Source organism: Halorientalis pallida, from assembly GCF_049605515.1.
In the GTDB taxonomy this organism is placed as follows: Archaea; Halobacteriota; Halobacteria; order Halobacteriales; family Haloarculaceae; genus Halorientalis; species Halorientalis pallida_A.
This window is the reverse complement of the sequence record NZ_CP187158.1, coordinates 3,288,102-3,508,254: the sequence shown is the minus strand read 5'-3', so window position 1 is coordinate 3,508,254 and position 220,153 is coordinate 3,288,102. Positions and strand designations below refer to the sequence as shown.

223 protein-coding genes and 2 tRNA genes (2 of these 225 only partly in view) are annotated in these 220,153 nt (G+C 67.3%); 94 read left to right on the top strand and 131 right to left on the bottom strand.

What is annotated here, in order from left to right:
• Positions 1-310: the final stretch of an HAD family hydrolase gene (locus ACOZ4N_RS19710; RefSeq protein ID WP_424018073.1), read on the top strand. The gene continues 389 nt to the left of window position 1, outside the view; the window shows 310 of its 699 coding nt (coding positions 390-699); its start codon lies off the left edge, out of view; its stop codon occupies positions 308-310.
• 43 nt (positions 311-353) lie between these two features.
• On the opposite strand, the gene ACOZ4N_RS19705 is transcribed toward ACOZ4N_RS19710, so the two are convergent.
• From ACOZ4N_RS19705 to glp, 4 genes are all read right to left on the bottom strand, one after another.
• Complete coding sequence (locus tag ACOZ4N_RS19705; protein WP_424018072.1) at positions 354-1,589, bottom strand: PAS domain S-box protein; 1,236 nt, start codon at positions 1,587-1,589, stop codon at positions 354-356.
• Between the two features lie 117 nt (positions 1,590-1,706).
• Complete coding sequence (locus ACOZ4N_RS19700; RefSeq protein ID WP_424018071.1) at positions 1,707-2,120, bottom strand: hypothetical protein; 414 nt, start codon at positions 2,118-2,120, stop codon at positions 1,707-1,709.
• A 61-nt stretch (positions 2,121-2,181) separates the two neighbouring features.
• Entirely contained in the window at positions 2,182-4,086 is a 1,905-nt protein-coding gene (locus ACOZ4N_RS19695) for a molybdopterin biosynthesis protein (protein ID WP_424018070.1), read from the bottom strand.
• Positions 4,087-4,174: 88 nt separating this feature from the next.
• Entirely contained in the window at positions 4,175-5,425 is a 1,251-nt protein-coding gene (gene glp / locus ACOZ4N_RS19690; protein ID WP_424018069.1) for a gephyrin-like molybdotransferase Glp, read from the bottom strand.
• 109 nt (positions 5,426-5,534) lie between these two features.
• Here glp and ACOZ4N_RS19685 point away from each other — a divergent pair, with 109 nt between their 5' ends.
• The 6 genes from ACOZ4N_RS19685 (at position 5,535) to ACOZ4N_RS19660 (ending at position 10,392) form a co-directional block, all read left to right on the top strand.
• A complete protein-coding gene (locus tag ACOZ4N_RS19685) occupies positions 5,535-5,897 on the top strand; it encodes an Hsp20/alpha crystallin family protein (protein ID WP_424018068.1) in 363 nt (120 codons plus the stop codon).
• Positions 5,898-5,915: 18 nt separating this feature from the next.
• The gene (locus ACOZ4N_RS19680; RefSeq protein WP_424018067.1) at positions 5,916-7,781 is read left to right on the top strand and encodes an ABC1 kinase family protein; all 1,866 of its coding nucleotides are present in this window, start codon (positions 5,916-5,918) and stop codon (positions 7,779-7,781) included.
• Positions 7,782-7,822: 41 nt separating this feature from the next.
• Positions 7,823-8,200, top strand: coding sequence for a MaoC/PaaZ C-terminal domain-containing protein (locus tag ACOZ4N_RS19675; protein WP_424018066.1), 378 nt, complete (start codon positions 7,823-7,825; stop codon positions 8,198-8,200).
• Between the two features lie 62 nt (positions 8,201-8,262).
• Positions 8,263-8,646, top strand: a complete 384-nt coding sequence (locus tag ACOZ4N_RS19670) for a translation initiation factor IF-5A (protein ID WP_424018065.1) — start codon at positions 8,263-8,265, stop codon at positions 8,644-8,646.
• The gene (locus tag ACOZ4N_RS19665) at positions 8,646-9,455 is read left to right on the top strand and encodes an arginase family protein (protein ID WP_424018064.1); all 810 of its coding nucleotides are present in this window, start codon (positions 8,646-8,648) and stop codon (positions 9,453-9,455) included. The genes ACOZ4N_RS19670 and ACOZ4N_RS19665 overlap by 1 nt, the downstream gene beginning before the upstream one ends.
• Positions 9,456-9,507: 52 nt before the next feature.
• Positions 9,508-10,392, top strand: a complete 885-nt coding sequence (locus ACOZ4N_RS19660) for a hypothetical protein (RefSeq protein WP_424018063.1) — start codon at positions 9,508-9,510, stop codon at positions 10,390-10,392.
• A 49-nt stretch (positions 10,393-10,441) separates the two neighbouring features.
• On the opposite strand, the gene ACOZ4N_RS19655 is transcribed toward ACOZ4N_RS19660, so the two are convergent.
• The gene (locus ACOZ4N_RS19655; protein ID WP_424018062.1) at positions 10,442-10,759 is read right to left on the bottom strand and encodes an RPA12/RPB9/RPC11 RNA polymerase family protein; all 318 of its coding nucleotides are present in this window, start codon (positions 10,757-10,759) and stop codon (positions 10,442-10,444) included.
• Positions 10,760-10,991: 232 nt separating this feature from the next.
• On the opposite strand from ACOZ4N_RS19655, the gene ACOZ4N_RS19650 reads away from it, so the two are divergent.
• From ACOZ4N_RS19650 to ACOZ4N_RS19640, 3 genes are all read left to right on the top strand, one after another.
• Positions 10,992-11,759 carry a Nif3-like dinuclear metal center hexameric protein gene (locus tag ACOZ4N_RS19650; protein ID WP_424018061.1) on the top strand — a complete coding sequence of 256 codons (768 nt, stop codon included), beginning with the start codon at positions 10,992-10,994 and terminating at the stop codon, positions 11,757-11,759.
• 175 nt (positions 11,760-11,934) lie between these two features.
• Positions 11,935-12,432, top strand: coding sequence for a hypothetical protein (locus tag ACOZ4N_RS19645; RefSeq protein ID WP_424018060.1), 498 nt, complete (start codon positions 11,935-11,937; stop codon positions 12,430-12,432).
• 147 nt (positions 12,433-12,579) lie between these two features.
• On the top strand, positions 12,580-13,767 hold the full coding sequence (locus tag ACOZ4N_RS19640; RefSeq protein WP_424018059.1) for a redox-regulated ATPase YchF: 1,188 nt from the start codon (positions 12,580-12,582) through the stop codon (positions 13,765-13,767).
• Between the two features lie 4 nt (positions 13,768-13,771).
• Here ACOZ4N_RS19640 and ACOZ4N_RS19635 read toward each other — a convergent pair whose 3' ends face one another.
• Positions 13,772-14,281 (bottom strand): hypothetical protein, encoded by a 510-nt coding sequence (locus ACOZ4N_RS19635; protein WP_424018058.1) that lies wholly within the window; start codon positions 14,279-14,281, stop codon positions 13,772-13,774.
• A 67-nt stretch (positions 14,282-14,348) separates the two neighbouring features.
• Positions 14,349-15,317 (bottom strand): patatin-like phospholipase family protein, encoded by a 969-nt coding sequence (locus ACOZ4N_RS19630; protein WP_424018057.1) that lies wholly within the window; start codon positions 15,315-15,317, stop codon positions 14,349-14,351.
• 117 nt (positions 15,318-15,434) lie between these two features.
• Between ACOZ4N_RS19630 and ACOZ4N_RS19625 the strand changes: the two genes are divergently transcribed.
• The 4 genes from ACOZ4N_RS19625 to ACOZ4N_RS19610 all read left to right on the top strand — a co-directional run bounded on the left by ACOZ4N_RS19625 (position 15,435) and on the right by ACOZ4N_RS19610 (position 19,177).
• Positions 15,435-16,469, top strand: coding sequence for a deoxyhypusine synthase (locus ACOZ4N_RS19625; protein ID WP_424018055.1), 1,035 nt, complete (start codon positions 15,435-15,437; stop codon positions 16,467-16,469).
• 207 nt (positions 16,470-16,676) lie between these two features.
• The gene (locus ACOZ4N_RS19620) at positions 16,677-17,696 is read left to right on the top strand and encodes a hypothetical protein (RefSeq protein ID WP_424018054.1); all 1,020 of its coding nucleotides are present in this window, start codon (positions 16,677-16,679) and stop codon (positions 17,694-17,696) included.
• Positions 17,684-18,373 carry an NTP transferase domain-containing protein gene (locus tag ACOZ4N_RS19615; protein ID WP_424018053.1) on the top strand — a complete coding sequence of 230 codons (690 nt, stop codon included), beginning with the start codon at positions 17,684-17,686 and terminating at the stop codon, positions 18,371-18,373. Before ACOZ4N_RS19620 ends, ACOZ4N_RS19615 begins: the two co-directional genes overlap by 13 nt.
• Positions 18,374-18,514: 141 nt before the next feature.
• Positions 18,515-19,177, top strand: coding sequence for a glycerophosphodiester phosphodiesterase (locus ACOZ4N_RS19610; RefSeq protein ID WP_424018052.1), 663 nt, complete (start codon positions 18,515-18,517; stop codon positions 19,175-19,177).
• Positions 19,178-19,307: 130 nt separating this feature from the next.
• Here ACOZ4N_RS19610 and ACOZ4N_RS19605 read toward each other — a convergent pair whose 3' ends face one another.
• From ACOZ4N_RS19605 to ACOZ4N_RS19560, 10 genes are all read right to left on the bottom strand, one after another.
• On the bottom strand, positions 19,308-19,757 hold the full coding sequence (locus tag ACOZ4N_RS19605) for a type II toxin-antitoxin system VapC family toxin (protein ID WP_424018051.1): 450 nt from the start codon (positions 19,755-19,757) through the stop codon (positions 19,308-19,310).
• A gap of 12 nt (positions 19,758-19,769) precedes the next feature.
• Entirely contained in the window at positions 19,770-19,970 is a 201-nt protein-coding gene (locus tag ACOZ4N_RS19600; protein ID WP_424018050.1) for a hypothetical protein, read from the bottom strand.
• A gap of 61 nt (positions 19,971-20,031) precedes the next feature.
• Positions 20,032-21,033 carry a hypothetical protein gene (locus tag ACOZ4N_RS19595; RefSeq protein WP_424018049.1) on the bottom strand — a complete coding sequence of 334 codons (1,002 nt, stop codon included), beginning with the start codon at positions 21,031-21,033 and terminating at the stop codon, positions 20,032-20,034.
• 148 nt (positions 21,034-21,181) lie between these two features.
• A complete protein-coding gene (locus tag ACOZ4N_RS19590; RefSeq protein ID WP_424018048.1) occupies positions 21,182-23,260 on the bottom strand; it encodes a hypothetical protein in 2,079 nt (692 codons plus the stop codon).
• Positions 23,261-23,399: 139 nt separating this feature from the next.
• Positions 23,400-23,726 carry a hypothetical protein gene (locus tag ACOZ4N_RS19585; protein WP_424018047.1) on the bottom strand — a complete coding sequence of 109 codons (327 nt, stop codon included), beginning with the start codon at positions 23,724-23,726 and terminating at the stop codon, positions 23,400-23,402.
• A gap of 85 nt (positions 23,727-23,811) precedes the next feature.
• Entirely contained in the window at positions 23,812-24,432 is a 621-nt protein-coding gene (locus ACOZ4N_RS19580) for a class I SAM-dependent methyltransferase (protein WP_424018046.1), read from the bottom strand.
• Between the two features lie 117 nt (positions 24,433-24,549).
• A complete protein-coding gene (locus ACOZ4N_RS19575) occupies positions 24,550-24,834 on the bottom strand; it encodes a translation initiation factor eIF-1A (RefSeq protein ID WP_092656660.1) in 285 nt (94 codons plus the stop codon).
• A 94-nt stretch (positions 24,835-24,928) separates the two neighbouring features.
• Positions 24,929-25,579, bottom strand: coding sequence for a hypothetical protein (locus ACOZ4N_RS19570; protein ID WP_424018044.1), 651 nt, complete (start codon positions 25,577-25,579; stop codon positions 24,929-24,931).
• A gap of 62 nt (positions 25,580-25,641) precedes the next feature.
• Positions 25,642-26,001, bottom strand: coding sequence for a metal-sulfur cluster assembly factor (locus tag ACOZ4N_RS19565; protein WP_424018043.1), 360 nt, complete (start codon positions 25,999-26,001; stop codon positions 25,642-25,644).
• Positions 25,998-27,062: an amidohydrolase family protein gene (locus ACOZ4N_RS19560; protein ID WP_424018042.1), complete on the bottom strand. Its 1,065-nt coding sequence runs from the start codon at positions 27,060-27,062 to the stop codon at positions 25,998-26,000. The genes ACOZ4N_RS19565 and ACOZ4N_RS19560 overlap by 4 nt, the downstream gene beginning before the upstream one ends.
• A 259-nt stretch (positions 27,063-27,321) precedes the next feature.
• Between ACOZ4N_RS19560 and ACOZ4N_RS19555 the strand changes: the two genes are divergently transcribed.
• Positions 27,322-27,516, top strand: coding sequence for a cold-shock protein (locus tag ACOZ4N_RS19555; RefSeq protein WP_077207119.1), 195 nt, complete (start codon positions 27,322-27,324; stop codon positions 27,514-27,516).
• Between the two features lie 154 nt (positions 27,517-27,670).
• A complete protein-coding gene (locus ACOZ4N_RS19550) occupies positions 27,671-28,654 on the top strand; it encodes a hypothetical protein (RefSeq protein ID WP_424018041.1) in 984 nt (327 codons plus the stop codon).
• On the opposite strand, the gene ACOZ4N_RS19545 is transcribed toward ACOZ4N_RS19550, so the two are convergent.
• The 3 genes from ACOZ4N_RS19545 to ACOZ4N_RS19535 form a co-directional block, all read right to left on the bottom strand.
• Positions 28,651-29,823: an ATP-binding protein gene (locus tag ACOZ4N_RS19545; RefSeq protein ID WP_424018040.1), complete on the bottom strand. Its 1,173-nt coding sequence runs from the start codon at positions 29,821-29,823 to the stop codon at positions 28,651-28,653. The two genes, ACOZ4N_RS19550 and ACOZ4N_RS19545, sit on opposite strands and share 4 nt — an antisense overlap.
• 96 nt (positions 29,824-29,919) lie before the next feature.
• A complete protein-coding gene (gene msrB, locus ACOZ4N_RS19540; RefSeq protein ID WP_424018039.1) occupies positions 29,920-30,327 on the bottom strand; it encodes a peptide-methionine (R)-S-oxide reductase MsrB in 408 nt (135 codons plus the stop codon).
• A gap of 101 nt (positions 30,328-30,428) precedes the next feature.
• Positions 30,429-30,680 (bottom strand): MTH865 family protein, encoded by a 252-nt coding sequence (locus tag ACOZ4N_RS19535; protein WP_424018038.1) that lies wholly within the window; start codon positions 30,678-30,680, stop codon positions 30,429-30,431.
• Positions 30,681-30,853: 173 nt separating this feature from the next.
• Between ACOZ4N_RS19535 and ACOZ4N_RS19530 the strand changes: the two genes are divergently transcribed.
• On the top strand, positions 30,854-31,297 hold the full coding sequence (locus ACOZ4N_RS19530; protein WP_424018037.1) for a universal stress protein: 444 nt from the start codon (positions 30,854-30,856) through the stop codon (positions 31,295-31,297).
• 5 nt (positions 31,298-31,302) lie between these two features.
• On the opposite strand, the gene ACOZ4N_RS19525 is transcribed toward ACOZ4N_RS19530, so the two are convergent.
• The 4 genes from ACOZ4N_RS19525 to ACOZ4N_RS19510 form a co-directional block, all read right to left on the bottom strand.
• Entirely contained in the window at positions 31,303-33,024 is a 1,722-nt protein-coding gene (locus tag ACOZ4N_RS19525; protein WP_424018036.1) for an Ig-like domain-containing protein, read from the bottom strand.
• A complete protein-coding gene (locus ACOZ4N_RS19520; protein WP_424018034.1) occupies positions 33,021-35,165 on the bottom strand; it encodes a type II secretion system F family protein in 2,145 nt (714 codons plus the stop codon). Before ACOZ4N_RS19520 ends, ACOZ4N_RS19525 begins: the two co-directional genes overlap by 4 nt.
• A gap of 2 nt (positions 35,166-35,167) precedes the next feature.
• Positions 35,168-37,147, bottom strand: a complete 1,980-nt coding sequence (locus ACOZ4N_RS19515) for a type II/IV secretion system ATPase subunit (RefSeq protein WP_424018033.1) — start codon at positions 37,145-37,147, stop codon at positions 35,168-35,170.
• 96 nt (positions 37,148-37,243) lie between these two features.
• Positions 37,244-37,954 carry a fumarylacetoacetate hydrolase family protein gene (locus tag ACOZ4N_RS19510; protein WP_424018032.1) on the bottom strand — a complete coding sequence of 237 codons (711 nt, stop codon included), beginning with the start codon at positions 37,952-37,954 and terminating at the stop codon, positions 37,244-37,246.
• 94 nt (positions 37,955-38,048) lie between these two features.
• On the opposite strand from ACOZ4N_RS19510, the gene ACOZ4N_RS19505 reads away from it, so the two are divergent.
• The 8 genes from ACOZ4N_RS19505 to ACOZ4N_RS19470 all read left to right on the top strand — a co-directional run bounded on the left by ACOZ4N_RS19505 (position 38,049) and on the right by ACOZ4N_RS19470 (position 45,821).
• Positions 38,049-38,564, top strand: a complete 516-nt coding sequence (locus ACOZ4N_RS19505) for a gamma carbonic anhydrase family protein (protein WP_424018031.1) — start codon at positions 38,049-38,051, stop codon at positions 38,562-38,564.
• Positions 38,565-38,660: 96 nt separating this feature from the next.
• Positions 38,661-41,174: a PAS domain S-box protein gene (locus tag ACOZ4N_RS19500; RefSeq protein ID WP_424018030.1), complete on the top strand. Its 2,514-nt coding sequence runs from the start codon at positions 38,661-38,663 to the stop codon at positions 41,172-41,174.
• A 69-nt stretch (positions 41,175-41,243) separates the two neighbouring features.
• The gene (locus tag ACOZ4N_RS19495; protein ID WP_424018029.1) at positions 41,244-41,933 is read left to right on the top strand and encodes a DsbA family protein; all 690 of its coding nucleotides are present in this window, start codon (positions 41,244-41,246) and stop codon (positions 41,931-41,933) included.
• The gene (locus ACOZ4N_RS19490) at positions 41,930-42,529 is read left to right on the top strand and encodes a hypothetical protein (RefSeq protein WP_424018028.1); all 600 of its coding nucleotides are present in this window, start codon (positions 41,930-41,932) and stop codon (positions 42,527-42,529) included. Before ACOZ4N_RS19495 ends, ACOZ4N_RS19490 begins: the two co-directional genes overlap by 4 nt.
• Positions 42,530-42,603: 74 nt before the next feature.
• Positions 42,604-42,996: a hypothetical protein gene (locus tag ACOZ4N_RS19485; protein ID WP_424018027.1), complete on the top strand. Its 393-nt coding sequence runs from the start codon at positions 42,604-42,606 to the stop codon at positions 42,994-42,996.
• A 56-nt stretch (positions 42,997-43,052) separates the two neighbouring features.
• The gene (locus ACOZ4N_RS19480) at positions 43,053-44,336 is read left to right on the top strand and encodes a TIGR00300 family protein (protein WP_424018026.1); all 1,284 of its coding nucleotides are present in this window, start codon (positions 43,053-43,055) and stop codon (positions 44,334-44,336) included.
• A gap of 177 nt (positions 44,337-44,513) precedes the next feature.
• Positions 44,514-45,254, top strand: coding sequence for an SDR family NAD(P)-dependent oxidoreductase (locus ACOZ4N_RS19475; protein ID WP_424018025.1), 741 nt, complete (start codon positions 44,514-44,516; stop codon positions 45,252-45,254).
• A 57-nt stretch (positions 45,255-45,311) separates the two neighbouring features.
• Entirely contained in the window at positions 45,312-45,821 is a 510-nt protein-coding gene (locus ACOZ4N_RS19470) for a hypothetical protein (protein ID WP_424018024.1), read from the top strand.
• Positions 45,822-45,839: 18 nt separating this feature from the next.
• Here the strand turns inward: ACOZ4N_RS19470 and ACOZ4N_RS19465 are convergent, their stop codons facing one another.
• The 4 genes from ACOZ4N_RS19465 to ACOZ4N_RS19450 all read right to left on the bottom strand — a co-directional run bounded on the left by ACOZ4N_RS19465 (position 45,840) and on the right by ACOZ4N_RS19450 (position 47,692).
• Positions 45,840-46,421 (bottom strand): hypothetical protein, encoded by a 582-nt coding sequence (locus ACOZ4N_RS19465; RefSeq protein WP_424018023.1) that lies wholly within the window; start codon positions 46,419-46,421, stop codon positions 45,840-45,842.
• Between the two features lie 64 nt (positions 46,422-46,485).
• Positions 46,486-47,028: a hypothetical protein gene (locus tag ACOZ4N_RS19460; protein WP_424018022.1), complete on the bottom strand. Its 543-nt coding sequence runs from the start codon at positions 47,026-47,028 to the stop codon at positions 46,486-46,488.
• A gap of 74 nt (positions 47,029-47,102) precedes the next feature.
• Positions 47,103-47,369 (bottom strand): DUF7553 family protein, encoded by a 267-nt coding sequence (locus ACOZ4N_RS19455; RefSeq protein WP_424018021.1) that lies wholly within the window; start codon positions 47,367-47,369, stop codon positions 47,103-47,105.
• Between the two features lie 50 nt (positions 47,370-47,419).
• Complete coding sequence (locus ACOZ4N_RS19450) at positions 47,420-47,692, bottom strand: DUF7553 family protein (RefSeq protein ID WP_424018020.1); 273 nt, start codon at positions 47,690-47,692, stop codon at positions 47,420-47,422.
• Between the two features lie 188 nt (positions 47,693-47,880).
• On the opposite strand from ACOZ4N_RS19450, the gene ACOZ4N_RS19445 reads away from it, so the two are divergent.
• On the top strand, positions 47,881-48,837 hold the full coding sequence (locus ACOZ4N_RS19445; RefSeq protein ID WP_424018019.1) for a phytoene/squalene synthase family protein: 957 nt from the start codon (positions 47,881-47,883) through the stop codon (positions 48,835-48,837).
• Position 48,838: 1 nt separating this feature from the next.
• On the opposite strand, the gene ACOZ4N_RS19440 is transcribed toward ACOZ4N_RS19445, so the two are convergent.
• Genes ACOZ4N_RS19440 through ACOZ4N_RS19425 form a run of 4 tightly spaced genes read right to left on the bottom strand, consistent with a single transcriptional unit; the run spans position 48,839 to position 52,376 of the window.
• Positions 48,839-49,066 (bottom strand): hypothetical protein, encoded by a 228-nt coding sequence (locus ACOZ4N_RS19440; RefSeq protein ID WP_424018018.1) that lies wholly within the window; start codon positions 49,064-49,066, stop codon positions 48,839-48,841.
• A gap of 52 nt (positions 49,067-49,118) precedes the next feature.
• Positions 49,119-49,973 carry a bisanhydrobacterioruberin hydratase gene (gene cruF, locus ACOZ4N_RS19435; protein WP_424018017.1) on the bottom strand — a complete coding sequence of 285 codons (855 nt, stop codon included), beginning with the start codon at positions 49,971-49,973 and terminating at the stop codon, positions 49,119-49,121.
• Positions 49,963-50,865 carry a prenyltransferase gene (locus ACOZ4N_RS19430; protein ID WP_424018016.1) on the bottom strand — a complete coding sequence of 301 codons (903 nt, stop codon included), beginning with the start codon at positions 50,863-50,865 and terminating at the stop codon, positions 49,963-49,965. Before ACOZ4N_RS19430 ends, cruF begins: the two co-directional genes overlap by 11 nt.
• On the bottom strand, positions 50,862-52,376 hold the full coding sequence (locus ACOZ4N_RS19425) for a phytoene desaturase family protein (protein ID WP_424018015.1): 1,515 nt from the start codon (positions 52,374-52,376) through the stop codon (positions 50,862-50,864). The genes ACOZ4N_RS19430 and ACOZ4N_RS19425 overlap by 4 nt, the downstream gene beginning before the upstream one ends.
• A 107-nt stretch (positions 52,377-52,483) precedes the next feature.
• On the opposite strand from ACOZ4N_RS19425, the gene ACOZ4N_RS19420 reads away from it, so the two are divergent.
• From ACOZ4N_RS19420 to ACOZ4N_RS19405, 4 genes are all read left to right on the top strand, one after another.
• A complete protein-coding gene (locus tag ACOZ4N_RS19420; protein ID WP_424018014.1) occupies positions 52,484-53,176 on the top strand; it encodes an SDR family NAD(P)-dependent oxidoreductase in 693 nt (230 codons plus the stop codon).
• A 67-nt stretch (positions 53,177-53,243) separates the two neighbouring features.
• Positions 53,244-54,107, top strand: a complete 864-nt coding sequence (locus tag ACOZ4N_RS19415) for a ZIP family metal transporter (RefSeq protein WP_424018013.1) — start codon at positions 53,244-53,246, stop codon at positions 54,105-54,107.
• Between the two features lie 176 nt (positions 54,108-54,283).
• Positions 54,284-54,619: a hypothetical protein gene (locus ACOZ4N_RS19410; protein WP_424018012.1), complete on the top strand. Its 336-nt coding sequence runs from the start codon at positions 54,284-54,286 to the stop codon at positions 54,617-54,619.
• Positions 54,620-54,705: 86 nt separating this feature from the next.
• Positions 54,706-55,164: a pyridoxamine 5'-phosphate oxidase family protein gene (locus tag ACOZ4N_RS19405; protein ID WP_424018011.1), complete on the top strand. Its 459-nt coding sequence runs from the start codon at positions 54,706-54,708 to the stop codon at positions 55,162-55,164.
• Here ACOZ4N_RS19405 and ACOZ4N_RS19400 read toward each other — a convergent pair.
• Positions 55,161-55,484 (bottom strand): transcription factor S, encoded by a 324-nt coding sequence (locus ACOZ4N_RS19400; protein WP_424018010.1) that lies wholly within the window; start codon positions 55,482-55,484, stop codon positions 55,161-55,163. The genes ACOZ4N_RS19405 and ACOZ4N_RS19400 overlap by 4 nt on opposite strands.
• Before the next feature lie 197 nt (positions 55,485-55,681).
• Between ACOZ4N_RS19400 and ACOZ4N_RS19395 the strand changes: the two genes are divergently transcribed.
• Positions 55,682-57,286, top strand: a complete 1,605-nt coding sequence (locus ACOZ4N_RS19395; RefSeq protein ID WP_424018009.1) for a BGTF surface domain-containing protein — start codon at positions 55,682-55,684, stop codon at positions 57,284-57,286.
• Here ACOZ4N_RS19395 and ACOZ4N_RS19390 read toward each other — a convergent pair.
• On the bottom strand, positions 57,283-58,296 hold the full coding sequence (locus ACOZ4N_RS19390) for a sensor histidine kinase (RefSeq protein WP_424018008.1): 1,014 nt from the start codon (positions 58,294-58,296) through the stop codon (positions 57,283-57,285). The two genes, ACOZ4N_RS19395 and ACOZ4N_RS19390, sit on opposite strands and share 4 nt — an antisense overlap.
• A 129-nt stretch (positions 58,297-58,425) precedes the next feature.
• On the opposite strand from ACOZ4N_RS19390, the gene ACOZ4N_RS19385 reads away from it, so the two are divergent.
• Entirely contained in the window at positions 58,426-59,013 is a 588-nt protein-coding gene (locus ACOZ4N_RS19385; RefSeq protein WP_424018007.1) for a response regulator transcription factor, read from the top strand.
• Here the strand turns inward: ACOZ4N_RS19385 and ACOZ4N_RS19380 are convergent.
• The 5 genes from ACOZ4N_RS19380 to ACOZ4N_RS19360 all read right to left on the bottom strand — a co-directional run bounded on the left by ACOZ4N_RS19380 (position 59,005) and on the right by ACOZ4N_RS19360 (position 62,953).
• Positions 59,005-59,634: a hypothetical protein gene (locus tag ACOZ4N_RS19380; protein ID WP_424018006.1), complete on the bottom strand. Its 630-nt coding sequence runs from the start codon at positions 59,632-59,634 to the stop codon at positions 59,005-59,007. The genes ACOZ4N_RS19385 and ACOZ4N_RS19380 overlap by 9 nt on opposite strands.
• Positions 59,627-60,571, bottom strand: coding sequence for a CopG family transcriptional regulator (locus ACOZ4N_RS19375; RefSeq protein WP_424018005.1), 945 nt, complete (start codon positions 60,569-60,571; stop codon positions 59,627-59,629). The genes ACOZ4N_RS19380 and ACOZ4N_RS19375 overlap by 8 nt, the downstream gene beginning before the upstream one ends.
• Positions 60,572-60,703: 132 nt before the next feature.
• Entirely contained in the window at positions 60,704-61,540 is an 837-nt protein-coding gene (locus ACOZ4N_RS19370; protein WP_424018004.1) for an RAD55 family ATPase, read from the bottom strand.
• Positions 61,541-61,603: 63 nt separating this feature from the next.
• Positions 61,604-62,566 (bottom strand): beta-ribofuranosylaminobenzene 5'-phosphate synthase family protein, encoded by a 963-nt coding sequence (locus ACOZ4N_RS19365; protein WP_424018003.1) that lies wholly within the window; start codon positions 62,564-62,566, stop codon positions 61,604-61,606.
• 39 nt (positions 62,567-62,605) lie between these two features.
• Complete coding sequence (locus ACOZ4N_RS19360; protein ID WP_424018002.1) at positions 62,606-62,953, bottom strand: DUF6114 domain-containing protein; 348 nt, start codon at positions 62,951-62,953, stop codon at positions 62,606-62,608.
• 143 nt (positions 62,954-63,096) lie between these two features.
• On the opposite strand from ACOZ4N_RS19360, the gene ilvD reads away from it, so the two are divergent.
• Both ilvD and ACOZ4N_RS19350 read left to right on the top strand, forming a co-directional pair.
• Positions 63,097-64,842, top strand: a complete 1,746-nt coding sequence (gene ilvD / locus ACOZ4N_RS19355; protein ID WP_424018001.1) for a dihydroxy-acid dehydratase — start codon at positions 63,097-63,099, stop codon at positions 64,840-64,842.
• Between the two features lie 171 nt (positions 64,843-65,013).
• Positions 65,014-65,175 (top strand): hypothetical protein, encoded by a 162-nt coding sequence (locus tag ACOZ4N_RS19350; protein ID WP_424018000.1) that lies wholly within the window; start codon positions 65,014-65,016, stop codon positions 65,173-65,175.
• 18 nt (positions 65,176-65,193) lie between these two features.
• Here ACOZ4N_RS19350 and ACOZ4N_RS19345 read toward each other — a convergent pair whose 3' ends face one another.
• Together ACOZ4N_RS19345 and ACOZ4N_RS19340 are read right to left on the bottom strand one after the other, a co-directional pair.
• Positions 65,194-66,228: a right-handed parallel beta-helix repeat-containing protein gene (locus ACOZ4N_RS19345; protein WP_424017999.1), complete on the bottom strand. Its 1,035-nt coding sequence runs from the start codon at positions 66,226-66,228 to the stop codon at positions 65,194-65,196.
• 747 nt (positions 66,229-66,975) lie between these two features.
• A complete protein-coding gene (locus tag ACOZ4N_RS19340; protein WP_424017998.1) occupies positions 66,976-68,064 on the bottom strand; it encodes a tyrosine-type recombinase/integrase in 1,089 nt (362 codons plus the stop codon).
• 301 nt (positions 68,065-68,365) lie between these two features.
• Here ACOZ4N_RS19340 and ACOZ4N_RS19335 point away from each other — a divergent pair, with 301 nt between their 5' ends.
• Positions 68,366-68,791 carry a helix-turn-helix domain-containing protein gene (locus ACOZ4N_RS19335; protein ID WP_424017997.1) on the top strand — a complete coding sequence of 142 codons (426 nt, stop codon included), beginning with the start codon at positions 68,366-68,368 and terminating at the stop codon, positions 68,789-68,791.
• Between the two features lie 79 nt (positions 68,792-68,870).
• Here the strand turns inward: ACOZ4N_RS19335 and ACOZ4N_RS19330 are convergent, their stop codons facing one another.
• The 7 genes from ACOZ4N_RS19330 to cmk all read right to left on the bottom strand — a co-directional run bounded on the left by ACOZ4N_RS19330 (position 68,871) and on the right by cmk (position 74,853).
• Entirely contained in the window at positions 68,871-69,713 is an 843-nt protein-coding gene (locus ACOZ4N_RS19330; RefSeq protein WP_424017996.1) for a hypothetical protein, read from the bottom strand.
• Positions 69,714-69,737: 24 nt separating this feature from the next.
• Positions 69,738-70,349: a hypothetical protein gene (locus ACOZ4N_RS19325; protein WP_424017995.1), complete on the bottom strand. Its 612-nt coding sequence runs from the start codon at positions 70,347-70,349 to the stop codon at positions 69,738-69,740.
• A gap of 62 nt (positions 70,350-70,411) precedes the next feature.
• Entirely contained in the window at positions 70,412-72,250 is a 1,839-nt protein-coding gene (locus ACOZ4N_RS19320; protein ID WP_424017994.1) for a hypothetical protein, read from the bottom strand.
• Between the two features lie 232 nt (positions 72,251-72,482).
• Positions 72,483-72,848 carry a hypothetical protein gene (locus tag ACOZ4N_RS19315; RefSeq protein WP_424017993.1) on the bottom strand — a complete coding sequence of 122 codons (366 nt, stop codon included), beginning with the start codon at positions 72,846-72,848 and terminating at the stop codon, positions 72,483-72,485.
• A gap of 406 nt (positions 72,849-73,254) precedes the next feature.
• A tRNA-Pro gene (locus ACOZ4N_RS19310) sits at positions 73,255-73,325 on the bottom strand.
• 47 nt (positions 73,326-73,372) lie between these two features.
• Entirely contained in the window at positions 73,373-74,275 is a 903-nt protein-coding gene (locus tag ACOZ4N_RS19305) for an RNA-guided pseudouridylation complex pseudouridine synthase subunit Cbf5 (RefSeq protein ID WP_424017992.1), read from the bottom strand.
• Entirely contained in the window at positions 74,275-74,853 is a 579-nt protein-coding gene (gene cmk / locus ACOZ4N_RS19300) for a (d)CMP kinase (protein WP_424017991.1), read from the bottom strand. Before cmk ends, ACOZ4N_RS19305 begins: the two co-directional genes overlap by 1 nt.
• A 158-nt stretch (positions 74,854-75,011) precedes the next feature.
• Between cmk and ACOZ4N_RS19295 the strand changes: the two genes are divergently transcribed.
• A complete protein-coding gene (locus ACOZ4N_RS19295) occupies positions 75,012-76,064 on the top strand; it encodes an AI-2E family transporter (RefSeq protein ID WP_424017990.1) in 1,053 nt (350 codons plus the stop codon).
• Between the two features lie 14 nt (positions 76,065-76,078).
• Here the strand turns inward: ACOZ4N_RS19295 and ACOZ4N_RS19290 are convergent, their stop codons facing one another.
• Positions 76,079-76,963: a DUF106 domain-containing protein gene (locus ACOZ4N_RS19290; protein WP_424017989.1), complete on the bottom strand. Its 885-nt coding sequence runs from the start codon at positions 76,961-76,963 to the stop codon at positions 76,079-76,081.
• A gap of 77 nt (positions 76,964-77,040) precedes the next feature.
• The gene (locus ACOZ4N_RS19285) at positions 77,041-77,688 is read right to left on the bottom strand and encodes an adenylate kinase (RefSeq protein WP_424017988.1); all 648 of its coding nucleotides are present in this window, start codon (positions 77,686-77,688) and stop codon (positions 77,041-77,043) included.
• A 97-nt stretch (positions 77,689-77,785) separates the two neighbouring features.
• Between ACOZ4N_RS19285 and ACOZ4N_RS19280 the strand changes: the two genes are divergently transcribed.
• Complete coding sequence (locus tag ACOZ4N_RS19280; protein WP_424017987.1) at positions 77,786-78,154, top strand: hypothetical protein; 369 nt, start codon at positions 77,786-77,788, stop codon at positions 78,152-78,154.
• Here ACOZ4N_RS19280 and ACOZ4N_RS19275 read toward each other — a convergent pair whose 3' ends face one another.
• The 4 genes from ACOZ4N_RS19275 to trkA form a co-directional block, all read right to left on the bottom strand.
• Entirely contained in the window at positions 78,155-80,509 is a 2,355-nt protein-coding gene (locus ACOZ4N_RS19275) for an amino acid permease (protein WP_424017986.1), read from the bottom strand.
• A 90-nt stretch (positions 80,510-80,599) separates the two neighbouring features.
• On the bottom strand, positions 80,600-82,162 hold the full coding sequence (locus ACOZ4N_RS19270) for a TrkH family potassium uptake protein (protein WP_424017985.1): 1,563 nt from the start codon (positions 82,160-82,162) through the stop codon (positions 80,600-80,602).
• A gap of 48 nt (positions 82,163-82,210) precedes the next feature.
• Complete coding sequence (locus ACOZ4N_RS19265; RefSeq protein WP_424017984.1) at positions 82,211-83,704, bottom strand: TrkH family potassium uptake protein; 1,494 nt, start codon at positions 83,702-83,704, stop codon at positions 82,211-82,213.
• Positions 83,701-85,032, bottom strand: coding sequence for a Trk system potassium transporter TrkA (gene trkA / locus ACOZ4N_RS19260; RefSeq protein ID WP_424017983.1), 1,332 nt, complete (start codon positions 85,030-85,032; stop codon positions 83,701-83,703). Before trkA ends, ACOZ4N_RS19265 begins: the two co-directional genes overlap by 4 nt.
• Before the next feature lie 198 nt (positions 85,033-85,230).
• On the opposite strand from trkA, the gene ACOZ4N_RS19255 reads away from it, so the two are divergent.
• Together ACOZ4N_RS19255 and ACOZ4N_RS19250 are read left to right on the top strand one after the other, a co-directional pair.
• Entirely contained in the window at positions 85,231-85,689 is a 459-nt protein-coding gene (locus ACOZ4N_RS19255) for a universal stress protein (RefSeq protein WP_424017982.1), read from the top strand.
• Between the two features lies 1 nt (position 85,690).
• Entirely contained in the window at positions 85,691-87,940 is a 2,250-nt protein-coding gene (locus ACOZ4N_RS19250; protein WP_424017981.1) for an amino acid permease, read from the top strand.
• Here ACOZ4N_RS19250 and ACOZ4N_RS19245 read toward each other — a convergent pair.
• From ACOZ4N_RS19245 to ACOZ4N_RS19115, 27 genes are all read right to left on the bottom strand, one after another.
• Positions 87,937-88,998, bottom strand: a complete 1,062-nt coding sequence (locus tag ACOZ4N_RS19245) for a glycosyltransferase family 2 protein (protein ID WP_424017980.1) — start codon at positions 88,996-88,998, stop codon at positions 87,937-87,939. The genes ACOZ4N_RS19250 and ACOZ4N_RS19245 overlap by 4 nt on opposite strands.
• A gap of 97 nt (positions 88,999-89,095) precedes the next feature.
• Positions 89,096-90,244 (bottom strand): sulfatase-like hydrolase/transferase, encoded by a 1,149-nt coding sequence (locus tag ACOZ4N_RS19240; RefSeq protein WP_424017979.1) that lies wholly within the window; start codon positions 90,242-90,244, stop codon positions 89,096-89,098.
• 117 nt (positions 90,245-90,361) lie between these two features.
• The gene (gene secY, locus ACOZ4N_RS19235) at positions 90,362-91,840 is read right to left on the bottom strand and encodes a preprotein translocase subunit SecY (protein WP_424017978.1); all 1,479 of its coding nucleotides are present in this window, start codon (positions 91,838-91,840) and stop codon (positions 90,362-90,364) included.
• A 1-nt stretch (position 91,841) separates the two neighbouring features.
• A complete protein-coding gene (locus tag ACOZ4N_RS19230) occupies positions 91,842-92,351 on the bottom strand; it encodes an uL15m family ribosomal protein (RefSeq protein WP_424017977.1) in 510 nt (169 codons plus the stop codon).
• Between the two features lie 2 nt (positions 92,352-92,353).
• Positions 92,354-92,818: a 50S ribosomal protein L30 gene (rpmD, locus tag ACOZ4N_RS19225; protein ID WP_424017976.1), complete on the bottom strand. Its 465-nt coding sequence runs from the start codon at positions 92,816-92,818 to the stop codon at positions 92,354-92,356.
• On the bottom strand, positions 92,818-93,450 hold the full coding sequence (locus ACOZ4N_RS19220; protein WP_092656819.1) for a 30S ribosomal protein S5: 633 nt from the start codon (positions 93,448-93,450) through the stop codon (positions 92,818-92,820). Before ACOZ4N_RS19220 ends, rpmD begins: the two co-directional genes overlap by 1 nt.
• Entirely contained in the window at positions 93,447-94,004 is a 558-nt protein-coding gene (locus ACOZ4N_RS19215; RefSeq protein ID WP_424017975.1) for a 50S ribosomal protein L18, read from the bottom strand. The genes ACOZ4N_RS19220 and ACOZ4N_RS19215 overlap by 4 nt, the downstream gene beginning before the upstream one ends.
• Before the next feature lie 2 nt (positions 94,005-94,006).
• Positions 94,007-94,456 carry a 50S ribosomal protein L19e gene (locus ACOZ4N_RS19210; protein WP_424017974.1) on the bottom strand — a complete coding sequence of 150 codons (450 nt, stop codon included), beginning with the start codon at positions 94,454-94,456 and terminating at the stop codon, positions 94,007-94,009.
• The gene (locus ACOZ4N_RS19205; protein WP_424017973.1) at positions 94,453-95,532 is read right to left on the bottom strand and encodes a 50S ribosomal protein L32e; all 1,080 of its coding nucleotides are present in this window, start codon (positions 95,530-95,532) and stop codon (positions 94,453-94,455) included. The genes ACOZ4N_RS19210 and ACOZ4N_RS19205 overlap by 4 nt, the downstream gene beginning before the upstream one ends.
• The gene (locus ACOZ4N_RS19200) at positions 95,532-96,068 is read right to left on the bottom strand and encodes a 50S ribosomal protein L6 (RefSeq protein WP_424017972.1); all 537 of its coding nucleotides are present in this window, start codon (positions 96,066-96,068) and stop codon (positions 95,532-95,534) included. Before ACOZ4N_RS19200 ends, ACOZ4N_RS19205 begins: the two co-directional genes overlap by 1 nt.
• A 2-nt stretch (positions 96,069-96,070) precedes the next feature.
• Complete coding sequence (locus ACOZ4N_RS19195) at positions 96,071-96,463, bottom strand: 30S ribosomal protein S8 (RefSeq protein WP_424017971.1); 393 nt, start codon at positions 96,461-96,463, stop codon at positions 96,071-96,073.
• A complete protein-coding gene (locus tag ACOZ4N_RS19190; RefSeq protein WP_092656832.1) occupies positions 96,460-96,675 on the bottom strand; it encodes a 30S ribosomal protein S14 in 216 nt (71 codons plus the stop codon). The genes ACOZ4N_RS19195 and ACOZ4N_RS19190 overlap by 4 nt, the downstream gene beginning before the upstream one ends.
• Positions 96,672-97,205, bottom strand: a complete 534-nt coding sequence (locus ACOZ4N_RS19185) for a 50S ribosomal protein L5 (RefSeq protein ID WP_424017970.1) — start codon at positions 97,203-97,205, stop codon at positions 96,672-96,674. Before ACOZ4N_RS19185 ends, ACOZ4N_RS19190 begins: the two co-directional genes overlap by 4 nt.
• On the bottom strand, positions 97,202-97,906 hold the full coding sequence (locus ACOZ4N_RS19180; protein ID WP_424017969.1) for a 30S ribosomal protein S4e: 705 nt from the start codon (positions 97,904-97,906) through the stop codon (positions 97,202-97,204). Before ACOZ4N_RS19180 ends, ACOZ4N_RS19185 begins: the two co-directional genes overlap by 4 nt.
• The gene (gene rplX, locus ACOZ4N_RS19175) at positions 97,903-98,265 is read right to left on the bottom strand and encodes a 50S ribosomal protein L24 (RefSeq protein WP_424017968.1); all 363 of its coding nucleotides are present in this window, start codon (positions 98,263-98,265) and stop codon (positions 97,903-97,905) included. The genes ACOZ4N_RS19180 and rplX overlap by 4 nt, the downstream gene beginning before the upstream one ends.
• Position 98,266: 1 nt before the next feature.
• Positions 98,267-98,665, bottom strand: coding sequence for a 50S ribosomal protein L14 (locus ACOZ4N_RS19170; protein ID WP_077207054.1), 399 nt, complete (start codon positions 98,663-98,665; stop codon positions 98,267-98,269).
• Positions 98,665-99,006 (bottom strand): 30S ribosomal protein S17, encoded by a 342-nt coding sequence (locus tag ACOZ4N_RS19165; protein WP_424017967.1) that lies wholly within the window; start codon positions 99,004-99,006, stop codon positions 98,665-98,667. Before ACOZ4N_RS19165 ends, ACOZ4N_RS19170 begins: the two co-directional genes overlap by 1 nt.
• Complete coding sequence (locus tag ACOZ4N_RS19160; RefSeq protein WP_424017966.1) at positions 98,997-99,347, bottom strand: ribonuclease P protein component 1; 351 nt, start codon at positions 99,345-99,347, stop codon at positions 98,997-98,999. The genes ACOZ4N_RS19165 and ACOZ4N_RS19160 overlap by 10 nt, the downstream gene beginning before the upstream one ends.
• A 66-nt stretch (positions 99,348-99,413) precedes the next feature.
• A complete protein-coding gene (gene rpmC / locus ACOZ4N_RS19155) occupies positions 99,414-99,620 on the bottom strand; it encodes a 50S ribosomal protein L29 (RefSeq protein ID WP_424017965.1) in 207 nt (68 codons plus the stop codon).
• On the bottom strand, positions 99,617-100,564 hold the full coding sequence (locus ACOZ4N_RS19150) for a 30S ribosomal protein S3 (protein WP_424017964.1): 948 nt from the start codon (positions 100,562-100,564) through the stop codon (positions 99,617-99,619). The genes rpmC and ACOZ4N_RS19150 overlap by 4 nt, the downstream gene beginning before the upstream one ends.
• Positions 100,564-101,025 carry a 50S ribosomal protein L22 gene (locus tag ACOZ4N_RS19145; protein WP_424017963.1) on the bottom strand — a complete coding sequence of 154 codons (462 nt, stop codon included), beginning with the start codon at positions 101,023-101,025 and terminating at the stop codon, positions 100,564-100,566. The genes ACOZ4N_RS19150 and ACOZ4N_RS19145 overlap by 1 nt, the downstream gene beginning before the upstream one ends.
• A gap of 3 nt (positions 101,026-101,028) precedes the next feature.
• On the bottom strand, positions 101,029-101,451 hold the full coding sequence (locus ACOZ4N_RS19140; protein WP_424017962.1) for a 30S ribosomal protein S19: 423 nt from the start codon (positions 101,449-101,451) through the stop codon (positions 101,029-101,031).
• Complete coding sequence (locus ACOZ4N_RS19135) at positions 101,448-102,179, bottom strand: 50S ribosomal protein L2 (RefSeq protein WP_424017961.1); 732 nt, start codon at positions 102,177-102,179, stop codon at positions 101,448-101,450. Before ACOZ4N_RS19135 ends, ACOZ4N_RS19140 begins: the two co-directional genes overlap by 4 nt.
• A 2-nt stretch (positions 102,180-102,181) precedes the next feature.
• Complete coding sequence (locus tag ACOZ4N_RS19130; RefSeq protein WP_092656856.1) at positions 102,182-102,436, bottom strand: 50S ribosomal protein L23; 255 nt, start codon at positions 102,434-102,436, stop codon at positions 102,182-102,184.
• Entirely contained in the window at positions 102,433-103,176 is a 744-nt protein-coding gene (gene rpl4p, locus ACOZ4N_RS19125; RefSeq protein ID WP_424017960.1) for a 50S ribosomal protein L4, read from the bottom strand. Before rpl4p ends, ACOZ4N_RS19130 begins: the two co-directional genes overlap by 4 nt.
• Positions 103,173-104,189 carry a 50S ribosomal protein L3 gene (locus ACOZ4N_RS19120; RefSeq protein WP_424017959.1) on the bottom strand — a complete coding sequence of 339 codons (1,017 nt, stop codon included), beginning with the start codon at positions 104,187-104,189 and terminating at the stop codon, positions 103,173-103,175. Before ACOZ4N_RS19120 ends, rpl4p begins: the two co-directional genes overlap by 4 nt.
• 7 nt (positions 104,190-104,196) lie before the next feature.
• Positions 104,197-105,072 (bottom strand): putative RNA uridine N3 methyltransferase, encoded by an 876-nt coding sequence (locus ACOZ4N_RS19115; RefSeq protein WP_424017958.1) that lies wholly within the window; start codon positions 105,070-105,072, stop codon positions 104,197-104,199.
• Between the two features lie 335 nt (positions 105,073-105,407).
• Between ACOZ4N_RS19115 and ACOZ4N_RS19110 the strand changes: the two genes are divergently transcribed.
• From ACOZ4N_RS19110 to ACOZ4N_RS19095, 4 genes are all read left to right on the top strand, one after another.
• Entirely contained in the window at positions 105,408-106,376 is a 969-nt protein-coding gene (locus ACOZ4N_RS19110) for an alpha/beta fold hydrolase (protein WP_424017957.1), read from the top strand.
• A 127-nt stretch (positions 106,377-106,503) separates the two neighbouring features.
• Positions 106,504-106,869 carry a sensory rhodopsin transducer gene (locus ACOZ4N_RS19105; RefSeq protein WP_424017956.1) on the top strand — a complete coding sequence of 122 codons (366 nt, stop codon included), beginning with the start codon at positions 106,504-106,506 and terminating at the stop codon, positions 106,867-106,869.
• A 155-nt stretch (positions 106,870-107,024) separates the two neighbouring features.
• Positions 107,025-107,414 carry a dehydratase gene (locus ACOZ4N_RS19100; RefSeq protein ID WP_424017955.1) on the top strand — a complete coding sequence of 130 codons (390 nt, stop codon included), beginning with the start codon at positions 107,025-107,027 and terminating at the stop codon, positions 107,412-107,414.
• Positions 107,415-107,511: 97 nt separating this feature from the next.
• A tRNA-Gly gene (locus ACOZ4N_RS19095) sits at positions 107,512-107,582 on the top strand.
• 258 nt (positions 107,583-107,840) lie between these two features.
• Here the strand turns inward: ACOZ4N_RS19095 and ACOZ4N_RS19090 are convergent.
• The 3 genes from ACOZ4N_RS19090 to ACOZ4N_RS19080 all read right to left on the bottom strand — a co-directional run bounded on the left by ACOZ4N_RS19090 (position 107,841) and on the right by ACOZ4N_RS19080 (position 114,592).
• A complete protein-coding gene (locus ACOZ4N_RS19090) occupies positions 107,841-113,312 on the bottom strand; it encodes a right-handed parallel beta-helix repeat-containing protein (RefSeq protein ID WP_424017954.1) in 5,472 nt (1,823 codons plus the stop codon).
• Positions 113,313-113,609: 297 nt separating this feature from the next.
• Positions 113,610-114,020 (bottom strand): hypothetical protein, encoded by a 411-nt coding sequence (locus ACOZ4N_RS19085; protein ID WP_424017953.1) that lies wholly within the window; start codon positions 114,018-114,020, stop codon positions 113,610-113,612.
• A gap of 50 nt (positions 114,021-114,070) precedes the next feature.
• Positions 114,071-114,592, bottom strand: coding sequence for a hypothetical protein (locus ACOZ4N_RS19080; RefSeq protein ID WP_424017952.1), 522 nt, complete (start codon positions 114,590-114,592; stop codon positions 114,071-114,073).
• A 150-nt stretch (positions 114,593-114,742) separates the two neighbouring features.
• Here ACOZ4N_RS19080 and ACOZ4N_RS19075 point away from each other — a divergent pair, with 150 nt between their 5' ends.
• Genes ACOZ4N_RS19075 through ACOZ4N_RS19065 form a run of 3 tightly spaced genes read left to right on the top strand, consistent with a single transcriptional unit; the run spans position 114,743 to position 117,189 of the window.
• Complete coding sequence (locus ACOZ4N_RS19075) at positions 114,743-115,114, top strand: SHOCT domain-containing protein (protein WP_424017951.1); 372 nt, start codon at positions 114,743-114,745, stop codon at positions 115,112-115,114.
• A 45-nt stretch (positions 115,115-115,159) separates the two neighbouring features.
• On the top strand, positions 115,160-116,467 hold the full coding sequence (locus tag ACOZ4N_RS19070; protein WP_424017950.1) for an NAD(P)/FAD-dependent oxidoreductase: 1,308 nt from the start codon (positions 115,160-115,162) through the stop codon (positions 116,465-116,467).
• A 59-nt stretch (positions 116,468-116,526) separates the two neighbouring features.
• The gene (locus ACOZ4N_RS19065; protein ID WP_424017949.1) at positions 116,527-117,189 is read left to right on the top strand and encodes a hypothetical protein; all 663 of its coding nucleotides are present in this window, start codon (positions 116,527-116,529) and stop codon (positions 117,187-117,189) included.
• Here ACOZ4N_RS19065 and ACOZ4N_RS19060 read toward each other — a convergent pair.
• Positions 117,186-118,853, bottom strand: a complete 1,668-nt coding sequence (locus ACOZ4N_RS19060; RefSeq protein WP_424017948.1) for a methyl-accepting chemotaxis protein — start codon at positions 118,851-118,853, stop codon at positions 117,186-117,188. The two genes, ACOZ4N_RS19065 and ACOZ4N_RS19060, sit on opposite strands and share 4 nt — an antisense overlap.
• A gap of 93 nt (positions 118,854-118,946) precedes the next feature.
• Positions 118,947-119,543, bottom strand: a complete 597-nt coding sequence (locus ACOZ4N_RS19055) for a DUF6149 family protein (RefSeq protein WP_424017947.1) — start codon at positions 119,541-119,543, stop codon at positions 118,947-118,949.
• 144 nt (positions 119,544-119,687) lie between these two features.
• Here ACOZ4N_RS19055 and ACOZ4N_RS19050 point away from each other — a divergent pair, with 144 nt between their 5' ends.
• The 13 genes from ACOZ4N_RS19050 (at position 119,688) to ACOZ4N_RS18990 (ending at position 135,171) form a co-directional block, all read left to right on the top strand.
• Positions 119,688-120,938, top strand: a complete 1,251-nt coding sequence (locus ACOZ4N_RS19050; RefSeq protein WP_424017946.1) for an NAD(P)/FAD-dependent oxidoreductase — start codon at positions 119,688-119,690, stop codon at positions 120,936-120,938.
• A 60-nt stretch (positions 120,939-120,998) separates the two neighbouring features.
• On the top strand, positions 120,999-121,190 hold the full coding sequence (locus ACOZ4N_RS19045) for a hypothetical protein (RefSeq protein WP_424017945.1): 192 nt from the start codon (positions 120,999-121,001) through the stop codon (positions 121,188-121,190).
• A gap of 56 nt (positions 121,191-121,246) precedes the next feature.
• Positions 121,247-121,660 (top strand): DUF7124 domain-containing protein, encoded by a 414-nt coding sequence (locus ACOZ4N_RS19040; protein WP_424017944.1) that lies wholly within the window; start codon positions 121,247-121,249, stop codon positions 121,658-121,660.
• Between the two features lie 68 nt (positions 121,661-121,728).
• Entirely contained in the window at positions 121,729-122,568 is an 840-nt protein-coding gene (locus ACOZ4N_RS19035; RefSeq protein WP_424017943.1) for a hypothetical protein, read from the top strand.
• 51 nt (positions 122,569-122,619) lie between these two features.
• Positions 122,620-123,153, top strand: a complete 534-nt coding sequence (locus ACOZ4N_RS19030; protein ID WP_424017942.1) for a DUF5815 family protein — start codon at positions 122,620-122,622, stop codon at positions 123,151-123,153.
• A gap of 227 nt (positions 123,154-123,380) precedes the next feature.
• The gene (locus tag ACOZ4N_RS19025; RefSeq protein ID WP_424017941.1) at positions 123,381-123,608 is read left to right on the top strand and encodes a hypothetical protein; all 228 of its coding nucleotides are present in this window, start codon (positions 123,381-123,383) and stop codon (positions 123,606-123,608) included.
• A gap of 98 nt (positions 123,609-123,706) precedes the next feature.
• Complete coding sequence (locus tag ACOZ4N_RS19020) at positions 123,707-124,975, top strand: hypothetical protein (RefSeq protein ID WP_424017940.1); 1,269 nt, start codon at positions 123,707-123,709, stop codon at positions 124,973-124,975.
• Positions 124,976-125,086: 111 nt separating this feature from the next.
• On the top strand, positions 125,087-126,874 hold the full coding sequence (locus ACOZ4N_RS19015; RefSeq protein ID WP_424017939.1) for an ABC transporter substrate-binding protein: 1,788 nt from the start codon (positions 125,087-125,089) through the stop codon (positions 126,872-126,874).
• 4 nt (positions 126,875-126,878) lie between these two features.
• On the top strand, positions 126,879-127,727 hold the full coding sequence (locus ACOZ4N_RS19010; protein WP_424017938.1) for a phosphatase PAP2 family protein: 849 nt from the start codon (positions 126,879-126,881) through the stop codon (positions 127,725-127,727).
• 121 nt (positions 127,728-127,848) lie between these two features.
• Positions 127,849-131,049 carry a carbamoyl-phosphate synthase large subunit gene (gene carB / locus ACOZ4N_RS19005; RefSeq protein WP_424017937.1) on the top strand — a complete coding sequence of 1,067 codons (3,201 nt, stop codon included), beginning with the start codon at positions 127,849-127,851 and terminating at the stop codon, positions 131,047-131,049.
• A gap of 236 nt (positions 131,050-131,285) precedes the next feature.
• Positions 131,286-132,233, top strand: coding sequence for a hypothetical protein (locus ACOZ4N_RS19000; protein ID WP_424017936.1), 948 nt, complete (start codon positions 131,286-131,288; stop codon positions 132,231-132,233).
• A gap of 204 nt (positions 132,234-132,437) precedes the next feature.
• Positions 132,438-134,084, top strand: a complete 1,647-nt coding sequence (locus ACOZ4N_RS18995) for a PQQ-binding-like beta-propeller repeat protein (protein ID WP_424017935.1) — start codon at positions 132,438-132,440, stop codon at positions 134,082-134,084.
• 424 nt (positions 134,085-134,508) lie between these two features.
• Positions 134,509-135,171, top strand: coding sequence for a hypothetical protein (locus ACOZ4N_RS18990; protein ID WP_424017934.1), 663 nt, complete (start codon positions 134,509-134,511; stop codon positions 135,169-135,171).
• Here ACOZ4N_RS18990 and carA read toward each other — a convergent pair.
• Complete coding sequence (gene carA, locus ACOZ4N_RS18985) at positions 135,168-136,214, bottom strand: glutamine-hydrolyzing carbamoyl-phosphate synthase small subunit (RefSeq protein ID WP_424017933.1); 1,047 nt, start codon at positions 136,212-136,214, stop codon at positions 135,168-135,170. The genes ACOZ4N_RS18990 and carA overlap by 4 nt on opposite strands.
• A gap of 102 nt (positions 136,215-136,316) precedes the next feature.
• Here carA and ACOZ4N_RS18980 point away from each other — a divergent pair, with 102 nt between their 5' ends.
• Together ACOZ4N_RS18980 and idi are read left to right on the top strand one after the other, a co-directional pair.
• On the top strand, positions 136,317-136,730 hold the full coding sequence (locus ACOZ4N_RS18980) for an Lrp/AsnC family transcriptional regulator (protein WP_424017932.1): 414 nt from the start codon (positions 136,317-136,319) through the stop codon (positions 136,728-136,730).
• A 79-nt stretch (positions 136,731-136,809) separates the two neighbouring features.
• Positions 136,810-137,397, top strand: coding sequence for an isopentenyl-diphosphate Delta-isomerase (idi, locus tag ACOZ4N_RS18975; protein WP_424017931.1), 588 nt, complete (start codon positions 136,810-136,812; stop codon positions 137,395-137,397).
• Between the two features lie 94 nt (positions 137,398-137,491).
• Here idi and ACOZ4N_RS18970 read toward each other — a convergent pair whose 3' ends face one another.
• Positions 137,492-140,377 carry a CARDB domain-containing protein gene (locus ACOZ4N_RS18970; RefSeq protein WP_424017930.1) on the bottom strand — a complete coding sequence of 962 codons (2,886 nt, stop codon included), beginning with the start codon at positions 140,375-140,377 and terminating at the stop codon, positions 137,492-137,494.
• Between the two features lie 271 nt (positions 140,378-140,648).
• Between ACOZ4N_RS18970 and ACOZ4N_RS18965 the strand changes: the two genes are divergently transcribed.
• Positions 140,649-141,347, top strand: coding sequence for an SDR family NAD(P)-dependent oxidoreductase (locus ACOZ4N_RS18965; protein WP_424017929.1), 699 nt, complete (start codon positions 140,649-140,651; stop codon positions 141,345-141,347).
• 36 nt (positions 141,348-141,383) lie between these two features.
• Here the strand turns inward: ACOZ4N_RS18965 and ACOZ4N_RS18960 are convergent, their stop codons facing one another.
• The 5 genes from ACOZ4N_RS18960 to ACOZ4N_RS18940 form a co-directional block, all read right to left on the bottom strand.
• Positions 141,384-145,526: a beta strand repeat-containing protein gene (locus ACOZ4N_RS18960; protein ID WP_424017928.1), complete on the bottom strand. Its 4,143-nt coding sequence runs from the start codon at positions 145,524-145,526 to the stop codon at positions 141,384-141,386.
• Between the two features lie 286 nt (positions 145,527-145,812).
• Entirely contained in the window at positions 145,813-147,585 is a 1,773-nt protein-coding gene (locus ACOZ4N_RS18955; RefSeq protein ID WP_424017927.1) for a histidine kinase N-terminal 7TM domain-containing protein, read from the bottom strand.
• 73 nt (positions 147,586-147,658) lie between these two features.
• On the bottom strand, positions 147,659-147,994 hold the full coding sequence (locus ACOZ4N_RS18950) for a hypothetical protein (RefSeq protein WP_424017926.1): 336 nt from the start codon (positions 147,992-147,994) through the stop codon (positions 147,659-147,661).
• Positions 147,991-149,031 carry a zinc-binding dehydrogenase gene (locus ACOZ4N_RS18945; RefSeq protein WP_424017925.1) on the bottom strand — a complete coding sequence of 347 codons (1,041 nt, stop codon included), beginning with the start codon at positions 149,029-149,031 and terminating at the stop codon, positions 147,991-147,993. Before ACOZ4N_RS18945 ends, ACOZ4N_RS18950 begins: the two co-directional genes overlap by 4 nt.
• Before the next feature lie 54 nt (positions 149,032-149,085).
• A complete protein-coding gene (locus ACOZ4N_RS18940) occupies positions 149,086-149,235 on the bottom strand; it encodes a hypothetical protein (protein WP_424017924.1) in 150 nt (49 codons plus the stop codon).
• A 166-nt stretch (positions 149,236-149,401) separates the two neighbouring features.
• Here ACOZ4N_RS18940 and ACOZ4N_RS18935 point away from each other — a divergent pair, with 166 nt between their 5' ends.
• Positions 149,402-150,046 carry a MogA/MoaB family molybdenum cofactor biosynthesis protein gene (locus tag ACOZ4N_RS18935; protein ID WP_424017923.1) on the top strand — a complete coding sequence of 215 codons (645 nt, stop codon included), beginning with the start codon at positions 149,402-149,404 and terminating at the stop codon, positions 150,044-150,046.
• 1 nt (position 150,047) lies between these two features.
• Here the strand turns inward: ACOZ4N_RS18935 and ACOZ4N_RS18930 are convergent, their stop codons facing one another.
• On the bottom strand, positions 150,048-152,510 hold the full coding sequence (locus ACOZ4N_RS18930) for a PKD domain-containing protein (RefSeq protein WP_424017922.1): 2,463 nt from the start codon (positions 152,508-152,510) through the stop codon (positions 150,048-150,050).
• 299 nt (positions 152,511-152,809) lie between these two features.
• Positions 152,810-153,127, bottom strand: a complete 318-nt coding sequence (locus ACOZ4N_RS18925) for a cupin domain-containing protein (protein ID WP_424017921.1) — start codon at positions 153,125-153,127, stop codon at positions 152,810-152,812.
• Positions 153,128-153,346: 219 nt separating this feature from the next.
• On the opposite strand from ACOZ4N_RS18925, the gene ACOZ4N_RS18920 reads away from it, so the two are divergent.
• Complete coding sequence (locus ACOZ4N_RS18920; RefSeq protein ID WP_424017920.1) at positions 153,347-154,300, top strand: WD40/YVTN/BNR-like repeat-containing protein; 954 nt, start codon at positions 153,347-153,349, stop codon at positions 154,298-154,300.
• Between the two features lie 130 nt (positions 154,301-154,430).
• Positions 154,431-155,102, top strand: a complete 672-nt coding sequence (locus ACOZ4N_RS18915) for an MBL fold metallo-hydrolase (RefSeq protein WP_424017918.1) — start codon at positions 154,431-154,433, stop codon at positions 155,100-155,102.
• Here ACOZ4N_RS18915 and ACOZ4N_RS18910 read toward each other — a convergent pair whose 3' ends face one another.
• The 9 genes from ACOZ4N_RS18910 to ACOZ4N_RS18870 all read right to left on the bottom strand — a co-directional run bounded on the left by ACOZ4N_RS18910 (position 155,103) and on the right by ACOZ4N_RS18870 (position 165,570).
• A complete protein-coding gene (locus ACOZ4N_RS18910; protein WP_424017917.1) occupies positions 155,103-155,864 on the bottom strand; it encodes a hypothetical protein in 762 nt (253 codons plus the stop codon).
• Positions 155,865-155,913: 49 nt separating this feature from the next.
• A complete protein-coding gene (locus ACOZ4N_RS18905; protein ID WP_424017916.1) occupies positions 155,914-156,243 on the bottom strand; it encodes a DUF7126 family protein in 330 nt (109 codons plus the stop codon).
• A 43-nt stretch (positions 156,244-156,286) separates the two neighbouring features.
• The gene (locus ACOZ4N_RS18900; protein WP_424017915.1) at positions 156,287-156,826 is read right to left on the bottom strand and encodes a hypothetical protein; all 540 of its coding nucleotides are present in this window, start codon (positions 156,824-156,826) and stop codon (positions 156,287-156,289) included.
• A gap of 40 nt (positions 156,827-156,866) precedes the next feature.
• Positions 156,867-157,784, bottom strand: coding sequence for a glutamine-hydrolyzing GMP synthase (guaA, locus tag ACOZ4N_RS18895; protein WP_424017914.1), 918 nt, complete (start codon positions 157,782-157,784; stop codon positions 156,867-156,869).
• Positions 157,784-159,436 carry a glutamine hydrolyzing CTP synthase gene (gene pyrG, locus ACOZ4N_RS18890; protein WP_424017913.1) on the bottom strand — a complete coding sequence of 551 codons (1,653 nt, stop codon included), beginning with the start codon at positions 159,434-159,436 and terminating at the stop codon, positions 157,784-157,786. Before pyrG ends, guaA begins: the two co-directional genes overlap by 1 nt.
• Before the next feature lie 69 nt (positions 159,437-159,505).
• A complete protein-coding gene (locus ACOZ4N_RS18885) occupies positions 159,506-161,227 on the bottom strand; it encodes a DUF7289 family protein (protein WP_424017912.1) in 1,722 nt (573 codons plus the stop codon).
• Complete coding sequence (locus tag ACOZ4N_RS18880) at positions 161,228-163,144, bottom strand: type II secretion system F family protein (protein WP_424017911.1); 1,917 nt, start codon at positions 163,142-163,144, stop codon at positions 161,228-161,230.
• Entirely contained in the window at positions 163,137-164,906 is a 1,770-nt protein-coding gene (locus ACOZ4N_RS18875) for a type II/IV secretion system ATPase subunit (protein ID WP_424017910.1), read from the bottom strand. The genes ACOZ4N_RS18880 and ACOZ4N_RS18875 overlap by 8 nt, the downstream gene beginning before the upstream one ends.
• Positions 164,907-164,991: 85 nt before the next feature.
• On the bottom strand, positions 164,992-165,570 hold the full coding sequence (locus tag ACOZ4N_RS18870; RefSeq protein WP_424017909.1) for an alpha/beta hydrolase: 579 nt from the start codon (positions 165,568-165,570) through the stop codon (positions 164,992-164,994).
• Between the two features lie 55 nt (positions 165,571-165,625).
• Between ACOZ4N_RS18870 and ACOZ4N_RS18865 the strand changes: the two genes are divergently transcribed.
• On the top strand, positions 165,626-166,486 hold the full coding sequence (locus ACOZ4N_RS18865; RefSeq protein WP_424017908.1) for a PspA/IM30 family protein: 861 nt from the start codon (positions 165,626-165,628) through the stop codon (positions 166,484-166,486).
• Positions 166,487-166,526: 40 nt separating this feature from the next.
• The gene (locus tag ACOZ4N_RS18860) at positions 166,527-167,615 is read left to right on the top strand and encodes a hypothetical protein (protein ID WP_424017907.1); all 1,089 of its coding nucleotides are present in this window, start codon (positions 166,527-166,529) and stop codon (positions 167,613-167,615) included.
• Here ACOZ4N_RS18860 and thrS read toward each other — a convergent pair.
• A complete protein-coding gene (gene thrS, locus ACOZ4N_RS18855; protein WP_424017906.1) occupies positions 167,612-169,534 on the bottom strand; it encodes a threonine--tRNA ligase in 1,923 nt (640 codons plus the stop codon). The two genes, ACOZ4N_RS18860 and thrS, sit on opposite strands and share 4 nt — an antisense overlap.
• Before the next feature lie 87 nt (positions 169,535-169,621).
• Positions 169,622-170,344 (bottom strand): MinD/ParA family ATP-binding protein, encoded by a 723-nt coding sequence (locus ACOZ4N_RS18850; protein ID WP_424017905.1) that lies wholly within the window; start codon positions 170,342-170,344, stop codon positions 169,622-169,624.
• 168 nt (positions 170,345-170,512) lie between these two features.
• Between ACOZ4N_RS18850 and ACOZ4N_RS18845 the strand changes: the two genes are divergently transcribed.
• Positions 170,513-172,030: a hypothetical protein gene (locus ACOZ4N_RS18845; protein WP_424017904.1), complete on the top strand. Its 1,518-nt coding sequence runs from the start codon at positions 170,513-170,515 to the stop codon at positions 172,028-172,030.
• Positions 172,031-172,121: 91 nt separating this feature from the next.
• Entirely contained in the window at positions 172,122-172,919 is a 798-nt protein-coding gene (locus ACOZ4N_RS18840) for a hypothetical protein (RefSeq protein WP_424017903.1), read from the top strand.
• A 94-nt stretch (positions 172,920-173,013) separates the two neighbouring features.
• On the opposite strand, the gene ACOZ4N_RS18835 is transcribed toward ACOZ4N_RS18840, so the two are convergent.
• Together ACOZ4N_RS18835 and ACOZ4N_RS18830 are read right to left on the bottom strand one after the other, a co-directional pair.
• The gene (locus ACOZ4N_RS18835) at positions 173,014-174,063 is read right to left on the bottom strand and encodes a dipeptide epimerase (RefSeq protein ID WP_424017902.1); all 1,050 of its coding nucleotides are present in this window, start codon (positions 174,061-174,063) and stop codon (positions 173,014-173,016) included.
• Entirely contained in the window at positions 174,060-175,073 is a 1,014-nt protein-coding gene (locus ACOZ4N_RS18830) for a DUF1611 domain-containing protein (RefSeq protein WP_424017901.1), read from the bottom strand. Before ACOZ4N_RS18830 ends, ACOZ4N_RS18835 begins: the two co-directional genes overlap by 4 nt.
• A 74-nt stretch (positions 175,074-175,147) precedes the next feature.
• Between ACOZ4N_RS18830 and ACOZ4N_RS18825 the strand changes: the two genes are divergently transcribed.
• Both ACOZ4N_RS18825 and ACOZ4N_RS18820 read left to right on the top strand, forming a co-directional pair.
• Positions 175,148-176,446: a hypothetical protein gene (locus ACOZ4N_RS18825; RefSeq protein ID WP_424017900.1), complete on the top strand. Its 1,299-nt coding sequence runs from the start codon at positions 175,148-175,150 to the stop codon at positions 176,444-176,446.
• 50 nt (positions 176,447-176,496) lie between these two features.
• A complete protein-coding gene (locus tag ACOZ4N_RS18820; RefSeq protein ID WP_424017899.1) occupies positions 176,497-177,513 on the top strand; it encodes a hypothetical protein in 1,017 nt (338 codons plus the stop codon).
• Here the strand turns inward: ACOZ4N_RS18820 and ACOZ4N_RS18815 are convergent.
• Together ACOZ4N_RS18815 and ACOZ4N_RS18810 are read right to left on the bottom strand one after the other, a co-directional pair.
• Complete coding sequence (locus ACOZ4N_RS18815) at positions 177,506-178,393, bottom strand: Vms1/Ankzf1 family peptidyl-tRNA hydrolase (RefSeq protein WP_424017898.1); 888 nt, start codon at positions 178,391-178,393, stop codon at positions 177,506-177,508. The genes ACOZ4N_RS18820 and ACOZ4N_RS18815 overlap by 8 nt on opposite strands.
• 25 nt (positions 178,394-178,418) lie before the next feature.
• Positions 178,419-178,805, bottom strand: a complete 387-nt coding sequence (locus ACOZ4N_RS18810; protein WP_424017897.1) for a DUF5802 family protein — start codon at positions 178,803-178,805, stop codon at positions 178,419-178,421.
• 283 nt (positions 178,806-179,088) lie between these two features.
• Here ACOZ4N_RS18810 and ACOZ4N_RS18805 point away from each other — a divergent pair, with 283 nt between their 5' ends.
• The gene (locus tag ACOZ4N_RS18805; RefSeq protein WP_424017896.1) at positions 179,089-180,129 is read left to right on the top strand and encodes a hypothetical protein; all 1,041 of its coding nucleotides are present in this window, start codon (positions 179,089-179,091) and stop codon (positions 180,127-180,129) included.
• 46 nt (positions 180,130-180,175) lie between these two features.
• Positions 180,176-180,829 carry a metalloregulator ArsR/SmtB family transcription factor gene (locus tag ACOZ4N_RS18800; RefSeq protein ID WP_424017895.1) on the top strand — a complete coding sequence of 218 codons (654 nt, stop codon included), beginning with the start codon at positions 180,176-180,178 and terminating at the stop codon, positions 180,827-180,829.
• On the opposite strand, the gene ACOZ4N_RS18795 is transcribed toward ACOZ4N_RS18800, so the two are convergent.
• On the bottom strand, positions 180,826-181,389 hold the full coding sequence (locus ACOZ4N_RS18795) for a hypothetical protein (RefSeq protein ID WP_424017894.1): 564 nt from the start codon (positions 181,387-181,389) through the stop codon (positions 180,826-180,828). The genes ACOZ4N_RS18800 and ACOZ4N_RS18795 overlap by 4 nt on opposite strands.
• A 90-nt stretch (positions 181,390-181,479) precedes the next feature.
• Between ACOZ4N_RS18795 and gatD the strand changes: the two genes are divergently transcribed.
• From gatD to ACOZ4N_RS18775, 4 genes are read left to right on the top strand one after another with little or no spacing between them, the layout of a single operon-like run.
• The gene (gene gatD, locus ACOZ4N_RS18790) at positions 181,480-182,727 is read left to right on the top strand and encodes a Glu-tRNA(Gln) amidotransferase subunit GatD (protein ID WP_424017893.1); all 1,248 of its coding nucleotides are present in this window, start codon (positions 181,480-181,482) and stop codon (positions 182,725-182,727) included.
• A gap of 1 nt (position 182,728) precedes the next feature.
• Positions 182,729-183,670: an N-acetyltransferase family protein gene (locus ACOZ4N_RS18785; protein ID WP_424017892.1), complete on the top strand. Its 942-nt coding sequence runs from the start codon at positions 182,729-182,731 to the stop codon at positions 183,668-183,670.
• Between the two features lie 49 nt (positions 183,671-183,719).
• On the top strand, positions 183,720-183,953 hold the full coding sequence (locus ACOZ4N_RS18780; protein WP_424017891.1) for an antitoxin VapB family protein: 234 nt from the start codon (positions 183,720-183,722) through the stop codon (positions 183,951-183,953).
• A complete protein-coding gene (locus ACOZ4N_RS18775) occupies positions 183,950-184,345 on the top strand; it encodes a PIN domain-containing protein (RefSeq protein ID WP_424017890.1) in 396 nt (131 codons plus the stop codon). Before ACOZ4N_RS18780 ends, ACOZ4N_RS18775 begins: the two co-directional genes overlap by 4 nt.
• An 18-nt stretch (positions 184,346-184,363) precedes the next feature.
• Here ACOZ4N_RS18775 and ACOZ4N_RS18770 read toward each other — a convergent pair whose 3' ends face one another.
• From ACOZ4N_RS18770 to ACOZ4N_RS18760, 3 genes are all read right to left on the bottom strand, one after another.
• Positions 184,364-184,642 carry a ubiquitin-like small modifier protein 1 gene (locus ACOZ4N_RS18770; protein WP_424017889.1) on the bottom strand — a complete coding sequence of 93 codons (279 nt, stop codon included), beginning with the start codon at positions 184,640-184,642 and terminating at the stop codon, positions 184,364-184,366.
• A 73-nt stretch (positions 184,643-184,715) separates the two neighbouring features.
• Entirely contained in the window at positions 184,716-185,906 is a 1,191-nt protein-coding gene (locus ACOZ4N_RS18765; RefSeq protein WP_424017888.1) for a hypothetical protein, read from the bottom strand.
• Positions 185,906-187,138: a potassium channel family protein gene (locus tag ACOZ4N_RS18760; RefSeq protein ID WP_424017887.1), complete on the bottom strand. Its 1,233-nt coding sequence runs from the start codon at positions 187,136-187,138 to the stop codon at positions 185,906-185,908. The genes ACOZ4N_RS18765 and ACOZ4N_RS18760 overlap by 1 nt, the downstream gene beginning before the upstream one ends.
• 90 nt (positions 187,139-187,228) lie before the next feature.
• Here ACOZ4N_RS18760 and ACOZ4N_RS18755 point away from each other — a divergent pair, with 90 nt between their 5' ends.
• A complete protein-coding gene (locus tag ACOZ4N_RS18755; RefSeq protein WP_424017886.1) occupies positions 187,229-188,398 on the top strand; it encodes an NAD-binding protein in 1,170 nt (389 codons plus the stop codon).
• Here the strand turns inward: ACOZ4N_RS18755 and ACOZ4N_RS18750 are convergent, their stop codons facing one another.
• The 4 genes from ACOZ4N_RS18750 to ACOZ4N_RS18735 all read right to left on the bottom strand — a co-directional run bounded on the left by ACOZ4N_RS18750 (position 188,399) and on the right by ACOZ4N_RS18735 (position 192,779).
• A complete protein-coding gene (locus tag ACOZ4N_RS18750; RefSeq protein WP_424017885.1) occupies positions 188,399-190,078 on the bottom strand; it encodes an HPP family protein in 1,680 nt (559 codons plus the stop codon). It lies immediately after the preceding gene.
• Between the two features lie 64 nt (positions 190,079-190,142).
• The gene (locus ACOZ4N_RS18745) at positions 190,143-190,868 is read right to left on the bottom strand and encodes a nucleoside phosphorylase (RefSeq protein ID WP_424017884.1); all 726 of its coding nucleotides are present in this window, start codon (positions 190,866-190,868) and stop codon (positions 190,143-190,145) included.
• Between the two features lie 45 nt (positions 190,869-190,913).
• Positions 190,914-191,585 carry a hypothetical protein gene (locus ACOZ4N_RS18740; protein ID WP_424017883.1) on the bottom strand — a complete coding sequence of 224 codons (672 nt, stop codon included), beginning with the start codon at positions 191,583-191,585 and terminating at the stop codon, positions 190,914-190,916.
• A 288-nt stretch (positions 191,586-191,873) separates the two neighbouring features.
• Positions 191,874-192,779, bottom strand: coding sequence for a DUF63 family protein (locus ACOZ4N_RS18735; protein ID WP_424017882.1), 906 nt, complete (start codon positions 192,777-192,779; stop codon positions 191,874-191,876).
• Here ACOZ4N_RS18735 and deoC point away from each other — a divergent pair.
• Positions 192,778-193,413, top strand: a complete 636-nt coding sequence (gene deoC, locus ACOZ4N_RS18730) for a deoxyribose-phosphate aldolase (RefSeq protein ID WP_424017881.1) — start codon at positions 192,778-192,780, stop codon at positions 193,411-193,413. The genes ACOZ4N_RS18735 and deoC overlap by 2 nt on opposite strands.
• A gap of 46 nt (positions 193,414-193,459) precedes the next feature.
• On the top strand, positions 193,460-194,719 hold the full coding sequence (locus tag ACOZ4N_RS18725) for a tRNA (N(6)-L-threonylcarbamoyladenosine(37)-C(2))-methylthiotransferase (protein WP_424017880.1): 1,260 nt from the start codon (positions 193,460-193,462) through the stop codon (positions 194,717-194,719).
• 21 nt (positions 194,720-194,740) lie between these two features.
• Here ACOZ4N_RS18725 and ACOZ4N_RS18720 read toward each other — a convergent pair whose 3' ends face one another.
• Genes ACOZ4N_RS18720 through ACOZ4N_RS18705 form a run of 4 tightly spaced genes read right to left on the bottom strand, consistent with a single transcriptional unit; the run spans position 194,741 to position 197,671 of the window.
• The gene (locus ACOZ4N_RS18720) at positions 194,741-195,481 is read right to left on the bottom strand and encodes a sporulation protein (RefSeq protein ID WP_424017879.1); all 741 of its coding nucleotides are present in this window, start codon (positions 195,479-195,481) and stop codon (positions 194,741-194,743) included.
• 41 nt (positions 195,482-195,522) lie between these two features.
• Positions 195,523-196,113, bottom strand: a complete 591-nt coding sequence (locus ACOZ4N_RS18715) for a methyltransferase family protein (protein ID WP_424017878.1) — start codon at positions 196,111-196,113, stop codon at positions 195,523-195,525.
• A gap of 42 nt (positions 196,114-196,155) precedes the next feature.
• Complete coding sequence (locus tag ACOZ4N_RS18710; RefSeq protein ID WP_424017877.1) at positions 196,156-197,091, bottom strand: cation diffusion facilitator family transporter; 936 nt, start codon at positions 197,089-197,091, stop codon at positions 196,156-196,158.
• A 43-nt stretch (positions 197,092-197,134) separates the two neighbouring features.
• Positions 197,135-197,671, bottom strand: a complete 537-nt coding sequence (locus tag ACOZ4N_RS18705; protein WP_424017876.1) for an HIT family protein — start codon at positions 197,669-197,671, stop codon at positions 197,135-197,137.
• Between the two features lie 273 nt (positions 197,672-197,944).
• On the opposite strand from ACOZ4N_RS18705, the gene ACOZ4N_RS18700 reads away from it, so the two are divergent.
• On the top strand, positions 197,945-198,145 hold the full coding sequence (locus ACOZ4N_RS18700) for a hypothetical protein (RefSeq protein ID WP_092656997.1): 201 nt from the start codon (positions 197,945-197,947) through the stop codon (positions 198,143-198,145).
• Between the two features lie 44 nt (positions 198,146-198,189).
• On the opposite strand, the gene map is transcribed toward ACOZ4N_RS18700, so the two are convergent.
• Positions 198,190-199,083: a type II methionyl aminopeptidase gene (gene map, locus ACOZ4N_RS18695; protein WP_424017875.1), complete on the bottom strand. Its 894-nt coding sequence runs from the start codon at positions 199,081-199,083 to the stop codon at positions 198,190-198,192.
• 273 nt (positions 199,084-199,356) lie between these two features.
• Here map and ACOZ4N_RS18690 point away from each other — a divergent pair, with 273 nt between their 5' ends.
• Positions 199,357-200,820 carry a hypothetical protein gene (locus ACOZ4N_RS18690; protein ID WP_424017874.1) on the top strand — a complete coding sequence of 488 codons (1,464 nt, stop codon included), beginning with the start codon at positions 199,357-199,359 and terminating at the stop codon, positions 200,818-200,820.
• A gap of 180 nt (positions 200,821-201,000) precedes the next feature.
• Positions 201,001-202,263, top strand: coding sequence for an isocitrate dehydrogenase (NADP(+)) (gene icd / locus ACOZ4N_RS18685; RefSeq protein WP_424017873.1), 1,263 nt, complete (start codon positions 201,001-201,003; stop codon positions 202,261-202,263).
• 17 nt (positions 202,264-202,280) lie between these two features.
• On the opposite strand, the gene ACOZ4N_RS18680 is transcribed toward icd, so the two are convergent.
• Both ACOZ4N_RS18680 and ACOZ4N_RS18675 read right to left on the bottom strand, forming a co-directional pair.
• Positions 202,281-203,150 (bottom strand): hypothetical protein, encoded by an 870-nt coding sequence (locus ACOZ4N_RS18680; protein WP_424017872.1) that lies wholly within the window; start codon positions 203,148-203,150, stop codon positions 202,281-202,283.
• Positions 203,151-203,226: 76 nt separating this feature from the next.
• The gene (locus ACOZ4N_RS18675) at positions 203,227-204,018 is read right to left on the bottom strand and encodes a hypothetical protein (protein WP_424017871.1); all 792 of its coding nucleotides are present in this window, start codon (positions 204,016-204,018) and stop codon (positions 203,227-203,229) included.
• A 90-nt stretch (positions 204,019-204,108) separates the two neighbouring features.
• Between ACOZ4N_RS18675 and ACOZ4N_RS18670 the strand changes: the two genes are divergently transcribed.
• A complete protein-coding gene (locus ACOZ4N_RS18670) occupies positions 204,109-205,206 on the top strand; it encodes a hypothetical protein (protein ID WP_424017870.1) in 1,098 nt (365 codons plus the stop codon).
• A 48-nt stretch (positions 205,207-205,254) separates the two neighbouring features.
• Here the strand turns inward: ACOZ4N_RS18670 and ACOZ4N_RS18665 are convergent, their stop codons facing one another.
• Positions 205,255-206,034 carry a hypothetical protein gene (locus tag ACOZ4N_RS18665; RefSeq protein ID WP_424017869.1) on the bottom strand — a complete coding sequence of 260 codons (780 nt, stop codon included), beginning with the start codon at positions 206,032-206,034 and terminating at the stop codon, positions 205,255-205,257.
• Between the two features lie 89 nt (positions 206,035-206,123).
• Between ACOZ4N_RS18665 and ACOZ4N_RS18660 the strand changes: the two genes are divergently transcribed.
• From ACOZ4N_RS18660 to ACOZ4N_RS18640, 5 genes are all read left to right on the top strand, one after another.
• Positions 206,124-206,648 carry a DUF5817 domain-containing protein gene (locus tag ACOZ4N_RS18660; RefSeq protein WP_424017868.1) on the top strand — a complete coding sequence of 175 codons (525 nt, stop codon included), beginning with the start codon at positions 206,124-206,126 and terminating at the stop codon, positions 206,646-206,648.
• The gene (locus ACOZ4N_RS18655) at positions 206,645-207,013 is read left to right on the top strand and encodes a hypothetical protein (RefSeq protein ID WP_424017867.1); all 369 of its coding nucleotides are present in this window, start codon (positions 206,645-206,647) and stop codon (positions 207,011-207,013) included. The genes ACOZ4N_RS18660 and ACOZ4N_RS18655 overlap by 4 nt, the downstream gene beginning before the upstream one ends.
• A 64-nt stretch (positions 207,014-207,077) precedes the next feature.
• Entirely contained in the window at positions 207,078-207,491 is a 414-nt protein-coding gene (locus ACOZ4N_RS18650; RefSeq protein ID WP_424017866.1) for a hypothetical protein, read from the top strand.
• Between the two features lie 81 nt (positions 207,492-207,572).
• Complete coding sequence (locus ACOZ4N_RS18645; RefSeq protein ID WP_424017865.1) at positions 207,573-207,776, top strand: hypothetical protein; 204 nt, start codon at positions 207,573-207,575, stop codon at positions 207,774-207,776.
• Positions 207,777-208,403 carry a hypothetical protein gene (locus ACOZ4N_RS18640; RefSeq protein WP_424017864.1) on the top strand — a complete coding sequence of 209 codons (627 nt, stop codon included), beginning with the start codon at positions 207,777-207,779 and terminating at the stop codon, positions 208,401-208,403.
• Positions 208,404-208,409: 6 nt separating this feature from the next.
• Here ACOZ4N_RS18640 and hmgA read toward each other — a convergent pair whose 3' ends face one another.
• Both hmgA and ACOZ4N_RS18630 read right to left on the bottom strand, forming a co-directional pair.
• A complete protein-coding gene (gene hmgA / locus ACOZ4N_RS18635) occupies positions 208,410-209,621 on the bottom strand; it encodes a hydroxymethylglutaryl-CoA reductase (NADPH) (RefSeq protein WP_424017863.1) in 1,212 nt (403 codons plus the stop codon).
• A 35-nt stretch (positions 209,622-209,656) separates the two neighbouring features.
• On the bottom strand, positions 209,657-211,384 hold the full coding sequence (locus ACOZ4N_RS18630; RefSeq protein WP_424017862.1) for an alkaline phosphatase D family protein: 1,728 nt from the start codon (positions 211,382-211,384) through the stop codon (positions 209,657-209,659).
• 199 nt (positions 211,385-211,583) lie between these two features.
• Between ACOZ4N_RS18630 and ACOZ4N_RS18625 the strand changes: the two genes are divergently transcribed.
• Genes ACOZ4N_RS18625 through ACOZ4N_RS18615 form a run of 3 tightly spaced genes read left to right on the top strand, consistent with a single transcriptional unit; the run spans position 211,584 to position 215,072 of the window.
• Positions 211,584-213,704 carry a pentapeptide repeat-containing protein gene (locus ACOZ4N_RS18625; protein WP_424017860.1) on the top strand — a complete coding sequence of 707 codons (2,121 nt, stop codon included), beginning with the start codon at positions 211,584-211,586 and terminating at the stop codon, positions 213,702-213,704.
• A 40-nt stretch (positions 213,705-213,744) separates the two neighbouring features.
• Positions 213,745-214,404 carry an HAD family hydrolase gene (locus ACOZ4N_RS18620; protein WP_424017859.1) on the top strand — a complete coding sequence of 220 codons (660 nt, stop codon included), beginning with the start codon at positions 213,745-213,747 and terminating at the stop codon, positions 214,402-214,404.
• A 59-nt stretch (positions 214,405-214,463) separates the two neighbouring features.
• A complete protein-coding gene (locus ACOZ4N_RS18615) occupies positions 214,464-215,072 on the top strand; it encodes a hypothetical protein (protein ID WP_424017858.1) in 609 nt (202 codons plus the stop codon).
• On the opposite strand, the gene ACOZ4N_RS18610 is transcribed toward ACOZ4N_RS18615, so the two are convergent.
• The 3 genes from ACOZ4N_RS18610 to ACOZ4N_RS18600 are packed head-to-tail and all read right to left on the bottom strand — an operon-like array spanning position 215,063 to position 218,084.
• Positions 215,063-215,584 (bottom strand): DUF2617 family protein, encoded by a 522-nt coding sequence (locus ACOZ4N_RS18610; RefSeq protein ID WP_424017857.1) that lies wholly within the window; start codon positions 215,582-215,584, stop codon positions 215,063-215,065. The genes ACOZ4N_RS18615 and ACOZ4N_RS18610 overlap by 10 nt on opposite strands.
• Entirely contained in the window at positions 215,556-217,367 is a 1,812-nt protein-coding gene (locus ACOZ4N_RS18605; protein WP_424017856.1) for a spermidine synthase, read from the bottom strand. Before ACOZ4N_RS18605 ends, ACOZ4N_RS18610 begins: the two co-directional genes overlap by 29 nt.
• 6 nt (positions 217,368-217,373) lie before the next feature.
• A complete protein-coding gene (locus tag ACOZ4N_RS18600; protein WP_424017855.1) occupies positions 217,374-218,084 on the bottom strand; it encodes a hypothetical protein in 711 nt (236 codons plus the stop codon).
• A gap of 349 nt (positions 218,085-218,433) precedes the next feature.
• Here ACOZ4N_RS18600 and nadA point away from each other — a divergent pair, with 349 nt between their 5' ends.
• On the top strand, positions 218,434-219,555 hold the full coding sequence (nadA, locus tag ACOZ4N_RS18595; protein ID WP_424017854.1) for a quinolinate synthase NadA: 1,122 nt from the start codon (positions 218,434-218,436) through the stop codon (positions 219,553-219,555).
• 3 nt (positions 219,556-219,558) lie between these two features.
• Positions 219,559-220,153, top strand: partial view of an L-aspartate oxidase gene (locus ACOZ4N_RS18590; protein ID WP_424017853.1) — the beginning only. The gene runs 929 nt beyond the window's last position; 595 of the gene's 1,524 nt are visible here — the first part of the coding sequence; the start codon lies at positions 219,559-219,561; its stop codon lies off the right edge, out of view.

Below are 220,153 nucleotides of genomic sequence, written 5' to 3'. Positions count from 1 at the left end.
CTGTACCGAGGAGATCGGCTGGAAACCCGACCCAGAGCCGGTCGAGCTGGCCATGGACGATCTGGGCGTGGGGTACAACGGCCACGCGGGTGTCCCCGCGAGCCGAGCGAGCGGGGGCTCGGAAGCGCATCGCGTTTCCGGTGTCCTCGCGGGCGACGGCCCCCACGACATCGGCGCGGCCTGGAACGCCGGCCTCGACGGTATTCACGTCGAACGCCACGATCCACACCGGCGGGGCCAGTGCGTGCTGGGCGACCGCCGGATCGAGAGCTTCTCCGAACTCGGCGGCGAGTCGACGGCGGGCGACTGAACCGGACGACACGACGGCACGTCCCGTACCGGGAGGCTCGCGGTCAGTCCGGCGGCGCCTGGAGCCGAGCGGCCACGCTGGTTCCGCCGAGCGAACTCGTATCGACGGTGAGTTTGCCCCCGGAACTCCGGAGTATCCACCGGGTCAGCCAGAGTCCGATACCGTCGCTGTGGGTCAGTGCTGTCTCCGTTCCCTTCGTGAGGACCGCGCGTTCGGTTTCGGGCAGGCCCGGCCCATCGTCTTCGACTTCGACCGTCCGATAGCGGGGCTCGCCGTCGGTTTCGCCGGACACCGCGACCGAGACGCGCGGCGTCGCCGACGGGTTGTGTTCGGCGGCGTTTTCGAGGATATTGTCCAGGGCGTACGGGAGGAGGTCGTGTGCGACGACGGGTGCGGACTCCGGGACCTGACAGTCGATCCGGGCGTCCGGATACGCCTGGCGCAGTCGGTCGACCTGTTCTCGTACCATCGGCCCCAGATCGTGGATCGTCCGCCCATCGTCCGGGTCGCGTAACTGTTCGATGTGACGAGCCGCGTCGCTCAACTCGACGACGTTAGTGAGGTGGTCCTCGATGACTGCGATGTGGTCGGTGTCACCATCGGACCCGTCGGCGAGCATGTCGAGGTGACCCCTGGCGACGGTCAGATCGTTGCGGATGTTGTGCCGCAACACCCGATTGAGGACGGTGAGGCGCTGTTCGCGCTGTTTCTGTTCGGTGATGTCGCTGACGACGACGGTCGCACCGTCGAACTCACCGTTCCGTCGGTGGAGTGGGGCCGCCCACAGCCGTACGTCGAGGATCGACCCGTCGGCGTGGCGGTGGCGGGTCTCGGCCCCCGTCAGTTGCTCGCCGTTCCGTAACTGATCCGGGATGTCGCTACTGTCGTCGAGGCCGGGGGCGAGAAGCGTCCGGTACGGCTCGCCGCGGATCTCGGATTCCGACCACCCGAAGGTCCGAGCGGCCCCGTCGTTCCACAGTTGAACGTCACCCTCCGGACCGACCACGATCACCGCCACGGGGACGGCCTCGACGACGGCCAGAAACCGCTCGACCAGATACTCGACCGACGTGGTGAGGACATCGACCTGCGCCCGCGCACCGAGTTCGCGGTGGAGCACTGCGACGATGTCGGAGATCAAATCCTCGGTGAGTTCGTCACGGTCAGTCGGTGCGTTCGTGTGATAGGCGTCCAGTAACCGATTCTGGACGTCCTCGTGTCCCTCCTCGGCGAGCACTCGAAACAGCGTCCCGACGAGTTGCTCAGCGTGTTGCGACATTTAGGCGGGCCTAAAACAAGCCCGAATAAAGATGCACGGATCCTGACGGCAGGACTCATTGGCGCGTTGGTACGACCGCGTTACGACCGGCCACGCCGGCCCGGGCGGCGGGGCGACTCACCCGCGGGACAGCCGACCGCCGGCAGTGTGCGTGGACAGCCCATATCGGATCAAGTACTCGACGATTCCGAGCGCCAGCACCGCGGCGAACGCCCACGGCCAGCGACTCAGCAGTGCCTCCAGCGGAGCCGTCCCGCCAGTGACGACAAAGCCGCCGTAAACCGTCAGGAGGTAGCCACCGCCCACCAGCGCCGGCGACAACAGTGATCGGTCGGCGAACAGGAACAGCGAGACCGTGGCGACGACGCCGGTGCCGATGGCGACGTACGCGAGCGCGGCCGAGAGCAGTGCTGGATCGGTGAGCGAGACGGTGATCGACGATGCGACGAGGGCGACGGTCGTCGCGAGGGCACAGGCAACCCCCGCGAGGACGGCGGCGTCACGGGCGGAAGGGTCGTGGAGAGGGACCATACCGAGGCCTTGCGCCGTTTCGGTCTAAAAAGTACGGGCGACGGCTTCCAGAACCGGCGACTCAATTCGTCTCGTACCCTGCCAGGTCCGCCAGCACCGACTCGACGTTCGCCACGGCGTCGGCCAGCGACGCGACGCCTTCCTTCCCGGTTCGGTCGGGATTGGCCAGCACGCGCACGTCCTGCTCGCCGAGGGGAACGAACCCGAGACCGAGTTTCGCGGCGGTCGCTCGCAACCCGAGTCCCGCGTCCGCGTCGCCGGCCAGCACCTTCCGGGCGGGGCTCTCGTGGGCTTTCACGGTGAGTTCGTAGCCGTCGATGGCGTCGGTCAGGTCGCGGCGGGACACGTCGCGTTCCTCGGCCAGCGCCGCGACGGCGTCGTCGAGTGCCGCCCGGAGCCCGGAGTTCGTCCCGCGGTTGATGAGGCGCAGGTCGTCGTCCACGAGATCCGCCACGCCGCCCACGTCGTCGGGGTTGCCCTCGGGGACGAGCAGGCCCCACTCGCGGGTCCACCCACCCAGGGCCTCGTGGTCGGCGGCGACCTCGGGGTCACCGGCGGCGACGGCCGCGTCCGGCACACCGTTGCGGAGCCGTCGCAGGCCCTCCCGGGTGCCCAGCGAGAGGTAGCGCGGCCGGTCGAGGCGGTCGAGCAGTCGGGAGAGCGCGGGGTCGTCCTCGCCGACGGCGTAGAGCGAGGGGGCGCGCACGTCCGGCGAGAACAGCTGGACGCTGACGGACTCGCCGGCCGCGAGGTACTCCGTCTCGGCGGGGACCTCGACGATCCCGTCGGCCTCGACGAGACTCGTCGTCGCGCCGCTGCCCTTGTCGACGGGGTAGACGAGCGTGTCGCCAGCACCGTCTTCGACCAGGCCCACGGGCATCAACCGCCGGCGACCCTCGGCGTAGCGCTCCTCGACGGCCATCGCGCCGTCGACGGTCGCGGTCCGTGGCTCGGGCAGGCCGGCGGCCTCGCGGATCGCGGGCGCGACGAACGTCCGGAAGATCGTGAGGGCCGAAACTGGATAGCCCGGCAGACCGACGTACGCCGACGGCGAGTCGCCGGCGTCCAGCCGGCCGATCAGCATCGGCTTGCCGGGTTTGACCGCGACGCCGTGGAGGAGGAGTTCGCCCCGCTCCTCGATCACGCGATAGATCACGTCGACGGCGGAGGCGCTGGTCGATCCCGACGAGAGGACGAGATCACACTCGCTCGCGGCCTCCGTGAGAATGTCCTCCATCTCCTCGTAGTCGTCGCCCGCGTGTGGGTAGAGGACCGCCTCGCCGCCGGCCTCCTCGACGGCCGTCGCGGTCGTGTAGCTGTTCACGTCGTAGATCTGGCCGGCGTCGGAGTTCAGGCTCCCGCCGGGGCGGACGAGTTCGTCGCCCGTCGAGATGATCCCGACGCGGGGCCTGGCGCGGACGGGTACCTCGTCGACGCCCAGCGCCGACAGCAGACCGATCTCGCGGGGCGTGAGTTCCGTGCCGGGGCCGAGCGTGCGCTCGCCGGCGGCCACGTCCGCGCCCGCGAGCATCACGCTGTCGCCGGGCGCGAGGGCGGTCCGGACCAGCACCTCAGTCCCGTCCTCGGACTCGTCTGTTTTCTCCACCATCACCACCGAGTCCGCGCCGGGGGGCATGACCGCGCCCGTCGAGATCTCGGCCGCGGTGCCCGCTTCGACGGTCACGTCGGGTTCCGCGCCGGCGTGGACTTCTCCCACGAGGTCGAGGCGGGCGGGGTCGGCTTCGTCCGCGCCGAAGGTGTCGCGGGCCCGGACCGCGTAGCCGTCCATCGACGCGCGGTCGAACCCGGGCACGTCGAGGCTCGCGTCGATCCGTTCGGCGAGGACACGGCCCCGCGCCTCCCGGAGCGGGACGGTCTCGGTCCCGCCACCGAGATCCAGCGAGGCGATGGCGTCGTGGGCGTCCGCGGGCGGCGCGAGGTCGCGGAACTCCTTTCTGTCTGTCATTTTCTCACCCCCGGTGAGAAAACGACGCTCGGAAGTCCCAGCCCCGCACAGCGAGCGGAGCGAGCGAGCCGGAACGTCTTCCGGTGAGTCATGGATACACCTCCCAGTCCTGCACGGCGACGCGTTCGCCTTCTGGAATCCCCTCGCGTTCCTCGGGGACGACGACCCAGCCGTCGGCCAGCGCGACCGAGGAGAGGACGCCCGCGCCGCTGGCTCTGGTGGGGACGGCTCTGGGTGGCTCGTCCGACTCCTCGATTGCGGGGCCGTCCCGGTCGAGTTGCACGCGGGCGAACGTCCGGACGCCGGGTTCGCTCGCGATCTTCCGGTCGAGGACGGCCTCGGTCTCGGGCAGCGCCGAGACGGGCATGTTTCCGGCCCACTTCGTCGCTGGGCGGAGCAGCTGGACGGCGTTGACGATGCAGGCGACCGGATACCCGGGGAGCATGATGACGGGGGTGTCCTCGACGACGCCGAAGCCGGCGGGGTGGCCGGGTTTGACCGCGACGCCGTGGACCAGCACGTCGCCGAGGTCGTCGACGACGGAGGGGAGGAGGTCGCGTTCGCCGACGGAGGAGCCGCCGGTGGTGACGATCACGTCTTTGGTGAGGTCGCGCTGGATGGCCGCCCGGAGCGCGTGTTCGTCGTCGGTGACGACGTTGCGGTACTCGGGGACGCCACCCCAGCGCTCGACGTACTGGGCGACGGTCAGCCCGTTCGTCTCGATGATCTCGCCCGGGGCGGGGTCGGCCTGGACGAGTTCCTCCCCGGTCGGAACGACGCCGACGGTCGGCGGCTGGTAGCACTCGATTTCGGTGACGCCAGTGGACTTGAGTAGGCCGATGTCGGAGGGACGCAACTGGTGGCCCGGTTCGTAGAGGGCCCGTCCTGCTTCCACGTCCTCGCCGGCGGGGGCGACGTTCTCCCCCTCGCCGACGGCGTCGAAGATCTCCACGTCTCCGGCGACCGTATCGGTTTGCTCGACCATCACGACGGCGTCCGCGCCGGGTGGGAGTTCGCTCCCGGTGTGGACGCGCACGGCCTCGCCGGGGACGACTTCGTCGCCGTCCTCGGCGTGGCCGCCCACTCGCAGGACGGCGGGCGAGCGGTCGCCCGCACCGAAGGTATCCTCGGCCCGGACGGCGAACCCGTCCATGGCCGCCCGGTCGTAGTGGGGGACGGCGCGGCGGGCCGTCACCGACTCGGCGACGGTCCGGCCCGCGGCCGTCGACAGCGGGACGGTCTCGGTCCGGTCGTGGGGGGCGACGGCCTCCCGGAGCCGCTCGCGAGCCTCGGCGAGCGGCGTCACGTCTTTGAATCCCGACTCGCGTGGGTCAGTCATACCGCTCCGTTGGGACGGGGCGGGCAAAAAGCGTCGGGCGAACGAGCGCGGGACGTGAACACGGGGCGCGACCGCGGGCTTTTTCGCCTATCAGTCCCTAGCTGTCTCCATGTCAGCGCTGCGCGATGCGTTGCGGGACCTCCCCGAGACGGTGTTTGCAGACCTGCTGGAGAGCGACGACACCTACCTCCTGGTGATCGACCTGCCGGGGGCGACGGCCGAGACCGTCGACGTGCGGGTGTCCGCGGGCCGGTTGGAGATCGAGGCGCGGCGTGAGAAAGACCTCCCGACGGAGTTCCGCTACGTCGAGGAGGAACGCGCGCTCTTTCTGGACGCCGAACTCCCCCTGCCGCCGGACGCGACGGGTGCCGACGCCGAGGGCACCGTCGACCGGGGCGTCCTCGAACTCCGCCTGCCGAAGGCGGGTGCCAAGCCGGACACGTCAATTCCCATCGAAGACGCCGAGGCCTGATCCCGGGGTGGCCGCTCGGTGAACCTCCGCGCGTACCGACGGTTCGTCACCGTCGCACGCCAGTTCCTGCCGTTACTGCTCGCCTACGCCCGTGATCGGAACCGGTTCCTGCTGTTCGGCAAGTCCCGGCAGGTCTCGGCCGAACAGCGCCGCAAGCGGGCCGCGACCCTGCTCGACTCGCTGTTGACGCTCGGGCCGACCTTCATCAAACTCGGCCAACTGCTGTCGACCCGGCCGGACATCCTGCCGCCCGAGTACATCGACGAGTTCACCAAACTCCAGGACGAGGTGCCCCCGGCGCCGTGGGCCGAGGCCGAACAGGTCCTCGAAGCGGAGCTGGGCCCGGTCGAGGAGCACTTCGAGAACTTCGACACCGACTCCATCAGCGGCGCGAGTCTGGGCCAGGTGTACTACGCCGAGACCGAGAACGGCCCCGTCGCGGTGAAAGTCCGGCGGCCCGGCATCGAGGACCTCGTGGAGGCCGACCTCCGGGTGATCCGGTGGTCGCTGCCGCTGATCATGCGGTTCGTCGACGAGACACGGTCGTTCTCGCTGGAGACGCTGGCCGACGAGTTCGCCAAGACGATCCGCCAGGAGATGGACTACGACCGCGAGCGGCGGATGCTCGAAGAGATCAGCGAGAACTTCGCCGCGGATCAGCGGGTCCGAATTCCGGACGTGGACGAGTCCCGCTCCACGGGACGGGTCCTCACGATGGAGTACGTCCCGGGGACGAAGATCTCGAACATCCGCGAACTCGACGATTTGGGCGTGGATCGGACCGAGATCGCCGAGACACTCCAGCGGGTCTACCTCCAGATGATCGTCGAGGACGGCGTGTTCCACGCCGATCCCCACCCCGGAAATCTGGCCGTCCAGGAGGACGGGACCCTCGTGTTCTACGACTTCGGAATGAGCGGGTACGTGGACGCGTTCATCCAGGAGAAGATCATCGACTTCTACATGGCCGTGGCCGAGCAGGACACCGACGCGATCCTCGACACGCTCATCGAGATGGGGACGCTGAGTCCGGAGGCCGACCGCGAGGTGATGGGCGAGGTGATGGAACTGGCCATCGCCGACGCCCGCGGCGAGGACATCGAGCAGTACCGCGTCCAGCAGATCGTCCAGCAGGTCGAGGACACGATCTACGAGTTCCCCCTGCGCCTGCCCGCGAACCTCGCGCTGGTCCTCCGCGTGGCGACGGTCGTCGAGGGCGTCTGTGTCACGCTCGATCCCGACTTCGACTTCATCTCGGTCGCCACCGACTACCTGGGCGATCAGGGCTACGTCGAAGCTGGCATCCGGCAGTTCGTCGAGGATCGGGCCGACGAGGTCCAGCAGGCGGCCCAGTCGGCGTTGCGAACGCCGCCGAAACTGGAGCAGACGCTCGACCGGATCGAGCGCGACGACCTCCGGGTCAACGCCGACATCGAGGACTCCGATGGGTTGCTGGCGACGCTGGCGAAACGGCTGGTCTACGGGATGGTCCTCTCGGCCGGCATCGTCTCGACCGCGGTCCTGTACGCCTTCAGCACCGTCGAAGCCGCCGGTGTGGCCGGCGGGGCCACGGTCCTGGTCGCGGGCCTGCTGTACTGGTCGTTCCGGAGCAAGAAGGGGATTCGCGCCCAGCCGCAGTTCACCCGCCAGAGCATGCGGGAACGGCAGGAGGGGCTCGGTGACGACGGGTCGGCCGTCGGCGAGATCGACCTCGGGGCCGGGTTCGGCCCGGAGGTGGAGGAAGACGAAGGCGGTGCGGGCGACGCGGCGGACCCCGACCGGTCGAACGCGACCACCGTCGCGGTCGAGGACGGCGGCGGTGAAAGCGAGACGGGGACCGACGTCGACGTGACCACCGACGACGAGGACGAGTCCGGATCCTGATCGGCGAAAGTGCTACGGGCCGCGGCCCAGTTCTCGGTCCTATGGCAGCCATCGCCGAGGGCGACGTCGTCACCTACGAGCGCACCTTCTCCGAGTCGGAAGTGCGGACCTTCGCCGACCTCTCGAACGACCGCCAGCCGCGCCACCTCGACCCCGACGACGACGGGCGACTCATGGTCCACGGCCTCCTGACCGCGACCCTGCCGACGAAGATCGGCGGCGACCACGAAGTGCTGGCGAGCCACATGGAATTCGACTTCCGGCGGCCGGTCTACGCCGGCCAGCGGGTCCGGTGTGCGGTGACGTTCACCGACGTGACCGAGGGGACCGACCGCGACGAGGTGCGGGCCGACATCGAGTGTACGGTCGCGGGGGAGACGGTACTCTCCGGCGCGTTCGAGGGCGTCGTGTCGCGGTGAGAATTCGGCGGGAACGGATCGCTTCCAAACCGTTTATACTGATACACTGAATACCGCGGGACATGGCGAGACAGCAGACCGAGGTTCGCGAACTCGACGAGGGAAGTTACGTGATGATGGACGACACACCGTGCAAGATCGACTCCTACAGCACTGCCAAGCCGGGCAAACACGGCAGTGCGAAGGCCCGTATCGAGGGCAAGGGTGTGTTCGACGGGAAGAAGCGCAACCTCTCCCAGCCCGTGGACGCGAAGATCTGGGTCCCGATCATCGAGCGCAAGCAGGGCCAGGTCGTCAACGTCGAGAGCGCCGACGTGGCGCAGGTCATGGACCTGGACACCTACGACACGATCACGATGAAGGTGCCCGAGGACGTCGACCTGTCGCCCGACGACGACATCGAGTACCTCGAATACGAGGAGCAGCGCAAGATCGTCCGTAGCTAATGTTTCCCGGCGCGCGGGCCCACCGGGACTCGTCCGCATACGTCGTCGTCGGCGCACCACTCGACGCCTCGACGACGTTCCAGCCCGGCACCCGGTTCGGCCCGCGCCGCGTTCGCCACTTCGCCGAATCCTTCGACGACTACGACCACCACACGGGCCAGCACTTCACGGATCTCGACGTGGCCGACCACGGCGACATCGGGCCGACCGACGACACCGAGGAGTATCTGGACTTTCTGCGCGGGACACTCGAGGACGTGCGCGAGGAGGGTGCGATTCCCGTAACCATCGGCGGCGAACACACCGTCACCGTCGCGGGCGTCCGCGCCGTCGATCCGGACGTGTTCGTCTGCCTCGACGCCCATCTCGACCTCCGAGAATCCTACGCGAACAACCCGCTGAGTCACGCGACCGTCACTCACCACGCCCTGTCGGTGGCCGACGAGGCCATCGTGCTGGGGGCACGTACCGGCAGTGAGAACGAGTGGGACCGCGCCAGCGAGACCGACGTGACGGTCGTGCCGCCCGCCGAGGTGGCCGACTGGGAGCCGCCGGCGGCCGTGCGGGAGAGGCGGACCTACCTGAGCGTGGACATCGACGCGGCCGATCCCGGGTTCGCGCCCGGGACGGGCACGCTCGAACCGTTCGGGCTGGACCCGGCCGAGATGCACGACGCGGTGCGGGCGGTCGCGCCCCACGCCGCGGGGTTCGACGTGGTCGAGGTCAACGACGGCGACGACGGGCAGGCGGCGACGCTGGCGGCGAAGCTCCTGCGCGCGTTCGTCTTCGCCCACGCCGCCGGGGAGTGACCGGCGGTCCCGGCACGTAGCTTTTAGACGGTGGCGCGAGTGGGTCCCGAGCATGTCCGAATTCGCGTCGTGTTACTTCTGCGGCACAGCGCTTGACGCACAGATCGATCCCTATCCGGTGGTCCCCGAGGACGCCGGGACCGACGACCGGCCGACCGTCGACCTCTGCCCGGTCTGTCGCCGGAAACTCTCGAAGGTGCTGGACGTGGCGCTCTCGGCCGCCGAGAACGCGGAGACCGCCGCCACGCCGCTGGCCGCCGGGCCCGACCCGTCGCCACTGGAAGCCGACCACGAGGACCCGACGGCCGACCTCGGGAGCGAGGACGACGGTGAGGAACCCGCCTACGCCGTCGAACCCAGCGGCGAGGCGACGGCGGTGGCGGAAAGCGAGGGCGAACGCAGTGAGTCCTCGGAGGAATCCTCGGACGACGCCGAACCGGAAGAGGACGGAAAGTCGACGGAGTCCACGGCCGCCGAGGCAGACGAGAGCGACGAGCCGGCGGACGCGATGGCCGGCGACGAACCCGCAAGTGCCGAGTCGGCGGCTGAAACGACCGAATCTGACGACGCGGTGGCAAACGGCGAGGCCCCCGGAACGGCGGCCGACGACGGGGCCGAAGGCGAAGGAACCGACGAGGACGACACCACCGGGGCCGAAGGCGAAGGAACCGACGAGGACGACACCACCGGGGCCGACGACGCGGAGACGGCCGAGAGCGAGTCCGACAAGCCGTCGATCCTCTCGACGCCCGCGGCCCAGAAGATCATCAAGCTGCTCCAGAACCGCGAGTTCCCGGTCGAGCGCGAGGAGATCGAAGTGGTCGCCTCGAACGCGTACGAGATTCCCCAGCAGGACTGTGACGACGTGATCGAGGCGCTGGTCAGCGAGGGGTACGTCGGCGAGCGCAAGGGGAAACTGGTCAGACCCGAGGAGTGAGGCGAGGCGACCCGGAGCCCGACACCGGTGGCGACTCCGAGATGTGGCGTCAGGACTCGCGCCACTTGTGGCCGCACTCGACACAGGTGAACAGCCGAACCTCGTAGGAACCGCCCGGCTTCGGCAGCATCTCGTAGTGGGCTCGGTCACTGTCACAGTCCTCGGCCGGACAGGGCTCCTGCATCGTCTCGGTGGAGTCCTGGGTCGCGTCGGCCACGTCGGGGGCCCCGTCGTCCCGCTGTCCATCCTGGATCGACATCGCCGCTTCCGCGTCCGAATCCCGCGGCTCCTCGTGTTCACAGGAGCGACACACCCACGTGTCGCCCTCGGTGTGCATCATCGACCCACACTCGTCACAGAATTGCATCTAAAGAGGCATACACGAGCGTCGGAATATATGTGTTAACTTCCGATCCGTCGTGGATTTCGAGTGACTGCTCGTGCTGACTGTCTCCGACCGATTCACGTTGCCCGCTGTTCGAGCGGATCGTCGTGCGAGACTCGTACCCCTATACAGCAGAAACCCCGACACCGATCACTGCTCGATCAGTGGCACGGGTCAACGTAACCACTACCACCCGGGGGCGAGAAGGGCGGCTATGGACTGTGCCGAGTTCTGCGCGCGACTGGACGAGGAGTTGCGGACCGACGCGTACGCCGACCTCGACGCCAGCCCGAACGGGCTGCAGGTGGGACCCGACGAAGGGGAAATCGAACACGTGGCCGTCGCCGTGGACGCCGCCGCGGCGACCGCCGAGGCGGCCGTCGAGGCGGGCGCGGACATCCTCGTGACCCACCACGGCTACGTCTTCGGGAGCGTCGAGCGCGTGACCGGCCGGCTGTACGACCGCCTCGAACCTCACTACGAACACGACCTGCCGCTGTACGTCTCCCATCTCCCACTGGACGGCCACCAGGAACTGGGCAACGCCGCCGGCGTGGCCGACCTGCTCGGGCTGGAGAACCGCGAACCGTTCGGCGAGATGGGGCCGGAGTACGTCGGCCAGCGCGGGACCGCCGCCGACCCGTTCACCGCCGACGAACTGCAGGAGCGACTGGGCGCGGACCTCGATCACGGCGGTCAGGGCGTGCAGGTGCTGGACTTCGGCCCCGACGTGATCGAGGAGATCGCCATCGTCACCGGGAGCGGCGTCGACTGGCTGGACGAAGCCGAAGCGGTGGGTGCCGACGCGCTCGTGACGGGCGAGGGCAAACAGCAGGTCTACCACGAGGCCCGCGAGGCCGGCGTGACCGTCGTGCTGGGCGGGCACTACGGCACGGAGACCTTCGGCGTCCGGAACCTCGCCGACCTGGCCGAATCGTGGGGCCTGGAGACCACGTTCGTCGACCACCCGACCGGGCTGTGAACTGACTGCGAGTGTGGATATACCGGGACAAACCGTGGCGCGAAGGGGCCCCACGGACCGGTGGTGCTGTGCGTCTTCCACAGACAGCGCCACTCCCGTTCCGTTCTCACGGACGGCGTGAAGGGGGACTGACTGATCAGAAGCTTATTCATCTGCATTCGGGTACCATCGTCAAATGACCTGGAGTTCCCGCCGCCGATTGCTCCGGGCGGTCGGAGTGGCCGGATCGCTGGGACTGGCGGGCTGTCGTACCGACGACGGGAGCGGGACCACGAGCGTCGGCGGGACCGTCCACGAGACTGACGGGACCGACGCGGGTCCGAAAGCAGTGGTGCGAAAGTGGCTCCTGGCGGATTCTATCTCGGAAGTGAACGAAGTGGCACATCCCCGGGGCGACGCGTATATCCAGAGCCCCGAGGAAACGAATCCCTACTTCCAGCAGGAACGCTCGGTCCACGAGGTGGACCGTCGGAGTCCGGCAGCGGTCGCGGCGGACACCGGACAGTCACCCAGCGACGTGCGGGCACGACTCGACGCCATCCGCGAGGAATTCGACACCGAGGAGACTGCACTCGTCTACGTCTCCGCAACGAGAGGGGCGGAATCCCAACCGTACGAGACGTACATCGTCGTCGTGAGAGCCGACGGCGAGTGGCTCGTTCTCGGTGAGTAGACCGGTCCGGCGTTCCAGACGGACTGCCCGGGACCGACTTCGAGCGGCGAGGCGTTCGACGGGACCGCCCGTGGGACTGCGAGTGATTCTCACGCAGAACATATCGGATTCAAAACCATTTAGCGGTCCTCGGTGGTAGGGAGTCCAATGAGTTACCGGATCGGTCTCGTCGGCAAGCCCTCCGTGGGGAAGTCGACGTTCTTCAACGCGGCGACGATGAACGACGTGCCGGAGGGGGCCTACCCCTTCACGACTATCGACCCGAGCGTGGGCGAGGCCTACGTCCGGGTGGAGTGTGCGGCCCCGGAGTTCGGGCACGAGTGTACGCCCAACCACGGCTACTGCCGCGAGGGGACCCGCTACGTTCCCGTCAAGCTGGTCGACGTGGCCGGGCTGGTGCCGGGCGCACACGAGGGGCGCGGGCTGGGCAACCAGTTTCTGACCGACTTGAACGAGGCCGACGTGCTGGTCCACGTGGTCGACTTCTCCGGCGAGACCGACATCGAGGGCGAACCGACCGAGGACCACGATCCCCGGGAGGACATCGACTTCCTGGAGAACGAACTCGACATGTGGTATCTCGACGTGCTGGAGAAGGGCATCGAGCGCTACCGCTCGGGCTACCACGGCGAGGACGGCGACATCGAGGTCGAACTGGCCGAGCAGATGAGCGCCTTCCGCACCAACGAGGACGAGATCAAACAGATCGTCCTCGCGCTGGACCTCGAACTCGACCCCGACGCGTGGGACGACGAGGACCGCGAGGAGCTGGCCCGTGAGATCCGCAAGCGGACCAAACCGATGGTGATCGCGGCGAACAAGATGGACACGCCGGCCGCACAGGACAACTACGAGGCGATCACGAGCGATCCCGACTACGACCACCTGACGGTGGTGCCGGTGTCGGCCCACGCCGAGAAGGCGCTGAAGACCGCCGACGAGGGCGGGGCCGTCGAGTATCGGCCGGGCGCGACCGACTTCGAGATCGTCGGCGACGTGAGCGACGAGCAGGCCGCCGGCCTCGAACAGATCCGAACCTTCGTGAGCGAGTTCGAGGGAACCGGCGTCCAGACGGCGCTGGAGACGGCGCTGTTCGAGGAGTTCGGCGCGAAGGCCATCTTCCCGGGCAACGGGAGCCCTCGCGACAACGGCGAGTTCCTGCAGGACTGTTTCGTCCTCCCCGAGGACGCCACCGCCGAGGAGTTCGCCTACTTCCTGCACAGCGACATCGGCGAGGGGTTCCTCCACGGCGTCGACGCCCGTTCGGGCCGGCAGGTCGGGGCCGACACGACACTCGACCACCGGGACGTGCTGGAAGTCGTCACGACGAACTGAGATTTCAGAGGACGAGCCACGCCAGCAGGACGACGATCAGCAGTTTCTTGAGGAGGATCACGCCGATGATCAGCTGTCGGGTCGTAGCGGTCCGCAACGCCCTGACCGACCGGCGCGGGAGGTTCGGCGCGCGGGCGAGTTCGCGAGCCAGCAGTTGCATCTCGGTCCGGAAGGTCTCGGCGGCCGACCCCTGCCCCTCGACCTGAGCGCGGTGGGCGCTGGGCACCCACTCGCCCCCGGTGTACGTGAGTTCGAGGGTCTCGCCTTCGAGGAAGGCGACCTGCTCGAACTCGAAGCCGACCGTCTCGGTCAGCCGTTCGAGTTTCAGCACGTCCCGGTCGTCGTCGAGGTCGTAGGACAGGCGGACGGGGTCGGGGGACCACTCGAACGTGGCCGTCAGGACCACGCGCTCGCGGCCGACGGCCACGTCGGTCACCGTCGCCAGTTCCGCGTTCCCCTGGCGTTCCCGCTTCTTGGCGGCGAGATGTTCGTACTCGGTGACGGTCTCGGCCATACGCTCACTCGGAGGCGACCGAACATAAGTTTGTTTTTTGTCACTTTCTTTGATAGAAAAAGCCGGTTCACCCCTGCCAGAGGGTCGGTGCGCGCTCGCGGCCGTGGGTCATGAGGCGGTCGATGAACCCCGGATCGCGGTCGAGTTTGGAGTGGCTGTCGAGGTCGTCGGCGAGTGCGGGCGCGATGTCGACCTCCCGGAGCGCGATCCGCTTGTAGCGGTCGTCGGTGATGACGCCGTCTTCGATCATCCGGTTGATCGACTCGATGGTGTGTTTCTCCTGGTCGAGCGAGAGGTTGCCCGCCAACTCGTTGCGGCGGTCGGTGATCTCGCTCATGCTGGTCGGGACTTCCGCCCGAGTGCGGGGATTGATGCGGACGATCCAGATCTCGTCGGGTTTCTCGTCGGCGGGCGCGTCGCTGACGAACTGGCGGATGGGCGGGTTCTGCGAGAACAGCCCGTCCCAGTAGTACTCGCCGGCGACTTCGGCGGCCTCGAAGACGTTGGGGATCGCCCCCGACGCGACCGCGGCCTCGACGCCGCCCTCGCCGTTCTCGAACAGTTCGAAGGTGCCGTTGCGTACGTCGACGGCGCTGACGTACAGCGACGGCTCGCCGTCGGCGGCCACCGCCGCGTCGAGATCGGCGTGGTCGGCGATGGCGTCGCGCAGCGTGTCCCGCCCGACCTCCGAGATCGGGTTGAAGTACGGACTGATCGAGAACTGGCCGAGTTCGTCGGTCAGCCGCGCACCCATCAGCAGGCCGTCGTTGGCGGCCCGGCCCCACGGAGTCCGGGCGGCGATGTCGGACCAGAACCCGTCGAGGTTCGCGACCGCGCGGTCGGGGTCGCCCTGCCGCAGGCCGGCCCAGGCGATCATCGCACACGCCGCACCGCCGGAGGCACCGCTCAGCGCCGTGATCTCGTACTCGTCCGGAGCGTCCTCGATCACTCGCTGGAGCACACCGCCGGTGAACGCCGTGTGACTGCCGCCGCCCTGGCACGCGATGGCCACCCGCGTCGTCCCACTCGATGACATGCATTCGGGTACACCTTCACTTTGCTTAACTATTAGGACGTGAAAGGAATCCGGAGAGGACAGGAGACCCGACGACAACCGCGGAGTTGAAGCGCCTCGGGCGGCCAGAGAGGGGCAATGAGCGACGACGGGACCGCGGACGACGAGACGGGGCACGAACAGCCGCCACGCGAGGCCTTCGAACACGACCCAATCGGCCACGCCGAGGTGCGGGCGGGCATGACGGTGGGCGAACTCGCCGCCGAGTACGGCGAGGCGGGCGTCGGCGCGGCCGACATGCACGAGGCCGTCGACATCTACGCCGAGATGCTCGCCGACGACGTGACGGTCGTGATGGGGCTGGCGGGCGCGATGGTCCCCAGCGGGATGCGCCGGATCGTCTCGGACCTCATCCGCGACGGCCACGTCGACGCGCTGGTGACAACGGGGGCGAATCTGACCCACGACACCATCGAAGGCATCGGCGGCAAACACCACCACGGACCGGTGCCCGACGAGGAGCGAGAGCGCGACCACGACGAGCGGTTGCGCGAGGAGGGCGTCGACCGCATCTACAACGTCTATCTCCCCCAGGAACACTTCGCGCTGTTCGAGTCCCACCTCCGGGAGGAAGTGTTCCCGCCGCTGGCCGATGAGGGGACCGTGAGCATCCAGCGGCTGACCGAGAAACTCGGCGAGGCCAACGCCGCGGTCAACGAACGTGAGGGTATCGACGAGGACCCCGGCATCGCCGCGGCCGCCTACGAGAACGACGTGCCGATCTACTGTCCGGCCGTGCAGGACTCGGTACTGGGCCTGCAGGCCTGGATGTACAACCAGACCTCCGACTTCTCGCTGGACGCGCTGGCGGACATGGACACGCTGACCGACCAGGCCTTCGACGCCGACCGGACGGCCGCGCTGGTCGTCGGCGGCGGCGTCCCGAAGAACTACGTCCTGCAGACGATGCTCGTCGCGCCCGAGGCCTACGACCTGGCGGTCCAGCTGACGATGGACCCGCCCCAGACCGGCGGCCTCTCGGGCGCGACCCTCGACGAGGCCCGCTCGTGGGGGAAACTCGAGAAGGCCGCGCGCAACGTCTCCGTCTACGCCGACGCGACGATCACGCTCCCGCTCCTGGTGGCCGCGGCCCGCGAACGGATCGCCGACTGATCAGCGGCGGACTGGTTGCTCGTTCCGGCCGCTCGAATGCTCACTGTGGGACCGAAACAGTCCAGCGCGTCCCGGTCGGTCGGTTTTGTTTTTCTACTAATCACGCGAAAAAATTAATGACTATGGTAGCATATGTAGCCCGCATTGCGATACGTCCGGCTATAGTGGGCGCATCGACGGACAGCTATCCGCGGTATCACCGTCACCATGGTCACCGTCCTGTACACCTTCGACCGGCAGTTCATGTGGAAAACGTTCGCCGCCATCGACACACACCTCGTCGACGAGACCGCAGTGCTGTGGCTCGGTGCCGACGACGCGGCCGATGCCGACGACGTGATCACTGCCGACCAGCCGGCGTCGGCCCACCAGCCCGTCGAATCGGCGGCCGCCCTCGACGCCGCCGTCGCGGAGATCGGACCCGACGTGGTCGTGAAGAACCACCGCTTCGAGTCGACGCGTCTCGACGACGACCCGACCTATCACGAACGCTATCCCGTCGTCCACGTCCGTCACGGGGCGTCGCTGGGCCGGGGCGAGACCGTGAACACGACCCGCGACCTCGCGGACGCCGTGGCCGTCGCGCTGGCTCCGGGGGACCGGTGGGCCGACCGCTACCGGGCGGCGTTCCCGGAGTCGGTCCGGGTCGTCACGGTCGGGATTCCAGAGGCGGACGCACTCGTCGGCACTGACTCACCCCGCGAGCGACGCGTGCTGTACGCCCCGACCAACCACAACTACGGCGGCGGGTGCTACGTGGAGACCGCCGAGACCGTGCTGGAGACGTTCGCCGACACCGACTTCCGGTTGCGCTTTCGCCCTCACCCGATGGATCGGGTCGAGGAACCCGGCCAGTCGGTGACCGAACGCTGTCGCGACCGGATCGCCGGGATTCCGAACGTGACCTTCGACGACGCGGCCACACCCCGCGAGAGCCTGCTGTGGGCGGACCTCTTGCTCTCGGACTGCTCGGGTGTCGTCACCGAGTGGCTCCACACGGGCCGGCCGCTGGTCCAGTTGACCGCCACCGCCGCCGACCACGAGCTGCCGACGGTCGGCCTCCAGACCGACGACCTCTCGCTGTCCGCCGTCGAACGAGTGTACGAGGAGGGGTATCCACCGGCGGTCGCCCGGGCCGTCGACGAGACGGTCGCCGACCTCGGGATTCCCATGGACGGCCGTGCCGGCGCGCGGGCCGCCCGGGAGGTGATGGCATGCACGCAGTGATCCTCGCAGCGGGCGAGGGGAGCCGGATGGGTGGCGCGACGGCGGACGTACCCAAGGCGTTCATGGACCTGGCGGGGCGGACGCTGTACGAGCGCCAGCGGGCCGCCATCGACCCGCACACGGAGTCCGTCACCGTCGTGTTAGGCCACGCTTACGAGAACGTCCAGGACCGGGTCGGGGACGCACGCACGGTCGTCCTGGAGGACTGGGACGACTACGAGAACGCCGAGTCCCTCCGCCGCGGCCTCCAGGGTGTCGACGACGACGTGCTGGTGGTCAACGGCGACGTGGTGGTCACCGACGGCGTGATCGCCCGCCTGCGTGCGCGCCACGCGGTCAGGGACGGGCGCAACGTCGTGGCCTGTCTCCCCGGGCGACAGGCCGAAGCCACGGCCATCCGGTGTGACGACCGCGGCCGCGTCACCGACTACGGCCTCATCACCGGCCGCCGCCACGCCGGCGTGGGCGTCCTCGACCGGTCGAACCTCGACGCCGCCCGGGACTGGCTCGCCGCCCACCGACGGGAGTGGTACCCCGGCCTCTACACCGCCGTCGAGACCGAGGCCACCGTCATCCAGTCGGCCCACCACATCGAGATCAACTACCCGCGGGACCGGATCGCGGCGCGGGGCAAACTCCCCCTGAACCCCCGCGACGAACTCGACGTAGGCACGTGACCGTAGCACCCGGATACTCGGGTTCAGCGCCCCTTATCCCACCGTAGCGCGCCTGCATGGCGCGAATCAATGGCCATCCGGTACCACCTGATGGCGTCGCTTGCGATACTGTTAACCCCGTCCTACACCTGGGCTCGGGTGATGGAGATCATCGGTCACCGGGGATGCGCCGATCAGTGTCCGGAGAACACCGTCGCCGCGGTCGAACGCGCCGCCCGGTACGTCGACGCGGTCGAAGTCGACGTGCGCCGCTGTGGCTCCGGTGAACTCGTCGTCTTCCACGACGAACGCGTCGACGAGTTGACCGACGGCACCGGTCGCGTGAGCGACCTCACGCTCGCCGAACTCCGCGCGCTCGACGTTGCGGGCTCGGGCGAACCGATCCCCCGCCTCGGCGAGGTCCTCGACGCCGTCCCGCCGGGCGTCGGCACGCAACTGGAACTCAAGGAGACCGGCCTCGCCCCCGACGTTCGCGACCTGCTCGGGGAGTACACCGGCGACGTGGCCATCTCCTCGTTTCGCCCTGCCGCCCTCCGCGCGGCCCTCGACCTCGACTGGAACGTCCCGGCAGGCTACCTGTTCGCGGAGAACCCCTCGTCGAACCTGCAGACCGCGGTCGAGCTGGGTTGTGACGCCGTCCACCCACACTACGACCTCTGTATCGAGACGGACGTGGTCGAGCGCGCTCACCGCGAGGGACTGGACGTGATCGCCTGGAAGGCCGCCAAGACCCGCGAGGAAATCGCCAACCTGCGGGCCGCCGGCGTCGACGGCGTCACCGCCGACCGCTGGGACATCGCGTGAGTCTTGGGGCTGGCCGCTGTATCCCCGGCCGGCCGATGACGAAGCCGCGGTTCCGAGCCGGCCTGACGACCCGGCCGTGACGAACCCTATGAGTGCCGAGGCCCCTTTACTGGTGCCGGCCGTCGAACCACTACTCCGTAGCGTCTGCTCTCGGGTTTGTCGTCTCCAGGCCCCTGTCCTCGGCTACTGCCGTGAGTTCCGAATCGGCACAGACGAAGACTGGACTCTCGTCGTCGGTATCCACGGAGAGAGCGGCAGCCAACTGGAGACTGTCGAGCGTCCGCAGGTCGTCCTCAACGACGAGATCGAACGAGAACTGTAGCATCGATTCCTCGATCGGAACGATGACGAAATCGTCAAGCGCTTCACTGAAGAACGCGCTCAACAGTGATTCCATTTCGTCTTTCGCAATCTCGTTCCGGTTGTATTTTCGGCGGAACGCAGAGACTGTCTCGATGATCGAGAGCGAACTGATCACCGTCGAGTCGTCGGATTCGATGAGGCCGTCGACGACCTCCGTTCCCGGCTCCTCGTAGTAGCGTTTGACCAGCGCAGACGTATCGAAGAAGTGCAGACCCATTCGCGACTCGCCTCACAACCGTTCGTCCCGATCCTCGGTCACGATATCCGAAACCTGCTTCCCATCGGAGACCGCTTCGCGAAGCTCTCCGAGGGGTACGTCGGAGTCGTGTTCCGAAACGAACTCTCGCATCTGTTCCCGTAAGGAATGTGTCTTCCCCTTGTTCAGCAACTGCTTCGCATCGAAGCCGAACTCGTCCGCAGTGTCGCTCATGGCCAGAGATAGTGCGCCAATTCTTAAATCAGTTTGTCCACGCGATCAGAAGCTGCTGATGTCATCCATTCTCGGATCGTTCCTCGGGCGGAACGAACGGCCCGACGGAGACGGTCTGGCGGGCGATGGTGGCGGCGCGGAACACGTACGCGATGAACACGGCGAGGGGGGTGACGACGACGCCGATGCCCAGGCTGAACACGAGCGGGAGAGACTGCGCCGGGACGGTGACGGAGTCGGGGCGGTAGACGAGGGCCATCGCGATGCTGGCGACGAGGGCCACGAGGCCGCTGTAGGCGACCACGCGGGAGAGCCGGGCGAAGTCCTGCTGTAGCGAGAGCGTCTTGAAGAACTGTCGCGTGATGGCGATGGCCCCCAGCAGGTCGTCGATGGCATCCAGTTCCGCGCTGGCGTCGTCGGAGAGACGGTCGCCGTACTCGTTGCGGAGGTGTTCGGTCGCGGTCATGTTCTGGGCGTATTCGGTTCCCAGAACGACCTCCAGAACGTTCACGATGGCCGTCTGGCTCTCGATCCGTTCGGCGATGCTCTCCCCGTAGGCGGCGATCCCCTCGACGTAGTCCGTGACTGCGTGCGAGCGGTCGCCATCGGCGTCGTCGACAGCCGAACCGAGGCGGTTCGCCCGCTCGATGAGGGTCTCGGCGACCAGGTCGAGAAACTCCGCCGGGTCGTTCGGGACGGCCGGTTCACCGGCGTGATCCCGGACGGTTCGACGGAGGTCGCGCGTGCCGCTCAGCTGGTCTGACAGTTCGTTCGGGGACCCGAACACGCGGGACAGGACGAGTTGGTTGATGGACAGCGCGATGGTCACGAGCGTCACCGTGCCGGCGATGAGACCACTGGCGAAGGCCGACGCTGCAGCACTACCCGGTCCGATGGCCAGAACACCGAACCGGGTCAGCAGGAAAAAGACGGCCACGATGGTCGCGACGAAAATTCCCGCGACCGCGATGCGGTTCCCGCCGAGAACGAGCCAGTGCATGACTCGTTCCGTGACGCCGTCGATGTTCCGGACCGAACTCGCTGTCGTCACGCTCTCACTCATGGGTTGCCAGGGCGATCACCGAGAGAGTGTTCGTGGGTGGAGACACGCGTTCCTCATTCGAGACGCGGCTCCATAGACGTATCCCACCGAGCGACCGCGAGCGATCCCGACCTATCGACGCGGAACCTGACCGGTGACCGGACGGACATCAGAGCTTCTTCGCCTGTTTGGCCTGCTCGCTCCGGCGACGCGCCTGATCGAGGCGGTTGCTCGTGGCGCGTGACAGGGGCCCCGGAATCGAGTCGCTCGCGGCGTCCAGTCGGGTCGAGACGCGCTCCAGCCGTTCGATCACCGTCTCGATGCGCTGGTCGGCCTGCCCACGGTCCCCGGCCTCTGCGGCCGCCGCTGCACGCTGTGCGGCCTCGGCGACCGCGTCCAGGGCGTTCGCCAGGCCCGTGACGGCGTTTTGCTGGCCGCCACCGCCGCGTCCGCGCTCCGCGTCGTCACTGTCGTCCTCGATAGCCCGCACTTCGTCGCGGGTCTCGGCCGCCACGTCCGCGAGATAGGTCGCGAGCGATGCCTTTCCGGTTCGGGGGGCGTCCAGACGAACTCGTGGCTCACCGCCGGGGTCGACGCGGAACGCACCGATCTCGTCGTCGCTATCCCGGACTTCGGTCGTGTACGCCCCGCCCTCGTGGACGTAGACGGCGTCCGGGCCGGCGAGCGGTGCGTCGTAGAGGCGGCCCGCGAAGTCGTCCTCGACCGCGAGGGCCCGCAGGTCGCTGTCGGCCTCGGTCGGATCGACTTCCAGTTTCACGGCGTTCTCGCGGGCGACGACGGGGATCTCACCCTCGACGCCTGCCGGCGTCACCTCGGCGTCGGATTCGACGGTCACGGTCTCGGAGTGTGGGGCGACGCCCGCGCCGTTGATCGTCAACTCGTGGTCGCCCGCGGGGACGTTCTGGACGACGGCGACGCCGTCGAACGTCGGGACGGCCCGGGGCTCGCTCCGGAACAGGGCGAACAGTTCGAGCGACGAGGAGACCGTCGTCAGCCCCTCGCCCTCGGGCGCGTCGTCGTCGGCGACGGCGCTGGTCACGCCGGCGACGACCTGGCTGACGGGAGCGGGGTCGCCGATGGCGTCGTAGCGGTCGGCCAGCGCCTGTCGGTGGTCGGGTTCGCTGATGTCGGAGGCAGGGGCCTCGTAGCGCGGATCGTCCCACGGGACGCCAGCGGTGGTGATGTGGCTGGCGATGGCGTCCTCGGCGAACTCCGGGACGGAGAACTCGAAACTCAGCTGTGGCCCGGTGAAGTCCGCGATGTGTTCGAGGTCGGCGGTGGGCTGTAGTTCGTAGGTCACGTCGGCGTCGCCGCTGTCGCTGCCCGCGTAGTCGAAGCGCCGGCCGGACCGTCGTTCGGGGAGATCGGGCGGCGACTGGAGTGCGCCGAACGAGCGCACGGTCAACTCGTCCGGGACGAGGTCGCCGGCGTCGACGGCGGGCAGGCGGTCGTCCTCGTACACCGGCCGCCCGTCGAGTTCGGGGACGGCGTAGGGGAGCGCGAGGCCTTCGTCCCGCGGGAGGCCGTAGGCCAGCGGGATGGCCGCGACGGCGTCGACGCCGTCGATCACGCTGTTGGTGATATCGGCCGCGCTGCCGTCCAGCGGGAGGCGCTGGAACCCGTCGGGGTCGTCGTTGACCGAGAGGCCACTGGAGTGTGACCCGAGTTCCGAGAGGATGCGCGGTCTGGTGCGCTCGGGGTCGAGAAACTCGTTGTTCGGGACCGACCGGGAGTGGGAGCTCGCGACGTGGAGCTGTGGCTCGTCGGTGTCGGTGTCGACGAACACCTGCAGGAGTTCCCAGTCGTGCCAGTGGAAGTTCGTCGTGAACTGGTCGAACACCGAGTAGAACCAGAACTGGACGACCGCCAGCGGCGAGGCGTCGTACTCGATTACGTTGTAGAAACAGGTCGGGGCCGGCGGGTCCGCGGCCCCGCCGCGCTCGACGTAGCCGTCGAGGGCGTCGAATCCGTCGACGACGGTGGCCCCGTCGCGTTCGTGCTCGAACAGTCGCGGATCGGTCGGGAACCACCGCTCGTGTTCGTCGAAGTACAGCGTCGGTGCGAACCGTTCGGCCAGTGCCTGCGCCCGGTCGTCGTCGACGGACGAGGTCTCGCCGTCCTCGCCGTCCTCGAACAGCGAACAGCCGGCCATCGAGGCCACTGCGCCGCTGGCCACGCCCGCGAGGACTCGCCGTCGGTCGACCGGCCACGACGAATCGTCGGCCATCGCTCACGCACTCCGGGCCACGGTGGCTGGGTCCGGGGTCTCGACCCCGCCGCCCGGTTCGATGTGGTCTCGCATTACGATGTGCCTACCAGCGGACGACGGGGCATATCGCTTGTGGCCAGCGAGGTCGGCTGGTCGATCAGACCGCGTCGTCGGGGTCGTGCCGGTCGGCCATCCGCGCGGCTTCCGACGCGTAGCGGTCCCGCTCCTCGGGGTCGTCGACGGGTTCCAGGCGGTCGGCGGGGACGGTGATCGCCGCGGTCACCTCCGGGCCCGGCGTGGACCCGAAACGGTTGAACGCCCGCTCTTTCTGGAGATACCGCGAGCCGTCCGGCGTCGCGTAGATCACGACGAGGATGTGTGGCGAGTCCGCCGAGAACGTCCGTTCGACCATCCAGACCCGTTCGGTCGGTGTGTCCGCGTCGGTCGCGTCGTCGCCCTCGGCGCGAGTGTCGTCGATGCTCATACCGGTCCGTCGGCGACGGGCGACCTTGTACACCGACGAGGGTTCCCAGCAGGTGAAAACGGACCGAGGGGAGTCGGGCCGGGGCTCAGGCGTCGGTCGGCGCGTCGGGCGCGCGGAAGACGCGGACGGTGTCGCGCTCGCCCCGATCCGCGTCGATCTGTTCGAAGCCCAGGTCGGTGAATACGCGATGCCAGTCGCGGTAGTACAGGGGGAAGTCGTCGTGGACGTAGTTCACGTCGGCGTCGTCGTCCCCTCCCTCGTTCTCGACGGTGACGAGGAGCGAACCGGTAATCCGGGCGAGTTCGGCGAACACCCAGTCGGCGTCCGGGTGGATGTGCTGGAGCGTCTCGACGGAGAAGACGGCGTCGAAGCGGTCGTCCGGAAACTCCGTGAGCACGTCCTCGATGGCGTCACAGTAGAAGGTGCCCTCGGCCGCGAGGTCGGGGTAGGTGTCGTCCATCGTCTCGAAGGCCTCGGCGTTGATCTCGATGCCCGAGAGGGTCTCGAACCCGTGGTCCTGAAGGTGTGCGAGGTGTCGGCCGGAGCTACAGCCCAGTTCCAGCACGCGGGCGTCGCGGTCGAGGTGGTCCTCGAAGATGGCGCGAATCGTCTCGCTGGTCTCGTCCGGGCCGTAGTAGGCGTAGTACTCCGGGGAGTACTCGCCCGAGCGGTCTGCCCACTGTCGGCGAACCTCGTGAGAATCCACACGTAGCAACGACGGCGCACACGTATAGCCTCGTCGGAGTCGGGAGCGGCCGGGGCCGCGGGCGACCGCGATAGATGAGTCTCGGCGGTGCGCGTCCAGATACGGGATGGTAGAAATCTACTGGATGTGGCCTTCAGCACGGAGCTGATCGGCGTCCTGACTGTCGTAGCGCCACTCGATGTTGGCCTTCTCGTCCTGCCAGTCCCAGGGTTCGACGAGGACCACGTCGCCCTCGTTGATCCAGGTCCGGTATTTCATGCGGCCGGGGATCCGGCCCATCCGGTTTTCGCCGTCTTCACACTGCACGCGGACGTGGTTCCCACCGTTGTGTTCTGTCACGACCGCGAACAGCTCGTCGTCGTTGGGCATGCGGAGATTCCGTCGCCCTGTTTCTTCGCTCACAACTTAAGTACGAACCGAGTACATTAAAGTGGTCCGGAAGATGCGATAGCGTGTACCACGGCCGGTTCGAGCGACGGAACACGCCGCTCAGGGCCTACGCGGGCCGGAACGAACGACTCACCCGCTCGGTGACGCCCGTGTACGCCTCGGGGCACGGGTCGCCACCCGAGACGGTGGCTTTCGCTTCGAGTTCGTAGGCCCCGTCCGGGCCGGCGACGCCGAACAGCCTGATCTCGCCGCCGTCGTACCGGAGGACCGCCACCGTGCGTTCGCTCCCGTCGTAACCGACGGTTCCGCCGTCCACGTAGCGATCTTCCTGCAGATAGCGCGCGCCCCGATCCGCGTCGCCGCCGTAGGGACCCCGCTGGGCCACCGTCAGCAGGGAGTGGTACCCGTCGGTATCCGGCCCCGGATAGCCCACACTGAGGACCGTCCCCGCTTCGCTCTCGTCCGCGTAGTCGACGGTCCCGCCCATCGGGTAGGCGAAAGTCGCGACCGCGACCGGCCCGGTGTAGCGCTCGTCGGTGTCGCCGAAGACACTCCCGCAACTTCCGGCGAGGCTCGTGCCGGCGTCGGCCCCGTCGGTCCCGCCCGGGAGGTCACCCCCGGACCCGTCGCTCGTCGGGGTTCCGCCGGCCGCGCCCCCGTCGGCAGTGTCGGCGCTCGTACACCCGGCCAGCGCCCCGACGGCGAGCCCGGCCAGCACGTGGCGACGCGTGAGCCGGGGGCCGCTCGATTGGTCCATGCCTCCCAGAGAGCGCGAGCCGAGATAAGACTATCTCGCAGGGAGCCCAGGTGCCGTCCGCGTCACTCCGCCGAGGCCTCCTCGCCGTAGTGGGCGTCGTACCTGTCCAGCGTCGACCGCCGCTGTTCCCGCGCGGCCTCGGTCATCATGTCCGGCGTCCACTGCATCCCGTCGTCCGTGTCGACGGTGACCGACTCGACACCCGCCATCGGCTCGACCCGGGATTCGATCTCCTCGATGAAGTAGGGGACCATGTGGCAGGCCGGTGTCGTCAGCCGGAAGGCGACCAGAACCTCGCCGTCGGCTACCTCGACGGCCTCGACCAGGCCCATCTCGACCACGTCGAGGTTCGAGCCGGTCGCGGCGGTACAGGGGTCGACGATCTCACGAAGCGCCTCGCGGACGCGGGCCTCGGTCGTCACGCCACCACCTCGAACGGCGTCGTCGAGTAGGGCTCTTCGAGCGGGCCAGTGTACTCGTCGCCGCCAATCGACGCCTGCAGTTCGTCCACGTCGAACCCGTGGGCCTCCGCGAGGTTCGCGCCGACCATCTTGCGTTTGTCCGCCTCGGTGATGGTGAACTTGCCGTCGCGGGAGTCCATCTCCGGGAAGTCGAGGTTCCAGAACGATTCCAGCAGGAGTCGCGGGTGGTACTGGGGCGTCCCACAGCCCCACATGATCTTGTCGGTGGCCTCCTTCCCGCCGGCCCACAGCAGGTTCTCCATGGTCTCGACGAAGGCGTCGGGGCGGGTGGCGGCGTCGGCCGCCGTGATCTCGAGGTTGACGTAGACGTTGTCGTGTTCGGCGATCCGGTAACCGGTCTCCTCGGCGAGGATGAACCCGCCGTGGACGATCTCGAAGTTGAGGTCCGGGAAGCTCTCGGCGGCCTCCGTCACGTCCTCGACGCGGTAGGGATCGAGCGGGACGTTCCCGAACGGGACGGCCTTGTGGACCGCGATCACGTCCAGTCCGAGGTCGGCGGCCCGCTCCCACAGCGGGAACGCCTGCTCGGGGTCGTCCATCTGGAACCCGTGGTGGCCGTCGTCGCTCCAGTAGGAGGGGTAGACCTTCACGCCGTGGGCCCCGAACCGCTCGACCTGCCGTTCGAGTTCGTCACCGGGATCGTCCATGCCGATGATGTCGACGCTGGCGAGCGGGGCGCTCCGGTCGGGATGCTCGTCGACGAACCGCTCGCCTTTCTCCAGCGCGGTCAGGCCGTCCTCGAAGATGGTGATCGACTGGGGGTGAAAGACGGTGAAGTCCACCTGACTCTCCCGAAAGAGCATGTTCGCGGTGACCTGCGGGTCCCAGTCGGTCAGGAACGACTCCTCGGTCCGCTGGTAGCCCTCCGGCATCGCCTTCTCCTGGCCGGTCATCAGGTCGACCACGGGCTGAGCGTACCGCTCGATGGCGTAGTTCGACGGGTGCAGGTTGTACGCGTGTGAGACCGCGTCGGCGACGAACACGTCGTCCAGGGATGTCATGCCCGAAGCTAACACAGCTATTCCCGTTAAGCCCTCCCCGCGAAGCCTGAGGGCTACTATAACGGGCGGATGGGAACTGTCGATCCGCACGAATTTCCCGGTCGATCTGACGGATCGGACACCTCTCACCGCAGAACCAACCATATGTGTCTATTCGTTCACCGTGATAGTTGTTGTCGCGCTATTCGTATAGAAAATAGTCGATTTAGAAAACAGATGCGGAACCCTTAACCGTGTACCCGGTGTTCGTTTAGTTGCAATGGCAAACGGTAAGGTTGATTTCTTCAACGACACAGGCGGTTACGGCTTTATTGACACAGAGGACGCGGACGAGGACGTTTTCTTCCACATGGAGGACGTTGGCGGCGAGGACCTCACCGAGGGGACCGAGATCGAGTTCGACATCGAGCAGGCCGAGAAGGGCCCGCGCGCGTCGAACGTCGTTCGGACGTAACTCGTTTCGTACTGTCGCCACACGGCGACACATCGCTTTTCCACTTTCTTTCGACGCTTCGGTTCGAGCCGCGGCTACGGTTCTCGCCCACCGAATCAGAATTCCGCCAGCTTCGAACCAAAGTATATACCCGTGAAAACTATCGTGTCGATGTATGCAGACGAGACGGAAACTACTCGGGGGTATCGCGGGGGCGTCGGCGCTACTGGCGGGGTGTCAGGGGGCACCGCGCTCGTCGACCGGAACACGGACTGACGGCGCGTCGACGGCGGGACCCGACGGCACCGCCACGCCGGAGTCGGCCGGGACCGCGAGCGAACCGGCGCTCGAACCCGGCGTCGGCGGCGTGGGAACCGATCTCGCGCGGTGGATTCCGGCCCAGTCGATCCCGGCGTACATCTCGCGCATTCCCGAACCCCGGACGGGTCCGTACTACGTCACGGCCATCGACGTGCCAGCCATCCTCGCCTACGAGGACACGCTCGGGACGCCAGCAGGGGACCAGAGTATCTTCGATCCGGCGACCAGCGAGGGACAGACGGGCGTGGATCTGACCGAGAGCCTGTATGTCAAAGCGGGGCCGATGGACGCGCCGTATCTGTTCGTCTTCGACGGGGGGGTCGAACCGTCGGCCCGCGTCGACGCGGTGACGGCGAACCCGAACCTCGCCGAGAGCGGTACCGTCGACGGGTACACCGTCGTCGCCGCCGAGAACGCCGGAGCCTACGCGGTCGGCGACGCGACCCAGGTGGCCGCCGCCAACGTCACCAACGGCGCGACGGTGGTGCGGTCGGCGGTCCAGCCCGACACGCCGAAGTACGCCGACGAGAGCGACACGTTCGCCGCGTTGCTCGACGCGCTCGGGAGCGGCCAGGCCGTCGGCGGCATCCTCCAACCGGACGAGGACGTGGCGGGCCTGCGAGCCTACGGGCGGGCCTACACCTACGGCGCGGCGACGACGACGCTCCGGTACGCGTCGGTGTTCGACCCCGAGACGGCGTCGGTGGGCGCGGTCGAGTCGTTCACCGAGTCCCAGTTCGACGGGTCGCCTCAGGTCCGGCGCGGCGAGGGCGTCGTGGTCGCCGAGCGGGCGATTCCGACGGGCGAGGCGGGGTATCCGACCCACACGGAACTCTAGACGCCGGCGCCGGCGAACGGACTCGCCCGGTCCTGTTCGGCCCGCGGGAGCGAGACCACGAACACGGAGCCCCGTGGCTGGTTGTCCTCGATGTGGATCGACCCGCCGTAGTGGTCGATCATCGTCCGGACGAAAAACAGGCCGAACCCGCCGCCGGTGGAGCTGTGTCCCTGCTCGAACACCGCCTCTTTCTCCTCGTCGGGGACACCGGGCCCGTTGTCGCGGACACGGACCACGACCGATTCGGCACCGGCGCGGACGGCGATGTGGATGCGTCGGTCGTCGGCGTCGTTGTGCTGGACGGCGTTCGAGAGGAGGTTGCCGAAGACCGCGGGGAGCATGTCGTCGGCCTGGACCACCACGTCGTCGGGCACGTCGGCGGTCACGGTGAGCGCGTCGTAGGTCGACTGGACGGTCGCGATCTCCTCGCGAAGCACCGCCGAGAGATCGACCGGTTCGGGCGTCACGTCGGCGTTCGCCGCCAGCGCGTTGACGGTCGCACGCGCCCGCTGTGAGAGGTTGATGACGCTCTCGGTCTGGTTGAGGATGGCGTCCAGCGACTCCTGGTGTCGCCCGTCGAGTTGCTGATCGAGGTGTTCGGCGCGCGCCCGGACGACGGTCATGCTGTTGAGTACGTCGTGCCGGAGGATCGAGTGCATGAACTCCAGTTGCTGGCCGACCTGCCGGGCCTGCTGGGCGTCGCGTCGGGCCTTGACGTAGAGGAGGCCGATCAGGTAGCCGGCGACCGCGCCGGCGTGGGCGCTGGCGAGCAACTGGAGCGTCGGCCCGCCGAGGCGCAACCCGACCGAGGGACGCACGAAGACGGTGAAGTACATCACGAGGTAGACGAACCCGATGCCGGCCAGCGAGGCGGCCGCGACCTGCCAGCGCTGGCGGGGCGTGTACGGCGTCCCCTGGAGGTAGATCGCACCGTAGACGATGACGGCCGACAACCACGCACCCAGCAGGACCGCCGCGACCTGTGGCCACCCGAACCCGAACTGCCGGAGTTCCCGGAAGAAGTTGAGCAGGGTGATCAGAAACAGGGCGATGCCGATGCCACCGACGACCGCGGGGCCGCCCCGCGGCGTCGACGTTACGACCCGCTCGACACGCTCCCGAACGGCGCCGGTCACGCGGCTGACGGCGCCGGAATCGGAGTCGGACATCCCCCCGCTGTCCCCAGACCGATCCGCGACGACCACACGGCAAGGTCAGTGTATCATCACGTATAAGATATGCTACTCGGACAGGTATCGCGGCGACTACTCCGCCGGGTCGAAGTCCAGCGCGGCGGAATTGATGCAGTAGCGTTTGCCCGTCGGCTCCGGTCCGTCTTCGAACACGTGGCCGAGGTGGCCCTCGCAGGTGGCACAGATCACTTCCGTCCGGCGCATCCCGTGGCTCGTGTCCAGTCGCGTCTCGACGTTGTCTTTCGCCGCGTCGTAGAAGCTCGGCCAGCCCGAGCCCGACTCGAACTTCGTGTCAGAATCGAACAGTTCCGTGCCACACCCCGCACAGACGTAGGTGCCGTCGGCCTTCTGGTCGACGTACTCGCCGCTGAACTTGGGTTCCGTCCCGGCCTCCCGGAGGATGCGGTACTCGTCGTCGTCGAGGACCTCGCGCCACTCCGCGTCGCTGTCGGGCAGGTCACGCTCGGTGTCCTGTGACATACCCGTCCGTACGGGCCGGACGTTCATACCGGTTCCCCCACGCCGGACCGACGCGTCGCTGGTCGGGCTGGGCGCGAAAAAACGAGGTCGGTTTACGGGCGTTAGATGTGGCCTTCGTCTTCGAGGCCTTCCATGATGTCGTCGACGAGAGTCTCGACGTCGTCGTAGGGGAAGTCCCCGCCGCCGCCCTTCTGGTTGAGCTCCATTGCCGTGAAGCTCACGTCACCGGACTCGAACGTGGTGGACGGACCGTTCGGCAGTGCCGGAACGAGGTCCATCGGGCTGTTGACCGGGTAATCTGCACCTTCGAAGCCGTCGATCAGCTGCTGTCGCAGGTCATCTTTGTCGACCATACACAGGGCGTCGTTATCCTCCTTACTAAAATTGGTGGTTCTTTCGTGAAGAAATGGCTCCTCACGGGCTAACAGTGTAAACTCTTACTTCGTTGTGTGAAGTTGTGCCACACGCGATTCGGTGGTCGGATCGGGGGCGTGATTCAAGTGCGAGCCCGGAGAACCGCGTCGATATGTACGACCGGATACTGGTCCCGACCGACGGCAGCAGCGGAACCGACGAGACGCTCGATCACGCGCTCCACATCGCGGCCGACAACGACGCGACGGTCCACGCGCTGTACGTCGTCGACCGCCGGCTGTTCCTCGCGGCCGACGAGGACACCCAGGACGACGTGATCGCCACGCTGGAACAGGAGGGGGAGGCCGCGCTGGACGCCGCCGAGACCGCCGGCGCGAACGCCGGCGTCGAGGTCGTCGGCGAACGCCGGGAGGGGATTCCCCACACCGAGATCATGAGCTACGCCGAGGAGATGGCAGCCGACCTGCTCGTGATGGGGACCCACGGCCGCACCGGTCGGGACCGGCTGGCCTCGCTGGGCAGCGTCACCGAGCGCGTCGTCGAGAACGTCGGCCGGCCGACGCTCGTGGTCGACATCGGCGACGGCGAGGACTGAGCCCGTCAGCTCAGCGGCACGAAGTAGGTCACGACGGCCGGCGACCCGTCGTCGGCTTCGAAGATCACTTCGAGGACGAACATATCGCCGGTCCGAACGCCGTCCTGGGTCGTCGAGTACCCGGCGAAATCGAAGTAGTACGTTTGCTCGTCACCGCTGGTTCCGTCGCGGGCGAAGTCGTCGAGCGCGGCCTGCTGGAAGTCCGAGCCGACGGTCAGCGTCGTCCCGCTCGCGCCGCGGGTGTCGGAGACGACGTAACTGGTGGGGCCGCCGTCGCCCTGTGCGGCGTAGACGCTGACGCGCAGTTTCTCGACGGTCCAGCCGGTCCCCGCGTTCCGGTTGGTGATCGTCACCGCCGCGTCACAGCCGTTGCTCCGGGCGTTACACCCGCCGTTCCCGGCGGCCTCGGCACCCGTGAGCTGGAGGTTGATCCCCGGATTGACCGGGTTCCCGCCGGGTGATCCGGTCTGGCCCGTCCCGTCCACGTCGAAGACGGTGACCGAGAACTTCGCGACGCGGGCCGGATCGGTCGGCGTCGCCGCGCCGTCACCGATCCACACGTCGACCACCACGTCTTCCAGCGGCGAGTCGATACCGCCAGCGGTGTATTCGAGCGCGACGCGGCCCTCGTCGTCGGTCCGGCCGTCGTCGACGGCCAGGACCGTCCCGCCGCCCTGCACGACCTCCGCGCTCACCGTCTCGTTGCTGACGGGGTTGTTGTAGGCGTCGCGTACCTCGGCGACGATCTGGGAACTGCCGTCCTCGGGCACCGTCGACCCGTCGCCCGCCACGGTCGTGATGTACTGCACGTCGGTCGACCGGTCGAAGCCGGTCCCGACCCCGACCGCGGCGATCCGCAGGTCGTAGACCACGCCCTCGGCGAGCGTGATCTGCACGGTCGACGGCGACGCCCGCTCGATGCGCGTGACGTGTCCCCCGTTTGCCGCCAGTTCTTCCTCGAGGATTACCCGCCAGGCGTCCGGTCCGAGTCGGGTCGGCACCGTGATCGTGACCGGTGATCCGGGTGCCGCGTTCGCGACGCTGACCGTCCGGGTCGGGGCGCTGATCGGCGTGACGCCGACCGAGACCGAGTTCGAACTCGACGTGGCGAGCGTCCCCTGGAGGGCCACCAGCGACACGTCCCGACCGCTGACGAGGGCTCCCCGTTCCTGGATCACCGAGCGGTTCCCTGTGAAGTTGCCGTAGAGGACGCCGTTCTCGTAGATCGTCGTCGGCGCGCCGCCGTACTCGTTGTAGTCGGGCCGGTAGGCCAGGCCGCCGGACTCGAACGAGAGGGCGCTCCCGTCCACGTAGTCACCGGTTTCGCCGGTCGCCAGCGCGTTCCGTACCTCGACGGTCCCGGTCGCCGTGCGTTCGATGGTGCCGGACGCTCGCGGGGGATTGAACAGGAACAGTCGCGTCGGGTAGCCGGTCCCGGTCTCGACGCTGACGACGCCCTCGCGGCCGGTCGACGCGGCGAGCAGGATCGCCTCCTGCAGTTCCTGGAGGTCGCCCTGCACGCGCTGGTTGTGCTCGAACTCGACCTGCTGGTTGGCCGCTGGCACGGCGTTGACCTGCACGAGGACGAGCAGCAAGACGAGCAGGGCGAACATGAGCAACGCGCCGACGACTTCCGAGACCCCGCGGCGGTCGGTCCGGAGGCGGGGGCGGGTCGCGCCGCTCGTACTCGATTGCTGTCCGTCGGTGGTGGTTCTCTGGGTGGTCATAGGAGTGCGAAGGTGATGAGGGTGAGTGCGATCAGGACGATGGCGTACTTGAGGCCGCTCAGGACGCTGTCGCGGGAGAGTTTCCCGGCGATCAGGCCGACGCCGACGGCCTGGATGAGCGCCGAGTGGAAGAACAGCGCCCGGTAGGCCTCGACGGGCAGGTTCTCCATGCTCACCGGGGTACCCGTCACCCCCTCGGTGGCGGGCACCGGCGGCGCGTCGGCGATGGGTTGCAGGTAGCTGGTGTCCAGCAGGACGATCACGAGCATGTACACCAGGAAGCCGACGACGACGACCGTGGTGTACGCAGAGAGATCCTGTCGGCGACGACGCTCGATCTTGAACCGCTCGCGTGCGTCGTCGGCGGCGACCGCGAGGACGCGGGCCACGTCGCTGGACGAGCGGGTCCCCTCGGCGACGAGTTTCAGCGTCCGCGAGAGCGCCGGCGCGCGGACCCGGTTGGCCAGCCCGAGCAGCGCAGACCGGGTGTCGAAGTGCCAGCGGATGTCGTTGCGGACCATCCGGAGTTCGGTCGCCAGCGGTCCCCGCGACCACTGCCCGACCATCGCCAGCGCGTCCGTGAACTCGATCCCCATCCGGTTCGCACTGGAGAGGACGTTCAACGTGTCCGGGAACCGCCGCGCGAAGTCGGTCTCCCGCCGCGTCTTCGACTCGTGGAAGATCGACAGGGGGATCGCCACGATCAACAGCGGCACGACGACCAGCAGCGTCGTCGTCGTGACCGGCTCGGTGAGGAGCGCATCGCGGCTCGGATCGACGACGCCGGCCGCGAGCGACACACCGACGACCACCAGCGCCAGCGGGACCGTGAACAGGAGCGACCACAGCGGGCTCCGGCGGACGAACCCGAACGGGTCCGCCAGTCGCTGGCCGAACTCCTGTCGCCGGCGCGTGCGGCGGTACTGCTCGGTCAGGACCGCCTGGCGGTCGGCCGACGACAGCGTCGACTGGTCGGGCGTCGACCGGCTCAGGACGCCGAGCCAGTCGAGCAGGTCCGCGAACGCGTCGCGAACGACGGTGACCGTGAGCCGCCCGAAGCGGTCGCCGACGAGTCCCGTTTCGGCCTCGAACTCGGTCCGGGGGACCCGGTACGGCGTCGAGAGGGTGTCGATCAACACCAGGAACCCGATCATCCCCAGCGGGAGGATGGCGTAGATCAACAGCGTGAGCTGGCCGAGCGTCGCCCCGCCCAGCAGGCTGATGACGAGCAGGATGACGACGAGGAACAGCGGCGCGGCGACGAAGCCGACGACGAAGACCTCCGAGAGCAACTCCAGCGTCGAGACGAAGTTCCCCTGCTGTTCGCGGGCGTCTTCGAGGTACGTGTCCGTCTCGTCCTGGAAGAACGCGGTCACGTCGCCACCGGCGTCGAGTACCGCGAGCAGGTCGTCGAAGAAGCCTTCGAGGTTGTCACTGGGCGTGAGGTTCCGGGCGTTCCGGATCGCCGTGTAGAGGTCGTTCCCGAACAGGTCCACGTCGCGGACGGTCATGTCGAACTCGTTTGCCACCTCGCCGTAGCTGTCCTCGGCGTCGGCGAGTGCGCGCATCGTCTCCAGCAGGCTCATCCCACCGTGAGAGAGCGCGTAGAGGAACGTGATCGCGTGTGGAAGCGTGACGTCGATGTTCCGGCGCCGGTTGGCGGCGACGTAGCGGGGGTACGTTGCCCGCGCGTACCAGACCGCACCGGCCGAGACCACGGCGAGGACGAGCGTCGCAGTGACACCGAACGCGAGGGATCGGTTGCGGCCGACGAACTGCACGAGTCCGCCGTCGAACGCGAGCGGATTCCGGATGCCGGCGATCACGCCCAGGTTCGACAGCAACAGCGTCAGGAAGACGCCGAACAGTCCACCGGCCACAGCCGTCAGGATCGCGTAGTAGGCGGTCCGTTCCAGATACACGTCGTAGCCGACGCCGAACCGGGCCTGGTTGAGCGCGCGCTGGAGGTCGCGGTACTGTGCCGGGCGTTGCTTGAAGTACGCCCGGACGAGCCCGAACTCCGCGCGGATGCGCTCGCTGTCGGCGGTGTTGCGCCGCCCGACGGGCGGGAACTGCCGGCTGTCTGCCTCGGTCGTCTCTGTCTGTACGGGGGTCGCTGGATCGCGCGTTTGCTCGACCATGATCAGTCGAGGAACCCGTCACTCACGCCGAGTTCGACCGGCGAGATCTCGTCGATGTCGGGGCCGGTCTCCAGCAGACTCCGGCGGTCGAGTTCGGCCGACTCGATCTCCGCGAGGATGCGGTCGGGGTTGCGCGAGTAGAGGTGAATCGCCCGGGCGACCTCGTCGTAGCTCGTGATGCCGTGTTCGACGAGGTACCCGAGGACGGTCTCCCGGTCGGCGAGTTCGCGCTGGAGCCGCTCGTCGGACCAGCCCCGATCCGCGGCGATCTCCGCGAGGACGCGGGACTCGCCGATCCGTTCGTGCGTGTCGCTGGCGGCGTCACGCCGGAAGATGGGCGACACGTCGACGGTCGCGTCGTCGGCACCCGGCTGGATCTCGGCGACGGTCCGGTTGCGACGCACCCGCTGGTCGTCGACGAACGCCTGTGACTGGATGGAGACGATGTCCAGGTCCTGAAGCATCTGGACGGGGACGTTCAGCGGCGGGTTCCGGAGGCGGCTCATCGCCGTCTCCACCGTGTCGGCGTGCAACGTCGTGTAGGCCGTGTGCCCGGTCGACATCGCCTGAAAGAAGGTCAGTGCGACGCGTTCTTCGGTCCGGATCTCCCCGACCAGCAGGTACTCCGGGCGCTGGCGCAACGCGGCCTGGAGCAACTCGAACATGGACACGTCGCCGCGTCCGTCTGCCGACGCGCCGCCGCGGGAGACGCTCTGAATCCAGTTCTCGTGGGGCAGGTCGATCTCGCGCGTGTCCTCGATGGAGACGACCTTGCTCCGGGGCGGAATGAAGAAGGACACGGCGTTCATACTGGAGGTCTTCCCCGACCCCGTGCCGCCGGCGAAGATCAGGCTCTTGTTGTTCTCGATGGCGAGCCAGAAGTAGGCCATCTGCTCGACCGAGAAGGTGTTCGAGGTGATCAGATCGACCGGGGTGTAGGGTACGTCGGCGAACTTCCGGATAGTGAAGTTCGAGCCGCGCGTGCTCACTTCGCCGCCCAGCGTCAACTGGACGCGCGAGCCGTTGGGCAGGCTGGCGTCGACCAGCGGGCTGGAGACGGTCATCTGCTTGCCCGAGCGCTGGGCCAGCCGGAAGGTGAAGGAATCCAGCCGTTCCCGGGAGAAACTGACGTTGGTCTTGAGGTCGCGGTAGTCGCGGTGGTAGACGAAGACGGGTACGTTCGTCCCGTCACAGGAGATGTCCTCGATGGCTGGATCGCGCATCATCGGGTCGATCGGCCCGTAGTGGAGGAAGTCCCTGAGGAGGTAGTAGCGGAGTTTGTGCAGGGAGCCGTCGTCGACGGTGGCCGCGTGGTCGAGGATCAGCGCGCGCGCCTCCTGCTGGAACAGGGCCTCGCGGTCCTGTTCGCCGTCGAAGTCACGGTACAGCAGGGTATCCCGGAGCAGGTCGACCAGATCCTGCTGGACGAACCGCTCGAACTCGTCGAGCGTGGGCTCGCTGACGTGATAGAGGTACTCGTTCTCCTCGGGGTCGTAGAGGATCGAGGCGTAGGCGAACGGTTTCTGGAGCCAGGTCCGCTCGACTTCCTCGTAGTGGTCGAGGTACTCGAAGTCGAAAAACCGGTCGACGACGAACGCCTCGTCGGCCGGGCCGGCGAAGTCGTCGTCGAGATCGGCGGTCCGGAAGTGTTCGACGACCTCCGCGACGATCTCGGTGACGGTCGTGTCCTCCCAGACCACGAGGTCGGTGCCCACGTCGTCGGCCGTGAGATCGACCCCATCGTGGCGGTCGACCGCCTCGGCGAGCGTCACGGTCTCCCGGTCGGCCACCCCCGCGCCGACGCCCCATCCGTTCTCGGACGGTGATGCCGCGTCGTCGGCGACCGATCCCCGGTCGCTCGACGCGTCGTTCTCGTATGTCGAATTTGTGTTATTACCGGCGCGCTCGTCGGTTAGATTATCGTCGGCCGTAACGTCGAATCGTTCGTTTCCACCCCCTGAATCGCCTGACTCTCGATCCATAGATTCTCCCGTGGTAAGAGTACGCAAGAGTACATAACAGTTCCCTAAAATGTAGCGAAGCTGTCCCGACCCGGGAGTGTCCGGTGTGCGTGACCGTCACTCGATGGTGTTCCGGAGGGTGCCGATGCCCTCGTAGCGGATCTCGATCTCGTCGCCGGGTTCGACGAGGCCGGGGTTGGCGGGTGAGCCGAAGGAAATCACGTCGCCCGGGCGGAAGGTGTACCGCTCGCTGAGGAAGGCGACGGTCTCGCGGGGCTTGTTGAACATGTTCTCGGTGTTGTCGTGCTGGCGGCGCTCGCCGTTGATCGTGGTCTCCATCTCCTTGCCCACGGGTTCGTAGTCGGTCTCGATCCACGGGCCCAGCGGGCCGGAGCCGTCGAAGGCCTTCCGGGCGGTCCGGCGTTCCTGATCGAGCGCGTCCATGTCGTTGAGAATCGTGTACCCACGGAGCACGTCGTCGACCTCGTCCTCGTCGATGTCGTGACACGGTTCGTCGATCACGGCCGCGAGTTCGCCCGCGTAGGTCAGTTCCTCGGTCCACTCGGGGTAGGGGATGGGCTGTTCGGGCGGGTGGAGGCTGTGGGGTGGCTTGATGAACCAGTCCGGCACGTCGGGGATGTCGTAGTCCATCTGATCGACCTTCTCGCCGAAGTTCCGTCCCACGCAGAACAGCGCGTCGGGATCACAGGGGGCGAGCAGGGTCGCCTCGTCGCCGATCTCGTATGTCGCGTCGTCGGTCTCGATCTCGCCGTCGACGTATTCGCCTTCGACCACACCGTCGGGGGTGTCAGCGCGTGCGAGTTTCATCGGCCGAGGATTTTCCGCCCGCGCATTTACCGCTCCCGGTCTCGGCCGATGGGTCGCCGCCGCGAATTTATACGATGCGACCGAGTGTCACACCATGGCAGACAGTCGCCAGTACGCGTTCGAGGGGGAGGAACCGGCAATCGACGAGACAGCTCGTGTCAGCCGCGAGGCGACGGTCGTCGGGGACGTGACGGTCGCGGCCGACGCCAGCGTCTGGCCCGGCGTGATCCTGCGTGGCGACGTGGGACCGGTTCGGGTCGGCGCGCAGTCCCACGTCGGCGACAACGCCGTGCTCCACGCCTCGACGGTCGGCGACCACGTGATGGTCGGTCACGGGGCAGTGCTGAACGACACGGCCGTCGAGGACGGCGCACTGGTTGGGTTCAACTCCACGGTGACGGAGTCGGTCATCGGCGAGGGGAGCATCGTCGCCTCGGGGACCGTGGTTCCCGAGGGGTACGAGGTCCCGGCCCAGTCGTTCGTCCGCGGGATGCCCGCGTCGGTCACACCGCTCTCGGAGACGACCATCGACCCCGACGCCGTCTTCGAGGCGTACAGCTCCGGCGACTACACGAACCTGGCCAAGCGCCACGAGGACCTGTTCGGGTAGACCAGCCTGCCGTCCCGTGATCGACCGGTAGCGGCCCTCGGGAGACGAACTCGGCCACAGGTTTTTGTGCGCAACTCCGATATGTGGTGACATCGCATGAAGGCCGGTCGGGTCGTGCTGTACGTCGGCACCGACAGTGCCCGGGCGTCGTCGTTGCGGGGGGAGAGTGGCGACGCCACGACCGTCGAGCGCGTCGAGACGCTGACGGACGCGACCGACCGCCTCGGCGACGTGGTCTGTGTCGTCAGCGAGGCGGAGCTGGCCGACGGGACGGGCGTCGATCTCTGCCGGACCGTCGGGCGGCAGTTCGACGACATCGCGTTCGTCCTCGTGCCCGAATCGGGCAGCGACGATCTGGCCCGGGAAGCGGTCTCGGCCGGCGTGGACGAGTACGTGCCGGCCGGGACGATCACCGACGCCGCCGATCTCTGGGAGCGTGTCCTCGCGGCAATCGAGACGATCAGCACCGAACGGCGGCGCTACCGGAAGCTGGTCGAACAGGCGACCGACGCCACCGCGATCATCGATCCCGACGCGACGATCCGGTACATCAGCCCCAGCATCGAGCGGATTCTGGGATACGCGCCCTCGGAACTGGTCGGCCGGCGCGGCACCGAACTCGTCCACCCCGAGGACTGCGACGACGTGCTCGACACACTCGCGAGGAGTCTGGCGAACCCCGACGAGACCGTCGACGCGACCTATCGGGCCGAACACGCCGACGGCGGGTGGCGCTGGGTCGAGAGCAGGGGCCAGAGCTTCATCGACGACCCCGCGGTCGGCGGGACGGTCATCAGCATCCGGGACGTAACCGAGCGCGAGGAGCGCGAGCGGGACCTCCGGATGTACGAGACCATCGTCGAGGCCGTCGACGACCTGGTGTTCGCGCTCGACGAGGACGGCCGGTTCGCGTTCGCCAACGAGGCACACGAGTCTCGGACCGGATTCGCGTCCGAGGAGTTGATCGGCGAGAATCCGGCCGACATGTTGCCCGAGGCGGCCATACGCCGGGCCCGAGAGACCGTCGCGGATCTGCGTTCCGACCCCGATCGGGACAGTACGATCTTCGAGATGGACCTCCCGGGTCGGGACGGTGAGACGATCCCGTGTGAGGTCCACATCGCCGTGCTGACCGACGACGACGGGGCGTTCCGCGGGACCGCGGGGATCGTCCGGGACATCTCCGACCGGAAAGAACAGGAACAGCTCTACTCGACGCTGTTGACCGAGGCCAACGACGGCATCGCGATCACACGGAAGGGCCGCCTCCAGTTCGTGAACGAACAGATGGCGACGCTGGTCGGCGGCACCCGCGCCGAGATCGAGGGGACCGACGTGTTCGACCTGATCGCCCCGGAAGACCACGCCATCGTTCGGCGCAACTACCAGCGCCGCCTCGACCAGGAGAGCGAGACCAGCCGCTACGAGATCGAACTGGAGACACTCGACGGCGAGCGGGTGCCCGTGGAGGTCAGCACGACGTTCGTCCAGTATCAGGGCGAGCGGGGTGAGATGGCCATCATTCGGGCCATCGGCGACCGCAAGGAGCGCGAGCGAGAACTGGAACTGTACGAGGAGATGCTCAACGCGGTCCCCGACAGCGTCTACGCCGTCGACGAGGACGGGCGGTTCGTCGCGCTCAACGACACGGCCTGCGAGGTGGTCGGCCTGCCGGAAGACGAACTCGTCGGCACACACGTCTCGATCTGCATGGACGAGCGCGACATCGAGCGCGGCCAGGACCTCATCCGTGACCTGCTCACCGGCGAACGGGAGAAGGGGATCTACGAGATGGACCTCGAACCGGTCGACGGCGAGGCGATTCCCGGGGAGAACCACGTCGCCCTGTTGACCGACGACGACGGCGAGTTCCGGGGCTCGGTCGGCGTCCTCCGTGACGTGTCCGACCGCCAGGAACGGGAGCGCCGGCTGACCGTCCTCAACCGGGCGCTCCGGCACGACCTGCGCAACAGCATGCACGTCATCATGGCCAACGCCGAACTCGTCGCGCGGGGCGTCTCGGACCCAGAGATACAGGGGAAACTCGACACCATCGTCGACCGGGCCGAACAGATCAACAGCCTGAGCGAGAAGGCCCGCGAGATCGAGCAGACGCTCGCCAACCACGAGCAGACGCGCAAGCCCATCGACCTCGGTGAGTTGCTGGCGACGCAGGTCGAGCGGTTCCGCGAGCAGTACCCCGACGCGACCATCGAGACTGACCTGCCCGCCCACGCCTGGGTCGAGGCGACGCCGTTGATCGACACGGCCGTCGAGAACCTCATCGAGAACAGCATCGAACACACCGACGAGGCCCGAATCCAGGTGTCGCTGTCGACCACCGGAGACTCGGTCACCGTGACCGTCGCCGACGACGGCCCGGGCATCCCCGAGAAGGAGCGACGCATCGTCGGGAAAGGGAGCGAGACGCCGCTGGATCACGCCAGCGGCCTCGGTCTGTGGCTGGTCACCTGGATCACCCGCGACTCCGGCGGCGAGGTCGTCTTCGAGGCCCCCGAGGACGGCGGCAGCATCGTGCGTCTCGTCCTCGACAGCGCGCGCCCGCCCGTCGACGGCGAACGCGGCCGGGCCGGTGCCGGTGAATTCTAGACGGAGTCGGCACGGCTCCCGAAGGGAGTTCGGAGAACACCTTTCCGGAGTGCCCGCCTGCACACACCTATGCACGGAACACGTCGACGGTTTCTGGCGGGGAGTACAGCAGTCGCCGGAACGCTCGTCGCCGGCTGTCTCGGCGGCGGGTCGGGGGACGAAAACGGCGAGAACGGCGGCCAGACACTCGACTCGCACCCGGCCGCACAGGGGCTGGACAGTCAGCCTCACCTCGGTCCGGCACCGGGCGAGGCCACGGGCACCATCGTCGCCTTCGAGGACCCGTCCTGCCCACGGTGTCAGACCTTCGAGGAGCAGACGGTCCCGAAGATTCGCTCGGAACTGGTCGACCCCGGCGACGCGACGTTCGTCTTCCGGGGCTACCCCATCATCTACGAGTGGGGCAAGCCGGCCACGCGGGCGCTGGAGGCGACCTACGCCCGGAGCGCGGACGCCCACTGGGCGCTCGTCGACCACTACTTCGCCGAGCAGGACGGCTTCCGGAGCGCGGGTCGGGACGCCGTGCTGGATCGAACCCGTGAGTTCCTGTCGGCACAGACGAGCGTAGACGCCGACGCGGTCGTGACGGCCGTCGAGAACGGCGACGCCGAGAGTGCGGTCCAGACCGACCTCGACGCCGGCGAGGCGGTGGGAGCCAGCGCCACGCCCGCCGTCTACCTCTTTCGGGACGGCCAGTACCGAACGTCGTACTCGGGGAGCGTCGGGTTCGACGCCGTGCGGTCGACCCTGGGGCTATGAGCGTCACCAGCCGACTCCCCCGCCTCCCAACCCGGGCGCGGGACTGGCGGTTGATGGGACGGACCGCGCGGCTCGTCCTGTCCGGGCCGCTGTACGCCGCCGTGGCCATTCTCGCGGCGTTGGCGGGGTTGACGCTGTTCGTCCTCACGCAGAACCTCGAACCGGCGCTGTTCGCGCTGACGGGCGACCTGCCACTGTCCGCCCGAGTGACCATCCTGCAGGGGCTGTACCCGTTTCTCGGGTCGATATACTCGCTCCCGACAGCGGTCGTCCTCGTGGTACTGGCGGCGCTGATCGGCGTCGACGTGGCGATGGTGACCTACCACCTGCGCGAACACGGCCTGTCTGTGCAGGAGAGCGGGAGCGGTGCCCTCGGGCTGATCCTCGGGACGCTCGGGGCCGGCTGTGCGGCCTGCGGGACCGCCCTGCTGGCGGGCCTGCTCTCCCTGTTCGGCGCGACCGGGCTGGTGACGCTGTTGCCGCTGGAGGGGCTGGAGGTCTCGCTCCTGGCGCTGGTCGTCGTGATCCTCTCGATCTACTGGCTGGCCGACGGGATGCGTGGTGGGGAGATCAATGGGTGTCCTGTTGATCTCTGAGAGACGGGGCTCGAAAGACGCGCAGCGGCCACGTACTTAAAAAGGAAGCCGCCGTAGGGAGAGGCGAGCGCGGTATGACAGTCGACGACGACGCCTTCGCCATCCCGAGTCGGCCGGAGCGGCGCTACCCGCGGGGTGGCGGCGTCGAGTACGAGGGCGGCACGACGTTTTCGCTCGCGCCGGTGCCCGAGCGCGAGGACGCGTGGCTCCGGGGGGTCGTCGAGACCGTCCTCGACGGCGAGGGGTACACCTACGGCGACTGGTTCGACCTGCCGATGCCGCTGTATCTGGTCCACGACGAGGCGACCGGCGACGTGTTCCGGGTGAGCGTCCGGAACTCGCGGGTCCGGTTACACGTCCTGCCCGCCACGGAGTCGGGCGGGCTCCGGCAGTTCTTCGACCGGCTCCGGGACAGCGCCGACGGCGTCGAGTGGGACGTGAGCCGACGGGTCGAGGGCGAGAAGTAAGTCCGACCAACTGCGGACACGTAACCGACTTATCACCGGGTATCCATTGCCCGACCATGACTGTCTCCCGTGAAGTCGAGTTGCAGGGACACATCATCGACTCGGGGATGATGCAGACCTGTTTCGGCATCATCATGGACATGGGCGGGTCCTTCGAGGTCGAGGAGTTCGACATCGGCCGCCACAAGGACGAACGCTCCTACGCGAAACTGCTCGTCAGCGCCGAGGACGAGGCGCAACTCCAGTCCATCGTCCACGAACTCCACCAGAACGGGGCCAATCCGGCCGACCCCGACGACGCCCACCTCGAACCCGCTCCGGCCGATCAGGTCGTCCCCAAGGGCTTCTACTCGACGACCAACCACCCCACAGAGATCCGGTACGACGGCGAGTGGATCGAAGTCGAGGACATCGAGATGGACTGTGCCGTCGTGGTGGAAGATGGGGAGGCGCGGAGCGCCTCCGAACAGTCGAGCGGCGAGGGAAGCGAGCCGCGAGACGGCGACGACCCTTACGCCTACACCAAGGTCCTCAACGCCGTCGAGGAGGGAGACCTGATCGTCACCGGCGAGGCCGGCATCCGCGTCAGCCCGCCCGAGCGCCCCCGCGGCTCGGAGGGTGCCTTCGGGTTCATGCAGGGCGGCGTCTCCTCCGAACGGCCGTCGGAGACGACCATCGCCAACATCGCCGAGGCCATCGAGGAGACCAAAAGCGAGGGCGGGAAGGTGCTGGCGGTCTGTGGCCCCGCGCTGATCCACTCCGGCGCACGGGAGGACCTCGCCCGCCTGGTCCGGGAAGGGTACATCGACATGATCTCGGCGGGCAACGGGTTCGCCGTCCACGACATCGAGCGGGACCTCTACGGCACCTCGCTGGGGATGGACACCGAGAGTCTCGACCACCCGCGGAAGGGCCACAAACACCACATCTACACGATCTCCGAGGTGATCCGCGAGGGCGGCATCGAGGCGGCCGTCGAGAGCGGCACCATCGAGTCCGGCGTGATGTACGAGTGCGTCGACAACGACCGCCCCTTCGTGCTGGCGGGGTCGATCCGCGACGACGGCCCCCTGCCGGACACGATTACCGACGCCGTGGAAGCCCAGAACGCCATCCGCGAGCAGGCCCACGAGGCCGACATGGTGCTGATGCTCTCGACCCTGCTCCACTCCGTCGCCGTCGGGAACTGCCTGCCCTCGACGACCCGGGTCGTCTGTGTCGACATCAACCCCGCCACCGTGACGCAGTTGCTCGACCGCGGGAGCGCACAGGCCGTCGGGATGGTCACCGACATCGGCACGTTCGTGCCGATTCTCGCGGAGAAGATCATGGACGACTAAATTTTTACGTCGTCGGGTGCCGCGCAGGGCTCGGCACCTCTCCTCGCAAAAATTTAGTATAAAACTCTCTCGGCGCTCGGCTTCGCCTCGCGCCGAGTGAACCGCGCTCCCTCCGGTCGCGCGGATGCTGGAGAAGCGACGCCCGCCTTTTTAGGCCATCCACGTAGTACGCGGACTATGACGACACTCGAAGACGAAGTGGTGATCGTGACCGGTGCGAGCCGCGGCCTCGGCGCGTCGATGGCGAAACGGTTCGCTCGCGAGGGCGCGGCCGTCACGGTGACCGCACGGAGCGAGTCGGAGCTGGAGGCAGTCGCCGACGAGGCCGCCGATGCCGAGGGCGAACTACTCGTTGCCCCGGCCGACGTGACCGACGAGAGCGCGGTCCGCGCCGTCGTGGAGGCGACGGTCGCGGAACACGGGTCGGTCACCGGGCTGGTAAACAACGCCGGCATCGGCCTGCTGAACATGTACGGCGAGGGCAGCGTCCTCCACGAGGTCGACACCGCGGACTTCCGGCAGATCGTGGACGTGAACGTCACCGGCGTCTTCCTGTTCTCGAAGTACGCCGTCCCGGAACTGATCGAGGCCGGTCGCGGGAACGTCCTCAACGTCTCGTCGGGCCTCGGTCGCCGTGGATCGGCACGGTGGGGCCCGTACGTCGCCTCGAAGTGGGCGCTGGAGGGGATGACCCGGACGCAGGCCCAGGAACTCGACGACCACGGGATCAACGTCAACGCGCTTGATCCGGGCGGGCGCGTCGAGACCGGCTTCTGGGACCACCTGCCCGAGAGCGAACGGGACGAGATTCTCGACCCGGACGTGATGAACGACGCCGCGACGACCCTGCTCGCACAGGGACCGGACGGCATCACCGGCGAGTCGATGCCGGTCCAGGAGTGGGAAGACCGGCTCTGATACCGGTTCGGGGTGCCGGCACCCACACTTATTCCGGGCCCCCGCGTCGTCTGGACTATGGGAAACGCGGACACACAGTCCCCGGACGCGGGGACGGCGGAGCAGGCCGGGGCGGTCGACGGGTGGTCGTCGGGGAACTGGCTCCTGATCGGTGCGCTCACGCTGTTGACGCTCGTCGGGATCGCGCTCTCGGCGGGCCTGGTCCCGGTCGAGGGGTGGCTCACGGCCACCGGGCCGGTGATCGTCCCGCCGTACGTCTACCTCTACGCGTCGCTAGGGGCGCTCGGGTACGTGTTCACCAAGCTGATGACGAACGTCGAGGCCTACGACGAGTACGACGAGATCGAAGAACTCGCCGAGATGGCCCTGCGCATCCCGGCGGCGTGGGTGCTGGCGGCGGGCGTCTACCTGCTGTTCGTTGCCGGGACCGCCTTCACCAGTGGCGGGTCGGGCCAGCAGTACGCGGCCGGACTCTCCTTTCTGGTCGGCCTGTACGTCAACGTCGCGGTGAAGTCACTGGGCAGTCTCGCGGACCGACTGCTGGGTCGGCGCTCGACCGACTCCTGATCGGCCCGGCCGACGCCCTCAGTCGGCCGAGACCTGTTGGTCGGCGGGGAACTCGCGCTCGACGGCCTCGGCGATCGGGTCGATCCCGTCGTGGGCTTCGAGGTTGTCGAGGCCGGCGTCGAGGGTGCCGTCCACGAGGTCGTCGGCGTACCCCTCGGCGATGGCGCGCTGGACGACGTAGACGACGGTCTCCGCCACGAGGTCGTCGGCGTGGCCGCCCTCGATCAGTTTCTCGACGATGACCTCGCCGACACCCTCGACGACCCGGTCCGAGCGGCCCATCAGCCCCTTCACGATCCGTCTGACGGCGCGTTTGATCAACATGCCGCCGAAGGGGAGTTCGTCCATGACGATGTCGGCGACTTCCTGGACGATGGCTTCGGAGTGACCGCCCTCCACGAGGTGGTGGACGATGCGGTCCCCAACCGCCGAGACGACGGCCGCGTCGTCGTCGGCACCGTGGATGCGCGCGGCAATCAACGCGCCGACCGCTTCGACCATCTCCTCGTCGTCCAGTTGGTCACCGATCCCCGTCTTGATCCGCTCTGCGACTTCCTGTCGATCCGTGCCGTCGAACTCGATCTGGTACGCGTCCCCCATGTGTTCGGGCGGGAGAGAGTCGAGCAAAAATCTTCCCACGCACATGTGGGGGACTTATCGGCCGTCAGGCCGCGTCAGTCCCGTCTTCTTCGATGATCTGTGTGACGCCGTCGTCGAAGATCTCCCGGATCAACTCCTCGGCGTAGCCGCCCTCGATGGCGGCCTCGATGGCGATCTCCAGCGACGCGTCGACCAGCGCTTCGGCGTGGCCGTGTTCGATCAGCGTCGCGACGATCTCGTCGCCGACCTGCTGGACGATGGCCTCCGAGCGGCCGCTGGTGAGTCGCCTGACGATCCGCCGGACCGACTGGCGTATCACGACGGAGTGTCTGAGGCCGGGCAGGTTGTCCATCACGATGTCGGCGACGGCCTCCACCAGGTCGTCGGCCGTCTCGCCGTCGAGTTTGTCGACGATCTCGTCGCCGACGGCGGCGACCAGTTGCTCGGCGTCGCCCTCGCGCTCGACGTACTCGCCGATGACGCGGGCGACGCTCCGTGCGATCTCCTCGGCCTCGTCTTCACCCAGTTCGGCGGCGATGACGGCCCGCACCCGCTCGGCGATCTCCTCGCGGTCACGGCCCGTGATCCCCTCGTCACCCTCGGACATGAGCGCGGGTAGTTCGTCACGAGTATATAAGTCCCCTGAACAGCCAGATCGACACCGGGCACCGACGCGGCGAGTCAGTCGGCGGGCTCGCTGTAGGGTGTCAACAGTGCCCGGGCACGGCCGATGGCGGCGCGCACGTCGGGGTGAGAGTCACGGCCGACATCGCGAAGTTGTGCTTCGATGGTCCGGATTGCCTCGCGGTTCGGACCGTCGGCCGACAGGTCGCCGACCTGGTGGGCCAGATCGGCCAGCCGTTCGGCCAGGGCGCGGTCGACGGTCAGTTCCGACGCGAGCAACAGCTGGCGGTGGGCTTTCGCGATCCCCGTCAGTTCGTGTCGCATACTCCCCTCTATCGGTACTCCGGTTGCCGGCGAGAAAGAGGTTCCGGGATCTAGACGCCGCCCTCGATGGTCTCGCGGTAGGCGTTGATCGCGTCGTCGGCGTCGTCGATGGCCGCGGCGGCGTCGGCATCCACCTCGTCGTCCAGGTCGGCCAGGGCGGACTGGATGCGGGCCAGGCGGCCGTGGTCGGGGCCGGAGTCGCGGGTCGCGAGGTCGTCGAGCTGGTCGGCCAGGTCGTCGAGGCGGTCGCTGGCCTCGCCGGCCGTCGCGTCGCTTGCTGTCCGGAGGTTCTGTGCCGCGGTTTCGAGCTGTTGTCGAGCCATACGTACTGCTTCGTCCAACGTCGGCAAAAACACTTTCCGAACGTGTGCGACATCGGATGCGTCGGATACCAACCAGTAAGGTACCGTCGTTAAACCAGTTCGGTTCGTACACATGGATACGTGTACGATTCCCACCTCCGTCCCCCCAGCGAGCGCGCCGTTTTTCGAACTATACGAACGATCAGAGAATGGTAACGAACGACTCACTCGAGGAGAGCCGGCAGATCCACCGGCAGACCGGCAAGACGTTCTACTACGCGACGCGGCTGTTGCCCGAGCGGATCCGCCACAAGACCTACGTCCTGTACGCGTTCTTCCGGATCGCGGACGAGGTCGTCGACGACGAGGACAACGACCTCACGCCCGCAGAGCAGCGCGAGCGTCTGGAGCGGTTCCGCGAGGCGGCACTCGGCCGCCGCGAGACCGACAACCCGGTTCTGCAGGCGTTCGACGACGTGCGCCGCGAGTCCGACATCACCGAGGAGGACGTGGAGCTGTTCGTGGACGCGATGGCGACCGACATCGACAAGAGCCGTTACGAGACCTACGACGAACTCGAAGACTACATGCGCGGCTCGGCGTCGGCGGTCGGGTACATGATGACCGGGATCATGGACGTCGACGACCCGGAAGTGGCGCGGCCACACGCCAGAGCGCTCGGGGAGGCGTTCCAGCTCTCGAACTTCCTGCGTGACGTGCGCGAGGACATCGTCGACCGCGACCGGATCTACCTGCCGCGGGAGACGCTCCAGCAGTACGGCGTCACCGAGGCCGACATCGAGAACCTGGAGATGAGCGACGGGTTCCGGTCGGCGATGATTCACGAGATGGCACGCGCCGAGAAACTGTACCGCGAGGGGGTCGCCGGGATCAAGTACCTGCCCGAGGACTGCCAGTTCGCCGTCCTGCTGGCGGCGGTGCTGTACGCGGACCACCACCGGCTGATCCGTGAGCGGGACTACGACGTGCTCTCGGAGACGCCGAGTCTCTCGACCACGCGAAAGCTCTGGCTGATCGCCAAGACGCGCTGGCACTGGCACTGGAACAAGGACCCCGAGGCGGTGTTCGAGCGGGTCTCGACCATCGGTGACGCACCGACGCCCTCGCCCGGGCCGGAACCGCCCGAGTGGACCCCCACCCAGTAGGTCACTCGATCAGCGGGAGGACGATACCGAACACGATGGGCGAGAGAAAGCCGACGAGCAGGCCGGCGAACTCGGCACCGACGAACAGGGTGTTCTCCCAGGCGGGGAGCGGTTCGAAGAAGGTGTGGCCGACGACGGACCCGACGACACCGATCACGAGGAGCGAGAGACCGACGAAAAAGCCCCGTTTCGCGTAGGTCTGGTAGTCTATCGACGCGGTCTGTGACATATTCGAGCAACCTCCGTTCAGGGTTGAATCTTTTTCGGTCGCGTTCCGGCCCTCACCACCGACCGGAGAGCCCGGGGACCGTCCGCAGGACCCGGAAGTCGAACCGGTCGATCTCGACGAGGCCGGCGAAAAACAGACCGGAGAGGGCCACGGGCACCCAGTTGCCGAAGTAGGCGTTGATCAGCCCCCAGAGGATCACGAAGCTCACCAGGTCGTCGAGCATGAACGCACACGACTGGACGCGGGCGACCAGTTCCGACCAGTCGAACGCGATGTCGAACAGACCCACGGCGACGGTGGCCGAGAGGACCCAGCCGAGGTAGTTCGACCACGGGACGCCGTAGTAGGCACCGCCGCCGTCGTAGGCCCAGAAGCCGAGCGCCACCGCGCCGGGGTCCAGCACGAGGTCGACCAGGAGGACGGTCGCGATCACCGCCGGCAGTCGGATCGCCCAGCGACTCGCCCGGTCACCGAGCAGGAGGAGACAGAGCAGGTAGCTGTTCAGCACCAGCGGGAAGAAGAAGATCGGGAGGCCGAGCGGCACGGTGTCCAGCAACATCGGGCCGAGTTCGACGCCGTACTCGAAGAAGCCGTAGGGCCACCCGGTCGTGACCCCGACGTACTCGATGCCGTAGGAGTACGCCGTCAGCGCGAGCAGGGCGGCGGTGGCCCGGCGGTCGACCAGCGGCGCGACGCCGGCGATCAGCGGCAGGCGCATCACGAAGGTGCCAAAGAGGACCAGATAGGGGTTGAAGTTGAGCGGGGCGGGAAACAGGGTCTCGGCGCTGGCGAGCAACATGACCGCGCCGACGGCGGGGAAGACGACGGCGATGGTGAAGCGGTTCTCCCGAACCAGGCGGTCCAGCCGGGCCTCGACGGCCGCCCGCGTGGGCGTCTCAACCGCCATACCCGAACAGGAGGACCCAGAGGCCGCCCATGGTCATCGTCATGCCGATCAGCGTGTTGATCGCGGGGTACCACCAGTAGGCGTCGTCCACGTCGATACCGGAGAAGGCGATGCCGAACACCAGCACGGGGTAGCACAGGAGGAGCGCCCCGAACAGGACGTGGACCTGCGAGAAGGCGGCCGCGGCCGCCAGCCAGCAGGCCGCACAGTAGTAGTAGGTCCGGCGCTTGCCCAGCACGGTCGCGGTGGTCCGGATGCCGGCCTCGCGGTCGGGTTCGATGTCCGGGATGGCCGAGAAGGTGTGCATCCCCATGGTCCAGAGCCACCCGGCGACGATGGCCAGAATCGGTGGTAACTCGCCGGCGACGGCGGTGAAGGCGATCACCCCGGGGAGGATGTAGAGCCCGTTCGACACCGAGTCGAGCAACGGCGTGGTCTTGAACCGCAGGGGCGGGGCGCTGTACTCGACGGCCAGCAGGAACCACAGCGCCAGCACCTGCGTCCCCGCGGAGGGCAACAGGAAGATGAACATCCCCCCGAGCGCCCCACACATGGCGACGACGACGGCGACCCAGATGTCGTCGCGGTAGCGCACTTCCTGTTCGTCTTTCTTGGGATTTTCCTCGTCGATGTCGGCGTCGAAGGCGTCGTTGACGCCGTAGAGGAAGACGTTCGCCGGGATCGTGAAGTACGCCAGGAGCAAGACTGCGACGGGTGAGAACAGTTGTGCCACGCTGTCGGCGGCGAAGGTCGCGCCGACGATGACGGGGCCACCCAGATAGAGCCAGAACCGCGGTCGGGAGAGCCAGAACAGGTAGCCCAGCCGGGTCTCCTCGGAGGGGAGGTAGCCGGCGACCGATTCGAGGCGGGTGCGGACGGCGTTGTCGCTCATCTGTCGTCGATCACGGCGTCTGCGGTGTGTTCACCGCTGATGAGACACATTGGAACGCCGATGCCGGGGGTCGTGAACGAACCGGTGAAGTAGAGCCCGTCGACGGCCGATGACCGGTGGGGCGGCCGCAGGAGCGCGGTCTGTTTCAGCGTGTGGGCCAGCCCCAGCGCCGTCCCCTGGATGGAGTTGTACCGCTCGCCGAAGTCCGAGACCGAGAACTGCTCCTCGAAGGCGATCCGGTCCCGGAGGTCGACGCCGGTGTTCTCGGCGATGTCGGCGAGCACCTTCTCGCGGTAGCGCTCCCGGGTGGCCTCGTCGTCGTCCAGACCGGGCGCGATGGGCACGAGGACGAACAGGTTGCTGTAGGCGTCGGTGTCGCCCTCGGGCACCGTGGTCGCGTCGGTCTCGGAGGGGACACAGATGTAGTAGGCCGGATCGTCGGGCCAGGCCGGCTCGTCGAAGATCTGCTCGAAGTGGGGGTCCCAGTCCTCCGGGAGGACCAGCGTGTGGTGGGCGAGTTCGTCCACGTCGCCCTCGACGCCCATGTAGATCAGGAAGGCCGAGGGCGCGTAGGTCTTGGACTCCCAGTAGTCCGCGTCGTACTGGCGCTCGTGTTCCGGGAGGAGCTCCTGTTCGGTGTGGGCGTAGTCTGCGTCGCTGACCACGAGGTCGGGGTGGTACTCGGTGCCGTCCTCGGTGGCGACGAGGAAGCCGGATTTGCGGCGCGTGATCTCGGCGACCGGCGCGTCGGTGACGTACTCGACGCCCAGTTCGTCACCCAGGTCCACCACGGCGTCGACGACCGCGCCCAGCCCGTTGTCCCGGTCGTCCTTGCCGACGGGGTAGTGGACGCCGAGGTTGAAGTCGACGTGGCTCATCATGTTGTACAGCGCGGGCGTGTTGTGGGGCGCACCGCCGAGGAACACGAGCGTGTACTGCATGATCTGCTGGAGCTTGGGGTTCTCGAAGTAGTCCTCGACGTGGCCCTGCATGTTTCCGAGGAGCTTCAGCCCGACGGGAGCGGCTTTCATCACGTCCAGGTCCACCCAGTCACGCAGGCGCGGGCGGTCCTCGTAGACGAAGTTCTCCATGGCGAGTTCGTAATTGGACTCGCTCTCCTCGAGGTAGGCGTCGAAGGCCTCGCCGCCGCCGGCCTCGTACTCGGCGAACAGCTCCCGGACCTCGGCGCGGTCGGCGGAGACGTCGACCCGATCACCGTCCTTGAAGAAGATGCGGTAGTGTGGGTCGAGCCGTTCGAGGTCGTAGTAGTCGTCGGTGGACTTCCCGAAGTGGCCGAAGAAGCGCTCGAACACGTCGGGCATGAGGTACCACGAGGGCCCCATGTCGAAGCGGAAGCCGTCGACTTCGAGTCGGCTGGCGCGCCCCCCAAGTTGCTCGTTCTTTTCGAGTACGCGCACGTCAGCACCGGCGTCGGCGAGATAACACGCGGTCGACAGTCCCCCGAACCCACCGCCGACGACGTCGATGGTCGTTCCAGCGAGCGAACTCATTGGGAAAAGTACGGGCCGGAACCGGGATAAATGGGATGGCTGACCAGTGTGGTTCGGGAGACGGTCACACGAAACCGGGATGTGGGTCACGCTCCAAGGACGAAGGGATGGACGGGGACACCACGGTCGTCACCGGCGCGAGCAGGGGTATCGGTGCCGCAGTCGTCCGCGAGTTCGCCGCGGCAGGCGCACACGTCGTCGCCTGCGCGCGCGACGCCGACGGACTCGACGACCTCGCGGCGACGGTCGAGTCGACCGACGGCACCGTGACGACACAGCGAGCCGACGTGCGCGACGAGTTCGACGTGGAGCGACTGATGGAGACCGCGGCCCGCGAGGGCGGCGGGATCGACACCGTCGTCGCGAACGCCGGCGTCTATCACGGGCAGGCTGGCGAGACGCCGCTCACGTCGGAGTCGTACGCGGCCTTCGACGACCACCTCCGGACGAACGGCCGCGGCACCTTCACCACGATCCGGGAATCGCTCCCGCACCTGGCCGCCGACGCGCGAATCCTCGTCACCTCGGGGAGCGTCGCCCGCGAAGCGAAACCGGGCTACGGCTCCTACGCCGTCTCGAAGGCGACCGCCGAGGCCGTCGCCCGCGGGTTCGCCGCGGACCTCGACCACCCCGTGGGCGTCGTCGACCCCGGCGTGGTCGCGACCGATCTCACTGGCGGCCGTGGCCGTGACCCTGCCGATGTCGCACCGATGTTCCGCTGGGCGGCGACCGACGCCCCCGCCGCGGACCTCGACGGCGGTATTCTCGACCTGCAAGCCTGGAAACGCGCGACACGCTGAGGACCCCGCTCGCGACCGTGCGACGGATCGGAGCTTTTATTATTATCATCGCTAGTTCTATAGCCAGATGTCTAATAACATGGAGACTGGAATTATTAACACCGGCGAGCGGCAGTCGCTGGTCGGGCTGGCCGGCGTGGGACTCCTGCTGGCGTTCTCGGGGCTGGCGGTGGTCTCGGAGCTGTGGAAGGTGCTGGTGATCGCGTGGGTCGCGTTCGCCGCGATGGCGGGATCGATCCCGCTGGGTGTCCGGGCGGCCGAGACCGGCAGTGCCCGGCGGCTGGTCTGGGGCTACGGGCTGGCCAGCGGGGCGATGATCACGAGCGCGGCCGTCTTCCTGGTGCCTCAGGCGATGGGGTTCGATCCGCGGGTCGGCGGGTTCGGCATCGCCGCCGGCATCCTCGTCGGGTTCGGCTCGCACGTGCTGGGCCACCGGCTCTCGCACGTCAACTCGGCGTTCGACGACACGGCGGTCCAGCTCTCGGCCCACGCGCTCTCGGCGGGCGCGATCATCGGTCTCGTCTACGGGGCGATGCCGGAACTCGGCCTCCTGCTCGGACTGGCCATCGTCTCGCACAAGGGCCCGGCCGGCTACGCCGCGGCGCGCCGACTGGCCGCCGGTGGTCGGTCGGCCTCGGTCGTCCTGCTCCCCGCGGCGGGCGTCGGGATCACGGCCATTCCGTCCGCACTCCTCGATCTGCCGGCCGTCCCGGCCGTCAACGCGGCCGTCTTCGGCTTCGCCGCCGGCGTGTTCCTCCACGTCGCCATGGACTTTCTCCCGCGCTGTGAGGTCGGCGGGGAAGTCGGCGAGGTCGCACAGGTCACCGACCACGCCCACGAACTGCTCGACCGGCTCCGCATCCACGCCGTCGCGAGTACCCTGCTGGGCGGTCTCGCGGTCTTTCTCGCCTGGCTCGCGGTCGGCCCCTGACCCGGCTCGGTATCGTCTGCCGGACGCGGCTTTCGGTTTTTCGAATTATCTACGTGAAAATATCACGTCCGTAGCCGTGCCTCGGAGAATATAAGGACAATATATCTATTCTGAGGACTATTGCTGTACATTCAGGGTAAGATTTTTACTATACCAGGACAGTCGTTGTAGTAAGCATGGTAGAATGCGACGCCTGTGAAGACGAGGTTCTTCACGTATGGAGACACCGCGCGATCACCGAGACCGTCACGCACCGGGAACAGCGCTGGGTCTGTGCGGACTGCCACCCGAAGCTGGCGAGTACGCTCCGGGCCGAGCCCACGACGGAGGCCGAGACCGAGGCGACGGCCGAACCCGAGACCGGGGCCGAGGCTGAAGCTGGCGGGACCCCGGAGGAGAAGGTGGTCGTCACCGACGGCGGGCAGTTCGCCTGTCCGACCTGCGGCGGCGAGACAGTCAACGGGCAGGGCGTGTTCGGCTGCCTGTCCTGTAGCTGGACGGGCGTCAACTGAGCGGGTGGGTCACCGGCGGCGTGTGTCGGGTCGAGCTAGGCGCTGTGGGGTGTACTTACAAGACCGTGCCGTGCCAAGGTTCGGGTATGACCATGGACACGACCGGTCAGTGGATGGGGACGCCGATGGACCAGCGCGACATCGACGACCTGCTCGAAGCGAGCGGCTACGGCATCCTCTCGCTGGCCAGCGACGACGAGCCGTACAGCCTGCCGATCTCGTTCGGCTACGACGGGTCGGACGTGTACTTCGTGTTCCTCGAAGACAGTCCGGACGGCCGGAAGTTCGACTTCCTGACGGAGGGCGGGACGGCGCGTCTGCTCGTGACCGACATCGGCAGTCGGTTCGACTGGCAGAGTATCGCGGTGACCGGTCCGGTCCGCCGGGTCCCGACCGACAGCAAGGACTGGGACCATCTGGTCGAGGCGCTCGAAGACAACGCCTGGTTCTCCAGTGACTTCCAGCGCGCGGGCGACATCGAGGATCTGCACGGGTTCCGTCTCGAACCCGACGAGGTGCGAGGCCTCGAAGTCAAAGAGAGTTAGTTGTACTCCCGCCAGCGGTTGCCACAGTCCTGGCACTTGAAGAATCGCGTCGGTGGTTCGTCGGCCGAGCCGGTCTGTTTGATCGTGTACCAGGCCTTGCCGTGGCCGCAGTCGTCACAGGTCACGTCGTCGGCCGTCGGTTTCCCCTCGAAGTCGGCCCCTTCCTCCGTTTCGATCAGTTCGTCGCCGCTCTGCTCCTCCGTGGAGACGAACTTCTCGGCGGCGTCCTCGTCTTTCGCCTGTTCGGCACCACACGAGGAACAGACCATCACGTCGCCGTCGGCGTGCATCATCGAACCGCACTCGTCACAGAATTGCATGGAGACACCTGGGTTACCAGTCCGTAGGCGACTGTGCCCTCAAGTTTCTTTGCACACGTCGCCGTGGAAGCGAGACAGTCACCTGTACCGAACATAATATCTTATTAACCAGTTGTGAGAACATAACGGCGAGCGATCGGTCGGCCCTCCAGGCGCAGTCGGTTCGACGACGAGTCACCGGATCGCTCGGAGTACATATGACCGGACAGCGATACCGCAGCTGGACGCTCACAGCATTCTGCTGTGGACTGGTGGTACTGGCACTGACGGTGGGTACCGGCGCGGCCGCGACGGCCGACGGGACCGACGCCGTCCAGGCAGACGAGACCGACGACGTGGATGCCGAGATCGGGAACGGTGGCGTCGTCACGACCGGACAGGGCGGAATCGTCACGGTCCCGATCAACCTCACCGGCACGGAGACCGCGACGGTCAACGTGGGGTTCAACGACGTGAACTTCAACCTCACCTTCGAGGTCGTCAACGGCGACAGTGACGGACGGGTCCGAGCCCGGATCAACACCTTCCAGATGGGCCAGACGAACTTCTCGGCGAGCGTCAACGAGACGACCGCCGCAGCCGTCACCGCCGTGGCCGAGGGAGACTCGATCCGGAACGCCTCGATGCTGCCGTTGGGCGGCGAGCCGGGCATCGTCGGCCCGGCCGAACCGACCGTATACGACGTGAACGTCACGTACGACGGCGAGGAACTCGACGTGGGAACCCTCCAGATCCTCGGGCAGGGGAACGTCTCGGCCGAGAGCTGGACCCTCCCCGACAGCCGGGTCGGAACCCTGGAGACGGCCAGTGACGTGCGCGCGGCCGTCGCCGACGGCGATCTGACACGCGACGAGAGCATCGCTCGCGGCGACGGCGTCGTGTTCTCGGTCGAGGACGACAGCTGGGAAGGGGTCCTGACTGCTGCGACAGCGGGATACGACAACGACACCGCGCCGACGCTGGCGTTCCGTGATCTCGCGACCGGCCAGCCGTGGACGGACGGGATCACCGAGACCTACCGGTTCTCGTTCTCGGTCGTCTCAGCGGGGCTCGACACCCAACAGCGCGTCGACGTGGCCGGAAGCATCGCCAACGACTCGCTCCGTGTCGTTCCGGACGTGGCGAACTCGACGCTGTACGTGATCGCAGATACCGACAGCCTCGTGTTCGAGAGCGGACCGAGTACGATCCGGGAGACGACCTACGAGGCCAACCTCACGGCGGACGTATCGCCCGGCGACGAGGGACCGAACGCCGCAGTCGACGAGTTCAGCGTCGTCGGTCGACAGGTCGCCTTCGACGCCGCGACCCTCGACCTCGACGCCGAAGACGACGCCACGGTCACCGGGACGACGACCGTCGCACCGGGGACGACGCTGCCGGCCCGACTGAATGGCACCGACACGCTCCAGCGATCTTCGACCGCGGTCGTCGGGGCCAACGGGACCTTCGAGGCCGCGTTCGACCTCTCGGACGTGACCGACGACACGTCGGTACGGCTCAGCGTCCCCGACGTGCCCAGGGCGACCCTCGACGGAACGGTCGAAGCGGTCGACGAATCCGGTGGGATGGACGGTGGCGGGTCCGGCGAGACGACCGGCACCGAAGCCACCGACAGCACGGACGACGACGGCATGGACGACGAAGCCACCGGCGTGACGACGACCGAACCGGTCGGAACGACCGAGGCCCCGGGCGGCGAGGCGACCACCACGCAGGCGACCGGCCCAGGCTTCTCCGCGACGGTCGCGGTGCTGGCGGTGCTGGGAACCATCGTCCTCGCGCGGCGACGCGCCGACTAGAGCGGTTGGAGTGACTCGACGCCCCGGACCTCGAACCGCGCCCCGCCCGCGTCGCTCTCGGTCACGTCGACCGTCCAGTCGTGGGCCTCGACGACGCGCTGGACGATGGCGAGTCCGAGGCCGGTCCCGTCCTGATCGGTCGTGACGCCGGGCTCGAACACGTCCTCGCGGTCGGCTTCGGGGATGCCGGGGCCGTCGTCTTCGAGGAAAAAGCCAGTGCCGTCGGCGTTGCCGAGGGTGCCCACCCGGATGGTGGCGTCGGCCCCGCCGTGTTCGAGCGAGTTTCGAAAGAGGTTCGCCAGCGCCTGCTGGAGGCGGTCGGGGTCGGTCCGGAGCGTCGCCGCGCCGTTCTCGACGGTCAGGGTCGCCTCACCGCCGTCGACGGTCTCCCAGGCGGCGGTGGCGACCGATTCGAGCGTCGTTCGCTCCCGGTCGTCGATGACCCGGCCCTCGCGAGCGAGTTCGAGCACGTCCTCGATGAGTGTGCGCATCCGGTCCAGCGCCTGGGCGACGCGGTCGAACTGTTCGTCCTCGCCGGTCTCGCGGGCCGATTCGAGGTACGTCTCGGCGACTTCGAGGGGGTTCCGGAGGTCGTGGGAGACGACGCTCGCGAACGTCTCCAGACGCTCGTTGCGCTCGGTGAGCCGGTCGACCTCCGCCTGCAGGTCCTCGTGGCGTCCGCGGCCGTCGCCGAGCGCGGTGTAGAGCAGGTAGCCGCCGTCGGCGGTCGGGACGTTACGCAGTCGGAAGCGACGGTCGCCGTCTGTCGTGTCACAGACGGTCTCCCGGTCGAGAGCGTCGCCGGACTGGATCGCACCCGCGACCGCCGACAGGGCGTCCTCGGCGGCGAGTGTCGCCCGGAGGGACACGTCGGCCCCGTCGACGGCGAAGGTCTCCCGGAAGGCGGGGTTGATCGCCTCGACGACGATTCCCTCGGCCCCTTTGCCGTACTTGACCACGGGGTCGGGGTGGGCGTTGAGCAGGTCGTCGGCTCCGTCCCCCTCGGCCATGCGTTGGCTCACGAATTCGGACAGCCCCTTGGAGTAGCTGTCGGCCGTTACGAGCGGTGAGCCGACGACTCGATCCCCGAAACCGCGCAAAGGTATTTCAGCGCGCCTCCGATACGACTCACTGCGACTGTGCCCCACGAGTCCAGTACCGCGCCGAACGTTCTCGTCGTCGACGACGAAGAAGACGTGGCGGAGGCCTACGCCCTGAAACTCCGCGGCGACTACAATACCGAACTGGCGTTCGGCGGCGAGGCGGCCCTGGAGAAGGCCGACGCGACCACCGACGCCATGCTGTTGGACCGCCGGATGCCGGACATCCACGGCGACGAGGTCCTCGAGAAGCTACGGGATCGGGGCTACGATTTCCCGATCATCATGGTGACGGCGGTCGACCCCGATCTCAACATTCTGGAGATGGACTTCGACGACTACCTCTGTAAACCGGTCGACAAGGGGACGCTCCGGAAGACCCTCGACCAGCACGTCGACCGGAGCGGAACCGACCCGAAACTGGACGAGTTCTTCAGTCTCCTGTCGAAACTCTCCGTGCTGGAGTCGGAACTCCAGCCGAGCGAGCTCGAAGACGACGAGGAGTTCCAGCGACTCAAGCGCCGGGCGGTGAAACTCAGCGAGGAACTCCGAGAGTCGATGGACAACTTCGAGGAGATCGTCGAGACACACCGGTCGGTCGACCGTGGCTCCCGCTCCTCACTCTGAGTCGTCACCGAGTTCGACGCCGCTCCCTTCGAGCGCCCGCTGTTCGGCGACAACGGGACAGTTCAGTAACCTGACCGTCTCCGTGTCCAGAAACTCGACGATAGCCGCACCCTCGTAGGTACACTCGATCCCGGGCGGGGCACTGAAATGTTCACACCCCTCACAGAAGCGGTGTTTCGACACCTCTGAGTACGTCCGGTCTTCGGGCTCGGGGCCGCCGCTCTCGAGATCCTCCCAGACCGCGTCGGGGTCGATCTCGTCGACGCCGGCCGACTCGAAGGCGTCGAACGGGTCGTCGCCCTCGTCCCGGCGGGCCGTCGAGAACGACGCGAAGGGGTCGTCCGTGGGTTCGGTCGAGGCGTCACCGCTCACGTCGTCGGGCGTCGGCGACGCGACCTCACTGCTCGCGTCGGCCTCGGTCTCGGCCGATTCCGCGGTCTCGAAGGGGTCGTCGCGGAGTCGGCCCGGCGGTGTCGGTTCGTCGGCAGGCGTGTCGTCCGGCGGTCGATCCCCGGCATCCTCACCGTCCTCGGTGTCGGGCGACGACAGGTCCTCGAAGGGGTCCTCGGCGTCGTCGGGCGTCTCGAAGGCGTCGAACGGGTCGTCCTCGTCCTCAGCCATCGTCGCCCTCCGGGGCCTCGATGCTCTGGGCCTTGACGAGTTTCGGACTGCCGAAGAAGCCGTCCTTGGGTTCCACGTCGGTGACGACGGCCTCGCAGTGGGGGCACTCGGGTTCGGTCATGAGTCCGATCTGGACGCCCTCGCCACAGACGCCACACTTCGCGCGATCCACGTCGAGTTCCGCGGCGGCACGTTTGATGCCCTCGACGGACGTGGCCCGTTTCGAGCCCGTCCGGGCGTCGTCCCGCAGGTCCCGGACGACGTGGGCCACCGTCCGAACCTTCTCCTCGAGGTCGCCGACGGTCTCGTCCAGATCGTCGAGTCGGTCGGCTGTGTCGCCAGCTCGCTCGTCGAGTTGGGCCCGGAGCGTCTCGATTTCCCCCTCGACGGTCTCGACGTCGCCGGCGAGGCCGTCGATGCGGTCGGCCAGGTCGGGGTGGCCGTGGTCGGCCGGTGCCTTGCTGTCGGCCTCCTGTTTGACCTGGATGACGCGCTGGCGAACGTCCTGGATCTTGTCCATGTAGTCGTCTTCGACCGCGCCGAGGCGGTCGTCGAGCCGGTCGCCGACCTGCTCGGTGGCCCGGTCGGCGGCGGACTGTGACACCTCCGCCAGCTGGTCTTCGAGGGCGTCCTGCAGGTGTCGCTCGACGGCGTCTTGCACCTGGGACTCGACCTCCAGCTGGTCCGTGACAGCGTCCACGATCTCGGGGAGCCTGTCGGCGAGCACGTCGTTCACGGCGGCCTCCACGTCGACGACCTCTGCCAGCGCCTCGGGGTCGTCGGCGTCGAGGTCGTCGGTGGCGCGGTGGGCGGCGAGCAACTGGGCGAGGACGGTCTCGCGGTCGGTGCCGCGGTCGCGGGCCTGTTCGTCGACCCACGCCGCCAACTCCGGCGGCAGCGACACCGTCACCGGCTCGTCCGTCGGCTCACTGGCCATCTACTCGCAGTTGGCCCCTTCCGCAGTTAAGGGTTTGCCACAGTTTATCAACTCGTAAAACAACGGACGGTCGGGAAAGCGGCGCGCTCGCGCCGGAAATCGAGAGCGTGCAGAACGTCGACAGCGAAGGTGTCAGCGAATCTTTCGAACGTCGCTGATGTCGAAGCCGGCGTCGCCGATCTCGGTCTCGAAACGGATGATGTTCTCGTCCTCGATTCGCGAGAGGACGCCGCGGAACTTCTTGAACACCAGGGTCCGGGCGCGTTCGGAGCCGCCCTGTTCCCACTCGAAGGTCATCGTCCCGTTGGCGGCGTCGACGAGCTGGCCGTGCTGTTCGGGCGTGACCGTCTCGTGGTTGACGTGGACGAGGATCAGCCCGTTCCAGGAGTGGGCGGCCTTCTGGAGCCCTTTGACGATGTAGACGATGTCGGACCAGTCGCGGTCCTCACTGAGCGAGCTGATGAGGTCGGACAGCGAGTCGATGACGACGAGGTTCCCCGGTGCGTTCTCGCTGAGGTACGCACCGAGCGCCGTGAAGATGTCCTCGCGGTCGTGGCGGCCGGCCATGTCCCGGATGTGTCTGGTCTCCTCGGCGTACCAGTCCCGCGGGACGCTACTGGGGTGGAAGTACGACTCGGCCATGTCGACGAACTCGACGGCCTCGAACCCGGACTCGACGATTTCGGTGTCCATCGTCCGGTCCATCTCGCGGTAGAGCTGATCGCTGTCGGCCGTGAAGGAGACGTAGTGGATCTCGTCGGTGACGCTCGCGCCGGCCGCGACGTCGCCGTAGTAGAGGTCGTGGAGTTCGCGGTCGGTGTTTGCGAGCCCGTTGAGGATCGCGCTCGTGTACATGAACTCCCGCGAGCCGGCCCCCGCTTCGCCCGACAGCAGGACGACGCTGCCCGGCGGTGCCCCCCCGTCGATGATCGTATCCAACTGTCGGATACCGAAGGGGATGCGGTCCATGCTCTCACCAAACGGACGGGACGCTTTACTACTTGCGGCGGGTTCGGCCGTCGAAACGCGGCGTCAGTCGATCCGGAGTCCGCGGTTTGCGGGTGCGCTCACGACGATCCGGCCGTCGACGCCCACCGCGTCGAGGGCGTCCCGTGCGGCGGTCCGGGCCTCCGCTGCCAGTTCGGCGTCGGTCAGCGCGTAGACGGCGGGCCCCCACGAGGACTGGCCGGTACCGGTGACGGCGGGGTGGCCCGAGAGTTCGTCGACGATCCGGCCCGCGGGCGGCCGGTAGACACCCCCCTGCTCGTCGGCGTACCAGGCCCCGTTGAGCCGGCCGAGTTTCGCCACGCCCGCCCCGAAGGTGGCCCGGTCGCCCTCGGCGGCCGCCGGGAGGACCCGCCGGAGGAGGACGCCAGCGATCTCGTCGGCGATGCCCGGGTCGGCGCGTTCGACCACCGTGCGCATGCTCTCGTCCTCGGCCTCGCCGCTCCGGCCCGGGTCGGTGTCGGGGACGGCGACGACGAACCGCCAGTCGGTCGGGAGTTCGTGGCGGGCGGTCACCGGCGGGACCGTCCACGCGCCGTCGGCGGGCGGCGCGGCCGTGAACAGTTCGGTGGGGTGGCCGCCGTCGACGACGAATCCGCCCACCTCGGCGGCCGCGACGCCGACGCCGCTCCGTCCGCCACGGCCCAGTGCCGGCGCGCGTTCGCGGAGTCCGGGGTCCCGGTCGTGGGCCGCCGCGACCGCCGCCAGCGTCGCCATCGCGAGTTGGGTCCCACTGCCGAGCCCGACGTGGCGCGGGAGTCGCTCGACGACGGTCAGGTCGATTCCGGGCACGTCGAGCAGGTCCACCGCCGTCCGGGCGTGCTCGGCCACGGTCGCGTCGGCACAGTGGACGCCCTCGGCGGGGTCGGCCTCGATGACCACTCGCGGCTCGTCGAGGGCGACGCCGACGCCGCCGTAGAGGCGTTCCCGGGCCAGCGAGAGGTTCTGGAAGCCGAAGTGCAGGCGCGCACCGGCGGCGACGCGAGTCATAGTGCGAGCTAATCACTCGGCCGGCATGCCAGTTGCGGGTCAGGCCGGGTCCGGATCGGACCCGGAGCGCTGGAGGGCGCCACCGACCGTCACCGCGAGACCGCCGAGCATTCCCAGAAACATCCCTACGAAGAGGCCCCCGAGCGCGCCGATCATCGACAGGAACGAGAACAGCACACCCATCGGTCCGACGTAGAGCGCGTATTCGGGACGGGTGAGCGCCGCCAGCCCGCAGGAGCCGACGAGCGCCGCGAACACGAGGCCGACGAGCGTGAAACTCCCGCCGATGACCGCCAGTTCTGATCGGAACAGTATCGGAACCGCCCCGATGATCACGCTCGCGACACACAACAGGCCCCCACCGACCCGCGTCACCGTCTCTTTCATACCGGACCTACCACTCGGACTGGAATAATAATTGTTACTTCGTCGCGTCTCTCCGGCGGTCGGGCGAACGGATTCGGGCGGCGGCGGAACGGTCGGTCCCCGAATCCGGGAAGTTAAAGCGCCAGGGTGGCAATCCTACGGTCATGAGCCAGCAACCGCAGGACCCCGACGCCGAGCGGCCGGAGTCGGGCAAGCCCGACGACCTCCCGAGCAACGAGGTCACCGAAGGGACCGAGAAAGCGCCCCACCGCGCGATGTTCCGCGCGATGGGCTACGACGACGAGGACCTGTCCTCGCCGATGGTCGGCGTCGCCAACCCCGCCGCGGACATCACGCCCTGTAACGTCCATCTCGACGACGTGGCGAATTCTGCCTACGAGGGTATCGACGAGGGCGAGGGGATGCCCATCGAGTTCGGCACCATCACCATCTCCGACGCCATCTCGATGGGGACCGAGGGGATGAAAGCCTCGCTGATCTCCCGGGAGGTCATCGCCGACTCCGTGGAACTCGTGGCCTTCGGCGAGCGCATGGACGGCCTCGTCACCATCGGCGGCTGTGACAAGAACATGCCAGGGATGATGATGGCCTCGATCCGCACCGATCTGCCCTCCGTCTTCCTGTACGGCGGGTCGATCATGCCCGGCGAACACGACGGCCGCGAGGTCACCATCCAGAACGTCTTCGAGGGCGTCGGCGCGGTCGCCGACGGCGACATGACCGAGGACGAACTCGACGACCTCGAACGGAACGCCTGCCCCGGCGCTGGTTCCTGTGGCGGGATGTTCACCGCCAACACGATGGCGTCCATCTCGGAGGCGCTTGGCTTCGCGCCGCTGGGCTCGGCCTCGCCGCCCGCCGAGGACGAGAGCCGCTACGAGGTCGCCCGAGAGGCCGGCGAACTCGCCGTCGAGGTCGTCCGCGAGCGCCGCAAGCCATCCGATTTCCTCACGCGGGAGTCCTTCGAGAACGCCATCGCCCTGCAGGTCGCGGTCGGTGGCTCCACCAACGCCGTCCTCCACCTGCTGGCGATGGCCGCCGAGGCCGGCGTCGAACTCGACATCGAGGATTTCAACCGGATCAGCGCCCGCACGCCGAAGATCGCCGACCTCCAGCCCGGCGGCGAGAAAGTGATGAACGACCTCCACGAGGTCGGCGGCGTGCCGGTCGTCCTCCGCGAGTTGCTGGACGCCGACCTGCTCCACGGCGACGCCCTGACCGTCACGGGCGAGACCATGGCCGAAGCCATCGAGGCCTACGACCCGCCCGCCATCAGCGACCTCGACGCCGACTTCCTGGAGACGGTCGACGACCCGATCCACGAGCGCGGTGCCATCCGCATCCTGACGGGTAACCTCGCCCCCGGCGGCGCAGTCATCAAGATCACCGGCGAGGACCACCTCCACCACGAGGGGCCCGTCCGGATCTTCGAGGACGAGGAGAACGCCATGCAGTACGTCCAGGAGGGCAACGTCGAGAGCGGCGACGTGATCGGCATCCGCAACGAGGGCCCACGCGGCGGCCCCGGGATGCGGGAGATGCTGGGCGTCACCTCCGCGGTCGCCGGCCAGGGCCACGCCGAGGACGTGGCGCTCTTTACCGACGGCCGGTTCTCCGGCGCGACGCGGGGTTTCTCCATCGGCCACGTCGCCCCGGAAGCCTACGTCGGCGGTCCCATCGCGGCGCTGGAGGACGGCGACACCATCACCATCGACATCGACGACCTCGAACTGTCGGTGGACCTCACGGACGAGGAGATCGAGCGCCGCCTCGACGAGCGGGACATGCCCGAACCGAACTACACGAACGGCGTGCTGGCCAAGTACGGCCAGATGTTCGACTCGGCGGCTAACGGTGCGGTGACGAATCCGGGCGCGAAGCAGGACTGAGGGCCGCAGTAGCACCCGGGCGACCAGGGCGGGAACACTCGCCCAAATTGACAGACCATGATACAGTCCCTCAACCAGACATAAGTAGTTGGGTGATCGAACGCCCAGATAGCCATGGACGAAATACTCGAAGTAGCGGAAGTGGCAGCCGACTTCGGTTTAGAGGGTGTAATGGCCTGGATCGTCCGACTCATCGGGCTGCTCGCGCTACTCGCGGGGGCGGGCATGTGGCTCGTCGCCGACATGTCCTTGCTCGTCCTGCCGGCGGCCCTGATGGTCGTCGGTCTCGTCTTGCTCGTCGCGCCGAGCATCTTCCTGCTGTTCCTGGAGTAGCCGCCGCAGATCGGGCCGTCAGACCGACTCGATAGTGACGTTGCCGCTGTCGGTGGCGGTGTAGAACCCGGCGGCGTTCTCGCCGGCCGTCACGTTCACCAGCAGCGCGTCCGTCACGCCGTCGAACCGCAGTCCCCACTCGCCGTTGGCCGCCAGGGTGAGCGTGGACGCGTCGAGGCCGCTGGTGTCGCGAGCGACGAGCCCGCTCCCCTCGTTGCCCAGCGCCGTCAGATTCCGCAGCGTCGCGTTCGATGCGGGGCCGAGGACGACGCCGTCCGCACCGTTCGCCACTGCGGTAGTGTCGACCAGCTGGCTGTCGTCGAACCCGTTGCCGGCCTGCAGGCCGTCGCGAGCGTTGTCCCGGACCGTCGTGTTCCGGAGCGTCGTCGCGGTCGCGTCCCCGGCCACCACGCCCCAGGAGTTGTTCGCGGCCACGGTGTCGGCAAGCGTCACGTTCCGGAGGTCGGCCATCACGAGCCCGATGCCGTTCCGACGGAGGCGAGTGCGAACCACCCGGTCGCCGTCCGCGCCGGGCCGGAGCGTGATCCCCCAGCGCCTGTTGTCGAGCGCCCGGTTGTCCACGAGTTCGACGGTCCCACTCGCGGCCTGGAAGCGGAATCGCGGGTCGATTACGATGCCGTCCCGGTTGTCCCGCGCCGTGACGTTACGGACGGCCCCGGTCGCCACCCCACCGCGGTAGACCAGCCCCGACTCCCACCCGGCCGTCGTGAGGTTCGAGACGGTCACGTTCGTGAGCGTGGTCCCCGACGGGGCCTCGACCAGCACGCCGACGGCGTCGGTGTCGTTGCCGAGGACGGCGTTGCCCTGCCCCTCGAGCGTCACGTCGCCCGTGGTGATGCGGATGCAGGGGCCGGTGCCGTTGCCCGAGAGCGTTCCGGCGAGCGTGTACCGACCGGCGTCGTCGATAGTCCGGCAGCTATCCACCGATGTCGACTGTGCCGCCCCAGTCGTCGCTGTGAGCGATACGGTCAGGGCCGTCGCCACCACGATCAGGAGACCCGTCCACGCGACCCGTCGGTAACGGCGCGCCATGCACTCCGAGACGGCCGCCCGACTGTTAGTTACGGACGGCGTGTCGGTGAGTAAGCTCGGCTTGGCCGTCAGAGCCGGATCAGCGTGAGGTCGATCTCGACGTCCCGGTTCGCCTTCGCGATGGCGACCAGCACCATCCCCACGAGCAGGACGACCGTTCCCGCGGCGAGATAGACCAGCCACATCATCGGCACACCCTCCTCATCCGGTACTCGTCGCGCTGTGTGGTTCGTGACCCATCGGGGCCGATTCGATTTCGAGACATGGTTCTCTCGGTGTCCAGCGGCAGGTCCGGGGACCGCGCGAGACGCCGCTGGGGCGTCCCCCGCATCGATACGACGGCGGGTAGCTAAATGGGTGTGGTGGGGTCGTTTCCGGAAGTTCCGGGAAGGATTTCGTAGAGGAGCACGGTGGTACAGATCAGTGTCGAGCGAACACCACCGAACGGCCTCGCGCACGTCCGACTCCTGCGTGTGGACGTTCGGGTCGATCCGCAACGTGATCGACTCCGAGCAGAACCTGAACCACTGGGCTGTAGCACCAGCATCCGCGCGAACGAAGTGAGCGCGGTTCGCAGAACTCGCGCCGCGGCGCGAGTTCTGTTTTTCGCCCACGTTTTTCGGTGAGGGGTTCTCGATGCGAGCCGAAGGCTCGCGAGAGTACCCGAACCGAAAAAGGTGGAGTGGGACCGCCGAGCTACGCGGGTCGGTTTTGGCGCTGTTCGTCCGTTCGCGGGTGGTAGTGTCGTCACTCATTGGTGGTCTCCATGTAGCTACGGCGCGATTCCATCCGTTTCAGGAGGTCGGGCTTGTCGTAGTGTGTCCTGATAACCTCGGGAGTCGCGTTCACGCGCTCCGCGAGGACCTCCGGTGGCCAGTCCTCGTCACGGTGGTTCGTGATCGAGCCAGTCCGAATCCGGTGCGGGGACCGCGAGGACGGACAGCGGGACTCGTAGCCGTGTTCGAGAGCTTCGCAGTCGTCCGGGTCGCGGTCGTGCGGGCAGGTTCCGTATCGGCACGGCTGGGTGACGATGTTGAACCGCGAGCGAATCGCACCCTTCGACATTCGGCCGGTTCCCTTCCGGCTGGAGAACAGCGGCTTCCGTCCGTGGTCGTCCTCGACCTCGGCGCGGGACACCTCGATGTACTCCTGGAGGAGCTGGCCGATCTCCTCCGACAGCGCGACGGGACGCTCACCGTCCTGCTGGTTCTTCAGCGGCGTGTCCGATTCCGGCCGGTGCCGGAAGTAGACGAACGGCACACTGAACCTCTCCAGGTCCTCGGCGTCGAGGTCGTCCTCGTGCGCGATCCGTTCGAGATCGTCCTCGGTCAGGTAGCAGTCTCGGAGATCGAGCGAGCGGAGCGCACCGAGGCGAGCGCCAGTGTGCCACGCCAGCGCGAACAGCGCGTGGTCGCGGCTGGCGTAGTCGTACCGTTCAAGATTCGTGAGGATCGTCTCGGCACGGCTGGCGGACAGTTTCTCGTCGTCGGCCTGCTCGGCCTTCGAGATCGTCGGCACGTCGACCTTCGCCGGTAGCTCAGGCGGGACGGCCTCGATGTCCGCGCAGAACCGCAGGAAAATCTTGATCGTGCCGAGTTGGTTGTTCAATGCGCTCTTGCTCAGTCCCTCAGCACGGCGATCAGAGTCGTACCGGAACACGTCGCGGCCGGTGAGGTCGTTCAGGTTGTGGATGCCCTCGTCTTCGAGCCAGTCGGTGAACTGGCGAACGCGGTAAAAATAGCTCTGCACTGTCTCGTCGGACTTCTCGGCCTGCTGGCGGTCGACCCACATCGACAGCGCCTGTGCCGGGTCCATCGGAGTGAGGTTGTCAGTCATCGTCGACCTCCAGAATACGGCAACCACAGGAGGTACAGACGGACTCCCACGACGGGTATCGCGGGTCAGCCGCGCACATCAGGCGCGATGACGGCTTTGGGTCGTCACACGTACACAGCAGGTCGTATCTCCTTGTTCGACGCTGGTCGGAGCCAGCGGGCCGAATCTGGTTCGGGGTCATATCCATCTACGAAATAGCAACTATTAGAAGCCACTTAACAGTTGCCACTAATTAGTTACATTCAATCAGTCACTCCTATTCGGCAACGCTCTTTTAGTCGGGGCTGTCGAACGGGGTAACATGACCGACGAGGAGGAAACAGGACCAAACGATGAGCTACCAATCGAGATGCAAGCCGATATTGACTATGGCGAATACGACAGTGATGAAATGGAACCTCCAGACTGGATTACAGACTTGGACCGGGAGATCTTGGCGCTTCTGGGGAACCTTCAGATTATTTTGACACCGGCAGTCATAGCAAAGAACATAGATCGGTCTCGTAGTTCTGTCTCTCGGCGTCTAAGCACACTTGAAGCGGGTGGTTTGGTGGAGAAACCTGAGCGAGGACACTATCAAATTTCATCGGAAGGATATGCAAGAATGACACGAGAGGTTCCAGTCGAGCCACCAGATGGGTACGAAGATAAGAATTGGATAGCGTGGAAAATCCTAACTCCTGAAGAACTGGACGAGCTCGAAGAGAACGGGAGAATCAGCAATTGAAGAGCTGTTTACACTACTACAAATAGAATTATTTATTCGTATTTATAACCCCGTAAGCTGAGGAGATCCAATCCTATATCTAATCCCCCGAAGATTCTCTTATTGCCTCTTCATATTCTGGATTCCAGAAGCTATTAGATAATGTGTCTGATAGTGAATCAACTGCCTCTGGATCAAACAAATTGCCGAGCAGTTTCTCATTATACTCATTTCCGAATACATCTTCATATTTTAAAACGAAAGTGAAACCCATACGATTAATGTTATTTTCTCCATTATTTATTAGCGTTTCAAAAGTAAAGATAGCAGGTTCTTCAGAAGGATCATATTCCTCACTAAAGACCGACGCTTCTGTGTTTCTAAAATCCGGGCGGAAATTAAATTCTTTGGATGATTCACTATTTAGTGTGCCTCCTTTTTCAGAAAAGCTCAGAGGGTTTTTATTAACCTCTACTAAAGCAGAGGTTCTCGTTTCTAGTTTTGGCAAGCTATCGTCGATCTCACTGTAATCAGATAATGAATACATCTGATCACCATCAAAACAGTACAACTTAGGTGTAATATGCAGATTGATTGCCTTGCCGTTACCTGTGTTATCTATCTCAAGAATTAGAAAATCATGAATACCATCCGATACTGAATAATCACCAATTCTTCTGATTCTAGGCTTGACGCGGTTCTCTTCGTTCTCTATTCTATTCTTTTCTTTCTCAATCAGATTCTCATTTTGTTCCAATGTTTTGAGTGTAACCCAAGCAAGAAAAAGTGTTCCCAAAGCACCCAATCCAGTAACAACTGACCTTATCGAGGGAATACTATATGGTAGTATAATCTCCGCTGAAATTACAAAGGCGATTAAAGTGGCCATGGAAGCAATTGCAACTGCAACAGAGATTCGTTCAACCTTTTTCCAATCAACCATTGTGTAGGTAATAGAGTTGGATAATTATGTACTCTTGTCTGTCATAAACTCATCGGGGTTCCTAGTTTCTATTAGAGGGTGATTGGTTTCGTCACAATAACCCTCATATTCAAGAAATCCAACCGATGAAGCGAAAGAATCAGGTTGTGCTGTTAGTTCATGAGTTCCTTCGCACATATCACAATCAGTTATAATCGTATCAGGCACTTCTATATCAAGATTTTCTGGATTAGGAGTGTTTCCTGTCACTTTCCCAATATCGTCAGCTAGCCATTCCGAATGTTGCTTCTTCACTTCCGAAAAGTCCTCTCCGCTTGTTACAACCGCCCATTCAGCAGTATCATGGTCACAATGTAGACCATACGCATGGCCATCGATCTGAACTACGAATGATATAGCTTCATGGTTTCCTGGGAGAGGTGTATCAATCATTTTCTCTATTTTCTCAACCTGAGAATGGTTTCTGATATCATCGAATTCCTCTGTCTCTAAGACTCTACTGGGAAATTTGTCGGGTTTCGGTTCCGGAGTCAAAGCATTATCTACAATGTTATTTTCTTCTGGGCATTCATGAAGTCGAAGCTTGGACAGGGTTTTGAAATCTTCACCACAGTGTTCACAGGACCTATTGGCCATAGAAACAGTATATACTCCTACAAGAAAAATACAGATGTTACTACTTGTGAATAGCGATTGATCTATTTCCACACGGAAACGAGAGGAGGATCATTTTCACGGTCAAGAACCGGAGCTTCGACATCCATGCCAGTCAGGTTCTCAATATCTTTGAGATCCCGTGTACTGTCTCTTATTTCGTGGCTGGGTAGATCCCAATAGGCATACGCACCGATGTAGTCCACGATGCACCGATACGACGCCTCTTCGGGGAGCGTCGACCGGACGGCCGGGCGCTCAACCTCGGACAGCGCGCGATCTATCGCGGCGTCGAGGTCGTCGAGATCCTCCCACTGACGCCGCGCGAGGGCATTAGTGATCGAAGACTCGGACACAGCTCGAACTGAGTCGAGCGAACACCAGCGAACGGCTTCTCGTACGTCAGGCTCCTGTGTGTGGTCGTTCGGGTCGATCCCCTTCGTGATCGACTCCGAACAGGACCAGAAGCGCCGGTTCGTCGCCCAGTACAGCGCGAGCTTCCACGTCGCGGCTTTATCGGCGTACGACTCCCGCTGTTCGTCCTCGCTCTCGAACGACTCCGTGGCGTCGAGCAACGAGCCGAACGTCGCGCTCAGGTACTTACCGAGGTACGCGCCGGCCGTCGACTCCATCGCCTGCGCGTCGTCGTCGAACTCGATCAACTCGTGCGCTCGTGTCCGGTCGCGCACCCACTCGTCGCCGTGATCGTGGTCACCGAAGCGGTACCAGTCGACGAAGCCTTCGTCGCTCTGGAACTCCGGTTCGAGATCGTCGAGGTCGTCGCGGTAGACGAGCGGGTACACGTCGACGATCTCTCCCTGTCCGTAGTCGGACCACTTCGACGCGATCTCCGGTTTGTCGCACAGCCACGGCATTCCGTCACCGTCGCGGGTCGGCACATCGAAAAACAGCACGTGCAGGTGCGGATACCCTTTTTCGGAGAACTCCAGCGCCTTGATGTAGTCCGGTCGTTCGCGGGGTCGACCCGTCACGTCGTCGTCGAGTTCGGGTCGCCAGGTGCGAACGTCGGACTCGTGGGTGTCGGCCTTCGTCGACGGGTCACTGTCGAAGTACGACAGCAGGCGGTTGAAGTTCTCATTTATCGAGTCTATCGCGTCGAGCAGGGAGTCGTGTTGCTTCGGGTCCGTCGTCAGGGTGGCGAGGACGGCGTTCTCGGCGTGGTCGTAACCGTACTCAAGCGCATCATTGAAACGGGCGAACTGCTTCGAGACGCGGCCGTCGTCGTTGAAACGGGTCTTGTACCGCTTGGTCATCCGGCGCTGTGTCTCGCCGCCAGTGCGGCCGACCATGTGAACGTCGAACAGCAGGCGGTAGTCCTCGATCCGGTTCAGGTAGGATGTAAAACCGTCCTCCAACAACTCGCGCAGGTCATCATCCACTGAGTCGACGCGAGCGAGGTAGTTCCGCAGATACTCGCGGTCATACGTCAGGCCTTCTGAGCTACCTGTTTGAGTAATGCCTTCTGTAATCAAGTCAAGAAGGCGTAGGGTCGGTGTGACCACGAGAACGCCTGATGACTCCGATTTGCGGACATACGGGTCGTCAGGCCCGGCGAGGTCGTCGACAAACCGATACGCGAACTGGTAGTCGGCATCGGAGCCGTCGACGCGCTCGCAGGTTTCGGGGGACACACCTTTGACGGCGTACGAGACAACGTGTGTGAGGGGCGTACCTTCCGGCTTCGAGGCGATGAACTTCGCAATACGGACGCGCTCGGCGTCGCGTTCGGTGAGGGTTCCGTCGAGCAGGGTACCGTGGCCGAGGAGATCGCGCTCTTCCAGGAGGTCCGCGAGGACGGGAGTGTTACATCTATCCGTGAGGTCGAGACCCGACAGGTAGCCCGGTGGGTCTGCGACACTCATCGGTCAGTGATCGAACAGCAGAGGATTGGGGCCGCCGGGGGCGGCCCCTGCGGCCCGGCTTCCGTGTGTGCCCCCCATGGCAGGGGGGCACAGACGGGTCCGGCCCTTGTGGCAGTCGTCGAGCCGGTCGAAGCGCGTCGAAACGCTACGCGAAACGCGGGGCTACCGGCGAGCCATCCCGGCGGACGGGCGGGTGGGCGGGTGGCAGTTATCCGATAGGCGAGTACCGGACTCATCTGTCTGGAGAACAGAAGCCCGGGGCCTCATCCGGCGAGTCGAACGAATAGACTTCACCGGAACCAACTGGGTAGTCATCGCTCAGGGTCTTTTCCCGATGCTCCCAGATCGGAACGGATTCAACGTTCTCAGGGGTGTTCAACCACGGCACAGGGCAGATGTGATGAACTTCGTATGCGTGGCTGAACACGTCGTGCGGATCAGCGCCGCCAGCAATAGCACACAACTGATGGACATAGACCGTATCGTCATTCTCAGCACGCTGACAGCGGACGTATTCATACCCCAGTCCGGTCATCGAAACATCCGGGGCAAGAGTTCGTCGAGAGTCGGAACTGCCCTGATTGAGCGGAACCGACATAATCAGACACCCTCCGGGAGATCGACACCTTTCCAGCAGAACGGGCAGTTGCCGGGATGGCGGGCCGTTTGACGGTTCTCGACGATGAACTTACCGCAGGATCGACAGTGATAGGAAACGCGGACGGTCATCGTCGATCACCGTCCTCGACGCGCTCGATGGCACGACGAACCTCTTCGTCCGTCGCACCGTTCTCGACGAGGCGGGACGCAGGAACGAACTCACAGGGACCGAACGGCCACCGTTGGCGGCGTTTCTTCTCGATCAGATGATGTAACTGCCGAAGGGTGAGCGCAGGATCAGCATTGCAACTTAAAGACCGACTTAGTTTCAGTCGAACTCTCGGAGAAAACTCGTCGCTCGCACAGCTAAGACTCCAACTGTGGGCATCTGTCAGAAAGTTGAGTGGGACCGCCGAGATTCGAACTCAGGTCCGACGCACCCCATGCGCCGAGGATACCGCTACCCCACGGTCCCGCATGTGGGTCCACGAGGGTCCCCGGATTAAGGGTGTCGTTTTGCGCCTAGACCAGTACGCGTTCTAACTCGACGACGGTGCCCGATTCGCCGGCGGGATCGCCCACCAGTCGGCCGAGACAGATCGCCGCTCCGTCGGGCGTGTAGCAGGCCACGAGCGGGCGATCTGACGCGTCGTCGACAGTCAACTCGGACTCGATCACGCCGGGCGCGTACACCGGCGCGCCCTCGGCGACCTGCGTGGCGGCGCTGGGGGCGATGGTTACACCGGGCAGGGGGTCCAGCGCGTGTTCGGCGGGCTGGACGATCTGCCGGAGCGGTTCGGGGTCGTCGTCCTCGGTCCACCACGCCAGTGCGTCGGCGAGGTCTTCCAGCGTCACCAGATCGCGGTCGTCGAACTCGCCGGTCGCGGTGCGCCGGAGGTGGCCCATGTGCGCGCCGGTGCCGAGTGCCAGCCCGAGGTCGTGACAGAGTTTCCGGATGTAGGTGCCGCTCTCACAGCGGACCCGGAGGAGGGCGCGGCGGTCTTCGACCTCTAGCACGTCCAGGTCGTGGATCTCCCGGACCCGGAGCTGGCGTTTGACGGCGCTCTTGCGGGGCGGTTTCTGGTAGATAGGGCCCTCGAACTCGGCGGCGACGGCGTCGAGGTCGGCGGGGGCGCGGCCGTGAAGTTCGAGGACGGCGACGTACTCCTTGACGGCGTCGTCGAACACCTGGGCCATGCGGGTGGCGTCCCCCAGGAGGAGGGGCAGACAGCCGGTGACTTTCGGGTCGAGCGTGCCGGCGTGGGCGACGCCGTCGATGCCGCTGGGGTGGGTGTCGTCGACCATGTCCCGGACCCAGGCGGCGACCTGGTGGGCGGAGGGGCCGGGCGGTTTGTCGAGGTTGACGACGCCGAATTCGAGGAGGTCGGGGAGCGACCGGTCGTCGGGAGCGCCGCGGTCGACCATCAGAACTCGTAGCGGACGCCTTCGACCGGGTATTTCCCTTCGTCGCTGTCGTCGTCGTAGGATTCGGCGGCCGAGAGGACGAGCGAGAGGCAGGCGTCGGCGTCCCAGCGGGCGGTGTTCACGGTCAGATCGTAGATCGAGCGGTCCTCGATGTCGATGCCGTAGTACTCCCGGTAGCGCTGGGCCTCGCTGGCGGCGCGGGCGCGGGTCTCTTCGAGCACCTCGTCGAGGGGTTTGTCCTCGCGGTCGGCGATGCGGTCTGCCCGCACGTCGAGGGGTGCGTCGAGCCACACCCGGAGGTCGGCGTACTCGGCGGCCATCCAGCCGGCGAGTCGCGATTCCAGCACGAGGTCGGTCGATTCGCGGGCGGTCTCGCGGAGCCGGCGGTCCAGATCGCGGTCGATCTGGTCGTCCTCCTCGGCGAGTTCGTTGAATTCGACCAGCGAGTAGCCGCGTTCGTCGGCCAGCGCGCGGAAGATGTCACCCCCACTGACGTGCTCGTGGCCGAGCGCGTCGGCCAGTCCCGCCGCGAGCGTACTCTTGCCGCTGCCCGCGGGGCCGGAGACGGTAATCAGCATATCAGACCTGCGGTGGTCGCGCTAAAAGAGGTTGTGTCTTCGACCGGGGCGACCGGCACGCTACCCCAGCTGCCTTCGAGTCCCCCTCGACACCGACGACGAATCTGACAGCCGCCCGAGACCCGTGTTTTTCCGGGTGGCTCCCGTCGACTACAGCCATGGAGACCACCTGGACCGTGAGCCGTGCGCAGGCGGCCTGGGCGGCCGTCGGTCTCGTCGTCGGGGGGCTCGTCGGCTTCGTGCTGGTCTCGTTCGTCGGGGCGCTGGCCGTCGGCGTCTTCCTCTACTACGCCGTGCGGCCGGCCTACCGACGGATCGAGGAACGCCTCGGCCGGAGCGACCTCAGCGCGACGCTGGCGCTGGGGCTGGTCGGCGTGCCCATCCTGGCCGTGCTGGGCTACGCCGGGCTGGTGGCGGTGCGGGCGGTCGACCGCTTCGTCGCCCGCACCGACCTCTCCCAGTATCGCTCACTGCTTTCGCCGTACCTCGACGTGGCGTCGCTGACCGAGCCGGGGACGCTGCTGGACCTCCTCGGCGGGAACGTCGGCCGGATCGCGGGGTATTTCGGACTCGCCGTGACGTGGTCGGTCCGCCTGTTCGTCGCCATCACGGTGGCGTACTACCTCCTCCGTGACGGCGACCGGATCGCCGACTGGTTCCGGGCGACCTTCGGCGGGTCGCCGGGTGCCGTCGCGTTCGCCGAGCGGGTCGACAGCGACCTGACGAGCGTCTACACTGGCAACCTGCTGGTCATCGGTGCCACCGCCGCCATCGCCGTCGGCGTCTACTCCCTGCTCGGACTCGTCGCGCCGCCCGCACTCGCGATCAGCTTTCCGGTCCTGCTGGGGCTGCTGACCGGTATCTTCACGCTGGTGCCGGCAGTGGGCATGAAGATCGTCTGGGTCCCCTACGCGTTGTCGCTGTTCGTCCGGAGCGTACAGGGCGAGGCCGGGCTCTGGTTCCCCATCCTGTTCGTCGTCGTCACGTTCGTCGTCGTCGACTTCCTGCCCGACGTGTTCGTCCGGTCGTATCTCTCCAGCGGGAGCCTCCACATGGGACTGCTCGTGGTGACGTACGTGCTGGCGTCCATCGCCTTCGGCTGGTACGGGATCTTTCTCGGTCCCGTCTTGCTCGTGGTGGCCGTCCACTTCGCCCGGGAGGTTCTGCCGGCGCTGGTCGGTGGCGAGTCGGTGGCGGTCGCGGAGAACTGAGAGCGCCGCGCCGATCAGGTCGGCGTCGTCTGGATGTTCAGCGACTTCCGGATGATCTGGGTGAAGCCCATCGAGCAGAGGAAGTACCAGACGATCCAGGCCTGCAGCGGGCCGAGGATACCGGCCTGCCAGCTGATATCGCCGACCAGCGGGAGGACGACGGTCTGGCCCTGGACCTGTCCGGTCCCCAGCAGCCAGTACATCCACAGGAACACGGGGATGGTCAACAGCATGATCCAGACCATCGGGCGGATCTGCTCTTTGAACATACCCATCTGGTCACCCATGGCGTCCATCTGTTCTTTCTGGATGCGGTCCAGTGCCTCCTCGTCGCCGCGTTCCTTGGCCTCCTTGCGGCGCTCCTGGATCTCTTTCATCTGTTCCTGGTACTCGCTCATCTTGTCCATGTCCATCAGGTTGGCCTGCAACAGCGTCGAGTACAGGCCCGTGAGCATGGCCAGGACCATGACGACGACGTAGAAGGGGAGCATCGCCTCCAGCGGGCCAAAGAGTACGTCGAGGGTGCCGCCGATGGCGTTGCGGATCGACGGCAGCGAGTAGCCCGCCATCATCCCCAGCGCGCCGACGCCGGCCAGTTTGTCGTAGGACGACCACGAGGACTCCTCGTCGCCGTCGGCGGCCGCGTCGCTCACCTCGTCGTCCGTGAGCGCGTCCCGGACGCCTTCGGGGTCGTCGACGACGAACCCGGACCCGTCGGCGTCGACGAGCAGTCCCTTCTCGATGAGACGACCCCACTGGCCGCTGGTCATCTCGTCGCTGACGTCGCTCCACTCGACGGTCCCCTCGTCCTCGACGACGTCGAGGACCGCTTCGAGCGCGTCCAGCAACTCGCCGTCCTCCCGGGCGAGCGACTCTACTTTCTCGGCGGTGCGTGGCATTGTCGAAGCTCTAGGCACCACCGCTAATCAAGCTTTTACTCTCGATGCGGGGAAAACGGGCGGTCGCGCCGATCCGATCAGACGCGCTCGTCGATGGCCGCTTCGATGTCCGCCCAGACCTCGTCGGGGGTCTGTTCGCCGTCGATCTCGACGAAGCCCGCGTGGTCGCGGTAGTGGTCGATGACGGGTGCGGTGTTGTCCTCGAACACGTCCAGCCGGTTGTTCACCGACTCCTCGTTGTCGTCGTCACGCTGGATCAACTCGCCGCCACACTCGTCACAGACGCCTTCCTCCTCGGGCTGGTCGAACTCGACGTGGAAGTTGGTGCCACAGTCGTCACAGACCCGGCGGCCGGTGAGCCGGTCGACGAGTTCCCCACGGCTGACGGAAAGCGAGAGGATCACGTCGAGGTCGGTCATGTCTTCGAGCTCCTCGGCCTGCTCCATGTTGCGCGGGTAGCCGTCCAGCACGTACCCGTCGGCGCTCCCGAGGGCTTCCTCGACGATGGCGTTGACCACGGCGTCGGGCACCAGGTCGCCCGCCTCCATGTACTCCCGGGGCGTGTCGTACTCGGTGTCCATGTCCGAGATGTCCATGTCCTTGTTGCCCCGCAGGGCGTCGCCGGTGGTGACGTGTTCAACGTCGAACCGGTCGGCGATGCGGCTGCTCTGTGTCCCCTTGCCTGCGCCCGGCGGGCCGAGAATCAGCACGTGTGCGTCTGCCATGTGACGCGCTTCTCCAGCCCGGGATTTGTACCTGACGTTCTGCGTCGACCGGCGACGAGCACGGCCGTTTTTACCGCTGGCTCCCCTCGGTCCGGGCATGACAGGCGACGGCGAGCGCGCCATCGAGCGCCGGACCCGGATCGCCGAGGCGATCACGGCCCACCGCCGGGCCGGGAGCCAGTCGCCAGTCCTGCTCGCCGTCGCCGCCGACGACCCGCCGTACGTCGAGTACTGCGACCGCGAGATCGTCGTCCACGTCGACGATGCCGAACGCGACCGTCTGGCCACCCTCCTCGACGACTTCCCGGTGTTCAAGATCGCACAGCCGGCGACGAGAAAAGCGCCCGACGGCGAGGTCCACGTCTCGGCCATCGCGGACCCGAAACACGCCGCCGATTTCCTGGACCGGCTCTTTCTCGACGTGTTCGACCAGCCGGCGGAGTACGACCTCCGGATCGAGGACTGACTACTGTTCGGCTTCGGCGGACGATCCGGCGTTGCTCCGGCCGCGTCGACTGCCCGTGAAATACCGGTAGATGGGGTAGACGTAGTCTTCGAACGGGCCCTGCACGCCGCGGGGACCGGCGTAGACGATCACCGGGACGCCCGCCCCGTCGGCGAGGCTGATGACCCGATCCGGCGTGCTGCCGAACACCCACCGGCGGAGCCGCCGGGTCCGGGTCGCTCCGATGACGAGGATGCCGCCGTTGTCCTTGGCGGTGGCGACGAGTCCCTCGGCGACGGTCGCCGCCGAGACGTTCTGGACCCGGACCTCCGGCGCGCCCGAGAGCGCGGCCAGCGTCGTCTCGGGTGCCTCGGCCCGGCCGGCACCCTCGGGATCGACGTTGATGACGTTGATGTCGGCGCCGTTCTCGCCCAGTCGCTCGATCAGCGGGAGGACGGCCTTGTGGTGTGGGCCGCCGCCGGCCCCGATGTTGACGATCTCCACGTCCGTCGGATCGGTGAAGCCGCTGACGAACAGGACGCCACAGGGTGCCTTGTACTCGACGTGTTCGGCGATCTGGGTGTGTTCCTCCGGATACCCCATCAGGATCTGGTCGGCCCCCTCGTCCCGTGCGGTCTGGACGATGTCGAAGCCCACGTCCTGACAGATGTGGCCCTCGACGGTGTACTCGGCGTCGATCTCGGCGTCGTCCAGCAACTCCTCGATGCGGCGGGCACGCCCCTCCGCGGCGTCAGAAACCGCCTCGTACGGCGTCTGCTCGGGGATCTCGGTGACGTTGAGGACGTGGACGATGGGGTCCTCGCCCCGCGTGTTCCCGACCAGCGCCGCCAGTTTCGCGTAGGTCGGCGCGCGTTCCGGCCGGGCGACCGACACCAGCACCCGGTAGCGGTCCCCGTTCTCGACCGCCGCGGTCGCCGAGGGCGGTTCCGGCTCGACGACCTCCTGGAACAGCTCCTCCACGTCGGGCGCACCACCCCAGAGGAGGTACGCGACCAGCGTCGCGACGATCAGCAGGACGCCCCAGACGACACCCTTCGGGGGGAGGTTCGTGATCAGGGCGAGGTTGGCGAGGATGCCGAGGATCGGCACCACGGGGACCCCGGGCACGCGAAAGCCCCGCTCCACGTCCGGGAACCGCCGCCGCGAGTAGATCAGCGCGACGTTGACGATGGAGAGCGGGACCAGCAGGTTCAGCGTCGCGAACCCGGTCAGCGGCTCCAGGCCGAGTTCGAACAGGTCCGTCCCACCCAGTAGCGGCACGGCCGCCGGCAGGTTCAGCGAGAGCGGGATCGGTCCCCCGTCGTGGGGAAAGAGGCCGATGAAGACGACAATCAGCGCGACGATGGTCCCCGTCGCGGCCATCACGCTCCAGAACGGCGTGCTGAATTTCGGGTGGATGCGCGAGAACGGCCGGGGAGCCTGCCCCTGCCGACCCATCAGCGACCCGATCCCGCTGGCCGCGAGGATCGACGCGTTCGAGGCGCTGACCATGCTGAAGATCGCCCCAGCGACGATCAGGCTCTGGCCGATGGGGCCGAGGAAGGCCGCCGCGACGCTCCCCATCGCCGTCTCGCCCTGTTCGGCGATCACCTCGGCCGGGATCGGCGAGTTCACCATCGCGACGATCACCAGCGCGTACAGGACGGTGACCGTGATCATGCTCGCCGCGATGGCGCGAGGCACCGTCTTCCGGGGTTCGATGATCTCCCCGGCGCTGGCCGCGATGGCCGAGAACCCGAAGAAGGTGATGAACGCGAGCGCGGCGATGGTGACGATGTCGACGGGACCGCCGCCGAACGCGCCGGTGAACTCCCCGACGGCCGCGGTCGGCCCGGCGTAGCTGAACGCACCGCCGATGAAGGCCAGCAGGACGGCCACCTTCGCGCCGGTCACCAGCAACTGGAAGGTCCCGCTCTCCTCGGTCCCGCGAGCGTTGAGCGTCCCCAGAAGGATCGCCGCCAGCACGCCCGTCGTCCCGTGGGGGAGAAAGTGCCACGCCTCGGGGAGGATGAATTCGAAGACCCACTCGTCCATCGTGGCGAGGTAGAAGGCGGTGGTGCCGGTGTACCCCAGAAACAGCATGGCACCGATGGCGTACACCAGCTTGTCGTGTTCGAACGTGCGCGAGGAGAAGAGGTAGCCGCCGCCGTTCTCGGAGTAGATCGAGGCGAACTCCGAGTAGGAGGCGGCGGTGATACCGGCGACGATAGCGGCGATGACGAACGCGATGACCGCGCTACTGCCGATCGCGGCGACGGCAGTGCCCGACAGCGAGAAGATACCCGCCGCGATCATCGTCCCGAGTCCGATCGCGAAGGCGATCTTGAACCCGAGCGTCCGGGTGTGCTCTACCATTGCACACCGCTCTGCCCGACGGGACCGTAAAAATGTCGTTCGATGGACGAGGACGAAACCACTCGTGTTACCCGGACCGGGAGCGCGAAATCAGTCTTCGACGGTGATGACGAACAGCGCGAGGACGGGGACGATCTCCAGCCGACCGAACCACATCAACAGCGTCATCCAGAGCTTCGAGACCGGCGAGAACTGCAGGTAGCTCCCGAACGGCCCGACCGCACCGAAGCCCGGGCCGATGTTCCCGATGGTCGCCAGCGCCGCGCTGAACGCCTCCAGCGTCGAGATGTCGAAGCCGATCCGGGCCGAGTCCAGGCTGAGGAACACGGCCGAGACACCCAGCAACACGAAGTACAGCACGGTAAAGACGAGGATGCCCCGGACGGCGTCCTCGTCGACGATGGACCCGCCGAGCTTGACCGGCTGGACCACGTCGGGCCGGGCCGTCGTGTACAGTTCCCGCTTGACGGCCTTGATCGTCACCAGCCAGCGGACGACCTTGATCCCGCCACCGGTCGACCCCGCGGAGCCGCCGATGAACATCGCGAACAGCAGGATCATCTTCCCGGACGCGCCCCACTGGGCGAAGTTCGACGACGCGTACCCCGTGGAGTTCAGGAGTGAGGCGATCTGGAACGCCGCCTGTCGGAGGGCGTTCTCGGCCACACCCTCGGTCGTCCCGCCGAGATCACCCAGTGCCGGGGCCGCCCCGCGATAAAGCACGAACGCCAGGATAGCGGTAACCACCGCGATGGCACCCGCGTACGTCCGGAACTCGGGATTCTCGTAGAGGACCGAGAACTCGCCCTTCAGCACGTGCCAGAACAGCGCGAAGTTGACTCCCGCCACCACCATGAACGGGATGATCACCCACTGGACCGCGGCGCTGAAGTAGGCGATGCTGTCGGCCTGTGGCGAGAACCCGCCGGTCGGGAGCGTCGAGAACCCGTGAGCGATAGCGTTGTACAGGTCCATCTCCGGCGCGTATCCCAGGAGAGACAGGCCATAGAGCAGGGCCATCAACAGGAGCGTAAAGCCGACGTAGATGAGCCACAGCGCCCGAGCAGTCTCCGCGATCCGGGGCGTGAGCTTTTGCAGTTCGGGACCGGGCGCTTCGTTCTGCATAAGTTGCGCGCCGTTGACCGCGACCTCCGGGAGGATCGCGATCATCAACACGATGATCCCCATCCCGCCGAGCCACTGGATGAGCTGTCGCCACAGCATGACGGCGTGTGAGTGTCGCTCCAGCCCGATCTGCCCCAGCACGGTGGCCCCGGTCGTCGTCACCCCGCTGGTGGCCTCGAACAGCGCGTTGACCGGATTCGCGAGCGTCGACGCGGTCCCCTGGCCGGCGAGGAAGAAGGGGATGGCCGCGACGACGGCCGCCGCCAGCCACGACAGCGAGACGAGCAGGAGTGCTTCCCGCGGCCCGAGGTCCGGGTCGGTCTCCAGGCGTTCCAGCGCCAGCCCCGCGACGAGGCCGATCACGAGCGAGCCCGCGAACACCAGCACGTCCTCGCCGTAGACGACGGCGACGAGCAGAGGCAACAGCATCGTCAGCGAGAAGTACTTGACGACGGTTCCCAGGAGGCTACAGCTCGCGCGCCACTCGAACGGCGGATCGACCGGCACGCGCGACGTGAGACCGGACACACCTGCCGTCACTCGGCAAGGCGACATGAATCCATCGTTACCCCCCAGTCAGGACCGCCAGTACGCCGGCGTCAGGATGACGAGGACGGGGATGATCTCGATGCGACCGACCCACATCAGGGCGATCATCGCCGCTTTCGTCGTGTCCGGGAAGTGGAGGTAACTCCCGTAGGGGCCGGCGGCCCCGAACGCTGGCCCGATATTGAGGAACGTCGAGGCCGCCGCACCCATCGCCTCGAACTCGCCGACACCCCCTGCCACGCGGGTCGCGTCGATGACGACCAGGACCGTCAGTAGGGCGAAGATTACCAGACTCAGCAGGACGTAACCGTAGATGTCTTTGATCGTCTCCTCGTCGACGGCCTGCCCGCTGAGCCTGACGGGCCGGATCGCCTCGGGATGGATCTCGGTGAACAGGTCCCGCCGGAGGGACTTGACGACGACGAGCCACCGGAGCGTCTTGATCGAACAGGTCGTGCTCCCGGCCATCCCCCCGGTGAACATCGCCAGAAACAGGACGTGTTTCGCGCCCGCCGACCACAGGTTGAAATCCACCGTCGCGTACCCCGTCGTCGTGACGATTGAGACCACCTGAAAGAGGGCGTTTCGGACCAGCGGTTCGACCCGGTCGAACTGCCCGTCGACGGTCAGAAACGCGGCCGTCAGCCCGGTCGCCCCGAGGACGATCCCAACGTAGAACCTGAACTCGTCGCTCCCTCTGAGCCGGCTCGGCTTCCCTTGGAGCAGGAAGTAGAGGAGAACGAAGTTCGTCGCACCAGTGAACATGAACAGAATCGTCACCCACTGGACTGCCGGCGAAAAGTATCCGAGACTCGCGGGTTGCGGGGAGAAGCCGGCCGTCGAGACCGCGGTGAACGCGTGAGCAACCGCCTGGTATAGCGTCACGTTCGGCGCCAGCCCAACCACGGCCAGCGCGAGCCACGAGCACACCATCAGCGCCGTCAGCCCGACGTATAGCATCCCGAGGAGCCGCGCCGTCTCCTCGATCCGGGGTGTGAGTTTCGTGAGGTCCTGCGTCTGTGTCTCGGTCTCCATGAGCTGTGCGCCACCGACCGAGATCTGCGAGAGGACGGCCACCGCCAGCACGAGGATCCCGAGCCCACCCATCCACTGGAGTACGGACCGCCAGAGGTGAATCGACTTCCCGTGTGCGTCGAAGGAGTCGATGACCGTCGCGCCCGTGGTCGTGACGCCGCTCATCGACTCGAACATGGCGTTGACCGGATCGGCCAGCACCCCCTGACCGGCGAGGACGAACGGGATGGCCCCGACGAGTGCGATGGCCAGCCACGTCAACGCCACCATCAGGTACGATTCCCTGAGTCCCAGATCCCGCCGGTCGAAGCGTTCGAGCGCGAGACCGGCAACGAGCGTCCCCCCGAGCGGGACGAGGAAGGGCACTACTGGTTCGCCGAACCAGGCGGCGACGGCCGCGGTCCCGGCCAGCGGGACCGCCAGCGCCTTCAACACCGTCCCCACGAGGGTCGCGCTCGTCCGCCAGTCGACGGCGACGCGGCTCACAGTTTCTCGGTCACTTCCGAGAGGGCGTCGACATCGGTGAACACGACGACGTGGTCGCCCCGCTCGATCACGGTGTCACCGCGGGGCTTGATGAGCGAGTTGCCCCGCGTGATCGCCCCGATGACGACCCCGCCGGGGAGGTCGGCCATCGACTCCCGGATCGGGCGGTCCACGAGCGCACTGTCGGTGTCGACCTCCAGTTCGATGACCTCGGCGCAATCGCCCTCGATGATCGCGACGTTCTCGGCGCGACGCGCGCGGGTGAAGCGAGTGATCTCCTCGGCGGTCGCCTCACGGGGACTGACCGCAACGTCGACGCCGACGGCCTCGAACAGTTCCGTGAAGTCGCCGGTGTTGACGATAGCGACCGTCCGCCCCGTCCCCATCCGTTTCGCGATGAGCGTCGAGAGGAGGTTCTTCTGGTCGTTGTCCAGCGCCGAGACCAGCACGTCGGCCTCGCCGACGCTCTCGCGTTCGAGCAGTTCCTGATCGGTCGCGTCCCCTTTGAGAACCGTCGTCTTCGGGAGATTTTCGGCCAGCCAGCGAGCCCGGTCCTCGTCGCGCTCGAACAGGCGCGGCTTGTACCCGCCTTCTTCGAGCAGGCGCGCGACCTGATACCCGATCTCCCCGCCGCCGACGATCACCACGTCGCTGGCCTCGTCTGCCTGTGGTGCGACCGCGGTGCTGAACGCTCGCATACTCTCGGGACTCCCGATAGCGATTACGTCGTCCTCGGCCTCGATGACGGTCTCGCCGGTCGGAACGAGGACGTCTTCCCCGCGGATGATCGCGGCGAACGTCAGCGAGTCGAAGCGGTCGGCCTCCGCGACGGTCTGACCGGCCACCGGGCTGTCGGCCGGCACTTCGAACTCGGTCATCTGGACCAGCCCGTCGGCGAACATATCCACGTCCTGTGCGGTCGGGAGCCCGATCACGCCGACGATGGATTTCGCCGCCAGCAGGTCCGTACAGACCATGAAATCCACGTCGAAGGCCCCGCGGCGCTGTTCCCAGGCACGGAGATACTGTGGCTGTTTCACGCGGGCGATGGTGAAGGGGTTGCCCACGATGGCCGAGACGCCACAGACGACGATGTTCGTCTCGTCGCTGTCGGTGCTGGCGATGAGCATGTCCGCGTCGGCGATCCCCGCCTCTTCGAGCGTCTCCAGGTCGGTCCCGTCGCCCTGGATCGGGAGCACGTCGTGGGAGTAGGTGAGTTCGTCGACGCGTGCGGGATCGGTGTCGATGACCACCACGTCGTGATCGGCCGCGAGACTGGCCGCGATGCTCGATCCGACCTGTCCCGCGCCGACGATGATCACGCGCACGGCCGATCACCAGCACCAATCATTGTACGTCCCTACCGACGGACTCCCCAAGAGAATTTCCCTTCCACCGACCCCGCCAGCGACCGGAGGTACGAGAACTTAAGGCCGGTCCACCCCCAACCTCGTCCATGGAACGACAAGTCGGGTCTGGGATCGTGGTATCGGACCGACCAGCCGAACGCGGGGACATCGAAGACGATGGCTGACCTCTTCGAGCGCGTCCTCCTCCCGGTCGCGAGCCCGGACGACGCGACGGCCAGCGCACGTGCGCTCCGGCCCCGTGTCGGCGACAGCGTCGTCGCCGTCCACGTGGTCGAGAAGGCAGGCGGTGCGGTCGACAAGGCCTCCGTCGAACAGCGTGAGGAGGAGGCTGCAGACATCTTCGAGGCGGTCCACGAGGAACTCGACGCCCACACGACCGTCGAGACCGAGATCGCCTACGGCACCGACGTGGCCGAGACGATCTTCGACGTGGCCGCCGAGGTAGACGCCACGAGCATCGTCTTCACGCCCCGGGGCGGGAGCCGCTGGGTCCAGTTGCTGACCGGCGACGTTGCGCTGGACCTGATCACGGGCACCGACCGCCCGGTCGTGGTCCTCCCCGATCATCACGACGGCACAGCCGACGATCCGACAGACGGAGGCGAGACGAGCTGAGATGTCGGATCAGGAACTCGCCAAGGACCTCGGGCCGCTGGCCGCCCTGACCATCGGGGTCGGGACGATGATCGGTGCCGGTATCTTCGTCCTGCCGGGCGACGCGATCCAGACATCCGGCTCGCTGGCCGTCGTCGCCTTCCTCATCGGCGGCGGGATTGCACTGCTGACAGCCTTGTCGGCCAGCGAACTCGGGACCGCGATGCCGAAATCCGGCGGCGCGTACTACTACGTTAACCACGCCCTCGGTCCACTGTTCGGCTCGATCGCCGGCTGGGCCAACTGGCTCGGGCTGGCCTTCGCATCCGCGTTCTACATGGTCGGCTTCGGCGAGTACATCGCGGCCATCGCCGGCCTCAGTTCGGAGATCGCGCTCGGTCCCGTGGCGCTCGACCCCGTGACCCTGCTCGCCGTCATCGGCGGCGTGTTCTTCGTCACGGTCAACTACGTCGGCGCGAAAGAGACCGGCCGGCTCCAGAACGTCATCGTCGTGATCCTCGTCGCGATCCTCACCGTCTTCACCATCGCCGGCGCACTCCGGGCCGACCCGGCGAACCTCCCGGAAGCGAAAGGCTACGGCCCGATGATGGTCACGACGGGCATCATCTTCGTCTCCTATCTCGGCTTCGTCCAGATCACGAGCGTCGCCGAGGAGATCAAAGACCCCGGGCGGAACCTCCCGCGAGCGGTGATCGGGAGCGTCGTCCTCGTGACGGCGATCTACGCCCTCGTGTTGATCGCGATGAGTGCCGCCGTCGAACAGGGCTTCATCGCCGCCGAACAGGCCGCGGGCAACATCGTCGTCGTCTCGGCGGCCCGGGAGTTGCTCGGGCCGCTGGGTGCCGTCGCCATGCTGTTCGGCGGCCTGCTCGCGACGGCCTCCTCCGCGAACGCGAGCATCCTCGCGTCCTCGCGCATCAACTTCGCGATGGGCCGTGATCGGCTCATCACGCCCGCGCTGAACGACATCCACGACCGCTTCGCGACGCCGTACCGCTCCATCGCGGTCACGGGCGCGCTGATCGTCGTCTTCATCGTCGGGTCGAGCGTCGTCGGCGACGACGCCATCGTCTCGCTGTCGAGTACGGCCAGTTTCCTCCACCTGGTGATCTACGGCCTGCTCAACCTCGCGCTGATCGTGATGCGGACCGCCGATCCGGCCGACTACCAGCCCGATTACACCGTGCCGCTGTACCCGTTCACGCCGATCCTCGGTGCGATCACCTCGTTCGCGCTGATCTACTTCATCGAGCCCACCATCCGGACGCTCGGCTTCGGCCTCGTCGCCGCCGCCGTGGCGTGGTACTTCGTCTACGCGCGGTCGCGCACGGAGAAACAGGGTATCCTCGGCGAGTACGTCCAGCGGCGCTCGGACTCGATGCCCGACTCGGCGGTCGCCGCCGCCGACAGCGTCCAGCCCGACGGCGGCCAGTACAAGGTGATGGTGCCACTGGCCAACCCCGAACACGAGACGGAACTCATCACGCTGGCCAGCGCCATCGCCAAACAGCGGGGCGGGAGCGTGCTGGCTACCCACATCGTCACCGTCCCCGACCAGACCTCGCTGGCCTACGGGGCCGAACACGTCGACGAACTCGACAGCCAGTCGGCCGACCTGCTGGCCGCCGCCGAGGCCGACGCCGAGACCTTCGACGTACCCGTCGAGACGCAAACCATCATCTCCCACCGGTCGTTCGAGGAGATCTTCTCGGCCGCCAAGTCACACGCCGCCGATCTCGTGGTGATGGGCTGGGGGCCCGACGCCCACGGCTCGCCGGGCCGGGCCGAGTCCGCCATCGACGAACTGGCCCACGACCTGCCCTGTGACTTCCTCGTCCTCAAAGACCGGGGGCTGGACCCCTCGCGACTCCTCGTCCCCACCGCTGGCGGCCCCGACTCCGAGTTGAGTGCCGCCGTCGCCAAGATGCTCCAGGCCGAGTACGACGCCGACGTGACCCTGCTCCACGTCGCCGACGACGAGAGCGACGGCCGCGCGTTCCTCTCCGAGTGGGCGAGCGAACACGGTCTCGGCGACGCCGCCCTGCGGATCGAGACCGGTGACGTGGAGGCAGCCATCGAGACCGCCGCCGCGGACGCCTCGCTCGTCATCATCGGCGCGACCGAAGAAGGCCTGCTCGAACGACTCGTCAGGGGCTCGCTCGTCCTCGACGTTGTCGACGACGTGGACTGTTCGGTACTGCTGGCCGAGAAGTCCCGCGACCGCTCGCTGCTGGAACGCCTGTTCGGCTAGCGGATCCAGGTCACCAGGATCGTCCGCATCAGCCCGAGGGCGTACTTGACTTTGGGCTTCTTGCTCTCGCCGTGTTCCCGCTCGGCGATGGTGACCGGAATCTCCTGGATCCGGAGCCCGTTCTTGCGCGCCTCGATCAGGAGTTCGGGCGCACTGAACTGCTCCTCTGTCAGCGTCAGCTCCGCCAGCCGCGACCCCCGGATCGCACGGAACCCGTTCGTACAGTCGCTGATCCCCATGTCCGTCAGCAGGTTGATGAGCCACGTGAACGACCGGATGCCGGCCTGCCGGACGGGGCCGTTGCCCGACCGGTCGGTGCCGATGTACCGCGACCCGACCACGTAGTCGGCCTCGTCGTCGACGATGGGTCCGACGAGGTTGTCGAGCTGGTCGATCGGGTGTTGCCCGTCGGCGTCGATGGTCACCACCACGTCCGCGCCGTTCTCCTCGGCAATCTCGAACCCCGTCTTCAGCGCGCCGCCCTGCCCCTGGTTGATCGGGTGTTCGACGACCGCGGCGTCGGTCTCGGCGGCCCGCCGAGCCGTCGCGTCCGAGGACCCGTCCGAGACCACCAGCGGCACGACCTCGTACCCCCGGACCGTCTCGGGCAAGGACGCGACGACCGACTGGACGCTGTCGGCCTCGTTGTACGCCGGGATGACGATGTAGACCGTCCGCTCGTCGTCCTCGCCGAGGTCGGCCTGGTCGACGGTGAGACTCCTGGTGAGTTCCGCGATCGTGAGTTGCTGTTCGCGCAGCCGGCCGATGACGTACAGCACGAGCGCCGTCAGCAGCACGGTGGCCACCAGCGCGATGACCAGCGGCCGGCGCTCGATCTGGAGAACGTTCCCCAGCGCGTTGAACAGATCCGGGACGAGCGCGATGGCCAGCGTCCCGACCGCGATGGCCGTCGCCACGCCGAACTCCGTCTTCGAGAAACTCGTCCGATAGCGTCTGAACCCCCAGTAGAAGATCAGGAGGGCAACGACCACCAGCACCGCCGTCAGCGTCGGGCTGTCGAGGCCGGTGGCCTGGAAGGGCGGCCGGGTCGCCAACATGCGTGTTGAACTCGGCTTTCGCGAGAATCGTTAAATGCGTTGTGTCTCGGCCCGCACACAGGTTCACGGGGCCGTGTTCGGTCGGCCGCCGCTCGGCCTACCCGGCGTCGGCGTACCCCAGATCCTGCAGTTGGCGTTCGACCTCGTCGGACACCTCCGTCCGGTCGACCGCCACCTCCTCGCCGCCCTCCGTCATCGACACGTCCGCGTCGCGAGCGACCAGTTTCCGCTCGAAGTCCTGCCACGCGACCGTCGCCGTCTCGTGCCAGGGCGCGACCGTCACCGCCTCCTCGGTCGTCGTCTCGGTCAGATCCGTTCCCTGCCAGGCGTCGGGTGCGTCGATGCCCGCGCCCGCCGCCAGCGTCGGCCCCACGTCCAGGAGGCTCAGGCGGTCACCCTGCGTCTCGATCCCGTCGAGGACGACCGGCACCCGAATCACCGTCTCGGGCACCCGGCGGCGGTACCCCTGGTGGTAGTAGTACTCCTCCTCGCCGAACTCGTCGCCGTGGTCGGCCGCGAACGCGAAGATGGGGTCCTCGCTGTCGATTTCGGTGAGGAGCCGCTCGATCCGGTCGTCGACCCGGCCGAGGGCGTCGCGGTAGGCCGAGGTGATGACCTCGCGTTCCGCGTCGGTCACCTCCGAGGAGCCGAACCAGTGGCGACCGCCCGACGCCTCGGCCTTCCGGTCGATCTTCGGGGGAATCGCGTCGTCGCCGGTGCCGTACGGCCGGTGACTCTCCATCTGATGAACCCAGAGGAACCGGGGGCCGTCGGCGTCCTCGAACCGCTCGATGGCCTCCTCGATCACGGCCTCGTCCTCGGGCAGATCGTCCATGTTGGCCTCCATCGGATAGACCCGCCGGTACACCTGCCGGACGATGTCGAACGACCCGAGATACTCCCGGAGACTGCTCCGCCGGTTCGAGGCGGCGTTGCCCGACCCCGACATGTAGTTGTCGTAGTGGTCGAAGCCGCTGTCGAAGCCGAAGGCCGGGTCCGCCTGTGCCGTCGGCACCAGCCCGATGGTCGTGTAACCCGCCTCGCTGAACGCCTCGGCGATGGTCGGCCCGACGACGCGGGACTGGACCGACGCCCGCAACCGCGAGGACTGCAACGCCGCCAGACTCGGCCGCGTGTAGTGACCCGCAGTCACACCTGTCAACACCTCGTGGTCCGCGACGAACGGCATGGCGTCCACGAAGTCCCGCCGAACCGAATCCGCGGTCAGCAGTACGACGTCACGCATTCGTTGCCGGAGAACGCGGGACGCCGATAATAGGTCTTCCGTCTCGCGGCCCCGACGTGGCCGTCGCTGTCCGAACGGAGCCGGAAAGAACGTCGACCGCGAGTCGCCAGCCCGGCGTTAGCCGAACATCTGGCGCATCATCGGGTGCATCTCCATGAGCTGCTCCTCGGCGATCTCCTCGTACAGCTTGTACGTGATGGAGACCGTCAGCAGCAGCCCGGTGCCGCCGACACCCCCGATGGTGCCGAGCATGTTGGCCATCACGGCCAGCAGGCCGACCAGGGCCCCACCGATGACGGTAACCTGGGGGATGTACCGCTCCAGAACCTTCTCGATGACGCCGGGGTTCTGTCGGAAGCCGGGGATCTGCATCCCGGAGCCGTGGATCTGCTGGGCCGTCGCTTCGGGGCCCATGTCGGTCGTCTCGACCCAGAACACCGCGAAGATCGCGCCACCGACGACCATGAACGTCAGGTCGACGGAGACCCGGAGCGCGATCTGCCAGAGTTCGGCCGAAGCCGCACTCCCGGCGAGCTGGGGAATCCAGTCCGCGGGCGACTGGATCGGCGAGATGTAGTAGAAGAACCCGCCGATCGCCTGTCCGTTGGAGTCGTAGACGCCGAGCCAGGCGGGCATCCCGTTCCCGAGCTGGGCCTGCAGGATCCGCCCCAGGAACTGGAGGTTCGCCTGCAGTGCCCGCACGAGAATCATCGGCAGGACGCTCGCGTAGATCAGCTTCACCGGGAAGCGACCACGCGCGCCCTTGACTCGCGCGTTCGACAGGGGAATCTCGACCCGCACCGACTCGGCGTAGACGACTACCACGAAGATGAAGATGGTCGTCACCAGTCTGATCAGCCCGAACTGCGGACTCATCAGCACCTGCTGGAGGCCCGCGCCGAACAGCGACCCGATGGGCTGTTCGCCGATGGCGATCAGAATCCAGGACGGGAAGAACCCGACCTGTTCCGACCCGATTCCGGGGAGCGCGAAGAAACCGCCGATGAGACGCTGGCTGACCCCGGCGACGATGAACAGCCCGACACCGGAGCCGACGCCCCACTTCGAGATGACCTCGTCCATGTAGAGGATGAGGATCCCGCCGAGGAAGATCTGGGCGAACAGGAGCATCTTGACACCCATCAGGCCGATACCGAGGCTCTGAGCGACCGCCGGACTCGGCGGCAGGAACCCACCGGCAAAGACCATCGGCAGCCCCGTCAGGATGCACATCACGACCACCAGCAACTTCTGGAGGCCCTGGTACAGCACCTGATCACGGGGGTTGTTCTGGGTGTCGAGCCCCAGCAGGTCGGCACCGCCGAGCAACTGCAGGACGATGGACGCGGTGACGATGGGTCCGATCCCCAGCTGGAGGATCGTCCCCTGCCCGCCGGCGAGGATCGAGCGGAAGCGCCCGAAGATGTCGCCGCCTGCCGTGCCCAGTCCGTACAGGTAGACGTTCGTCAGGAAGAAATACAACACCAGCACGCCGGCTGTCCAGGCCAGCTTCCGCTTGAACGGAACGTGGCCCTCCGGTCGCGCGACCGAGGGCATGCGGGTGAGTACCGGTTCGGCGGTTTCTTTCCAGCCCATACTACGCGGACCCTTCTTCCTCGCTTGTATCAGTATCGGATTCGTCTTCGCGCTCGGCCTGTCGCTTCTCGCCGCGTTCGGTGAGTTCGGCGCTGCCACCGGCCGATTCGAGCAGTTCGCGGGCCGAGTCCGAGAAGTCGTCCGCGACGATGGTCAACTCGTTGCGGACCTGGCCGCCACCGAGGACCTTCACCGCGTCGACCTCGTGGCCGTCCTCGACGACGTCCCGGACGTCGATCCGGTAGCCGTCGCCGTCTTCCTCGGCGACGCCGTCGGCCGCCAGCAGGGCGGCGTCCTCGTCGAGTTCGCGGACGTCGATCTCCGCGATCTCCTCTTTGAGCTTCTGGGGTCGCTTGAAGCCGGACTTGCCGAGCGGTTCGTAGTTGTGGAACTCGTGTTTGTCGCGACCGGCACGGCCACGGCCACCGCGGTGGCCCGCGCCACGACGGTTCTTGTGACTGCCGCCACCGTGCGTGCGTGTGCCGCGCTGTCGTTTCTTTTTGCTCGTCATTGTTATCGCATCGCTGTGAGGAGATCGTCGATCTCCTCGGTACTGTGTTTGCCGAGTTGTCCGCCCGTCGCGGCCGGTCCCTTCAGCCCGTCGTGGCCGCCCCGCGGCGGGTGCAGACGGAGCACTGGTGCCAGCCCCTGCTCGCGCAGGGTCGTCTCCTCGGCGACCAGTGCGAAGGCCAGGCCCTCGACGGAGTCGTAGTCGGTGTTGTCGTCGACCCACTCGTCGTCGATGTCGGCGTCGCCCTCCAGGGGCTCGCCGCGGGTCTGCAGGAGCGTCTCGACGGTCTGCTGGCTGGGTTCGCCGTAGGCGACGTAGTCGTTGACCTTGTGGATCATCCCGCGGTAGGCGTCGGTCTCGGGGATCAGCGTGCAGTGGTTCACGTCGTGGACGTTCAGCATCTCCAGCGTGTCGCTCACGTCCTCGGCCATGTTCACGTCACCGCGGAGCTGGACGAGTGCCTGCATCACTCGATCACCTCTCGTTTCTCCATGGTCCGCTGGGGGACCCGGGCCTCGGCCGTGTTGCGAAGCGCGTTGAACGTCGCCTTCGCGAAGTTGACCGTGGTCCGCGTGTTCCCCGACGAGCGGGTCCAGATGTCTTCGATCCCGGCGAGTTCGAGGACGTGCCGGACGGTCTCCCCGCCCGCCAGTCCCAGCCCGCGCGGCGCGGGCTGGAGTTCGACCTCGACGCTGCCCGCCTTGCCGGTCGTCCGGAGCGCGACGGTGTGGGGTCGCCCACAGCCACACTCCCAGGACCCGCAACCGCGGGACACGTCGATCAGGTTCAGCTTGCCGATGTCGATGGCCTTCTGGATCGCACCGCCGACCTGGTCGTCACGCCCCTCGGCGTAGCCGACGAGGCCGTCGCGGTTGCCCACGACGACGACACACCGGAACTTCACCCGGCGGCCGGAGTCGGTCATCCGCTGGACCATGTTGATGTCCAGCACTTCGTCTTCGAGGTCGGGGACCAGCTGGTCGACGACCTCCGGTTCCTTCAGCGGCAGGCCGGAGTTGAGGGCCTCCTGCATCGAGTCGATCTCGCCCTCCTGTACCTTCCGACCGAGCCGCGTGCGCGGTTCCCATCCGTTGCTCATAGTTCAGCCTCCATCAGTGTCTCTCGCACGTCGCTGAAGTGCGACGGCAGGTCCGTGGCGTCGAACTCGCCCGAATACAGCGGCTCGTCGAGCTGTTCGGCGTACTCGGCGATGTGTTCGCCGCTGGTGCGCTCCCAGTCGGCGAGCACGCTGTCGTTGTGGGGGATCTCGAGCCCGGCGTCGATTGCACCTTCCTGTACTGCAAACACCTTACTGCCCGGCGTGGCGGTGTTGAGGCCGATGTCGAGCACGGCCTCCTCGAATCCGTTCGCCAGCGCGCGCTTGCCAGCCAAAAGCCCCGTGAGATAGGCGGCGGGCAGGTTCCCCGTGGGAGCCTCCCAGCCGAACTCGTCGAGGTCGCTGGAGTGTGCGCTCGCGACCGTCTCGTCGCCCTGCGGGCCAGTGACGATCAGCTGCGCCGTAGTGTGCTGGTTGCTCTTCCGAGCGACCAGCCGGGGTTTCCCGGATTTCAGCAGGCGCAACCTCTGATGGTAATCCGTTCGTGCCTCGCGGCGACGCCGCATCGGCACTTTGTATCGTGGTCCTGTTGCCATTGTCATTCGCCTCCGTACTGATTGTCGATGAATCGCTCCATGTCGGCGACACTGTCGAACTCGCCACCGCCGGCCTTGTCGTAGAGGTCGCGGTACTCCGAACTCGACAGGTCACCGTCGTCTCGCATCTCGCGGAGCCGATTCCGCTGTGCGCGGATGCGGCTCTCCCAGTCCTCCTTGGGGTCCTGACGGCCGCCGGCCTTCCCCTTCCGGGAGCCGGCGTTCTTCTGGTGCCCGTAGGCGCGCTTCTTCGCGCGTTCGCGGGCCCGGCCGCGTGAGTTGCCCTTCGCGTCCTCGGACTGGATCACGCCCTGCTCGATCAGTTCTCGAACGTCCTCGCGGGTGATCGCGTCGGCGATCTCGCCCTGCTCGTCGGGGTCGAACCAGACTTTGTTCTTCCCGACGTCCAGGATGTCCGACGCGAGCCGTTTCTGTGCGCTCAGATCCGTCATTCTTCGACCTCCACTTCGACGTAGGTGGGATTGAGGACGCGCACGCCGCGGTCCTCGGCTTCCTCCTCGATCCGTTCGCGCTTGCGCGCACCGACCTTCGAGGCGATCCGGACCGCCTCGCGGTCGCCGTCGACGCCTTCGAGGTCGTCCACGTTGTGGACGCGAACCTCCTCGAAGCCGCTCGGGTGCTTGCCCCGAACCGCTTTCGGGGTGCGGAACCCGGCCTCGACGGTGTCGCCTTTGCCCTTGATGCCGCGGCGCTGCTTCGAGAGCTGGCCGCGCGGACGACGCCACGAGGTGGGCACCCGCTTTTTCTTGTGGTAGTCCTGCCGGTTGAACTGCGGTTTGCCCTCGCGGCCCCGCTGGTTCAGCAGCCGTTCCTCGTTCTCGCTGAGGTCCGGCGTCTTCTCGGTCAGGCCACGGGCCCGCAGTTCCGTCTCGACGTCCTCGGCCTCCTCGGGTTCGGGAGACTCGTCTTCGACTTCGGCCTCGGTCTCCTCGCTGACTTCGAGCCCGCCCACGTCGGCCTTGATGCGGGCCGCCAGGGCGTTCCCGATGCCGTCGACCTCCGCGAGGTCGTCCTGGGTCGCACCGCGCACGTCCTCGACCGTCCGGTAGCCCGCGCCTTCGAGCGCGGCCGCCTTCGAGTCGCCGACGCCGCTGATGTCGGTCAGGTCGTCGTAGCTCTCCGCGGCCTCGTCGTCGGCCTCGTCGGCCGTCTCCTCGACCTCGGCCTCGCTGTCGTCGACTTCCACGTCGCCGACTTCGGCCTTGATCCGGGCCGCCAGAGCGTTGCCGATCCCCTCGATGTCCGAGAGGTCGTCCTGTGCGGCCTCGGCGAGATCGTCGGTCGTCTCGTAGCCCGCGCCGCGAAGGGTCGCGGCGGTCTGGGGGTCGACGCCCGCGATGTCGGTCAGTTCGTCGTCGCCAGCCTGCTCGCGCTCGGCGGCGTCGCCGGCGAGGTCCTGCTCGTCGACCTGCTCGGCGTCGTCTTCGGCGGCGACTTCCTCGTCGAGTTCGTCGTTGTGTGCGTCCTCACCGCGTCCTTCGCGGCTCTTGTCTTCGTCTTCTGTCATCAGGCCTCACCTCGGTTCGGCTTCGCGGTGATGTAGACGCCGTCCTGGAACACCCGGATGTCCTTGTCCTTGACACGGGTGAGCTGTTCGATGTCGGCGGCGGTCTGGCCCACGGCCTCGATGTCCGAGCCCGACAGGGTCAGTTCCTCGCCGTCGACGCTGACCTCGGTGTCCCCGTGGATCGTCGTCCGCCGGGGCGCTTTCTCGCCGAGGAAGTTCTCGATGACGACCTCACCGTCCTCGACGCGCACCTTCATCGGGAAGTGGGAGTAGAAGACTTCCATCTCGTACTCCCAGCCTTCCGTCACGCCGTGGAACATGTTCCTGACGTGACTCTCGAAGGTGCCGACCGTCGAGTTCGTCTTGGCGTCGTCCTCGTCGCTCTGGATCACGACGGTCCCGTCGTCGACTGAGACGTCGACGTCCGGGTACCAGAGCCGGCGCGTCACACTGCCGTTGGGACCCTCGACCGTCAGGTCGAGATGGTCCATCTCGGCGCTTACCTCGTCCGGAATTTCGAGTTCTGTGCGTGGCATTGTTAGTAGACGTACGCGATCACCTGGCCACCGATGCCCTCCTCGCGGGCCTCGTAGTGGCTCATGATCCCGTGGCTGGTGGTCACGACGAGTGTCCCGTAGTCCCGAGCGGGGAGGAACCGCTTCTCCCACTTCTCGAACTCGTCAGCGCCCGCCGAGTAGCGGGGCTTGACGGGGCCACACTCGTTGATCGCACCCTTCAGTTCGACCTCGAACTCGCCGGCTTTGCCGTCGTCGACGAAGCTGAACCCGTCGATGTACCCGCGGTCGTAGAAGACCTCGAGCACGCTGCCGATCTCGTTCGAGGCGGGCGATACCGTCTGCTCCAGATGTCCGACGCTCTCGGCGTTGTTCAGCCCCGAGAGGGCGCTGGACAGCGGATCGTTGCCTGTCATGAGTATTTCTTGAAGCCCATGCCGCGTGCGATCTCGCGGAAGCACTGGCGACAGAGGTAGATGTCGTACTTGCCGACCAGTCCCTGCTCGCGACCACACCGCTGGCAAGAGCGGAGTTGCTCCGTTCGTTTCGCCGTCTGTTCGCCGGTGGGGTCACGGACCTCCTCGGTCTCCTCGCCCTCGGCGTCGGCTTCCGTTTCACTTTCGCTCATTCGTTGACCTCCACGTCGTAGGCCGCCTCGACGTACGCGACTGCGTCGTCGGGGTTGAGTCGATGGTTCGACGGGATCGACCGCGAGGCCTTGTCACGCTTGGCGACCCGGTACCCGGGGCGCACCATGTTGACCGTGACGTCCAGCCCGTAGATCCCGATGTTCGGGTCGTACTCCTGGCTCGGGAAGTCCGTGTGTTCCTCGACGCCGAAGCTGAAGTTGCCCGTGTCGTCGAACTGGGACTTCGAGAGGTCGACCAGGGGGATCGCCGTCTGGAGGAACTCGTCGGCCTCCTCGTCGCGAAGGGTGACCTTCGCGCCGATGGGGTCGCCCTGGCGGATGTTGAACTCGCCGACGGTCTCCGTGGCCGTGGTCCGGACCGGCTGCTGGTCCGTGATCTCGGCCAGGATGTCCTCGGCGTTGGCGAGTTCGCGACCGCCCTGCCCGACGCCCATGTGGACGACGACCTTCTCGATGCGCGGTTCGCGCATCTCGTGGAAGTCGCCGCCGGACTCGCTTTCGGAGCTCATTCGTCATCACCCGTGAAGTTCTCGTCGATCACGACGACGTACTCCTCGACGGTCTCGAAACCGTCGCCGTCGTCCTGTTCGACGATGACGTTGTTCTCGGAACTGCCCGGCGTGATCTGGATCTCCTCGATCCGACCGATGTCACCGGCGTGTGCGCCGGCGACCGCCGTGACGAGTTCGCCTTCCTGGTAGGGGAAGTGGGCGACGATCTCGTCGTCGTCGTTGGCGACGACGATGGAGTCGTTGCCGCCGTACTCGCTGTCCTCGTCGACGGTCAGCGTCTGGCCGTCGTGCAGGGTCAGCTGTACGTCCCCACCGGGGATGTGCTGTTTGTTGACGATCTTGCCCAGCTTCGAGCCCGCCGACTCCTCGTCGATGGGCGTCAGGGCGAGCCGTCCGCCCTCGCCGGGGAAGACCCGATAGTACTCCTCGCGCTCGGTGAACGCCAGGATGTCGAACATCCCGACGGGCCGCTCCTCGTCGGAGACCGCCTTGCCGTTGATCAGGACGTTGTCCTGGTTGAGGGCGTAGCGGGCCTCCTTCCGGGAGTCCGCGTACTCGAGCACGTCCCGCAGGACGATCAGCAGGGGGACCCCTGCCTCGCCGTGGGGACCGGCGTCGGCCTTCACGGTGAACGTCTCGGTCTTGCGCTCGACCGGCCAACTCTTGGGAACGGAGAGTCGTTTCTGGTGTTTCGTCATGCGCTATCCGCCTCCGATTCGAGTCGCGCCTGCCGCCGGTCGTCGTCGAGGTTCAGCGCCGTCACGCGGAGGTTCGACGCGTCCAGCGGACGGGGCACTTCCTCCCCGTCTGCCTTCTCCTGCGTCACGTCCTCGACGTGGACGACCTGCTCGGTCAGGTCCACGGCGACGACTTCGGCTTCCTCGCCGGCGTAGTCGCCACGCAGGACCTCGACCGTGTCGCCCTCGTTGACGCGGACGTTGCGCTGGCCGTACTCCTCGCGGAGGTCGTCGGCCAGCGTCGACCGCACCTGCGAGTGGCGCTCGTGCAGCGGCGCGCGCTCGGTCTGGGTTCGCTGTTTGTGTGGTTGTCGTGTCATACTAGACGATCATTGTCGCTGTGCTCGCGATGGAGCCGAACCGTTCGGCGACCTCGCGAGCGATGGGACCCTTGATCTCGGTCCCGCGGGGTTCCTCGTTCTCGTCGATGATGACCGCCGCGTTGTCCTCGAACTTCACGCGCGTGCCGTCCGGCCGCCGGATCGGCTTGCGCTGTCGGACGACCACCGCTTCGAGCACCTGGCGACGCATCTCCGGCGTCCCCTTGGTGACCGAGACGGTGATCTTGTCCCCGAGGCCCGCCTTCGGATGGCGGTTCAGCGTCCCGGAGTAGCCCGAGATGCTGACCACCTTCAGCTGGCGTGCGCCCGTGTTGTCGGCACACGTGATCAGCGAGCCCTTCTCGAGGCCCTGGGTGACGTCGGCACCGAGTGCCTCCATCAGTCGTCACCTCCAGCGGCGGCGGTCGCCACGCGTTCCACGACGACGTGGCTTTTCGTCTTCGAGAGCGGTCGTGTCTCTGCGATACGGACCGTGTCGCCCACTTCCAGGTCCACGCACGGGGGTGCGTGAGCCGGGACGCGCGACCGACGCTTCATGAATCGGTCGTACTTGGGCACCTTCACGTCGTACTCGCGTTCGACGATCACGGTCTTGTCCATGTCCGTGGAGGCGACCTCCCCTTCGAGCGTCTGCCCACGCACACTGAGTGTGCCGTGGAACGGGCAGTTCTCGTCGGAGCAGGCCTCCTCCGGCCGTTCTACGTTAAGTCCTAGCGCCATTTCGAATCACCTGTTCGTTCCGTGCGCCGCGCAGGCCGCGCGACCAGCCGTTCGCCCTCGACGGTGACGACCTGCTGGCCGTCCCCCTCGATTGTGAACTCGAAGGTCGCGTCGCCCTTGGGCACCTGCCACACCCGCCGCTCACCATGTTCGCCGGCCTCCGGCCGGCTCTCACGTTCCGAGGTGCTTCGCACCTCGTGCCCCTCGACGGAGAGGGTCCGCGTCGTCTCCATCACGACCTCGCCGGCGATGCCGACCAGGTCGGGGTTGGACGCGGCGACCACCCGAACCGGGCGGCCGATGAGTTCGTGTCGCGTGAGCGTCGCGGGTGTCAGTGGCATCAGTCTATTCCTCGTCCAGATCGCCTTCTGCCTCGCGGCTGACGCCGCTCGGGCTGTGAGGTGATCTCATTCGAGATCACCCTCCTCCCGGCGAATCGTCTTCAGCCGGGCGATGGCTTTCCGGATCTCTTTGATCTCGCCCGGGTTCTCCGGGCGACCACCCGCGGCCTGGACGGCCTGGGTGTTCAGCAGCTCCGTCTCCAGATCCTCGAGTTCGGCCTCCCGTTCGGCAGGCGTCATGTCGCGGATCTCGTCCGGGTGGAGAATCGTCATTGTTCACCCTCCTCGGAGTCGGTGTCTTCCATCTCGTCCATGAGTTCCTCGGCTTCCGCCTCGGTCTCCTCGTCGACCTCGGACTCGATGGCCTCGTCGAGTTCGTCGATATCGACGTCCTCGGGCTCCTCGTCGGGAACCTCGACCTCGTCGTCGGGTTCGTCGACGACTTCCTCGTCGATCGTCTCCTCGACGACTTCCTCGTCTGCCGGTTCGGCCTCGTCACCCTCCGGCGGCGCGCCCATCGCGGGCTCCTCGTCGCCGGCTTCGGGTTCGCCTTCCGGCTCGCCTTCCAGCAGTTCCTCGACGCTCTCGCCCTCGACGTCTTCGACGTACTCCTCGACGTCCGCGTCCTCGTAGATGCGGAAGTCGTCGGGGAGCTGGGCGTTCGGCGGGATGATCTTCACGTCCACGCCGATGGTGCCGAGCTTCATGACCGCCGTGCCCTGCCCGTGGTCGACGATCTCCTCTGCGGGCTCGCCGTTGTGCTTGATGTAGCCACGGTTGAACTTCTCCACGCGTGAGCGTGCGCCCGTGACTTTGCCCGAGAGGACGATCTCGGCCCCGAGTGCGCCGGCTTCCATGATCCGGTCGATGGTCGTGTGACCGGCCTTCCGGAAGTACCAGCCGCGTTCGAGGGCGTTGGCCAGGCGGTCGGCGACGATCCGGGCGTTCAGGTCCGGCTCCTCGACCTCCTGCACGTCGATTTGCGGGTCTTCGAGGTTGAACCGCTCTTCGAGTTCGGTCGTGACCTTCCGGATGTTCTTCCCGCCCTTGCCGATGACCATGCCGGGCTTTTCGGCCTTGAGGACGATCTGGGTCCCCATCGGCGTCTTGGCGACGTCCATGCCGCCGTAGCCCGCACGGCCGAGTTCGTCGGCGAAGAACTCGTCGATCTGAGTCCGCTGGAGGCCGTCCTCGATGAACTGGTGTTCGTCAGCCATCAGGCATCATCCTCCTGGAGGATCAGTTCGACGTCGACTTCCGGGGAGTTCCACTCCGTGGCCCGCCCCATCGCGCGGGGCTTGCGGCCGCGGGTCTCGCCGACCTTGTGGGCGGCGACGTGGATGATCTCCATGGCCTCACCGTCGAATCCCTGGTGGTCGGCGTTGCCGACCGCGTTCTCGATCAGGTCGAGGAAGGCCTCGCTGGCCTTCTCCGGGAATCGACCGGCGTCCCAGCCGTCGATGTCGTTGCGGTGACCGACGCCCGAGTTGTGGGACCTGAAGGGCACCGACTGCTCTTCGTCGACGACCGCTTCGAGGTACTCCGTCGCCTCGCCGGCGGTCATCCCCTTGATCTCTCGGGCGATGGCCTTGCTGTGCTTGTGGCTCATCTGCCGTTCCCGAAGCATCGCTTTCGCCGTCGTGTCCGGGTCCGGGTCGATTGAGTAGCTGATTCCCATGTGTTACTTGAGTGGCACGAACTTGGAAGACCGGGTCGCCCCGATCCCGGCCTGTCCGTGCTCGACGGATTTCCGTGTGAGCTGGAACTCGCCGAGGTAGTGGCCCAGCATCTCGGGCTCTACCTTGACGCGCTCGAAGCTCTGGCCGTTGTGGACGGCGAAGGTCAGGTCGACCATCTCCGGCAGGATCGGCATGTCGCGCAGATGCGTCCGGATCGGGTCGTTGGCCGTCTCCTCCTCGCCGGCCTCGCGGGCCTCCTCGAGCAGCTGTTCTTTCTCGTAGGACAGGCCGCGCTCGATACTTCGCCGCTGGCGTGCGGGGAGCAGTTCCGCGACCTCGTCGATGTCCATGTCCTGCAACTCCTCGAGACTGTGACCACGGTAGGAGAACTCTCCCTCGTGGCCGATCTGGTACTCGGAACTCATTCGTTACCACCCTTGCCGCCACGGCCGGTCTTCCGGGAACTGATGTCCCCGACCTTCCGGCCCGGCGGTGCGTTCCGCGAGATGGACTTGGGCTTGCCGGGGTGCTGGCGACCGCCACCACCGAACGGGTGGTCGACGGCGTTCATCGCCACACCACGGACGTTCGGCCACTTCGTCCCTCGCGCTTTCATCTTGTGGTACTTGTTACCGGCCTTGACGTGGGGCTTCTCGGTCCGACCGCCACCGGCGACGACCCCGATGGTCGCCCGGCAGTCCGGATCGAGCCGCTTGATCTCGCCGCTGGGCAGTTTCACGACCGCCACGTTGCGGTCGTGAGTCAGCAGCTGCGCGGAGACGCCCGACGCACGGGCGAACTTCCCACCGTCGCCGGGGTTGGCCTCGACGTTGCAGACCGGGACCCCTTCCGGGATCTCGGCCAGGGGCATCGTGTTGCCCGGTTCGATGGCCGCGGAGATGCCGACCTGGATCTGATCGCCCAGGCCGATCCCCTCGGGTGCGAGCACGAGGCGCTGGTCGCCGTCCTCGAACTCGACGGCCGCGACGGGTGCGCTGCGGGCCGGGTCGTGTTCGATATCGACGACCGTGCCCGAGACGGTGTCTTTGTCTTCGAGCTTCCGGTGCGACAGGTCCGCCTTGTAGCGGTGCGACGGGGCCCGGAACGTCGGACCACCGCGACCGCGTCGTTGTCCCTGAATTCGTCGTCCCATGATCAGAACACCCCGATCCGGGAGGCGATCTCTTCGGCGTCGTCCTCCTCGGAGAGCGTCACCGTCGCCTTCTTCTCGCCTTTCATCGTGACCATCGTGTTCACGTCGACGATCGACACGTCGAACTGCCCTTCGATGGCCTCGGCGATCTCGTCTTTCCCCGCACCGGAGTCGACGATGAACTGGAGCTTGTTCTCGAAGTCCATCTTGTTCATCGCCTTCTCGGTGACGTGGGGGTACCGGAGGACCGAACTCATCGCTCGGCCACCTCCTCCAGCGCGCTCTCGGTCCAGACGGTGAGCCGGCCGGGCTGGCCGCCGGGCGCGAGGTCTTCCGCGTTGACCTCACGACCGGTCGTCACGTCCGCGCCCGCGAGGTTGCGGGCGGCACGCGAGGGCTCCTCGCTCGTGACAAAGAGGATCGAGGACGGCCGACGGTACTTCCGGCCACGGGTCTTCCCCTGACCGGCCTTGATCTTCGTCTCGTCGGCGCGCTCGATGTCGGCGTCGAGACCGAGTGCCTCCAGCACGTCGACGACCTCCTGGGTCTTCTGGAGGTCCTCGAAGTCGTCGGAGACGACCACGGGCAGGTCGACGCCGTCGTCGAACTCGTGCCCGCGCTCGCGGACGGTCTCCTCGTCGGTCGTGGCCGCGACGGCCGACCGGACGGCGAGCTTGCGCTCCTTGTCGTTGATGTTCAGCGAACGATCCTTCTCGGACTTCGGCGGGTGCGCCCGGCGGCCACCGACGGCCTGGGGCACGCGACGTGCCTTGCCACCCTCGCGGGGGACGTGGGCCATGCCGCGGCCGGAGCCGAAGGACTCGGCCGGCGTTCGCAGGCCGGCGTACTCGTCGCTGCCGTAGTCCTGTTTCCGGTTTGCCTGGGCGGCGAGCACCGCCGACCGGATCAGGTCCGGTCGGAGCTGCGTGTCGAAGACATCGGGAAGTTCCGCCTCCCCGTCTTCGTCGCCGTCCAAACTGTGTACTGTCGCGTTCATCCTTGGTTACTCTCCTGAGACACGTAGCGCACCTCGGGGTCGAGGCGCGGCTGGTCGTTCGGTCGAACCGCCGGGCGGAAGCGCAGGAGGCGCTTGTCCGGCCCCGGCAGCGAGCCCTTCACCAGCGCGTACGGCCCGTCGACCTCGCCGTAGTTGACGAAGCCGCCGTCGACGGAGGGCTCGTCGCCCTCGCCCACGTCGATGAGGCGCTTGTTCAGTTCGGTCCGCTGGTGGTAGCCCATCTGCCCCTGCTGGGGGACGGTCGAGCGCACACGCGAGGGGTTCCACGGGCCGAGGTTACCGATCCGGCGCCGCCAGCCCTGGCGTTTGTGCTTGCCCTTCCGCTTTTGAACACCCCAGCGCTTGACGGGACCCTGCGTCCCCTTGCCTTTCGTGACGCCGGAGACGTCCATGTACTCGCCGGCGCGGAACACGTCGTTCATGGCGTGTTCGCCGCCGTCGTCGACGAGATCGAGCGCGAACTCGAGCCGGTCGGAAAGGGAGCCACCGCCGACGCGTGTCTCCATCACGTCGGGCTTTTTCTTGGGGACGCTGGGAACGGCGTCGGGGACCGAGTGCGTGATGACACGCACGTCCGCGAGGTCACCGTTCTCCAGCGCGGTCTGTACTTCTTCGCGCGCGCCCTCGGCGTCGTGCTCGTCGGGCAGGTCCAGCGTCCGGTCGAGTTCCGGGTGGAACTCGTCGGTCCAGACCTCCGTGAGCGGTCGCTTGCCGTAGGGCGTGTCTTCGTAGGCTCGCACGGCGACGGCGCGCATCGGCGGCGTCTCGACGACGGTAACGGGCACCGTCTCCTCCATCCCCTCGCGCGGGGAATCGGGCTCGTCGTTGATCAGCACGACGTGTGTCATGCCGGCCTTGTATCCGGCGAAGCCCTGGAGGCCCGGCTGTCCCTCGTCGTCGGGCCAGGTGTTGAAGCGCGGCACTTCGCTGCCCGACCGCTTACGCGGGCCAAAGCCCAGCGAGCCTTTGCGTGGTCTGCTTGGTTGTGGCATTCGTTGGTCACTCCGTGAGTGAGAGGCAGGCGAGCACGGCGAACATCGCTTCTTCCGTTCGCACGACCTCGCTGCCCTGATTCGGAACCGCGTTCAGCCAGAGGTCGAACCGGGACCCATCCGGTTCGTCCGCGGGTAGATCCGTCCGTTCTCGCTCGGTCTCCTCGCCGCCCTCGTCGCCGCCCGGTGGGGCGACACCGAGTATCTCCGGCAGGCCACGCTCGGGCGCTCCGAACGCGACCGTCATCCCTCGCGGCTCCGTGTCGGCGACGATGTCGCCAAGACGGTCGACACTCAGCTGTTCGCCGTGCCGTGATGTGGCAACGCGAACGCCGGCGTCGTCACGCGAGAGCTCCGTCGAGAGGTCCGACGCCTCGACGACGAATCCCGGCGGGGATTCCTCGACGAACTTGGCGCGGACCGGCCGTCGCGAAGAGACCCTGATGGAAACGCGCTCCCCCTCCGCGAGCCCACCGTCGGGCTCGGGGAGGGAGATCGGGTGTTGCAGTCCGCAATTGACCCGAACGCGTCCGTCAGATCCGACCTCGGTCACGATTCCCTGTCTTAACGACCCCGAATCGTCCGATCCGGAGCCGGTCCGTGAGGCGACGCGGAGCGGCGGCAGGACGCCCGCGTACTCCAGCTCGTCCCGCTTACCCCACGCCTCCTTTCGGAGGTATGGCGGCGTCGCGGCGTACCGCAGCACGGTTTCGACGAACCCGTCACCCCACCGGCCTTCCGCCCCGGAATCGGGGAAGACGACCAGGCGATCGACCCGGAACACCGCCGCCGCGCGGGCGACGTAACCGAGTTTGCGAGTCGCCTCGCGTTTGTCCTCGGCTTCCCGGGTCAGCGATGACGGCACGAGTACGCTGACTGTCATGCCGTGACGCTTCCACGCCACGCCACTAGACTGTGCCGAATCTACTCTACTGCCAGGGTATAAAGGACCCGCTTCGTTTGCGCGTTGCGACGCGTTCACACAGGTCAGAGAACAGCTCAAACGCCGTTCCCAGTTCGACTGCACCTTCGAACCGATCCTTGCCCAGTGTGAGCGACTGCCTACACGGGTAAATCGTGCGCCGAGGAGGGGAGACTACTTAACCTAAGTACATGTTATTTGAAGTCTATTATATTCTCCCGCACGTTTTGACTTAAACAGCCGTCAATAGCCGGGAGAATATATACACAACTTTTGTCTCATTACCGTGCTGGATGATGAACCACCACACGGACGGCGGCTCTGCGGAACCGGCGAGCGAAGCTGTGGATTCGGACAGCGGGATCTCCCGGCGGGACGTCCTCAGAACGTCGTCGACGGCAGCCGTTGGCGCGGCGGGATTCGGCGCGGTATCGGGCACGGCCTCAGCAGAGGACACCTCGGACGAAGACGAGGAACTCGACCTCGGCGTGTTCGAGTGTGTGGAAGACGGGCTGCGGATCGACTGCAACAAAACGGTCCAGCTCGACCCGTGGTGGTGGAAGGGCGACTACGACGCGGACTTCGATGTCGGCGGCCTCGGCGAGGAGGTCCTCGTCTACATCCACGGCCTCTTTGCCGAGCCCTTCGCCGAGGAGCAGGCGACGCTGCTCCAGCGGTCGACCGGGTTCGACGCCGACAACGTCGTGGCGATGAAGTGGCCGTCGTCGGGTGTGACTTACACCAAGCCCTGGGACCGGGCCGCGGAGTTCGGTCGGAAGACGGCCGACTGGATCATGGGCGAACTGTGGGCGCAGAACCCGGATACGTCGGTCACCGTCGTCGGTCACTCACTCGGCGGCCGTGCGGCCTTCAACATGCTGAACCGACTCGAAGAAGCGAACGAACAGGTCGAGAACGTCGTCGCCGTGGGGCCGGCCGACATGGCGCGGTTCGTCTGTGACCACGACGAGAGCGGCGACCGCATCTACAACTACTACGACGGCATCGAGCAGGGCGCCGAGAGCGTCTACGTGCTCTACTCCGACGACGACTTCGCGGTCGGGAGCATGCACGAACTCTGGGGCGATGCCTTCTGGTACACGCCCGACGGCGAAGGGCTCGGTGCCGAGGGCCCGACCTGTCGCAACTACCCGGACAACCTGGAGCCGGTCGACGTGAGCGACGAGGTCCAGAACCACTGTGAGTACTACAAACCCGACGGCGACACCGAGGCGCTCAGCGACGCCGTCTACGGTCGACTTTAACCCCTATATAAACTGCACCTATTGTCCGGCGACGTATGATCGGAGGGTGGTTCGCCAGCGGTATCGAGTGCGACCCGTCCGGAAACCACGAACACTCTTTATCGGCGTCGACGGGGAACGGTCCCACATGATCGGGCGTACCCAGTGGGCCATCCCCGAGGGATTCATCCCCGAGACCAGCCACGGCCCGCCCGAGATGGAGAGCCACGAGACCGTCTGCCTGCTGAACGCGACCGACGCCGCCGCCCACGTCGCGATGACGGTCTACTTCGAGGACCGCGAACCCGTGGGCCCCTACGAGGTGACCGTACCCGCCGAGCGAACCAGCCACCTCCAGTTCAACGAGTTCGACGACCCCGAGATTCCGCGGGGCGTGGCCTTCGCCAGCGTGATCGAGTCGGACCGACCGGTCGTCTGCCAGCACACCCGACTGGACTCCCGACAGGCCGAGAACGCGCTGTTGTCGACGATGGCGTATCCGGGCGAACGCTGAGCGTCCGATCACCACCGCTCTGGGGACGGCCCACCAGAACCAGTCGTGAGAACGCACGACGGTTCCGGGCGGAGAGACCGCAGTAAAACAATAAACTAAGACTTTGTTTATAGTTGTTATAAAATGCTTAGGCGGTGCTGGGCATCGGTCGGGCCATGTCACAGGACGGTCCCGTCTCCGAGGGCGACACGCTGACGTACGCACGGACGTTCACGAACGAGGAGGTCCAGCAGTTCGCGGCCCTCTCGAAAGACGATGGGTACCATCACATGGTGGAGGACGAGGACGGCCAGGTCGTGTTGCACGGACTGCTGACGGCGACGATGCCGACGAAGCTGGGCGGCGACATCGATTTTCTCGCGCGCACGATGGAGTTCGAGTTCCCGCGGCCGGCATACACCGGTATCGAGATTACCTGCACGTCGACCATCGAGTCGGTGACCGAGCGAGAGGACCGGACCGAACTGTCGGTCTCGTTCGTCTGTGAGACCGAACACGGGAACGTCGTCCTCAGAGGGGAGAGCGAGGGTGTAGTGATGGGCTGATCCGGCGGGCCGGGTGGGACGCCCTGCCGTGATTTTCCGTCCGATTCGGAAGCCTTATACCTTCCACCATGGATACTGTGTGATGTAGTGAAGTAGCGCGCTGGTGGTGTAGTGGTATCACAGGACCCTGCCACGGTCCTAACCCGAGTTCAAATCTCGGCCAGCGCATTCCCACCTTTTTCGGCGTCGGGTTGCGCGCCAGCGGCGCGCGACCGCTCCTTGAAAACGTGGGCGAAAAAGCCGAACGCTCGCTATCGCTCGCGTTCGGTACGACGTGCTTGCCCGCACGGTTCAAATCTCGACCAGCGCATTCCTGCGACGAACAACACCGACGAGCGACCGCTCTGCGGTCGCTCACATCCGTGTGAGACGAAGGCTTCACAGACAGCCACGGACCGTTTTCGGCCGAGAGTGGGGTCACGTCCCCTATTCGTGCAGGGTGAGTCTCCGTGCGGCGACGGCCACGAACAGGACGAGTGCGACGAGTACGGCGGTGAGGCCGAACCCGGGACCGGATTGGCCGGTGGTGGTAGCCGGTTCGGTGGTCCCCGGATCTGGGGCGGGGTCGGCGGCGGGATCGGCCGCCGTGACCGGTGCCGGTGTCCGCTCCGTGGTCGGTGACGCGGCGTCCGTCGGGGTCGGTTCCGTCTCGGCCGGCCCGACGACCGCGAGCGTCGAGGCCGCGCCGTCGACGGCGAAGGTGACCCGGGTCTCGCTCTGCTGGACGACGCGCACCGACAGCGACTCCCACTCGCCCGATCCGGGGCCGTAGCGGAGAACCCGCACGTCGCCGGGTGCGACGCCGGCGTCGGTCAGTTCGGCGCGCGCCACACCGACGCGCACCGATGCCGTGGCGTCGGCGTCGGGGAGACCGATCTCGACGGCCGCGAACAGCGTTCCGTCGAGGGACGGGGCGACCGCGGGAAGCCCGGACAGTCGTGCGACACTGACGACACCGGACTGCCCGGAGATGCTGACACGCTCGACTGGGCCGTCGTCGAAAGCGGCGGTGTCGCCGTCGAGTCGTGCCGTCGAGACCGACTCGGCCGCCCCGTCGAGGACGGTCACGGACCCGAGGCCGGTCTCACCGATCCGGAGGTCGTAGACGCCGGGTTCGGTGAGGTTGTACTGGAACTGGACCGTCGTCTCGTCACCGGGCGCGAGTTCACCGGTCCGGTTCACGCCGGTCGCCACGCCGTCCAGCGAGAGCGCGAGATCGAACTCGCCGGTCGCACTGCCCCCGTTCCGGACGGTGGCGGTGACCGTCAGCGGCTCACCGACCGCGACGAGTCGCGACCCCACCGCGGCGTCGACAGTGATATCCGGACTGACCAGGTTCCCGGAGCCGACGCCGGAACCGCCCCCGGCCGATCCACCGGAACTGCCGCCGGACGAACCGTTTGACCCACCGTTCCCGGCTTCGTCGTTCTCGTCTTCACTCTCCTCGTCTTCCTCGTCTTCTTCTCCTTCCTCGCTCTCCTCGTCTTCTTCTCCTTCCTCGCTCTCCTCGTCTTCTTCTCCTTCCTCGCTCTCCTCGTCTTCCTCACTCTCCTCGCTTTCCTCGCTCTGGCCGGCCACGACGGCGGACAGAGAATCGGTCGCCTCGTTGCCGTTCGCGTCGGTGGCGGTCAGGACGAGATCGTACTCGCCGGCATCCACTGGCGCGCCGGTCGCGTTCGTCCCGTTCCACGCGACGGAGACGGGGTCGGCGAAGGCGGCCGACACGTCGCGCTCGAACACGGTCTCGTCGCTGGCGTTGGCGCGCACTGCGAGTGTGGCGTTAGCCGGGTTCTCGTCGGAGAGGCCGACGGTGATCGTGGTCGGATTCGCCTCGCTGATCGGCTCCGTGGCACGCGAGTGCTCGAACCGTTCGATAACCGGGGGTTCCTCGTCCAGTCTCTCGGTCACGTTCACCTCGACGGTCAGGTTCCGGGCCGATTCGACGGTCAGGTTCCGCGTGTAGAGCCGTTGGACGAGGCGCGTCTCGTTCGGAACGCTGACCGTAACGGAGACCGAGCCGGTCACTTCCACGCCGGGTGCATCCGAGCGGTCGGGGACGAGCAATCCGTCCCCGTCGGTCGCCCGCGGGAAGATGACCGCGGCCGTCGAGTCGTTCACGCCCGTGTGCTCCACCTTCACGGTCGCGTTATCGACTGGCACACCGTCTTCGGTGACGACCGTGACGTTCAGCGGGTGGGCCGGGGGAAGCGTGACGGTCCCGAGGTCCCTGTCGCCGTCGGCACCGAACCGATCGAGTCCGTACAGGTCCGGTGACCCGTCCCGCGGGAACGTGACCTCGCCGTCGGCCATCGACCCGTTGCCCTGTGGGAACGCGGACAGCGGTGCCTGGTAGTACGAGAGCGATTCCGTCCCGCCTACGTCCGTCACGTAGTCGAAGCGACCGGTCCGGTCCGTCGACACGGCGCTGTCGAACTGCAGCAACCGACAGGTCGTCCCGTTCCAGTCGTTGACGACCACCGGAGCGGTGGACGGATCGCCGTCGCCGATGGCCACGGTGTCGTCCGTTGCCGGATCGCCGTCCGCTTCGTACACCCGTCCCGACACGTCGACGGCTGTCACCGAGGTCCGTGCTTCCGGTTGCGGTGACTGGGACTCGGTGTTGCCGGCAGTGTCCTCGGCCACGCACATGAACCGATACGTCTCACCGACCTCGCCGTCGTAGCTGACCGTCTCGTTCTCGACACCGACCTCGGCGATCTCCCAGGTCTCACCGTCGGTCGAGACGTAGATCGTCACCTCTTCGATCTCGCCGACGGGATCCGAGCCGGACCAGGACACCCGTATGTCCCTGCCACTCCGTTCCGGCAACGGATCGACGGTACAGCTCGGTGCCACAGTGTCGATGACGTTCACGGTGTTGTTGGTGGTGAGACTGCTGACCTCGTCGAACTCGATGGTGGCGTTGTTCTCGATGCGGGTTCCGTCCGCGAGCCCTTGCTTCGGCGTCGCCTCCATGAGCAGTGTCCCGGTTCCGTTCGGTGGCAGGTCGGTATTCTCGAGGTCCCACCGAAGCGTCCGGCCGTCGAGTTCGGCCGTGTGCCGCTCCTGGACGGTCTCGGTACGCGTCACCGTCCGATTACCGATCGTTACGTTCCTGGTTCGAGTGACGTTCCGACGCAGGAGGGTCACCGGCGTCGTCTCGTCGACCCCGACACGCGTGCGGTTCGCGGTGAACACCGTCACGGTAGACAGGTCGAGTTCGTCCGGAATCCTGTCGGTGACCGTGACGTTGGTCGCCGTGGCGTCGCCGACGTTCTCGTAGTGGACGACGTAGGGGAGCGTCCGGTTCGGTCGGATGTACCGTTCGGCACCGACGACCTTCTCGTTGGGGTCCGTCGGGGTCGTCGCGTTCTGTTCGTCCTCGTCACACGGCGGTTCTCTGGGCTTGAGTTCGTTGTAGGCGCGACAGGCCTCGAAGTCCCGTTCACAGATCGCTTTGTCGCCCAACTCGTTGCAGAGTTCCTCCGGGTCCGGGCCCCAGAGGCCGTAGGCACAGCCGGCGGTGTCGAGCGTGATACAGTCGAACAGCGTCGACCCACGGCCGAGGTTCCCCGGGAACTTGCAGCCGGCCACGACCTCCTCCTTACAGCGCTTGTAGTTCTCACAGCAGCCACCGGTGCAGGAACAGGCTTCGCCCCTGACGGTGAAGCCGTCCGGAATGCGACTGTCGAGTCTGACCTGATAGGTCAACAGACGGCTCTCGCCGGGGCGGAGTTCGTCGACCGTCCAGCTGAGCGTCGTCTGCGTGATATCCTGCGTGAAGTTCAGGTCCGAGCCGTTCGTCTCGACCAGGCTCTCGACGTATTCGCTGGTCCCGTTCCGGATGACGGTGCTCGTGACGTTCTCGGGCGTCGGGGTCGCGGCCCTGTACGCCCACCAGGGTTCGAGGTACTCGTTGACCGGGACGTCACGGGCGACCGTGTCACCGATGTTCTCCACCCGTATCAGGTAGAGCGTCGTTCGACCGGGGGTCGCACCGGTGCCGACCTTCTCGATGTCGATGGACGCCCTCGGCACGGTCGCTCGCACGTCCTTCGTGAAGGTCGCCGTGGCCGTCTCGTTCGCGCTGTCTGTCACCGCCACCGTGAAGGTGTAGTTCCCGGCCGAGGTCGTGGTCCCGACGAGCGTCCCGTTGTCGTGCAGTGTCGTCCCCGGCGGCAACGAGCCGTTCACGACCTCGTAGTCGGTGATCGGCGGCGTCCCGCCGCTGGCGGCGATGTGGTCGCGGATCCGCCGGTCGACCGCCCCCGTCGGCAGGTCGGCAGTCACGATCCCGAGGTCCCCGATACCGAGCGTCGGTTCGGTCTCCAACCACGGGTCGAACCGGACGTTCGAGACCCCGGCGTCCGATTCGTTCTCCGAGACGTTGTTCCCGGCACCGTCCGCGAGCGTGCCGGTCGTCGGATCGGCCAGCGGGTCGGAATCGGGACTGCCAGGACCGCCCGCACTCCCCCACCAGTTGCCCGTCGCGTCGAGGTCTGCGCTGTCCGCGTCGCTCTCGATTCCGAACTGACCGTTGCTCGCGATGACGTTTCCGTCGATCTCCTGGAACTCGGCGTCCACGTTGTACGTCAACTCGATGCCTGCATGCCGGTTGTCGACGATCCGGTTCCGGACCACCGTCGTCGTCCCCTGGCCGCCCCGGAGTCGCACCCCGTCCGTGTTGTTCCGGAGGACGTTCGCGGCGACCCGCACGCGCTTCGAGCCGCGCCGGATCTTCAGCCCGTTGCCGTCGCGATAGGTCCCCGGATGGTCGGTCACGCGGTTGCGTTCGACCGTGATATTCGTGGACGCGATGACGGTGATCCCGTTGCTGTTGGCGCTGACCGTGTTCTCGCTGGCGACGATCTCCCGTGCGGTTCGCAGATAGATCCCGTTCATGTCGCCGCCGGTGACGGTGTTGTCGACGACGCTGGTGTTGCTCGCGTCCCGCACCTGAATCCCGTTCCTGTTGCTGTCGCGGACGGTGTTCCCGATGATCGTGTTGTTCACCGACCGCCCGCCGGTCACGGCGATCCCGTGTTTCTTGTCGACGACCGTGTTGTTTCGCACCAGCCCGTGATGGGCCTTGAATCCGATGCCAGTGCCCCCGCCGCCGCGGACCGTGTTGTCGACCACAGTGACGTTCCCCGCGTGGCCACGGATTCTGAGTGTCGACGACCAGTAGTTGCCCGCGTTCAGGATGCGGTTGTCCCGAACGATCGCGTCGGGTGTATTCGCGAGACTGAGACCGGCACTCCCGGTGTTTCGGACGGTCGTATTGAGTACCCTCGCGTCGGTGACCTGGCTGATCGAGACGCCGGGGCCCGCAGTCTCGTTGAAGCTGGAGTCACGGACCGTCACGTTCGACCCTCTGTAGATCGCGAGGCCGTCCTCGCCCGCTGTGCCCCCGAGGTACGACGTGTTTCGGAACGTCATGTTCGCGACCGTGACGTTCGCGACGTTCCGCATCCTGACCCCCTGCCACCAGTTCTGGAGCCGGACGTTCTCGATAGTCACGTTCGTGGGAGTCTCGATCGTGGAATACCCGTTCGGACTGTCGCCCCCGTGGACGGCGATCGGATGTGCGTGGGGACGCTCGACGTACTCACCGCGAATAGTGTGTCCGTTTCCGTCGAAGGAAACGTTGTCGACGTTGATGAAGATGCAGTTCTGATCCGCGGGGAGCGTGATATTTCGGGTCAACTCGTACGCTCCCGACTCGTTGATCTCCCGGCAGTCGGTCAGCGCCTCGACCGACGTGCCGTCCGCCGGTGCGTTGCCCGCCGACGCGTCGATGCCGGTCGCCGCCGCCGGTCCCGCGGCGACCGCCGTGAACGCGACCGTCGCGACGACCGCGAGGACGAGGATCGCCCGTCCGCACTCGTCCCCAGTCATTTCCCCACGGTTCCGGCCCACTGTCGGAAGTCGAATGTGACGGACGGGAAGCCGTAACCCGCACTCAGTCCCGTTCTGATTCGTGTTCTCGTCATCATCGTTGCCCGTACCCCACCATTATGTCTGCTAGCAAATGTATAATTGAAATACAAATATGCTTTGAATTAGACAGTACCTGCATGGTCTACAAAGGGTGGTGGGACGTGGTTCCCGCTGAACAGGACCGCCATCCGTCGGTTCACGGGATGAACTGGCACGGAAAAAGGCGGGTCGGGCGTCTGTCTGCGCGTCGCGACCTCAGGATTCGGTTTCGGACTCCTCGTGTTCGGGTTCGTCGCGTTCGGTCTCGATCTGGACGGTCGTACTCTCCGAAGGTGGTTCCTCGCCGTGGGCGTCCCCGTGGCCGCGCCGGCCGCCGTCGCCGATGTCGACGGGGAGACGGTCCCGGAGGTCGCTGGCGATGGATTCGACGCGGTGGCGGACCGTGTCGATCTGGTCTTCAAACTCCTCGGCGCTCCGGGCGACGTGGTGGACGCGGTCGCGCGGGATCTGGTACATCGTGTCGTTGCCGTCCTCGTCGGTGCCCGTCTTGACCATCCAGTGGTCGCGCGCGTAGACGACTTCTTCGTTGTCGACGGTCTCGGTGACCGTCCCCGCCTCGGGGTCGTCGTAGGTGATCGTGGCCTGGCCGAGTTCCAGTTCGTCCATGCGCCACGGTACCACGCGTGGACGTATAGCCGCTGTGTCAGGGGATCGTACTAACCGCTTCGACAGGTCACCGAGGCCGAATCGGAACCGGTCGTACCGACGACGATTCGGGCGTCGAGTTCGGTGTCGAACGGCCCACAGCCGAACGCACCGTAGTCGGTGACGCGCTCGCCACCCCGTGGCCAGTAGGCGTAGACGACGGTAGCGGGGCCATCGACCGTGTACCCTGCGCCTCTGCCGCTTCCGGGAGCGAGTCGATAGGCGGTGTGCTGGACGTCCGTGCCAGAGACGCGGAAGTCGACGACGCCGACGAGCGCGGCCGGGGGGATCGCCGCGACGTTCGAGACCGCCAGCCGTCGCGTCGAGCCGTTACGGTAGGTGAGTTCGACGGCGTCGAAGTCGCCGGCGACGACGGCGATGCGGACCTCCTGACTGGTCGCGTTCTCGTTCGTGACCGACACAGAGACGTCGGTGCCGTCGACGGGTCGCTCCACGGGCGCGCTACACCCGGCCACGAGTACGGCGAGAGCGAGAGCGAGACGACAGACGAACAGCGACCGGGAGCGCGACATGTCGTCCGAAGGGCGCTCGGTGGAGAAAAGGTCGCCGGCGTGAGCGGGCGCCGCCAGTGCGGTCGGGCTTTCGTTCCGAAGGTTCCGGTGCCGGTCGGCTTTCGGAATCCAACCACAATCGCGGTAAAGACCGGTCGCGTACGTTCAGACATGAGCCGAACGACGACGCGACTCGCGAGCGTCGCACTGGCGGTCGGTGTCGCGCTGGCGCTCCTTGCGGCGACCGGTGGGGTCGCGGCGGGCCACACCGGCGACGACGGGATGCACCATCACGACGGGTGGATGGGGAGCCACGGGGGCGGGATGTGGGCCGGCCTGGGCTGGCTCTGGATGCTCGGCGGCCTGCTCGCCGTGCTGGCCGTGCCCGCCGTCGTGTTGTACGCGCTGACGACGCGGGACAGCGGTGGCGGCGGGAGCGGGGGCGACGAGGCGCTCGCGACCCTGCGCCAGCGCTACGCCGCGGGCGAGATCGACGAGGAGGAGTTCGAAAGCCGCCGGGAACGACTCACTGGCGGCGAGTGACCGGCGAAGGCAACGCACATGTGCCCGCCGGGCGGAGCGGGTGACATGATCGGCGTCGTCGGCGGCGGGGTCGCGGGACTGGCCGCGGCCCACCGACTCCAGCAGGCCGGCCACGAGGTACAGGTATTCGAGGCGAGCGACGACGTGGGTGGGCTCGCGGCCGTCTACGAGACCGCCGGCGACTCCATCGAGAAGTTCTACCACCACCTCTCGAAATCCGAGGAGACCATCGTCGAGCTGGCCGAGGAGTTGGGCCTGGGCGACCGGATCGAGTGGCGGATCGGCAAGAACGCCTACTACGTCGACGGCGTCGTCCACCCGCTGGACAAGGCCTGGGAGATCCTGGCGTACCCCCACCTCTCGCTGTACGACAAGTTCCGGCTGGCGATGCTCACGATGGAGGTGGACGTGCGCGGCGGCGTCCCCTCCTTCGACACCTACGACGACCTAGAAGCCTTCGAGGACGTGCCCATCAAGCAGTTCCTGCTGGATCACACCACCCGGAGCGTCTACGAGAACTTCTGGGACCCCCTGCTCTCGGCCAAGTTCGGTTCGCGCAAGGAAGACGTGAGCGCCGCCTGGCTCCTGGGCCGGGTGAAGTTCCGCGGCGAGCGGGACCTCCTGCGCGGCGAGATCCTGGGTTATCCGGACGGTGGGTTCGCCCCCTTCCTCGACGCGCTGGTCGACGCGGTCGGCCGCGAGAACGTGACCACTGGCGCGCGCGTGACCGACCTCGCGACCGGCGACGGCAGTGTCGAGTCACTGACCGTGGAGACCGAGGACGGAGCCGAGACCCACGCGGTCGACGGCGTGGTGGTCGCCGCGATGCCGGACGTGCTGGAGGGGTTGACGGGGTATCCCTGCGAGATCGACTTCCAGGGCACGGTCTGTTCGGTCTGGAGCATGGACGAGTCGCTGACCGACACCTACTGGCTGAACATCGCCGACGAGGCCCCCTTCGGCGTGTTCATCGAACACACCAACTTCGTGCCGCCCGAGCGCTACGGCGGCGAACACCTCTACTACACCGCCAGCTACGTCCAGGACCTCGACGAGGAACTGTGGCGGATGAACGACGAGGAAGTGGAGCGGACGTGGCGGGAGGGCATCGCCGACCTGTTCCCGGACTTCGACCCGGAGCGCGTGAACTGGGTCGAGACCGCCCGCAATCCCCGCACTGCGCCGGTCTACGAACGGGGCTATCTGGACATGGTGGTCCCCACCGACCTCTCGGGACCGGTCGCCGAGGGCGTCACCTACGCCGGGATGGCCAGCCGCGCCCAGTACCCCGAGCGCAGCCTCAACGGCGCTATCGAGGCCGGCTTCGCCGCCGCCGACGTGCTGACGGAGTGAGTGAAACCGGTGTTTGACCCTCCAGAAGACAGGTTATCCGTGGCGTTCTCTGCGGACGTATGAAACGCCGCACGGTACTGGCAACGCTCGGCACGGCGACGGTGGCGACCGCGGGCTGTCTCGACCGCTCCGGGAACGGATCGACACCGACCGACACCGACGGACCGGGCGATTCGCGTGGAACGGCGACGCCGACGGGAGCGACCGACACCCCGACCGACGGGACTGGCTGGCCGGACGGCCGCTTCGCCGACGAGCCCTGTCCCGCCTTCGCCGAGACCGACCGGACCGTCTGTTACCACACGCTCGATTACGGGAGTCTCTACGTCGAACCCTCACAGGCGGTGTTCGCACCGGGGGCAGACGAGCGCGACGGATCGGGCGACGGCGGGGGCATCGAGACCATCGAGTTCGTCCTGCACAACGAGACGGGCGACCGGTTCGGCCTGAACCCACACGCCTGGGCGATCCACCGGCAGACGGCGGACGGGTGGACCCGCGTCGCGCCCGAGGAGTACGTCGAGCCGTGGCTGACCCTCGAAGCCGGAGAGACCTATACGTGGGTCCTGAGCGAACACGATACGGCGGTGATGGCCGAGAACGAACAGGCGATCACGACCGAACTGGCCGCTGGCGTCCACGCGTTCGCGATCACCGGCCAACGGGAGAGCGAGTCGGGCGGGAGCGTCGAGTGTATCGCGCTGTTTTCGGTCGAGCGCTAGTCCTCCAGGGTCGCGTCGATGGTGGCACCCGAACCGCCCGCCGAGACCTGCATCCCGTCGAGCAGGGTCGAGAGCTGGTCGGCCTCCGTCGAGAGTTGCTGGATCGTCTCTGTCACCTCGCGAGTTGCAGCGGTCTGTTCCTCGGCGGAGGCGGAGACGGACTGGGCCTCGTCGGCGGTCTCGTCGCTGATCGCGGCCACGGAGTCGATCATGGCGACGACCTCCTGGGTCGTCGAGGCCTGGCGGTCGGTCGCGTCGTCGATCTCCTGGACGCCGGCGTTGACGTCCTCGATGGTCGCGACGACCGATTCCAGTTTCCCCATGGCGTCTTCGATGGTGTCGGCCCCGCTCTCGACGCTGTCTTCCATGTCGTCCATCTCGTCGGTCGCGGCGGCGGCCTGCTCGCGCATCTCCGCGATCACCGACTCGACCTCGTCGGTCGCCTCCTGTGTCTCCTCGGCGAGGTCTTTCACCTCGTTGGCGACGACGGCGAAGCCTTCACCGGCCTCGCCGGCGCGGGCGGCCTCGATTGAGGCGTTCAGCGCCAGCGTGTTGGTCTGCTCGGCGATCCCGTCGATCAGGTCGACGATCTCGTCGATCTGCTCGATACGCTGATCGAGCGTCTCCACCTCCGTGGCGGCCGAGGCGGCGTTCTCCCGGATGGACGCGATCTCCTCGCCCGCCCGCTCGGAGGCGTCGCGGGCCTCCTCGCCGGTGTCGGCCGCGTCCGCGGCGGTGTCGGCCACCTCGGTGGCGGAGGAGGCGATCTCCTCGATGGTCGCCGAGAGGTCGTTCATCCGTTCGGAGGCGTCGGTGACCTGCTCGCGCTGGTCCTCGGCGCCGCTGGCGATCCCCTCCATCGACCCGCTCACCTCGTCGCTGGCGCGGCGGATCTCCTGGCCGCTGGCGGCGGCGTCCTCGCTGACGCTCGCGACGGTGTCGGCGAACTCGCTGGCCTCCGCGACGGTCCCGGCCAGGGAGTCGAGCATCTCGTTGAACGCCGCGGCGATGTCGGCCATCGCCTCGTTGTCGGTGTCTGTGTCGAGCCGGCGGGTCAGGTCGCCGTCGGCCACCTCGTCCATCACTCGGCTGTACTCCTGTGCGCGGGTGCGGAGCTGGTCGGCGACGGCTTCGGCCTCCTGTTTGGCGGCCTCGGCCTCGGCGCGGGCCTCCTCGGCGCGTTCCTGCTCGCGCTGGGCCTGTTCTCTGGCGTCCTCTGCTTCCTGGATCCGTTCGTCGAGGGTGGCCGCCGTCTGTTCGAAGCCGCGGTACACGTCACCGAGTTCGTCGGCCCGCTGTTCGGGAATCCGGAAGCGGTACTGTCCGCGACCGACCGTCTCGGCGGCCTCCTGCAGAGTCTTGATGATGACGTAGGACTCGCCGTAGATCATCCCGCCGAAAAAGAATGTCCCGACCATGATGGCGCCGACGGTGAGCCACGACCCCGTGTAGATCGCCGTCGCAGCCGGCACGAGGATGGCGATGGACGAGTGGAGCCACAGCTGCCTGTTCAGCGTCCGCTGGATCACGTCCGGGAACAGCTGTTTGAATCGCTTCGAGGAGGTGCCCGCGAAGTACCACCACCACTCCGCCGGTGTGAACGACGGGGCGATGTCGACCGCATCGCCAGCCTGTGCGTCTCGGTCGACGGATTCGGCACTCATGGCACCACGTCGGCAAAGGACCATCAAGAATGTACCCTGTCAGTTCTCACGGCTGAGAACGGACGAGCGGTGCACTCGTCGGGTGCTGTCGCGTCAGTCCGCGCCGGCCTCGTCGGAGTCGAGGCCGGGGGCCTCGGCCGGGTCGACCTCGTCGGGTTCGTCCTGGCCGCCGACGACGACCTCGCCGTCGCCGGTCTCGACGTACACGTCGTCCGCGAAGCCACCTTCGGCGTGGGGGTGTTCGGGATCGTCGAGTTTCTCGGGAGTCGACGGGGCGTCGGCGATGCCGTCCGCGGGGCGGAACTCCCCGAGCGGGTCGTCGATGGTGATGCCCCAGCGCTCGAAAAAGTCCGCGTAGCGGTCGTAGTGGTCCTCGAGTTCGTCGGCGGGGAACTCCATCATCTCCGTCCAACCGTGGTTGTAGAAGTCGAAGTTGGCCTGCACGTGGGTGATCTCCCGGGCCTCGGCCTCCGAAAAGCCCGAATCCAGTGCGGCGACGTAGGTGTCCATCGTCGCGTCGAAGAAGTCGTCGAGGTGTGCGCGCCGGGCCTCGGCGTGGCCCTCGTCGGCCTTGTCGAGGAACACGCCGGTGTGGAGATCGACCAACTTGTCGTTGACGCGCTGGCCGATGACGGGAGCTGTCAGTGCCTTCTTCGCGGCCCAGTGGCGGACGTTCTGACGGATCTTCATCTCGACCCATTCGTAAGGACGGGATCTCCTAAAACGTCCCGGGTTTCCGGCGGCGCGTGGCGTCGACCCGGTGACGTGACCGACTCACCGCGATACTCTCCCGGATAGCAATGCACATTAGGCCCGGTATGCAAACCACGAGTTATGAGCGCGTCGCACGTGATCATCGGAGACGGTATCGCGGGGAGTTCCGCGGCGGAGACAATCCGGGAACAGGACCCCGATGCCGACATCACGGTCGTCACCGAGGAGGGTGAGGCGCTGTACAACCGGATTCTCATCAAGGAGTTCGCCAAAGGGAAACTCCCCGAGGCCCCTATCTCGATCCACGAGGAAGACTGGTACGCCGAGCGGGACATCGACCTCGAACTCAACACGGTGGTCACCGGTGTCGACACGGACGAGAAAGTCGTCACCACCCACGAGAGCGGCGAGATCGAGTACGACAAACTCCTGCTGGCGACCGGGGGGACGCCGACCCAGCTCCCAGTCGACAACTCCGACGCCGAGGGGATTCACCACTTCTGGACCTTCCAGGACGCCCGGGCCATCCGCGAACACGCCGACGAGTCCGACACGGGCATCGTCGTCGGCGCGGGCCTGCTCGGGATCGACCTGGCGGCCATCTGTGGCGCACAGGACATCGAGGCCCACTATCTGATGCGGGGCAACCGGTGGTGGCGCTACGCGCTCTCGCTGGAGGGAGCCGAAATCATCCACGACGCGCTCGAAGCGAACGGCGTCACCCCCGTCTTCGACTCCGGTGTGGATCACTTCACGACCGACGACGACGGCGTCGTCACCGGCGCGGTCGACCCCAACGGCGAGGAGTACGAGGGCGAGTTCGTCGGCGTCGCCATCGGCCTGAACTTCAACACGGAGTTCCTCCGGGACACCGACATCGAACTCGACGACGGCATCGTGGTCGACGAGTACATGCAGACCAACGTCGAGGACGTGTACGCGGCCGGTGACATCACCCGCTTCTACGACACCATCCTCGACGACTACACCCAGAACGGGGCCTGGGGCTCGGCCAAGGAACAGGGCGCGGTCGCCGGCGAGAACATGGTGGCCGACGACGAGGCCGAGGAGTTCCGCTGGGTCTCCTCGTACTCGATCACGCACTTCGATTTCCCCTTCCTCTCCTTTGGCCACCCGACGCTGGGCGACGACCACGCCGAACGGAAATACTCCGACACGGAGTGGCGGCGCCTCGCGTTCAAGGACGGCAAACTCGTGGGCGGCGTCCTCATCGGCGATCTCGCCCCGCAGTCGAAGTACAAACAGCTGATCCGCGAGGAGCGCGAGGTCGCGGACCAGAAGGAGGTCCTGCTCGAACAGGACGTGGACCTGGAGAACCTCGACGCGCCCGCGGCCGCCGAGAGCGAGTAGGGTCGCCGGTCCAGCGACACCCTGACCAGTTTTTTCAGTCGACAGCGGAAACCGCCGTGTATGCCAGGACGCCCCGCCGAATCGGCGCCGCTCCAGCTCGTCGGCGCGCTCGCCGCGCTCGTCGCCGTCGTCGGTTACGTCGTCTACGACTGGCAGTGGGGTAGCGGTGACCCGCTCCCGACTGCACTCGGGCTCGCCGTCGCCGCGCTGGCCGTCGGCGTGACGCTGTATCGACGGCTCGGTCTGGGCTGACCCGCCCGAACCCGCGTATCGAAGGCGTTTTTTCCGGGCACGGCCGAGCAGGGGGTATGAACGGTGGCGGGAGCAGCGACATGACCCTTGCCTTCGACCTGAGCGCGCTCAAGGAACTGGCCCACCCGGACGCGGTGTTCAACGACGCGCGCCAGTGGAGCGAGTACGTCGGCGTCGTCTCCGAGAAGCCGACCTACGTCGTGACCAACTTCACGCGCAAACACCGGATCCGTCAGGACTTCTTCTCGGGGCCGCGGGGCCGTGAGGAGAGCCTCGGCAACGTGAAAGGGCAGTTCGAGACCGAACGCCACGTCTTCGTCGGCACCGACGACGAGGACGAGGCCCTCGCCGAGGCCGTCGGCTGGGAGTTCCTGCCGGTCGAGGACGCCGCCGCGGCCGCCGACTGGGAACTCGGCGAACCCGACACGCCCGATCAGGACGTCGAGGACAGCCGCGACGACTGGCCCTGACCGTCACACGCGCCCGCCGACCGATCCAGAGCGACACTGTTATCACGTCCTGTTGTGAGCCTGTCACTATGTCCCTGGACATAGAGAAAGCCCTCAGCGACGGATTCGACCGGATGCTCACGCAACCGGGCGCGTATCTCGTCGGTGCGTTTCTCGCGCTCGGCCTCGCGAACACGGTCGTCGTACAGTCGTTGATGGATGTGGCAGTCGAGTTCGTCGTCGAGGAGTTCGGCCCACAGATGGCCGAGACGGGGAGCCTGGACGAGTTCCGCAACGAGGTCGGCGTGTTGCCCTTCGCCGTGTCGCTCCCGCCCGCACTGCTCGCCGTGGCGTTCGTCGCGCTGGCGTTCGTGGGCGAGGCGCTGGGCATCGTCGGGGTGCGCGTGTTCGCCGCGTCCGACCCGGATCGACTCCCCGACGGGCTCGCCGACGGCCTGCCGCTGGCGACCGTGAACGGCTTTCTCGCCGGGATCTTCGTGTTCCTGATCGTCACCGTCGGGTTCGTGGTCGGGCTGATCGGCCTCATCATCGGCGGGTTCGTCCTCGCCACGTTCCTCGCCGTGTCGCTGGTCTTCGTCCGACAGGCGGTGGCGCTCGAAGGCGAAAACGCCATCAGCGCGCTGAGCGAGAGCTGGAGCGTCGCCAAGGGGAACCGCTGGTACCTCTTTGGACTGCTCATCATTCTCGGCGTCATCGGTGCCGTCGTCGGCGGCGTCGTCGGCCTGATCGGCGGCCTCCTCGGTCCGGCGGTGAACGCACTCGCCAACGTGATAATCGGTGCGGCGATCGGCGTGTTCGGCATCGCGGTGACCACGCGGGCCTACCAGCAGCTCCGGACCGAGCAGGGCGAAGCCACGGGCGTCGACGACGACTGGGAAGACCCCGGCGGCCGAGACGACGTGTACTGAGCCGACTTCGACCCGCGGCGTTTAACCGAGCGCGAATCCTACCCGTGGCCGATGCCAGAACCGCGCGTGCCGGGCGACGGGGGCGACGACCTGGAGTTGGCCTGTGGCGAACCCGTCAGCCCCCGCGAACTCGATCTGGGCGTCCGGGAGTTCGACTGTGACTGTGGCGACGCCCACGGGGTCGTGATGGACGTCCACCCGCTGGGCCGGTTCGTCCCGGAGTCGCTGGCGGACGTGTTGCGCGCGACGGTCGAACCCGCAGACGAGTTCGACGAGTTCACCACCGCCCACCTGATGGGGATGGTGATCGAGGAGTTCCCCGGCCAGGTGGCGAGCGCCGATCTCTCCGACGACGGCGACGTGGGCTACAGCGCCATCTGGATCACGGACTTCGACTCGCGGGAACTCCACGAGGTGGTCGTCGAGTTGCTCGTCGAACTGATGGAACACGCGATGAGTCACGCCGGCGACGACGACGCCATGGCCGAATTCGAGGAGCAGATGCTCCAGTTCGACGTGAGCGAGTTCGTGGAGACCTACCGGCGCGAGCGCGAATTCGAGTCCGAACACGACACCGCGGTCTGAGTCGGCGACGACCGACCCGGCCCGAAACCACGGCGGCCCGTTCCCGGCCGCGCCCCGGACAGTTTCGCCCCCGGGCAGACGGAATTTACATCGTGTTCATCGAATTGAACAGTTCGTATGACAGTGGCTGACACAGACAGGTGGGTGCCGTCGGGGGATTATCGTCGAACGGCCGTCCGACGGGTGTCTGACGCCGTTTAATGTGATAGTAGGGACTGTGTATGCGTATGCGCTTACGTCAGGGCAAGTTCGAACGCATCCGCACCGTGCTCGACGACGCGGACGCCGACGAGCCACTGACAGCGCGGGAGATTCTGGACCTGCTGGACGAGCACGGCGTGGAGTTCGACAGCGCCCACCAGATCGCGACAGTGCTGGGCCGACGCGCCGAAACGGGTGAAGTCGAGGTCATCCGCGACCAGCCCTACCGGTATCGCTTCCAGGACGGCTCCTGAGGCCGCGCGCCGCCGCTCGACCAGCCGTGTCTCGGGGTCCGTGACCGGATGGGTCACGACCGGGACAGTTTTGGTCGTTCTGTCGGAGGTACGGTCGTATGCGACTGGGCTGGGCCGTCGCACTCGTGGCCGCCGTAGCCTGTCTCGCCGTCGCCAGCGGTGCGTTCGGGGCCGCCGACGCCGACGCGCCGACGCGTGCGTTCATCGAACCGGTCGACGGCGAGAGTCGGCTCTGGCCCTACACGAGCAAACGCCGGTCGACCGACGGGAAGACGCTGGCGATCAACGTCCTGATTCGCGGAGACACCAGCCGTGCGCGCCAGGTGCTGACCCGCGAGGCCGCCGTCGACTGGGAGCGAGCCAACGGGGCCCAGCCGTCCGGCGACGCGTCGGTCCCGCTCCCCGGGATGGACGATGCCGAGGTCGAAACCGGGCCACAGGGCGACCTGCGCGTCGACGCCCCCGCGGTCCATCTGACGTGGGCGGGGTCCCACGGCGCAGTGCGGTACACGTACGTCGATCCCGCACGCGGGCGAGCGCGCTGGGTCGCGCAGGACTTCCAGCTCCACGCGGGCACGTACCTCGGGACGCGCCAGCACGTCCGGGCGTTCGGCGCACCGTCCGGGGCGTGGACGGCGATCCAGGTCCACGCCGAGTGGTGGGACTGGTTCCGACTGCGCCACACCGTCACCTCGACGCGTGGCTCCCAGGAACTCGTCGAGGACGACCTCGCGGACGAGCCCGGCGTCCTGGTGCGCGGCCGCAACTTCTCGGGGTACGGCAGTCGCGGCGCGGGCGGGATCACGGTCGTCGACCTGCTGGCGCTGGCACTGCCCGCAGTCGCGCTCGGCGTCGGGCGCGGAACCGACTCGATCAGCCAACGAGCGCGCGAGCTGGTGCGGACCGGCGACGACAGGTTCGGCGACGAACTGCGCTTGGCCGTGGGTGTCGGCGGCCTCTATCTCGGTGTCAGGCTGGCGGGCATGGCGCTCGAAACGGTCCTCCCGTGGATACACCCGAAACTGTTCGCGGCGGTGCTGTACCCCGTCGTGGCGCTGGGTGTGCCCGCGATGGCGTACCGACAGGGGCAAGCGGTCGGACCGCTCCGGGCGTTCGGCGTGACGGTGGCGGCACTGCTCGTCGCGTTCGCCGCCGATTTCGCCGTCGTCGGCGTGGGGCTTCCGAGACCCGACCTCGTCCAGCACCGGATCGGCGTCGCGCTCGCGGCGGGATTGCTGGCGACGGGCGCGAGCGCGCGGGCCGCGGGTGACCCCGAGAGTCGCCGCCGGCGGATCGGGGCCGCGCTGGTCGCGGTCGCCGCCCTCGCCTGGCTCGTCGCGCTGGTCGTCCCGCTGTTCGGACTGTGAGCCGCTCCGGGTGTCGAACGACGGCGGGACGCGTGCAGCGGGGGCCAGCGACCTGCGGTTCCCGAATACATAAGGGATATAGCGGGCACGGCTAAACGTAATCGCAACACAATGTCGTCGGGTCGAGCGGGCGTGACCAGGCGGAAGCTCCTCACCGGTGCCGCAGCGGGCGCGGCCGGTGCGAGCGCCGGCTGTCTCGACCGACTCCAGGCCCTCCTGGGCTGGCGTGGCGGCGGCCAGACGACGCTGCGGATCAAGACGCTGCCGGCGGACTCGGACCCCTACGCGCTCCGGCTGGCGCGGGCAGTCGGGGAGTGGTTGAGTGCGGCGGGCGTCGACGCCCGGATCGTCCCGACGGCCGAGGACGAACTCCGCCGACAGATCCTCGTCAACCACCAGTTCGACCTGTTCGTCGGCCGGACGCCGGACGTGCCCCGCGAGCCGGACACCCTGTACTCGCTCCTGCACTCGACGGGGGTCCTGGCACCGGGCTGGCGCAACCCCTTCGGGTACTCGAACGCGCAGGTCGACGATCTGCTCCAGCGCCAGCGGCGCGCGACCGGACAGGAACGGCGGGACGTGGTCGCGACCCTCCAGCAGACCGTCGCGCGGACCCAGCCGTTCAGTATCCTCGGATTCCCCGAGACGATCCGGGCGGTCCGGACCGACCGATTCACCGGCTGGGCGCAGGCGGATCTGGACTCGCCGCTGGGGTATCTGGCACTGGAAGCGACCGCCGAGGCGGCGCCGAGTCCGCGCACGCTCCGGATCGGGACGACCTACCAGCAGGAGATCCAGAACCTCAACCCGCTGTCGGTGCGCTACCGCGACAACACGATCCTGACGAACCTGCTGTACGATCCGCTGGGACGGACCGTCGGCAGCGACCGGATCGAGCCGTGGCTGGCCGACAGCTGGGAGTTCGAGCGCCGGGGCGAGGACCTCCGGGCGACGGTTCGGCTGCGGCCCAACCAGCGCTGGCACGACGGCGAACCGCTGACCGCCGACGACGTGGCCTTCACCTACGAGTTCATCGCGGACACGTCGGCACGGAACGCGGACGGATTCGTCCCCGTCCCGCGGTACCACGGGCAGGCCAGCCTGATCGAGAGCGTGCGGGCCAACGACCTTCGAACTGTGGAGTTCGCGTTCACGGACTGCTCGGAGACCGTCGCCCGGCGCGCGTTCACCGTCCCGATCCTGCCCGAACACGTCTGGCAGCAGCGGCGACGGCCGGCCACCCTCGGCGGCGTGGACGTGGGCGGCCAGGTGACGGAGGCGCTGGTGACGAAAAACGTCCCCGCGGTCGGGAGCGGGCCGGTGGCCTTCGCCGAACAGCCCTCGGGCGTGGAACTCGTCTTGCGGCGGTTCGACGAACACTTCCTCCACCGGACCGACAGCGGGACGTTCCCGTCGTGGATGGACGGCGGGCTGCCCTTCCAGCGGCTGGTCGTACAGGCGGACGTGTCCGACGGGATCCTCGTCGAGGCGGCCGCCGACGGGACGCTCGACGCCGCGATCAACGGGATCGGGGTCGATACCGTCGCCCGGATCGAGGACGCCCCGGCGCTGGACCTGTTGACCCGGCCCTCGAACTCCTACTACGTGCTGGGGTACAACACGCGGCGACCGCCGCTGCACAACTACCAGTTCCGGCGGGTCCTGGGCCGACTGCTCGACCGCGAGCATCTCGCCGACGCGGTGTTCGACGGGTACGCGGAGCCGGCGGCGAGCCCGCTGGCGGGGACGGACTGGCTCCCGTCGACCCTCGAGTGGAACGGCGACCACCCGGTCGTCCCGTTCCTCGGGTCCGACGGCGACGTCGACGAAGCGCAGCTCCAGCAGGCCTGGCAGGAGGCAGGCTTCCGCTACGAGGGCGGCCGGCTCCTGGGACGGTGATACCGTGACACTGCTCGAACTCTCCGCACGCGTGCTCGGCGTGGTCGGCGTGATGCTCGTCGTCGCGTCGCTCGTGTTCGTCGGCCCGCGTCGGCTCCGGGAGACACGCACCGATATCCGGAGTCGGCTCCGGGAGGCCGGGCCGGCCGTGGCCGTGCTGGGCGGCGTGCTGGCGATCAACAGCTTCATCCGTGACGTGAGTACCGACCTCTCACAGCTGATCGGCGTCCGGATCACCAGTTCGATCCACGCCATCGAGGGCGCGTTCGTCGGACAGGTCCAGACGGTGGCCTCCCCGATCCTGACGACGTACTTCTCGAACGTGTACGTCTACGGCTACGCTTTCCTGATGATCTTCCCGCTGGTGGCGTACCTGGCCATCGACGACCAGCGGCCGATGCGGGAGCTGACCGTCGCGTACATCCTCAACTACGGGATCGGCCTGATCTGCTATCTCGCCTTCATCGCGTACGGCCCGCGAAACTTCATGCCGGACGTGGTCGAGCCACTCCTCTACACGCACTGGCCCCAGTCGCAACTGCTCACCAGCGAGATCAACCGCAACACCAACGTCTTCCCCTCGCTGCACACGTCGCTGTCGGTGACCGTCGCACTGATGGCCTACCGGACCCGCGACGCCTACCCCTACTGGCTCCCGGTGGCCGTCTTCGCGGCCGCGAGCGTCGCCGTCTCGACGATGTACCTGGGCATCCACTGGGGCACCGACGTGGTCGCGGGCCTGCTTCTGGCCGTGTTCTCGGTCGCCGCGGCGATCCGGATCCGGCAGTTCGGGGACCGACACGACGGTCTCGTCAGTGACCGCGTCGCCAAACTCGCCGACCGTCTCCGCTGACCGACCTGTCGCGCGGACGACCGATCCGTGTCAACCGGCGACAATACGAATTTCGAAATTCACTTACGATGCTCGCAATCTATCGCCGGGCTTATTACGATGAGCGGACTGGGGACGGACAATGACAGACGGATCAGAAGACCGCACGATCCTGCTGATCGGGAGTGGGCCGATCAAGATCGGACAGGCCGCGGAGTTCGACTACTCCGGCGCGCAGGCCTGCCGTGCGCTCCAGGAGGAAGGGGCGCGGGTCGTGCTGGTCAACTCGAACCCGGCGACGATCATGACCGATCCGGAGATGGCCGACAAGGTGTACATCGAGCCGATCAACACCGAGGCCATCGCCGAGATCATCCGGAAAGAACAGCCCGACGGCGTCATCGCCGGTCTCGGGGGCCAGACGGGGCTGAACGTCACCGCCGAACTCGCCGAGGAGGGCGTGCTGGACGAACACGACGTGGACGTGATGGGCACGCCGCTGGACACCATCTACGCGACCGAGGACCGCGACATGTTCCGCCAGCGCATGGAGTCCATCGGCGAACCCGTCCCCGAGTCGGTCACCATCGACTCGATGGACGAGGTCGAGGACGCCGTCGAGGCCGTCGGCGGCCTGCCGGTCATCATGCGGACGACCTACACCCTGGGCGGGCAGGGGTCGGGCGTCATCGGCGACATGGACGAACTCAAAGACGCCGTCCGGAAGGGGCTGAACCTCTCGCGTGACAACCGGGTGATGATCACCGAGTCCATCGACGGCTGGATCGAACTGGAGTACGAGGTCATGCGGGACGCCGACGACTCCTGTATCATCATCTGCAACATGGAGAACATCGACCCGATGGGCATCCACACCGGCGAGTCCATCGTCGTCACGCCCAGTCAGGTCATCCCCGACGAGGGCCACCAGGAGATGCGCGACACCGCGCTGAAGGTGATCCGCGAACTCGGGATTCAGGGGGGCTGTAACATCCAGTTCGCCTGGCACGACGACGGCACGCCCGGCGGCGAGTATCGCGTCGTCGAGGTCAACCCCCGCGTCTCTCGCTCCTCCGCGCTGGCCTCGAAGGCGACCGGCTACCCCATCGCTCGCGTCACCGCCAAGGTCGCGATGGGCAAGCGCCTCCACGAGATCGAAAACGAAATCACCGGCCAGACCACCGCCGCCTTCGAGCCGGCCATCGACTACATCGTGACCAAGGTTCCGCGGTGGCCCAAAGACAAGTTCCGCGACGTGGAGTTCGCTCTCGGGCCGGCCATGAAGTCCACCGGTGAGGCCATGGCCATCGGCCGGACCTTCGAGGAGTCGATGCTGAAGGCGCTCCGCAGTTCCGAGTACGACCCCGCCGTCGACTGGGCGGACGTGAGCGACGACGAACTCGAAAGCGAGTATCTGGAACGGCCGACGCCCGACCGCACCTACGCCGTCTTCGAGGCCTTCGAGCGGGGCTACTCCGTCGCGGAAGTCAACGAACTGACCGAGATCCGGGAGTGGTACCTCGAACGCTACAAGCGCATCGCCGAGGCCGCCAGCGCGGCCGCCGAGGGAGACTTCGCGGCCGCCGCCGAGGAAGGGTTCACCGACCAGGAGATCACCGCCATCGCCGGCGGCGAGTTCAACGACACGCACGCCTCCTGGCTCCCGGATCGCGACGAGGCCCAGCAGGTCGACGCCGACGAGGTGTCCGCGGATGGATCGGGCGTCACCGTCGAGCAGGTCGACGAGGAGACCCCCGACCGCGCGTTCAAGCAGGTCGACACCTGCGCCGGCGAGTTCGCCGCCTCGACGCCGTACTACTACTCCGCCCGCGAACCGCTCTCGGGGCTGGGCCGCAACGAGGTCCAGGTCGACACCGACGCCGAGAGCGTCGTCGTGGTCGGCGGCGGCCCGATCCGGATCGGGCAGGGCGTCGAGTTCGACTACTGTTCGGTCCACGCCGTCCAGGCGCTGGAGGCGATGGGCATCGACGCCCACGTCGTCAACAACAATCCTGAAACCGTGTCGACGGACTACGACACCTCCGAGGGTCTCTTCTTCGAGCCAATCACCGCCGAGGAGGTCGCCGACGTGATCGAGACGACCAACGCCGACGGCGTGATGGTCCAGTTCGGCGGCCAGACCTCCGTCGACATCGGCGAACCCCTCGAAAACGAGATCGAACGCCGCGGACTGGACTGTGAGATCATGGGCACCGCCGTCGAGGCGATGGACCTCGCGGAGGACCGCGACCGCTTCAACCAGCTCATGGACGAACTGGGCATCGCCCAAGCCGAAGGTGGCACGGCGACCTCCGAGCAGGAAGCCCTGGAGATCGCCCGCGATATCGGCTACCCCGTCCTCGTGCGCCCGAGCTACGTGCTGGGCGGCCGCGCGATGGACGTGGTGTACAACGACGAGGACCTCGAAACCTACATCGAGGAGGCGGTTCGGGTGTCCCCGGACAAGCCGATCCTCATCGACGACTTCCTCGCCGACGCCGTCGAGCTGGACGTGGACGCCGTGGCCGACGGCGACGACGTGCTGATCGGCGGCATCATGGAACACGTCGAAACGGCCGGTGTCCACTCCGGCGACTCGGCGTGTATGATCCCGCCGCGCTCGCTCTCGGAGGACGTACTCGAACGCGTCCGCGAGGTCACCGAGGACATCGCGACCGCGCTGGACACCGTGGGCCTGCTCAACGTCCAGCTCGCCGTCAAAGACGAGACGGTGTACGTGCTGGAGGCCAACCCGCGCTCGTCCCGTACCGTGCCGTTCGTGTCGAAGGCGACGGGCGTCCCCATCGCCAAGCTCGCCGCGAAGGTCATGGCCGGCGCGAGCCTCGACGAACTCGACGTGGACGAGCAGATCCCCGACCAGGTCTCGGTCAAGGAGGTCGTCCTGCCGTTCGACCGCCTGCCGGGCAGTGACCCGCGGCTCGGTCCGGAGATGAAATCGACCGGCGAGGTCATGGGCACCGCCGGTTCCTTCGGCAAGGCCTACCAGAAGGCCCAAATGTCCGTCGGCAAGCCGATTCCCCTCGAAGGGTCGGCCATCGTCGACCTGCCGGTGATCGGCTTCGAGGACCACTTCGACGTGGAGGACCTCGACAGCGCCGACATCGAGAGCGTGAAACAGCGCCTGCGCGACGGCGAGATCGACCTCGTGGTCTCGCGCAACCGCGATATTCTGGAGGTCTGTGTCGAGGAGACCATCACCTACTTCTCGACCATCGAGAGCGCCGAAGCGGCCCTGGAGGCCATCGAGTCGGCCGATCAGCCGCTGAACGTTCAGGACGTGGCCGCCCGCCCCAAGGACACCCGCGACTGGGGCGACTACTGAGGACGGGGCTCCGGATACCGTTTTCACGCAGCGTTTTGGGCTCGGGATCTGAGTCGCGAAGCCGTCCGTGGGGCGTCCCAGACTCGGATCGTCCGGCGGGCCGACGAAGCGGCCACGGCGACGATCCGAACCGCGGCCCCCGACGACCTCCGGGACGCCTGACAGGAGATGTGAAAGATGATAGTCCCTAAGTACCCACACAGGAAACCGGAGAGACACGTTCGAGGGGACGGGAGATGCTAGATAGGGACAACAGCACGACGCGGATAATCTCGGGAGTCGTCCAGATCCTCGCCATCGCTGTGGTCGGCGTGGTCGTGAGTGTACTCATCACCGCCTTCACACAGAGTCTGGAGGAGGCCCAGACGCTCGCCACCGTGGCGGGCGCGCTGGGGACGGTCGTCCTGCTCGTGATCGTCGGCTGGTACGCCAGGCGGCTGGAAGACGCCGCGGCCGAGAGCCGCAGGCTCCGTCGCCGACCGTACGTCAAACGGATCGTCGCGACGGGTATCGACCGGATTCTGGAGTGGCTCACGACCAACCGCGAGCGGTGGGACCGGACGAATCCGCCGGCCGGCATGCCCGCCTATCCGGAGATCGAGGACACCGGCGTGCCCGACGACGTGGTCGCCGACATCTCCCGGGATCACCCCGACCTCGTCGCCGACGTGAGCGCCTTCCTCACCGCGAGCCGCGAGTACCGCGACGTGTGGCAGGACCTCCACACCGACCTCGCCAGGATCGTCGACCACGCCTTCGAGCTCTCGGACCCGCCCGAGACCATCGACGAAGTCGTCCCGCAGAACTACGAGGGGGCCGCCCGTGCCGACGGCGTCGATCCGTGGGCCGAGCCCAACGAGTTCGTCGACGCACACCCGCGCCTGTTCGCCCGACTCATCCTCGCGAACCCCGAGCCGTCCCTGAACGGGGCCGCCTACCTCGACACCGAGGACTACGCCACACTGCTGGTCGACGCCCACCGGCGGGAGTTCATGAACCTGCGCGGCGAGGACGAGATCGCCGACCAGATCGACCTCGTCCACCGGAAACTGGAGACGCTCAAGGAGAACGACGAGAACATGGAGGAACGCCTCCAGGACGTGCGCAGCCAGTACCTCGCCGAGTACGAGATCATGGAGACGGAACTCGGCGAGATCAAGGCCGGCGGGCGAAGCGCGGTGTAGCGTCCGCACCGCTTCGACCTCGCGACGGCAATCGGTCGGAACCCCGACCAGTGTCGACGCGATCCGTCGGCGCAATGACTTATTACCGATCGGCCCGACGGCAGAGCCATGCGGAGAGGACCGAGTCGGCGACAGGTTCTGTGCGGTTTCGCACTCCCGGCGACGGCCGCCCTGGCAGGTTGTGGCGTCCTCGGAACCACCCAGGTGACTGACGCGTCACTGGGCACCGAGACGGTGGTGGTCGGGGAGCCGGTCACCGTCGAGGTGACGCTGCAAAACAGCGGCGTTCTCGAGAGCGAGACGACGGTCGCGCTGACCGTCGACGGCGAGACGGTCACGGAGGAGTCGGTGACCGTCGGTGGCGACGGGACGACCGTGACCGTCGAGCGGTCCTTCGAGGCCCCCGGCGAGTACGCTCTCGCGGTCGACGGCGTCGCCGCAGGGACGGTTACCGTCGAACGCGCTATCCGGGTCCGTGAGGCGAGTCTGGAGCGGGCGCGTGGACCCGTGGGCACGAGACTGCCACTGCTGGCGACGATCCGCAATCACGGTCCAGCGGCCGTCGGCCGGCCCGTCACGGTGACCGCGGACGGCGACAGTGTGGCGACGCGGACCGTCGAGGTCGACGGCGAGACGACCCGAGAGGTCCGGTTCGAGCCGAGCGTAACCGAACCCGGACGGTACGACTTGGCGGTCGAGGACGTACCCGCCGGGACCGGCCAGTTCACCGACACCTGGCGGGAGTTCGGCCACGACGGGGGAAACACTGGTCGGACGAGGACGGCGTCTCCACCCACGGAGAGCGGCACCGAGGTGTGGCGTCGCGACTTCCTCGACGGGACGCGGGGGTCGCCGGTCGTCGTCGGCGACACGGTGTACCTGGGTCTGGGCAACCCTTACGCGGCCGACGACAGCGGCAGCGTCGTCGCCCTCGAAGCGGCGACCGGCGAGACACGCTGGCGGAAACAGACCGGGGGACGCGTCGACTTCCCGCCCTCGGTCGTCGCCGGCTACGTGGTCTGTGGTGCCAACACGGGGCAGTTCCGAGACGACGCGGCGAGCGGTCGCGTCCGGGCCTTCGACAGACGGGACGGTCGGGCGGCGTGGACGGTCGACCTCGACGCGCCGGTGGCCGGTCCGCCCGCGGCGAGCGAACGGAGCGTCTACGTGTCGACGACCGGCGGTCGGGTCTACGCCATCGACGCCACCGACGGGACCGTCAGGTGGACGGAAAACGTCGAAACGAGACCGTCGGCACCGGCCGTCACCGACCGGCAGGTCTTCGTCGGTGGCCGGGACGGTCGCGTCCGCGCGCTCGGGGTCGAGGACGGGACCGTGCGCTGGCAGGTACCGGTAGAGGGGCGGATCGAGTCGTCCCCTACGGCCGTGGACGGGACGGTCTACGTCGCCAGTCGAATCTATCACGACCGGTACGCGGCGATCACCGGCGGGACGCTGGCGGCGATTCCGACCGACGGTGGCGAGCCCGAGTGGACGACGACGGTCGACGAGTCACTCGGATCGAGCCTGGCAGTCGGCGAAGACGGCCTGTTCGCCGGCGTCGGACTGTCTATCTGGGGATTCGAACGAGCGGACGGATCGGTGCGATGGCGCGGCCCGTCCGCCGACGCGGGGACCGGGACGACCGGTGCCCCGGCGGTCGTGGACGGGACCGTCTACGGCGGTCTGGGCCGGGTCAACGGCGGGTACGTCGTGGCCTTCGACGCGGCCGACGGGAGCGAGCGCTGGCGGACCGAAGGGGACGCGGCGACGTCCGCACCGGCAGTCGGCGACGGCCGGCTGTACGTCGGCGTCGGGTTCGGTGAACTCCTCGCGCTCACGGACGAATGACCCCGACACTCCGGACCGGGTGAGCCGACCAGGTCGACCCCGTCGACCGGAAACCGGAGACGCCGGAGGAGAACGGAACGAGCGGACGCGCACAGCCAGCTCGTCGAGTACGAGGTCGTGGAGACGGAACGCTGCGAGATCGAGACCGTCGGCGCGGCGTTCGGAGAGTGACTCCACGACAGCCCAGCGGACTCGTTCGAGGACACCGGTGCGCCGTCCCGGACACCCCCACACGCTCGAAACTGTCGTATCCGAATCTAAATCCGCATTTATAACCACATTCTCCTATTCTGTGCCCCAAATGTATCATAATAATACCCTATACCACATATAACACTACGTTCGTAACTCTGATTACGGGACGACACGACGGCTGTCGTGTGAACCACCCAACGGCAGTTGTCTACGTCGACGTGGAGGCGGAATGACGGATTCCGATGTCGCCGAGCGAGCGTTCGTACTCGCGGAGATGGCGTCCGACGATTCGGTGACGATGTCGGTCCTGGCCGGGCGCGAGGGCCGGTTCTCACAGCAGGCCCCGCTGAACGACCCGCCAGTGACGTACCTTCAAGAGACGGAGGCCCCGGTATACGTCCTGACGAACGGGAAACGAGGGATCGGTCGCGGCGTCAAGAGTAACACCATCGCGCCCGATAGCGATTTCAGGACGGTCATCCTCGTGACCGGTCGACGAACGCTCTGTCTCGTCGGCCAGAGCGACGGCGATGCAGTCGTCGCGGTCCCTCACGAGTCGGTAGCAGCGGTCCGGTACAGCACCGGCTTCCGGAAACACAGGCTCGTCTTGCAGACGCCGGAGAGTGCGTACCACTGCTGGGTCCACCGGAAGACAGAGACGGCAGTCCTCGACGAGGTGACCGATTTCGTGGGCGAGCATACGGTCGAGCGGCCCGAGCCGGTCTCGGACGACGAGGCGGTGAGCCGCGTGATGTATCGCGGGCGACCGGTCGCACGGGACGCGACCGACGCATCCAGCGACGGTAGCGGTGACTCGACGGAGTCAGCCGCCGGTGAGACAGAGGAAGAGTTTACCGTCACCTACCGGGGACAGCCGGTCGACCGGGACTAATCCTCGGCCATCGCCAGCACGTCGTCGAAGAAGCCCTTCGAGTCGTTGGGGCCGGGGTTCGCTTCGGGGTGGTACTGGCGGGTGATGATCTCCAGGTCGTCGTTCTCGAGGCCTTCGGGCGTGTCGTCGTTGACGTTGACCTGCGTGACTTCCAGTTTGTCGCCGGGTTCGGCCACGGTGTAGCCGTGGTTCTGGGTGGTCATGACGACCTTGTCGGTCCGGAGGTCGCGGACGGGCTGGTTGACCCCGCGGTGGCCGAACTCCATCTTCTCGGTCGATCCGCCCAGCGCGCTGGCGACGACCTGCTGGCCGAGACAGATCCCGGCCATCGGCGTCTCGCCGACGTAGCTGTCGACGAGGGCCTTGGTCTGCTCGAAGTTCTCCGGGTCGCCGGGGCCGTTCGAGATGAACAGGAGGTCGGGGTCGACCGCGGCCACGTCGTCCTCGGTGGCGTCGTAGGGCAGGACGTGGACCACGGCGTCGCGCTCGACCAGCGAATCGATGATCGAGCCCTTCGCGCCGCAGTCGATCAGCGCGACGGTCGACCCGTCACCGCCCTCGTTGAACACTTCGGGTTCGCCGACGCTGACCTGCGCACCGATCTCGGTGTGGTCGGACATGTGCTTGCACTGCTCCAGTTCGGCCAGGGCGTCCTCCTCGGTGGCGTCGGGACCGGCGGCGATACCGCACTTCATCGCCCCTTCGTCGCGGATGCCCGTGACGATCTCGCGCGTGTCCAGATGGTCGACGGCCGGCACGCCCTCGGATTCGAGCCACTCGGCCACGTCCTCGGTGAGTTCGCGGGCGACGACGCCACGCGGGTGGACGCGGTCGGACTCGAAGCGTTCCGCTCGGACGCCGTAGTTCCCGATCAGGGGGTAGGAGAACGTCAGAATCTGTTCCTCGTAGGACGGGTCCGTCAGACTCTCCTCGTACCCTGTGTACGCGGTCGTGAATACCAGTTCCCCGCGAGTCGTGCCCGGAGCGCGGGAGCGCGCCTCGACGACGCGTCCGCCCTCGATAGCCACGTAGGCGTCCGTCATTACGAGATGCGTATCCGTCCGCCGTTCATAAGTGTTGCTTTCGAAGCTCAGTTACGAATTTCGCAATCCTCAAGTACGCCGGGTGAATACCCTCGAATCTCAATGGACGAGCTGGACCGGCAGATTCTGAGTATTCTGCGACGGGACGCTCGGACGGCCTACACCGAGATCGCGGATCGAGTGGGGACATCGGAGGGGACGGTCCGGAACCGCGTCGAGCGGCTGGTCGATGACGGCGTCATCGAGCGCTTCACCGTCGCCACGTCCACCGGGAACGTCAAGGCGATGATCGAGATCAGCGTCGACGTCAACGTCGACACCGCCGCGGTCTCGGATCGGATCGTCGAGTGGCAGGAGGTGGACTCGGTCTGGCAGGTCTCCGGGGAGGAAGACATCGTGCTGGTCGTCGACGCCGCCGACACCGAGCGGGTCAACGAGTTGATCACGAAGGCCCGGGAGTTGGACGAGGTCGTCTCGACCAAAACCCGGTTGATCTTGGACGAACGGCTCGGGTGAGCCCGAAAAGGGTCGGTTTGCGGAGAAGACAGCAGTCAACCTCGATTCCTTTTTCAACCCGCTGGTCGATTGCACAGGCATGAGTTCAGAGGAGACGGCCGGGGAGACAGACTCCGGCGGGGGCGAGACCGAACACGAGAACGCACGCCAGGCGGTCGTCACGGTCGACGCGGACGACAACGAACTCGGGACGGCCAACCGCCTCGACGCCCACACCGGCGACGGGATTCGCCACCGCGCGTTCACTTCACTGCTGTTCGACGAAGACGACAACATCCTGCTGGCCCAGCGCAGTCCCGACAAGCGGCTCTGGGACACCTTCTGGGACGGCACCGTCGCCTCCCACCCCGTCCAGGGCCAGAGTCAGGAAGACGCCACCCGCCAGCGCCTCGAGGAAGAACTCGGCGTCACACCCGACCAGTACGAGGGGCTCGAAGTGACCGACCGCTTCGAGTACAAGCGTTACTACCCCAACGAGGGCGTCGAGTGGGAGGTCTGTGCGGTCCTGCAAGCGACGCTGACCGACCGGACGCTCGACCCCGATCCCGACGAGGTTGCCGGTCTCATGTGGGTACCATACGAGCGCCTCCACGAGAATCCCAAGTGGTACCGACAGCTCCGGCTCTGTCCCTGGTTCGAGATCGCGATGCGACGCGACGTCGAGTAGCGCCACGACCGACAGTACGCGGTCCGGCGACAGCGACTCAGTAGCGCTCTCCTCACACCGCGAAAAAATAGGGTCGTAGTTCCGGCTCGATGCCTTAGCTACCGAAGTCGAACTCGACGTCGTAGGCGACTTCGTTGTCACCCGGACCGGCGGGGATGCCCTGTTCGCCGTTGATCTGATCGTTCAGACTGACGATTCCGAGGACAGTCCCACAGCCGCTGGCACTGCCGACGTCGAAGTCGTCCGAGACGATCTTCCCGACGTTGTTGGCGTCGAGCCGTTCACCGGAGACCGTGCTGGTGCTCGGGAACGGCGAGCCCGTCTGGAAGCTCTTCTCGGTCGACAGCGAGATGCTCACCGACGGGATCGTACACGTCGGATCGGAGACCGGATCGCCGCGGTTCTCCCAGCCCGTCTGGGCGTTGTCGACGTTCCAGATCGTCACGCCGATGTCGACCGTCGTGTTCAGCGTGATCTTGCCGGTGTCCCGGTTGAGGGTCCCACCGGCTTCGCCGACCTGCGACAGGTCGGCCTCGAAGTAGATGGTCCCCAGGGAGGTGCCGTTGACCGAGTCCCGCGCGGGCGGGAACTGGATGTCACCTTCCCAGGTGTTGTTCGAGGGGAACAGCGTCCCGTCGACCGTGATACAGCCCGGCGTCGGCAGGTAGAACGGCTGCTGCTCGGCCGGCTGGGGCTGGCCGTCACGACAGCTCGGGTACGTGATCGGCCGGTCGTTGTCCGGCGTCCCCGTGTGCAGGTAACTCTCGTCACCGCGCACGTACGACGTGAACGGGATCGGTTCCGTCGGCGGCTCCGGCTCCGTGTTCACCGACACGCTGGTCGCGCCAGTGTCGTTGGCGCTGGCGACCGTCGCCGTGTAGTCGCCCGCGTCACCGCTCTGCGTCGTCCACGACAGCGTGACCGTCGTACTGGCACCGCCCGCCAGCGTCACGTCCTGACTGTCCCGCTGTGCGCCGGCGACATCGAGGGTCACCGTCTGCGTGCCCTCGAGGTCACCGGTGTTCTGGACGGTCGCGGTCACGTCCAGCGTCTCGGTCTCGTTGACCGGCGAGTTGCTGCCGACGTTCGAGACCGCGAAGTTGGCCGGCGTGGCCGGCTCGTTCACCGACACGCTGGTCGTGCCGGTGTTGTTCGCACTGGCGACCGTCGCCGTGTAATCGCCCGCGTCACCGCTCTGGGTCGTCCACGACAGCGTCACCGTCGTACTGGCACCGCCTGCCAGCGTCACGTCCTGACTGTCGCGTTCCGCACCTGCGACGTCCAGGGTCACCGTCTGCGTGCCCTCGAGGTCACCGGTGTTCTGGACGGTTGCAGTCACGTCCAGCGTCTCGCCTTCCGTCACCGGCGAGTTACTGCCGACGTTCGAGACCGCGAAGTTCGCCGGCGTGGCCGGCTCGTTCACCGTCACGCTGGTCGTGCCGGTATCGTTGGCGCTGGCGACCGTCGCGGTGTAGTCGCCCGCGTCACCGCTCTGGGTCGTCCACGACAGCGTCACGTCCTGACTCGTGCCGGCGGCCAGCTGGACAGTCTGACTGTCCCGCTGTGCGCCGGCAACGTCCAGGGTCACCGTCTGGGTGCCCTGCTGTTCGCCCGTGTTCTGGACGGTCGCGGTCACGTCCAGCGTCTCACCTTCCGTCACCGGCGAGTTGCTGTCGGTGCCCGAAACCTGGAAGTTCGCGGGCGCGTCGGGCGCGTTGACCTGCACGCTCGTCGACGCCGTGTCGTTCTCGGTCGTGACGCTCGCGGAGTACTGGCCAGCGTCACCGGTCTCGGTGGCGACCGACAGCGTGACCGTCGTGCTGGCACCGCCGGCCAGCGTCACCTGCTGGTCGTCCGACGTGCCCAGCACCGACAGCGTCACCGTCTGTGTACCCTGCTGGTCGCCCGTGTTCGCGACGGTCGCGTCGACCGTCAGCGTCTCGCCTTCCGTCACCGGCGAGTTCGTGTCCAGAGTCTGGACCTGGAAGTTCGGCGGCTGTTCGACCGGCGGCGCGGTCAGCGTGATCTGCGCCGTCGCCGTGTCGTTGGCCGTCGACACACCGTGCGTGTAGGTGCCCGCCGATAGCGCACTGGTGTTCACGTCGAACGTCACCGTCGTACTGGCCCCGCTGGCCAGCGTCTCGTCCTGGGACGCCAGCGTCTCCAGGGTGCCGTCGTCGTCCGTATCGACGCCGAAGGCGACGGTCTGGGTCCCCTGCTGGTCGCCCGTGTTCTCGACGTCGGCCGACACGGTGATCGTGTCACCCACCGTCGCGTCGGACGGCGCTTGCAGGTTCGACACCTGGAAGTTCGCCGGCGTGGCCGGCTCGTTCACCGTCACGCTGGTCGTGCCGGTATCGTTGGCGCTGGCGACCGTCGCCGTGTAGTCGCCCGCGTCACCGCTCTGGGTCGTCCACGACAGCGTCACCGTCTGGCTCGCGCCAGCGGCCAGCTGGACGCTCTGGCTGTCGCGTTCCGCACCTGCGACGTCCAGAGTCACCGTCTGGGTGCCCTGCTGGTCGCCGGTGTTCTGGACGGTCGCGGTCACGTCCAGCGTCTCGCCTTCCGTCACCGGCGAGTTGCTGCCGACGTTCGACACCGCGAAGTTCGCCGGATCGGGCTCCGGCTCGGTGTCGACGCGTTTGAGCGTGACGACGCCGTCGTCGGCGTTGATCGTCCCGTCGACGGATTCGCCGCCCTGGATGGACGCCGTCACGTCGACCGGGTAGGACTCACCGAAGAAGAAGAACGCCCCGACGCGGAGCGTCACTTCGCTCTCGGTGCCGTCCGCCGTCACGGTCTTGGTCTCGTCCGCGACCGTGATGTCGACCGTCTCCCCCGCAGGAGCGGTGTACGTAACTTTGACTTTCGAAACTTTCCCCGTGAAAAGCGTCTCCTTCGTTACTTCGGCAGTAACGTTCCCGAATTCCGCCTGATCCGTCGTCTGTGTCGATACGTCTGTCGCCGCTGCGGGTTGCACCGCCACCATCCCCATCGCCACAATAGCGATAAGCAGTGCCGTCAACCCGGCTGAGTACAGTAACTTACGATTTGCTTGCAAGGTTTGCATTCCGCTACCCCCAGGTCTTCATAGATTGTTCCATACATATAATATTTCGCTTCAACCAGTGGGTAATTTACGTTCAAAGTTGTGGAATAAAACCGCAGGACTGCGGCCGAATTCGGTGGAGGTTTTCACTGCTGGTAACTGGCGGGTCGGCTTTTTGCCAGTGGCAATCGGCTGGGGACGCATGGAGGTCGAGACGTACAACTCGCTGGGCGGTCAGGTTGCGCTGGTCACCGGTGCAACCCGTGGCATCGGGGCCGCCATCGCCGCGGACCTCTCGAACCGCGGAGCGACGGTGTACGCTGGCGCTCGGGACCCCGGCGACGTGACGGCACCGGAGTTGCTCCCGCTGGAACTCGACCTCACGGACGAGGACGCCGTGGTCGACGCGGTCGACCGCGTGGACGACGAGAAGGGACGCCTCGACATCCTCGTGAACAACGCCGGGGTGATGGACAGTCGGTCGGCGCTCGCGGAGATGCCCACGAACGTGATCGACGAGACCCTCGACACCAACCTGCGCGGCCCGCTCTTGCTCACGAAGTACGCCCTCCCGCTCTTGCTGTGGCGGGACGGGAGCCGCGTGGTCAACGTCTCCTCGGCGCTGGCGTCGCTCCGGGGCGACGCCGGACGCGGGATGCCCGCCTATCGGATCTCCAAGTCCGGGCTGAACGCGCTGACCGCCTACCTCGACGCCGAGTACGGCGACCAGGGCCTCATCGCCAACGCCGCCTGTCCGGGCTGGACCCGCACCGCGATGGGCGGCCCCGACGCCGAGCGCAGTCCCGAAGAAGGAGCGGACACCCCGGCCTGGCTCGCCCGGTTCAAACCCGAGTGTCCCCGGGGACGGTTCTGGCGGGACCGACAGATAATCGACTGGTGAGCGAGCGCGAAAAAGTGTGATCGGTTAGCGAACGGTTCAGCTCGCGGTCGTGAGGTCGAGGAACAGGTCGAGGTCGAGTTCGTTCTCGCCCGACGAGGCCGGGAGTCCGACCTGCGAGTTCACGACTTCGTTGTAGTTGGTGATGATCGTTTCCCGACAGCCAGAGGCACCGGGAACCGAGAACTCACCGTCGACGACCGTCCCGGAGGCCGTCGTCCCCGAGATGCTCAACGGCGTTCCAGTGAGGGTGCCACTCGTTCCCGTCGTCGCGTTCACCACGAAGCTCGTGCCACAATCACCGTTTTCGGCGTCCAGCCCGGGGATGTGGATCTTGAGCGTGCCGTTGATCGTGGTCCGACCGGTCTCGGTATCGAGCGTCCCGGAGAGACCGTTCGGCGCCGTGACGACGACGGTGTACTCACCGATCGGCGACGACACAGTCTGGTTCGGGAAGTCGACATCGGACGGGGCGGCGTAGAACGACCCGTCGCTGTTCACGTCGGCGTCGACTCCGAGACACTGCACGCTCGAATTCGGCGGCTGGCCGTTCGGACACTCGGTGACGTTGAACTGCTGGCCACCCGATCCGCCGACCAGAACGTACCCGTCCTCCGCGGTTCCTTCGATTGCCGTGGGCTGGATCGTCGCGGACTCGACGGTCACGGCCTCCGTCGCGGTGTCGTTGGCCGTCGTCACCGTCGCGGTGTAGTCGCCCGCGTCGCCCTCGGTGGTCGCCCACGTCAGGTTGATGGTCTGGCTCGCGCCAGCCGCGAGGGTGACCTGCTGGCTGTCACGAACCGTGTTGGCGACCGTCAGGTCGACCGTCTGGGTCCCCTGCAGGTCGCCGTCGTTCCGCACCGTCGCGTCGACGGTCAGGATCTGGCCCTCCGTCACCGGCGAGTTGGACGACGTGCCCGTAATCGTGAGGTTCGCCGGATCGGGCTGGGGTTCGACCGTCACGCTCACGTCACGGGCGAAGTTCGTGCTGGCGATCCGCGCGGTCGTCGTGCCGGCGTCGCCCGCGGCCGTCTGCCAGGTGAGCGTCACCTGCTGGCTCGCACCGCCGGCCAGCGTGAGTTGCTGGGAGTCCGTGACGCCACCCGCTTTGACGACGGCCAGTTCGACGGTCTGGGAGCCCTCGAGATCACCGACGTTCGTGATCGTCGCTGTCACCTCGACCGTCTCGCCCGCCGTCACCGGCGAGTTCGACTGGACGTTCTCGATCTGGAACGCCGCCGGGTCGGGTTGCTCCTCGACCGTCACGCTCGTCCGTGCCGAGCCGTCGAGCGTGAACACGCCCGCGGTGTAGTTGCCCGCGTCGCCCGCGGCCGTCTGCCACGTCAGCGTGATCGTCCGACTCGCACCGCCGGCCAGCGTGAGTTGCTGGCTGTCTTCCTGACTGTCCGACGTGGTGCCACTGCGGATGCCCAGCCGAACGGTCTGCGTGCCTTCCTGATCGCCCGTGTTCGTGACCGTCACGGTCGCGTTCAGAGCGTCGCCGGCCGTCACCGGCGTGTTCGTCTGCAGGTTCGACACCTGGAAGCTCGCCGGGTCGGGCTGGGCCTCGACCGTCACGTCCGTCGCGGCGGTCTCGTTGTCGCTCGCGACGGACGCCGTGAAGGTGCCCGTCTCGCCCGCTTCGGTCTGCCAGGAGAGCGTCACCTGCTGGCTCGCGCCGCCGGCCAGGGTCACCTGCTGGCTGTCCTCGACGGCTCCGTTGACACCGAGACTCACCGTCTGGGTGCCTTCGAGGTCACCGGTGTTCGTGACCGTCGCGGTCACGTCGACCGTCTCGCCCGCCGTCACCGGCGAGTTCGACTGGACGTTCGACACGGCGAAGTTCGCCGGATCGGGTTGGGCCTCGACGAAGACGCTGGTCGGGAACGAATCGTTGGCAGTCACGACCGTCAGCGAGAAGTTCCCGGTCTGGCCGGCTTCCGTCTGCCAGGAGAAGGTGACCTGCTGACTCGCACCGCCTGCCAGCGTCACCTGCTGGTCGTCGACCCGGCGGTCGACGGTCCCACCGACGGCCAGGGACACGGTCTGTGTGCCCTCCAGATCGCCGGTGTTCGTGACCGTCGCAGTCACGTCGACCGTGTCGCCCGCGGTGACCGATTCGGGAGCCGAAACCCCCGAGACCGCGAAGTTCGCGGGATTGGGCTGTTCGGTCACCGAGACGCTCGCGGTCGCAGTGTCGTCGTCGGTGCGAACGGTCAGGGTGTTGTCACCCACGTCGTCGGCGGTCGTCTGCCAGGAGAGCGTCACCTGCTGGCTCGTCCCGCCAGCCAGGGTCACCGTCCGGGAGTCCAGCGACGCGCTCCCGTCGGTCAACTGCACCGTCTGCGTGCCCTCCAGATCACCGGTGTTCTGGACGGTCGCGGTCACCTCGACCGTGTCGCCCGCCGTCACCGGCGAGTTGGTCGACGTGCCCGTGATCGTGAAGTTCGCCGGGTCGGGCTGGGCCTCGACCGTCACGTCCGTCGCGGCGGTCTCGTTGTCGCTCGCGACGGACGCCGTGAAGGTGCCCGTCTCGCCCGCTTCGGTCTGCCAGGAGAGCGTCACCTGCTGGCTCGCACCGCCGGCCAGGGTCACCTGCTGGCTGTCCTCGATGGCACCGTTGATACCCAGGCTCACGGTCTGGGTGCCCTCCAGATCGCCGGTGTTCGTGACCGTCGCGGTCACGTCGACCGTCTCGCCCGCCGTCACCGGCGAGTTAGAGGAGACGCCCGAGACCGCGAAGCTCGCTGCGGTCGGCTGTTCGGTCACCGACACGCTCGTCTGGGTCGAATCGTTGGTCGTGGTCAGCGTCGCGGTGTACTCGCCCGCGTCACCGCTTTCGGTCGCCCACGAGAGCGTGATCGTCCGGCTCGCACCGCCGGCCAGCGTCACGCTCTGGCTGTCACGTTCGGTCCCGTCGACCGAGAGCGCGACCGTCTGGGTGCCCTGCTGATCGCCCGTGTTCTGGACGGTCGCAGTCACGTCCACGGTCCCGCCCGCGGTGACTGGCCCGCTGCTGGAGACGCCCGAAAGCTGGAAGTTCGCGGGCGCGTCGGGCGCGTTGACCCGCACGCTCGTCGAGACGGTGTCGTTCTCGGTCGTGACCGTCGCAGTACCCGAGCCGGCGTCGCCGGTCTCGGTTGCGACCGACAGCGTGACCGTCGTGCTGGCACCGCCGGCCAGCGTCACCTGCTGGTCGTCCGACGTGCCCAGCACCGACAGCGTCACCGTCTGCGTACCCTCGCGATCACCAGTGTTCTGCACCGTCGCGTCGACCGTCAGCGTCTCACCCTCGGTCACTGGCGAGTTCGACTCGATGTTCGACACCTGGAAGTTCGCCGGGTCGGGCTGGGCCGCGACCGTCACGCCGGTCGTCGCGGTGTCGTTGGCCGTCTCGACCGTCGCGGTGTACTCGCCCGCGTCACCCGCGGTCGTCGCCCACGAGAGCGTGACCTGCTGGCTCTCGCCGGCGGCCAGGGTCACCTGCTGGCTGTCGCGCTCGGTGCCGGCGACGCTCAGCGAGAGCGTCTGTGTACTCTCGCGCTCGCCGACGTTCTCGACGGTCGCGGTCACGTCGAGCGTGTCACCGGCCGTCACCGATCCGCTACCGCTGACACTCGCGAGCTGGAAATCGGCGGGTGCGGCCGGGTCGGTGCCGCCGTCGGACTCGTTGCCGTCGCCGTCACCGCCGTCCGAATCGTTCCCGTCACCGAAGCCCGGACTGTCCCCGTCTCCGAAGTCGAAGCCGGGGCCGTCGTCGGACTCGTCACCACCGCCGAAGTCCGGACCGTCTCCGTCACCGAAGTCGAAATCCGGACCGTCGTCGGACTCGTTTCCGTCACCGCCGAAGCCCGGACTGTCCCCGTCTCCGAAGTCGAAGCCGGGGCCGCCGTCGGACTCGTTTCCGTCACCGCCGAAGTCCGGACTGTCCCCGTCCCCGAAGTCGAATCCGGGACCGTCGTCGGACTCGTTTCCGTCACCGCCGAAGTCCGGGCCGTCCCCGTCCTCGAACCCGAAGCCGGGGCCGTCGCCGTCGTCGTCGAACCCGAAGTCCTGTGCGATGGTTGCCTGGTTGCCTGTCGCTGCCACTGGTGCCGTGCCGATCGCGAGAACGCCGATCACGACGACTGTCGCGAGCGCCACGGGAATCCCCGCGTCACGGATCCACTGTCCTGTGTTCATGTATATGAGATTGGTTCTCGGTGGCGACGCGGCTCCAGGATGGTAGAGCGGTCCCCGATCCCCCCTGCGATGTCACGCAGTATCAGCGACCTGGAGATCGCAACCGGCCCCCCAGGGCGCGGTCGCGACCGAGCCACCCGGATATCGTCCTCGTATCGTCGCCACTACAGGTGTGCGTTCTGTCGTATCATTGTTGCTGATTGTCCCGGATATCGACGGTACTTTATTACAGAGTATTTTTCCAGCAACTTACTCCGGTCGCCGTTCGGCCGGTGGTTTCGTGCCCTCAGTCGTCGGCCGAGAACTCGATTTCCGACGAGTCCAGCGCCTGCCTGATTCCGACGAACCCGTCGGAGTGTGCGGTGCCCGGTTCGTCCGCCTCGTCGGTGTCCGGCAACCACGCCCTGACGGTACACCCGTCGTCGTCGTTCTCGAACTCCAGACGACCGCCGAACTGCTCGACGGTCCAGTAGACGACCCAGAGGCCGACACCGCTCCCGTGTTTGAGCGCCGTCTCCTCGCCCTCCTCCAGGACGGCCAGTTCGTGGGGGTCGATCCCCGGGCCGTTATCGGCGACTTTCAGGACCGTGAAGTCGTCGTCCTCGCGGACCCGAACGGTCACCGTCGGGTGGTCGGCGTCGTTGTGCTGGACGGCGTTGGCGAGGAGTTCGTCGAGGGCGATGGCGATGGCGGGATCGACCTCGGCGTCCAGATCCGCCGGCAGGTCGACGGTGATCTCCGCCGCTGGATAGCGGTCGCGGGCGTCCCGGACTTCTGTGCGAACCGCCTCGCCGAGGTCGACCGTCACCGTACCGTCCTCGTCGAGCGTCCGCGCGACCTGGCCCACCTTGTCGCTCTGGTCGGTGATCCGGGTCGCCGTCTCCGCGATCAGGTCGAGGCGGTCGCGGAGGTCCGGGTCGGCCAGCTGGCGCTCGACGAGTTCGGCGTTGCCGGCGACGACGTTCATCTCGTTGCGGAGGTTGTGTCTGAGCAGGCGATTGAGGACTTCGAGTCGCTGGCGTTGCTGGCGCTTGTCGGTCACGTCGCGCAGGCTGATGAGCGTCCCGGCGACCGCCCCACGCGCCCGGTGAAGCGGCGAGATCCGGACGTTGTAGTACCGGACGCCTTCGTCGCCCTCCAGCGAGAGTTCCGTCTGGACGTGCATCCCGGTCTCGTCGTCGAGCAACGCGGCCAGAGCGGGCAGGACCGTCTCGATTCGTTCGCCAATCGCGGCCGCCTCCGACCTGTCGAGCAACTCCGCGGCGGCCGGATTGATGTCCGCGATCCGCTGGTTGTCGTCGAGGACGATCACGCGGTCCTCCATGTTCTCCAGGATCTCGTCGCGCGCGAGGTGGCGGGCGACCGGTACCACCTCCAGTAACTGGCCGCGCAGGATCGTGCCGGCGACGATGATCCCGCTGACCAGGAACCCGACGGTCGTCGGATCGATGCCCGTCGGGAGGTAGTCGAAAACGTACAGTGCGTTCCCCACGAGCGGGATGAACATCGCGATCAACAGCGCGGTGGCCTGGGTCCGGTAGACGCCCTCGGCGAAGAGGATGACCCGCAACAACAGCGCCCCGCCGATCAACACCAGCAGGTACGAGTAGATCACGTGGAGCTGAAAGAGCGGGCCGGTGACCGATTCGAACGCGACGAAACCGGCGGTCTCGACGGTCGACACCTCCGTCCACAGAAGGGCCGGTCGAAGCGCGGTCGCCCCGACCACGACGACCGGTTCGATCAGCAGGAGCGCGATGGTTCGGGGCGTGACCCACTCTTCGTTCCCGGTGTACTCCAGCACGAGTGTCAGCCAGGCCAGCGGAATCACACACGAGAACACGGTCTCGACGCGCGTCCAGAAGAACTTCGACTCGAGCAGTACCGTCGCGAGGTTCATTCCCTCCGCGAACGACCAGAAGCTCGCACCGACCAGGAACACGGCGAGTGGTGTCGCCCCCGGACGCTCGCGGTGTTTCAACGCGAACGCACCTACACCCAGTCCCACGACTGCCGAGAGGAACACGGGCGCGGTGTAGGGCGTGTACTGGAGTTGCATCGCTCCGATTGTCGGGTCAACGCCAACCCCGAGAATAAGGGTTCCCTCGGCGCTATCAAAATTGAGAGCGGATTCAGTCCGTTCGGGATCGCACCGCCGACCAGACGGCGAGTGCCCCGAGGACGAGCGCGGGGATCAGCGGCAGGGCGAGGTAGGTGTTACGCCAGCCCCAGCCGAGGGCGGCGACGCTTCCGCGGGCCGCGGGCAGGAGGTACAGCGCGCCCGGGACGATCAGGAAGGCGACGACGATGGCGGCGACCAGCAGCCAGCCGCGCCAGTCGAACTCCTCGTCCACGTCGCCCACGGTGTTGCGCGGGTAGGCGTCGTCCGGGTCGTCGTCGTCCCCGCTCGTATCGCCGTCGCTGTCCTCGACGGCACCCGGTTCGTGGACGTACGTGTCGTCGCTCACAGCTCGCTGTCGGGTCTGACGACGACCTTGCCGAACCCTTCCCGCTCCTGGAGCATCTCGTGGGCCCGGGCGGTCTCGCTCATCGGCAGGGTGTCCCGGACGCGGGGCTCGAACTCGCCTTCCCAGACCAGTTCCAGTACGTCGTCGACCTCGCCGGGCGTCCCCATGGTCGAGCCGATGACTTCGAGCTGGTTCCAGAAGATGCGGTTCACGTCGGTCTCGGGGTTGGGACCTGTCGTCGCCCCGCAGGTCACGATCCGGCCGCCTTTCGCGAGGCTGGCCAGCGACTTGTTCCAGGTGGCGGCCCCGATGTGGTCGACCACCACGTCGACGCCGCGGTAGCCCGTGATGTCCCGGATCGCGTCGTCGAAGTCCTCCTGCTCGTAGTTGATGACCTCGTCCGCGCCGAGTTCCTCGGCGTAGTCGAGTTTCTCCTCGCTGCTGGCGGTCGCGTACACCTCCGCGCCGACGTACTTCGCGATCTGGAGCGCGGCGTGGCCGACGCCGCCGCTCGCGCCGAGGACCAGCACCTTCTCGCCGGGCTGGAGGTCGGCGCGGGTCACCAGCATCCGCCAGGCGGTCTGGAAGACCAGCGACGCCGACCCCGCGACTTCCCAGTCGACGTGGTCGGGCACCGGCACGAGGTTGTCCGCGGGGACCGCGGCCTGCTCGGCGTGGACGCCACGGACGTGTTCGCCGAGGATGTGGAAGTCCACACACATCGTCGGTTCGCCGTCGCGGCAGAACTCACAGGAGCCACAGGAGACGCCCGCCGAGACGGCGACGTGGTCACCCGCCTCGAAGCGGTCCACGTCCGCACCGACCTCGGTGACGACGCCGGCCGCGTCACTGCCGGGGATGTGGGGCATCTCCAGGTCGATCCCCGGGAGTCCACGGCGGGTCCAGATGTCGAGGTGGTTGAGCGCCGCCGCCTTCACGTCCACGAGGACTTCGTCGTCGGCCGGTTCGGGGTCCGGGAACTCGCCGTACTCGATCACGTCGGTGTCGCCGTGCTCGGAGAATTGGACTGCCTGCATAGCCGTGGGGTCGGGCGGCGCGTCCAAAACGGTGTCGACTGATCGACCCGCGCGTCAGGCCCCCTCGGCGGCGACGAATGCCGCGAAACTCGCCTCGTGTCCGGTCCGTTCGACGTGGTCGTCGCGTCGTCCCGCGGCCGACTCGCGGTCGGCCACGATAGCTTCCGCCTCGCAGTCGTGACAGACGAAGTGGTACCGTGCCATTATATGTAATTCAGTACGCATTATTATTAATAGCTTCTCATCGACACATATTGGACTGTTGGCCACTGTGCCGTCGGTTCGGGGATCGGGCCGGCCGCTTCGTGATCGAGAGGAATCCCCCGGGTCCGGGCGGGAGTGTTTAGGGGACGCGACCGGAAACCCCGCTATGGTCGACTTCCAGTCACGCGACACACGACGCTCTCTCGACGACGAGGAGGACAGCGAAGACACGGAGGCGGCCGACACGACGGCCGCCGACGCGGAGGGAGACGAACACGAGGGCGACGGACACGAGGCGGAACACGCCCACGATCACGACCACCACGCGCACGACCCAGAGTCCCTCGGCGTGGCCGTCGTGACGGTCTCGTCGTCACGGACGCGGGAGGACGACCCCGCGGGTGACGTCATCGAGACTGGCCTGACCGAGGCGGGCCACGAAGTGGTCGTCAGGGACGTGATCCGGGACGATCACGACGGCGTGCAAAACACCGTCGACGCGGTCGCCAGCCGGGGCGACGTGGACGCCGTCGTCACCACCGGTGGGACGGGCGTCACACCCGACGACGTGACCATCGAAGCCGTCACCCCGCTGTTCGACAAGGAGTTACCCGGGTTCGGCGAACTGTTCAGGAATCTCTCCTACGACGAGATCGGGACGAAAGTCGTCGGAACGCGCGCCACCGCGGGCATCGTCGACGGTGCGGTCGTCTTCTGCCTCCCGGGCAGCGAGAACGCCGCCCGCCTCGGCACCGAGGAGATCATCGTCGAGCAGGCCCCGCACCTCGCCGGGCTCGCCCAGCGGGAGTGAGCTAGTCGAACCGCCGCCGGGCCGCCAGCAACCCGGCCAGCGCCAGTCCGAGCGCCGCCGCGAGCGGCCCGAATCCGGGACCGTATGCCCCAGTCGTCGTGTCGTCCGTCGTCGCCGCGGTCGACTCGCCGGGGTCGTCCGCGGGGGCGGACGCGCCGAACCGGCTGGCCGTCGACCGGTCGGTCGCCGATCCATCGTCGCCCCCGCCCGGTGCGAGCGCCAGCACGGAGAACGCGGCGGTCCGGTCGCCGATCTCGGCCCGGTACTCGCCCGGTCGCTCCACCGTCGTCGCGACCGAGACCGTCTCCGTCTCGTTGTCGGGCACCGTGACCGAGAGTTCGTCGACCACGCTGTCGGGCCCGTTTTCCCGGTGCCGGCGCACCGTCAGTGGCACCTGCTCCGTACCGTTGCCGGTCTCCGCGAAGCGGACGGTGATCTCGACCGACGATCCGGCGTCGACGGTCTCCCGACCCGTCCGGACCGCGGCGACCGACACGGCGGACTCGGTTTCCGTCCCGTTCCGGTCTGCAGCCGACTCGTCCGCCCCCGGTTCCGACACGTCGATGGGCCCGATCCCCGGACCCTGGGGGTTGATATCGGCACCCACGTCGTAGCCATCGCCGGCACCGCTTCCGCCTGAATCGTCGGCTCCGGACGCACCGTCGCTGTCGTCCGACCCGTCGTCTTCGGCGTCGTCGTCGGACCCGTCGTCACCGCCGTCCGCGTCGTCCTCGTCGCTGTCGTCGCCGGCGTCGTCGTCGGACCCGTCACTGTCGTCGTCTCCGTCCTCGGACCCGTCGCTTCCCGAGTCACCGTCCCCGCCCTCGGAGTGGCCGTCCCCCGAGACGACGGACACATCGGCGGTGATCTCGGTCTCCCGGCCGCGTTCGTCTCGCAACTGTAGCGTGACCTCGTGGGTCCCGGGCTGGTCGAAGGTGTGCTGTGCGGTCGTACCCTCCGGGCCGCTCTCCCCGTCGAAGAACCAGCAGACGTGTGTGAGGCCGTCCGACAGGTTCCGGGCCTCGACGGTGATCGGGTCGCCGACGGTCGCTTCGTCGGGCGCGTCGATCTCGCCGGTCGGCGGTTCGTCGTCCGCCGCGCCGACCTCGATCACGTGTTCGGCCGTCGCCTCGTTCCCGTTCTCGTCGCTGACCGTGACGGCGACGGTGTAGGTCCCCGCCGCGTCGAAACTCGTCTCGGTCGTCGGCACGGTCGTCGTCCGGTCGATGGTCGTGTCGCCGTCGTAGTTCCACCCGTAGCTCTGGATGCCGTCGCCGTCGGTCGAGGCGTTCGCGTCCAGCGTCACGGTCTCGCCGACCGCCGCCGTCGCCGGGCCGGAGACGGCAGGCACTGGCACGTCGTCCGGCCCGTCCGTCTCGGAGCCGTCGTCGGACTCGTCGCCGTCGCCCGAATCCCCGTCGTCGGAGTCGCCGTCGGACCCGTTCTCGGTGACCGTGACGGTCGTCGACGCGGTGGCGGTGTTGTTCGCGTAGTCCCACACCGTGACGGCGGCCCCGTAGTCGCCGGTCGACTCGTAGGTGTAGTCCGCGGTCGGGGCGGTCGTGTTCAGGTCGACGGTGCCGTCGCCGTCGAAGTCCCAGCCGTAGCGCCGGATCCCCTCGTCGTCGGTCGCGTCCGAGGCGTTCAGCGTGACCGACTCGTCGACGGCGGCGGTCGCGGGCTCGGCCGAGAGCGCGGCCGACGGCGGCTGGTCACAGCCGCCCCGGTTGACCGTCACGTTGGCGTCGCGGTCGAGCGTCGTCCGTTCGTCGGGGCCGGTGAACAGCCGCCACTCCTCGACTCGATCGTCGGCGTTGCCCGAGGCGTTCCACTCGCCCCAGGCCGCGGCGTCCTCGTTGAACGCCGGGTCGATCGTGATCGAGACGGACTCGCTCGCGGTCAGTCCGCGGAACGCACCGCCGTCGGTGCGGTCGCCGTACCACATCCAGTCGATCTCGCTCCGCGTGCCCTGGTGGTCGAAGGTGTCGTCGCGGCCGTCGTAGCCGTCGTCCTCGACGGCCCACTCGCCGTCGGTCGGAAGCCCGGTGAACGTCATCGAGGCGACCCCACCGTACGGGCCGTCGTCGTACTCGTCGTGGAGCAAGACCAGACTGTATCCCTCACTGCCGTGGTAGATCAGGAGGTTACTGACCTGGTTGTCCTGCAACTCGGTCGTCCCGGTCGAGCTGTAGTTGGTCGAGGTGTTGTAGTCGTAGAACGCCTCGACCGTTCGGGTCCCGTTCCCGAGCGGGTCGATCCGGTAACACTCCTCGCCCTGTTCGACCGTGATCGTCACCGCCTCCGGCGACGTCGCACTCGCGGTTCCGACGGCAGTCGCCGACGCCGGTGTCGGTGTGTCGGTCGCGCCGGCCGCGACACTCGGCGGGACCACGGCCACGCAGAGCGCGACGACGACGAGCAGTACCAGCGGTCGACAGTCGCCGCCGGCGGACTCGGTTCGCATCACGCACCCCCCGTCGACGGCGCGGTGGTCGTCGCCGGCTGGCACCCAATCGTTCGGAACTGTCCGCGAGTGACGGATCGGTTAGTTGCGCCGATCATGCGATAGCCCGGCCTACCGCGTTTCCACTCATTGTTATGGGCGTACTGCGCCGTCGCAGTCACTCCCTTCGGCGGCGGCCACCCGAGCGACGAACGGCGACGACCGGTGATCGGGTCGTTTCGACGCCGACCGAGAGAACCGCCGCTATCCAGTGCCTACCGTCGCCAGCAACCGGCCCCTCACCCCACCGGTCGCGCCTCTCAGCCGGGGAGCGGGCAGAGACTCGCGGTCAGAATCACCACGTCGTCGGTCCCGTTTCGCGCCCCGTGTGCCTGGCCACGCTCGTTGAACACCACACCGGGCGCGGTGATCGTCGCCTCGGTGTCGTCCTGCACGACGGTCACCGTCCCCTCGAGTACGTGGAACACGTTGGACGCCTCGTCGTGGACGTGCGGGTCGAGTTCCGCCCCCGGTCCCAGGGCGAAGACCTTCACCAGCACGTCGTCGCTGACGGCCAGTTCCTCGTCGATCACCTCGCCCGCGTCGGGGTCGAGGTCGGGCAGTCGATCCAGCGTCATATCCGATGGTCGGTCGGCCCACCCTTAGCGGTTCCGTCGATCACTCACCCTTTGAATATCTTCTGTGGTTTCACACCAGTTTAGGCGATTTCGCGCTCGTTCCACCGACTCACCGAGCGTGTCGGGCCGGTTCGTGTCCTCGTAAACAGGACAAAACGAATGAACTCTCGCTAACGGCTTGCCCACACTAAGTGACAGCCGACCCGAGCGGAAGATGCAATGTCCGACCGAGACCTCTCGCGCAGACGGTTCCTCCAGGCGAGTAGTGTCGCAGTCGCCGCGGCGGCGGTCCCGACGGCCGCGGCGGCCGACGGCGACGGCTGGGCGGTCGCCGAGACGCCCGTCGACAGCTCCCTCTACGACGTCGAACACACGACCGCGGGCGCGTACGCGGTCGGGACCGGCGGCGTCGTCATCGAGCGGACCCCGCGTGGCTGGCGCAAGGTACTCGACGGCGGCCCGACCGGCAACGGCAACAACCTCTACGGCTCCGACGTGACCGACGACGGGAAGCGGCTCTGGTTCGTCGGCTCCTCCGGTGCCATCGGCGAGTACGACGTGGAGACCGGCAGTCTGAACAGTCACTCCGCGCCCATGGACGTGACCAACAACTTCAACGACGTGGCCGTGACCGGCGAGGCCGGCGAGGCGAACGTCTACGTCGCCGGCGACTCCGGGAAGGTCTACTACAGCTTCGAGAACGGCGAGACCGGGAGCTGGAACTACGTCACGCCCGGCAGCGGCTCGGCGATCAACGCCATCGACTGCTACGACGACCGGAAAGGCCACATCGTCGACGGCAACAAGTCCGTCTTCCACACGGGCGACGGCGAGACCTGGGACAAGATCGGGCTGGCCGACGCCAACGTGAACTTCTACGGCGTCGACTCCCACGGCCCGGCCGACGTGTGGATCTCCGGCGGCGGCGGGATGATCTTCCACTGGAACGGCACCGAGTGGGTCCCCGCCGACACCGGCGACGCCGGCCTGCGTGACATCGAGGTCACCGACGCGGGCGACGCCGGTCAGGTCGTCGGCGGCGGCGGGAAGACCTACGCCTACGAGGACCAGTGGGTCCGGGAATCGACGCCCGTCGGCCAGAACCTGAAGGCCGTCGCCCGCGGCGAGGTCGACATCGCCGTCGGTGCCGGCGGGACCGTCCTGGAACGCTGACGCGCTCGACCCGAAACGACCCACCGGCAGGTCGATCCATCCCGCACCCCCGCACCCTTCTCCCCACGGCTGTCCGTCGGGCCTGTCGCTTGGCGTGGCTTTTAGCCGCTGGCGTCCCCAGACTGTGGCGATGGTAACCGAACTCGGGGACGACGTGTGGTGGTACGACCTGCGCGGGGTGAACGCCTACCTCGTCGACGACGGGACGGTGACGCTCGTCGACGCGGGCAACCCGTGGGACGGGCGCAACCTCGTTCTCGGCGTGGATCAGGCCGGCTACTCCCTGCAGGACGTGGATCGCGTCCTGCTCACCCACTACGACTTCGACCACGTCGGCGGCCTGGGCCGCCTGCAGGGCCTGGACGCGACCGTCTACGTCGGGCCGGCCGACGAACCCTATCTGACCGGCAAGGAACGGCCGCCGCTCTCGAACCACAAGGGCGCGCTCCAGAACGCGCTCGGCCCGTTCCTGAAATCGCCCGCTCTCTCCGTCGAGACCGTCGACGACGGCGACGAGGTCGGGAGCTTCACCGCCCACCACACGCCGGGCCACACACCCGGCCACGTGGTCTACGTGAGCGAGGCTCTGGACGCGGCTTTCCTCGGCGACCTCGTCGTGGAGCGAGACGGTGACCTCCGCCCGTCGCCGTGGCTCATGAGCTACGACACCGACGCCGTCGAGGAGAGCATCCGTGATCTGGCCGACCGCGCGCCCGACTTCTCGGTGGCCGCGATGGGGCACGGCACACCCTTCGAGGCCCGCGGCCGCGAGGCGTTCGACGAGTTGGTCGACTCGCTGTAGCTACTCCCCGCCGCCACCGCCGCCACCGTCGAAGCCGCCACCGCCGTCGGCACCGCCCGAATCGGCACCCACGTCGCCGGCGTCGATATCGCCCAGCCCGTCGGCCGCGTCCATGTCCACGTCGTCGAGTTCGTCGAGGTCCGCGTCGCCCGGGTCCACGTCCATCACGCGTTCGAGGACGTCGTCCTCGACGACCGCGGATTCGGGAACTGGCTCCTCCTCGTCCCAGTAGTCCCAGAAGTTCCACGGCGAGGTCAGGTATCGCGACCGCCGGTACTCGTCGTGGTCGCCGGTGTCGGCCGCCGACAGACGCTCCTCGGGCGACGGGAGCCGGTCGTCCAGCACGCGCTCGACCTCGTCGGGCTCGGTCACGTACCGGAGCCGGAGGTTCTCCTCGCCGTGAGCGATCAGTTCGTAGTCGGCCGTCCCGAACAGCCCGCGGGAGAGCGAGTCCATCCGGACGGCCGCCGACACGTCGTCGTAGGCCACCGCGTCGTCGTTGAAGCGGACCCGATCCCGGTAGAACGTCGCCGCACCTCGCCGGTTCCCGACGTAGAACAGCGCCTCCAGCAGGAGGAACACACCGACGCCGGCCAGGATCGTACCGACGCTCTCCTCGACGCCGACCAGCGAAGCCACGAAATCTCCGCCGAATAGTCCGCCGAGAACGCCGAAAAAGCCGGCCATGAAGATCGCGCCGCCGCTGAACACCGCCGGTTTCGGGTCCGTCTCGACCGTCGTGATCGGCTGCGCACCACTCATGCGGGACGTTGCTGTAGCTGTACTGATAAAAATACCGGCGGTTCGGGCGCTACTCGTCCGTGTCGGCGGCCTCTGCGGCCACGTCCTCGGGGTCGAACAGCTCGGGGTCGAGTGCCATGTGGCCCTGGCCTTTCACGAATTCGGGGAGCGAGTCGGTGGTGTAGGCGATGATCCGGAGGTCGTCGGTGAGGTCGGTCGCGACCGGGATCGCGGTCGCCAGCGCGGCGTCGGTGAGGACCAGCAGATCCGCGTCGTGAATCCCCGCCTCCTCCAGCGCCGGGCGGTTGGCGGTGCCCGCGGCGCGCGTAACCGAGAATCCAACTGCCGACAGTGCCGCCCCGAGGTCGTGTTCGTCGGGACCGGCGATGACTGCGTTCATGATTGCTCTCTGTGCCCCCCGGGATTTGGCTCTCACGGTCGTGTCACGCCGACCGACCGCACTCGGCGGACTCGACGTGGGCGGCGAGTGCCCGTTCGACCGCCGCCGAGGCGCGGACGCGGGGGATGCGGAGCCGGTGGCCGTCGGCGTCGTACACGTCGACGGTCCGGGTCCCGACGAGGCGGTCGACGAGCGTCGTCCGAACCCGCACCCGGTCGATCTCCGCGCGCGGCACCGTCACCGCCCGTGACCCGAACGAGCGCGTGATCCAGCCCGGCGTGATCTCGACGGACATCCGGGCCTTCCGCGCCGCGTCGCGCCCGACCGCGAGCCCGATCCCCACGAGCCAGAGGATCAGACCCGTGCGCAGTGAGACGGGCGGTGTCGGCAGGGCAACCAGCAGTCCCAGCCCCCACCACAGCGAGAGGAGTACGGCGAGGACGACCGCGTAGACCAGGCCGGCGACGGCCACGGCCAGCGGGTTCAGGACCGGCACGGCTCGGATCTCCGCACGGATCGGTTCCGGACGGCCCGGCAGATCGAGGGTCCGATGGTCGGGTTCGGACGCTCCGTTGGAGGGCATCGGCTCCCCGAACTCGCGCCAGCGAAAAGAAGACTGGGGGTTACTCGTACTCGATGGTCGCCGGCGGCTTGTGGGTCACGTCGTACAGCACGCGCGCGACGTTCTCGTTTTCGCCCGTGATCCGGCTCTGGATGCGCTGGAGCGTCTCCCAGTCGACGTTCTGGGCACGGGCGGTCATGCCGTCCCGGCTCTCGACCGAGCGGACGGCCACGACCCAGCCGTGGACGCGGTTGTCGCCCTTGACGCCGGTGGCCTTCCCGATGACTGCGGCGAGGGCCTGCCACGGGTCGTGATCCTCCAGTTCCTCCTCGACGACGTGGTTGGCCTCGCGGGCGACTTCCAGTTTCTCCTCGGTCACCTCGCCGATGATCCGCACCGCCAGGCCGGGGCCGGGGAACGGCATCCGCTCGGCGATGATCGCCTCCAGATCGAGGTCGCGGGCCACCTCGCGGACCTCGTCCTTGTAGAGGTCCCGCATCGGCTCGACGATGCCCTCGAAGTCCACCACGTCGGGCAGGCCGCCGACGTTGTGGTGGGACTTGATCGTCCCCTCGCTCTCGATGCGGTCGGGGTAGATCGTCCCCTGCACGAGGTAGTCGGCGTCGACCTCGCGAGCGACGGTCTCGAACTCCCGGATGAACTGCTCGCCGATGGCGTGGCGCTTCTCCTCCGGGTCGGTGATGCCCGACAGGGCGTCGAGGAAGCGGTCCTTGGCCTCGACGATCCGCAGCGAGTCCATGTAGTCGAAGGTCTCGCGGATCTGCTCGGTCTCGCCTTTCCGCATCAGGCCGGTGTCGACGTAGACGGGGGTAAGCTGGTCGCCGATGGCCTCGTAGGCCAGCGCGGCGGCCGTCGAGGAGTCGACGCCACCCGAGAGGGCGATGACGGCGTTTTCGTCGCCGACCGACTCGCTGATCTCGTCGATCTTCTCGTCGATAAAGGAATCCACGTCGACCATCAGACTTCCACCTCCTCACGTTCCGCAACGTCCGTCTCGTCCAGCACGGCCTCCAGCAGGCCGACGAACGGCGGGCTGGCGCGGCCGGGCCGCGAGCGGAACTCGGGGTGGAACTGCGTCCCCAGATAGTAGGGGTGGTCGGGCAGTTCCAGGATCTCCATGCGCTTGTTGGTGTGGCCCGAGAAGACGAGGCCGGCGTCCTCCAGCTCCTCGATGTACTCGGGGTTGACCTCGTAGCGGTGGCGGTGCCGTTCCGTACAGGACGTGTCGCCGTACAGCTCGTGGGCGAGCGTCCCGGCGTCGATGTCGGTCTCGTGAGCGCCCAGCCGCATCGTCCCGCCCATGTCCTCCAGGTCGTACTGCTCGGGGAGCAGGTCGATCACGGGGTGGGGCGTCTCCTCCTCGATCTCGGCGGAGTGGGCGTCCTCCAGGTCGAGGACGTTGCGCGCGTACTCGACGACGGCCATCTGGAAGCCCAGACAGAGACCGAGCCACGGCAGGTCGTTCTCGCGGGCGTACCGGCAGGCCTCGATCTTCCCCTCGATGCCCCGGGAGCCGAAGCCGCCGGGGACGACGACGCCGTCCACGTCGTCGAGTTCCCCGTCGTAGCCGTCGGCCAGGTCCTCGCTGTGGACCCACGTCGTGGTCACGTCGACGCCGGCTTCGAGGCCGGCGTGTTTCAGCGACTCGTGGATCGAGATGTAGGCGTCTTCCAGCCCGTACTTCCCGACGAGTGCGATCTCGACCTCGCCGGTCGTGTCCTGGGTCACGAGTTCCCGCCAGCGGTTGTCCCGTTCGGCCTCGGGCAGGGCCTCCGACTGCAGGTCGAGCCGTTCCATCACGTACTCGTCGAGGCCCTCCTCCTCGACCATCAGCGGGACGTGATAGATGTCCTCCACGTCCGGGTTCGAGAAGACGGCGTCGGTGGGCACGTCACAGAACAGCGCGATCTTCTCTTTCACGTCGGCGTGGAGTTTGTCCTCACAGCGGCCCACCAGAATGTCGGGCTGGAGGCCGATGGACCGGAGTTCCTTGACCGAGTGCTGTGTTGGCTTGGTCTTCTGTTCGCCGTTTTTCGAGTAGGGGACGAGGGTGACGTGGGTAAAGAGGATGTCGTCGTCGTCTTCCTCGTGGGCGAACTGGCGCAGGGCTTCCAGATAGGGCATCCCCTCGATGTCCCCTACCGTGCCGCCGACTTCGACGATGCACACGTCGTGGCCCTCGGCGGCCTCCCGGATGCGCCGCTTGATGTCGTCGGTTATGTGCGGGATGATCTGGACGGTCTTGCCCAGGTAGTCGCCCGCCCGCTCTTTCTCGATGACGTGCTGGTAGACCTTCCCCGTGGTGACGTTGTGGTCGAAGGTCATGTCGATGTCGAGGAACCGCTCGTAGTTCCCCAGGTCCAGGTCGACCTCCCCGCCGTCTTTCAGCACGTACACCTCGCCGTGCTGGTAGGGGTTCATCGTCCCCGCGTCGACGTTGAGATAGGGGTCGATCTTGACCGCCGTTACGTCGAAGCCGGCGTTTGCCAGCAGCCGTCCCGTACTCGCGGCGGTGATGCCTTTCCCCAGTCCGGACATCACGCCGCCGGTGACGAAAATGAACTTCCGACCCAGCTCGGGGTCGTAGTTCGTCTCTGATTCGGTCGGCATACCGACGGTGCGCGCGGCGCGCTCAAAACGGTTACGGGAAGCCCCGAGTGTGCAACGTATGCACACTTTTCAGCCGCCGCGAAGGGTCACCTCGCCGTGGACCTCGGTGAAGGTCACGTCCACGTCGTTGTCCCGGACGAAGTTCCGGACGGTCGAGAGCCCGCTCGTACTCCCGTCGTAGCTCTGTGAGACGAGCAGGTCCAGCGGTTCCTCGCCGCGGTACCAGCGGTCGAGGACGGACTCTTTGAGCCGGCCGTCGAACACCTCCGAGAACGAATCGTCGGCGGGCCCGCGCCGGAGGATTCGAACCTCGCGGTTGTTCCAGTCGCCGTTCCCCTGACGTTCGAGTCCGTCGCGGTCCCCGGGGATCAGGAAGCGGACGGTCTCGCCGCCGCTGGTGGCGTCGAAGACGAGCCTGAGATACTCGTTGGCGTCGTCGCTCCCGTCGGCGCTCGTCGACTCCAGCACGGGATTCGACAGTTCGAGGCCGCCGCCAGCCACGTTGCGCCACGTACAGCCCTCGTCGGCTTCGGTGAGCCGGCGGGTGGGGTTCGCGGCCGACCACTCGGCGGGCGCACAGGGGTCGGTGACGGTACCGCCGCCGGTGCCGTCCCCGCCGCCACCCCCGGCAGGCGACACGACTCGAACGGTGTAGTTCACCGTCTGTGCGGCTCCGGGCGCGTCGCCGTATGTCACTGCGACCGTCGCCGTCCCGGAGCCGTCCGCGACGTAGCGGATCACTGCCTGTCCGTCTTCGTCGGTCCGCCCGCGGACGAGTTCTGCGCGGCCCGGCCCGTCGACGACTTCGGTTGCGACCTGCACGCCGCTCTCGGGGTTGTCGAAGCGGTCGCGCACCTCGGCGGTCAACAGCGTGTCCGTCCCGTCGAGGATCGTCGTCTCCTGCAGGCCGGTTCTGGTGATGTAGCGCGGCCCCGGATCGGTCGTGTTCGACCCGACCCCGACCTGCCCCAGTCGGAGGTCGTAGGTGGTGTTCGCCGCGAGCGTCACGACGAGGCGGTCGTGGGGCTCGCCCGCGACGACCGAAACGCTCGTCACGTATCCCCCCGCCGCCTGCCGTTCGTCCGCCAGCAGGTCCTGCCACGTCGACTCGCTGCCCGTCGTCGGGAGCGAGAGGGTGATCGGCGTCGCGCTCTCGACGCTGACCGTCTCGGCCGGCGCGCTGAGCGGGTCGAGTGTGAGGGTCGCGGCCTCGCTACTGCCCCGGGAGTACCGCCCGGCCAGGGCCGTCAGGGAAACGTCGCGCCCGGAGACCAGCGTCGTCCCCGAGAGTGCGCTGGAGCCCTGCTCGAAGGTGTTGAGGACCACGGCGCTCTCTAGCACCGTCGCCGGCGCGGATCGGTACTCGTTGTAACCCGGGTCGTAGACGAGGTGGCGCGTGCTGAAGGTCCGGACGGTCCCGTTCCAGTAGTGGCCGGTCTCCCCGACGGCGGTGGCGTTCTCGATCCGGATCTCGCCGGGGTCGCTCGTCCGGAGCGTACCGGTCGGGTCCGGCGGGTTCAACAGGAACGGGCGGGTCGGGTAGCGTGTCCCGAGCGTGACGGTCCGGGTGCCGGCGCGACCGCTGGTAGCCACCTCGGAGACGGCGTCGCCGAGTCGCTGTATGTCCTCCTGTGCGCGCTGGTTGTGCTGGAACTCGATCCCCTGGTTCCAGGTGGGCACCGCGAACGTCTGGACGGTAACGAGCGTGAGCAGGAGGATGCCAAAGAGCAGGGCGAAGCCGATCACGGCCGACTGGCCGCGGTCGGTCGCGGTGTGAGAACTTTCAGTCATTCAGATCACCCAGAAGGCCGCGACCGAGACACCGAGCAGTGCGATGCTGTATTTGAGGCCCGCGTAGGCGCTGTCCTGGGACATCTTGCCCGCGATCATGCCGATACACACCGCCTGGACGAGCGCCGAGTGGACCAGCGTCAGCCGGAACACGGAGACGTTGATCGCCGAGAGCGTCGCCGGTAGCCGCGGGTCGCCCGTTGTGATCGTCTGGCCCACCTCGGCGACGGTCTGGAGGTAGAAATCGTCGATGAGCAGGACGATCCCCAGATAGACGAGGAAGGCGACGACGGCCGCGGCGACGTAGCTCAACACCTCGGTGGTGCGGGCACGCCGGAACTCGCGGTGGGTGCGACTCGTCTCCGCGGCGATCGAGAGCACCCGGTCGAGGTCGCCGCTGGTCTCGTCTGCGTCGACCACCAGCCGGAGCGTCCGGGTCACGTCGCGCGTCCGCGCTCGCGCGGCCAACCGCCGGAGCGCGGCCCGCGTGTCCGCGAACCACGACACGTCGTTGTGGACGCGGGTGAGTTCCGCCCCGACCCGGCCGGTCGAGCGGCGCGCGACGATGTCGATGGCTTCCGACAGCGGGATGCCCATCCGGTTGGCGCTCGCGACCGAGGAGAGCACGTCCGGGAACCGGTCGAGGACGTGCCGGAGTTCCCGCTCGCGGGCCTCGTACAGCACCGACACCGGGAGCGTGACGACGACGAACGGCAGGACCGCCAACAGTCCCGTCGTTCGAGTGGGGGCGTCGTAGAACGCGGCGACGCTTGGCTCGACCACGCCGGTCGCGACGAGAGCCACGACGAGGGTCGCCGCCACCGGAACCGAGACGAGCAACGACCGGATCGGATTCGTGGCCAGTTCCGGGATCGGGTTCGAGAGCCGGTCACGGAGCTTCTGCCGTCGCTTCTCGGCCTCGTACTCGGCGACGGCCGGATCGTCGGGCGTCTCCGGCGCGTCAGTCCGCCGGGGCAGTGTCCGCCGGCCCTGCGTGAACGGCGCGTTGAGTACGTCGAGCATGAGGTAGGCGAGCAACGAGCCGAGCGGCAAGACCACGTAGACGATGAGCATGGCACCGTCACCGGTCGGCGAACCGAGGATGCCGATCACCATCAGCAGGATCAACAGGAACAGTGGGCCGGCGACCATCGCGACGACGTAGATCTCCGCGAACAGCGAGAGCGTCCCCAGGTACCGGTCCTGTGCCATGCGGGCCTCGCGGGCGTACTGGCCCCGCACCTCGTCGAGGAAGTCCGTCACGTTCCCGCCCGAGTCGATGATCGCCAGCAGGTCCTGGAGGAACTCGCTGAGGTTGTCGCTGGGCGTGGCGTCGGCGACCCGCTGGAGTGCCGTCAGGAAGTCCGCCCCGAAGTACTCCATCTCGCGAGTCACCAGGTCGATCTCGTGGGCGGCTTCCCCGTAGATCTCCTCGGTCTCGGCGACCCGCCGGAGGACCTCGACGGTGTTCATCCCGCCACTGGAGAGGGCGAACATATAGGTGATCACGTCCGGCAACAGGAGGTCGATCTTGCGGCGACGCTGTCTGGCGCGGTACCGGGGCGCGTAGTACAACCCGAACCACGTCGCCAGCCCGAACACCCCACCGAAGACGGGTGGGACGACGAGACTCGCGACCAGCGTCGACCCGAGAGGGCCGGCGGCGAGGGTCGCGAAGACCGTCCCGGCGAGAATCTGCGCGAGGACGAGGCCGACCACGACACCGACGAGGACGGCCGAAAGCGAGACGGTCGCGACGCGAGCGAGGTAGGCGTCGACCGTCGTCGGCATCCGCGCCCGGTTGAGGTCGGTCCGGAGGTCGACGTGGCGCTCCCGGCGGGCCCGGAAGAACTCCCGGAGCCACTGGGCGGCCGGGACGAAGCGCCCGGTCTCGCTGGGCTGTGGCTCCTCAGTCATCCGTCCCGAGTTCGGCGAGCGTCCCGTCTTCGACTCGTTCGAGCACCGCCTCGGGGTCGCGGTCGAACCGCCACAGCACCTCGCTCACCGTCTCGTAGTCGGCGATGTCCTCGGTCACCATGTGCCGGAGGAGGCGCTCGCGGCGGCCGAGTTCCGCCGCCAGATCCGACTCGTCCCAGCCGCGCATCCGCATGACTTCCCGCAGTTTGCCGGACGGCTCGACCGACGCCATCTCGTCGTCGCCGGGTTGCCACTCGTACACGTCCCGAACCTCGGTGCCGCCGTCGGGGTCACGGAAGAACTCCGAGATGCCGACGTTCCGGCGAACCCGCCGGTCGTCGAGGAACAACTGGCGCTGGATCGCCACGATGTCCAGTTCCCGGACCATCTGTTCCGGCACCGAGAGCGGCGGGTTCTGGAGGCGCGAGAGGACGGTCTCGGTCGAGTCGGCGTGCATCGTCGTGTACGCCGTGTGGCCGGTCGCCATCGCCTGGAAGAAGGCGAGCGCCACGTCCTGTTCGGTGCGGATCTCGCCGACCAGCAGGTACTCCGGACGCTGGCGGAGTGCGGCCTGCAGGAGTTCGTACATCCCGATCTCGCCGCGGCCGCCCTCGAACCCCTCGCGCGTGACGCTCTGAATCCAGTTGTCGTGGGGCAGGGTGATCTCGCGGGTGTCCTCGATGGAGATTACCTTGCTCTTTCGCGGGACGAACATCGAGACGGCGTTCATCGAGGTGGTCTTGCCCGAGGCGGTCCCACCCGCGAAGATGAGCGAGAGGTTGTTCTCGATGGCCAGCCAGAGATAGGTCATCGTCTCCACAGAGAAGGTCCCCCACTGGATGAGATCGATCGGGGTCAGGGGCACCTCCGCGAACCGCCGGATCGTGAAGTTCGACCCCCGGGAACTCACTTCCTCGCCCAGCGTCATCTGGATACGCGAGCCTTCGGGGAGGCTGGCGTCGACCATCGGTTCGGCCACCGAGATGTGCTTGTCGCTGCGCTGTGCCAGCCGGATGATGAGCGAGTTGAGCGCCTCGCGGTCGAACCGGACGTTCGTCTCCAGGTCGCGGTAGCCCCGGTGGTAGACGTACACCGGGACGTTCGTGCCGTCACAGGAGATGTCCTCCAGCTGGCGGTCGCGCATGAGGGGATCGACCGCGTCGTAGCCCAGCAGGTCCCGAGTGATGTAGTAGTGGACCTTGTGGATCGACCCCGGGTCCGCGTCGGCGGCGTAGCGGTTGGCCAGGCCGGCCAGTTCCCGCGAGAGGGTCTCTTCGGGGTCGTCCTCGCGGGGGACGTGCAGGAGGACCTCGCGCAGTTCCGTGATCATGTCCGCCCGGAAGTGGTCCTCGAACGTCGAGAGGGTCGGCTCGACGACGTGGTAGCGCTCGTCGTTCTCCCGTTGGTCTTCGACGATCGAGACGTACGCGAAGGGCTTGTTCACCCAGTAGCGTTCCAGTTCGTGGTACCGGTCGGCGTACTCGAAGTCGAAAAACGAGTCCCGGAGGAACGATTCGTCAGGCTGCGGCGCGACGAGGTCCGTCGCAGACTCGAAGTGCCCGATCACGTCGGCCGTGACTTCCTCGCGGGGGTCACCCGGCGTCGTGACGGCCGGTTCGTCGGTCGTGACGCGCATCGGCTCCTCGCCCTCGGGCGGACGCGGCGGACCCGCAGAGGTTTCGTCCAGCGCCGCCTCCTCGGTCTCGACCCGCGACGACCAGTCGACCGCCTCCTGCTCGTCGCCGTGGTCGGAATCCGACATATGAATACGCCGTGTTGTCGGCGCAAAGACGGTTAAAGCTTGAGGGTGAGACGAGGGTCGTGTCCGGGATCACAGCCCCACGCCGCTACGGGGACAGGAACGCCGCGACCGACTCGCCGATCCGGTCGACCTGGCCCGCGAAGAAGTGATCGCCCGGGGCCGGTTCCACAACGTTCCCGCGCTCGCGTGCGCGCTCGGCCACCGGCTCCCACTCGACGGTCGAGTCTCGCTCCCCGAAAACGACCTGCACGGGACAGGAAAGCGTTTCGAGGGCCGCCACCGTGTCGGCGTCCCCGAGCGTCGCGGGCGGTGCGAGGACGGAGAGGGCGGCCGGCTCCGATTCGGCCGCCGCCAGCAGTGCGACGCCGGCACCGAAACTGTAGCCGAACAGCCCCACGTCGGCGTAGCGGTCCCGCGCCGACGCGAGGACGTTCAGCGCGTCCCGGCGCTCGGCCTCGCCCTCGTCCCAGGGGCCGTAATCGAACCGCAGGCAGGCGATTCCGCGGTCGGCCAGCGACTCCCCGACGGCACGCAGGCGGGGGTCCGACCGCGTGCCGCCCATCTGTGGGTGTGGCGGGCAGGCGACGACTGCCCGGTCGGCCTCGGGCGTGTCGACGGTGACCTGAACGGTGCGGTCACCATCGATGCGGCGCTGCTCGCTCATGTAGGCGGACAGTCAGGTGTGAGAGATTTAAGGGCAGCGGTACCCAAGGCATCCCATGGGCATCCTCTCGCGCGCCTCCTACATCGTCCGCTCGAAGGTCAACGGGCTCCTCAACAGGGCCGAAGACCCCTCCGAGACCCTCGATTACTCCTACGAGCAGATGCGTGACGAACTCCAGAACGTCAAGCAGGGCATCGCCGATCTGACGACCCAGAAGAAACGACTGGAGATCCAACAGCGCCGCCTCGAGGAGAACGTCGAGAAGCACAACGATCAGGCCCGCGAGGCCGTCCGGCAGGACCGCGAAGACCTCGCGCGCCGGGCGCTGGAGAAGAAAAAGCAGAAGATGAACCAGATCGAGGACCTGGAGAGTCAGATCCAGGACCTCCAGCGCCAACAGGACCAGTTGATCGAAAAGAAAGACGAACTCCAGAACCGCATCGAGCAGTTCCGCACGAAAAAGGAGACGATGAAGGCCCGCTACAAGGCCGCCGAGGCCTCCAACCGCGTCTCCGAGGCGATGACCGGGGCCGGTGACGAGATGGAAGACGTGGGCCGGGCCATCCAGCGGGCCGAGGAACGCACCGAGGAGATGGAGGCACGCGCCGCCGCGATGGACGAACTGCAGGAGAGCGGGGCCTTCGAGGACGCCATGAGCGACAAGGATCAGCTGGACCGGGAACTCGAGGAGATCCGGACCACGGGCGAGGTCGACGCCGAACTCGACACGATCAAAGCCGAGATGGGGAAAGACGAGGGGGAGACAGAGGCCGACACCGCCGACACGGCGGCGGATACCGAGACCGCCGACGTGGACCCCGAAGCCGTCGAGACTCCCGATAGCGAGGAGACGGACGTCAGCGACGCGGAACTCGACGCCGAGCTCGAGGAGCTGAAAGAAGAGGAGAAAAGCTAGAGGCCGCGTCTTTTTCCGGGTGCCGGTCGTCGGTCAGTGTATGCCGGACACCGACGGCGACGGGGAGCAACCGAGCGACACGATGCGCCAGCGGGTGCCCGAGAGCAGCGCGAAGTTCTGGTTCATGCTCGACGCGGATCGGTGGGTCGTGACGACGCTCATCTCGGTGACCATCTTTCTCGGGGTGATCGTGTTCGGGGTCGCCGCCCCGGCAACCCCATCGCAACTCCTGGCGACCGGCGACCCGCTGGAGACGCTGTTCCAGGCGATCATCGGGGCGACGGTCACGGGCGTCACGCTCGTGTTGACGCTGAGCCAGCTAGTCCTCTCACAGGAGCAAGGGCCAGTCGGTGATCAGCGCGAGCGCATGGAGGGTGCCATGTCGTTCCGTCGCGACGTGGAAGACGTGATCCAGGAGCCGGTGAGCCCGGCCCAACCCTCCGCATTCCTCCGGTCGCTGGTGAAACTCACCAGGCGGCGCGCCGAAGCCCTCCAGAACGCGGTCGACGACATCGACGACGACGACCTCTCGGAACAGGTCGGAACCTTCGTCGATAGCCTCGAAGAGAACGCCGACGCGGTCGCGAGCAACCTCGAAGGCGCACAGTTCGGCGAATTCGACGTGGTGTTCTCGGCGCTGAACTACAACTACTCGTGGAAGCTGTACGCCGCGCGTCGCATCCGAGCCGAGAACGAAGACGTGTTGACCGACCCCGCAATCGAGGCGTTCGAGGAACTCGTCGACGCGCTCGAACTGTTCGGCCCGGCCCGCGAACACTTCAAGACGCTGTACTTCCAGTGGGAGCTGACGAACCTCTCGCGAACCATCCTCTTCACCGCGATTCCGGCGCTGATCGTCGCGATCGGTATGCTCCTGTTTTTCGAGGTCAGCACGATCACGTCGACCACGTTCGGCCGGACCGACGCCCTCTATTTCGTGGCGCTTGCGGTCACGGTATCCTTGCTCCCCTTCGCCATCCTGCTGTCGTACATCCTGCGGATCGTCACGGTCACGAAGCGGACGCTCGCCATCGGCCCGTTCGTCCTCCGGGACACCGACCGGGAACGTGATCTAGACTGGGGCGATACGGAGCCGAAAAGCGGCGACAGCGCGGGTCTGGACGACTAGTCCAGGAAGTCCGGTTCGATCCGCTGTGCGCCCACTTCGTCGTCGAGGTGCTCGCGGAAGGCCGTCGGGTCCACGTCGTTCGCCTCGCGTTCCTTCCGGTCGCGCACCGAGATGGTCCCCTCGCTCTCCTCGTCGTCACCGAGGATGAGCATGTACGGCACCAGGTCCTCGTGGGCCTGCCGAATCTTCTTTTTGACCGTCCAGGAGCGTTCCTCGATGGTCACCCGGTAGTCGCCCAGTTCGCGTTTGATCTCCTCGGCGTAGGGGATGTGGTCGTCGCTGATCGGGAGGATCCGGACCTGTTCGGGCGCGAGCCAGGTGGGGAACTTCCCGTTGTAGTGTTCGGTCAGGACCATGAAGAACCGTTCGTAGGAGCCATACAGCGCGCGGTGGATCATCACCGGTCGGTGTTCCTCGTTGTCCTCACCGACGTAGGTCAGGTCGAACCGCTCGGGCATGTTGAAGTCCAGCTGGACCGTCGGCCCGTCCCAGTCCCGGCCGAGCGCGTCCTCGAAGGCGAAGTCGATCTTCGGGCCGTAGAACGCGCCGTCGCCGTCCTCGACCACGTACTCCATGTCGGCGGAATCGAGGACCGATTCCAGTTGCGATTCGGCGCGCTCCCAGATCTCGTCGCTCCCGACGGACTTGTCGGGCCGGGTGGCGAACTGGACGGTGTAGTCCAGCTCGAAGGTGTCGAGGATGTCGAGGATGATGTCGATGATCGCCTCGACCTCGTCTTCGATCTGGTCCGGGCGGACGAACAGGTGGCCGTCGTCGATGGTGAACGACCAGACCCGCGAGAGGCCGGAGAGTTCGCCGCGCTGTTCCTTGCGGTAGACCTTGCCGTCCTCGAAGTACCGCACCGGGAGGTCACGATAGGACCACTGCCCCTGATCGAAGATGGTCGCGTGGCCGGGGCAGTTCATGGGCTTGAGCCCGTATTCCTCGTCGTTCACGTCCAGCAGGAACATGTCGTCGACGTAGTTCTCGTAGTGGCCCGACTTCTTCCAGAGTTCCGTGCGGAAGACGTGGGGCGTCTCGACCTCGCGGTAGTCGTTCTGCCGGTTGAGGCCGGCCACGTAGTCGGAGAGTTCGTTCAGGATCGTCTTCCCGTTGGGGTGATAGAGGGGCAGGCCCGGGCCGGTGGTCTCGTCGATGGAAAAGAGGTCCATCTCCTGGCCGATCTTGCGGTGGTCCCGTTCCTGGGCCTTCCGGCGTTGTTCGAGGAACTCTTCGAGGTCGTCCTCGGAGGGGAAGGCGGTGCCGTAGACGCGGGTGAGCATCTCGTTGTCCTCCTCGCCGCGCCAGTACGCGCCGGAGATTTCGAGCAGGGAGAACCCGCCGATCTCACCCGTGGACTCGACGTGGGGTCCCTGACAGAGGTCGTAGAACTCGCCTTGCTGGTAGAACTGGACGGGGTCCTCGCCGGCGGCCTCGTCTTCGAGGATCTCCCGTTTGAAGCGGTTGTCCTCGTAGCGGTCGAACGCCTCGTCGCGAGGGACCATGTCCCGCTCGATGTCCAGGTCCGCCTCGATGATGTCGTGGGCTTCCTCCTCGATGGCTTCGAGGTCGTCCTCGTCCAGATCGACGCCGGCGATGTCGTAGTAGAAGCCGTCGTCGGTCCAGGGGCCGATGGTGAGTTTCGCCTCGGGATAGCGTCGTTCCAGGGCCTGTGCGAACACGTGGGCCGCGGAGTGGCGGAGTACGTCGAGGTACTCGTCGGCACTCGGTGTGACGATCTCCAGTTCCACGTCCGCCTCGATGGGGGCGTGCTTGTCGACGAGTTCGCCGTCGACGACCCCGGCGACGGTGTCCCGACCCAATCCCGGTCCGATTTCGAACGCGACGTCCTCGACCGTCGACCCCTGCTCCATCTCGAGGGTCGACCCGTCGGGGAGCGTGACCGTGACCTCGCTCATACCCGTGGCAAGTCGGCACCGCGGGATAAGTGTATTGAGAACCGGGCGACCAGTCCGGGGTCGCCGACCCGACAGGAATCGGCTCGATCAGGACTCGACGGCCCGTTCGACCGCCGAGTCGTCGATCCTGTCGGCGAGTTTCGTCCCGAGACGGCGGTAGGCCTGTGCGGCGTAGCTGTCCGGCGACGTGACCACGAGCGGTTCGTCGGCCGTCGCCTCGTCGTCCTGTGGCACCACGCCGAGGATCTCCTCGCCAAGTTCCTCGCCGACCGCGGACACGTCGATGTCGTCGCGCACCTTCGTCAGGACGGCCCCGACGATGGAACCGTCGACGCGCTCGGCGAGGTCGCCGACCTTCTTGGCGTCGGTCAGCGACACCTCGTCGGGCGTCGTCACCAGGACGATGCCGTCGGACATCCCCGCCGGCACCAGCGTCTCGTGGGAGAGCCCCGCGCCCGTGTCGACGATGACCGCCTCGTAGGAGCGTCGCAGTGCCCGCAGGACCGGCCGGAGGTTCGACGGATCGGCCTCCGCGAACGACTCCAGCGTGCCCCGCCCGGCCAGCACCGACACGCCCCGGGGCCCCTCGGCGATGGCGTCGCCCAACTCGGCATCGCCGGCCAGCACGTCGTGGAGGCGCGGTTCGTGATCCAGCCCGAGCAGTTCGCTCAGGTTCGTCATCCCCAGATCCGCGTCCACCACGATGGTTCGCCGGCCCGCCGCTTGCAGTGCGATCGCCGTGTTTACAGCCGTCGTCGTCTTGCCCACACCGCCCTTGCCGCCCGCAACCGTGTACACGTCCCCAGCCATGAGTTATCGACAATACCTTCCGATAACTCAAATAAATATCGTGGGTAAAGAAAGGTGTTTTAAATAAAGCGGGGGTGGGACCCGTTCGGTTCCCCGGCTCGGCGTGGTGGTTCGGCGGGCGCGGGCAATCCGCAACACTGAATCCCTCGCTCTCGGGATTCTTTGGCAATGACCGATCCGGTCGAGCTGGTGGGGCAGTCGCTCTCTCCGGCGACGCGGGACGCGTTCGAGGACCGCGTGGACGAGCAGGCGGCGTTTCTCAGGACGGCGCTGGAGCAGGGCGACCTCGACACCGAAGGGTTCGCCATCGGGCTGGAACTGGAAGTGTACGCCGTCGACGACGGCGGGCGACTCACGGCGATCCCCGAGGGCGTCTTCGAGGCGTGCAACAAGGAGCTGGGGCTTCACAACGCCGAGTTGAACACCGATCCGGACCCGTTCACGGCCGACGGACTCGACGCGCAGGCGCGGGCGCTGGCGGCCCAGTGGGAGCAGGCACGGGCCGCGGCCCGCGATCACGGCTGTGACCTCGTGCTGGACGCGATGTGGACGACGCCGCCGGCGGAGGGGAGCGTCGACTATCTCGGCGACACCGACGACCACGACGGGACCGACCTCCCGGCGAACATGCGGCCGGTCCCGCGGTACTGGGCCATCGACCGCCACTGCGTGGACCTGGCCGACGGGGCCATCCCATTCGACGTGCCCGGCGCGACCGTCGAGTTCCCGACGATCCTGTTCGAGTCGCTGGCCACGTCGATTCAACCGCACGTCCAGATCCCCGACGCCACCGAGTTCCCGCGATACCACAACCTCGGCATCCGGACGCTCGGCCCGGTGCTGGCGCTCGCGACCAACTCCCCGTTCCTCCCGGGGGACATGTACGACGACGGCGTCGACCCCGAGGCGCTGCTCGACGAGACCCACCACGAACTCCGGATCGCCGCGTTCGAGCAGTCGGTCAACCACACCGACCCGTCGAAGTGTCGCGTGCCCGACGACCTCGAGGCGGACGCCGACGCCGTCGATCACGTCGTCGACGACCCACTCCTGGCCCCCTTCCTCGCGGAGTGGGTCGAGGGGGCCGAGGAGGGCTTCACCGGCGAGATCTGGGAGTTCGACCACAAGCGCGGGACCTTCTGGCGCTGGCTTCGGGGCGTCATCGGCGGCGACCACGTGGACGGCATCGGCGGCCGCCGCTCGATCCGCATCGAGTACCGCCCCCTCCCGACCCAGCCGTCGATCCGTGACATCGTGGGCTTCCAGGCGCTCGTCGGCGGCCTCCTCCGGGGCCTCGTCGCCGCCGACCACCCGCTGGGCGACCTCGACCACGACGCCGCGGAACGGAGTTTCTACGAGGCCGTCGAGAACGGGCTCGACGCCGAACTGGCCTGGATCACTGCCGACGGCGAGCGGACGGGCGACAGCGAGACGATCTTCGCCGAGGTCTTCGAGTTCGCTCGCCGCGGACTCGCCGAGCAAGGCATCGACGACGCCACCGCGGACCGCTACCTCGATCCACTCGAAGCCCGCTGGGACGAGCGGACGACTCCGAGCCAGTGGAAGATCGACCGCGCCCGCGCAGAACTGGAGGCGGGCGCGTCGCTGGAAGAAGCACTGGAGACAGTTCAGTCCGAGTACGCCCGGCTCTCCCGGGAGCACGAGACGTTCGCGGACTGGCTCTGAGCGTCAGTTGCCAGTATCACCGAAATCTGTTGAGAACCTCCATGGATGTGTTTGAGCGAATATTTTTCTATTCGGATAGATAAATGCCAGTATGAAACGTCGAGCTTTTATTTCACTCACCGGGGCGGCCGTTTTCGCTGGTTGTTCGTCTAACGACTCCAATCCGTCTTCAGAACCTCAGGCGTCGGCGATGCCGGGACAATCTACACAGCCGGAAGTGCTGACGGCTAATCATGTCTATGAGTGGGAAACGTTCGGCGATGCGGGTGATAATGCAGCGACGGCATCAACGCCCGGCGTGCCGATAATGATTGCCGGCCGATATCGAATTCCAGTCTCAGACGGGCAGCTTGATATGACCGAGCAGATCCAGATTTACGATAACAGTGGGCAGCGCATTGCGTCGGATTCACATACGGAGCAACAACTCGCATCAGGCGACTCTGAACGATGGGAGCATGGTCTGGCGTTTCAGACTGGTTCATGGGATACTGGTAGTTACACTGCTGAGGTCCTAATTAGAGACAACGCGACTGATCAAGTCTCCGAGCCAGCCGAAGTGGAATTCGAGATGCGTCCCCAACTACCCACTGCAAATATTTCTGTCGAACGTGTAGACGCACCGGCAACCGTCTCAACCGGAGAACCATACCAACCTCGGGTTGTTTTCAGCAATGACGGTGGACGTGACGGAGGGTTCATATCGACATTTAGTGCACGAGACAGTATCTCGCAGTGGCAAACTTTCCGCACGCCAGTCGCATTGACTATTCCAAGGGGAGGGACGAACGACTACGAGTTTGGCTCGGTAACGTTTGACCAAACAGGTGAGCTAAGGCTCAGGATAGACAGGCTCGATTATTCATGGACAGTGACTGTTACCGACTGATGCGCTAGGAGTTGTTACAACCGAACTAGAAGTCAGTGAGCGTAACCTGCTTGTTGAGTTCTTTCTGTCATCGTTGGTAGACATCTCATAGCCACTATGTACCCCTGTGCCGCGCACCCGTCCCCACCCGGTCGACCCGGGACAGGTCGATCTCGCCGCCCGGCATCCCGATACCCTCGAAGGCATCCTCGGCGAGCAACAGCGACCCATCGAGGTCGGCGTAGTCGGCCAGCGGTGTGAGGTGGGCCGCGGCCGCGATGGACGCGTCGGTCTCGGTCATGCAACCGAGCATCACGTCCAGTCCGCACGCGCGGGCGGCGTGGCACATCCGGAGGACTGGCCAGACGCCGCCGCTTTTCGTGAGTTTCAGGACCGCGATATCGGCGGCTTCGGCGACACGGGGAACGTCGGCGGGGGCCACGCAACTCTCGTCGGCCGCGACGGGGAGCGGCCCTTCTGCGCTCACGCGGGCCAGTCCGTCGAGGTCGTCGGCTGTGACGGGTTGCTCGACGAACTCGACCCCGTGGTCGGCCAGGAATTCACTCATCGCGACCGCCTCGTCGGCGTCCCAGGCCCCGTTGGCATCGACCCGGATCGTCGCCTCGGGCACCCGGTCGCGGACGGCCCGGACGATCTCCCGATCCCGGTCGGTCCCGAGTTTGAGCTTCAGGATGTCGTAGGTCTCGGCCGCGCGGGCCGCTCGCTCGGCCATCCGGTCGGTGTCGTCGATGCCGACGGTGAAGGAGGTGGTGATCGGGCGGCCGGGATCGAGCCCGAGGAGTCGATAGAGTGGCATCTCGGCCTGTTTGGCGGCCAGGTCGGCCAGCGCGATACTGACGGCGGCCCGGGCCCCGGGGTGGGCGGCGGGGCCGCCGGCGGCGTCGGTGAGGCGGCGGGCGATCCGCTGGCGGTTGTGCGGGTCACAGTCCGCGACGGCCGCCAGCAGGTCGGGGAGCGCGTCGGTGATCGCCTCGCGGGACGCGCTGTAGTAGTCGGCCGGGGCCGCGCCGCCGACCCCCAGATTGCCCGCCTCGTCGTCCACCCGGACGACGACGTTCTCCGAGACCGTCGTGGTGCCACGGGAGATCCCGAACGGTTCGGCGAGTTCGAGGTCGTGCCACGCGAAGTCGGTCGAGCGGGTCATCGCAGGGCGTCGAGCAGTTCGCCGGCCCCGAAGCGCACCGGGTCGGTCGCGGGCGCGTCGATGGCCGTGGCGTACTCGATGACCGCCTGGTTGGCGTCGGCGGCGTCGAGCTGGTCCGTGTTCAACGCGCCGGCGGCCACGGTGGTGTCCGCGACGGGCGCGGCGAGGTCCTCGTACAGCGAAGCGACCTCGGCGACGGGCGGGATGGCGAACTCCTCGTAGCCGTGGATCGCCTCGCGGCCGGCCTCGTGACACAGGACGAGCGCGTCGGGCATCGCCCCGTGGAGGATACCACAGGTCACCGCCGAGTAGGCGGGGTGGGTGATCGACCCCTGGCCTTCGACGACCAGCAGGTCGTGGTCGTCGCCGCGCTCGCGGACCATCCGCTCGACCGCGCCCGCGACGAAGTCACTGGGGACGCGGTCGACGACGATTCCCCAGTCCTCGATCAGGACGCCGGTCTGGCCGGTCGGGATCAGGGCGGCGTCGATCCCCCGCTCTCGGGCGGCCGCGACGAGTTCGGCGCTCGTGGTCATCTTCCCGGTCGAGCAGTCCGTCCCGACGGTGAGTACCACGTCGGCGTCGACCTCGCGGGCGCGGCCGTCGGCGACGGACAGCTCCGCGGGCGGCCGGCGCAGATCCCTGAGTTCGACTCCGCGGTCGTCCGCGAGGGCGGCGAACTCCTCGTCTTCGGCGAGGAAGTAGTGCAAGCCGGAGAGCACGTCACACCCGCGTTCGATGGCGCCGCGCACGTCGGGCCGCCAGGACTCGTCGAACTCGCCGCCGATGGGAGCGATGCCGATCACCAGTGCGTCGACCGGGTCGGGCACGTCGTCGATGTCGGCGACGATCGGGGCGTCCTGCACGTCCGGGAGGTGGTCGGCGACCCGCTCGCCGGCGCGATCGCGGTCGAGGACGGCGGTCACGTCGTAGTCGGCGTATCGGAGGACGCCGACGGCGGTCTTGGCTCGGTCGGGGAACCGCTCGTGGGCGAGAACGGCGACGTTCATACCCGATCCGTGTCGTGGCTCGGGGATAAACACTACACCCATCTTTTTGTGTAGATATTGCGTGACACTTCGGTATGCGCCGTCTAACGACAGCGCTCCTGGTGGGGGGCGTCCTAGTACTCACACTCGTCGCCACGCCGGCGGCGGGCGCACAGTCCACGACCGACGGAAACGAGACGGCCGTCGGCGTCGAAATCGAAACCTGGACCGTTACGGGGCTCTCGATAGACGAGAACGCGACGGATCGGACCCGGCGGGCCGTGGCCGCGAACCTCAGCGTTCCGGCCGACAACGTCCTCCTGCAACCGGCCAACGGCACGGCAGAGGTGTTCGGTGAGGGCCTGTCGACGGCCGCCATCGCGGACGGGTTCGCCGCGGCCGGGTTCTCGCCGAACGCGGTGCGCCGGGGGGCCACCGACCGGACGCGTGCGACCGTCGTCCGTGTTCTGCAGACCAGACTCGATATGCGGGGGATCGACGCGACCGCGAAGACCGTCACCGTCGACGGCATCCCACACGTCGTCGTCACGGGTGCCAACCGGACTCAGGTCGGGGCGATACTCCGGAACCGCGGCCGGGTCGAAATCATCGCGCACTATCCGGTCACGAACGACGGGCAGACGGTCTACCGAGAGACGACGCTCCTCGAAAACGAGGACTTCGTTCGCATCGGGGAAGCACGAGCGAGTCGCCCATTCACGGACCGGCCCACCGTCGAGGTGTTCCTCGGCGTCGAGTCCGCCCGTGAAGCCGCCGCGAAGGTGAAACGCGCCGGGTTCACCGAGGAAGGGGTCACGGCCTGTCCCGACGACGCAGCCGAAAACCCCGACACGGCCAAGGGGTACTGCATCTACACCTACTTCAACGGCGAGTTCGTCTCCGCGCGGTCGCTGGGCGGGGACATCGCCTGGGCGATCAACTTCCAGGAGTACGACGAAGACCCCTCGGTCTTCCTCATCACCGATACCACGAGAGAGGCCCAGCAACTGGCCGCGACGCTCCGTAGCGGCGCGTTCCCGGCCCCGCTGTCGGTCACCCCACTCTCGGACTCGGTCAGAGCGGCCGCACTCGAGACGGACGAACCCGTCGACGAAGGGACGGTCGACACGCCCGACACACCCACGCCCGATACACCGGAGGACACGACTACGGAACCGACCGACAGCGTCCCCACGACCGAGCAGAGAGTCGATACGCCAGCCACCGAGGAACCGACCGACGCCACTCCGACCGCCACGACCGCCGAGTCGACGGACAACTCGACGGGCGTCGTGACGGTCACGGACGCAGTCGGCCCGGGATTCTCGCCCGCGACCGCGCTGGTCGCCCTGGTCCTCGCGACCGTCTCGCTACTGGCCGCCCGGGCGCGATAGGACGCGACCGAACCGTATCTTTTTGCGTGAACGAGAGGACACCCTCGGATATGCGCCGCCCAGCGATAGCCCTCCTGGTGGCGGGTGCGTTCGCGCTCGCGCTCGTCGCCGCGCCGGGAGCCGGAGCACAGCCCACACCGGACGGGAACGAGACCGTCGTCGGAGCCGAGATCGGCGACGACGCGTCCGACCGGACCGTCGAGACCGTCGCCGCCGTCCTCGAAACGAGACTCGACCTCGCGGGGATCGACGGCCACGTCGCGACCACGAGGGTCGACGGGACGCAGTTCGTCGCCGTCGTCACCGACGCCGACCGGGAGAGCGTCAGGGAACTGCTCCGGGACCAGGGTCGGGTCGAGATCGTCGCCCGGTTCCCGGTCGAGACGAACGGTTCGACGGGGTACCGCGAGGAGACGCTGTTGACGACCGACGACTTCGAGACCGTCGGCTCGGCACAGGCCGGGCGCGGGAGCATCCAGCCCCACGTTCCCGTCACGCTCGGAGCGAGCGCGGCCCGGAACTACTCACAGGCCCTCCAGGAGTACGGGTTCACTGACGAGGGAATCGGGACGTGTCCGCCCGACGCCGATCAGAACCCCGACGAGGCGACCGGGCACTGCCTCTACACGGTCGACGACGGCGAGGTGCTGTACGCGGCGTCGATGGGGCGGCAACTCGCCCGGGCCATGCGAAACGGGGAGTTCGTCGCCAACCCCTCGTTCATCATGACGACGAGTAATCTGAGCGCGGCCGAACGGCTGTCCGTCACCCTCCGGTCGGGGGCGTATCCGGTGTCGCTGTCGGTCGGCGACCTTCCCACCGCCGTCGAATCGGCCGCACTGGCGAGCGCCGAGAACGCGTCGGCGGACCGGGACGGGACGGCCGACGCATCGGGCGGGACCGGATCGACGGCGGAGGCGACGACCGACGAGTCGGCCGACGGGACGGCCGGGCCGACCACGGAGGCGGTCAGCGAGACCGGCGCGTTCGGACCGGGTTTCACGCCGCTGGCCGCGCTCGTCGCGGTCCTCGCGAGTTGCGGTCCCCTCCTCACCCGACTCAGATAGTGCGCAGCTGTACCGTCCAGAAGTCGCGGAAGGCGTCGTCGAGTGCGGGTTCGGGGTCTCCGGTCGCGTCGACCGTCGCGGTCACGTCCGCGACCGACGAGAACTCGGGCAGGACCGTCCGCTCGCCGACGACGTACAGCGGGTCGGTGGTTCGCTCGTCGAGGGCCTCCAGACAGCGGTCGACGTGCGAGTCGATCTGTTCGTCGCGCAGTCGCTCGAACCGTGCCTGCGAGAACCCGCCTTTGGAGTGTTGACTCTTGAGGTCCGAGTCGAAGCCGTGGAACGCGGTCCGCTCGCGGCCGTCGTACTCGCCCATGGCGAACAGGTCCGACCGGACCAGTGCGAGGGTGAACTGCCCCTCGGGTTCGAACCAGGTCCGGTCGAACTGGAACCCGTCGCCCCACTCGGCGAACGGATCCGGTGGAGCCGGGACCGAGAGGGTCGCGCTGACGAGGCCGGCGTCGTCGGTCACCGCGAGACAGGGTGTGGCCTCGGACACCAGCGTCGCGCGGTCGCCGAAGCCGTCCCGTACTGCGTCGGGGGTGTCGTCGGCGACGTAGGCCGTCAGCGCGCCCTCGGGGTCGGTGTCGACCGATTCGAGGCGGTCCAGCACCGCGGCCAGGCGCTCACCCCGGAGCCGTTCGCGGCGGCGGTAGTCGAGCGACCCCTCCTCGTCCCGGAGGCGGTCGACGGTGCCCTCCAGGTCGGCGATCCGGTCTTCGAGGCGGTTGGCCCGCTGTTGGGCCTCCTGTCGAGCGCTGGCGGCGTCGGCGCGGCGCTCCTGTTCGGCCTCCAGTTGTCGTTCGAGGTGGCGTTTGTCCTCCTCTAGCTCCGCGATGCGCTCTTTGAGGTCGGCACGCCCCAGCAGCTCGTCGAGCATCACCGGAGAGGACAGCGGAGAGGGCTTAAATTGCGGGGCCGCCCGGACCGTCGGCGAGATCGTCGGCGGCGACGCCTCCTCCAGTCATCGTCAGTAACTGTCGGGCACGGTCGGCCTTGGCCAGCAGAACTTCCGTGAGCGCCGGTGGATTTCGGACGCGCGTGTCTTCGAGGACCGACGGCGGCACGGCGAGTGTGTCCTCTGGCACGTCGTCCGCGCCGGTCACGGGGAAGTGTCGTTCGTCGACTTTCATCACCAGCGGTCTGTCGAGCCGCTCGACGCCCTCGCCGTCGGCGTAGAGTTGCTCGTTGACGCGCTCGTGTTGGGCACGACTGATGGCTGCGGTCTCACTCTCGCCCGGCGTCACGTACAACCGGCCGAGGTAGTACCCGCTCGAAAACCGCTCGAACATGCTATACGGTGACACCTACCACATCAGCGTAGAAAAACCTTGGCCGGTGCCCTTATGTCGTCGCGCTTTCACCGGGTTTCGGCGAACGGATTGCGGTGGCGGGCAGGGACGACACGGCCGGGGGGTGCCGTCGCGGGCAGGTCGGCCCAGACAGGTTCGGGAGTCGACGGTGGAGCAGGCAGTGTAAACGCTATTGGACGGTCTGGAGTCGTGAGAACGGTCGGGTGAACAGTGAGAACGGATCTCCGCTTTTTTGTGCGTTACCGGTATAGATACGGTCAGTATGAGTGCTCGTGGGACACTGTTGGCCGTGGTCGCCGTCGTGGTCGGTGTCGCCCTGGTCGCCGTCCCGGTGTTCGGTGCCGTCGGCGGCATCGCGCCGGCCAGCGACGGGGCGTCGGCGGTCCAGACGAACGAAACCAACGAGACGGCGAGTAACGTGAGTATCGGGGCCCGGATCTCCTCGTTCATGCAGGCGAGCAGTGCGGAGACGGACAGTTCCGTCGAGGCGGGGATGTGGGCCGCCAAGTTCAACCGGTCCGACGAGGGTCAACGGCCGGCCGTCGTCCAGTCCCGCATCGACCGACTGGAGCGACGGAGCGAGCGGTTGCGCGAGCGCATGTCGACCCTCCAGGCGAAATACGAGAACGGCACGATCCCACGGGTGGCCTACAGGGCACAGGCGAGTCGGCTCACTGCGGAGCTGGACGCACTCGGTGAGTCGATCAACGAGACCGGCGAGCGAGCGCGGGCCGTCGGCGTGAACACCACCCAGCTCGATCGGCTCAGGACGCAGGCACGGAACCTGAGCGGGCAGGAAGTCGCGGCCGTCGCGCGCGAACTCGGCGTGGGTCGGCCGGACCACGCCGGGCCACCCGCAGACAGAGGCCCCGACGACGCCGGTCCGCCCGACGACCGGGGCCCGGGCCAGACCGGTCCGCCCGAGGATGTCGGGCCGTCGAAGAACGTGACGGGCGACGATCAGCCGGGACCGCCGGCCGACCGCGGCGGGAACGGCGGTCCGCCCGGTGACACCGAGACCGGACCGACGACCGACGGCGAGTCGCCGGCCGACCGGAGATCAAACGGCAGTAGGGGCGGTCCAGGCGGGGCTGACGGTGAAACCGGCGGTGCGGACCCGAGCGACGGGTCGGACGAGACGGACGACGATGCTGGCAACGCCGCCGAGGACGCGGCGAACGGTGCCGAGGACGCGGGCGGCGGCCCGGACGCCGATTCGGACGACTCGAACTCCGGGAACGGTGGCCCCGCTGGCCCTGCCGGAGGCAGTGACGGCGGTGGCGGACCACCCGGCCGCACCTGACCGCGGCCAGTTAGCCTTTTCACTGGTCATCGCTTACGTTCGGTAAATGGATTCGGCCGAGTTACTCAACCTCCTGGGAAACGAGAACCGCAGACGGATCCTGCGGCTGCTCGCCCGGAAGCCCTGTTACGTGACCGAGATCAGCGAGTATCTCGGCGTGAGTCCGAAAGCAGTCATCGACCACCTCCGGAAACTCGAAGAAGCCGGCCTCGTCGAGAGCCGGACCGACGACCAGCGCCGGAAGTACTACTTCATCTCACAGAACCTCCGACTGGAAGTCAGCGTCTCACCGTACGGGTTCGGGGCGAAAAGCGCCTACCCCGCGAGCCAGAGCCTCGACGTGACCGCCAGCTGTCGCCACCTGAAAATCGACGTGAGCACGCGTGATCCGAGCGACATCCGCGACGTGGCGACGGAGCTGGCGCGGCTCGAACAGCTGGAAAACGAGCTGTCGATGGCCCAGCGGTGGGTCCAGGGGCGACTCGCCGCCGTCATGGAACAGCTCGGTGAGAAACTCGACGTGGACGACACGCGCCTCTACGCCGACGTGTTGAGTGCGCTGGTCGAGGGGCCGGCCGACACGGACGAGATCGTCGAGTCCGTCGAAGCACCCCCACCGGTCGTTCGCGAGGCGCTGACCGAACTCGAGGAGAACGATCTGCTCGCCCGCGAGGGCGACCAGTGGCGACTCACCGACTAGAGGTCACGGGTCACCCCGGACCGCAGGTCCCGGCCGAAGTAGTGCCCGAGCAGCGCCGCGAGGACACCGAACCCGACGCCGACGGCGACGAGCGGGACACCCGGGCCGACCGCCGTCAGGACCAGATTCCCGAGCAACCAGCTGACCCCCGACGCGAGCGCGCCGCTGGCCGATGCCTCGACGTAGCGGGACCGCTCACCCGCGAGGCCGGCAGCGAACGCGGCCGCGGCGATGCCGACGAGTCCGCCGATAGAGCCGAAGGGGAGGACCATGCCCGCCAGCACCATCCCGGCGACGCTGGTGACGAGCAGGAGCAGGAACGCGCGGAGCGAGAACAGTCCCTCGACGGGTGACCGCAGACGCGACGCGACCGCACCGAACGGCGCACGGACGGCGGCCCCGAGCCGGCCGGCAAGCCCGGGACTGCCGGTGTCGTCAGGCGTGGACGGCCCGGTGTCGGTCTCGACCGGTGGCTCGTCGTCGAGTCCGAACGACGCGTCGTCGAGTGGCTCCTCGACGGACTCGTCCGACCGGGTCCGCTGATCGGAACGTTCGGCCATACGAGACGTTCCGCGCGGGCCGACGTGAGTCTTTTCCCGCGGGCCGGTCGGAAGGATGGTTTCAAGTCCGGGCACGCGGTACGCTGGGGTATGAACCCAGGGGACCGGGTCCGCGTCGAGCGCGCGGACCAGACGTACGAGGGCGTCTTGCTGCCCTCGACGACCGCCGAGAACCTCGTCGTCAAACTGGAGAGCGGGTACAACGTCGGCGTCGACCGGGACGCGGCGTCGGTCGAGGTACTCGAAGCGGACACGTACGACGTGGAGGGCGCACAGGACGCCGAGGGCGAGTCGGCCATCGAGTTCGACGACGACCTGCCGACGATCTCGCTGATCTCGACCGGCGGGACCATCGCCTCGACCGTCGACTACCGGACGGGCGCGGTGACCGCCCAGTTCGACGCCGAGGACGTGCTGCGGGCGGTGCCCGACCTCGCGGGGCGGGCGAACTACCGCGGCCGCGTCGTCGCCAACATCCTGAGCGAGAACATGACGCCCGACGTGTGGCAGGACCTGGCACGCGCCGTGAGAGAGGAGATCGAGGCCGGCGCGGACGGCGTCGTCGTCATGCACGGCACCGACACGATGCAGTTCACCGCCTCGGCGCTGGCGTTCATGCTCGACACGCCCGTGCCCATCGTCTTCACGGGGAGCCAGCGCTCGGCCGACCGGCCCTCCTCGGACAACGTGATGAACGCCGTCTGTGCGGTCGAGGCCGCCAAATCCGACTGCGCCGAGGTCATGGTCTGTATGCACGCCGACGAGGCCGACGAACGGTGTGCGCTCCACCGGGGCACCCGCGTCCGGAAGAACCACACGTCCCGGCGGGACGCCTTCGAGACCGTCGGTGCGAAGCCACTCGGCGAGGTTGACTACGACACCGAGGAGATCACGTTCCGCCGCGAGTACGCCGAGCGCGGCGCGACCGACCTCGCACTGCAGGACGACCTGGCGACCGACGTGAGCCTCGTGAAGTTCACGCCCGGCACCGATCCCGCGATGCTCGAAACCGCAGCAGAGGGAGCGGCCGGCGTCGTCGTCGAGGGCACGGGACTGGGCCACGTCAACACCGACTGGATCGAGACCGTCGAGGCCGTGACTGATCGGGGCACGACGGTCGTGATGACCAGCCAGTGTCTGGAAGGACGGGTCTGTGACCGTGTGTACGACACCGGCCGGGACCTGCTCGACGCCGGCGTGGTCGAGGGCGAGGATATGCTCCCGGGGACGGCGAAGGTGAAACTGATGTGGGTGCTGGAAAACGCCGACGACCCCGCCCGGGCCATGCGCGAGCCGCTGGCCGGCGAGATCCAGGCCCAGTCGCGGCCCTGGACCTGAGATGAGTGACGAGGGGGGCGACGGGGCCGACGGCCCGACCGTCCGCGTCCGGCAGGCCCGCGCCGACGACCACGACGGGATCGTCGCCTTCACCGAGGACACCTGGCCGGATCGCGAGGTGACTGATTATCTCCCCCGCGTGTTCCCCGAGTGGGTCGAGAGCGACGGGCCCGACCAGCGGACGTTCGTGGCGACGGTCGATGGCGACCCCGCGGGTGTCCTGCAGGGCGTCATGCTCTCCGAGTACGAGGGGTGGGCGCAGGGGATGCGCGTCGCCCCCGACGCTCGCGGCCTGGGACTGGCCCACCGACTCACCGGGGCCGTCTTCGACTGGGCGGCCGAGCAGGGCGCGACCGTCTGTCGCAACCTCGTGTTCTCCTGGAACGCACAGGGGATGGGGACCTCGCGGGGTATCGGCTTCGAGCCAGTCTCCGAGTTCCGGTGGGTCCACCCCGAACCCGACGCGGACGCGAGCGCCGACACGGACCACGAGGTCACCGACCACGCTGACGCCGCCTGGAGCTTCTGGCGACGGAGCGACGCCAGTCGGACGCTCCGGGGACTCGCGCTGGCCCCCGACGAGTCTTGGGCCGTGCGGGAACTGACCCGCGAGGACCTCCGGCGACTCGCAGACGAGACCGCGGTGTTCGCGGTGCAGGCGGAGGGCGGCGGGACACAGGGGATGGCCTACCGCGCTCGCGACTACGAACCCGGCGACGGCGACGAGCGGATCGCGGAGTACGGCGTCGCCGCGTGGGTGGACGTGTCCGCGGCCCGCGCGCTGTTCGCCGGCATCGCGCGGGACGCCGCTGGAGTCGGTGCAGATCGGACGCGCGTCCTGATCCCCGAGACTGCGCGGGCGGTCAGCGACGCCGCTTACGCCGGTGTCGAACTCGGCGAGGAACCCGATTTCGTGCTGGAAGCGGACCTGAGCGGGTGGTGACGATAGCGCGAGCCGAGGATTTTAGTCGTATGCACACACGTGTATACACATGGGCACCGACTACAAGAACGTCCGGCTGACCGAGGAGGCGTACGAGAAGCTCCGGAGTCGGAAACGGGAGGGGGAGTCGTTCTCGGACGTGGTCGCCCGGTTGGCCGGCGAACGGTCGCTGCTGGAGCTCAGAGGGATTCTCGACGATGACGAAGCCGACGCGATCGAAGACGCGCTCGCGGAGAGTTACGAGGGGTACGCCGACGACCTCGCCGCCGACTGGGACGAATGATCCTCGACACGTCGGTCTTGCTGGATCTGATGCGGGACGACTCGGCCGCGGTCGAACGCGTCCACGGCCTCGAATCCGACGGCATTCCGCAGCGACTCTCGGCGATGACACTGTACGAACTGCACTGGGGACTGGGCTACAGTGATCGGTCCGGAGCAGAACGGGCCGAAATCGAAGCGGTCGTCGAATCGCGGACGCTGTACGACGTGACGCCGGAGATCCTCCGAAAGGCGGGTCGGATCGGTGGCCGACTGCGGAGCGAGGGGCGGCCGCTGAACGACCCGGGCGACGAGATCATCGGCGCGACCGGAATCGTCCACGACGAGCCCGTGCTGACTGGAAACCCCGACGACTTTCGGCGGATCGACGGGCTCACCGTCGTGACGTACTGAGTTCGTTCGATGGCCGCCTCACCCGCCGCTGACCGGCGGGAACAGCGCGAGTTCGTCGCCCGCTTCCAGTTCGGTGTCTCGGCCCGCAGCGGAGACGAAGGGGTTGTCCCCGTTGTGGAGGACGCGGATGTGGTCGCGCAACTCGCCGTCGTCGTTCAGCACTTCCTCGGCGAGTTCGGGGTGGGCCTCCAGCAGTGCGTCGAGCGCGTCGCCGAAGGTCGCCCCCGGCTCTACGTCGACCTCGACCTCGGACTGACCGACGACTTCCTTGAGATTGGCGAACAGCTTCCACTCCATATCCGGAGGAGCGGCCGCGGCGGCAAAAGCCGTTGCCCTTCGGTCGGCGGTTCGCCCGCGGTCGACCCGCCCGTCAGTCGTCGTCGGCCGCCGTCGTCCCCGTCGGTGGCGCGGTCGAATCAGCCCCCTTCGCGGCGGCTTCGAGCTTGCGGAGACGTTCGGGTTTCGCCACCGCGTAGACTGCATCGCCGGCCGCGAGGACGTGGCTCCGGTCGGGCAGCGCCTCGATGCCGTCGTCGGCCAGTCGAACTGCGATCACGGCCACGTTGAGCGAGCCGACGGGCTGGCCCGCCAGCGAGCTCTCGGACTCGATGTCGACGACGCTCATCGTCTCCTCGGCGGCCCGGAGTAACGAGGCGAACTCCCGGTCGGTCCGGGACTCGACGGGCAGCGTGACCAGGCGGTACTCCGTCTCGGCGTCGAGTGTGGGCGTGTCGGCGGCGTCGACGGCCAGGGTCACGGCGTCGCCGGCGATCCCCCGCACTTCGGCGGTCGTGACCCGCTCGAAGGGGTCGGGTCGCCACACCTGCACCACGTCGCCGGAACTGGCGGCGAAGGCGGGGTCGGCCTGCACGGCGACGGCGGCGGTCTCCGGCGGGAGCGTCGGGCCGATACCCGCGACCCGCGCGCCGATGGCGAGGTACTCGACGGTGCCGTCGTCGGCGAGGTCCACGTCGACGTGACCGACGCCGAAGTCGCCCTTGATCCGGGTTCGCAGACGGTCTTCCAGATCCGCGACGGTCAGCCGCTTGGGAAAGAGGAAGGTCCGGCCGGCGAGTTGTTCTTTGGTCTCGGCGGCGACGGGATCGTAGCCGACGATGTCGTCGATCTCCTCGGGGAGGTCGACCGCGATCACGCGGCCGACGGCCTCGACGACGCGGCTGACCTCGCCCTCGACGCTCGTGCTGCCGGTCGCGGCAAAGAGGTCGTTGCCGAATCGGTCGCCCACGTCGACGGCCCCGGCCGCGACGAGACTCGCGACGGCGACGGCCGCGATGTTGAACAGCGCGGTTTCCGGCGAGAGCGGGTTGGTGCCGCCGCTCGTCGGCGCGATGACCTGGCCGAGTGCCGTCATCGTGTTCAACGAGACCGCGACACCGCTGAGCCCCACCAGGACGGGGAGGCCGCGCTGGATCCGCTCGCGCGTGTACCACCGGTACAGCAGTGCGACGATCCCCGAGAGAACGCCCGCCAGCACGGCCAGACCGACCAGTTTCGCGAGTGCGAGCACCAGCCGGTCGAACAGCGTGACCGTCTGGACCATCACGCGACCACCTCCGCGAACGCGTCGAGTTTGTCGGGCGGCCCGACCGCGAACACCTCGTCGCCGCCGGCGAGCGCGGTCGTCCCCTGGGGGACCAGTTGCCAGCCCGTCGGTTTCCTGACGGCCAGTATCGCCACGCCGTGTGTCTCCCGGGCGTTGGCGGCCCCGAGCGTCACGCCGTCGAGGGCGCTCTCCGCGGCCACCGTGAATCGGCGGAACCGCTTGCCCGTGCGCCGGAGCAGGGAGATGAGTTCGTACTCCAGCCGGGTCCCGCGCGCCTCGACGACGACGCGGGCCCGGTCGGCCCGGACCAGCGGCTCCGCGTCTGTCCGGGTGACCGCGGCCGTGAGCCGCCCCTCACCGCCGGCCGTCGTCGGTGCTCGCACGGCCCTCGGTGTCGACTCCTCGTCGTCGTCCTCGACGTGGGCGGGCGTCGTCGGCGCAGTCAGGCGCTTGTCGGCCTCCGGGTCAGCGGACTTCGCGCTCACGACCGTCCCGCTGACCTGCGCGTCGGCCGTGATGAGGGTCACCTCGTCACCCCGGGCCAGCCCGGTCGGGATGAGAGCGTCGACCGACACGGCCCGCTTGCCCGCCGGGACGCGCTTCGAGAGCCCGGAGAAGGGCGGCGCGGCCGCGACCGACGCCCGGCCGCGTTCGTCGATGGTCACCGTCACGTCCCCGAGGTCGAACTCCGTTCGGAGCCGTTCGGCGACCCGTTCTTCCAGTTCCGAGACGCGCAGATCCGCCGGGAAGGTGTACTCGGCCTCGCGGATCTCGGTCCGGAGGTCGTCGGACAGCGGCGGGTACCCCTCCATGTCCGACACGTCGCCGGCAACGTCGATGCGGACCTGGCCGCCCGCCACGAGGTCCGCGAGGTCCCGCGAGAGCGTGCGCTCGCGGAGTTTCGACAGGGAGAGTTTCCGGGGCGCGTTCGCACCCAGCTGGTCGCCCTTGGCGTGGGCGTACAGCGAGAGCGCCGTCACGACCAGGATGGCGGTCACCAGCGTCGGCGCGTTGGCCGACTGCGTAACCGTGGGGTCGGCCAGCGCCAGCAGACCGCCGCTGACGCCCGCGAGCGCGACCGCCAGCACGACCACACCGAACCCGGGTATCGAGACGCCGGTGAAGTACTTGAATCCGAAGCCGAGCGTCCACGCGACCAGCGCAGGGATGATACCAGTGAGAAAGCCGAGATAGATGCCCAGCAGAACTTCGACCGGGAGCGAGGCCATGGACTGGCTGGGACCGCCTCCTACAAACCAGTACCGCCGGCAGATGTCCGGTTCGGCGGTTTTATCCGGGCTCACGTCGGACGGAGGAGCATGGCGTCCCGGCGCGTGTTGCTCGGTGCTCGTGTGACGATGGTTCTCGTGACGCTCGTCGCGTTGCTCTCGTTTACGACTGGCGTCGTCAAAATCGGGACCACCGGCGTCGACGAATCGGTCGCGGCGTACGTCCCGGAGGATCTGGAACGGGCGGCGGGGTTCACGGGCGCACTCACCGGGTTTCTGATGCTCGGGAGCGTCCTCGGACTCCGCCGCGGACTTCGGATCGCGTGGTACTCGACCGTCTTCCTGTTGCCCGTGACCGCGATCCAGGGGCTCGCCCAGTCGAGCGTGGCCTCGACGCCACTGATCGCGCTCTCCCTGCTCTCGATTCCGTTCGTCTTGCTCAACTACCGCCGGTTCGACCGGAAGATCGACCTCTCGACGACCCAGCTCGCGGCGACAGCCGCGCTCGTCGGGACGATGGTCTACGGGACCGCCGGCACCTACCGACTCAGCGAGGACTTCGCGAACGTCGAGACCCTCCTCGACGCGGTGTACTACACCATCGTCACTGCCAGTACGGTCGGATACGGCGACGCGATCCCGACCAGCCAGCAGGCCCGCCTGTTCTCGATCTCCGTGCTGGTGCTGGGCGTCGCGAGTTTTACGCTCGCGCTGGGGTCGCTGCTCGGCCCGGCCATCGAAGCGCGGTTCGCGCAGGCACTCGGTACCATGACAGAACGACAACTCGAACTGCTCGAGGACCACGTGATCGTCCTCGGCTACGGCGACCTGACGGAACCGATCATCGACGAACTGGACGGGACGACGCCCTTCGTCGTCATCACCCCGGATCAGGACGCGGCGGCGAAGCTCAACGCCCGCGACATCGCGGTGCTGTCGGCCGATCCCAGCGACGAGGAACCGCTCCTCCGGGCGAGCATCGAGGACGCCCGCGCGGTGGTTGCGGCGACCAACAACGACGCCAACGACGCGCTGGCGATCCTCACCGCGAAATCGCTCAACGCCAACGTCCGGGTGGTCGCGGGCGCGACCGACCGCGAGAACGTCGAGAAACTCAGGCGCGCGGGCGCGGACACGGTCATCAGCCCCGCGGTCATCGGCGGCCACCTGCTGGTCGAGTCGGCGCTGGGCGACGAGAACGTCGAGACCGTCGCCGACCAGTTGCTCGACAGTTCCGGCGGGAGTGCGTCCAGCGAGTGATCAGCGGTTGCGGTCGACGATAGCCACGTCACAGTCCAGGTCGCGGATGCGCTCGAAGGTGGGCGGGGAGACCAGCCGCGAGGCGCGGCTCCGGTCCATGCTCGCGCCCATGAACACCAGATCGTAGTTCGTCGCGTTCTCCGACAGGAAGTCCTCGATCCGGGCCCGCGAGACGCGCGTTTCCAGCGAGCCGTCGAAGGGTGCGACCAGATCCGAGAGCATGTTCTCCGCGCGGCGACGGTTGCCGTCACCCTGCAGGCAGGTGGCGACGCCGACGTGCCCGGTCCGACCGGTCAGCCGAAGCGCGAAGTCGATCATCGCGTGGGCCACGTCGCCGGCCCGGCGCACCGGCACGAGGACGCGGTGCCAGCGCGTCCGCCCCTCACAGGAGCGGTGGACCAGCACGTCCACGTCGCCCCGAAAGAGGAGTCGGACGAACGGCGAGAGACTCCCGTGGCGCTGTTCGTACGGCGTCGCGATCAGATCGCAGTTGGTCTCGTGAGCGGTCGAGAGGACCGTCGACGCGGGCGTCCCGCCGGCCGTGGCGACGACGACCTCGCAGGGGACGCCGACTTTCGTCTCGATCTGTGCGGCCCGTTCCTCCAGCCGATTGACCGCGGTCGACGCGGCGCGGTGTTCGGCCATCTCGTCGAGCGTCTCCGCGTCGAGTTCGTCCGTCGCGACCCGGGAGTCCGAATCGCCGGCCCCGACGCTCGCTTCGTAGTCGTCGGTCCGACTCCCGCCGGAGCGCGATTTCGAATCCCCGCTCGCATCCCCCGCGGGGCCGCCGTCGGATCGAGGTCCCGACGAGTCCCCGCTCGCATTACTCGCGGGGACGCCGTCCGTCTGCGTTCCGGGCGTCCGGTCGAGCAGTTGTCGCTCGGCGGCGGCGACCTGTTCGTCGTCTACGACATCCAGCAGGACGACTTTCCCGGCCTCGTGGGCGGCGGCGAGTTTCGCGGCCAGCATCGCCGTCGCCTCCGCATCGTCGGTCCGCATCGGTACCAGCACGTGGTCGTCGCCCTTCGTCGACTGGTAGAGATAGCGGGCCCGCTCCTCGAAGAACGTCTCTCGCCAGAGCAGGAAGACGCCGGCGACCAGCGTCGATGAGACGAGGACGCTCCCGACGTAGGCCAGCCGCGGCGTCAGCGTCACCGACAGGCCCGTCACCACGTCGAGCGTGATCGAGTTGGCGCTGCTGACGTCGATGACGTGGACCAGCAGGGCACTGGAGTACGCGGAGGCTTCCTCGACCGTGAGCAGCCAGGTCACCAGCCCCGTGAGAAAGACCGAAAACGCCGCGGCACCGGGATCGACCGTCGTCCGCCCGGGTGCCGCCCAGAGGGCGGTGGCGACACCGTACGCGAGCCAGCCACAGAACGCGCCGACGGTCAACCCGCCGACGAACCGCGTCGGCGAGGCGTACTCGCTCTCCGGTCTGGCAAAGAGCGTGTACGTCCCCGAGGCCAGGGGCGGAAAGAGCAGGAAGGGGAGGACGGAGACGGCGTTCGAGAGCCACGTGACGGCGGCGATCAGCAGGGGCACGAACACGAGCACCGAGAGGTGGACCAGGTTCCGCGTGTTCTCCAGCCAGCGACGGATCGTCCACAGTTCGCGGCGCTCGAACCGGCGCACTCGCGCCCGCGCCGCGACGAGTCGTTCGCGCACCCGGTCGCGCATACCGGTGTTTCAGGAGCCGACTACTTCAACTGCGCGCCGCTGTCGGACGCGAAGACCCGCACACTCACACGGTCGTCGCCGCGTCCAGTGCGATGCCGATGGCCCGCTCGACGTTGTTTTTCGCTTTCTCGGGGAGTTCGTCGGCCTCGGTCTCGCCCTTCTGGGTCCCTTCGACCAGGTTGCCGTCGACGGTACAGATCGCGCCGGCGGCCATCCCCTTCCGGCGAGCCAGCGAGAAGATCGCCGCGGCCTCCATCTCGACGGCCAGCAGGCCCGCCGCCTCCCACGCCTCGACGTACTCGTCGGTCTCGGCGTAGAAGGCGTCGTCCGTGGCGACCGGTCCGACGTGAACGTCCTCGCCATTGGCTTCGGCGCCGTCGACGAGCGCCGAGAGGACATCGTAGTCGGGGACTGCGGGCACGGTGTCGGCCTCGTAGCGGCCGGTCGTCCCCTCGTCTTTGGCCGCACCCGTCGCGACGACCATGTCGCCGATCTCGATGCCTGACTGGAGCGCACCCGTGGTGCCGACCCGGATCACGGTCTCGACGCCGACGGCGTGGAGTTCCTCGACGGCGATGGCTGCCGACGGACAGCCGATACCGGTCGAACAGATCGTGAGGTCACGGCCCTCGTAGGTGGCGTTGACGACCTTGTACTCGCGGTTCTGTGCGACCGTCGTCGCCTCGTCGCAGGCGTCGGCGATGCGGTCGACGCGCCCGGGGTCGCCCGGCAGGAGTGCGACGTCCGCCAGGTCGCCCGGCTCGACCAGCAGGTGTGGCTGTTTGGCCATACGTGCCATTCAGCCAGCGGCTACAAAACGGACGGGGATCGGCGTTCAGGATTTGGAATCGTCCCGGCCGAGCAGGCGACCGACGGGACCCATGAACTGCGCGAGCGAGAGGTCCGTCGACTCGAAGAACTTCTTGGCCCGGTAGGCGCCCCGTGCCGGGAACCCGATCAGGAAGAAGACGAGTGCCGTCAGCGACAGGGAGATCGGTGACACCGGGAGCAACGACTGGGGCTGGACGATCCCATCGACCAGTACGAGGCCGAACAGGAAGATTCCCGCGAGGATGGAGTGGCGGCCCAGACTGCCGATGAAGGCCCATCGCGGACTCTCCGTCTCCAGTGGTTCCGTGGTGTCCTCGGCCGCCGGCGTCGCCGGGGTCGGCGTCGTCGTCTCCGGCGACCGTGCGGGAGCGGCAGGCTCAGTAGGCGTCGGTTCCGGCTCGGGTTCGCCCACCACGTCCGGTTCGGATTCCGATTCGGGTGTCACGCGCCACCACACACGGCCGACGCCCACGTCCTTCGAGTTCAGTTCGTCCCGGTCCACGAGGTCCTCCAGCCGGTTCAGCGTCGCACGCTTGCCGATTGGAAGCTCCTCCGCGACCTCCGAGGTGGTCAGGACGGGGTCGTCCGTCCCCTCGAAAACGCCCAGAATGTTCTCGTCCCGCGCCTTCTGGGCGGGTGCCCGCGGATACTCCTCGGAACCGGAGTCTGAGGGCATGGGAATCCATATTTCAGCCATACGCATTAATCTTGGGGAGTCTAGATCTCGGCTTCAGCGGTTCGTAACCCAAATTTCGCCCTTACGAAGTAAGGTTCACGAGCAGTAACCTTTATACTCTCGGGAGAACATGGGTGTGATGAGGGCGCGGGGGAAGTGGGAGCACGCCACTCCAAGCAAACACCACGCGTCCGACCTCACCGGACGGACCACGCCCAACACCACGGGGCTGACCGGTACCGACCCTCACTCTCGTTCCCTTTCGGAAAATACACCGAACAGCGCCGCTCAGAACAGTCCAGCGGCGGCGAACAGCAGCAGATTGTGTGTGCCTGGCCCGAGTCCGACGGCCGCGACCACACCGAGAGCCGCGTTGCCCTGTGCAGGGTCTTCCTCCACGAAGTCGGCGAACAACACCACGACGGCGGCCGCGATCAGGAGTTTCACGAGGACGAACAGCCACCCTTTACCGACGACCGACGCCGTCGGCAGGGAGCCGGCGAACTCCATGATCGCCGCCGGGATCGGACTCCGTTCGCCGCTCCCGAGCAGGTCGACGCCGACAGCCGTCGACACACCGTCGAGCGCGTGGCCGAAGACGACGACCACACCGAGCGTCCCGGTCCGCGCCGTCACCGTCGGGCGGATACGGTCGAGGACCGCGTACGTCACGACCGCGACGACGACCGATACGATCAACGCGGCGACGGGCAACGCCGGCGCGAACGTGCCCCGTGCTGTAGCCGTCTGTACGACCAGCGCGGCACCGGCAAGCGTCGCCACCCCGCCAGTCGCCGCGAGTGCGAGCGGGACCCGCCGGTCGGCGAGGATCAGTCCCGCCCAGACCGCCCCGGCGACGAGGAACGTCGTCGCGTACACCGTGGGGGCCGAAAAGAGCGGGGCGATGGCGTCGGCGACAGCGTCCAGCTGATAGAGAACGTGAAACGCCGCGCCGGCCGCCATCCAGGGCGTGAACGCGACGACGAGTCGTTGCGTGACCGGCGGGCGACGGGAGAGAAGCACCGCCCCGACAGCGATACCGGCGACCGCCAGCCCGAGCAGATACGCCAGTCCGGGGACGACGAGTCCCTCGGGCAGTATCTGGAGTAACACGTCGGAGGGGGTCGCGCGGCGGCCGAAAGCCTTCCGGTCGGCCACGTCGATTTTTATCCCGCGGGCCGCTATCGGACCCATGGACGTTCCCGGGCGGATCGACCACACGGTGCTGGGACCGGCGACGACGGGCGACGACGTACTGACCGTCCTCGACGAAGCCATCGAGTACGGCACGAACGCCTGCGTCCCGCCGTGTTACGTCGATATGGCGTCGAGTTACGCACCCGAGACGACGGTCGCGACCGTGATCGGCTTCCCGCACGGACAGCACACGCCGGCGGCGAAAGCCGAGGAGGCCGAACTGGCCTGGGAGGCCGGCGCGGACGAACTCGATCTCGTCGCCAACGCCGGCCGCCTGCTCGGCGGCGAGGACGACGAGTACCGGGACGAGATCGCCGAAGTCGTCGCGGCGACGCCCTTGCCGGTGAAAGTCATCGTGCAGGCCCCGCTGTTGTCCGAGACGGCGCTCGAACGGGCGGGCGAACTCGCCGCTGCGGCCGACGCCGACATGCTCAAGACCGCCACCGGGTTCGGTGACGGCGGCGCGACGGTTGCCGACGTGGAACTGCTCAGTGAGTTCCTGCCGGTGAAAGCCAGCGGCGGGATCGGGTCCTGGGAGCGCGCCGAGGCGATGTTCGACGCGGGGGCCGAGCGAATCGGGGCCAGCAGCGGCGTCACCATCGTCGAGGAGTGGCGAGCGGCCGGGGAGTAGGATCCGTCGCGTTTTTGCTCGGCGAGCACGGAGACGGGAGTAGCGAATGGCCCGCTATCACATCGAGACGTACGGGTGTACCTCCAACAGAGGTGAGACCCAGCAGATCGAGCAGGCGCTCCGCGAGGGGGGCCACCACCCCGTCGACGGCCCGGAAGCCGCCGACGTAGCGATCCTCAACACCTGCACGGTGCTCGAGAAGACGGAGCAGAACATGCTCCGGCGGGCCAAAGAGCTGGACGCCGAGACCCCCGGTGACCTGGTAGTGACGGGCTGTATGGCGCTCGCGCAGGGAGACATGTTCCGCGACGAGGACATCGACGCCGAGATCCTCCACTGGGACGAAGTGCCCGACCACGTACTGAACGGCGAGTGTCCGACCGTCACCGAGGGCACCGATCCCATCCTGAACGGCGTCGTCGGCATCCTCCCCATCGCCCGGGGCTGTATGAGCGACTGTTCGTACTGCATCACCAAGCAGGCGACCGGGCGGATCGACTCGCCGAGCGTCGAGGAGAACGTCGAGAAGGCCCGCGCACTCGTCCACGGGGGCGCGAAGGAGATCCGGATCACCGGCCAGGACACCGGCGTCTACGGCTGGGATATCAATCAGGGCGAGAGCCTGCTCCCCGAGTTGCTCGACCGGATCTGTGACATCGACGGCGAGTTCCGCGTCCGCGTGGGCATGGCGAACCCGAAGGGCGTCCACGGCGTCCGCGAGGAGCTGGCCCGGGTGTTCGCCGCGAACGACGAACTCTACAACTTCCTGCACGCACCCGTCCAGTCGGGCAGCGACGACGTACTCGCGGACATGCGCCGCCAGCACGCCGTAGACGAGTACGTGGAAGTGGTCGAGACCTTCGACGCGCACCTGGACTACTGGACGCTCTCGACGGACTTCATCGCCGGCTTCCCGACCGAGGAACCGGCCGATCACGAGCAAAGCCTGGCCCTGATGCGCGAGACCCGACCCGAGAAGATCAACGTCACCCGGTTCTCGAAGCGCCCGGGAACCGACGCCGCCGACATGAAGGGGCTGGGCGGCCAGACCAAGAAGGACCGCTCGAAGGAGCTGACCGACCTGAAGATGGACCTCGTGGGGCAGGCCCACGAGGAGATGGTCGGCACCGAGCAGTCGGTATTGCTGACGGAGGACGGCACGGACGACTCGCTGGTCGGCTACGACGAGGCCTACCGACAGGTCGTGATCGCCGACGCCGAGGACCGCGGACTGTCAGTGGGCGACACCGTCGACGTGGAGATCACGAGCCACAACACGGTGTACGCGTTCGGAGAGCCGATCTAGCGGGTCCGAGCGGGAGCCAGTCTAGAGCTTGCGGTCGATGGCGTCCCGGAACTTCTCGGCCAGCTTGTCCTCCTCGTCGACCCCCTCGAAAGTGACCGTGGTGATGGTCTCGTCGGCACCGGCCATCTCGACCAGGGCGTCCGCGTCGCGGTCGATCTCGACGACGAACTCGACGTGGTCGTCGTCGGGTAGCGGGACGATCTCCAGTTCGTCGAGTTCGCCGACGTACTCGCCGGTCCGGGGCTTGAACTCGAACTCCTGGACGAAGTTGTACTCGGTCGTCAGCTGACCGTGTTCGTCGGCGACGTTCTTCGCGCTGTCGTAGCGAAAGCCCAGCGCTTCCATCGCCTCCAGCAGGTCGCGGGTGCGCTCGTCGGGTTGAACCTGGAGGTCGTCGTGGTCGTCGGGGTCGACCGCCCACTCGATGTCGAGGCCGGTCTCGATCCAGACGCTCGCACCGCCCATCGTCACCGGCGTCGCCGGCGGGATGTCCAGTGCCACGTCGATGGATCGCTCCTCGCCGGCGTCGACGGTGAACCCGTCGACGAGGGTCCCCTCGTCGATGACGCCCGTTCGGCGCGTGTCGTCGGCGGAGTACTTCGTGAGGATCGCGTAGTAGATCTCCTCGACTTCCTGTTCGGTGTTGCCGCCGATCACCTCCACGTCGGCGTCGACGGTTTCTCCCTGCGTGACTGTCGTGTCCGAGAGGACGAGGTCGACCTCGGCGGAGCCGATGCCGACGCTCGAGAGGATTCGTTTCATCTCGGCTGTCTGTTCGCTCACCCGACTTGTATACTTTTAGGTCACCAGAGCCCGGGGACCAGCCGATACGGCGTCCGCTCGGCGTACTCCTCGTAGGCCGCGCCGAGTTCGGCCCGCAGGAGAGCCTCCTCGACCCGGATCCGATACCAGTAGCCGGCGAGCAGTGACAGGCCGACGGCCGCGAGGCTCAGCCAGTTGGCCAGCACGACGCCGATACCGAGGTAGGAGATCGAACTCCCGAGATAGCCGGGGTGGCGGACCCAGGCGTAGGGCCCCTCGTCGACGACCGGCTGGTCCCCATCGACGCCGAGATCGACCGTGAAAAAGCGGCCAAGCGTCCGTACCGCGTATTCTCGGAGGATCGCGCCCGCGATCAGCAGGCCGATGCCGGTCCAGAAGGCCGGTTCGGGGGCCGCCATCGCCGCCCACCCGGCGAGGTAGTGGCATCCGATGGCAATCACGAGTCCACCCGTCGTCGCGGCCCAGAGGACACGTTTGGAGTGGCGGCGCTCGCGACGCACGCCGTCGGACCGCTCCCGACCGAGCAAACGGGCGTTCAGGAGGACCCACCCGAAGAACACGGCGTAGAACACGTAGGTGTAGGGAGGGGTGTCGATCAGCGAGGGCGACATGGCCGGATGTGAGGACGAAATCCCACTAAACCCTGGTGGTCGTCAGGGCCCGCCGTCCGGACCGGGGCCGTGATCGGCCAGCCGGTCGACCTCCTCGTCGGGTTTCCACTCGCCGGCCTCCTTCGGGTCGATGTGGACGAACACGTCGTCGACTTCCGGGAGTTCCTGGATCGACGTGATCACGGCGGTCTCGATGTCGTGTGCCTCCAGCAGGGTCCGGTCGCCCTCGACCTCGATGTGGAGGCTCACGTCGATCTCCGGGCCGACGTAGTGGGCGATCACGTCGTGGGCCCCCTCCACGTCGGGGTGGGAGAGCGCCCGCCTGACGATTTCGGCCCGCAGGTCCTCCGGCGGGGCCGCCCCGACGAGGTAATCGAGGTTGTCCCGGACGACCTCGACGCCGGTGTAGAGGATGCCGAACCCGACCAGCGCGGCGGCGATGGGGTCGAGCAGGGGGAACCCCAGCGCCGCGCCGACGACCCCGCCCAGCGCCGCCAGGGCCGTGAGGATGTCGTTGCGGTTGTCCAGCGCGGTCGCGACCAGCGCGGGCGAGCGGTGATCTTCCCCGACGGTCAAACAGTACCTGTAGAGGAGGTACTTCGTGACGGCGGCCAGCGCGAGGACGCCGACGGCGGCCGGGCTGGACGTGGTCGGACTCGGGCCGGCGAGGACGGCGGTTAGTGCCTGCCAGATGACGGCCCCGCCGGCCGCGAAGATGCCCAGCGCGACGAACAGGCCAACGAACGGCTCGATGCGCTCGTGGCCGTGAGGATGCTCGAAGTCCGGTGGGCGAGTGGTGAGGTAGAGCCCGGCGACGATCACGACGCTGTAGACGGTGTCGGCGAGGCTGTTGACCGCCTCGGACCCGACGGCGAGGCTCCCGGTGACGTACCAGACCCCGCCCTTCGCCAGCGCGAGCAGGAGGTTGACCCCGAGGACCACGAGGCCGACCCGCCGGAGCGCCGTCGAGCGTGCCATCGTCCGGCTTTGGACACCCGGGTAGAAAAGTCGCCCTGTCGAGCTAGAACTCGACCGCGCCGTCGTTGGGGACGGTCGCACCCTCCTGCTCCGCGAACCCGTCGCGGAGCCGGTCGTAGGTGTCCTCGACGGCCTCGACGATGACTTTCGTCTCGGAGATGACTGGCATGAAGTTGGTGTCGCCCTCCCAGCGGGGGACGACGTGGGTGTGCAGGTGATCGTCGATGGAGCCCCCGGCCGCACCGCCGCCGAGGTTGAGCCCGGCGTTGTACCCTTCCGGGTGGAGTGCGGTCTCCATGGCCTCGATGGTCCGCTGTTTCAGCCGGGCGTGGTCCGTCAGGACTGGCTCGTCCAGGTCACGGTAGTCGCCGGTGTGCTGGTGGGGAATCACCATCGCGTGGCCCGGGTTGTACGGGTAGTTGTTCAGGAGGACGAACGCGTGGTCGCTCCGGGCGACGACGTTGTTGGCCCGGTCGTCGTCGCTCTCGGCGAACGCACAGAACACACACCCGTCGATGTCGGCGTTCTTGTCCGGCCGCTCGATCCAGTCGATCCGCCAGGGCGCGAACACCTGCTCCATGCCGGCCCTGTGACCGCCCGTGGCTTAACCGCCACGGAGGCCCCCGCCGAAACGGCCCGGTTCGACCCCCCGAAGCCTGGCACAGCAGTATATAAATCATTCGGCCGTTTTCCAGTTTAATACCAGGTCGGAGCCACGAGAAGCCACGATAAACGATTTGCTCGCCTCTCGACCAGTCTCGCGGAAAACCGAATGACGGCGGCCGAAAATTCCGTGAACGAAGCCGAACGGATTGGGGTTTTTATGCTCTCGTCGGCGGAAGTCGGTGATACGATGTCAGCGACAAACGACGGCGGCGACGGGATGACAGAGGAGTGCGAGGAGTGTCGTCGGGAGACACCGCACGAGGTGTCGGTGCAGATACTCACCGAGAGTGCCACCCCGGAGAACGCCGAGTACTCGCGCGAACCCTACCGGGTCAGCGAGTGTCGCGTCTGTGGCGCTCGGACCGTGTTGCGGATGAACAACGCCTGACGCTGACATCGACATCTCCGAGACCAGCGCCCCAGTAGCGACCGCTACAGCCGCGTCGTGACCTCACAGCCGTCCTCGGTCACGATGATCGTGTGTTCTTTCTGGCTGACCAGACAGCCCTCCTGTTCCTTGAGGACGGGGTAGCCGTGGAGGATGTCCTGCTGTTTCAGCCGGCGCAGCGCCATCTCGGGGCGGCGCACGTCGAGCCAGCGGGTAGCGAACGGGAGCGTCTTGAACTCCTCGGTGATCTGGTTCAGCGCCTGCCGGGCCGCGCGGTTCCGGACCGAGCCCTCGGATTCGAGGGCGAAGATCTCCTCCTCGCTGCCCTCCCGGACCTTGCCGCCGCCGTCGGTGGCGAACGGTTCGATGGCCACCACGTCGCCGGCTTCGAGTTCGATCCCCTGATCGACCGCGCGGTTCGGGATGTTCGGGGGCGTGTGCTGTTGCCAGTGGCCCAGCCCGTGCCCCGTGAGGTTCACGACCGGGTTGAACCCGTAGCCGTCGATGGTCTCCTCGATGACCGCGCCGATCTCGCCGGTTTCGACGCCGGCTTCCACGGTATCGAGGGCGGCCTCCAGCGCGGCCTCTGAGGCCTCCGCGAGTTCGGGGTTGCCCGAGAGATCGACCGTGACCGCGGTGTCGGCCAGCCAGCCGTCGACGTGGACGCCGATGTCCAGATTGACCATGTCCTCGCCGAAGGTGGTCTCGTCGTCGACGCCGGGCGTGGCGTGGGCGGCTTCCTCGTCGATGCTGATGTTCACCGGGAACGCGGGTTCGCCGCCGAGTTCGCGGATGCGCTCCTCGGCCCACTCGGCGACCGCCAGATGGCTCGCACCGACTTCCACCCGGTCGGCGGCCTCGTTGCGGACCTGTGCGAGGATCTCGCCCGCCTCCCGGTTTTTCTCGTACTGCTCGGCGTCTAAATCCACGTCGGTCATACCCGCCCGTTCGGCGAAGGGCGGCAAAGGAGTTGCGCTCCAGTGGGTCCGGCCGGATCGGACGGGACCCGCCCGACCGCGCCGGGGAAATTCAGTGCTTACCCGCCGACGGGTGGATGGTCGTTCGCGCGCACGCGGCGAGCCATCGGTCGCGATTCGATGGGCAACCTGCAACCGACCGGCAGTCAGCGACCGCTTATCCGAGACAGTCGGTCGCTACGCCCGGAAAACGGTCTGGGCACCTTTTCTCCGGGCTCGGGGAACGACCGGTGGATGAGAGACAAGTACCTCGCGGCAGTGACAGCGACGCTCCTGCTCGTGGTCGCGGCCACGGTCGCCCTGACTGCGGGCGGAGAACGGGCGACGGAGCGGACCACGGACGAGACGGTAGCGACGACGGGCGTGGCGCTCCACGGCGTCACGGTCGACCGACTCCAGTTGCAGAACACGACGGTCGAGAACGTCACCGTCGGCCGGCTGACGGTCGACGAGTTGGCCAGCGACGGCCGGACGATATCGAACGGCACCTTCGTCGACGCCGAGATCTCGTCGCTGCAGTTGCCGGGCGTCACCGCCGACGAACTCACCGACGGGGCACCGCCGACCACACCCGGGGAGGCCAACGAGACGCCCCCGGGCGCGGCGACGCCCGGAGCGGCCGGTGAACCTGCGGCCCAGGCGGCCGACCGGGTCGAGAGCGTCCGCATCGCGACCCTCTCGGTCGAACGGGTCGAGGTCGGCTCGCTGACGTTCGAGGAGGGCAACGAAACCGCAGGCGAGACGGAACCGGTCGGGACGCCGGCGGAACCCGCGACGCCGGCCGAGACGCCGGCCGAACCCACCACGCCGGGTGAGACGCCAGCGGAACCGGGGACGCCGGCCGCGACGCCGGACACTCCCGCTGGAACGCCCATCGGCCCCGGCACGCCGGCCGGAACGCCGGTGTTCGACCTCCAGAACCAGCCGGACGGTCCCCAGGAGACGCCCGACGGTGACGAGGGGGCCGGCGAGGGGCAGTCCGTCGCGGTCCAGCGAGTGAACGTGACCACCCTGACCGTCGAGGAGATGGTCGTCACGACCGCCGTTCCGGAAGCCGGGGCGGCGGCCGGTGGGAACGCCACCGCGGGTGCGACGCCGGCCGCTGAGCCTGGCCCGGGAGCGACGCCGGGGCAGGCACGGCCCGATAGCGGACCGGCGGCCGAGAGCCAGGTCGCGGCGGTCGAGGTCGAGTCCGCCACCGCCAGCCGCGTCAGCGCCCGCCTGACCGAGACCTACAACCAGTTCCACGTCGCGAACGTCTCCGCGCCCGCCGAGGTCGCGACCGGCGAGAGCTACACGGTCTCGATCACCGTGGTGAACGCCGACGACGACCGGACCGTCGGGTACGTCGGCTACCGGATCGAGCCGACCGCCGCACAGCGGGAACTGCTCATCCTCGAACCGGGTGAGCGCCGCACCGTCACGATCAACGTGTCGGCCGCCGACCTCGACGCCGGCACGTACGACCAGTTCGTCGAGACCAGGGACTCGGTCGTCACCAGTACGGTGACGGTCACCAACGAGACCGCGGCGGAGATCCCCGAGGCGACGCCTGCGACGCCCGGCGAACCAGGGACCGAGACACCTACCGAGGGTGAGACACCGACCGAGACCGAAACACCCGGCGAGGCCGGAGCCCCAACGGAGGGTGAGACCCCCACCGAGACGGGAACGACCACGCCGGGCGGCCCGCTCTGAGGCGGGCGCTACAGCGGGTGGGATTCCGCCCGCCCGGGCCGACAGCGAAGTGGACCGGGACGGCCCGGGCCGACGGCGGCGGGCCGTTCGCCGTGTGACAGTTCAGAAATACCACGGTCGTTGTCTACAGTTTCCCAGGAAGCGGTAGGCCTTTTAGCCCGACGTGTGATGTTCCGAGATATGCCCTACGAGAAGGTCGACGTGCCCGCGGACGGGGACAAAATCGAGGTGGTAGATCCGGACAACGACGAGCTTTCGGTCCCGGAGAACCCCATCATCCCCATCATCTACGGCGACGGTATCGGCGTTGACGTCGGTCCGGCCGCACAGAAGGTACTCGAAGCGGCGGCGGAGGCGACCGGCCGCTCGATCAGCTGGATGCGGGTCTACGCTGGCGAGACTGCCCGCGAGCAGTACGACGAGAACCTGCCCGAGGACACCCTGCAGGCGTTCCGGGAGTTCAACGTCGGGATCAAGGGGCCGCTGACGACGCCCGTCGGGGCCGGCTTTCGCTCGCTGAACGTCGCGCTCCGGAAGCGCCTGGACCTGTACACGAACGTCCGGCCGACCTACCACATCGAGGGCGTCCCCTCGCCCGTCACACGCCCGGACCAGATGGACATGGTCACGTTCCGGGAGAACACCGAAGACGTCTACGCCGGCATCGAGTGGGAGGCCGGCACCGAGGGTGCCGAGAAGGTGCGTGAGTTCGTCGAAGAAGAGATGGGCTACGACGACACCATCCACGAGGGACCGGTCGGCATCGGCATCAAGCCCATCATGGAGTTCGGGACGAAACGCCTCGTCCGCAAGGCCATCGACTACGCCCTGGAGAACGACCGCGACTCGGTCACCCTCGTCCACAAGGGGAACATCATGAAGTTCACCGAGGGCGCGTTCCGGGACTGGGGCTACGAGGTCGCCGAGGAGGAGTACGGCAGCGAGGTCATCACCGAGGACACGCTCTGGGAGGAACGCGACGGCGAACAGCCGGAGAACGCCGTCGTCGTCAACGACCGCATCGCGGACAACATGCTCCAGCAGATCCTCACCCGCACGGAGCAGTACGACGTACTCGCGATGCCAAACCTCAACGGCGACTACCTCTCCGACGCCTGTGGCGCACAGATCGGCGGCCTCGGCATCGCACCCGGCGCGAACTTCGGTGACGGCCGCTGTCTGGCCGAACCCGTCCACGGTTCCGCCCCGAAATACGCCGGCCAGGACAAGGTGAACCCGACCGCGATGATCCTCTCGGGCAAGCTGATGCTCGAATACATGGGCTGGAAGGACGCCGGCGAACTCATCCGGGACGCCGTCGAGGAGACGATCAAGTCCAAACACGTCACCTACGACATCGAGCGCCAGATCCAGGGCGGCGAGAAACTCGCCTGCAGCGAGTACGCCGAGCGCGTCGCCGACAACATCCACGACCTGGCCTGAGCCCGATCCGACGGATCTCAGTAATCGAGTTCGTACTCCTCGCGTTCGAACGTGAGCACGATTCGTCGCGACTCCCGTTCGAGGTCGACGGTCTGTTCGCCAGTTCGTCCATCGTTCTCGAGCCATGTGTCTCTGTTTTCCTGGTATACCTTCTGGGCACGTTCGGACGATGGAAACTGGATGTGCACAGTCCCACGCGCCCCCTCACCAGCAGGTTCGATCGAAACACCCGAAATAACGTTCTCGGAAACGGGAGTGACAGTAACGATGAGATTTCCAGTTGATAGCTTGACGACCATGCCATCACCGATGACCGATAGCAAACGGGCCCAGTCGTCGTGATTCCCGAGGGACACTCTGTAACCAGTACGGGCATCGATGTATTCCCGAACGCTCGGTGCGGAGACGAGTGCAGAATCGTCGATCACCACCTCGTCGCCGCTACTTTCTATGAACTGGTACCCTCGGTACGATTTTGAATTCGAGATGCGAAATTGGCTCCGAATATTGGTAGCATCGAAGTTTCCCGTCAGTATCTCGACATCACCTTCGGTCGTTCTGACGACCGAAAAAGAAGCCATGCTCGACCGGCTGATTCCGTAAAAATCCGCCATTTGAACCAACGTTTTACGAAACCCTGAATCGGTAGAGGACGCTTCGAGAGCAGACTGGACGTCCACCGAGGTCACCTCCACAGCGTCTTCGAGTTTCGGCGCCGGTATCCAGGACGTCCAATACGGAGGGTCGCCGCCGTCTCCTGAGTCGGTATTCCTCTCCGTGGTCGCTTCGTCCGGCGTGGTCTCCTTTGGTTCGAGAATTGCGTTACAACCCGCGAGAGCGCTAGTTGCGGCCACAGCCGAAAAGGCGAGGTACCGTCTCCGGTTCATTGCACTGACATTCAGCCGGGTAAATATAAATTCCCCGTCAGCACGTGTACGACCCCCGGCCGGCACTGTAGCTGTATCACTCCTTTTCTGCCAGATACCGCGACAGCGCAGCGACGGCCGCGTCCTCGTCGTCGATCTCCCCGCGCGGGATCGCGTACTGCTGGGGGAACCAGCTGTCGTCCCGGATCACCAGTTCGTCGTCGGTAATCTCGTAGCTCTCGAAGTCACTCCACGGCCGGATCGACACGCCCTGTTTCAGGCCCGCGTCGAGGACGACCAGTTCCGAGCGGTGCCAGGCGGTGAGCGTCGGGACGAGTCCGCCGAGCGCGGCGAATAACCAGGTCACGTCGGGGCCGTCCCCGAGAACGGCATTCAGCAGAAACAGCGCCACAGCGACCCCGCCAGCGACCACGCCGACCAGTTGCCACCGCGTGCCCGGCCCGTCGGCGCTCGGGTCGGGCAGGACCACGCGCACGTCGCTCTCGGCTTCGACACGGCGGGCGTACCGACGTTCGGCGGCGTGGAGTACCGACACCGCGCCGACGAAGGCGACCCCGACGCCGATCATCCCGGGCCAGAATACGGCCCGTCCGGACCCCGCCAGGCCGTAGTGGACGGTCACGACGGCCGCCGTCAGGATCACCGGGGCGACGACGACCGGGACCTGCGCGGGCAGCGACTGGAACCGTTCGATGCGGTCGGGTGTCGACAGGCGCATCGTTACGGCTGTAGCGGCCGGAAAGACTGCCACTGCGACGGCGGCCGCGACGAGCAGGGAGGGCGGCGGAGCGATCAGGACGAGGGTCGTCCCGACCGTGCCGGCGACGGAACCGCCGGCCCCGAGAGCGAACAGGGAGGGCTCGCGCATACCGGCCGTTTCCGACGACCGCCAGGAATGTTTTGTGATCCGGGCCGGCAGCCGGAACGAATTTGTCCGCCGGCCGGCCAGCAGGTGATAATGTATCGACACTGCGTGCTGGCGCTCGTCCTCGTCCTCGCCGGGTGTTCGGGGCTGGCGGGCGATCCGACGGCGACGCCCGGTGCCGATCCGGGAGACGACGAGGAGAACGACCGCGACGACACGGCCGGTGGGCCGACCGTTCCGGGCGTGGCGGCCGACGGGAGCGTCAACGAGTCGGCGCTGCTGAACGCACACTTCGAGGCGCTCAACGAGAGCGCGAGCCGGCAGCACTATCTGACGCGCTCGAACGGGACCGTCGACTCGAACGCCACGACCTACCGCAACGACTCGCACCTGCTACACCGGAGTCGTGGCTCGTTCTCGTCGGTCACCTACCAGCCCACCGATCAGGAGTGGACGGCCGAACACGAACGGTGGGGCGACGAGCGATACGTGTTCACCTACGACCGGTCGGGCGCGATCTCCGCCGGCAGCAGTATCGGGTTCGGCGTGACTGTCTACGTTAGCTCCGGCCAGTTCGAGCGATCCGGGACGACCACCTACGAGGGAGATCGCGTGGTCCGGCTCGAAGCCGACGAGGCGAAATCGACCGGGCTCGCCGGCCTCTACGAGTCCTACGACGTGACACTGCTGGTCGACGACCGCGGGCTGATCCGCCGGGCGACCGGCACGGTGACGGCCGGCGACGAACCGCCGACTTCCTTCGACATCACGGCCACGACGGATGTCGAGACGGTCCCGCGGCCGACGTGGGTCCCGAAACTCGTCCGTGGCGAGGCGTCGCTGGTGGCCAACGACACCGCGCTGGCGGTTCGGGTCACCGGCGGCCCGACGGTGCCGGCGAACGCGAACATCGAGTTCTCGTCCCGGCTTCGGACGTTCACCGTCCAGTCGGACCGCCCCATCGAACCGGGTGACACGCTCTACTTCTCGCTGTCGCCCGGCGAGTACGAACCGACCGCGACGCTGACACGGACCCCACCGGACCCGGACACGCGACTCGACATCGGGGACGACAGGAGCCAGGCGACCATCACACTCGAAGATCCGCCGGGGCTGGACGCGCCGGTCGAGGCCTTCTTCCGTACCGGTCCCAGCCCGTTCGAGCCCAGCGGCGACGGCGCGGAGGAGTAGCCAGCCGGATCGCCTTGGTGGGGGAGCCAGACCGCACTCGGCGGCCGGTCACCTGGCCTCGTCCGCCCAGGCCGGTGCCTCGACGGTCGTCGTTCCGACAGCGACGAACCGAACGCGGCGAACCACGCGGACCGTCCCGGAGACACCGCTGGCGTCGGCGTCGTACGCGAAGCGGTAGCTCCGGACGTATCCCCGGCCGTCGACGACGGCCCTCAGCGACGCGTTCCGCGGCGGCCCGACGAACGACGGCGTCGGTGCGGACTCGGGATCGCTGAATCGAACCCCGGTCAGCCGGACCGGTCCGTCCCCGAGGGTGCGGTTCGGCCGCAACTCGAACGCGTCGAGGACGCGGGCGACGCCCCGGTGGCTCGTCGGGTCGCGGAGCGGCCCCGGCGGCTCGGTCGGGAACCGGTCGACCCGGGCGTCCGCGCCGGTCCCGATTCGCTGGGTGACGGCCGTCCCGTCGTACCAGTAGGTCAACACCGGCGCGAGCGAGGACGTGGGGAAGCCGTTGGTTCGCTGGACGCGTCGGAACAGGTACCGGTCCGCGCCCGGGGCGACCCAACGGTCCCGTGTCGCGTTCCGGCGGACGGTCCCGTTGCTCGTGATGACTTCGCTGACCCGGACGGTGTAGCTGGTCGATCCGAGGACGGCGTCGTGGTTCGCGGCCAGCGTCGACGCGTCCACCCCGTCGGCCGTGATCCCCGGCGGAACCGACGCGTTCCCGAGTTCGACCGGTTCGGGTGTCGCCCGGTCGTCGAGGAGTCCGCCACATCCGGCCAGGACGGTGAGGAGACACAGTGTGGCTACGGCGTGGGAGCGTCGCATTCGTGCCAGAACAGGGACCGAACCCACCTAACCGTTCGCGTCGCGACGCGGACGGCAGATTCTTCCCCGAACGGGCCCCAGTGACGATCATGTACGCCGTGGTCGGGTGCAGCGACTGTGACGCACTCCGGGTGGTCGAGGGCCGACCGGAGCGGTCGGAGTGTCCCCGCTGTGGGACGAGTCGCAAGTTCGAGCGACTCAAGCAGTTCGTCACGACCGAGGACCCGGACCACGCCCGGGAGGTCCGGGCGGCGATGCTGGCCAAGCGCCAGGGCCACGAGGACGACTTCGCCGACCTCGATTCCTTCGCCGAGATGGACCGCTACCTCGACGACGCCGGCGTGGACGACGAGGAATACCTGGAGCAGGCGGGCGTCGACACGGCGGCGGTCGATGCGGCCGCCGACCGCGCCGAGCAGGGGTCGGGCGGCGGGCGGAGCCGCAAGGAGACGGTGCTGGAAGCGCTCCGCGAACAGGACGCGCCGACCGAAGCGAGCGTCGTCGACTACGCCACCGAGCGCGGCGTCCCGGCCGAGTACGTCCGGGATGCCCTCGACAAACTCGTCCGCCGGGGCGAGGTGACCGAGAGCGGCGACACCTACAGACTCCTATGACCGTCGCCGACCGCGAGATCGACTACGGGTCGGCGGCCGTCGGCACGCTCGTCGGACTGGCGGGCCTGCTCTTTCTCGCCGAACCGGTGGTCGGGCCGCTCGCGCTCGGTGGCCTCCGGGTCAGACCCGTCGCGCTCTCGACTGTCGTCCTCGCGCTGGGCTTCGGGCTGGGCGGCGTGGTCTACCTCCGGCGCGGACAGCGACTGATCGGAACCGCGCACGCCGTCGGCGCGGTCGGCTGGGGGTTGCTCGCGCTCGCACCTGCGTTCGGGAGCGAGACAGCACTCGTCCTCGGCCTGGCCGTCGTCGTGGGCGGTGCCGTCGCGCTGGTCGTGCAGGTCTCCCGGGACCGCGACCGGGAGTGACGGCGACGCGAGCTGTCCGCCCGCCGACTGTGGGTTTTACCGTGTCCCGTGGTGACGTACCACTATGGTCGATCAGCGGCCGGAATCCGCCGAGGGACTCGTTCTGGCGTCGGGGACCGCCATCGTCCTCGGGGCGCTCGTCGTGGTAGGCGCGGGCAGCGCCGGCCGACCGACGGTCGGCCCCGTCGGGCTCCACCGACTCGGGCAGTTACTGTTCGTCGCGGGGTTCGCGCTCGGGAGCGGGTACCACTCCGTCCGCGGTCACGAACTGCAGGCCGTGGGCTTGGCCTGTCTGGCGGCGGCGTGGGCGCTGTTGTTCGTCGACTGGCTGCTGGCCCCGATGCTGGACGGCGCGTTCTTCGCCCTGCTCGTCGCCGTGCTGGCACTGGGTGGCGCACTGGTCGTCCTCGGCATCATCGGGGACGCCCGCCGGGTCGAGGACGTAATTTCCGACAGGCTAGAGACACCCCGGGGATGATCGACGCTACCCCATCCCCGAGGAAGCGCTATTGTTGCCGTTCCAAAAGTCATAAATCAGATGGCAGAAACCGTGGAACTGATGGCAGGACTGCAGACGAAAAAGGAGTTCACGGGCGACATGGGCAAGCTGATCATCGGGGGCTTCTGCTGTCTCCCGTACGGCGTCTTCTACTACCTCAGCGCCAGGGAGACCCTCGTGCAGTGCCCGGAGTGCATGGAGACCGTCTCGCAGCAGGCCTCCACCTGCGGGCACTGTGGTGAAGATCTGGACCAGTACCGATAGATGCGAAACCCGCTTCGGGTGGCCATCCAGCGAATCGGCGAGGAAGAGCCACTGCTTCTCTCACACCACCCGACGTGTCGCTACTACTCCCATCACACGTTCGAGCTGTACGGCCAGCAGCTGTGTATGGGGTGTTTCGTCGTCTACCCCGTCGGGCTCCTCGCGCTGTCGTCGCTGATCGTCGCGCGACTCCTGGCCCCGGACGCGGCGCTGTTCGAACTGGCGACGCCGGCGTTCTACGGCCTCGGGGTCGCGCTGATCGGCCCGAAGGTCGTCGAGTCGCTCAGCCCCGGCCGGTGGCGGACGCGGAGCCGCATGGCGGTGAAAGCGATCCTGGCGGTCGGGCTGGCGTTGCTGGCGTTCCCGTTCGTCTTCCGGCCGGCCGACCGGCTCGTGACCGCCGCCGTCTTCGTCGGGTTCCTGGTTCCGTACGTCGCGTACAAGGGACTGACCGCGCTCGACGACTGTCAGGGGTGTCCCCAGCGGGACGACTTCCCCGACTGTACGGGGATGACCGTCGACGGGACTTACGAGTACACCGACGAGACGACGACCGTCACGCCCGCGACGGGAACGGACTCAACCGACGAGACCACTGGCGACTCACCCACGGACGGCCGCGAGTGACCGCGGTCAGCGACCCAGTTCCTCGTGCGCGCTGGAGAGGTGCCGGGAGGCCAGCGCCGAGAGCAGTGAGAGTTCGCCGGCCAGCGCGGCCGTCGCGATGACCTCCGCGAGCGCGTCGGCGTTGCTCCCCGGCGGATCACCGCCGCCCGTGACGCCGACGACCTCCATGGCCTCGGCCTGTGTCGCGAGGCCGGTCCCGCCGCCGACGGTACCGACTTCCAGCGAGGCGATGGTGAGACTGGCGTAGAGACCGTCCTCGCGCTCCTCGACCGTCGTGATCGCGTTCGACCCTTCGACGACCTGCGCGATGTCCTGCCCCAGCGCCAGGAAGGCGGCGGCGACGGTGTTGGCGGCGTGGGCGTTGAATCCCAGACTGCCCGCCTTGGCGCTGCCCACGAGATTCTTGCGGGTGTTCGCCTCGGCGATGGCGTCGGCGGTCGTCTTGAACCGCTCCTCCACGAGGTCGTGGGGGATGAACACGTCGGCGGCGACGGTGCGCCCGCGGCCCTCGACGGCGTTGATCGCGGCGGGTTTCTTGTCGGTGCAGAGGTTGCCCGACAGCGCGACCAGCGATGCGGGCGTCTCCGCCTCGACGACCCCGCAGGCTTCCTCCGTGGCGATGGTGGCCATGTTCATCCCCATGGCGTCCTTGGTGTCGTAGGTGAACCGGAGGAACACGGAGTCCCCGACGACGTAGGGGGTCACGTCGGTCAACTCGCCGTGGCTGGTAGTCGACTCGGCGGCCGCGGCGAGTTCGTCGGTGTTCTCGCGGACCCACGCGGCGACGGTCGCGGCTTCGCCCACGTCTTCGACGGTGAACACGGGCGCGCGGGTCATGCCGTTCTTGAGGACGCGCGCGGTCGCGCCGCCGGCCGCGCGGATGGCCGAACAGCCGCGGTTGACGCTGGCGACGAGTGCGCCCTCGGTGGTCGCCAGCGGGAGGTAGCGCTCACCTGCGACTGCGCCGCCGTCGATCTCGACGGGGCCGACGACGCCGACGGGAACCTGCGTCCCGCCGATCATGTTCTCGATGTTGGGTTCGGCGGTCTCGGCCGCGAAGGCGTACTCGCCGACGGTGTCGAGGTCGGTGTCGGTCTCGCCCTCGACGAACAGCCGGCGTGCCGTGGCGGCCGTCTCGGGGTCGGCGTGATCGTCCAGTTCGTGGAGCCGAAGCTCGCCCTCGCGGACGCGCCGGGCGAGGTCGGACGGGTCGGTCATGCCCGACGGTGTGGCGGGTGGCCCCCTAAGCGTTTCTACAGCCGTTGCAACTCGGGTTCGCCCGCGGGCACGCGGTAGCTGAACAGTTCTTCCCTCGGCGCGGCCGCCGAGTCCACCGACTTGTCGACGGCGTAGGCCGTGAACTCGCAGCTCTCGGGCGTGAGTTCGACGACTGCGTACCCCCAGTGGCCGCTGTCGAACGCCTCGACGGAGGGGTTGATATCGACCACGTTCCGGCTGACCCGGCGCTCGATAGCGGCGGCATCGAGTACATCGAGTCGCTCGCGGAGGTTGGCGCTCGTGACCGCGGGCGCCATGAGTTCCACGCCGACTCGCCGGTCGGGATCCGTGGCCGCTTCCTCCGTGGGTGCGACGTAACCAGCCAGCGACGAGTGCAGGTCACCGCTACAGACGAGCAGGTTCTCGACGCCGGCGGCCTGCAACCGGTCCAGCAGGTACCGCCGCTCGGCCGCGAAGCCGTCCCAGGCGTCCGCGTTGAACACCGAGGCGTACTCGGTTTCGAGCCGGAAGTCGGTGAGCAGGACCTCGTTCGCCCAGGCCGTCCACGTGGCGTCGCTCCCGGTCACCTGATTGAGGAACCACTCGCGTTGCTCGTCGCCCAGCATCGTCTCGTCGATGTCGGCCTCCGTGACCGGCCCCGGGTCGTCGTCGAAGGCGAACCCGATCTTGTCCCCATCGGTCGGACTCGTCCGGTAGAGCCGCTCGTCGGTCACCACCAGATCGAGCAGGTCGCCGAACTCGAAGGAGCGATACAGGCGGAGCCGGTCCTGCAGGCTCTCGGCGTCGGGGTCGTAGCCCACGCGTGCGGGCATGTACTCCCACCAGGCCCGGATACCGGCGGCGAACAGTCGTCGGATCGCCGCCGGGTCGCCCTCGTAGGGGTGGGCACCCTCCCCCGGACGGGGCCGGTCGGCCTCGTAATCCCAGTAGCGGTTGTCGACGATCTCGTGATCGTCCCAGATCGGGATCAGCGCGTGGTTCTCCAGGGCCGCCTGCAGGAGCCGGTCGCCGCGGTAAGTCCGGTAGAGATGCCGGAAGTCCGTCAGGTCGACCGCCACGTCCCTGCCGCTCGGCAGGTCGACGTACCGGTCGAAGTAGTCGTAGAAGTCGGCGTCGTCGGTGAACCCGCCGTACTCGTAGATGAAATCGCCCAGGTGGAGGAGGAAATCCAGATCCGCCCGGGCGAGGTGGCCGAACGCGCCGTAGTAGCCGTTGCGGTAGTCCTGGCAGTTGACGACCCCGAACCGGACGCTGTCCGGACTGGCACCCGTCGCCGGGAGCGTCCGGAACTGCCCCGTCTCGCTCGCCACACCGTCGTAGACGAACCGGTAGTAGTACCGCCGGCCCGGCGAGAGGTGGCCGTCGAGGTCCACCCGGACGGTGTAGTCGTGGTCGGCGATCCCGCCGGTCCCGACCGCGAACGCCCGCCGGTCGCGCTCGAACGCCTCGTCGGCGGCGACGACCAGTTCCAGCGACGCACTCGACGCGTACTGTGCCGGGTCGATCCGCGTCCAGCAAATCGCCCCGCTGGCGGTCGGGTCGCCGCTGGCGACCGACTGCGGGAACACGTCCCCCGCGTCCTCGTCGTCCCAGAATCCCCCCTCCCAGGACGACTCGACCGACTGCGGCGTCGGGATCGCGTCCGCCCCCAGCAGGTCGACCACGCCGGCCGCGACGGGTGCCCCCGCCACGTTGCGGAGTAGCGTCCGCCTGTCTTCGTTTACGTGTCCGTGCTCAGTCACCGCCATCCCCCATCCGTTCGCACATTGGAAACCGTATCGAATTAATGTGAAAACAGGCGTAATTAATTGCGGGTTCACATGTGTTGTCGTTAATAACAGCGGTCGTCCCGCCCGGCGTCGCGGTGGGTCGGTATCGTGCCGGCACGGCGACGTTTCACTCTCCAAAAATTTTTGAGCCCCGTCCACGACGGTCGGACAAATGGCCGACACGTCACTCAAAGAGAGTCGGTCGATCCTGGAGTTATCGCCCGACGAGCGGGCCGCGGAAGGGATCGACACGGCGGCGGTACAGGAGGCCCTGATCGAGGTGATCCGATACGGCGAGGGCGAGCAGAAGGTGTTCGAGGGGCGCACCTTCCCCCGGCTCGAACTCGACTATCTGGACGTGGGCCGGGAGAACAACCATCCGGTCGAGTTCCGGAACTGCACCTTCGAGGCGGAGATCAGCGTCGAGCACGCCGACGTGATGGTTCCCCTCATCTTCGAGGACTGCGAGATCGGCGGCCTCGAAATCGAGGACGCCCACTTCGAGTACGACGTGGAGGTCGTCGACTCGACGATCACCGGACCGGTCGCCGCCGAGGAGTCACGGTTCGACCGCGACTGTGAGTTCACCGACACCGTCTTCGAGGCCGAGACGCGCCTGGAGGAGATCACCTGCGGCGACGACACCTGCTTCGAGGGTGCGACCTTCGAGGATCTCGTCTCCTTCCGGGGCGGGAGTTTCGCCGGCCGCTCGAACGACATGGACGACAACACGAGTTTCGCCGAGACGACCTTCGCCGACGAGGCCGTCTTCGAGCTGGTCGAACTCCGAGCCAGCACGTTCGCGGGCGCGAGCTTCGAGGGACCGGCGCGGTTCCGCGAGTGCCGCGTCGACGGCGACGTTCGGTTCACCGACACCACCTTCGAGGCCGTGGCGAACTTCGCCGAAGCGCGGTTCACCGAGGACGCCACCTTCGCGGGGGCGGAGTTCGCCGCCGAGGCCCGCTTCCAGGGCGCGGTGTTCGAGGGCGGCGCGCGGTCGCTGGAAGACGACGTGTCCTTCGAGGGCGCGACCTTCGCCGGCCTGGCCCAGTTCGGCGAGGCCGAGTTCCGCTACTCCAACTTCGAGGCCGCGACCTTCCGTGGTGAGGCCGTCTTCGAGGAGACGTGGTTCATGGCCGACGCCGACTTCGTGGGCGCGACCTTCGACGGGCAGGCCGACTTCGACGAGGCCCGCTTCGTCGAGGACGCCGACTTCTCGGAGACGACCTTCCGGGGGAAAGCCGTCTTCCGCGGCGCGGAGTTCCAGGGCCACGCCAACCAGCTGGAGGACAACGCCACCTTCGACAGCGCGACCTTCGAGGACGACGCCAACTTCTCCGGGACCGAGTTCACCGCCGCGAACTTCATGCGCGTCGAGTTCGCCGGTACCATCGAGTTCGCGGACGCGACCTTCTCCGACCGCATCGACCTGCTGGTCCTGGCGACCGACGGCGAGCCCTACGTGAACCTGACCGACGCGACGATCCGCGGCGGCACGATCTCCCAGCCCAAAGACGGGTGGGTCCGCTACGACCTCACGCGGGCCTCCATCGGCGACATCACGCTCCAGTCGGCCGACGAGAGCGGCGGGAGCCAGCGCCTGCTCGATTACTTCCGGTTCTGTAACACCGTCTTCAGCGAGTTCGACGGCAACGAGTTCGACTTCTCGACCCACACGGGCTATCTCGACCGCAACGACTGGGTCCTCCACGAGTTCGACGACACCACCGACCGCAACTACGCCGTCGAGATGACGCCCGAAGTGATCGAGACGACCTACCTCAACGCGAAAAACAGCGCTTCGGCGGCCGGCGACATGAAAGCCGCCGGGGAGTTCCGGGTGAAACGCCAGCAGTACGCCCGGAAGAAACACCTCGCCATCGCCGCCGACGGCGCGAGCGACATCGGCTCCCGGTTCAAAAACGGCGTCCGCGCCGCCGAGAACGCCTTCCTCGGCGTCACCTGCGGCCACGGCATGCGCATCTTCCGCATCTTCGCCGTGTTCGCCGTCGTCCCCTTCTTCTTCGCCTTTTTCTACACCTTCGGCGGCCCGGCCTTCGCGACCGCCCCCAGTCACCAGCTCGACTCGCTCTCGCAACTGGCGACGCCCGAGGGCTTCGGCGAGTTCTACACGATGGTCTCGTTCAGCTACATCACCTTCCTCACCATCGGGTACGGCAACATCGGGGCCAGCGGGTGGGCCTCCCGCATCCTCGTCGCGGCCGAGGTGTACCTCTCGGTCATCCTCGGCGGCCTCGTGCTGTACGCGCTGATCAAGCGCTCGGAGATGTGAGGTCGGAAACCCTTATTCCGTCGCCCACACTACAGGTAGTATGACTTACGATACCGTCGTCTTCGACAACGACGGTGTCCTCGTCGGTCGGACGCACTTCGAGGTACTCCGGGAGGCCACTGCCGACGCGTTCGCGCAGTTCGGCGTCACCGACCCGGGCACCGACCACGTCGAGGATATGACCATCGGCGCGACCCCAGCACAGGTCGCGTCCGTCTGTGACACGTACGATCTCGACCCCGACGCGTTCTGGAGCACCCGCGACCGCACGGTCTCGGAGGCCCAGCAGGCGGAGGCGCGAGCCGGCCGGAAGACGCCGTACGGCGACGTATCGACCATCGCGGACCTCGACGTCAAGCGCGGCATCGTCAGCTCGAACCAGCAGGCGACGGTCGATTTCCTGCTCGATCACTTCGAGATCGACGGGCTGTTCGACACCGCCTACGGCCGCGAGGCGACCATCGAGAGCCTCGACCTCCGCAAGCCCAACGCGCACTACCTGGAGCGGGCGCTCGCCGACCTCGACGCGGACTCGGCGCTGTACGTCGGCGACAACGAGTCCGACATCCGGGCCGCGGAGAACGCCGGCATCGACTCCGCGTTCATCCGCCGTCCCCACCGCACCGACTGGGACCTCAACGTCTGGCCCACGTGGGACATCGACTCGCTCGACGACCTCCACCGGGTCTGTAGCGCCTGAGAACTGACCACGAACTTTCAAGCCCGCCGCCGCCCCAGTGCAAACGAACCCGTCCTGTCATGAGTCCTGCACCCGAATCCGGCGAGTACGAGGCGACGGTCGGCGGCGACCGCGAGAGCGTCGACGCCGGGACCGTCGAGAGCCTGGCCGTCACCGGCGAGCGCTGTGCCGTCGACGTGACCCCCGCGGCCGACGAGTTCCGACTCGCACTGGCCGGCGACCACAACTCCGTCCGCGTCCGCGGCACCGACGAGACCGTGCTCCTCGAACTGACCGGCGACCGCAACTCGCTGTCCCTGGGCGAGGAGATGTCGCTCCGGCGCGAACGCGACGAGGGCGAGGCCAACTCCATCGCCCGGGAGTCGTTCGACACCGAAAGCGAACCCGACCTCGTGCAGACGACCCGCGACGAGGCCTACGCCGGGTTGGGCTGGTTCGGGTACGACCTCGTCTCCTACCAGACCGAGATCGAGCGCGACCACTGCCAGTACTGCGGCCACGACGCCGACCGCGTCATCGAACGCCGCGAGGAGAAGGTCCTCCGTCTGTTCGGGCTGACGTTCACCCTCTCGACGGTCGCCAGTTCCGACGAGTGTTCCTTTTGCCGGGTCCCAGCGAACGCCAGCGTCGACCTCTCCGACCGGGAGCGCCGGGAGATCTATCGCTGATCGACCGCTCGCTCGGCGTCGGTCGCGTCGGCGGTCCGCTGGAGATCGGTTTCGGAGTACACCAGACAGCCGTGTTCGGGGTAGGTGTGATAGGTCTCGTAGCTGTCGCCGTCGACCGCGATAGCGGTGTAGGCGTCGGGCGCGAACTCGTAGGCCAGCTCGAAGTCGCGTCCGGCGGGGTAGGTCTCGATGTCGCGGATCGAGACGCTGGTCTCGGCGGTCACCGACTCGCCGGCGTAGCGGAGTCGCCGGGCCTCGCCCCCGGGCAGGGGGAGTTCGGCCACGGCGTCGTGGGAGAGCGACTTACAGGAGATGATCTCCCGGAACCCCAGATCGGGGGCGTAGACGTAGTGGGAACTCCCGATGACGACGATCTCGGCGGGTGCGCCACAGAGATCGACGGTGGTCTCGGCGAACACCGTCAGCCGGTCGCAGTCGGGGCTGTCGCTCCCGAAGCCGACGAACAGCCGCTCCGCGTGGACCTCAGGGTCCGTAGTCGACGATGATGTCATAGTTTGGGTGGAAGACGCTGTTGGGAGCCACGCCGCGGAACGAGGGAACCGGCCGCCACTCCCGGGCGGCGTAGCGGTCGCGGTGGCGGTCGAGGTACGCCCCGCCCGAGTCGAGGTCGAGGTCGGGCGTCGGGCCCGGCGAGAGGGCGTAGAACAGTTCGCCCCGTTCGGCCCGACCGTCGTCGTTGGCGTCGCCGTAGGCGTGGTAGGGCATGTACGAGTCGAAGCCGGCGGCTTCGATGGTCGTGAGGTACGCGCTCCGGTGTCTCGGGAACCCGTAGCGGGAGTACGCCCACGTCACCGCCAGCCCGTCGTCGGTGAGGTGCTGGCGGACCTGGCGGTAGAACTCCGTCGAGTACAGATGGAGGAGGTCGTCGCTACGCGCGCCGGGCAGGTCCAGCAGGATCAGGTCGTACTGCCGGTCGGTCTCCCGGAGGTACGCGTAGCCGTCCTGACGGTGGACCGTGAGGTTCTCGTAGCGGTAGGCGTCGTCGTGGTACCGCTGGAAGAACGGGTGATCCTTGGCGTAGCGCTGGAACTCCCGGTCGGGATCGACCATATCGACGGTCGCGCCGTGGTCGCGCAGGTAGTTGGCGGCGATCCAGTCGCCGCCACCCAGCAGGAGGACGCGGTCGTCCGAGAGGTTCCGGTCGGCCAGGGGCTCGAACGCCGCGGGCACGTCCACGAGGCCGTGGTGGTAGGACTCGGCCCAGCTCTCACAGAGCTGGATCGCCGCGTCCAGCCGGAGGCAGGTCTCGGGGCCGTCGGGGAACGGGTCGGTCGCGCCGGAGCCGGTCCACTCGCGCTCGTAGAGGACGATGTCCTGGTACCGGGTGGTCTCGTGATCGGTGATCGAGACCGCCATGTTCCGGTCGGGGTACTCGTCCTCGATTCCTTCTTCGAGGTACAGCGTCCGGAGTTCCGACTCGACGCGGTCGTCGGCCGCCAGCGCGCCGGCGTAGGCCGTCGAGGCGACGACACAGACGACCAGCAACGCCCGGACGCCGGTGGCAAAGGTGGCCCCCGGTCCGGCCGACGAATCGCCGGCCGGCCGGTCCCGGTACAGCAGGTAGACGGCGAGGGCGGCCGCCGCGTTCAGGAGGCCGAGGACGAACACCGCCGCGATCAGGCCCAGCGAGGGGTACAGCACCAGCGCGTAGGTGACCGTCCCGACGAGGCTCCCGAGGTAGTCCATCCCGAGGATCGCGGAGAAGCTTCCCTCCTCGTCGGTTCCGTCGGCGGAGTCGGCGGTTTCGTCGGGGTCGGAGATCCGAAAGAGCAGGCCGAACAGCCCTCGTGCGAGTCGCCGGGAGCCACGACCGAGCGAGCCGACGACCGCGAGCGCGCCGAGGTCGGCGTCGACCTCGGCGTCGGCGAGGTCGGTGAGGAAGGGAATCTCCAGGCCCGAGAGGACGCCGACGACGACGATGGGGAGGTGCGAGATCCACAGCGCGACCGTCTCGGCGACGAGTTCCACGGTCTGAGAGCCCGGGACGGGGACGGAGTTGACGGCGACGATGAAGACGAGTCCGAGCGGGCCCGCCAGCGCGAGGTACACCTCCAGTCGGAAGAAGTTCGCCGGGTCGTCGTCGACGTAGCGATAGGCGAAGGCACCGATACCCAGCGAGAACAGAAAGAGGCCGATGGTGATGGAGTAGCGGACGACCGTGCCCCCGAAGATCACCGTGAGCAGTTCGGAGTAGACGAGTTCGTAGACGATGCTACAGAAGGCGACGACGAACGTGAGTCCGAAAACCGTACTGCGTCTGGAGGGCGTCGTCACGACGGCTCAGTCCGACGTGTTCAGTCGGGGCTCGACCTTCCACTTCTCGTCGATCTCGAACTGGCCGCCGCTCTCGACGACGTTCAGATCGACGGCTGACCAGCCCAGATCGCGGTCGGCGTTCTCGGCCTGGAGGTTGGCACCGACGCGGTACCAGCCCTCGCGGAGGTCGCGTTCCCAGCGGACCTGCTCGCCCGCCTCGACGTTCTCCATCCGCGCGTCCCAGTTGCCGGGCGGTCCCGCACCGGGGAGGTTGTCCTCGTCGTCGGTGGGGCCACCGACGCGGGCGAACGCGACCGCGGGGATGGCAACCTGGTACATCTCGATCTGACTCTGGTGGTTGTCCCGCCAGTCGTCGTCGTCGTCCTCGCCGTGCCAGATGGCACGGCCGTGCGCGCCGTGGGGCGCGCCCGCGTAGGAACTGCCGCTCCCGCGGCCGACGGCACCCCGGCCTTTGGCCGCGCGAGCGACGCCGACGGGTGCGAGCGATCCGACCGCATCCGCGGCGACAGCGTTGTTGCCGTCCGTGGCGGCGGCTTCGGCTTCGGGCTGGTCCTCCAGCGGGACGACCAGCGCGTTCGCGGAGACCTCCACCGGCTCGAACACGTCCGACTTTCGCGGCGGCGGCAGTTCACTCGACCCGAGCAGGCCACAGCCGGCCAGACTCGCGGCACCGAGGGCGCTTCCCGTCGCGGCGAGGAACTTTCGGCGGTCCATACTTGTTTGTCATCGTGGCAACCTATACTTTAATCCTACTGTTCGGACGACAGCCAAGACCGTACAACTCCGAAAACGGGCGGCGGAGCGTCAGAGGCACCCCTCGGACACGTCGGCCGTGGGCGTCACCCGTGGGACCGAACGGTTCGACCGGACCCGAGACGGATCGTCGACCACGGCCCCCAGAGCGGCGCGGTAGCCGCTGAACCGCCGCCTCAGTCGGGATGTCGGCCCGACCCCGGCAATATCTGCGTGGAATCCCACCGGAACCGCACATTGAAGGCAAAATCTTTTCAATACCGGATACCGTACGACATACAACACCAATCGGGTGGTCCACGTGCCGGAAATGGAAACAGCGCAGTTCGAGACGGACCTGAGTCTCTTCAAGTACGACAATCTGGAACAGCTCCCGCCGGCCTACCGGGACCTCGACGAGGACGAGCGCACCGAGCGCATCGAGGCCGCCCTGGCCGAACTGGGTGACGACGTCGTCATCCTGGGACACAACTATCAGCGCCGCGAGATCGTCGAGCACGCCGACTTCGTGGGCGACTCCTACCAGCTGAGCAAGGAGGCGGCCAACGCCGACGCCGACTACGTGATCTTCGGCGGCGTGACGTTCATGGCCGAGTCCGCGGACATCATCACCGACGACGACCAGTCGGTGATCCTCCCGAGCATGGAGGCGTCCTGTCCGATGGCCGGGATGGCCGAGGCCCTGCAGGTCGACGCCGCCTGGGCGGAGATCACCGCCGAGACCGACGACGACATCATCCCGATCACGTACATGAACAGCTACGCCGACCTGAAGGCCTTCTGTGCCGAGCAGGGCGGGCTGGTCTGTACCTCCTCGAACGCCCACAAGGCCTTCGAGTACGCCTTCGAGAAGGGCGACAAGGTCCTGTTCCTCCCCGACAAGCACCTCGGAGAGAACACGGCCCACCGACTCGACATGGCCGAGGAGATCGTCGAGTGGGACCCCTGGGACCCCGAGGGCAAAGACGCCAGCGCCGCGGCCGAGAACGACATCATCCTCTGGGACGGCTACTGCCAGGTCCACGAGCGGTTCCGCGCGAGCCACATCGAGGACCTCCGCGAGGAGCGCCCGGACGCCAACGTGGTCGTCCACCCCGAGTGTCGCCGCGAGGTCGTCGAGGCCGCCGACGTGGTCGGCTCCACCTCGACCATCTGCCAGACCGTCGAGGACGCCGACCCCGGCGACACCTGGGCCATCGGCACCGAGATCCACCTCGCCAAGCACCTCGACCGCTGGCACCCCGAGGTCGAGGTCCTGCCCCTTTGTGGCGACGCCTGCATGGACTGCAACGCCATGCGCCAGATCGACCCCAACTACCTGACGTGGGTGCTGGAGGAACTGCTGGAGGGCCGCGAGCGCAACGTCATCGAGGTCGCCCCCGAGGAGAAGGAACTCGCACAGGTCGCGCTGGACCGGATGCTGGAGATCTAACCGATGACTGACCACACCGAAACCGACGTTCTCGTCGTCGGCTCCGGCATCGCCGGCCTCGCGAGCGCGCTCGCCGCGGCCCGGGAGGGCGCGGACGTGACCGTCGCGACGAAGGCCACCCGTCCGGAGGGTGCCTCCTCGTGGTGGGCACAGGGCGGCATCGCCATCGCCCGGGACGACCCCGAGCAGTTCAAGGCCGACATCCTGGAGGCTTCCAGCGACACGGCCGATCCCGACGCCGTGGACGTGCTGGTCGAGAACGCCAACGAAGCGGTCGAGGACGTGTTGCTGGAGACGCTCGACGTGGAGTTCGACACGAACGGCCAATCCGGCTTCGACTTCGGTCGCGAGGCCGCCCACTCCTCGAACCGCATCCTGCACGTCGACGCCTCGACGGGCAAGCACATCCACGTCCCCTTCCTGAACTACCTCGATTCCCACGACGACGTGACGATCCGGGACGACACCGCCGCGCTCGAACTGATCCGCCACGAGGGCCGGGTCCACGGCGCGGTCCTGGAGTCGGACGGGGACTTCGAACCCACCTACGCGGGCGCGGTCGTCCTCGCCACCGGCGGCATCGGCGACCTCTACCCGC

Excerpts from the sequence above, each read along its gene's own strand:
- ACOZ4N_RS19705 (WP_424018072.1), bottom strand. The coding sequence starts at position 1,589 with ATGTCGCAACACGCTGAGCAACTCGTCGGGACGCTGTTTCGAGTGCTC.
- ACOZ4N_RS19700 (WP_424018071.1), bottom strand. The coding sequence starts at position 2,120 with ATGGTCCCTCTCCACGACCCTTCCGCCCGTGACGCCGCCGTCCTCGCG.
- ACOZ4N_RS19695 (WP_424018070.1), bottom strand. The coding sequence starts at position 4,086 with ATGACAGACAGAAAGGAGTTCCGCGACCTCGCGCCGCCCGCGGACGCC.
- glp (WP_424018069.1), bottom strand. The coding sequence starts at position 5,425 with ATGACTGACCCACGCGAGTCGGGATTCAAAGACGTGACGCCGCTCGCC.
- ACOZ4N_RS19685 (WP_424018068.1), top strand. The coding sequence starts at position 5,535 with ATGTCAGCGCTGCGCGATGCGTTGCGGGACCTCCCCGAGACGGTGTTT.
- ACOZ4N_RS19675 (WP_424018066.1), top strand. The coding sequence starts at position 7,823 with ATGGCAGCCATCGCCGAGGGCGACGTCGTCACCTACGAGCGCACCTTC.
- ACOZ4N_RS19670 (WP_424018065.1), top strand. The coding sequence starts at position 8,263 with ATGGCGAGACAGCAGACCGAGGTTCGCGAACTCGACGAGGGAAGTTAC.
- ACOZ4N_RS19665 (WP_424018064.1), top strand. The coding sequence starts at position 8,646 with ATGTTTCCCGGCGCGCGGGCCCACCGGGACTCGTCCGCATACGTCGTC.
- ACOZ4N_RS19660 (WP_424018063.1), top strand. The coding sequence starts at position 9,508 with ATGTCCGAATTCGCGTCGTGTTACTTCTGCGGCACAGCGCTTGACGCA.
- ACOZ4N_RS19655 (WP_424018062.1), bottom strand. The coding sequence starts at position 10,759 with ATGCAATTCTGTGACGAGTGTGGGTCGATGATGCACACCGAGGGCGAC.
- ACOZ4N_RS19650 (WP_424018061.1), top strand. The coding sequence starts at position 10,992 with ATGGACTGTGCCGAGTTCTGCGCGCGACTGGACGAGGAGTTGCGGACC.
- ACOZ4N_RS19645 (WP_424018060.1), top strand. The coding sequence starts at position 11,935 with ATGACCTGGAGTTCCCGCCGCCGATTGCTCCGGGCGGTCGGAGTGGCC.
- ACOZ4N_RS19640 (WP_424018059.1), top strand. The coding sequence starts at position 12,580 with ATGAGTTACCGGATCGGTCTCGTCGGCAAGCCCTCCGTGGGGAAGTCG.
- ACOZ4N_RS19635 (WP_424018058.1), bottom strand. The coding sequence starts at position 14,281 with ATGGCCGAGACCGTCACCGAGTACGAACATCTCGCCGCCAAGAAGCGG.
- ACOZ4N_RS19630 (WP_424018057.1), bottom strand. The coding sequence starts at position 15,317 with ATGTCATCGAGTGGGACGACGCGGGTGGCCATCGCGTGCCAGGGCGGC.
- ACOZ4N_RS19625 (WP_424018055.1), top strand. The coding sequence starts at position 15,435 with ATGAGCGACGACGGGACCGCGGACGACGAGACGGGGCACGAACAGCCG.
- ACOZ4N_RS19620 (WP_424018054.1), top strand. The coding sequence starts at position 16,677 with ATGGTCACCGTCCTGTACACCTTCGACCGGCAGTTCATGTGGAAAACG.
- ACOZ4N_RS19615 (WP_424018053.1), top strand. The coding sequence starts at position 17,684 with ATGCACGCAGTGATCCTCGCAGCGGGCGAGGGGAGCCGGATGGGTGGC.
- ACOZ4N_RS19610 (WP_424018052.1), top strand. The coding sequence starts at position 18,515 with ATGGAGATCATCGGTCACCGGGGATGCGCCGATCAGTGTCCGGAGAAC.
- ACOZ4N_RS19605 (WP_424018051.1), bottom strand. The coding sequence starts at position 19,757 with ATGGGTCTGCACTTCTTCGATACGTCTGCGCTGGTCAAACGCTACTAC.
- ACOZ4N_RS19600 (WP_424018050.1), bottom strand. The coding sequence starts at position 19,970 with ATGAGCGACACTGCGGACGAGTTCGGCTTCGATGCGAAGCAGTTGCTG.
- ACOZ4N_RS19595 (WP_424018049.1), bottom strand. The coding sequence starts at position 21,033 with ATGAGTGAGAGCGTGACGACAGCGAGTTCGGTCCGGAACATCGACGGC.
- ACOZ4N_RS19590 (WP_424018048.1), bottom strand. The coding sequence starts at position 23,260 with ATGGCCGACGATTCGTCGTGGCCGGTCGACCGACGGCGAGTCCTCGCG.
- ACOZ4N_RS19585 (WP_424018047.1), bottom strand. The coding sequence starts at position 23,726 with ATGAGCATCGACGACACTCGCGCCGAGGGCGACGACGCGACCGACGCG.
- ACOZ4N_RS19570 (WP_424018044.1), bottom strand. The coding sequence starts at position 25,579 with ATGGACCAATCGAGCGGCCCCCGGCTCACGCGTCGCCACGTGCTGGCC.
- ACOZ4N_RS19560 (WP_424018042.1), bottom strand. The coding sequence starts at position 27,062 with ATGACATCCCTGGACGACGTGTTCGTCGCCGACGCGGTCTCACACGCG.
- ACOZ4N_RS19555 (WP_077207119.1), top strand. The coding sequence starts at position 27,322 with ATGGCAAACGGTAAGGTTGATTTCTTCAACGACACAGGCGGTTACGGC.
- ACOZ4N_RS19550 (WP_424018041.1), top strand. The coding sequence starts at position 27,671 with ATGCAGACGAGACGGAAACTACTCGGGGGTATCGCGGGGGCGTCGGCG.
- ACOZ4N_RS19545 (WP_424018040.1), bottom strand. The coding sequence starts at position 29,823 with ATGTCCGACTCCGATTCCGGCGCCGTCAGCCGCGTGACCGGCGCCGTT.
- msrB (WP_424018039.1), bottom strand. The coding sequence starts at position 30,327 with ATGTCACAGGACACCGAGCGTGACCTGCCCGACAGCGACGCGGAGTGG.
- ACOZ4N_RS19535 (WP_424018038.1), bottom strand. The coding sequence starts at position 30,680 with ATGGTCGACAAAGATGACCTGCGACAGCAGCTGATCGACGGCTTCGAA.
- ACOZ4N_RS19530 (WP_424018037.1), top strand. The coding sequence starts at position 30,854 with ATGTACGACCGGATACTGGTCCCGACCGACGGCAGCAGCGGAACCGAC.
- ACOZ4N_RS19525 (WP_424018036.1), bottom strand. The coding sequence starts at position 33,024 with ATGACCACCCAGAGAACCACCACCGACGGACAGCAATCGAGTACGAGC.
- ACOZ4N_RS19520 (WP_424018034.1), bottom strand. The coding sequence starts at position 35,165 with ATGGTCGAGCAAACGCGCGATCCAGCGACCCCCGTACAGACAGAGACG.
- ACOZ4N_RS19515 (WP_424018033.1), bottom strand. The coding sequence starts at position 37,147 with ATGGATCGAGAGTCAGGCGATTCAGGGGGTGGAAACGAACGATTCGAC.
- ACOZ4N_RS19510 (WP_424018032.1), bottom strand. The coding sequence starts at position 37,954 with ATGAAACTCGCACGCGCTGACACCCCCGACGGTGTGGTCGAAGGCGAA.
- ACOZ4N_RS19505 (WP_424018031.1), top strand. The coding sequence starts at position 38,049 with ATGGCAGACAGTCGCCAGTACGCGTTCGAGGGGGAGGAACCGGCAATC.
- ACOZ4N_RS19500 (WP_424018030.1), top strand. The coding sequence starts at position 38,661 with ATGAAGGCCGGTCGGGTCGTGCTGTACGTCGGCACCGACAGTGCCCGG.
- ACOZ4N_RS19495 (WP_424018029.1), top strand. The coding sequence starts at position 41,244 with ATGCACGGAACACGTCGACGGTTTCTGGCGGGGAGTACAGCAGTCGCC.
- ACOZ4N_RS19490 (WP_424018028.1), top strand. The coding sequence starts at position 41,930 with ATGAGCGTCACCAGCCGACTCCCCCGCCTCCCAACCCGGGCGCGGGAC.
- ACOZ4N_RS19485 (WP_424018027.1), top strand. The coding sequence starts at position 42,604 with ATGACAGTCGACGACGACGCCTTCGCCATCCCGAGTCGGCCGGAGCGG.
- ACOZ4N_RS19480 (WP_424018026.1), top strand. The coding sequence starts at position 43,053 with ATGACTGTCTCCCGTGAAGTCGAGTTGCAGGGACACATCATCGACTCG.
- ACOZ4N_RS19475 (WP_424018025.1), top strand. The coding sequence starts at position 44,514 with ATGACGACACTCGAAGACGAAGTGGTGATCGTGACCGGTGCGAGCCGC.
- ACOZ4N_RS19470 (WP_424018024.1), top strand. The coding sequence starts at position 45,312 with ATGGGAAACGCGGACACACAGTCCCCGGACGCGGGGACGGCGGAGCAG.
- ACOZ4N_RS19465 (WP_424018023.1), bottom strand. The coding sequence starts at position 46,421 with ATGGGGGACGCGTACCAGATCGAGTTCGACGGCACGGATCGACAGGAA.
- ACOZ4N_RS19460 (WP_424018022.1), bottom strand. The coding sequence starts at position 47,028 with ATGTCCGAGGGTGACGAGGGGATCACGGGCCGTGACCGCGAGGAGATC.
- ACOZ4N_RS19455 (WP_424018021.1), bottom strand. The coding sequence starts at position 47,369 with ATGCGACACGAACTGACGGGGATCGCGAAAGCCCACCGCCAGCTGTTG.
- ACOZ4N_RS19450 (WP_424018020.1), bottom strand. The coding sequence starts at position 47,692 with ATGGCTCGACAACAGCTCGAAACCGCGGCACAGAACCTCCGGACAGCA.
- ACOZ4N_RS19445 (WP_424018019.1), top strand. The coding sequence starts at position 47,881 with ATGGTAACGAACGACTCACTCGAGGAGAGCCGGCAGATCCACCGGCAG.
- ACOZ4N_RS19440 (WP_424018018.1), bottom strand. The coding sequence starts at position 49,066 with ATGTCACAGACCGCGTCGATAGACTACCAGACCTACGCGAAACGGGGC.
- cruF (WP_424018017.1), bottom strand. The coding sequence starts at position 49,973 with ATGGCGGTTGAGACGCCCACGCGGGCGGCCGTCGAGGCCCGGCTGGAC.
- ACOZ4N_RS19430 (WP_424018016.1), bottom strand. The coding sequence starts at position 50,865 with ATGAGCGACAACGCCGTCCGCACCCGCCTCGAATCGGTCGCCGGCTAC.
- ACOZ4N_RS19425 (WP_424018015.1), bottom strand. The coding sequence starts at position 52,376 with ATGAGTTCGCTCGCTGGAACGACCATCGACGTCGTCGGCGGTGGGTTC.
- ACOZ4N_RS19420 (WP_424018014.1), top strand. The coding sequence starts at position 52,484 with ATGGACGGGGACACCACGGTCGTCACCGGCGCGAGCAGGGGTATCGGT.
- ACOZ4N_RS19415 (WP_424018013.1), top strand. The coding sequence starts at position 53,244 with ATGTCTAATAACATGGAGACTGGAATTATTAACACCGGCGAGCGGCAG.
- ACOZ4N_RS19410 (WP_424018012.1), top strand. The coding sequence starts at position 54,284 with ATGGTAGAATGCGACGCCTGTGAAGACGAGGTTCTTCACGTATGGAGA.
- ACOZ4N_RS19405 (WP_424018011.1), top strand. The coding sequence starts at position 54,706 with ATGACCATGGACACGACCGGTCAGTGGATGGGGACGCCGATGGACCAG.
- ACOZ4N_RS19400 (WP_424018010.1), bottom strand. The coding sequence starts at position 55,484 with ATGCAATTCTGTGACGAGTGCGGTTCGATGATGCACGCCGACGGCGAC.
- ACOZ4N_RS19395 (WP_424018009.1), top strand. The coding sequence starts at position 55,682 with ATGACCGGACAGCGATACCGCAGCTGGACGCTCACAGCATTCTGCTGT.
- ACOZ4N_RS19390 (WP_424018008.1), bottom strand. The coding sequence starts at position 58,296 with ATGGCCGAGGGGGACGGAGCCGACGACCTGCTCAACGCCCACCCCGAC.
- ACOZ4N_RS19380 (WP_424018006.1), bottom strand. The coding sequence starts at position 59,634 with ATGGCTGAGGACGAGGACGACCCGTTCGACGCCTTCGAGACGCCCGAC.
- ACOZ4N_RS19375 (WP_424018005.1), bottom strand. The coding sequence starts at position 60,571 with ATGGCCAGTGAGCCGACGGACGAGCCGGTGACGGTGTCGCTGCCGCCG.
- ACOZ4N_RS19370 (WP_424018004.1), bottom strand. The coding sequence starts at position 61,540 with ATGGACCGCATCCCCTTCGGTATCCGACAGTTGGATACGATCATCGAC.
- ACOZ4N_RS19365 (WP_424018003.1), bottom strand. The coding sequence starts at position 62,566 with ATGACTCGCGTCGCCGCCGGTGCGCGCCTGCACTTCGGCTTCCAGAAC.
- ACOZ4N_RS19360 (WP_424018002.1), bottom strand. The coding sequence starts at position 62,953 with ATGAAAGAGACGGTGACGCGGGTCGGTGGGGGCCTGTTGTGTGTCGCG.
- ilvD (WP_424018001.1), top strand. The coding sequence starts at position 63,097 with ATGAGCCAGCAACCGCAGGACCCCGACGCCGAGCGGCCGGAGTCGGGC.
- ACOZ4N_RS19350 (WP_424018000.1), top strand. The coding sequence starts at position 65,014 with ATGGCCTGGATCGTCCGACTCATCGGGCTGCTCGCGCTACTCGCGGGG.
- ACOZ4N_RS19345 (WP_424017999.1), bottom strand. The coding sequence starts at position 66,228 with ATGGCGCGCCGTTACCGACGGGTCGCGTGGACGGGTCTCCTGATCGTG.
- ACOZ4N_RS19340 (WP_424017998.1), bottom strand. The coding sequence starts at position 68,064 with ATGACTGACAACCTCACTCCGATGGACCCGGCACAGGCGCTGTCGATG.
- ACOZ4N_RS19335 (WP_424017997.1), top strand. The coding sequence starts at position 68,366 with ATGACCGACGAGGAGGAAACAGGACCAAACGATGAGCTACCAATCGAG.
- ACOZ4N_RS19330 (WP_424017996.1), bottom strand. The coding sequence starts at position 69,713 with ATGGTTGATTGGAAAAAGGTTGAACGAATCTCTGTTGCAGTTGCAATT.
- ACOZ4N_RS19325 (WP_424017995.1), bottom strand. The coding sequence starts at position 70,349 with ATGGCCAATAGGTCCTGTGAACACTGTGGTGAAGATTTCAAAACCCTG.
- ACOZ4N_RS19320 (WP_424017994.1), bottom strand. The coding sequence starts at position 72,250 with ATGAGTGTCGCAGACCCACCGGGCTACCTGTCGGGTCTCGACCTCACG.
- ACOZ4N_RS19315 (WP_424017993.1), bottom strand. The coding sequence starts at position 72,848 with ATGTCGGTTCCGCTCAATCAGGGCAGTTCCGACTCTCGACGAACTCTT.
- ACOZ4N_RS19305 (WP_424017992.1), bottom strand. The coding sequence starts at position 74,275 with ATGGTCGACCGCGGCGCTCCCGACGACCGGTCGCTCCCCGACCTCCTC.
- cmk (WP_424017991.1), bottom strand. The coding sequence starts at position 74,853 with ATGCTGATTACCGTCTCCGGCCCCGCGGGCAGCGGCAAGAGTACGCTC.
- ACOZ4N_RS19295 (WP_424017990.1), top strand. The coding sequence starts at position 75,012 with ATGGAGACCACCTGGACCGTGAGCCGTGCGCAGGCGGCCTGGGCGGCC.
- ACOZ4N_RS19290 (WP_424017989.1), bottom strand. The coding sequence starts at position 76,963 with ATGCCACGCACCGCCGAGAAAGTAGAGTCGCTCGCCCGGGAGGACGGC.
- ACOZ4N_RS19285 (WP_424017988.1), bottom strand. The coding sequence starts at position 77,688 with ATGGCAGACGCACACGTGCTGATTCTCGGCCCGCCGGGCGCAGGCAAG.
- ACOZ4N_RS19280 (WP_424017987.1), top strand. The coding sequence starts at position 77,786 with ATGACAGGCGACGGCGAGCGCGCCATCGAGCGCCGGACCCGGATCGCC.
- ACOZ4N_RS19275 (WP_424017986.1), bottom strand. The coding sequence starts at position 80,509 with ATGGTAGAGCACACCCGGACGCTCGGGTTCAAGATCGCCTTCGCGATC.
- ACOZ4N_RS19255 (WP_424017982.1), top strand. The coding sequence starts at position 85,231 with ATGGCTGACCTCTTCGAGCGCGTCCTCCTCCCGGTCGCGAGCCCGGAC.
- ACOZ4N_RS19250 (WP_424017981.1), top strand. The coding sequence starts at position 85,691 with ATGTCGGATCAGGAACTCGCCAAGGACCTCGGGCCGCTGGCCGCCCTG.
- ACOZ4N_RS19245 (WP_424017980.1), bottom strand. The coding sequence starts at position 88,998 with ATGTTGGCGACCCGGCCGCCCTTCCAGGCCACCGGCCTCGACAGCCCG.
- ACOZ4N_RS19240 (WP_424017979.1), bottom strand. The coding sequence starts at position 90,244 with ATGCGTGACGTCGTACTGCTGACCGCGGATTCGGTTCGGCGGGACTTC.
- secY (WP_424017978.1), bottom strand. The coding sequence starts at position 91,840 with ATGGGCTGGAAAGAAACCGCCGAACCGGTACTCACCCGCATGCCCTCG.
- ACOZ4N_RS19230 (WP_424017977.1), bottom strand. The coding sequence starts at position 92,351 with ATGACGAGCAAAAAGAAACGACAGCGCGGCACACGCACGCACGGTGGC.
- rpmD (WP_424017976.1), bottom strand. The coding sequence starts at position 92,818 with ATGCAGGCACTCGTCCAGCTCCGCGGTGACGTGAACATGGCCGAGGAC.
- ACOZ4N_RS19220 (WP_092656819.1), bottom strand. The coding sequence starts at position 93,450 with ATGAGCAACGGATGGGAACCGCGCACGCGGCTCGGTCGGAAGGTACAG.
- ACOZ4N_RS19215 (WP_424017975.1), bottom strand. The coding sequence starts at position 94,004 with ATGGCAACAGGACCACGATACAAAGTGCCGATGCGGCGTCGCCGCGAG.
- ACOZ4N_RS19210 (WP_424017974.1), bottom strand. The coding sequence starts at position 94,456 with ATGACGGATCTGAGCGCACAGAAACGGCTCGCGTCGGACATCCTGGAC.
- ACOZ4N_RS19205 (WP_424017973.1), bottom strand. The coding sequence starts at position 95,532 with ATGACAGAAGACGAAGACAAGAGCCGCGAAGGACGCGGTGAGGACGCA.
- ACOZ4N_RS19200 (WP_424017972.1), bottom strand. The coding sequence starts at position 96,068 with ATGCCACGCACAGAACTCGAAATTCCGGACGAGGTAAGCGCCGAGATG.
- ACOZ4N_RS19195 (WP_424017971.1), bottom strand. The coding sequence starts at position 96,463 with ATGACAGGCAACGATCCGCTGTCCAGCGCCCTCTCGGGGCTGAACAAC.
- ACOZ4N_RS19190 (WP_092656832.1), bottom strand. The coding sequence starts at position 96,675 with ATGAGCGAAAGTGAAACGGAAGCCGACGCCGAGGGCGAGGAGACCGAG.
- ACOZ4N_RS19185 (WP_424017970.1), bottom strand. The coding sequence starts at position 97,205 with ATGAGCTCCGAAAGCGAGTCCGGCGGCGACTTCCACGAGATGCGCGAA.
- ACOZ4N_RS19180 (WP_424017969.1), bottom strand. The coding sequence starts at position 97,906 with ATGACGAAACACCAGAAACGACTCTCCGTTCCCAAGAGTTGGCCGGTC.
- rplX (WP_424017968.1), bottom strand. The coding sequence starts at position 98,265 with ATGACACGACAACCACACAAACAGCGAACCCAGACCGAGCGCGCGCCG.
- ACOZ4N_RS19170 (WP_077207054.1), bottom strand. The coding sequence starts at position 98,665 with ATGGAGGCACTCGGTGCCGACGTCACCCAGGGCCTCGAGAAGGGCTCG.
- ACOZ4N_RS19165 (WP_424017967.1), bottom strand. The coding sequence starts at position 99,006 with ATGGCGCTAGGACTTAACGTAGAACGGCCGGAGGAGGCCTGCTCCGAC.
- ACOZ4N_RS19160 (WP_424017966.1), bottom strand. The coding sequence starts at position 99,347 with ATGCCACTGACACCCGCGACGCTCACGCGACACGAACTCATCGGCCGC.
- rpmC (WP_424017965.1), bottom strand. The coding sequence starts at position 99,620 with ATGACGATTCTCCACCCGGACGAGATCCGCGACATGACGCCTGCCGAA.
- ACOZ4N_RS19150 (WP_424017964.1), bottom strand. The coding sequence starts at position 100,564 with ATGGCTGACGAACACCAGTTCATCGAGGACGGCCTCCAGCGGACTCAG.
- ACOZ4N_RS19145 (WP_424017963.1), bottom strand. The coding sequence starts at position 101,025 with ATGGGAATCAGCTACTCAATCGACCCGGACCCGGACACGACGGCGAAA.
- ACOZ4N_RS19140 (WP_424017962.1), bottom strand. The coding sequence starts at position 101,451 with ATGAGTTCCGAGTACCAGATCGGCCACGAGGGAGAGTTCTCCTACCGT.
- ACOZ4N_RS19135 (WP_424017961.1), bottom strand. The coding sequence starts at position 102,179 with ATGGGACGACGAATTCAGGGACAACGACGCGGTCGCGGTGGTCCGACG.
- ACOZ4N_RS19130 (WP_092656856.1), bottom strand. The coding sequence starts at position 102,436 with ATGAGTTCGGTCCTCCGGTACCCCCACGTCACCGAGAAGGCGATGAAC.
- rpl4p (WP_424017960.1), bottom strand. The coding sequence starts at position 103,176 with ATGAACGCGACAGTACACAGTTTGGACGGCGACGAAGACGGGGAGGCG.
- ACOZ4N_RS19120 (WP_424017959.1), bottom strand. The coding sequence starts at position 104,189 with ATGCCACAACCAAGCAGACCACGCAAAGGCTCGCTGGGCTTTGGCCCG.
- ACOZ4N_RS19115 (WP_424017958.1), bottom strand. The coding sequence starts at position 105,072 with ATGACAGTCAGCGTACTCGTGCCGTCATCGCTGACCCGGGAAGCCGAG.
- ACOZ4N_RS19110 (WP_424017957.1), top strand. The coding sequence starts at position 105,408 with ATGAACCACCACACGGACGGCGGCTCTGCGGAACCGGCGAGCGAAGCT.
- ACOZ4N_RS19105 (WP_424017956.1), top strand. The coding sequence starts at position 106,504 with ATGATCGGGCGTACCCAGTGGGCCATCCCCGAGGGATTCATCCCCGAG.
- ACOZ4N_RS19100 (WP_424017955.1), top strand. The coding sequence starts at position 107,025 with ATGTCACAGGACGGTCCCGTCTCCGAGGGCGACACGCTGACGTACGCA.
- ACOZ4N_RS19090 (WP_424017954.1), bottom strand. The coding sequence starts at position 113,312 with ATGACTGGGGACGAGTGCGGACGGGCGATCCTCGTCCTCGCGGTCGTC.
- ACOZ4N_RS19085 (WP_424017953.1), bottom strand. The coding sequence starts at position 114,020 with ATGGACGAACTGGAACTCGGCCAGGCCACGATCACCTACGACGACCCC.
- ACOZ4N_RS19080 (WP_424017952.1), bottom strand. The coding sequence starts at position 114,592 with ATGTCGCGCTCCCGGTCGCTGTTCGTCTGTCGTCTCGCTCTCGCTCTC.
- ACOZ4N_RS19075 (WP_424017951.1), top strand. The coding sequence starts at position 114,743 with ATGAGCCGAACGACGACGCGACTCGCGAGCGTCGCACTGGCGGTCGGT.
- ACOZ4N_RS19070 (WP_424017950.1), top strand. The coding sequence starts at position 115,160 with ATGATCGGCGTCGTCGGCGGCGGGGTCGCGGGACTGGCCGCGGCCCAC.
- ACOZ4N_RS19065 (WP_424017949.1), top strand. The coding sequence starts at position 116,527 with ATGAAACGCCGCACGGTACTGGCAACGCTCGGCACGGCGACGGTGGCG.
- ACOZ4N_RS19060 (WP_424017948.1), bottom strand. The coding sequence starts at position 118,853 with ATGAGTGCCGAATCCGTCGACCGAGACGCACAGGCTGGCGATGCGGTC.
- ACOZ4N_RS19055 (WP_424017947.1), bottom strand. The coding sequence starts at position 119,543 with ATGAAGATCCGTCAGAACGTCCGCCACTGGGCCGCGAAGAAGGCACTG.
- ACOZ4N_RS19050 (WP_424017946.1), top strand. The coding sequence starts at position 119,688 with ATGAGCGCGTCGCACGTGATCATCGGAGACGGTATCGCGGGGAGTTCC.
- ACOZ4N_RS19045 (WP_424017945.1), top strand. The coding sequence starts at position 120,999 with ATGCCAGGACGCCCCGCCGAATCGGCGCCGCTCCAGCTCGTCGGCGCG.
- ACOZ4N_RS19040 (WP_424017944.1), top strand. The coding sequence starts at position 121,247 with ATGAACGGTGGCGGGAGCAGCGACATGACCCTTGCCTTCGACCTGAGC.
- ACOZ4N_RS19035 (WP_424017943.1), top strand. The coding sequence starts at position 121,729 with ATGTCCCTGGACATAGAGAAAGCCCTCAGCGACGGATTCGACCGGATG.
- ACOZ4N_RS19030 (WP_424017942.1), top strand. The coding sequence starts at position 122,620 with ATGCCAGAACCGCGCGTGCCGGGCGACGGGGGCGACGACCTGGAGTTG.
- ACOZ4N_RS19025 (WP_424017941.1), top strand. The coding sequence starts at position 123,381 with ATGCGCTTACGTCAGGGCAAGTTCGAACGCATCCGCACCGTGCTCGAC.
- ACOZ4N_RS19020 (WP_424017940.1), top strand. The coding sequence starts at position 123,707 with ATGCGACTGGGCTGGGCCGTCGCACTCGTGGCCGCCGTAGCCTGTCTC.
- ACOZ4N_RS19015 (WP_424017939.1), top strand. The coding sequence starts at position 125,087 with ATGTCGTCGGGTCGAGCGGGCGTGACCAGGCGGAAGCTCCTCACCGGT.
- carB (WP_424017937.1), top strand. The coding sequence starts at position 127,849 with ATGACAGACGGATCAGAAGACCGCACGATCCTGCTGATCGGGAGTGGG.
- ACOZ4N_RS19000 (WP_424017936.1), top strand. The coding sequence starts at position 131,286 with ATGCTAGATAGGGACAACAGCACGACGCGGATAATCTCGGGAGTCGTC.
- ACOZ4N_RS18990 (WP_424017934.1), top strand. The coding sequence starts at position 134,509 with ATGACGGATTCCGATGTCGCCGAGCGAGCGTTCGTACTCGCGGAGATG.
- carA (WP_424017933.1), bottom strand. The coding sequence starts at position 136,214 with ATGACGGACGCCTACGTGGCTATCGAGGGCGGACGCGTCGTCGAGGCG.
- ACOZ4N_RS18980 (WP_424017932.1), top strand. The coding sequence starts at position 136,317 with ATGGACGAGCTGGACCGGCAGATTCTGAGTATTCTGCGACGGGACGCT.
- idi (WP_424017931.1), top strand. The coding sequence starts at position 136,810 with ATGAGTTCAGAGGAGACGGCCGGGGAGACAGACTCCGGCGGGGGCGAG.
- ACOZ4N_RS18965 (WP_424017929.1), top strand. The coding sequence starts at position 140,649 with ATGGAGGTCGAGACGTACAACTCGCTGGGCGGTCAGGTTGCGCTGGTC.
- ACOZ4N_RS18960 (WP_424017928.1), bottom strand. The coding sequence starts at position 145,526 with ATGAACACAGGACAGTGGATCCGTGACGCGGGGATTCCCGTGGCGCTC.
- ACOZ4N_RS18955 (WP_424017927.1), bottom strand. The coding sequence starts at position 147,585 with ATGCAACTCCAGTACACGCCCTACACCGCGCCCGTGTTCCTCTCGGCA.
- ACOZ4N_RS18945 (WP_424017925.1), bottom strand. The coding sequence starts at position 149,031 with ATGCAGGCAGTCCAATTCTCCGAGCACGGCGACACCGACGTGATCGAG.
- ACOZ4N_RS18940 (WP_424017924.1), bottom strand. The coding sequence starts at position 149,235 with ATGGCACGGTACCACTTCGTCTGTCACGACTGCGAGGCGGAAGCTATC.
- ACOZ4N_RS18935 (WP_424017923.1), top strand. The coding sequence starts at position 149,402 with ATGGTCGACTTCCAGTCACGCGACACACGACGCTCTCTCGACGACGAG.
- ACOZ4N_RS18930 (WP_424017922.1), bottom strand. The coding sequence starts at position 152,510 with ATGCGAACCGAGTCCGCCGGCGGCGACTGTCGACCGCTGGTACTGCTC.
- ACOZ4N_RS18925 (WP_424017921.1), bottom strand. The coding sequence starts at position 153,127 with ATGACGCTGGATCGACTGCCCGACCTCGACCCCGACGCGGGCGAGGTG.
- ACOZ4N_RS18920 (WP_424017920.1), top strand. The coding sequence starts at position 153,347 with ATGTCCGACCGAGACCTCTCGCGCAGACGGTTCCTCCAGGCGAGTAGT.
- ACOZ4N_RS18915 (WP_424017918.1), top strand. The coding sequence starts at position 154,431 with ATGGTAACCGAACTCGGGGACGACGTGTGGTGGTACGACCTGCGCGGG.
- ACOZ4N_RS18910 (WP_424017917.1), bottom strand. The coding sequence starts at position 155,864 with ATGAGTGGTGCGCAGCCGATCACGACGGTCGAGACGGACCCGAAACCG.
- ACOZ4N_RS18905 (WP_424017916.1), bottom strand. The coding sequence starts at position 156,243 with ATGAACGCAGTCATCGCCGGTCCCGACGAACACGACCTCGGGGCGGCA.
- ACOZ4N_RS18900 (WP_424017915.1), bottom strand. The coding sequence starts at position 156,826 with ATGCCCTCCAACGGAGCGTCCGAACCCGACCATCGGACCCTCGATCTG.
- guaA (WP_424017914.1), bottom strand. The coding sequence starts at position 157,784 with ATGGTCGACGTGGATTCCTTTATCGACGAGAAGATCGACGAGATCAGC.
- pyrG (WP_424017913.1), bottom strand. The coding sequence starts at position 159,436 with ATGCCGACCGAATCAGAGACGAACTACGACCCCGAGCTGGGTCGGAAG.
- ACOZ4N_RS18885 (WP_424017912.1), bottom strand. The coding sequence starts at position 161,227 with ATGACTGAAAGTTCTCACACCGCGACCGACCGCGGCCAGTCGGCCGTG.
- ACOZ4N_RS18880 (WP_424017911.1), bottom strand. The coding sequence starts at position 163,144 with ATGACTGAGGAGCCACAGCCCAGCGAGACCGGGCGCTTCGTCCCGGCC.
- ACOZ4N_RS18875 (WP_424017910.1), bottom strand. The coding sequence starts at position 164,906 with ATGTCGGATTCCGACCACGGCGACGAGCAGGAGGCGGTCGACTGGTCG.
- ACOZ4N_RS18870 (WP_424017909.1), bottom strand. The coding sequence starts at position 165,570 with ATGAGCGAGCAGCGCCGCATCGATGGTGACCGCACCGTTCAGGTCACC.
- ACOZ4N_RS18865 (WP_424017908.1), top strand. The coding sequence starts at position 165,626 with ATGGGCATCCTCTCGCGCGCCTCCTACATCGTCCGCTCGAAGGTCAAC.
- ACOZ4N_RS18860 (WP_424017907.1), top strand. The coding sequence starts at position 166,527 with ATGCCGGACACCGACGGCGACGGGGAGCAACCGAGCGACACGATGCGC.
- thrS (WP_424017906.1), bottom strand. The coding sequence starts at position 169,534 with ATGAGCGAGGTCACGGTCACGCTCCCCGACGGGTCGACCCTCGAGATG.
- ACOZ4N_RS18850 (WP_424017905.1), bottom strand. The coding sequence starts at position 170,344 with ATGGCTGGGGACGTGTACACGGTTGCGGGCGGCAAGGGCGGTGTGGGC.
- ACOZ4N_RS18845 (WP_424017904.1), top strand. The coding sequence starts at position 170,513 with ATGACCGATCCGGTCGAGCTGGTGGGGCAGTCGCTCTCTCCGGCGACG.
- ACOZ4N_RS18840 (WP_424017903.1), top strand. The coding sequence starts at position 172,122 with ATGAAACGTCGAGCTTTTATTTCACTCACCGGGGCGGCCGTTTTCGCT.
- ACOZ4N_RS18835 (WP_424017902.1), bottom strand. The coding sequence starts at position 174,063 with ATGACCCGCTCGACCGACTTCGCGTGGCACGACCTCGAACTCGCCGAA.
- ACOZ4N_RS18830 (WP_424017901.1), bottom strand. The coding sequence starts at position 175,073 with ATGAACGTCGCCGTTCTCGCCCACGAGCGGTTCCCCGACCGAGCCAAG.
- ACOZ4N_RS18825 (WP_424017900.1), top strand. The coding sequence starts at position 175,148 with ATGCGCCGTCTAACGACAGCGCTCCTGGTGGGGGGCGTCCTAGTACTC.
- ACOZ4N_RS18820 (WP_424017899.1), top strand. The coding sequence starts at position 176,497 with ATGCGCCGCCCAGCGATAGCCCTCCTGGTGGCGGGTGCGTTCGCGCTC.
- ACOZ4N_RS18815 (WP_424017898.1), bottom strand. The coding sequence starts at position 178,393 with ATGCTCGACGAGCTGCTGGGGCGTGCCGACCTCAAAGAGCGCATCGCG.
- ACOZ4N_RS18810 (WP_424017897.1), bottom strand. The coding sequence starts at position 178,805 with ATGTTCGAGCGGTTTTCGAGCGGGTACTACCTCGGCCGGTTGTACGTG.
- ACOZ4N_RS18805 (WP_424017896.1), top strand. The coding sequence starts at position 179,089 with ATGAGTGCTCGTGGGACACTGTTGGCCGTGGTCGCCGTCGTGGTCGGT.
- ACOZ4N_RS18800 (WP_424017895.1), top strand. The coding sequence starts at position 180,176 with ATGGATTCGGCCGAGTTACTCAACCTCCTGGGAAACGAGAACCGCAGA.
- ACOZ4N_RS18795 (WP_424017894.1), bottom strand. The coding sequence starts at position 181,389 with ATGGCCGAACGTTCCGATCAGCGGACCCGGTCGGACGAGTCCGTCGAG.
- gatD (WP_424017893.1), top strand. The coding sequence starts at position 181,480 with ATGAACCCAGGGGACCGGGTCCGCGTCGAGCGCGCGGACCAGACGTAC.
- ACOZ4N_RS18785 (WP_424017892.1), top strand. The coding sequence starts at position 182,729 with ATGAGTGACGAGGGGGGCGACGGGGCCGACGGCCCGACCGTCCGCGTC.
- ACOZ4N_RS18780 (WP_424017891.1), top strand. The coding sequence starts at position 183,720 with ATGGGCACCGACTACAAGAACGTCCGGCTGACCGAGGAGGCGTACGAG.
- ACOZ4N_RS18775 (WP_424017890.1), top strand. The coding sequence starts at position 183,950 with ATGATCCTCGACACGTCGGTCTTGCTGGATCTGATGCGGGACGACTCG.
- ACOZ4N_RS18770 (WP_424017889.1), bottom strand. The coding sequence starts at position 184,642 with ATGGAGTGGAAGCTGTTCGCCAATCTCAAGGAAGTCGTCGGTCAGTCC.
- ACOZ4N_RS18765 (WP_424017888.1), bottom strand. The coding sequence starts at position 185,906 with ATGGTCCAGACGGTCACGCTGTTCGACCGGCTGGTGCTCGCACTCGCG.
- ACOZ4N_RS18760 (WP_424017887.1), bottom strand. The coding sequence starts at position 187,138 with ATGGCCTCGCTCCCGGTCGAAGTTCTGCTGGGCATCTATCTCGGCTTT.
- ACOZ4N_RS18755 (WP_424017886.1), top strand. The coding sequence starts at position 187,229 with ATGGCGTCCCGGCGCGTGTTGCTCGGTGCTCGTGTGACGATGGTTCTC.
- ACOZ4N_RS18750 (WP_424017885.1), bottom strand. The coding sequence starts at position 190,078 with ATGCGCGACCGGGTGCGCGAACGACTCGTCGCGGCGCGGGCGCGAGTG.
- ACOZ4N_RS18745 (WP_424017884.1), bottom strand. The coding sequence starts at position 190,868 with ATGGCCAAACAGCCACACCTGCTGGTCGAGCCGGGCGACCTGGCGGAC.
- ACOZ4N_RS18740 (WP_424017883.1), bottom strand. The coding sequence starts at position 191,585 with ATGCCCTCAGACTCCGGTTCCGAGGAGTATCCGCGGGCACCCGCCCAG.
- deoC (WP_424017881.1), top strand. The coding sequence starts at position 192,778 with ATGGACGTTCCCGGGCGGATCGACCACACGGTGCTGGGACCGGCGACG.
- ACOZ4N_RS18735 (WP_424017882.1), bottom strand. The coding sequence starts at position 192,779 with ATGGGTCCGATAGCGGCCCGCGGGATAAAAATCGACGTGGCCGACCGG.
- ACOZ4N_RS18725 (WP_424017880.1), top strand. The coding sequence starts at position 193,460 with ATGGCCCGCTATCACATCGAGACGTACGGGTGTACCTCCAACAGAGGT.
- ACOZ4N_RS18720 (WP_424017879.1), bottom strand. The coding sequence starts at position 195,481 with ATGAAACGAATCCTCTCGAGCGTCGGCATCGGCTCCGCCGAGGTCGAC.
- ACOZ4N_RS18715 (WP_424017878.1), bottom strand. The coding sequence starts at position 196,113 with ATGTCGCCCTCGCTGATCGACACCCCTCCCTACACCTACGTGTTCTAC.
- ACOZ4N_RS18710 (WP_424017877.1), bottom strand. The coding sequence starts at position 197,091 with ATGGCACGCTCGACGGCGCTCCGGCGGGTCGGCCTCGTGGTCCTCGGG.
- ACOZ4N_RS18705 (WP_424017876.1), bottom strand. The coding sequence starts at position 197,671 with ATGGAGCAGGTGTTCGCGCCCTGGCGGATCGACTGGATCGAGCGGCCG.
- ACOZ4N_RS18700 (WP_092656997.1), top strand. The coding sequence starts at position 197,945 with ATGTCAGCGACAAACGACGGCGGCGACGGGATGACAGAGGAGTGCGAG.
- map (WP_424017875.1), bottom strand. The coding sequence starts at position 199,083 with ATGACCGACGTGGATTTAGACGCCGAGCAGTACGAGAAAAACCGGGAG.
- ACOZ4N_RS18690 (WP_424017874.1), top strand. The coding sequence starts at position 199,357 with ATGAGAGACAAGTACCTCGCGGCAGTGACAGCGACGCTCCTGCTCGTG.
- icd (WP_424017873.1), top strand. The coding sequence starts at position 201,001 with ATGCCCTACGAGAAGGTCGACGTGCCCGCGGACGGGGACAAAATCGAG.
- ACOZ4N_RS18680 (WP_424017872.1), bottom strand. The coding sequence starts at position 203,150 with ATGAACCGGAGACGGTACCTCGCCTTTTCGGCTGTGGCCGCAACTAGC.
- ACOZ4N_RS18675 (WP_424017871.1), bottom strand. The coding sequence starts at position 204,018 with ATGCGCGAGCCCTCCCTGTTCGCTCTCGGGGCCGGCGGTTCCGTCGCC.
- ACOZ4N_RS18670 (WP_424017870.1), top strand. The coding sequence starts at position 204,109 with ATGTATCGACACTGCGTGCTGGCGCTCGTCCTCGTCCTCGCCGGGTGT.
- ACOZ4N_RS18665 (WP_424017869.1), bottom strand. The coding sequence starts at position 206,034 with ATGCGACGCTCCCACGCCGTAGCCACACTGTGTCTCCTCACCGTCCTG.
- ACOZ4N_RS18660 (WP_424017868.1), top strand. The coding sequence starts at position 206,124 with ATGTACGCCGTGGTCGGGTGCAGCGACTGTGACGCACTCCGGGTGGTC.
- ACOZ4N_RS18655 (WP_424017867.1), top strand. The coding sequence starts at position 206,645 with ATGACCGTCGCCGACCGCGAGATCGACTACGGGTCGGCGGCCGTCGGC.
- ACOZ4N_RS18650 (WP_424017866.1), top strand. The coding sequence starts at position 207,078 with ATGGTCGATCAGCGGCCGGAATCCGCCGAGGGACTCGTTCTGGCGTCG.
- ACOZ4N_RS18645 (WP_424017865.1), top strand. The coding sequence starts at position 207,573 with ATGGCAGGACTGCAGACGAAAAAGGAGTTCACGGGCGACATGGGCAAG.
- ACOZ4N_RS18640 (WP_424017864.1), top strand. The coding sequence starts at position 207,777 with ATGCGAAACCCGCTTCGGGTGGCCATCCAGCGAATCGGCGAGGAAGAG.
- hmgA (WP_424017863.1), bottom strand. The coding sequence starts at position 209,621 with ATGACCGACCCGTCCGACCTCGCCCGGCGCGTCCGCGAGGGCGAGCTT.
- ACOZ4N_RS18625 (WP_424017860.1), top strand. The coding sequence starts at position 211,584 with ATGGCCGACACGTCACTCAAAGAGAGTCGGTCGATCCTGGAGTTATCG.
- ACOZ4N_RS18620 (WP_424017859.1), top strand. The coding sequence starts at position 213,745 with ATGACTTACGATACCGTCGTCTTCGACAACGACGGTGTCCTCGTCGGT.
- ACOZ4N_RS18615 (WP_424017858.1), top strand. The coding sequence starts at position 214,464 with ATGAGTCCTGCACCCGAATCCGGCGAGTACGAGGCGACGGTCGGCGGC.
- ACOZ4N_RS18610 (WP_424017857.1), bottom strand. The coding sequence starts at position 215,584 with ATGACATCATCGTCGACTACGGACCCTGAGGTCCACGCGGAGCGGCTG.
- ACOZ4N_RS18600 (WP_424017855.1), bottom strand. The coding sequence starts at position 218,084 with ATGGACCGCCGAAAGTTCCTCGCCGCGACGGGAAGCGCCCTCGGTGCC.
- nadA (WP_424017854.1), top strand. The coding sequence starts at position 218,434 with ATGGAAACAGCGCAGTTCGAGACGGACCTGAGTCTCTTCAAGTACGAC.